This is a genomic window from Streptomyces sp. enrichment culture (assembly GCF_964272855.1).
Classification (GTDB): domain Bacteria; phylum Actinomycetota; class Actinomycetes; order Streptomycetales; family Streptomycetaceae; genus Streptomyces.
This window is the reverse complement of the sequence record NZ_OZ186847.1, coordinates 7,609,376-7,832,816: the sequence shown is the minus strand read 5'-3', so window position 1 is coordinate 7,832,816 and position 223,441 is coordinate 7,609,376. Positions and strand designations below refer to the sequence as shown.

Here is a 223,441-nt window from a genome sequence, read left to right as displayed (position 1 = left end):
TCGGCCGTGCTCGAAGCGCTCGGTTTCCGGGTGACCGGGCTGGCCGCGCGTGTCGTCGTCGGCGCCGACCGGTTCGAGAGCCGCCCGCGCACCCACATGACTCTGCTGGTCACCGCACCGGGCGACCCGCAGCCGTACCTCACGGACGTCGGCTTCGGGGCGATCGGCGCGCTGCTGGAGCCGGTGCCGCTGATCGCCGGCACGGAGTTCCACGACGCGGGGCGCCGCCATCGGCTCGTGCACGCGCCGCACGGGGGGCCGCTGGAGATGTGGGTGCTGGAGGCGTACGACGAGAGCGGCGACGACGGCCCGTGGGTGGCGCAGTACGCGTTCACCCTGGAGCCGTTCGAGCGGGCCGACTACGAGGTGTTCAACTGGCATGTGGGGACGAACCCGCGGTCGCCGTTCACCCGGCGCCTGTACGTCCAGCGGGTCACGGCCGACGGACATCTCCTCCTGGAGGACGGCCTCCTCACCGAGACGCGGGCCGACGGCTCGGTCAGGAAGCGGGAACTGGCCGGCGAGGCGGAGGCGCGTCAGGTGCTGGACGCGGACTTCGGCATCGCCGTCCCGGACGGGATCACGCTGCTGACCTGACGTCCGCCGTCAGGGACGCGCCAGCAGCGTGCGCACGCCGTCCGAGGTGAGGGTCAGCCCGTGGGACGAGCTGGCGTCGATGGTGAGGGACAGGTCGTCGGAGGGCCATTGCGCGGCCAGCACGCCCAGCGGGACCAGGCGGTAGCGGGAGACGAACGGCAGCAGTCCGGCCATCTCCAGCTCGGACGTGAACACGGGCACGACCGGCACGCCGTCCGGCTGCTCCAGGACGGGCAGCGCCACGGCGGAGGGGTCGGTCGCGTCGGCCTCCGTGACGTCGTCGGGCACGGGGATGAGCACGTCGCTGTGCGCGAGGGTGTCCAGCGCGTCGGTGTCCTCGGTGTCCCGGGCCAGCGCGTCGAGCGCCCGGGAGGCGGCGTTGGTGCCGTTCTCGGCTGGTGTGTCCATGGCGGGTCCCCAGGTAGCGGCGGTCGTACGGTGCGCCCGGCCCAAGATCGGGATCGGGCGCGGTGTTCCTCGCGTACCCGAAGGGGCCGGTCCCATGCGCCGGCCGTGGCGTTACGCGCCGGAAAACCGGCTGAGCCGGGTGGCGTGCGCGTGTTTCCATGGCGCGCATGCGACCGTCGGCCGTCCGGTGGCCTTCGCGGCCATGGGGTTGCTGCTGATCGTCGTCCCCGGGCCGAGTGTGCTGTTCGTCGTCGGACGGACCCCTCGCCGCGGGGCGGCGTGCCGCGCTGACCTCCGTCCTGGGGAACACGCTGGGCGCGTATGCGCTGGTCCTGGCGGTGGCCCTGGGGGTGGGGTCACTCGTCGAGCGCTCGGTCGTGGTCTTCACGCTGCGCAAGCTCGCGGGCGCCACCTGGCTGCTGTACCTGGGGGTACGGGCGTGGCGGTGACGGGGCGCAAGGACTGATCCGTCGTGCGGCCGAGGTGAGCACCGGGGCGCTCGTGGTTACCCGGTAGGTCCGGACACGAGTGGAGAGGCAGCCATGGACCGAGCGACGAGTGCCCGCGACGTGGTGGACGCCATCAAGGACGTCGACTTCCCCGCGGGCAAGGAGAAACTGATCGATGCGGCACGCCGGGCGGGGGCCTCGCAGGACGTCGTTGCCGCGCTGCGCGGCATGCCGCAGGAGAACTACACGAACCGCGACGATGTGGCCCGGTCGGTGCGGTTGGCCCCGGACTCCGACCTCGGCCTGACGCGCGCCCAGCAGGCGGAGCAGGCCCGCATGGGCGGCAAGCCGGGCCAGTCGCAGCATCTGCGGGACGCGCCGAAGACGCCGATAGAGGAGGAGCTGGACCGCTGACGCGACGGCGCCCGGGCCGGCCGTTGAGGGCCGCCCCGGGCGCCGTGTGCTGCCGGGCCGCTTGACCGCTGGACTGCGGGACTGCCGTCAGCCCACAGTCATGATCAAGCCACTGTCACGGTCGGACCAGGTCGTACCGGTCCAGCTCCATGACCTTGACCCACGCGGCGACGAAGTCGTTCACGAACTTCTCCTTCGCGTCGTCGCTCGCGTAGACCTCGGCGAGCGCGCGCAGCTCGGAGTTCGAGCCGAAGACCAGGTCGGCGCGGCTGCCGGCCCACTTCAGCTCGCCCGTGGCGGCGTCGCGGCCCTCGAACGTGGTCTGGTCCTCCGAGGTGGCCTTCCACGTCGTGCCCAGGTCGAGCAGGTTGACGAAGAAGTCGTTGGTCAGCGCGCCCGGCGTGTCGGTGAGGACGCCGAGCTGCGACTGCTGGTGGGTGGCGCCGAGCACGCGCAGACCACCGACGAGGACGGTCATCTCGGGGGCGCTCAGGGTGAGCAGGTTGGCCCGGTCGAGCAGCAGGTACTCGGCCGGCAGGCGGTTGCCCTTGCCGAGGTAGTTGCGGAAGCCGTCGGCGGTCGGCTCCAGCGCGGCGAAGGACTCCGCGTCGGTGTGCTCCTCGGTCGCGTCGACGCGGCCCGGGGTGAACGGCACCTCGATGTCGAAGCCGGCGTCCTTGGCGGCCTTCTCGACGGCGGCCGAGCCGGCGAGGACGATCAGGTCGGCGAGGGACACCTTCTTGGCGCCGGTGTTCCACTCCTGCTGGATGCTCTCCAGGGTGCTGAGCACGATCGCGAGCTGGTCGGGGTCGTTGACCTCCCAGTTGCGCTGCGGCTCCAGGCGGATGCGGGCGCCGTTGGCGCCACCGCGCTTGTCGCTGCCGCGGAACGTCGAGGCGGACGCCCAGGCGGTGCCGACCAGTTGCGCGACGGTCAGGTCCGAGTCGAGGACCTTGGCCTTGAGCGCCGCGACGTCGGCGGCGTCGATGACCTCGCCCTCCCGCTCCGGCAGCGGGTCCTGCCAGAGCAGGGTCTCCGCCGGGACCTCCGGGCCGAGGTAGAGCGACTTCGGGCCCATGTCACGGTGGGTCAGCTTGTACCAGGCGCGCGCGAAGGCGTCGGCGAACTGGTCCGGGTTCTCCAGGAAGCGGCGGGAGATCTGCTCGTAGACCGGGTCGAAGCGGAGCGCCAGGTCGGTGGTGAGCATGCCCGGCGCGATCTTCTTCTGCGCGTCGTGTGCCGAGGGGACCGTGCCCTCGCCGGCGCCGCCCTTCGGCCGCCACTGCTTGGCGCCGGCCGGGGACTCGGTCAGCTCCCACTCGAAGCTGAAGAGGTTCCAGAAGAAGTTGTTGCTCCACTTGGTCGGCGAGCTGGTCCAGGTGACCTCCAGGCCGGAGGTGATGGTGTCCGCGCCCTTGCCGGAGCCGTAGGTGCTCTTCCAGCCGAGGCCCTGCTCCTCCATGGAGGCGGCCTCGGGGTCGTTGCCGACGTGGTCGGCCGGGCCGGCGCCGTGGGTCTTGCCGAAGGTGTGGCCGCCGGCGATGAGGGCGACGGTCTCCTCGTCGTTCATCGCCATGCGGCGGAAGGTCTCACGGATGTCGCGGGCCGCGGCCAGCGGGTCCGGGTTGCCGTTGGGGCCCTCCGGGTTGACGTAGATCAGGCCCATCTGGACGGCGCCGAGCGGGTTCTCCAGCTCGCGGTCGCCGGTGTAGCGCTGGTCGTCGAGCCAGGTGGTCTCGGGGCCCCAGTAGACGTCCTCCTCCGGCTCCCAGACGTCCTCGCGGCCGCCGCCGAAGCCGAAGGTCTTGAAGCCCATGGACTCCAGGGCGACGTTGCCGGCGAGGATCATCAGGTCGGCCCAGGACAGGCTCTGGCCGTACTTCTTCTTCACCGGCCACAGCAGCCGGCGGGCCTTGTCGAGGTTGGCGTTGTCCGGCCAGCTGTTCAGCGGGGCGAAGCGCTGCTGTCCGGCGCCGGCGCCGCCGCGGCCGTCGCTGATGCGGTAGGTGCCCGCGCTGTGCCACGCCATGCGGATGATGAACGGCCCGTAGTGGCCGAAGTCGGCCGGCCACCAGTCCTGCGAGGTGGTCAGCACCTCGGCGATGTCCCGTTTCACGGCCGGCAGGTCGAGGGCCTTGAACGCCTCGGCGTAGTCGAACTCCTCACCGAGCGGGTTCGCCACGGCGGGGTTCTTGGCGAGGATCTTGAGGTTCAGCCGCTCCGGCCACCACTGGCGGTTGCCACCGCCCTGGGTCGGATGCAGCGCACGCCCGTGCGCGACCGGGCAGCCTCCGGCGCCCTCCGCCTTGGAGTCGGTGACGATCGCATCGGGGTTCTCAGCCATGGAAAAAGCCTTCCGAACTAGTGATCACGGAGCTCAGGAACTGCTGGTGGAACAGGCGGGGCACAGGCCCCAGTAGATGACCTCGGCCTCGTCGATCGCGAAGCCGCGGTCATCCGACGCGGTCAGGCAGGGGGCGTGGCCGACGGCGCAGTCGACGTCGGCGACGACGCCGCACGAACGGCACACGAGGTGGTGGTGGTTGTCCCCGACCCGGCCCTCGTAGAGGGTCGGGCTGCCGGGGGGCTCGATGCGGCGGACGAGTCCCGCCGCGGCGAGCGCGTGCAGCGCCTCGTACACGGCTTGCAGCGAGATGTGGCCCACGCGCTCGCGCACTCCGGCGGCGATCGCCTCGACGCCGAGGTGGTCGCCGGCGCGCACGGTCTCGAGCATCGCGACGCGGGCGGCCGTCACCCGCAGGCCGGCACCGCGCAGTTCGTCGGCGGTGGTCGGGGGCCCGGATGCGGTCATGGGGGCCAACCTACCCGCTAAACACGAACAATTAAAGAAAACAAACCGTTCAAGTTGAGTGGCCGTACGAGGGGGTCCGGGCGACGGGAGGGTGGTGCGGTTCGGGGCCGGGCGGATCAGCGGCTGTGGACGCCCACTTCGTGGAGCGAGTAGCCCCAGCCGGTGCCGCGCTCCACGCCCTGGACACGGACGTGGCGGGCCGGCGTGGGCGTGAACCGCGCGGTGTCCAGGCCGCCGTCACCGGCCGTCGTGGACCAGGCGGTCCGCCAGTTCACGCCGTCCGTGGAGAGCTCGACGCGGTACGACTTCCCGTACGCGCGTTCCCAGTCGAGGGTGACGCGGCCGACCAGCCGGGTGGCGCCCAGGTCGACGCGCAGCCACTGGCCGTCGCTCCACTCGCTGGCCCAGCGGGTGTCCCGGGAGCCGTCGACGGCCCGGCCCGGCGCGTAGCTGGTGAAGGGGTTCCACCACTCGGTGGAACTGGCCGTGGCGGTGGCGCCGGCGGCCAGGTTCGTCTCCGCCCGGTGCCCTTCGACGGCGCCCCAGGTGCCGAGGTAGGACTCGGCGCCGCGGAACAGGTCGTCGACCACGTCCTGGCCGCCGACCTGCCGGATGTCCTCGATCCAGTCGGGGACGAGCCCGTAGTGGGCGGCGCCGTCGGTGTTCAGGTCCCAGGTGCGTTCGCCGGTGGTCTGGCGGTCGATGAGGGAGCCGCCGTCGACGCTGCGGAACGGGTAGCGGACGGGGTTGCCGGTGTCGGCGCCGCGCGGGCCCGGCCAGCCGCCGACGCCGTTCATGTCGGTGCCGTAGCCGTAGCCGGCGTCGTACTTCTCACGCAGCGCGTCGGTGCGCCGGGCCTCGGCGACGAAGCCCTCGGAGCCGTGCATGTACTGGGCGATGAAGCCGCCGAGGCGGTAGACGCGCTCGGTCCAGTCCTGGTCCATCCAGCTGTGCGAGGAGAGCACGCCCGGGTAGGACTCGGTCTCGAAGATGTCGAGCACCCGGCCGGTGGCCTTGACGCTCATGTGGTCGATCTCGAGCATCATCTTGCGCTGCATCATGCCGCGCACGGCGTACTCGCCGAGCGCGGTGAGTCCGCGCGCGTTGCACCGGGCGTCCTCGTCGTACGAGGGGACGGCGACGCCCGCCGGGAGCCGCTTCTCGGCAGACGGGGCCGCGGCGAGGCCGATGGGGTTGTCGGCCTGCGGGCCGGTGCACTTCTCGGTCTTCCAGAAGGTGCCGGTGGACAGGAACTGGCCGACGTTGATGGCGGTGCCGAGCGTGCCGGAGTCGAAGCGGACGCCGCACAGCGCGTTGTCGAACTTGTGGCACAGGAACATGCTGCGCACGCCCAGCGCGTACAGTTCGTCCAGCCCCTTGTCGATGTCCTCCTTGCTGCACTGCGGCACGTCGAGGATCTGCTTGCAGCCGAAGGGCTCGGAGGTCTCGACGCCGAGGACCACGGCCAGCTTGCCCTGCTCGATCACCCGGCGGGCCTGCGCGCTGTCGGTGACGACGCGGAACCAGCCCTTGCCGGGGCCGCCGTACATCCGGTCGACGTAGGCCTGGAGGTCGTAGGTCAGCTTGGCCTGGAGCCGGATGGAGGTCATCTCGTCGCAGCCGCGGTCCTTGAAGAAGTAGACCGAGCAGATCACGCCGTTGGTGACGAGGTCGTTGACGAGCACCCGCTGGCCGCCGCGCCAGGCGCGCTCCACCCAGGCGTAGTAGTTCTGCTGGTGGGTGAGGGAGTCGTGGGCGGGCCAGTCCTTGAAGGTGGGCCAGCCGACGGGATCGTGCCTGCCGTCGCCGCCGTTGGTGATGAAGTCGAAGACCGCCAGCGATCCGTCGGGGTAGTGCTCGGGGCAGTCCTTGAGGGCGTCGGCGATGCCCGCCTCGGAGAAGGTCTTGCCGCAGATGAGCCGGCCGCCGAAGGCTTCGTTGGAGAACAGGTGGTTGTGGGCGTCGACGAATCCGCGCACCTCGCCCTGGGCGTCGGTGCCGGTGAAGGGCTCGCCGGTGACGCCGATCCCCGAGTCGGGGGCGGGGCGTGCGGTGGGGGTCCACCAGTCGGTTCCGGCCGCGGAGCTGGGCGCGGTGCCCAGGACCATGGCCAGGACGAGGAGCAGCAGCGCCGGTATGGTGGCGTGCTTCCGGCGGCGGTACGAGCGTCGAGCCACGGTCACTGCCCACGTCCCTCGGTCGACGGGATGCACGGCCGACGAGCCGGGCACGCTCGCCTGGCTTGTCATGTCCGGCGCAAGGTAGCCGACAGGATCGCCGGGGGCGCCCGAAGAGTCAAGGTGCGTGCGGCGACCATCGGAGGCCGGACCGGTCGGGTCCGGACCCGTCGGCGAGACTGGGCACCGTGAACGACTACCGCCTGGTCCACCAGGAACCCGCTCCGGAGCACTACGGACGGCTGCGCGTGCGGACCGCCGACCTCGGCCCGGCCCAGTGGCTCGTCGAACGCGCCTCCGAGCACGGCGCGTTGGGGATCGTGGCCGGCGTGGCCGCGCCGGGCTTCGACACCTACGTCCGGGTGCTGCACCCGGCCTCGCTGGGAGAACGGCCGGTGCGCTGGGCGACGGTGGCCGCGGCCCACGGACGTACGGTCACGCCGACCACCCGCTGGCACGAACTGATCGGGATGGACGACACCTACCAGAACGCCGCCGAGTACGGCCTGCCCGGCGTCTGGGACGAGCACCCGGCGGAGGGCCCGACACCGCCCGCCGTCGCCGAGGCCCTGATCCCCGTCCTGGCCCGGCACACCCGCACTCCGGACCGGTGCTGGTACGGCCTCTGGAACGGCTACGGGCGCTGGGACTTCGACCGGTTCCCCTCCTTCGAGACACCCGGCCGGGACGAGGTGCTGCTCACCGGCACCCTCGCCGACGCCGTCTCCCCCGTCACCGTCGACGAGTTCGCCGAGCTGCCCGACCTGTGGTGGCCGCAGGACCGCGCCTGGTGCGTGGGCGGTGACGTGGACCTGGTCAGCACCTACGTCGGCGGCTCCCCGGAGCTGATCGCCGACCTGCTGGCCGACCCGGACCTGGAGACGTACCCGGTCACGGCGGACGACCGGGTGGGCTGACCGGGAGCGACGGCCGGGTCAGCTCTCCTGGATCACGGAGAGGACGTTCCCCGCCGGGTCGGTGAACCACGCGATCGCCGCGGGGCCGTCGCCGTCGCCGCCCCGGACGACGCCCTTCTCGTCGTGGTCGAACCCGGTGTAGCGCTCCAGGGTGACGCCTCGCCGCTCCAGCTCCGCGACCGCCGCGTCGATGTCGTCCACGGGGAAGTTGAGGATCGTGAACGACGCCGGGGTGTGCGTCTCCTTCGGGTAGACGAGGACGTTCGCGCCGCCGCCGAGCCTCAGGGTCAGGAGCCGCATGTCGCCCTGCCCGGCCTCCTCGACCCGCAGGCCCAGCTTCTCGCCGTAGAAGCGGCGGGCCGCGTCGAGGTCGTCGACCGAGAAGCCGCTGAACGCCTGCGCCTGTCCGAACATGCCGTCTGTCTCCTTCGCGGGTGGACCGTCCTGGCCTCTCAGGGCACACCACCCGCGCCGCGGCCCGGACCGCCGCCACGCGGGCGGCGTCCGGATGGTGGTGCGCTCTTCACCCTCACGAAGCGGTGGCCGGCCCCCGCCGTCCGGGGCCTCGCCGCGAGGGGGCCGGAAGTGATCTGTGGAAACCCACGCCCCGTTGATGACTCGTGACGTCATCGGCTTCACGGCTCCGCCCGGCGGTGACCGCCGCCGGGTTCGGGCCCGTGAGGGATGGGGGCACCGTGGGTCGGTCCAGAGCGAGATCGAAAGACGGGCGGGGTTGTCCACTCGTCGTCCCGGTGCTGCCCGCCCAGGCGACGGCGGCGGAGGCGGCACCCGTGCCGCCGAGTCCGGGAGAGGTGATTCCCGGGCAGCGCACTCGGACGCCCGCCCTGGTGGAGGACATCCGGGAGCGGGCCCCGGAGGCACGGAACGCGGCGGGCGCGGCGCGGGCGTACCTCGCCGAGCAGCGGGACCGCTACCGGATCGCGGACCTGGAGCCCGTCGGGACGGTCACGGCGGACGACGGCCAGGAGACCGTACGGCTGCGGCAGACGCACCGCGGCGTGCCGGTCCTCGGCGGCGAGTACGTGGCGCGCATGGAGCGGGAGCGGGACGGCGGACGGGTGGTCACCGGCACGTCGGGCCGGTACTTCACCGGGCTGCGCACGGACACCAGGGCGGAAGTCGACGACGCGCTCGCCGTCGAGCGGGCGGTCGACGCCGTCCTCGCCGAGCTGGGCACGGAGCGGTTCACCGCGTACGAGGCGGCCGAGGAGGGCGGGACGCGGGGGCCAGCCGGTACGTGAGGGCCCGGACGCTCAGTGACAGCCGGCGGGCGGTCTCGGCGGCCACGCAGCCGGTGTCGAAGTGGCGGCGGCTTCCGCCAGGATCCGGACGTAGCCGTCGAGGAACTCACCAGGCGTGTCGTGCACGGTCACAATGCCTCCTGCCCATGGCCGGTTCGGCGGGCCCTGGCTCGGGTGTGGCGTCCACCGGCCGGACCCGCCTGATCCTGGAGCCGATCGCCATCGCTGTCAGACGGTCACGTGTGCGGACTCGGCCTGCTCCGCGTCGACGGGGTCGGTTTCCGGCCGCGACGCGAGGGGCCGACGGGTGAGACGGAGACGGCGGGCGAGCGGTTCTGTGTAGCGGGCGGTGAGCGGGCCCATGACGACCAGGATCAGGACGTACGCGGTGGCCAGCGGCCCGATACGGGGCTCGACGCCGACGGCGAGTCCGGCGATGACGACGGAGAACTCGCCGCGGGCGACGAGGGTGCCGCCCGCCCGCCAGCGGCCCGCGCCGTGGATTCCGGCGCGGCGGGCGGCGTACCAGCCGGTGGCGACCTTGGTGAGGGCGGTCGCGACGGCGAGGAGCAGGGCCGGGACGAGGACCGGCGGGATGTCGGCGGGGTCGGTGGACAGGCCGAAGAAGACGAAGAAGACGGCGGCGAACAGGTCCCGCAGCGGGGTGAGGAGGCTGCTCGCGCCTTCGGCGACCTCACCGGACACGGCGATGCCCGACCAGGAAGGCGCCGACGGCCGCCGAGACCTGGAGTTCCTGGGCGATGCCGGCGACGAGCAGGGTGAGGCCGAGGACGACCAGCAGCAGCAGTTCCGCGTTGTCGGAGGAGACCGCGCGGCTGATCAGCCGTCCGTGGCGGAGCGCGATGTAGAGGACGGCGCCGACCGTGCCGAGGGAGATCAGCAGGGTGAAGTGATCAACCGCGCAGCAGAGCGTTTAGGCTCGGTAACGAAGTTTATCGTAGGAAGAAATGCCTATAAGCCGTATCCACCTGGTCCTCTGCTCGGCAGGCCGACGGGAGCGGAGACGCGCCGCGTGTCGACACGGGAAGGCCCGGGGGCGCAGACGCGCGTTCCCCGGGCCTTCCCGATGCGGAAGCCGCCTTCGCCTAACGGCGGCTGCGCACCAGCAGGTAGAGGAAGTACGGCGTGCCGATCAACGCGGTCATGAGGCCGGCGCCGAGTTGGGCCGGGGCGATCACGGTCCGGCCGACCAGGTCGGCGGTGCAGACCAGGACGGCGCCGAGCAGCAGGGCGACCGGCACCACCCGGGTGTGCCGGCGGCCCACCAGGGCCCGGGCCGCGTGCGGGGCGACGAGTCCCACGAAGCCGATCGTGCCGGCGGCGGCCACGGCCGCGCCGCTGAGCAGGACGCTCAGCGTGAGGAAGCCGAGCCGCCCCCGCCCCAGGGCGAGCCCGAGGAGCCTCGGCGTGTCCTCGTCGAGCGACACCAGGTCGAGTTCCGCACGCCGCGCGACGGCGACGAACACACCCACGGCGAGCACGACCGCGAGCGGCACCACGTCGGGCAGCGACCGGCCGTACGTGGAACCCGACAGCCAGGTCAGGGCCTTCGTCGCGTTGAACGGGTCGGTGAGGATGATCAGCAGGCTGATCAGCGCGGCCGCGCCGGTCGCGACACCGAACCCGACGAGGACGAGCCGGTTCTGCTGGAACCCGCCCCGCGCGGCGAGGCCGAAGACGAGCACGGAACTGGCGGCGGCACCCGCGAACGCCGCGCCCGCGACGCTCCACGAGCCGGCCACCGGCACCGTGGTCACCAGCAGCACGGCACCGAGCGCGGCACCGCCGGAGACTCCGAGGATGCCGGGTTCCGCGAGCGGGTTGCGGGTGACGGCCTGGACGAGCGTGCCGGCCAGGGCGAGCGCCGCGCCCGCGAGGAGGGCGGCGAGGACGCGGGGCACGCGGGTGTCGAGGACGAACGTGACGGTCTGTCCGGCCCGGCCCTGCGCCCAGTTCAGCACGTCGCCCAGGAGCAGCTTGGAGTCGCCCAGCAGGACGCCGGCCACGGTGACGCCGACGAGCAGGACCGCCAGGACGGCCGTGGTGGTCAGGAACACCGCCCGGCTCCTGATGCGCAGCCGGTCCGCCGCGGGGGCCCCGGCGGTGTCGCGGACCCGGGTGGCCATGACGGCCACGAACACGGCGCCGAGGAGGCTGGTGACGACACCGGTGGGCACGGCCACGGCGACGTCCGCCGGTATGACGGCGCGCAGCAGCACGTCCGAGCCGAGCACCAGAGCCGCGCCGACGAGACCCGCGACCGGAATGCCGACGCGTGTCCGGGTGAACGGGCGGAACCGGCGGGCCAGCGGGCGGACCAGGGCGGGGGCGCACAGGCCGACGAAGCCGATCGGTCCGGCCAGGGTGACGGCGGCCGTGGACAGCAGGGCCGCGAGCACGACCGCGGTGACGCGGGTGGCCCGGACCGGGACGCCGAGGCCGCGGGCGGTGTCGTCGCCGAGGGCCAGGGCGTCGATCCGGCGGGCGAGGAGCAGCAGCCCCGCCAGGCCGAGGACGGCGAGGGGAACCATCTGCAGGACGCCGTCGAAACCGTTCTGGGCGATGCTGCCCTGGTTCCACGCGTAGAGGCCCTCGGTCTCCCGGGGGAACAGCAGGAGCAGTCCCTCGGTGACGGCGGTGAGGCCGAGGGTGAGGGCACTGCCCGCGAGGACGAGCCGTACGGTGCCCGCTCCCAGGCCGGACAGCCCGAGCACGACGGCCGCGGCGGCGAGGCCGCCGACGAACGCGACGCCGGACGAGGCGAGCAGCGGGAGCGAGACACCCGTGACGGCGGCCAGTCCGAGCGCCAGATAGGAACCGGCGTTCACGGCGAGGGTGTCGGGTGAGGCGAGGACGTTGCGGCTGACCGCCTGCAGGGCGGTGCCCGCCATGCCGAGCACGATGCCGACGAGCAGTCCGGCGGCCATGCGCGGCAGCCGCGAGGCGATGACGACGGACGCGTCGCCCGGGTCGGCCCGTCCGGTGAGCGCCTTCCAGACCTCCGGGGCGCCGACCGCCGCCGTGCCCTGGGTGATGTCGGCGACGGCGAGGCAGGCGACGAGCAGGGCCAGGGCGGCCGTCACCGCGGCCGCGCCCGTCCGGGAGGTCGCCGCCGACGGACGGGTGGCGGGAGTTGTCGCGGTGACGGCCATGGTGTTACTTCGTCAGCGCGGCGACGACGGAGTCGATGTACCGGGTCATCGACTCGGGACCGCCGAACATCCAGATGCCGTCGGGCAGCCGGTGGACGTTGCCCTTCTTCACGAACGGCAGCGAGGTCCACACCTTGTCGTCGGCGAGCTTGCCGGTGAACGGCGTGCTGTTCTTGTCGCCGTCGTTGCCGATGTAGGCGAAGTGGACGTCGTCGCTCAGCTTGGTGAGGCCCTCGACGTCGGTGGAGCCGAGCCCGTACGCCTCGTCGCCCTTGACCGTCCAGGCGTTCTTCAGCCCGAGCTCCTCGCTCACCGCGCCGACCAGGGAGCCGCTGGTGAAGGGGCGGACGGAGACCTGGTTGGAGACGACGTAACCGTCGGCGAAGGCGTACTCGGCGCCGTCGAGACCGGCGTCCGCGAGGGCCTTCCTGCCCTCGGCGACCTTCGCGTCGAACTCCTCCTTGAGCTTCGAGGCCTGCTCGGTGGTGCCGGTGGCCTTCGCGATCAGGTCGAGGTTGTCGTTCATCTGCCCGATCGGGTCGGCGGCGTCGGCGGAGCGCACCTCCAGGACCGGGGCGACCTTGCGCATCTGCTTCACTGCGGCCGGCGGCAGGTCGGTGCTGGCGACGATGAGGTCCGGCTTCAGCGCGGCGATCGTGTCCATGCTCGGCTCACCGCGGGTGCCGATGTCCTTGGGCTCGTTCTTCAGCGGGACCGCGCTGTCCCAGGTCTTGTAGCCCTTGACGTCGGCGACGCCGACGGGGTCGACGCCCAGCGAGACCAGCAGCTCGACTTCGTGCCACTCGGTGCCGACGACCTTCTTGGCGGGGCCGTCCAGCTCGACCTTCGTGCCGGAGGCGTCGGTGAGGGTGATGGTCTCGCCGGTCGTCTCGGCCTTGTCTTCGTCGGCGGCGGGCTCGGTCGTCCCGCAGGCGGACAGGGTGAGGGCCGCGGCGGTGGCGGCCGCCGCGGTGAGGAGGAGGCGTCTCATGGGGTGGTGCTGAGCCTTTCGCTTCGCGAGTGGTGCCGGCCGATGGCACGGGTGCGCAGCCGGCCGGTGAGGGGGTCGGTGTCGACTTCGATGCGGATGCCGTACGTGTCGGTGAGCCGCGGTGCGGTCAGTACGTCCTCGGGGAGGCCGTCGGCGACGACCCGGCCCGCGTGCAGCAGCACGACCCGGTCGGCGACGGCGGCGGCCTGGTCGAGGTCGTGCAGGACCGCGCCGACCGCGATCCGGTGATCGTCCGCCAGGTCGCGCATAAGGTCGAGGAGTTCGACCTGGTACCGCAGGTCGAGGTAGGTCGTGGGCTCGTCGAGGAGCAGCACGCCGGTCTCCTGGGCGAGGCAGCCGGCCAGCCAGACCCGCTGGAGCTGCCCGCCCGAGAGGTGCTCGGCGCCCCGGTCGGCGAGGTCCGCGACACCGGTGAGGGCGAGGGCGCGGTCCACCGCCGCCCGGCCGCCCGGGTCCGCCTTGCCCCAGCGGCCGCGGTACGGGTAGCGGCCGAACTCGACGACGTCGCGTACGGTCAGCCCGCTGGGCGTGGGGCGTCCCTGGGTCAGCAGGGCCACGCGGCGCGAGAACTCACGCGGGCTCAGGGCGAGGCCGTCGGTGTCGCCGTCGATGACGAGCCGGGCGGTCCTGGGCCGCTGCAGGCGGGCGAGCGTGCGCAGCAGCGTCGACTTGCCGCTGCCGTTCGGCCCGACCAGAACCGTCACCTCGCCGGGCCGCAGCGTCAGCGCGGCGTCGTGGACGACGTCGACGCCGTCGTACGCGACGGTCACGTCCGTGGCCGAAAGTTCATGGCCTTGGGGTCCTGGGGCCGCGGGGAAATCTTCACCAACTCGCACGCAGCAGAGGTTAGCCTAACCTAAACATGGCGCAAAGAGGGCCCCTCGGTACACCGCGGCGGGGGCGTGCGGGGTGGGCGGAGCGACGCCGCCGGCTCCCTCTGGCGGCACATGGGTCTCACACGGTTCGCTCCCCCGGCGCCCCTCGGACGGGCGCGCGGGGAGCGCGCATTCGACGCGCGCCGGAAGCCGAAACGGGAGCGGAAAAATGCCGTTCCTTCTCGTACCTTTGTTATGCGGAAGTGCTCTGCGTGTTTCGTAGCGATGCGCTCTGCTGTGCGCGACGATTTCCTGCGTCCAGCAGAAGGAACACCGAGACAGGAAGAAGGACGGGCATGTCCGGCAGCGAAAGCGAGAACCCCGCAATCCCCTCCCCGACTCCCACGCCGACTCGGCCCAGGACGAACCGGGACTGGTGGCCGAATCAGCTGGACCTTCAGGTTCTCCATCAGCACTCGCCCCGCGCCAATCCGATGGACGAGGACTACGACTACGCGAAGGAGTTCGCGACGCTCGACGTCGACGAGCTGAAGCGGGACGTCTTCGAGGTGATGACGACGTCCCAGGACTGGTGGCCCGCCGACTACGGTCACTACGGGCCGCTCTTCATCCGGATGAGCTGGCATGCCGCGGGTACGTACCGCATCGCGGACGGCCGGGGCGGCGGCGGCAGCGGCGCGCAGCGCTTCGCCCCGCTGAACAGCTGGCCGGACAACGCGAGCCTCGACAAGGCGCGCCGTCTGCTCTGGCCGGTCAAGCAGAAGTACGGCCGGAAAATCTCCTGGGCCGACCTTCTGGTCTTCGCCGGCAACTGCGCCATGGAATCGATGGGATTCAAGACCTTCGGCTTCGGATTCGGGCGAGAGGACATCTGGGAACCGGAGGAGATCTTCTGGGGGCCCGAGGACACCTGGCTCGGAGATGAGCGATACAGCGGCGACAGGGAACTCACCGGTCCTTTCGGTGCCGTGCAGATGGGACTGATCTACGTCAATCCCGAGGGGCCCAACGGCAACCCGGATCCGATCGCCGCCGCCCGGGACATTCGCGAGACATTCGGCCGCATGGCGATGAATGACGAGGAGACCGTCGCGCTCATCGTCGGCGGCCATACCTTCGGCAAGTGTCATGGCGCGGTCGACGCCAGCTACATCGGCCCGGAACCCGAGGGCGCGCCCATCGAGCAGCAGGGTCTCGGCTGGCGTAACACGTACGGCACCGGCAAGGGCGGCGACGCGCTCACCAGCGGGCTGGAGGGCGCGTGGACGTCCGAGCCGACCAAGTGGGACAACGGGTACCTGGACAACCTGTTCCGGTACGACTGGGAGCTGACCACGAGCCCCGCCGGCGCCAAGCAGTGGACTCCCACGGATCGAGCGGCGAGGGACACCGTGCCCGACGCCCATGATCCGTCGAAGAGGCACGCGCCGATGATGCTGACGACGGACCTCGCGCTGAAGCTGGATCCGGTCTACGGGCCGATCGCGAAGAGCTTCCACGAGAACCCGGAGCAGCTCGCCGTGGCGTTCGCCAAGGCCTGGTACAAGCTGCTGCACCGCGACATGGGCCCCGTCTCCCGCTATCTCGGCCCGTGGATTCCCGAGCCGCAGCTGTGGCAGGACCCCGTGCCCGCGGTCGATCACGAGCTGGTCGGGGACGAGGAGATCGCGGCCCTCAAGAGCAGCGTCCTCGCCTCGGGACTGTCGATCCCCCAGCTGGTCACCACCGCCTGGGCGGCCGCGGCGAGCTTCCGCGGCACCGACAAGCGCGGCGGGGCGAACGGGGCCCGGATCCGGCTCGCGCCGCAGAAGGACTGGGCGGTCAACGACGCTCCCGAGGTGACGGAGACACTGGGGACGCTCGAGCGGATCCAGCAGGACTTCAACCAGTCGCAGACCGGCGGGAAGAAGGTCTCCCTCGCCGACCTGATCGTGCTCGGCGGGTGCGCGGCCGTCGAGCAGGCGGCGAAGAACGCCGGGCACGACATCACGGTCCCGTTCGCGCCGGGGCGCACGGACGCCTCGCAGGAGCAGACGGACGTGGACTCGTTCGCCGTGCTCGAACCCGCGGCGGACGCCTTCCGCAACTACCTCCGGCCGGGCGAGAAGTTGTCGCCGGAGACGCTCATGCTGGACCGCGCCAACCTGCTGAACCTGACCGCTCCCGAGACGACGGCCCTCATCGGCGGCATGCGGGCCCTGAACACCGGCTACCGGCGATCCCCGCACGGCGTCCTCACCCACCGGCCGGAGACCCTGACCAACGACTTCTTCGTCAACCTGCTCGACATGGGCACGGAGTGGAAGGCGTCGGCCTCGGACGAGAACGTCTACGAGGGCCGGGACCGCACGACGGGCGAGGTCAAGTGGACCGCCACCGCCGTCGACCTGGTCTTCGGCGCGCACTCCCAGCTCCGCGCCGTCTCGGAGGTCTACGCGTCGGCGGACGGGGCGGAGAAGTTCGTACGCGACTTCGTGGCCGCGTGGAACAAGGTGATGAACCTCGACCGGTTCGACCTGTCCTGAGCCGGCTGTCCCGGACTCCCTCCGCGGGCTTTATGTCGCACAGAGACATAAATTCGCAGGGTGCTCATGGCGGTGACCGGAGATCACCGCCACCAGCCCACGCGGAGGGAGTACTTCACGTCCGGCGGTCCGAGCGGACGCGGCGTCATCGTGACCGGGGCGGGGTCGGGAACAGGCCGCGCGGCCGCGCTCGCCTTCGCGGCGCGGGGTGACCGTGTTGGCGCCACCGCGGCACGGAAAGCCACCACCCCGCCGTGGCCGATGCCCTGCGCTCCCTCACCGAGCAGGGCCGGCTGCCGATCCCCGACCCACAGGTCGCGATCATGCGGTTCTACGGGCTGCTGGTCTTCCCCCACATGGTCCTCAGCCCCTACGGCACCCGCGTGGACGACGATCTGACCGACCGTCTGATCACCAGCAGCGTCACAAGTTCCTCGGTCACTACGGCGGGCAGGACGCGCAGCGGCACCGGGGCGATGTGACGATAGGGCCATGACGATCGAATCCGTGGTGCTACGACAGCGCGTCCAGGACCTGGACGCGGCCATACCCTTCTACGAGAAGCTGACCGGAAGCACCGCTTCCCGCTTCTCCTTCGCCGGCGTCACCCTGGCAAGCGTCGGCCCCTTCCTCCTGTTCAGCGGTCCGGACGAGGCCGTGCAGCGAGTCGCGGGCGTGACCGGCACCCTGGCCGTATCAAACCTCACCGCCGTGGTGGAGGAGGCGATCGCAGCCGGCGCGGAAGTGGTCGCGCCCAAGTCCCCCACGCCGAACGGTCATCGCGTCGTCCTGCGGCACCCGCAGGGCGGGGTCTTCGAGTACGTGGGACCCTGACGCGGTCCCTTCGAGCGGGGCGCCACCGAGGCAGCGGCGGCCGCTCGCGCCAAGGCGAGTCGAGCGGCCGGCACCCCACCTGATCCCGGTAGGGGCCGACCACCTCCCGCGCGGCCCGGATCCATACACTTGCGCGCGTGGTTGACGAGCGTGTTGCAGAGTGGGACGGGGTCACCCTTCGGTCGTCGCTGAAGGACGGGTACGCGGCCGAGCGTGACCGGCTCGCCGACGCCGCCCGGGACGGGAACTGGCGCACGGTGTTCGAAGTCCTCGACGCACACGCGGCCTGGGTCGACACCGCACGCCTGGACGGAAGCAGCGGCTACACCCCGCTGCACCAGGCCGCGTGGCACGGCGTCCCCGCCGAGACGGCCGAGCGCCTTCTGGCGTACGGCGCCGCCCGCACTCTGCGCACGAGTGACGGGAACCGCGCCGTGGACATCGCCGAGCGGCGCGGCCACCGCCACCTCGTCGGCCTGCTGAACCCGGCCCCGAAGCACCCGCTGCCGCAGGACGCCGCCGCCCGTCTCACCGGGCACCTGCACCGTCTGATCCGGCACCGAGCGGGCCTGACGGACGGCTCCGACCTGGCCACGCGGCAGAGGATGCGCCTGCCGGAGGTCGAGGCGCTGACCGAACTCGACCATCCGGCGTGCTGGTTCCCCGTTCCCGGCATGTACGGGGGTTTCAAGATCGTGCTGCGGGGCGGTGAGCTGATCGTGGACAGCTGGATCCGGGTCGTCGGCGGCTCCGAGCGGACGGATCGCGTCACGGTCGACGGAGTCCTCCTGCAGGAGGGCGGGCGGCTGTGACCGGCCGGCGGACGCGGGCGCGGCTTCGACGAGGAGACATGCCGCGATCGGTGCAATCCTGATGCTGAGCTGTTTGGCGGGTCATCCTGTGGGCTGTCGATCACGGTCGTGTGAGGAGTCCACGGGTGTACCGATCGCCTGACCTCGACGGATCGCGTGACCTCTACAGGCGGAGCGGGCTGACGTGATGGCTGGTGGCAAGGAGGGGGACGGAACGAGACGACCGCACCAGGCCGACCCGCTGCAGCGGCTGGACGCCGAGCTGGCCCGGATCGACGAACAGCTGCGTTCCCTGGCCGCCGCGCGTGACCGGATCCAAGGGCTGCTGGGCGCCGTCGTGGCCATCAACCGGGAGGTCGAGCTGTCGGCGGTGCTGCACCGCATCGTGACCACCGCCATGGATCTCGTCGGTGCCCGTTACGGGGCACTCGGCGTGCTCGACGAGTCCCGCGATCACCTGAGGGAGTTCATCGCCGTGGGGCTGTCGGACGCGGAACGCGCGGCCCTGTACGACGTGGGCTTCCCGCTCGGCCTGGGCGTGCTCGGACACCTGATCCACCACCCGGGGCCGATGCGGCTCGAGGACATCTCCGCCCATCCGGCGGCGGTCGGGTTCCCGCCCGGCCACCCGGCGCTGACCACGTTCCTCGGCGTCCCCGTCACCGTCCGCGGCGAGACCTACGGCGACCTCTATCTGTCCCAGCGACGTGACGGACAGCCCTTCGACGTCCACGACGAGAACATCGTCGTCGCCCTCGCCAGCGCCGCCGGCATCGCCATCGACAACGTCCGCCTGCTCGAACAGGTCCGTGCCGGGTCCGAGCAGTTCCAGCGGCTGCTGCTGCCGACACTGCCCGAGCTGCGGCCCTTCGAGGCCGCCGCCGTCTACCGGCCCGCCGCCGCGCCCAATCCGCTCGGCGGGGACTGGTACGACGCCATCCCGCTGCCCGACGGGGCGGTGGCGCTCGTCATCGGCGACGTCGTCGGTCACGATCTGCAGGCGGCGGCCGCCATGGCCTCCACCCGCAACATGCTGCGCTCCCTGCTCTTCGAGCTGCGTACGCCGCCCAGCGCGGTCCTCACCCAGCTGGACCGGACCCTCGACGCCATCACCGACAACCCGGTCACCACCACCGGTCTGGCCCGCATCGAACCCGCCGAGGGCGCCTGGCGACTGCTCTGGAGCACCGCGGGGCACGTTCCGCCGCTGCTCATCACGCCGGACAGCCGGGTGCGGTACCTGTACGCGGAGCCGGGACTGCCGCTGAACGTGGACTGCGATCAGCACCGCCCGGACCACACCCACCCGCTGCCGCCCGGCGCCACCGTGGTCTTCTTCACCGACGGTCTGGTCGAACACCCCGACCACTCCATCGACGACAGCCTCGACCAGCTGGCCGCGCTCGCCGGCACCTACGCGGACCTGCCCCTGCAGGACTTCGTGCAGACCATCGCCGACCACCACCCCAGCGACGGGCACGACGACATGGCCGTCCTCGCCCTGCGCACCCCGCGGTGAGGCCGCCCAGGCGACGGTCGCAGGCGCACCGCGGACTCGGCGGGGGCGGGGACCCCGCCGAGGGCAGAAGATGGACTGAGGGACAGGGCGAGGGACGGTTCTCCTGATGACTGTCGCGTGGCGTGACAGGCTCCGGCGCGGTGGCGTGACGGCCCTGATCATCGGCGCCGTGGCCGGGCTGTACTACGGCGCGGGCGAGCTGGGGCTGCTCCAGCAGCTCGTACGGGGGCAGGTCACGCCGCTGTGGCCGGCCACCGGCATCGCCCTGGCCGCGCTGATCCTCCTCGGCCTGCGGGCCTGGCCCGGGATCGCCCTCGGCGCGTTCCTGATCAACGTCTCCCTCGGGCCGTCGGTCTCCGCGGTGATCGCGATCACCGCGGGCAACACCCTCGCGCCGCTCGCCTCGTACGCGCTGATGCGCCTCGTCGGGTTCGACCCCCGGATGAACCGGTTCCGGGACGCGATCGCGCTGGTCTTCCTCGGCGCCTTCACCGGCATGCTCATCAGCTCGACGGTGGGCAGCGGCACCCTGGAGCTGGTCGGCGCGCTGCCCGCCGGTGAGTTCTGGACCACGTGGTGGGTGTGGTGGACCGGCGACGCGATGGGTGTCCTGGTGGTGGCACCGGTCCTGCTCGTGCTCAGACACGCGCACCGGCCCAGGGACGCGCCGGCGTCCCGATGGGGCGAGGCGGTGCTGCTCGCGGTAGCCACCCTCGTCGTCGGTTTCCTGGAGATCTCCGCGGCGCCGCTGATCTTCCTGGCCTTCCCGCTGCTGACGTGGGCGGCCTTCCGCTTCCAGCACGCCGGCGCCGCGCCCTGCGCGCTGGCCGCCTCCACGTTCGCGATCCTCGCCGCCACCCGGGGAACGGGCCCGTTCGCCGGTCACACGGTCATAGTCGCGATGAGCTCGCTTCAGGCGTTCAACGGCGCGGCCGCCCTGACCGCGCTGCTGCTCTCCGCCGCCATCGCCGAGCGCAACCGGACCCAGGAGCGGATCGAGCAGGCCTCCCGGCGACTCGCCGACATGGTCGCCAGGACCGCGGGCGGCACCGGCGACCTGCCAATGTTCGCCGCCGGCCGGGAGGACGACGACGGGAAGGAGCCGTCCTGACCCGGAGGCGGGAGCGGCGCGGCCGGGCCGGACGCTACGAGGGGACCGGCGCCCCGGAGGGCGACTCGTCGGCCTCCGGTTCCGGCTCCGGCTCACTCAGCTGCTCACGCAGGTAGTTCCAGACCACCGCGATCAGCGCGGCCGCCGGTACCGCGAGGAGGCTGCCGACGATGCCGGCCAGGCTGCCGCCCAACGTGACCGCCAGGAGGACCACCCCCGCGTGCAGGCCGAGTCCGCGGCTCTGGATCATGGGCTGGAACACGTTGCCCTCCAGCTGCTGCACCACGACGATGATCGCCAGCACGATCAGCGCGTCCGTCGGTCCGTTGGAGACGAGGGCGATGAGGACCGCGACCAGACCGGCGAAGAGCGCGCCCACGATCGGCACGAAGGCGGACACGAAGGTCAGTACCGCGAGCGGCAGGACCAGCGGAACCTTGAGGATCCACAGGCCGATGCCGATGAGTACGGCGTCGAGCAGACCGACGAACGCCTGGGAGCGCACGAACGCGCCGAGCGTCTCCCAGCTGCGCTCGGCCACGACCGGGATGTCCGTGGCCAGCCGGCCGGGGAGCTGACGGGACAGCCAGGGCAGGAACCGCGGACCGTCCTTGAGGAAGAAGAACATCAGGAACAGCGCCAGGACGGCGGTCACCACACCGTTGACCACGGTGCTCAGCCCCGCGGCCACCGTGGTGAGCAGGCTGCCGAGACTGTCCTGGAGACGGGCCACGGCCTTGTCGAAGCCCTCGGTGATCTGGTCGTCACCGATGTTCAACGGCGGTCCGGCGGCCCACTCGCGGATCCGCTGGATGCCCTCGACCGCGCCGTCGGCCAGCTCGCCGGACTCGGACGCCACCGGAATCGTGATCAGCGCCAGGATGCCCGTGACGACGAGCAGGAACAGCACGGTCACCACCGACGCGGCCAGCGCCGGCGGCCAGCCCCGCCGACGCAGGAACCGGGCCGCGGGCCAGGTCAGTGTGGTGATGAACAAGCCCACTATGAGAGGCCAGACAACGGACCACATCCGTCCCAGGAGCCACAGGACCACCGAGGCCGTGAGGAGGACCAGCAGCAGGTCGAGGCAGGCACGTGCCGAAGTGCGCAGCGCCGCAGTGGTTTTCGTGGAACTCAACGAACCAGGCATGGGGGTAACTCTATGGGTACGTCCGTCGCGCGCTGTCATCGCCGAGTTCCAGCCAGGCTCGCTCATGGCCGGCTACCTCTGGGACGGGAACACGAAGAAGCCCGCGTCCGTGCTGATGTAGCCGTAACCCGACGGCTGCGAGAACAGCGGCAGGTTCCGCTCGGGCAGGCTCTTGGCGAGCACCTTCTTGGTGCGGCCGTCGACGGCGAGGAACACGGTCTCGCTGAAGCCGTCCTCCTTGGTGGTGCCGTAGAGGACGCCGTTCGGGGAGAAGCGCAGCGGCGTCATCGCCTTCTCGCCCTCCTTCTGGGCCCAGATCTCCCTGCCGTCGGCGGGCTGCCACACGGCGGTGCCCAGCTCGGTGTGAGCGGCTGCCAGCGTGCGGTCGGGGGTGAAGACGGAGGTGCCCTCGGTGTCGAGGGTGTCGGCGGGGCTGTCCTCGTACGAGTACGTGGAGGAGCCGCCGACCTGCTTGCCGCTCGCGATGTCGTACGTCGCCGTCACCCAGGTGTCGGGAGAGAGCGCGCCCGCCCCCCACGCGGTGAGGACGCGGCCGTCGCGCACGTCGAGGACCCGGAGGGCACCGCTGGTGCGCTGCCCGTCGTCGTCCAGCTCGACGCCCGCCGGCGGGGTGACGTCGCCGGTGCTCCAGACCTTCTTGCCGGTGGCGAGGTCCGTCATGACGAGCTGCTCGGGCTCGTCCTCGTAGTTGGACGCGTTCTCCACGTGGAAGGCGTACGTGCCGGTGATCAGGGGCGCGTGGGCCTGCCCGCCGTCGATCTGGTGGTTGCGCGAGTCGTAGGAGCACCGCGCCAGTTGTCCGGTGCAGGTGACCTTGCGGGCCGCGCCTCCGTCGACGGGCGTGAGCTTCAGGCTCTCGTCACCGTCCTGCTCGATGATGTGGCCTTCGCGGACGTCGAATTCCTCGGCCCCGCTGGTGGCCTCGCCCAGCCGCGCGCCGTCGCTGCCGTAGACGGTGACCGTGGTGGTGGTCTTCTCCTCGCTCAGACCGTCCGACTCGGTCGTGGCACTGGCGAACACGGCGACCGCCGGGACGCCGTCGTGCCAGGTCGTCGCGGCCACGCGTTCGGTCGTCACCTGTAGGGTCTTGCGCACCTCGCCGGTCTTCACGTCCCGGAACTCCAGGGTGACCGGCTCGGGGTCGTCGGTGAAGTGCAGGGTGCCGACCGAGCCGTCGGCCGGCTCCGACGCGTAGCCCTCACCGAGCGCGTACGCGCCCTGGTCGTCCTTGACGAACAGGAAGGTGTCACCGAGGTCGACGGCGTGGGCGGGCGGCAGGCTCCACGCGGGCTCGGCGGCGAGGCCGGGTATCGCGGGCCCGCCGTAGGAGGGGCCCTTGGGCGCCGCGCCGTCCGGGCCGGCCGAGCTGCCGTCCTTGCCCTTGGCGGTGGAGCCGCCGTCGGAGGAACCGCAGCCCGCGACCAGACCGAGCGACAGGACGAGGCCGACGGCCATCACTGTGTACTTGTTCATGTCCCCGTGAGTTTTTTCGAAGGCGATCTTGAATGCTCACGGCAGCATAGGGGTGTCCGTCCGAACGCGCCCGCGGGGCCCCGGTGTTACGGGCCGGAAGGCGGGCAGAACTCCGCCGAGACGACGGCGAGGGGGCCGAAGCCCGGGCGACGCTTAGCCGGTGCCTCGCTCTGCGCCCCGAGCGACCGACCCCCGGTGAGGAGGCGCTGCTTCTCGGGCACCAGGGATACGTGGCCGAACTCACCGACCTGCGCTCGGCCGTCTCGTACCACCCGCGCAGCAGGGAACTCGCACGCGAGGCCGGCAGCACCGTCATCGAGCAGGTCGCCCTGTGCAACACGGGCCGTGCGCTCCTGGGTCTCGGCGAGCCCGCCCGGGCCCTGCGCAGCTTCCGGGAGGCACTGGGCGTCATGGCCTCCGGCACGGCGCACTGGAACGCCGAGCGGGAGACCCGGCTGAGCCAGGCGCAGGCGCTGCGGGCACTGGGCCGCCCCGATGACGCCCGGGAGGCGTGCACCGCGCGTTCGCCGGCCGGGGACGTCCCTCGCGGATCCGTACGCATGCTTCAGCTCATGCCACGGAACCCGGCTCATGCCCTTGAGTGTCGTCCCCACCGCGCCCTCCCGCCGGTCCCCTGGTCCCCACTCGGTCCCCTGGTCCCCAGTCGGATGACGAACGGTCAGAGCCTCGGGTTCCCGGACTGGGCCTCGACGAGTTCGGCGGCCTCTTCCTCCGTCTCGACGCAGGGCGGCGAGCCGGCCAGGGGCTCGTTGGCGGTTTCCCTCATGCACAGGACCGCGACGACACCGACGACCGCGGCCGCCATGGCGTAGTAGGCCGGCATGAGATTGGTGCCGAACACACTGATCAACGCGGTGATCACCAGTGGAGTCGTGCCGCCGAAGATCGACGTGGAGAGGTTGTAGGCCACCGAGAGCGAGCCGTAGCGGACGTGGGTGGGGAAGATCGCGGGCAGTGCCGACGACATCGTGCCGAGCATGGCCACCAGGGAGAGCCCCATCAGGAACAGACCCAGGCCGATGAGGACGACGTTGCCCTGCCTGATGAGGAGGAAGGACGGCACGGAGAGGACGAGGAAGCCGAGCATCCCCGCCATCAGCAGGGGCTTGCGCCCGAAGCGGTCGGAGAGCCGTCCGACCTGGCTGATGACGCACATCTGAAGGACCATCACGATGAGCAGGACCAGCAGACCGTGATTGGTCCCGTAGCCCAGCTCCTCGGACAGGTACGTTGGCATGTACGACAGCAGCATGTAGTCCGTGATGTTGTACGCCGCGACGAGCGCGAGGCACAGCAGCAGCGGCCGCCAGTACCGCGTGAAGATCTTGCCGAGGTCGGCGGTGGCCGAGGTCTCCACGGCGTCGGCGGCCTCGGCCGCCCTGGCGTCGCCCTCCTCCAGCTTCTGGAAGGCCGGCGTCTCGTCCAGCTTGAGCCGCAGGTACAGGCCGATCAGACCGAGAGGCGCCGCGACCAGGAACGGAACGCGCCAGCCCCAGCTCAGCATCTGGTCCTCGCTCAGGACGCTGGTGAGGACGACGACGAGGCCGGAGGCTCCCACGTACCCGGCGAGCGTGCCCAGTTCGAGGAAGCTGCCGAAGAAACCGCGCCGCTTGTCGGGGGCGTACTCCGCGATGAAGGTCGAGGCGCCGCCGTACTCCCCGCCGGTGGAGAAGCCCTGCACCAGCCGGAAGAAGATCAGCAGGGCCGGGGCCCACAGCCCGATGCTCGCGTGCGCGGGGATCAGGCCGATGGCGAAGGTGCCCACCGCCATCATGATCATGGTGATGGAGAGGATGCGCTTGCGGCCCAGCTTGTCGCCGAGCGGCCCGAAGACCATTCCGCCGACCGGACGCACCAGGAAGGCCACGGCGAACGTCGCGAAGGAGCTGAGCAGTTGGGCGGTGTCGCTTCCCGAGGGGAAGAACACCTTGCCCATGGTCGCGGCGAGATAGCTGTAGATGCCGAAGTCGTACCACTCCATCGCGTTGCCGAGGGCGGCGGCCTTCGTGGCGCGTTTGACCGCCGCCTCGTCGGTGACGGTGATGTCGCTGCGGCGCAGCTTCGGCCGGTGTGTCCTCTCCATCGCCCGGAACAGCACGCCGTGGCGTCTGATCGCGGCGGGCTCCACCGACTCGTCGTTGTCGGGCGCCGCCATGGCAAGGCTCCTTTCGCCGGTGGTCGTACCAGGCAGAACACCTGCACAGTTCTGACGCGCTCAAACCGGCCTGTTCGTGCGGCACCCGGACGACTGCGGAGAGTGATCACCGGAGTCGTCCTCAAGGAGGACACTGCGGGGCGAGCGGATCATCCGAAATGTCCGGTCACTTCCGGCACTCCGTGTGGATGAATCAGAAATCCCGGGATGAAAAGGTCGAAATAACCGCATACGCGCCACACCGCGCCCGGAAGGAGTCACGCGATGATGAGCAGCACACCTCGGCCACTCCCCCGCATCAACGTCACCCACGAGTGGGGAACCCTGAAAGAGGCGGTGGTCGGCCGCGTCATCGACTTCCGCGTTCCGGAGCGAGTCGGCGCGGGAGTTCCGGACTCGTTGCGCTTCCTGCCCGACCGCACCCGGCGGCGACTGCCACGCTGGGCCGGCAAGCTCTGGTCCGACGCGGACCCGGAGGGCTACGAGAGGACCGTCGAGCAGATCGACGGACTGGTGCGCTTCCTCACCGGCCGCGAGGTGGCCGTGCACCGCCCACGGGAGCTGAGCGACGCCGAGCTGGGCGTCTACGACAGTGACGGCGACGGGTTCCGCATGCAGACGTTCGTCCGCGATCCGATCCTCGTCGTGGGCGATCACGTCATCGAGGCCGCGCTGCGGCTGCCGGCCCGTTTCAAGGAGCGTTTCGGACTGCGTCCCGTCTTCGCAGAGGCCGTGTCCCGCGGAGCGCGCTACTCGGTGATGCCGCCGCCCTCCCCCGTACCCGTGACCGAGCTGTCGTCGGCGACGGGGCCGTTCCTCGAAGGCGGTGACGTCGCGGTCCTCGGGCGGGACATCCTCGTCGGCTGCGGACGGGGCGGAGCGGCGTCGGACGCGGCGGGCGCCCGGTGGCTGGCGCGCCTGCTCGGCGACGGCTACCGCGTGCACGAGGTGCCGGTCAGTGAGCATGTCATCCATCTGGACGACGGGCTCACCGCCGTACGCGAGGGCCTGGCGGTCGTGTGCCGGCAGCAGTTCGTCGACGGAGTGCCGGCGCCTGTCGCCGACTGGGATCTGATCGACGTGAGCCTGCACGACGCGGTGAACCTCCTCGCGGGGAACAGCCTCGTCCTGGCGCCCGGTGAGGTACTCGTCGACGAACGGCTGACGGCGCTCGCCGAAGCGCTGACCGCGCGGGACGTCACCGTGCACACGCTCCCCTTCGACGCGGTCACGGCGTTCGCCGGTGGCTTTCGCTGCGCGCACCATCCGCTGGTACGCGAACCGGATCAGTGACCCCCGGCAGGACTTCGTCGAAGCAGAGCCAGCCGTCCACTTCGACGTTCCGCTCCAGTGGACGCGCCTCGAGGACCGGCGCCGCGGCCGTGAGCAGGCGCCGGGCCGCTCCCGGCTCGTAGAGGTTGAGCCGGCCGCGGTCCGGGAGGCGTACGACCGTGCCCGCCTCGAAGTACGAGTTCGAAACGATCCTTTCCGGTCCCGGGGCGAAGACCAGGGACAAGCGGCGCCGAAGGCCACGCTCCGACGCCTCGGGGAAGAAGGAGAGCGTCAGCCGGCAGTCGGCGTAGTCGGGTCCGCCGCGCTGCCGGACCGTCCGGTGCCAGACGGCCCCGTCGACCACGAGGCGGCGGACACGCCGATCGGTTCCCATCGGGCCACCGTAGAGCGAAGCGCCGCTGCGAGCACCTGCTTTCCCGCCGGATCGGAGCGGGGCGTTGTCAGTGGCGGCTGGCAGCATCGGCGGTATGACGGAGATCGATGACTGGCGGTCCTTACTGGTGCGCTGGAGCCAGGAGTGGGCCGACGCGCAGGATCCGGACGTGCCCGCGGACGAGCGGCGCCCGGGGGACGAGGAGGCGCTGCGTACGCGCTGGCTGGGGTTCCCGCCCGCGTCCGAGGAACGGATCCTGGCCTTGGAGGAGCGGCTCGGGCACCGGCTGCCGCCCTCGTACCGGACCTTTCTGGCGGTGAGCGACGGCTGGCGGCACGCGGGGGGCTTCGTCTGGTTGCTCGGGGGGACCGACGGGGTCCGGTGGCACCAGGACGCGTCGGGACTCGCCGAGTTCTACGAGACGGACCCCGAGAACGACCCCACGCCCGAGGAGACGCTCCTGGCCGGGATGTGGCATCGGGCGCTGCAACTGGACGTGGAGTCGGACGCCGTCTACGTCCTGCTGGACCCGGGCGACGTGGACGGCGACGGCGAGTGGGCCGTGTACTGCTACGCGTCGTGGCGCGCGAGTCCGCCGGAACGGTACGGGTCGTTCCGGGCGTTCATGGACGCCATGTACCGGGAGTGGCACAGTCTGCGGGCCCACCGGGCGGCCGGCGAGGGACCGGAGTTCGCCAACGCGACGACGCGGGCGCTCGACTCGTCCGTCGAGACGGCCCGGCTGGAGGCGCTGGGCGGACGGTACGAGCAGGCCGAGGCCTTGCTGGCGGAGGCCATCGCGTTCGGCAGGCCACGCGCGGCGGGGCTGCGCGACCAGATCCGCCGACTGCTCGGGCAGACCCACATGGTGTCCTTCGGCCTGCTCCCCGACGATCCCCGCTACGCGTGGGAGTTGCTGCCCGTGCTGGCTGCCGAGCACCTTCGCTTCCACCGGGGCACACCGTGGCAGCCCCACTTCCGGGGAGGCGCGTCGGTCTCGCTCCAGGAGACGGCGGCCGAGGTGGAGCGGCAGCTGCGGGAAGACGCCTTCCGGTACAGCGCCGAGGGCGCCTTCGGGCGGGCCGTGGAACAGGCACGGGAACAGGCGCGCTGGGGCGACACGGACGCGGCGTGGCACACGCTGCGCGCGGCCCTGCCGGAGTGGCGGCCGCTGGGCCCCGACCACCTGGCCCCGGTCGGCCTCGTCGCCGACCCGCTGCTCGGCCCCCTGATCGGCCCGGAACGGGGACGGGAACTGCTCGCCACACCCCGGGCGGGGCACCGCGGGGAGGCTCCGGCGCCGGTGGCCGATCTGGATCCGCCGGGTCTGGCATGGCTGTCGGAGCGGGATCCGAACGGCTTCCTGGAGTCGTACCGCTTCGTTCTCGTGGAGGGGGCGGAACCGGCCGAGCTGCCCGGCCTCATCGGCGCCGACGACGCCGCGCTGAGCGAACCGATGACGATGTGGCAGTCCCGTACGGGCTTCCGTGGCGACCCGGACGCGACATGGGAGGACAGGGCGCTGACCGCCGTCGGACGGGCGGGGCCGGGCTGGAGCTTCGCCCTGGAACCACGGCCGGGCGGCGGCTTCCACGAGGAACGGTTCGTCTCCCCGGGCGTCGCCGCCTCCGCGAACACCCGCGCCGTCACGGTCTGGAGCGAGCCGCCTCTCGGCCGCCGTCCCGGTCTCTTCCACCTGTCCGTCGCGCAGGACGGGGCGGAGCTGTACGCGTTCACGGTGCGGGGCACCCCGGTCGCCCGGCGAGGAGACGTGCCCGAAGCGCTGGACCCGGACCGGTTCTTCGAGGACGACGACGCGGACGCCTGGCGGCCGGCCGAGGGGCGGGCCCTTGAGGCGATCGCCACCGAGTTCGGCGTCCGTCTCCCGCGGCTCGCCCTGACGCGCGGACGTCTGCACACCCTCCGGACGCGCCCGTGGAACCGGCCACCGCGGCCCGGCGAGCGATACGCGACGCTGCGCTGGGTGCGCACCCGGCCGTGACGCGGTCCGGGACCGGCTCCCGACCGTGTCGTCAGTGGTCTCTGCCATGATCGGCTTCCATGAGCGACATCAGTCTGGAGCAGGTACGGGCCGCCGTGTCGGCGCTGCGCGCACGGGGCATGGAACCGCTGGACGGTTTCCCGGACGCCGAACTGGACCGGTGGCCGGTCGAGTTGCCCCAGGCCGTGCGTACCGTGCTGCGGGAGGTGGGCGGGGTGCGGGACGGCCGCTTCCGGTACGACTTCGGGCCTCGCACTCCCGGGCCGCGGGACTTCGCCCAGGGCCACTGGACCCTGGGCGATCTTCCCGGTGACGACGGCACGCTGGTGGTGGGGGTGGGCGCGTCGGACTGGGGGCCGGTGATCCGCGTCCAGCCGTGGGACGACACGGAGATCGTGGTGGAGGCCCCGTCGTTCACTGCCTGGCTGCTGGGCCTCGCAGGCGAGCCGGCCCGCCCGCGGGTGTCCGTCCCGGCCGTCCCGTCGATCGAGGCGGCCGAGGGCGAGGACGCGGAACTCGCCTCGCTCGTCGCCGGCGGCGGCCAGTTGACCGATGTCGTCGACCTGCGCGCACTGCCCGGATATCCGTGCCGGGTGGAGTGGGAGCCGTACTACTCCTTCGAGTACGACACGGCCGACACGAGCGGCAGCGAGCTGACGTACGAACTGGTCGGCGACGGGCGCGCGTTGCTGCTGCACAGCTTCGTCAGCGGTGACTTCCTGGGCCGGCCGGTGCGCCGGCCCACGGTCCCGGCGGACGCCGCGCGGCTGGCCGTCGGGGAGCTGAGCGCTCTCGCCGCCGCCCACCCGGACCTGGTCGCCCTCGACGAGGGGCACACCGACGCCGCACTGGACACCTGGCCGGTACCCGTCCCGGACGGCATCCGTACCGTGCTGCGTGAGATCGGCGGCATACGGATGCAGGGGCTGCCCCCGCTGCGGCTCGCACCCGGCGTGCCCGAGCACGCCGTCGCCCCGGAAGCGCACCGCATGATGGGCGGTGACGGCACCTACTGGCCGGTCGCCCGTCTCGGCCACGGACCGCACGACGACGCGCTGATGCAGGTCCGTGTCGACCCCCGCACCGGTGAATGGGGTTACGTGGTCTCGATCCCCGCGGACCCCGGCGTCCTCCGCAGGGAACCCGGCCTCGCCCTGGTCGCCGAGTCCCTGCCGCATCTGCTGCTGACCGTGGCGCGCATCGGCCGTGCGGCGGCTGCCGCCGCCGACTTCGCCTCCCATGTGCGGGGCGCCACGGCGGGCTTCCTCACCCACACCGGCGAGCCGTGGACTCGTCCGGTGCCGATCGAGGAGTGGGCCGGTTCGCCCGATCCGCTGCGCGCCGCCCTCGCCGCGCTCCCGCCGGGCACCCACGCCGCGGACCTGCGCGACTCCCCCATCCCCACCGACCTCTGCTTCGACCGTGCCGAGGACTGGCCCTACGGCGCGGACACCTTGGATCACCTCCGCTTCGAGGCGGCGGGACGGCTCGTGGCGGCCGTTCGGAGGAGACGCTGACGACCCCCGGGCCGCTCGGCGCATCGCCGCCGGGCGCCCGGGTCACGCGGGTGTTCTGACGCCGAGCACCGCGAGCATGGCCATGGTCGCCGGGCTGGGGTTGAAACGGCTCCACGCCAGATACTCGACGCGGCGCGGACCGTCGACCACCGGCACCAGTGCCAGTTCCGGGTCGTCGGCGGCCAGCGGGCCGATGAACGCCGACGGCATCAACGCGATACCGAGCCCACGGGCGATCAGCCGCGTCATCAGCTCCACCACACCGGCCTCGTACGCGACGTCGCGGACCAGGCCGGCCGCGGCGAACGCCTCGTCGGACTGGGCACGGGCGGGCGTCCCGGCCACGAAGTCCACGAAGGGCTCCCCCGCGATCTCCTCCAGGGTGACCCGGGAGGCTCCCGCGAGCCGGTGCCCGGCCGGCACCACCAGCACGTGCCGGTCGTGGTCGAGGTCGACGGACTCGACCCCGGACGGGCGTCGGCCCTCCGGCAGGCCGAGGAAGGCGATGTCCAGATCGCCGTCACGGATCGCCGTCACCAGGTCGTCGCTGCGCCCGGACCGCAGGACGACCTGGACCTCGGGATGCCGGGCGCGGTAGCGCTGAAGCAGCTCCGGTACGTCGACGGCGGCCGTGGTCACGATCACACCGACGGCGAGCCGGCCGCGCACCACACCGGTCGCCGCGGCGGCTTGGGCGACCGCGCGGTCCGCGGCGGCCAGGCACTCCCGGGCCCCGGCGACGAACGCGACTCCGGCGCTGGTCGGTTCGACCCGGCGGCTGGAGCGGGCGAAGAGCTGGACGCCGAGTTCGCGTTCCAGCCCGGCGATCCGGTGACTGAGCGAGGACTGCACGACCGAGCAGCGCTCGGCGGCACGGGTGAAGTTGCGGGTCTCGGCGAGGGCGACGACGTAGCGCATCTGCTGCAGGTCCACGCATTCATCGTCCTCATTCATGCCTGGCATGACAAGCATGCTTTGGATTCATGAGCCGAGGAGTCGAGACTTCCCGCATGCAGACCTTGACCGAGCGGTCCCGCGGCCTGCCGCGGGCCGTGTCCGCGCAGCGGGTGGCGACCGTCGCACTGACCGCGCTCGCACCGGCCGCGTGGGGCACCACCTACGCCGTGACCACCGAACTCCTCCCAGCCGGGCATCCGTTGTTCGCCGGGCTGATGCGCGCCCTGCCCGCCGGGCTGATCGGGCTGGCGCTCACGCGGGTGCTCCCGCGCGGGGACTGGTGGTGGAAGGCCGCCGTCCTCGGGGTGCTCAACATCGGCGCGCTGTTCCCGTTGCTGTTCGTCGCGGCCGAACGACTCCCCGGCGGGGTCGCCGCCACCCTCAGCGCCACGCAGCCGCTCCTGGTCGCGGCCCTCGCCATCGCGGTGCTCCGCGACCGGCCGACGGCCTGGCGGTGGATCTGGGGTGTGCTCGGCGTGCTCGGCGTCGGACTCGTCGTGCTCGGGCCGCAGGCGCAGCTGGACGCGGCCGGGGTGCTCGCGGGTCTCGTCGGTACGGCCACCATGGCCGGCGGCGTCGTCCTCACCAAGCGCTGGGGCCGTCCCGACGGGGTGGGTCCGCTCACCCTGGCGGGCTGGCAACTGACGGCGGGCGGACTGCTGTTGCTCCCCCTCACCCTCGTCCTGGAAGGGGTGCCGCAGCGGATCGACTGGGCCGCCGCCGGCGGTTACCTCTGGCTCGGCAGCATGGGCGGGCTGATCGCGTACACGCTGTGGTTCCGCGGGATCGGCCGGCTGCCGGTCGGCGCGTCCGCGCCGCTGGTGCTGCTGTCGCCGCTGGTCGCCACCGTCGTCGGCATCGGGCTGGGCGAGTCGCTGAGCCTGCCGCAGAGCATCGGCTTCGTCCTCGCCCTGGCCGCGTTGCTCGCCGCGCAGTTCGACCCGCCGAAGCGGGCGGGCGCGGGGCGGACGGCGGGCCCGCGGGGTCCGCGGCCGAGAACCACCACTCACCACTCTCAAGAGGAGCTGAACCGATGACGACCCGCAGGACGATCGCCGTACTCGGCGCCACCGGCATGGTGGGCAGCCGGGTGATCGACGAGGCCGCTGCGCGCGGACACGGCGTGCTCGCCCTGTCCCGCAAGCCCGTGGACGGGAGGCCGGGCCTCACTCCGGTCGCCGTCGACGCGAACGACCCCACCGCCCTGCGCGAGACGCTGACCGGCGCCGCGACGCACGGCGTCGTCCCGGACGCCGTGGTGGTGACGCTCCGGACCTTCCCGGTCGACCAGGAGTTCCTGGTCGGCGCGACCCGTACCGTGCTGGACGTGGCCGCCCGCGAGGGGATACGCGTCCTCGTGGTCGGTGGCGCCGGCGCGCTGCGCAGTCCCGGTGACCAAGACCTGATCCTGGCGGACGACCCCGCCTATGTGCCCGCCGAGTACCGGGCGGTGGCCGTCGCCGGGATCGCGCAGTTGCGGGCCTGCGAGGACCGTCCGGGCGCGGACTGGGTCTACCTGAGCCCTCCGGCCCTGCTCGAACCCGGTGAGCGCACGGGCCGCTACCGGCGCGGCACCGACACCCTGCTCACCACCGCCGACGACCGGTCGTGGATCAGCGCCGAGGACCTGGCCGTCGCCGTGCTCGACGAACTCGAGAACCCCGGGACCGATCGACACATCACGGTCGTCCACCAGGACCGTCAGGCGGTGCCCGGCGCGGGGAGCGCCTAGCCGGCCAGCGCCTCGGTGATCTGACGGGTCGTCTGCGCGGCGACCCGGGGCTCGGTGGCGGCGTAGGAGACATGGGCGTTCAGGCCCGTGGCCAGGGCCCAGCCGCGGCCTCGGGTCCAGGTGGCGTCGTCCACGCCGAGCGCGGCGCGGAAGGCGGCGCGGGGGCCGGCGGACATCAGCGTGAAGGCGATGGTCAGGTCACGGGACGGGTCGCCGACGCCGAGTCTCTCGAAGTCGATGACGGCGCTGAGACGGCCGTCGCTGGTCAACAGGTTGCCGGTGTGGAAGTCTCCGTGGAACCAGACCGGGGGCCGGTCCCATGCGGGGGCGTCGAGCGCGGCTTCCCACAGGTCGGTCATGGCCGACGCGTCGAACTCGCCGTCGAGCCGGGCGATGGCGGCCCGTGTCGCCCGGTCCCGGGCCGCGAGGGTGTCGGCCGTGTCCTCGGCCGGGGCGTTGTCGGGCGTGAAGCGCTGAAGGGCGGTCAGAAATCGGGCGAGTTCGACGGCGGTGTCGTACGAGTCGGCGAGTGCCGCCACCGTCGCCACCTCGCCGTCCAGCCAGCGGGCCACCATCCAGGGCCACGGATAGCCGAGGCCGGGCTTCCCCACGGCCACCGGGACCGGTACGGGCAGCGGCACGTGCGGGGCGAGCCGGGGCAGCCACTCGGCCTCCTTCTCGGCCTGCCCGACGGCCCCGGCGTGGCGGGGCAGCCGTACGGACAGCTCCTCGCCCAGGCGGTGGATCACATGGTCCGATCCGGCCTGTTCGAGCCTGCGCAGGGGGAGCCCGGACCACTGCGGGAACTGCGTGTCGACCAGGCGCCTCACCAGCGCGGTGTCGATCGCGGGGCGGTCGGGGTCCTGGGGCGTCGCGGTCGCCAAGAGCGGCTCCTGGGTTCGGCCCGCTGCGGACGGCGGGCTGCCGGACCCCATCACAGTGCGTCAGCCGGTCGCCTGTCGACGGGTTTTCCCCCGACCGGGCACGCTCCCACGACCGGGCACGTCGGCGTCACGTCACGGGGTGGCCCGCGCTGTTCGTCTGGTCCGCCTGGCTGGAGAACTTGTTCAGGAAGACGTCGTACCGGCCGTCGGGGCGGCGGGTGAGCGTGGCGCCGTCCTGCCAGATGCCGTTCTCGTCCCACCACTGGGATCCGGCCGGATCGCCCTGGTTCTGGTGGATGTTGTGCATGCCGAGGTCGCCCTCGGGGTCGTCGGTGAACGGCTCCCCGAAGACGAGCACACGCCGCCCGGGCACCAGGATCGGCTCCAGCGCGACGGTGGCGTCGGCGTAGGAGCCCGCGTGCCAGGGCCGGGCGCCGAAGAGGTCGAGCACGTCCTGCAGCCAGGACGGCGGGCGCCGCTGGAACAGCACGCCGGACCGGTCGACCAGTGCCGGATGGCGCAGATAGTCCAGCGCTCCGGAGACCGAGCCGGGCGCGAGATCGTGGTAGCCCTGGGCGAGGGCGGCGACGGGTCCCAGCTCACTGGCCTTCAGTGTGAAGACCTTCCACTGAACACCCACGTTGGACTTGTGACTGTCGACGTCCACGGCGCAGTGGTAGCGACCACCGGGGGCGTCCACCTCCACGTTCACATGGAACCAGCGGCCCTGGTTGTCGGGCTGGTCGCGGTAGTGACGGTGGAGGGTCCCGGACAGCACGCCGTACTTTTCGAAGGGCATGCCGCCAGTGAACCAGAACAAAACAGGCGAACCGGGTATCCGCACCGTCAGGACTCGTGGCGGAGCAGGACGTTGTCGATGCGGGTGGACAGGGCCTCGTACGCGAGGACGGCCTGGCTGACGGCCGCCGGGTCCACGGCGGTGGTGTGGGCGAGCGCCGAGAGCAGGGCTCTGACGTAGCCGGTGTGCACGCGGGGACCCTTCCAGTCGTCCCAGTCACCGGTGGGACCGTACACCGGGCGCAGGCTCGCCAGGTCCGCCTCCCCCAGTTCGACGTCCGGCGGCGCCTCGCCGCCGCCCTCGCCCCATCCCGTGTCCGGGCCGGCGCCGCCCAGGTAGGGCACACGGTCACGCAGGGCGAATTCGAGGCGGCGGGCGATGGGAGCGGATTCCTCGTCCTCGGGGTACCAGGCTTCCGGGTCGCTCATGAGGGCGAAGACGCTGCGGGCGTGGGTGGGCAGCATGTCCGGCGGTTCCTCCCCGCCGCCCTCACAGTCCTGCCAGCCGTCTTCCCTTCCGCCGCGGGCGGGCTCTGGCACGTCGAAGTCGTATGCGCCGGCCCAGTCCTCGCTGTCTTCGTCGCCCTTGTCGTTCTCCAGTTGTTCGGCGGCCGTGGGCTCGGCGTCCTCGGCCGCCGCCGGTTCGGTGGTGTCGGACACGATGTGCCCCGCGGCGTCCCGGACGGTGACGCGGCGGTTGCCGTTGCCGTCCGGTCGTCGGTTCACCGTGGTGATCGCGACTGTTCCGTCCGGGCGGTTCTCGACGGTGACGACCACGGTGCTGCCGCTGGCGTCGACTCCCCACCCCTCGTCGACCAGGCGCCCGCCGGCGGCGGAGCCGGCCGTCGGCCGGAATCGCCCCGCGGCACCGCCGGACCCGCCGTGCACGACCGACTCCTGACGGCCCTGGAAGACGGACCGGCCGGCACCGTCGGCGAGGAGGCGGGTGACGCTGACGTCCCGGATCCGGCGTCCGCCGGGCTGGAGCAATTCGTCGATGTGGCGGATGGTACGGCTGCCGTCGCCGAAGGTCTGTACGACGGAACCGGTGCGTCGGGTTCCGTCGGCGGCCGTGACCGTTTCGCGGATTCGCTCGACCACGCTGCCCTCGGGCATGTCCGCCCACGCGGTGCGACGCCGGAACCGGCGCTCCCCGTCGGAGGCCACGGTGGAGACCCGCTCGCTGACGCTGATGCCGCCGTGCGGGTACACGGTCTCGGACCGGGAGGCGATCCGGGTGCCCGTACGTCCTGACTTGCGGGCGCAGGTGCTGGCGGTCTCCCGCAGCCGCTGCCCGTCCGCGTCGTCCCAACGGCGGGTCACCGAGGCCGTGCCCTCCTCCAGACGGCCGTCGCCCGTGATCCGTGAGCCGTCCGCGCGGACGTCCACGATGCTCCAGCGGCAGCTCTCCAAGCCGTCCATGAACATCTCCCGGGTGCGCCGCCCGCCCGTCGCGGCGTACGCCGTCTCCGCCGCCTCGACGCCCTCGTCGACGGCCCGGGCCACCCGCAGCCTCAGCAGGTCGCGGCGCCGGTCGACCGCCCGCCCCAGGCGCACGGTCGCCTCGTACCAGCCGCCTTCCGGTGGCAGCGACAGCACCGACAGGACGCCGGACGCCCCGAACGCGACCCTGATCAGACGGCCGTCGTCGCCCGGCGCCCCGCCGAGCACGAAGCTGCCGTCGGAGCCGAGCCGGATACGGGCCCAGGGAGGGGATGACGGCATGGGGACCTCCAGGGGGTACGGGTGGGGGAGGCGACCGAGCGTAATCAAGCGAGGGGGCCCGTCCGGCCGTTGCACCCAGGGGCACGAGCACATACGCCCGGATGTGCTGCGGGTTCGGCCGATCGGCACAACCCGACCGGAACCGAGATGCCGGGGCAACCCTCGGGGCCGTACGAAGGTCAACTGTGCATGTCCCAGATACTCCACGGCCGCCGGGTCTCCGCCAAGTACGACTCCGACGCGGTCCGTATCGAACACCCCGACCGGCGCGTCGGCATACCCCTCGCCGTCGTGCGGGAAGTCAGGACGCCCGAGCCTCGGGTCGTCGAGATCGTGCTCACCGACGGTGCGGTGCATCGCGTCGAGGGCGGCAACCCGACCGCCACCGCCGCGTTCGCCGCCGCGCTGACCGGTGTCCTTCCCGCGCTGCGGGATCCGGCGGGCAGCGCGCTGGTCACGACGGACGAGTCACGGGAGCCGCGGCTGTGGTGGGTGCTGACGCCCCTCGTCCTGCTGGTGCTCGCCTACCTCGGATACGCCGGGTGGGTCGCCGCGACGCACGGGGCGCGGATCCTCGGTGTGGTCGTCGGGCTGGTTCCCCTCGCCATCGGCCTGCTGGGCTTCCTCGGCGGCATCGAGGAGGCCACCCGGCGGGCCGCGCTGGCGCGGCGGGGCATCTCCGTGCACGGGTACGCGACCGGGCGGCGGAAGAAGACTGTCTACTACAGCTACACCGACGCCGAGGGCGGTGTGCACACCTACAGTTGCCGGCGGAACGTCCAGCGCACCGAGATCGTCTACGACCCCCGGCAGCCGTCCCGTGCCGCGCACGCGCAGTGGCTGCCGTTCCTGCTGATGAAGCTGTTCCTCATGATCTTCGGTGGTGCGGTCTGGCTGTTCATCGGCGTGGTGATGGTGTTCGGGGTGCTGTGGTGAGGCGACGGGGCGAGGTGGTGCTCGTCTTCCAGCTGCCACGGCTGCACTCCGGGGGTAACCGCGCGGAGCGGGCCGGATGGTGGCGCACCGTGGGAGCCCGGCTGCTCGCGGGCGCCGCGGTGCTGTCGGGGTGGGCCGCGGCGGTACTCCTGGTGTGGCGGCCCGGCCCGGCGGCGCACCCCTACGTGCTCGCGGCGGGCGGGGCCGGGCTCGGGTTTGGACTGCTGTGGGCGGTGGCCCTGTGGCGCAACGCCCGCTGGGCGCTGCGCGGCATGGTCGTCGACGCCGGTGCCGAGGCGCCCGCGGTGTCCGGGCTGGACCCGGTCGGCGATGTGCCGGACTGGATCTGGGACACGCTGCGCATCGCGAACGTCATGCTGATGGGGATCCCCGTCAGCGGGCTGGTGCTGCTGGGGCTGGGCGCCTCGCCGGCGCACGAGGAACTGCGGTGGGGAGCCCTCGTGGCCGCCCTGTTCCTGACCGCCCTCATGGGCGGCATCGTCGGCGGTCTGTCCGTCGGTCTGGGCGCCGGCGGCGACGACTGCTGGACCCCGGGCGGGGCCGCGCGCTGGCTGGTCGTCTACGGCGTGCCCTATCTGCTCGCGGTGCCCGCGCTGGCCGGGGTGGAGGAGACCTGGAGCACCGTGCTCGTCGGTCTTGCCGCGCTGTGGCTGCTGATCGCGCCTGTGAACAAGGTCGCCAAGGAGATTCCGGGAACGGCGGCCGACTGACCGGCCCGGAAGCCGATGGACTCGGGGTGCGCTCCGACAGGCCCTGACGCGCGTCCACGTGGGCACGCGCTACCGGCCGCCGGGCCGTGCCGGTGTCAAGGGCCGGCCCGGCGGGCGGTCAGGCACGGCAGCGCAGCATCTCCAGCGGCGGGCTCGTGTAGAGGTCCGCCCAGAAGTCCTCGCCGAACTCACGGATGCCGGCTTGCGACACCTGCAGCGGAACCCACTCGACGTCACTGAAGCCGGCCGCCCGCAGACACCGCTCGTAGACGTCGCGGCGCGGGGCCGTGGAGACGATGCTGATCGGCTGTGCTTCGAGCAGGGCCGTGACCCGCACCCGCGGACCCGTCTCGATCTCCTCGCCGGTCGGCTCGCAGCGGAACCCGTACTTGTCCAGGGAGGCGCAGTCGAACTTGTAGTCGGGATTCTGTGAGAGCACGAAGAACTCTCCGCCCGGCACCAGGTTCCGGTGGATGTTGCGGCTCATCCGCTCCATCTCCGCGATGTCCTCGGCGTAGTTGAGGCACTGCACTCCCAACGCGACGTCGAAACGCCGGTCCAGCGACCCCAGCTCGCCGACATCACCGACCTCGTAGCGCACCCCCAGCGGGTCACGCTGCTCGAACTCCTGCGCGGCGGCGATCATCTCGACGGAGATGTCGACGCCGAAGACATCCGTGGCACCGCGCCGCTTGAACTCCCTGCTGTAGAAACCGGTGCCGCACGCCACGTCGAGAACCGACTTGCCGCGCACGTCCCCGACCATCGCCAGAAAGCTCGGCACTTCCCCGTAACGCATCAACGGGAGGGACTTGAACCCCTCGAAGGCCTCGCCGATCTCGTCGTACTGCTGCACTCTCACCGTGCCGCCCCCTCTTCGCATCAGAGCCTGAACATCGCCACGCCCGCCTTCGGCAACTCGGAGGCCGAAGGCGGGACTTGGCCGTGGCTGAGAGTCTGCTCCGCGGCGTTCCGGCAGCCGTACTGGCAGATGGCACGAAGAAGTCGGCAGGCGACCCTCGTATCACCCAACACCGCCTCGGGAGACGTTCGGGCGTCGCGCCAGGCTCGTGTCGGGTGATCTCGCCGCGCGTTCCTCGTGGCCGCCGGGGGTCAGCGGTTGATCATGTCCCTGGTCTGGGCGTAGACCGTCGCGTCGGCGAGCAGGTCCGTGTGGCCGAGGCAGGCGGTCTTGGTGTTCGCCGCCCCGGACAGGGAGACGGAACTGTCCGGGTTGATCACCAGATCGCAAGGCGACCACCAGGTCGCGTAGCGGGATGAGCCCGGCGTCTCGTCTCCGGAGTTGAGTGCGGCGAGGTAGTCGGAGCCGATACGCATCTCGGTGCAGGAGGTGTCGAAGCAGCTGTCGGCGCTGTCCGTGCCGTGATTGGGGCCGCCCAGCGACACCCAGGCGTCGACCTTGGAGGTCCCTCCGAGGTTCTTCAGGAAATAGCGCGAGGAGAGCCCGCCCATGGAGTGGCTGACGATGTCGACTCGGGCGGCGCCGGTGGCCGCGAGCAGGCGGTCGACCTCGGCCGACAACTGCTGGGCCGTCGTGGCGTTCGACTGGCGCCAGTCGTACGACCACTGGTCCAGGTGGGAGGACGGCCAGCCGTCGGTTCTGAATCGGTCGGCCATGACGTTCCAGTTGCCGGCGTCACCGGTGTAACCGTGCACGAACAGGATGGGGTCGGCGGCGGAGTCGAAGGTGGAGCTGCTCGACGCCTGGGCGGGACCTGGGGCCTGCACCGCGAGAAGGGCGCCGGCCGCGGCGGCGGCAGCGGTCATGAGGGTTTTCTTCACGATGGACTCTCAAAGTGGGGTTCGGGGAAGCGCTCGACGGCGCCGTCTGGCTGAAAGACCGTGTCGGGCGTCGCCCGGGTCACGGGAACACGGACTCGGCCTGTGGGCGTGCGGGAGCGTGCCGAGGGCGGGTGCGCCGCGGCGGCACGGGGGCAAAGCGCTGGTGTTCTGAGGGTGCCGAGAGCGTACTGACCAGTAGGTACGGATGGTCAAGAGGTGTGCGTCGGGTTTCTTCGCCTGTTCGCCGCCGAGGTCTTCCGCGCGTCTCCTCAGGCCTGCCGCGGTTCCCACTCACCCCCGCGGGGTCCCGTCTCCATCCGGTCACTCCTCTACCGCTCGGTAGACACGGAACTCCGTGAATGGAACGCTCCTTACAGAGCTCGGACGGCTCAGACGCCGTGCACGCCGTTCACCTCCCGCCGGCTCTCCTGCCCGGCCTGCCTCGCCGCTCCGACGCGGCGACACGCCCTCGCATCAGCCGAGTCCTCCTTCCTCGCCGAGAGGAGTTCATCCGATGAACCTGCGAACCGGCCCGGTGGTACTCACCATCGGCCTCGCCACGGCCATGGCACTCGCCGCGCCCACGACCGGCGCCGCCGCCCCCGCGGCCGCCGGACCCACGGAGTTCACCGTGGACACCACGTCCGACGCCGTCGACGCCGACCCGTCGGACGGTCTGTGCCGCACCGCGTCGGGCACGTGCAGCCTGCGCGCCGCGGTCATGGCCGCCAACGCCCGCCAGGGCAGCACCATCACCCTGCCTCCCGGCCGCTACCGGCTGTCCATCCCGCCCGACCCCCGCCTGATCATCGGAGACAACCCCGACCCGACCACGGGTGACCTGAACGTCGCCGTGCCCACCACGATCCGCGGCTCCGGCGCACGGACCACCGTCATCGACGCCGACCACCTGGACCGCGCCTTCCGCATGCAGGCGGACACCCGACTGTCCGATCTGACGATCACCGGGGGCACGGCCAAGCAGCGCGAACTGCCCATCACAGACACCGGTGGCGGCGGCATCGCCAACGGGCACCACATGACGCTGCGACGCGTGGCCGTGACCGGGAACGCCGCGGGCTACGGCGGCGGCATCTTCAACACCCCCGGCTCACACCTGGATCTCATCGACAGCACCGTCAGCGGGAACGTCGCGGGAGAGGCCGGAGGCATCAGGTTCGACGACGGCGGAACCGTCATCAACTCGACCGTCGCCGACAACCGGGTGACGAACCCGGGCGACCGCCCCGGCAGCCTGGCCGGTTACGGCGGCGGCATCGACATCCGCGGCCGGGAAACCGTGTCGATCCTCAACTCGACGATCTCCGGGAACAGTTCCAGTGACGGCGGGGGCGGCATCAACATAGCCCCCGCCTACCTCGACAGCCTGCCCTCCCCGATCCCCGACGTCATCGATCTGCCCCTGGGGCGGCTGACGCTGCGCAACTCCGTCATCGCCGGCAACACCGTCGACGGCAGGGCCGCCGACTGCGAGAGGGCCTTCGCCACCATCGCGTCGGAGGGCCACAACATCGACGGTGACGGAAGCTGCCGGCTCACCGCCGCCGGGGACCTGCCCAGCCGTACGCCGCTGGTCGGCCCGCTCGCCGACAACGGCGGCCCCACGGACACCGCCGCGCTGCTGCCGGGAAGCCCCGCCCTGGACGCGGCGGCCGACTGCCCGGCCACCGATCAGCGCGGTGTCGCCCGCCCGCAGGGTCCCGCCTGCGACATCGGCGCCTACGAGCACACGTCATGACCGCGCCGCCAGCACCGGCATCAGGAGTGGCGACGAGATCGCCGAGCCCGCGCAGCACCCCGGCCCGCGCCGTGATCGCGGTCGTGGCCCTGCTGCTGTCCTGCCTCGCCGTCGCCCCGAGCACGGCCGCTGCCGCTCACGACTCCCTGGTCCTGCGCACCGACCGCGGCTGGGTGCGCGGCGCGGCGCACGGAGACGGCATCCGGGTCTTCCAGGGCATCCCCTTCGCCGCCCCGCCGACAGGTGAGCTGCGCTGGCGTCCGCCACGGCCCGCCGAGCGCTGGCCGGGCGTACGGGACGCCACCGCGCCGGCCCACCCCTGCCCCCAGCTGCCGCTGACCCTGCTCCCCGACGGCGGCCCCGTCCTGCCCGGCGCGTCCAACCGCACCGGCAGCACGACGGAGGACTGCCTGTACCTGAATGTGTGGACACCCGCCCGCACCGGCGGCCGCCCCCTCCCCGTGCTGGTGTGGCTGCACGGCGGCGGCAACACCTACGGCGCCGGCAGCGACTACGACGGCTCGGCGCTGGCCGCGCGCGGCGTGGTCGTGGTGACCGTCAACTACCGCCTGGGAGCGTTGGGCTTCCTCGCCCACCCCGCCCTGTCGTCGGAGAGCGAGGACCACGCCTCCGGTGACTACGGCCTGATGGATCAGCAGGCCGCGCTGCGCTGGGTCCGGCGCAACATCGGCGCCTTCGGCGGCGATCACGGCCGGGTCACCCTCGGCGGTCAGTCCGCCGGATCCGTGGACACCTGCGCCCATATCGCCTCCCCGACCGCCGGAGGCCTGTTCCAGCGGGCGATCCAGCAGAGCGGGAGCTGCGCGTCGGACGGTGGCCTCACCCCGCTCACGCTGGGCGCGGCCGAGCGGCGAGGAACCGACTTCGCGGCCTCGGCCGGCTGCCCGGACCCGGCGACCGCGGCGGCCTGTCTGCGTGCCCTGCCCACCACCGAGCTGCTGCGCGGCACCGGGACCGGGACGGCCTCCTTGTGGGGCCCGAACACCGGGCCGCGTGTCCTCCCGCGCGCTCCGGACAGGGCGTGGGCCGAGGGACGAGTGAACGCCGTCCCGACGCTGAACGGCAGCACCCACGACGAGTACCGGTACTTCACCGCGCTGTACGTGGACCTGCTCGGCGGCGGCCCCCTGACTCCCGCCTCGTACTCCGCCCTGGTCGGGCTCCAGCACGGGGGCCGCGCGGCAGCGGTCCTGCGCACGTATCCGGCCTCGGCGTATCCCTCCCCCAACCTGGCCTACTCCGCCGTCAACACCGACCAGCGGTTCGCCTGCCCGGCACGGGCCGACAGCCTGCTGTACGGCACCCGGGCGCCCGTCTACGCCTACGAGTTCCACGACCCCGAGGCGCCACCGTTCATCCCGGCGCCGCACACGCCGCAGGGTGCGTTCCACGCTTCCGAACTGGCGTATCTCTTTCCCATGGACTCGATGCGCCTGACGCCCGCCCAGCGGCGGCTGTCCGCGACGATGACCTCCTACTGGGCACGGTTCGCGGCCACCGGCGATCCCAACGGCTCCCATGGCCCCGCCTGGCCCCGCCACACGGCCGGAGGGGACCGCGTCCAGGTGCTGGCGCCGGACCGGGTCGCGTCCACCACCGGCTTCGCGGCCGACCACCACTGCGCGTTCTGGTCCCCCTCCCCCACCTGACACCCGGGCGTCATGCCCTGTCCGTGCCGTCACGCGACAGGGCACCCTCGCCGGAGGTCCCGTCCACGAGCACGCCGTGGTGCGCCGCGAGCGCGAGCAAGGCGACGTGCAACGGCTCGGTGTCCAGGACGGCACTCGGATCGAACCAGCGTGCGACGACGGTGCCGCTCGCCACCCTGAGCGTGAAGCGCGCCAGTTCGTCCGCGACCTCCGGTCGCTCGTTCAGCCCGAACACGGCGCTCAGCGCATCCCGGCACCAGGCCACCAGCGCGTCGCGGTAGTGGTGCACCTCGGCCACTGCCGCCGCGCCGGCGTCCTGCTGCACCAGGCCCAGCCCCAGCAGAAGCTTCACACCGCGCGGCTGGCACTGGAGGGCGTCCTGGACCTGCGCGAGGAAGACGTGCAGACGCTGCCCGGCATCGACCCCCGGCATCTCGGCCGGGGGCAGGGCCGCCAGCAGCGCGGTCCTCGCACGCTCCAGCACCGCGACATAGATCCCGTCCTTGCTGCCGAAGTGCCAGTAGATGGAGCTGGCCGGCAGACCGCAGTCGGCGGAGATCATGGAGATGGAGGTGGCGGCGTAGCCGTGCCGCGACATCAGCTCGCCGGCGCTGTCGAGAATGGCGTCGCGGGACCGTGCGCCGCGGTCCTGGGCCGGTGCCTGCGTCATACAGCCGACTCTAGGCGAGACCCGGTGTCCGCTCAGCCCTGTGCGAGGCCCGTTCGAGTCTCGGGGTCCCCGCAGCGGACGGCGACGGCCGCGATGTCGTCGTCGAGTCTTCCGCCGCTGTAGCGGAGCAGGTCCTGGTGGAGCCGGTCCAGCAGCTCTCGGGGCGCCGTCGGGCCGAGTTGCCTCATCCACTCCGGCAGCGGGAAGAACGTACCGGTACGGTCCCGGGTCTCCGTCACGCCGTCGGTGTAGATCAGCATCTGGTCGCCCGAGGTGAAGGCGACGGTGTCGACGTTGTAGTCGGCTCCGAGGAGCGCCGCCAGGTTGAGGGGCGGCGAGGGAGCGCTGGGCTCGAGGACGCGGATCTCCCCGCTCTGCACCAGCAGTGGCGGGGGGTGCCCGCAGTTGAGGATTCTCACCACCCCGCCGCCGTACTGGATCTCGGCGATCAGAGCGGTGGCGAAGTGCTCGGGCTGGTCCGGGTCGAGCATCGCCAGGCTGTAGCGGCCCAGGCTGGTCTCCAGGCGGCGGATGACGCCCTTCAGGTCGGGCTGGTCGTACGCGTTCTCCCTGAAGCAGTTGATCACCGCCGAGGCGGCCCCCACCGCCGACAACCCCTTGCCGCGCACGTCACCGATGAGCAGCCGGACCCCGTACGGCGTGTCGGCCACCTCGTAGAAGTCGCCCCCGATCCGGGCCTGCTCCTGGGCCGCCAGGTACAGCGACTCGATCTCGACGTCCTGGACCCGGCGCGGCAGGGGACGCAGCAGCACCTTCTGAGCCGCGTCCGCGACGAGCCGGACCTGGAAGAGGTCCTCCTCCCGCTGGAGCCGGAGACGGCTCGTGTACGCGGCCGCCAAGGTGACCGCGACGATCGCGGCCGCCGTGTAGGGCGTTCCCAGATCGGAGTAGAACTGGCTGAGCACGATCATGACGAGCAGACAGAACGCCCCCAGCAGCATCGTGGGCACCACCGGCCACATCGCGGCGGCGAGGGCGGGTGCGGCGGGCAGGAGACGGCTGAAGGCGATCTCCCTGGGGGTGGCGAAGGCCAGGCCGGAGATGAGGAGGGTGAGGATCAGGGGCGACAGCGCTACGGCCTCGCGTCGGCCACGGTACGGGGCGCGGTGACGCCGAGGCCGTCCTGTCCTGATCACAAAAGTATCCTATCGGGGCATAACGAGCTTCGTTCCGTGAGAGGGCGCGCGCCAGCGTCAGCTCCCCCGAGTGGTGCTATCAAGGGTGTATGGAGGTATTTTCCGGGCGCTCTCGGAGCCCGGAACGTCATCCGCCTGTCGGACGTTCTCGCGAAGGCCGCGCCTCGCTGCTGAACCTGCGCAGTGCGGCCGGTCAGGTGTTTCTGCTCCAGATCGTCATCGTGGTCCTGCTGGTCGCGGCGGCGGTGGTGGGCATGGTGCTCCAGGCGGCGAGTGACGCTCTGCAGCAAGGGCGCCGGGAGTCGGTCGTCGCGGCCCAGACGTTCGCGAACGCCCCGGGCACGGCCGCGGCGCTGCAGAGCCCGGACCCGTCGGCGGTGCTCCAGCCGCGGGCCGAGGAGGCACGCAAGCGCGCGGGCATGGACTTCATCGTCGCCATGAACACGGAGGGGATTCGCTACACGTACCCGTACCCCCAGGAGATCGGGAAGAAGTTCGTCGGCACCATCGAACCGGCGCTGCAGGGCCGTACCGTCGTCGAGCAGGCCGGCGGTCCGCCGCTGCCCGTGGGCAGGGGGACGAACGTGCAGGCGGTGGTCCCGGTGACCGACTCGCGTGGCGAGGTGGTCGGCCTGGTCTCCGCCGGGCTCATGGTCACGAACGTGACGGAACTGTGGCTGCCGCAGCTGCCGATCATCCTGGGCAGCGGCGCCGCCGCGCTCGCGCTGGCCATCGCGGGAACCACGCTGGTGACCCGGCGGCTGCGGCGGCAGACCCGCGGCCTGGCCCCGGTCGAGCTGGCGCGGCTGTACGAGCACCACGACGCGGTCCTGCACGCGGTGCGCGAAGGGGTGCTGATCACCGGTCCCGACGGGCGGCTGCTGCTGGCGAACGACGAGGCGACGCGACTGCTCGGACTGCCGGAGCAGGTGCAGGGGTGCCCGGTGCGGGAGCTGGGACTGCCGGAGCCGGTCCTGCGCCTGCTGTCGTCGCCGGACGCGGTCACCGACGAGGTGCACAAAGTGGGGAACCGGATGCTGGCGGTGAACAAGCGGCCGACGTACCCGCACGACGACCGGGGCGGCTCCGTGGTGACGCTGCGGGACACCACGGAGCTGGCGGTGGTCTCGGGGCGGGCCGAGGTCGCGCGCGAGCGGCTGAAGCTGCTGTACGAAGCCGGGGTGGGCATCGGGACGACGCTGGACGTGGAGCGTACGGCCCAGGAGCTGGCCGACGTGGCGGCGCGGCAGTTCGCCGACCTGGTGACGGTGGATCTGCTCGACGCGGTGCTGCGCGGATGGGAGCCGACGGCGGAGGGCTGGCGGCATCTGCGCCGGGCGGCGATCGGCGGCGACCACCCGATGGTGCCGGTGTATCAACTGGGCGAGGTGATCACGTTCTCGGTCCGCACCCCGCAGATGCGGACGCTGCAGGAGGGGCGGGGCATGCTGGAGACGGACCTGTCGCAGGCACAAGGCTGGCGGGAACAGGATCCGGAGCGCGCCCGGAAGGCCCTGGAGTGCGGGCTGCGGTCGCTCGTGACGGTGCCGCTGCGGGCGCGGAACGTGGCGCTGGGCGTGGCGAACTTCTACCGGACGGCGGACTCCCCGACGTTCGAGCCGGAAGACCTCGTCTTCGCGGAGGAGCTGGCCGTCCGGGCGGCGGTGGCCCTCGACAACGCCCGGCGGTTCACCCGGGAGCACGCGATGGCGGTGACACTGCAGCGCAGCCTGCTGCCGCGCGGGCAGCCGGATCAGGACGCGCTGGAGGTGTCCTGGCGGTATCTGCCCGCGGAGGCGGGGGTGGGCGGGGACTGGTTCGACGTCATCCCGCTGCCCGGGGCTCGCGTGGCCCTGGTGATGGGTGACGTCGTCGGGCACGGCCTGCACGCGGCGGCGACGATGGGCCGGCTGCGCACCGCGGTGCACAATTTCTCCACCCTCGACCTGCCCGTGGACGAGGTGCTCGGGAACCTGGACGACCTGGTCGTCCGTATGGACAACGAGGAGGGCGCGGACGACGCCGCAAACGGCCACGAGGGGCAGGGCGTGACCGGCGCGGCCTGTCTCTATGCCGTCTACGACCCGGTGGCGGGGTCCTGCACGATGGCCCGTGCGGGACACCCGGAGCCGATGGTGCTGCTCCCGGACGGGACGGTCACCTGTCCCGGGGTCCCGGCCTCGGCGCCCCTGGGTCTGGGCGGCTACCCCTTCGAGACCGCCGAGTTCACCCTGCCGGAGGGCTCACAGCTGGTGCTGTACACCGACGGCCTGGTGGAGGACCGCGCCCAGGACATCGACGTGGGGATGGAGAGGTTGCGCCGGGCGCTGGACGGCTTCGGGGACCGCAGTCCGGAGGAGACGTGTCAGGCGGTGATGGACGCGCTGCAGCCCTCGCACTCCTTCGACGACATCGCGCTGCTCACGGCACGCACCCGGATCTACCCGCCCTCGCGCGTGGCCGAGTGGGACGTGCCGCCGGACCCGGCGCTGGTGCCCTCGGTGCGGGCGCGCTGCAGGGAGACCCTGGCGCAGTGGGGGCTGGAGGAGACCGGATACGCCACGGAGCTGATCGTCAGCGAGCTGGTCACCAACGCGATCCGGTACGGCTCGCCGCCGATCGGCGTGCGGCTGCTGCACGGACGCTGCCTGACCTGCGAGGTGTCGGACGGCAGCGGCACCTCGCCGCGCCTGCGGCGGGCAGCGACCACGGACGAGGGCGGACGGGGGCTGTTCCTGGTGGCGCAGTTCGCCCAGCGATGGGGGACGCGGCACACGCCCCGCGGCAAGGTCATCTGGGCGGAACAGTTCCTTCAGGACGGCACTTCCGGCGCCTCACACCCCGCACCGGTCAGCTTCCTCCTCGACCAGTTCGACCTCGACCAGTTCGACCTCGATTAGTTCGACCTCGATTAGTTCGAGCGCGTCCCCGCCTCGGCCGTGCGTCAGGACTTCAGCTCGCCCGGGCCGCCGTCCGTGACGACGTGCAGGCCGTCTCCCATGACCGCCGCCGCCAGCACCTTGAGGCCGAGGGCCTCAGCCGCGGCCGTCACTCCGGGGGCCCGGCCTCGCCGGAGCCGGCGAGACCTTCTCCCCCGGCCTTCCCGTCGTCCACCGGCACCAAGGCGAGGCCACCGGGCCCAGCCGAAGGCCGAACACCTCGACTTGGACCGACACGCCCTTGAACGGTCCCAGCGTGGCGTTGTCCGCCACGATGTCCACCTGTTCCAGCCGTTCTCCGGTCAGGGCGGCCAGAGCCCAGCCGTCGTGCTGCCGGACCGTGGTGTCGGCCCCGACGAGGCCCGGGTCCTTGCGGATCTGCTCCGCCAGAGCCTCCCGGGCCATCCACTCGGCCGCCCCGCCCATCACGGCCAGACACAGGCCGACGATCATGACGACGCCTATCGGGTGTTCAGTCACAACCGATCTCAGCCGGACACTGTGTCGCGAGCGCTCGCGGACGGATACGGGTAACCCCGCCGTAGCGGGGGTTACCCGTATTTGGGATGCGAATCTCCGGGGTGCGAAGACCGACGTCACGCGAGGGCGCCCAGGAGCACCCCGACGAACCCTCCGGTGATGAGGAACGGGCCGAACGGGATCACCGTCTTGCGGTCGGCGCGGCGCGCCAGCATGAGGCCCGCGCCGTACAGCGCGCCGAACAGGAACGCGGCGAAGGTGCCGATCAGCAGGATCTCCCAGCCGTACCAGCCGAGGACCGCGCCGAGCGCGGGGGCGAGTTTCACATCGCCGAAGCCGAAGCCGCCGGGGTTGATCCAGAACAGCGCGAAGTAGCAAGCGCCGAGGGTGAGGGAACCCAGCAGCGCGGTCTTCCAGCTGCCGTCGGCACCAGGCAGCAGCGCGACTCCTCCGAGCCCGATGAGCGCGGACGCCGCGAGCGGCAGGGTCACCACGTCGGGCAACCGGTGAACCGCGATGTCCACGGTGGCGAGCAGAACGGCGCTGGGTGCCAGCAGCAGCCACACCAGCAGTTCGGGACGGGCCCCGGTGGCGGCCCCCAGCAGGGCGCACACGACGACCATCACCGCCGCGACGGTGGACGTACGCGGTCCGAACCTGTCCCCGTCGGCGCAGCGGGCCCGCCCCAGCCACCCGTCCCCGATCCCGGTGAACGGGTGTCCCTCCGGGCAGGTCTTCCGCCAGGGCTCCTCCGGCGTCACCGAAAGCCGGTAGGCGGCACGCGGTATGAGCAGGCCGGTCCCGACACCCCACAGAACGGCCACCGCGATGATCCAGAACGTCTCCACGACACGGAGCCTAGGGGGTGTCTCGTCGATCAGGCCGGATCAGGGAGCGGCGTCTGGTGCCGTGCATCGCAAGGCGGAGGAGGGAGCCGATGCGGAGCGATGGGGATGCCCCCGCGGGAGCTCGTTCGAGTGTGGGGGAGAGTGACGACAACGCGACGAGGCGCGGCACGTGAGCAGGGCGTTGTCAGTGGTGAAAGCGGGTCTGGGAGCGAAAGGTGCGGCGGTAGGTGTCCGGTGGGACGCCCACCGTGCGGGCGAAGTGGCGGCGCAGGGTGGTGGCGGTGCCCATGCCCGTGGCCGTGGCGATGGTATCGACGGTGTCGTCGGTGGTCTCCAGCAGCTCCTGCGCGTAGCGGATGCGCTGGGTGTGGAGCCACTGCAGCGGGGTGGTGCCGGTCACCTGCTTGAAGTGGCGGCCCAGGTGGCGTGAGCTCATCTGCGCCTGGCGGGCCAGGTCCTCGACGGTGAGGGGCTCGTTCAGCCGCCCCATCACCCAGGGGAAGAGGTCCGCGAGCGGATGGTTGCCCGGCTCGGGGACGGGGGTGGCGATGAACTGGGCCTGGCCGCCGTCCCGGTGGGGTGGTACGACCAGGCGCCGGGCGATCTTGTTGGCGATGGACGAGCCGTGGTCGAGGCGTACCAGGTGCAGGCACAGGTCCATGGCGGCGGCCTTGCCGGCGGAGGTGAGCACGCTGCCGTTGTCGACGTAGAGGACGTCCGGGTCCACCGTGACCTTCGGGTGGCGCCTGGCCAGTTCCCGGGTGTGGGCCCAGTGCGTGGTGGCGCGCTTGCCGTCCAGCAGTCCGGCGGCGGCCAGGACGAAGGCGCCCGTGCACAGGGAGGCCACGCGCGCGCCCGCCTCGTGGGCTGCGCGTACCGCGTCGACGAGTTCGGCCGGCGGGTCCTGGTCGGTGTCGGCCCAGCCCGGGACGATCACGGTGTCGGCGAGGGCCAGGTGGTCGAGCCCGTGGTCGGGTTCCAGGTGAAAGCGGCCGAGTCGTACGGGGCTCGGTCCGCAGAGCGAAAAGCGGTACCAGGGGTCCACTATGTGGGTCAGGTCGGCGCCGAACACTTCGCATGCCAGGGAAAGTTCGAGGTGCAGCATGCCATCGGTGATGGCCAACGCGACGGTGGGCATGTCCGGAAGTGTATGGGTCATGTCGTTGCAGACACTCGTGTGGGGGTGTTGCTCCGCGTCAGGATCTCCGTGACAGAGCGCCGCGGGTCGACAGGGATCGGCGGCGGGTCGTCCAGGCACAGACGAGTGCGGACGAGTACGGGCGAGTACGGGGAGCGGGCGTATGGGATCGGGCCAGACAGTGGTGGTGTTCGGAGCGTACGGACACACCGGGCGGTTCGTCGTGGCGGAGCTGGTCGAGCGCGGGTTCGTCCCGGTGCTGTCCGGCCGCGATGCGGGCAAACTGGAGGCGCTGGCCTCCGGGGCCGGGCTGGAGGCCCGTACGGCGTCGGTCGACGACCCGGACTCGCTCGACCGTGCGCTGGCCGGCACCGCAGCCGTGATCAACTGTGCCGGACCGTTCGCCTCTACGACGGCTCCCGTGATCGAGGCCGCCCTGCGGGCCGGGATCCCGTACCTGGATGTGGCGGCCGAACTCGAGGCCAACATCGACACCTTCGCGCACTTCGCCGACCGGGCACGGGAGGCAGGCGCGGTGATCGTTCCGGCGATGGCCTTCTTCGGCGGTCTGGGCGACCTGCTGGCCACCGCGGCCATGGGTGACTGGGCCAAGGCCGACGAGGCACACATCGCCTACGGCCTGAGCAGCTGGCACCCCACCGCCGGGACACGGCGTTCGGGTGCGGTCTCGCGGGAACGACGCGGCGAGCGGCGCCTGCGCTTCGCGAACGGCCAGTGGGAGTACCGCACCGACGCCCCGCCGACCCTCGAGTGGCGCTTCCCCGAACCGATGGGTCCCCAGCCGGTGATCGGGGAGTTCACGATGGCCGACGCGGTGACCGTGTCCAGCCACCTGTCCATCCCGGACGTGACCACCTATATGACGGTCCGGGCCGTACGTGACATCGCGTCCCCGGACACGCCGACCCCGATCGCGGCCGACGAGAACGGGCGGTCCGACCAGACCTTCCTCATCGACGCGGTCGTGCGCTCGGGCGGCACCGAACGCCGCGCGACAGCCCACGGCCAGGACATCTACGCCGTCACGGCCCCTCTCGTCGTGGAGGCCCTCGACCGCGTTCTCACCGGCCGCACCCGCACGGTCGGCGTCGCCGCCGCAGGCGAGATGTTCGACGGCCCGGACTTTCTGCGCGCGCTGTCCCCGCACGTCACCCTGGAACTGCTCCCGTAGCGATCCGGTCCAGCGATCCGGTCGCCCTGACCTCGCCGCGAGGGGCTGTGCGATCTCACGGCCCGGGACGGCGGGCTGTGACTGATCCTGGGAGCCGGACGCACGACGCGCCGGGCACGGCTGCGAACGGAAGCGACGGGCGTTGTCCGACTGTCAGGCCGCGTTCGCGAGTTTCTGGCGTACGACGATCGCGTTGAGCTGTACGGCGAAGGGTGCGGTGTCGGCGACGCCCAGGGTCCCCACACGGTCCTTGCCGAGGCCCACGGTGACGTCGGCGCAGAAGGCGACACCGTACAGGTACGCGCCGGCTTCCATGTCCTGGAGTGCGAAGAACAGATCGCGGTAGTAGCTGGTGCGGTCCGGCTGCTCCTCGTAGTAGGCCAGCCCTGGTTCGCCCTCCTGCGCGGCGAGACCGGTGAACGCGTCCACGAGGTCGCGTTCGATGGTGTCCCAGAACGACGCCTGAGCCGCCTCCGCGGGGAGCGCCTGACGGACCGCCTCCTTGAGGGAGAGCACCATGACCACGAGCGGTGCCTCCTCCTGCAGCTTCCAACCGCGGATCACCTTGACGGTGTCGCTGTCGGGGAGCACGGCGGCGGCATCGCGTATGCGCGCGAAGTCGTAATTGACTGTGGCGGGTGCGATCGCCTCCTGGAAGGCGCTCCTGAGGGCCTCCGCTTGGGCCTGGTGCGCCTCGTCCACCACGGTGACTGTTCTGAAGCAGGCTGCCAACTCATCCTCCTTAAACATTTTGTTGAATGGATGAGGCGTCAGTATGCCGTGACCGCGCCCGGCACGCGACCACGCCGGCCGCTTCTCAAGCCCACACCACTTTGACCACGGCGTGCCCCGCCGAAGCCGCCCGCCCGTAGAACCCCCGCAGGCCCCTGTGATGGTTGAGGAACTCCAGCCTGGCCTGCGCCTCGTCCCAGCCGCCCAGCTTGGCACCGGCGCGCTTCCACAAGTCGTCGAAGGAGACAGCCGCAAGGAAGTCCGCGGCCCGTGACACCCCAGGCGGCTCCAGAATCATCATGGGCGGGTCGGAGGGGTCGGCGTCGGCGCTGTGCGGCACGGGGCGGCCGCCGTAGATCGGCAGTGTCCATGCCTTGTCGGCGTCGGCGCGTGCGTGCGCGTGCGCGTGTGCGTCGAGGTCATCGGCTACGGCGTAGAGGTCGTTGACGGAGTTCCAGACCTTGTCGATCGAGCCGGCGATACCCGCTGCGACCTCGTCGGGGTGGTTGTCCCAAGCCTCGGACATGAACGCCGCGAGCCAGGTGTGGTCGTCGCGGACCTCGGACTCCGCGACGGCGCGAAAGTGCAGGTGGATGCTCATGTTCTACTCCTCCGGCTCCCGGACGCGGAGCAAGGTCGAGGTAGCGGTGGGGGGGCGTCGTGCCGGGTGCGGCGGCGACCGCTGCACGGAAGGCGGTCGACCGTTCGCCGATCATGCGCAGCAGGTCGGGGAACTCCGGAGTCTTCGGCACCCCGGATGTCTGTCACCGTGTTCCGGCAACCGGACAGCGGGTTCTCATGGCCGACGCGGCGGGCGCGCGGCACGTCAGGCGAGGTAGTCAGCGCGCCCTTCGTCATCGAGTTCGAAAGGGCCCTCGGGGATGACGCAGAACTCGTTGCCTTCGGGGTCGGCCATCACCAGGAACCCGCCGGCGGCGTACTCCTCCAACCGGCACCCACCCAGCGCCTCGACACGCTGCTGTTCGGCGGCCGGGTCGGGTGAGGTGATGTCGAAGTGCATACGGTTCTTGGCCGACTTGGGCTCGCCGGTCCGCTGAAAGCCCAGCCCCAGGCCGTTCTCGCGCCGCAGCCATACGTACGGTCCCATGCGGCCGACGACCGGCCTGCCGAGCAGCTCGGACCAGAACGCGGCAAGCCGTTCGGGGTCAGCGGCATCGACGATGAGGGCATTGATCTGCATAGGTGCGTACGCCATGCCTTGATCCTCTCAGAGCGTGATCCCCTCAGGGCACCCAGGACCACTCGGCTTCCCGGTCCGGAGCGCCGCATCCGCATCGACCCCGAAACGTGATCCACCGCCTACTTACAGCCATGCCGACCAGTCGGTATGGTGCGCCGCTGAGCCACTCCCCGTTCATCTCCACGGATCCGAGCCGTAGTGGAAGGCCAGTCGATGACATACCCCGACGAGAACCGGTATCCGCCATCAGCGTCACCGGGTTGGTCCCTGACGCACACCGATCGTTCGTCATACGGATACGACGTCCCTCCCGGGTACGCCCCGGACGGTCGCTCCCCCTGGCACGAGCCGTACGCGCAGAACGAGCCGTACGCGCACGAGACTCATCGGCACAGCGCCGACCTCGCCGCCCTCCGCTCGGCCTACCGCCTCCTTCGCCGGACCTCCACGCTCGCGGCACTCGGCTCCTTCGTGGTGTACATCGTGCTGTCCTGCGCCGCCCCGGGCCTGATGGGGTCCGAGATCGCCGGGGAGCTGAGCCTGGGCATGGCCCTGGGCGTCCTCCAACTCGTCGTGACCTTCGCGGCGGTCTTCTGGTACGGACGCAGCGCGCAACGGTCGGTGGATCCGCTGGCCCGCGCCGTGAGGGAGCAGGCGGTCGCCGCCGGCGGGAACACCGGTGCGGCGAGATGAACGACTTCAGCTCCGGGACGCAGGCCACCGTCCTTCTCCTGTTCACCGTGCTGGTCACCCTCACGCTGCTGATGTGCGTGATGGCGGGCCCGGACCGCGACGACCTGGCCAACTTCTACACCGGCTACCGCTCGCTCACCCCGTTCAAGAACGGCCTGGCCATCGCGGGCGACTACATCTCCGCGGCCACCGTGCTGAGCACCACCGGCATCGTCGCGCTCACCGGATACGACGGCTACGTCCTCGCGGTCAGCACCGCCTTGTCCCTGGTGCTGCTGATGTTCCTGCTGGCCGAACCCTTGCGCAACGCCGGCCGGTTCACCATGGGTGACGTCCTGGCCCGCAACATGCCCGGGCGGGCCGTGCGTGTCGCCGCCTGCGTGGTGACGCTTTCGGCGACAGTGCCCTTCCTGGTCGTACAGCTCTCCGGGGCCGGGTCGCTGCTCACCTTCATCCTGGACCTCCCGCACCTGGCGGGCGCCAGGACGGGCAGCATCGTCATCGTCGGCAGCCTGATGATCATTTACGCGGCGCTCGGCGGCATGAGAGGCACCGCGCTCGTCCAGATGGTCAAGATCGTGTTTCTGCTCGCCACCAGCCTCGCCGTCGCCGCCCTGGTCCTGAACCGTTTCGACTGGAGCCCCAGCGCCGTGCTCAGGGCCGCCCAGCAGGGCAGCGGCGCGGGCCCCGCCTTCCTCCAGCAAGGCCTTCAACTGGGCACCTCGGCCGGTGAGCGGCTGGACTTCATCGGGTTCCAGATCACCGTGGTCCTCGGTGTGGCCTGCCTGCCCCACATCACCATGCGTCTGTACTCGGCGCAGGACGTGCCCGCCGTACGTCGCTCCATGTCCTGGGCGGTCGCCACGGTCACCACGTTCTGCCTGCTCGTGATCGTCATGGGGACGGGTGCGGCAGCGCTGGTGGGGTCGCAGTCCATCATCGCGGCCGACCCGGAAGGCAGGACGTCGATGCTCATGCTGTCGCAGATGCTCGGCGGAGCACCCGGCTCCACGGGCACGACGATTCTCTACTCGGCCGTGGCGGGCATGGTGTTCATCACCCTGCTGTCCTCGGTCGCGGGAATGACCCTGGCCGCGGCCTCGTCGCTCGCCCATGACCTGTTCGCCCACGTGAGACGGCGGGGGCAGGCGGATCCGCGCACGGAGATGACGGTGGCGGCGTGGACGAGCGTGGCCGTGGGAATCGTCGCCATCGGGCTCGCCACCCTGGTCCAGAACTGGGACGTCGGCGTGCTGACCACTCTGGCCATCTGCATCGGGGCATCGGCGGTGGCACCGGCGCTCACCTACTCCCTGTTCTGGCGGGGGTTCACGCGCACCGGCCTGGTCGCCACCCTCTACGGCGGCGCGGCCTGCGCGCTGGTGCTGATGGTCTTCTCCGAGGCCGTCTCGGGCACGCCGTCCGCCCTCTTCCCGGACGCCGACTTCCACTGGTTCCCCATGCAGTCCACCGGACTGGTCTCCATCCCGTTCGGCTACCTGGCGGGCTGGCTGGGCAGCCGTCTGGACCACCGGCGCCGCACCGCCGACAGCGTCGAGACCCGGCGGCTGTATGAGGAGAGCGAGGCACGGCTGCTCGCCGCAGCCGAGTGAGCCGTCTCGGTCGGGCGGTCGGCGCCCGTTGTCCGGTGACGGTGACGGTGCCGGTGCGTCAGGTGCGTCAGGTGCGTCAGGTGCGTCAGGTGCGTCAGGTGCGTCAGGTGCGTCAGGCGAACATGCCGGCCAGTGGTTGCTCGGTCCACACGATCTTGCCCTCGCGGGTGTACCGGGTGCCCCAGCGTTCGGTCATCTGGGCCACCAGGAACAAGCCGCGCCCGCCCTCGTCGGTGGTGCGGGCGCGGCGCAGGTGGGGTGAGGTGTGGCTGGCGTCGCCGACCTCGCACACCAGGCACCGTTCACGGATCAGCCGCAGGGTCGCGGGACCGCCGGCGTAGCGGTAGACGTTGGTGACCAGTTCGCTGGCGATCAACGCGGTGCTGAACGCCAAGTGCTCCAGTCCCCATTCGGTCAGCTTCGCGGAGGTCAGGTCCCGGGCCCGAGCGGCGCTGGCAGGCTCCAGCGGCAGACACCAGGAGGCGACATCGTCCGGTTGCAGCATGCGCGTACGGGCGATCAGCAGGGCGACGTCGTCGCTGGGGCGCGATGGCACGAGCGAGTCGACCACCGCCTGGCATGTGCGTTCCAGCGCGTCGGTGGGGCGGGTGAGCGCTGCGCGCAACTTGGTCAGGCCGGCGTCTGCATCGATGTGACGTTCGCCGATCAGTCCGTTGGTGTAGAGGCACAGCAAGCTTCCCTCGGCCAGTTCGACGTCCCGTGCCTCGAACGGCAGGCCGCCCAGGCCGAGCGGTGGGCCGGCGGGCAGGTCCAGCAGAGACACCTGTCCGTCCGGCGCGGTCACCACGGGCGGCGGGTGGCCGGCGCGGGCCATGGAGCACCGCCCGGAGACCGGGTCGTACACGGCGTACAGGCAGGTGGCGCCGACGACCTGCTCGCCCACGGGCGGTTCGCCGACTGCCTCCTGTTCGGCCGCCAGGAGGTTGACCAGGTCGTCGAGACGGGACAGGACCTCGTCCGGCTCCAGGTCGAGGCTGGCGAGCGTGTGTACGGCGGTACGCAGCCGCCCCATGGTGGCGGCTGCGTGGATGCCGCGTCCCACCACGTCGCCCACGACGAGGGCGACCCGGGCACCGGACAGGGGAATGACGTCGAACCAGTCGCCGCCCAGGCCGGAGGCCGCGCTGGCCGGCAGGTACCGCAGGGCCACCTCGACGGCCGACTGGTCCGGCACTTCCCGCAGCAGAAGGCTGCTCTGCAGGGTGAGCGCGGTCTGCTGCTGCTGGGTGAAGCGCCGGGCGTTGTCGATGGCGACGGCGGCGCGCGCGGCGAGTTCCTGGGCGAGGGTGAGATCGTCCGCCTCGAAGGGATCGGGACGGCGCGAACGCCACAGGGTCATCACTCCGAGCACCAGGCCACGGGCGGCGACAGGGACCACGATCAACGAGTGAGCGCCCAGCTCCGGAGCACGGGCCCCCTGGTGCCCTTCGGCGGAGAACCAGTCGGGCGGGAGCACCGCTTCCAGGACGGGCCGTCCTTCGGTCAGGCATCTGGCCTGGGGAGTGTCAGGCGCGAACTCCACCGGCTCGGGGTGGGGCGGGACGGCTTGGGCACCGATGCCGCTGGTTCCCACGCGTACCACCGGCCCTGCCAGGGGCCGCGCCAGTTCCTCACCGCGCGTCACCGGCTGGAGCAGGTCCACTGACGCGTGGTCGGCGAGGTGCGGCACCATCACCTCGGCGAGTTCCCGGGCCGTCTCGGCCACGTCGAGGGTGGTGCCGATACGGCCGCCGGCCTCGTCGAGGAGCGCGAGCCGGCGCTGGGCGCGATGACGTTCGGTGATGTCCTCGATCATCTCGGCGACACCCAGGATGCGGCCGGAGGGATCCTCCATCGGGAAGGACGAGACCAGCGCGACCCGCTCGCGTGCCGGATCCTGCTCCAGGCGAGTGAACTGCTCGGAGTAGATCAACGGCTTTCGGGTCTCCATCACCTGGCGCACACGGTCCACGGCCTTGCGCGCGTCGTCAGGGAGGAGGAAACAGCCGGTGGGCAGCCCCCGGAAGTCCGCTGCCGGGACGCCGCTGAAGCGTTCGATGGCCCGGTTGACCCGGAGAAGTCTCAGGTCGGGGCCGTGGACGACCAGGCCGATCGGGCACCGGCGGTACAAGCCGTCGAGAACCGCGCGGTCCCTTTGCCACTCCAGGACGTCATCCGCGAGCGCCCCGGCGAGCAACCACTCGCGGACCCGGCCGTCGCGCCAGAGCGCGTGGGCCCTGAGACCCACTTCCACGAGCCGGCCGTCGCGGTGCCGCACGTTGAGCACCCCGAACCAGCCGCCGGCTCTCCTGGCGCCCGCCGCGGCCTCTCGGACAGCCGGCAGATCGCCAGGATCCACAAGGACGCCGAGTGCCGAACGACCGATCACGTCGGTGTCAGGATGACCGAGCAGTTCCTGGGCCCGCCGGTTCCATCCGACCACGACGCCCCGGTCGTCGAGAACCGCCAGGGCGGCGAGGTGCTGGGCGAACGGATCGTCGTGGCTTTCGCTGAGCTCCGTCATCCGCTTCTCCACCGCTGGACACCACCTTGTCCTCGGTCGCCGATGTCCTGCCTCAGGTCCCGTGACGCCCGGGGACCGGCGCAGCGGCGTCCGGTCGGCTCAGGCGTTCCCCGAAGCACGCTGACCTGCTGCTGCCATGCAAGCCTATTGAATCCGGTGGCGCCGCGGTCTCGCCCACGGAGTGGCACGGCGTGGCGGGCATCGCGCTTCCGACACCGGAAGGCCTGGGGGACGTCTCGCCGATCATGCCGGGCTCGCGGCGTCTGGCGCCGCGCCTCGTCGCGTTGTCGTCGGTCCCCGATTCCCCCAAGCTCTCGGCTCCGCTCGAGCACCCCCATCGCATCGGCTCCCTCCTCCGCCTTGCGACGCACGGCACCAGGCGCCGCTCCCTGATCCGGCCTGATCGACGAGACACCCCCCAGGGCGGTCCGGCCGCCGGGTCAGCGGTGGCCGGGGAACCGGAGGGCGTTCGCCCAGAGGCGGGTGACCGTGGACACCAGTTCCTCGAAGTCCACAGGCGTGGCCCCTTCCTGCCGTTCGCCGAGCACGAAGGCGTTGTAGGCCATGACGCTGACCATGCCCGACAGCGCTCGGGAGGCCATCATCGGATCGACCCCACGGTCTGCGACACCTCGCGCCTGCAGTTCGGCGATGCCGCGGGCATTGCGGCGGATGAACGCGTCGGCGCGCCGGCTCCGGAACTCGCGGAAGTCCGGCTCCACTTGCGCGACCTGCTCGAGCAGGCCCATCAGCTTCGCGTTCCTTCTGTATGCCTCCAGATACGCGCGATTGCTCGCTTCGAGGACCGCACAGGGATCGTCGGCATCCTGCACCCGGCCCATGCCGGGGTGCATCATGTCCTCCTGCGCCTCCAGGAGGACGGCGGCAAGCACCTCTTCCTTGTTGGCGAAGTAGGTGTAGAAGGATCCTGCCGCGCATCGAGCCTCTTTGGTGATGTCGGTCAGGCGGGTGTCGAGGTAGCCGTCCCGTTCGAACACCTTCAGCGCGGCTTGCACCAATGCGGCCCGTGTCCGTGCTCCACGCTTCGTCGCAGGCGGCTCACGAAGCTGCGAGAGGGGTGCCATGGGCGGCGCCTGCTCGCTGTCGATCTCCTCGGGCCCGGTGGTCTCCATCCAGGGCACTTTACTTGAATGCGACACCATGTTCATGCCGTCGCTCGGGGTGCGCGGTCAAGCGCCGATCCCGAAGCGTTCGGCGGGTTGGCGGCGGGTGTCGGCGGCGCTGGTGTGCAGTACGCCCCCGATTCCGATCCGTGCCGCTCCGTCGAGGTTCTGCTGCAGATCGTCGCCCTTCCCGCCTACGCGCCTCTGGGTGACGCCGGCTGTGAGCGTCTCGCCGAACTCGCGAGCCCCTTCGGCCGCGCGGTCGTCGACGCCGGCCTCCTCAAGCTTGGCTGAGGCGGGCCCTTGTCGGAGCCCGTCGTGCCTCAGAAGGCCGAGTTGGCGAACCAGTGAGCCAGCAGGTCCTCGTCCCCGTCGTGAGCGAGGGCCTCTGCCTCGTAGGGCAGGCGGCCGTAAACGAGCAGGAGCAGATCGGCCGCGGTTCCCCGGACGGTCGCATCAGCGGTGTCCGAGGCCGGACGGGACGTGTCCAGGCCGAAGCCGTCGGGCCGCAGGCGGACCAGCCAGGCGTCGTCTCCGTCGGTCGTGCGGAAGCGGATGGTCCTGTCGGGGCCGCGCAGGTCGGCCACCTTGGGGGCGAAGAAGGTCGCGAAGGGCAGGTTGACCAGGAACTCGTCGATCCCGTCGACGGCGACCGGACGGTCGATGACGGGCCGGAGGCCGAGTGCGAGCTCGGCGTCGGCCCGGTGCAGCAAGGTCTCGAAGAGCATGCGGCGTGCCCAGAAGCGGGCGTGCTGGTCGACGCCCCACGCCCACATGGGAAAGTCCGGGTCGATGGCTGCGAAGGCGTCCGCGGCCACGGTCGCGCTCTCGGCCAGCCAGTCGGCGTATCCGTTCTGCTGTTCGGGGAGCCGCAGGTCCACCTCACGTGTGCGCGGGGGTTCCTGGATGCGCGCCCGCAGCAGGGCCGAGAACCATCGCTGGACACTGCCCGTGTGCTTGACGAGGTCGGCGAGCGTCCAGCCGGGGCAGCTGGGCACCGCGGTCGCCAGGTCGGCGTCCCTGACCGCTGCGACGAACCGGGCGGTCTCCGACGCGACCTCTCTGCGGTGATCGACCGGGGTGACAACGGATGCGGGCTCGGCGTGGTCGGCCGTGGTCATCGTGAGACATGCCTTTCGAAGAAGCTGCGGGGTCAGCCGGACGGCTGACCGAGGACGGCTCGAGGAGCAGGACACCCTGTACGCCTGCCGGAGCACCGGTGCACCGGCAGCCCGTGTCCGCCACGGACTGCCGGTGCGCCCCCTCAAACGCCGACGGGCTTGCCCGGGCCAGGCACGTGGCGGAAACGGAACGGCTCCGGGTCGCGTCCGGCCTGGATGAACCAGCACTCCCCGGTGCCGTCGCCGGTGACGATCCGCAGCACCGTGTCCGCCACGGCCTCGGCCGGGATGATCGGCATTTCCTGCTCGGAGAGCATGTCGCGCAGGTGGTCGATGATCCGTGACTCGGCGAACCCCGGGCAGACGGCGTTGAAGCGCACGTTGTGCGGCGCGAGAGCCGGTCCCAGGGAGCGTGCGAGTCCCACGACCGCGTGCTTGTTGGCCGCGTACAGCGGATCCAGCGGCACCGCCGCCAGCCCCGCCAGGGACGCGGTCGCGACGATCGCTCCTCCGCCGCGGGCCCGCAGCGCCGGCAGGACCGCGTGTGTGCCGAACACCACGCCGTCGAGGTTGGCGCCCATCGCACGGCGGTAGCGCGCCGGGTCGAAGTCCTCACCGATGCCGCATCCGGTCGCCACCCCCGCGTTGAGGAACGCGATGTCGACGCCGCCGTACTGCTGCTGGGCGAATTCCACCAGCGCACGGTTGGCCTCCAGGTCGGAGACGTCGCAGGCACGGAAATGGCCGTCGATCATCTCGGCCACCTCGCGGCCGCCCCGCGCGTCGAGGTCCGCGACCACGACGCGCGCGCCCGCCTTCGCCAGCGCCAGCGCCGTGGCCCGGCCCAGTCCGCTGGCGCCGCCGGTGACGATCGCCACCTTGTCCCGGAGCGCGGCCCCGCTCCCGGCGGCCGTCATGCCAGCTCCAGGACGAGCTTGCCGACGTTCTCGCCGCGGAAGAGCATCTGCAGCGTGTCGGGGAAGTCGTCGACGGTCCCCCTGACCACGTGTTCCTTGACCTTGATGCGGCCGGCGCCGATCCAGGCGGCGATCTCCCGGGCGGCCTGCGCGTAGCGCTCGGCGTAGTCGAAGACGACGAAGCCCTCCATGCGGGCGCGACGCACCAGCAGCGAGAGGTAGTTCGAGGGGCCCTTGACCGAAGTGTCGCTGTTGTACTGGCTGATGGCACCGCACACCACGACGCGCGCGTGCATCGCCAGCCGGGTCAGGGCCGCGTCGAGGATGTCGCCCCCCACGTTGTCGAAGTAGACGTCGATGCCGTCGGGGGCGTGGTGGCGCAGCGCCTTCCTGACGTCCTCGGCGCGGTAGTCGATCGCCGCGTCGAATCCCAGTTCGCCGGTGAGCAGCGCGCACTTCTCCGGCCCTCCGGCGATGCCCACGACCCGGCAGCCCTTGGCCTTCGCGATCTGACCCGCGATGGTGCCGACGGCGCCGGCCGCTCCCGACACCACTACGGTCTCGCCGTCCTTCAGCGCCCCGACGTCCAGCAGGCCGAAGTAGGCGGTCATGCCGGGCATGCCCAGCGCGCCCAGATACGTCGAGGGCGGGGCGAGGGACGTGTCGATCTTCATGGCGCCCTTGCCGTCGGAGACCACGTACTCCTGGACGCCGAACGTTCCGACCACGTGATCACCCGGCTGGAAGCCGGGGTGGTTCGACGCGGTCACCTCGACGACCGATCCGGCGCGCATCACCTCACCGATGCCCACCGGCGGCAGGTAGGAGGGACGGTCGTCCAGCCAGCCCCGCATCGCCGGGTCCAGGGAGATCACACGTGTCCGGCCCGCGAACCGGCCCGGGCCCGGTTCATCGACGGAACCCGCACCGTGCTCCCAGTCCTGGGGTTTGACTTCGCCCACGGGGCGGGCTGCCAGACGGATCTGGCGGTTGGTCGCAGACATCGCGCCTCCTGTCGTCGCGGCTCTCCGCGAGGATACCGACCAGTAGGTACGCCCGATGCCGTGATATTGACCACACACCGCGCTCCACTTCGGACACCGCTGCCGCAACGCCTCACCTCGGGGGCACTCCCGGTCAACGAGCCCGGAAGAAGCGCTTGTTGGCGATCAACCCCGGGAAGAAACTTCTACAGCATCGTAGATTATCGTGCGTAACCAGCAGGCCGGCAGCGGCCGGCCTGCACCACCTGGGAAAGGGCCTACCTGATGTTCGGCTTGAGCGAGTTCGCCGTGATCCTCATCGTCGTGATCGTGGTCCTCGCGATCAAAAGGCTGCCCGAACTGACTCGCTCAGCCGGCAAGGCCGCCCGGATCCTCAAGAGCGAGACCAAGGCACTGAAGGAGCAGGACTCCCCCAAGGGAGCCGCAGGCTCCGGCACCGTGGTCACCGGCACCGTGATCGATCGGGAGGAACCGCCGTCTCGAAGCTGACGGGAGTGAGGGATTTCCGTCCCGCGAGGGCGGACCGCACCCCCACCCGCGCCCCGACCCCCTATGCTTCTACGCGCTTGTAGAATGGGTGGTCCGCGGCATCACCCCTCGGCGACGCACGCACGTATAAGGAGTGGACGCCACAATGGTGTTCAAACGACTGCTCGGCTCGCTCGGCGTAGGCGGCCCCACCGTCGACACGGTCCTCGACCCGGGACCGGTCCAGCCCGGCGGCACGCTCTCCGGCCAGGTCCACCTCAAGGGCGGCAACGCCGACTTCGACATCGAGCACATCACGCTGGAGCTGGTGGCCCGGGTCGAGGCCGAGTACGACGACGGGGAGAGCGAGGGCGTCGTCGCCTTCGAGCGCTACACCGTCGGCGGCGGCTTCCGGCTCACCGGGGGCGAGCAGCGCAGTGTGCCGTTCAGCGTGACCCTGCCGTGGGAGACCCCGATCACCGAGCTGTACGGCCAGCCGCTGGGCATCGTCCTCGGTGTGCGCACGGAGCTGTCGGTGGCCGGCGCCAAGGGCAAGGGGGACCTGGACCCGCTGACCGTCGGCCCGCTGCCCGCCCAGGAGGCGATCCTCGAAGCGCTCGGCCGGCTCGGCTTCGGCTTCAAGTCCGCCGACCTGGAGTACGGACGCATCGGCGGCACGGGACAGCGGCTGCCCTTCTACCAGGAGATCGAGATCACCCCGTCGCCGCGGTACGCGCACCAGGTGAACGAGATCGAGGTGACCTTCCTCGCGGGCCCCGGCGGCCTGGAGGTCGTCCTGGAGGCCGACAAGCGCGGCGGCTTCCTCACCTCGGGCCACGACGCGCTCACCCGCTTCACCGTCGGCCATCACGACGCCCGCGACTGGAACACCGAAGTCGACGGCTGGATCCGTCAACTGGTCGAGCACCGGGCCTCGTACGGCGTTCACGGCGACCCGCACGCCGGCCACGGGCACTACGGACACGACGGGCACGACGACCACCGGTCCGGGCCCGGCATGGGGACGGCCGTCGCCGCGGGCGCCGCCGGGCTGGCGGTGGGCGTCGTCGGCGGCATGGTCGCGGCCGAAGTGGTCGACGAGGTCGGGGACTTCTTCGAGGGCGACGAGGACGAGGGCTGAGCGATCGCCCTCGGCGGGAACCATCGCGCCAACTTCTACGTTACTGTAGAAGATGCGGGCGTCCGACTGGGCGCCCGCCGCGCGCTCGTCGCAGCCGCCGACGGCACGGTCGGCCCCTCCGAGCGGCAGCGCGTGGCCCAGCTGATCGCCACCAACGCGGTGCTGCAGAACTTCGACGCCGACGACCTGCGGCGCCGCTTCGAGCAGAACCCGGACAAGCTCGCCACGGACTTCGCATTCGGCAAGGTGAGCGTCATGCAGGAGATCGCCAAGGCGAAGAAGAAGCCCGCCGAGGCCCGTGCCGTCATCCAGATCGGCATCGTCATCGGCGGCGCCGACGGCGACTTCGACAAGGACGAGCAGGCCGTGGTCCGCGAGGCGTGCTACGCCCTCGGCCTGCCACCGCACGAGTTCGACCTCTGACCCGACGAGGACCTGCGGCGGGCGGACGGCCTTCGGCGGACCTTCGGCGCCGACCCGCCGCGCCCGCCGCGCCCGCTCGAATGCGAAACCCGGACCGGGACGTCGAGGATCACGTCCGAGTCCGGGTCCAAGTCCGGGTCCGAGTCCGTGTCCGGGTCAAAGCGGCGTAGCCGCGCGCAGGATGAGGACCATCGTCACGGCCGAGTTCGCCGACGACATCGCCGACACGGCCGTCCCCACGGCCGCGCCCCATGCCGCCAGACCCACCGACGTGAACACCGACGTGAACACCGACGGCCAGCCGCGGGCCACGGGAGCGGGCCCGAGCAGGGCCGCCACCCTGCGCGGCACCGGCCCGGCCGCCGCGAAACCCGCCAGGGTGGCCACGGGCGTCCCGCGCGACACGAGTGCCGCCTTGCCGATCGCGCGGGCCACGGTCCGCCGGCTGCCGACCGCCTGGGCCGCGTCCTCGTCCGCCCACCGTTCCGCCGCGTACGTCACCGCCGTCCGCAGCGGCCGCAGGAAGGGATTGGCCCGCGCGGCCAGCTGCACCGCGAGGAGGAAGCGGTGATGGCCGGCGGCGAGATGGGCCCGCTCATGGGCGAACAGCGCCCGGCGCTCGGCCGGTTCGAGGCAGTCCAGCAGGGCCGTGGTCACCACCACGCGATCCCTCCGGCCACCCGGCAGCGCGTAAGCGTAGGGATCGTCATCCGGCAGGACGGCAACCTCCGTCTCCCGCAGCCCGGCCAGCGCCCGGTGAGCGCGACGGCGCACCCGGCCGTGCCGCCACAGCGTCCGGCCGCACGCCACCAGCACCGCGCACAGAGCGGGAATCGCCGCCTTGCCGACCACTTCGTCGTACGGCACCGCCTCGCGCACCTCGGGGTCCGACCAGCCGTCCGGCAGCGGATTACCGGGAAGTTGGGCAGTGCCGACCACCATCACCAGGCCCAGGCACACCGTGCTGCACGTCGCCATCACCGCGGCCACCCCGGTCAGCAGCCGGGCCGTGGTGCGCGGGTGCAGATGCTGCTCGGCGAGGCGCGCGATCGGCCACGCCGTCAGGGGCAGCACCAGCGGCAGAAAAACGAACACCCCCATGAAGCTTCAGTCGTCCTCTTCGTCCCTGGCCCGGCCCAGCAGTTCTCTCAGCAGCCGTTCGTCGTCCGGTCCCAGGCTGGTGACGAAGCTGGCCAGCACCGCCTCACGGTCGCTCTCGGCATCCAGCACCTTGCGCATCTTGTGCGCGGCCAGTCCCGCCTGATCCGAGGCCGGCGTCCAGGCGAAGGACCGGCCCGCCCGCTCGCGGGTGACCGCCCCCTTGGCCAGCAGCCGGGTCAGGATGGTGATCACCGTCGTATAGGCGAGGTTTCCGCCCAGGCGCTCCTGCACCCAGCCGGCCGTCGCCGGGCCGTCCGCTTCCCGCAGTGCCGACAGGACCAGAGCCTCAAGCTCCCCCTGCCCCCGCCGCCGGGAACGCTGCCGCTGCTCCTCCGTCACGCCCTGTCTCCATCCGCCGCCGTCCGTTTCCCGGGCGGACATCGTATAGACGCCCATCGGCAGGTTCGGGCGATCGGTACGGCACGCCGGCCGGCGTCGCCTCCCGGCGGCTCTCTCCGCAGGCGCTCCGCTCCCAAGCGCTCCCCCTCGCTACTTCCGCACGACGCCCTCGCCCTGCCCCCTCAGGGTCATGCCCTTCCGGAAGGCCCAGTCCATCCTCGGCTCCATGGCGAACCGGAGAACCTTCCGTACGGGGGAAGTGCACAGCAGGGTCACGACCGCGGCGGCGATGAGGGAAACGGTGATCTCGCCCAGCGGCTGGTGGAACCAGTCGAGGCGGGACCAGTGCCAGTGGTTGGCGGCCTGGATGACGAAGCCGTGCAGCAGATAGCCGTAGAGCGTTCCCGCGCCCAGCGCCGTGATCCACACGCGGCGCCCGGGCACCCAGGCGAGGAAGCAGGCGACCAGGATCATCGAGCAGCCGAAGACGGCCAGGGTCATGACCGGCCCGTACCAGGCGGGGACGCCGAAGTCCTCGGCGGCGGCGCGGTGGAAGAACCAGGCGTAGTCCATCCGCGGGACCGCCCAGTACGCGAACATCAGCGCACCCGCGAAGACCGGCACGGCCATGACGCGCACTCGCCACCGGCGCACCAGCCGGAAGTGCTCCTGCTTCAGGCACAGGCCGAGCACGAAGTACGGCAGGAACTGCAGGGCGCGTTGCAGGTCGAGGTCCTTGCCGATGGACGGCGAGAGCGTCGCCAGGGCCGCGACGCCGAGGGCGATGGGCAGCGGCCACCGCACGCTCTTCCAGATGGGGGTGGTCAGGCGCCAGACGAGCAGCGCCGCGAGGAACCACGTCAGATACAGGGGGTCCAGCAGGCTGACCTGGCGGTCGGGGACGCCGTCGCTCCACCGGGTGAAGTAGGTGTACGCCGTCTCGAAGACGACGTACGGAACGGCGACGCCGGTGATCAGGCGCTTGATCTTCTCCGGGCTCGCGTCGAAGCCGCGCGAGAAGTAGCCCGAGATCACGATGAACGCCGGCATGTGAAAGGCGTAGACGACCATGTAGAGCGCGGTGACGGCACGGCTTCCCGAGCGCAGCGGCTCCCAGGCGTGCCCCATCGCGACCAGCACGATCGCCAGGTATTTGGCGTTGTCGAAGAAGGCGTCCCGCCGCTTCGCCTGTGCGGGCCCGGCCTTCCGCACGGCCGTGGGCGCCGAAGCCGCCGCGTGAGCGGGCACAGCCTCGGCGATGCCGCTCACCACTCCCCCTGTCCAGCTCGTGCGGAACCAGCGCGAGGAAGAGCGCGCCTTTCAAGGCGTACGGCTGTGATGTGGAGGCACGGCATCCGGAGCGCCTTGCCCCTTGGCGGCGAAGTAAACATCTCGCGCGCATGGAGCGGTGGCCGTCCCGTCGACGGCGTGCCGCCCCGTGCGCGTTCTTGCAGCCCCGCGAGGCGCGCGGCGAGCCCGCGCGCCTCGCGGGGTCGTACCACTCACCCCCCGAGCATCAGGACGAGGCCGGAGACCAGGGCGAAGACCAGCACGAACAGGCGCATCCTGCGGGCGTCCAGACGGTGGTGCACCAGGCGGCTGAGCCACGCGCCGACAGCGATCGCCGGCAGCAGGAGGGCAGCCTGGCCGAGCTCTGTGACCTCCGCCTTGCCGGTTCCGAACAGCAGTGCCAGGGAGGCGACTTCCCCGACGAGGAAGCACGCGGCGACGGTCGAACGCAGTTCGGCGGGCGGCCGGTGCTGGTAGACCAGCGCGAGCGGGGGCCCGCCGACGCCGGTCGCGGTCTCCGTCAGTCCGGTCACCGCCCCCGCGCCGACATACGCGGCCCGGCCGGGTGTGAACGCGGGCGCGGCCAGGCTCACGACGGCTGCGAGCACGGTGGCGACGCCCACGAACACGCCGAGGCTGTGTTCCGGGATCAGCCAGAGCAGCGCCAGTCCGGCCGGGGTGGCCGCGAGCCGCGCCCCGGTGATCCAGCCCGCTCCCCGCAGGTCGAGCGAGGCCCGTTCCCGCCAGGCGACGTAGAGGTTGAGCGGGATCATCGCCGCCAGGACGAAGACCGGAACCAGTCCGGCATCGAGCATCCCGGCCACCGGCGCGACGATCAGCGCGAAGCCGAGCCCGCTGCTGCCCTGGACGAACGCGGCCACGGCCACCGTGACGGCGAGGACCGTCAGCGTTTCCGAGGTCACTGCTGCGTGCTCCGCTCCCCCGACCGGTGCAGCGCCCGTGCCACCGTGGAGGTGGGATGCACCCGGGTCACGTCCGCCCTGCCCACGGCGGCGCGGGCCAGCTCGGCCGCGCGCCGCACCAGCGCGGGCCCGTCCCAGTCGGTCGGCAGGCCCTTCCACAGGCGCAGACGTCCGGCGACGTAGACAGCCGTGATCTGGTCCCGGTTGCCGCGGCGTACGAGTTCCCAGGGCAGGTCCCAGGAGAGCGCGAGCTCCGGCGTGTCGACGTCGACGAGGAGGAAGTCGGCCGCCATGCCCTGGGCGATGGTGCCGGTACGGGCACCGAGGCCGACGGCGTCCGCACCGCCGCTGTGGGCGTGTTCCAGCCACGTCCAGCCGGCCCCGCACGAAGAGTCGCCGGTGCCCAGACCGTACGCCAGCCGCTGCGCGAACTCCGCGGCCTCCGCGAGCCGGAAGCCGTCGCCCCGGGTGCCGTCGGTACCGAGACCGAAGCGGATGCCGCGCTCGGCCATGGCGGTCGCGGGCGCGACGGCGTTGCCCTTCCACGCGCTGGCGACGGGGTTGTAGCTGACGGCGGTTCCGGTGTCGGCGAGCAGGGTCAGCTCGCGCGGGGTGAGGAGTGTGGCGTGCGCGGCGAGCAGCTGGGGGCCGAGCGCGCCGATGCGGTGCAGGTGTTCCAGAGGCCGCACCCCGTGCCGGACCAGGGAGCGTTCCACGCCCGCGAGGTGCTCGTTGACATGGATCTGTACGACGGCGCCGGCCTCGGCGGCGAGTCGGGCGGTGGCGCGCAGGGTCCCCTCCGTGGCCGCTTCGGGGATGGAGACGGCCAGTGAAGCGTGGACGAGGGGGTCGCCGGCATACCGGGCGAGGTGCTTCTCGGCGTTCTCGAGAACGGCCGGGTGACTCGCCTCGTCTCCGCTGTCGGCGTCGTTGCAGACGAGTCCCAGGACGCAGCGGATTCCGGCGTCGCGCGCGGCGGAGGCGACCACGTCGACGTCCACACCGGCGCGGGTTCCGGCGTCGGCGACGGTGGTGAAACCGCCGCGTAGCGCTTCGAGTGCGGCCAGCTTGGCCGCCGTGTAGGCCGACTCCTCGTCCAGCGCGCCCTCCAGCGGGACCCAGACCCGGCGGAATATCTCGGACGGCTCCCCGAAGGCGAGCGCGGCGCCGAAGCTCTGGGTGAGGTGGTGGTGGGCGTCGACGAAGCCGGGCATCAGCAGATGGCCGGGCAACCGTACGGGCCGCAACAGCGGGTGGGCGCGCTCCAGTTCGTGCGCTGGTCCGACCGACTCGAAGCGGCCGTCGCCGATCACGACGGCCCACCCGTCGGCGGGACCTTCGGGGAGCAGGACCGCGTCCGGTTGGAGGAGGAGGGGGCCGGGGGCGGCGAGAGCGTCGCGGTCGGGCTGGTTCATCGGTCGCTTTCTGTACGTGCGGTGGCCAGACGGGCGGTGATGCCCGGCCGGACGTGGTGGAAGAGGACGTTGAGGACGGCGGCGACGAACGCGCCGACGGCGACTCCGCTCTCCAGCAGGATGCGGACGTTCGCGGGGAAGTGGCCGTACACGCCGGGGATCAGGATCGGCAGCAGCCCCAGAGCGAGGGCGACGGCGCAGATGAACGTGCTGGTGTGCTTGTCGAGGTCGGAGCGGCCGAGCATCTGGATGCCGAGCACGGTGATGACGGCGAAGACGACCATGGCGGTGCCGCCGATGACCGCGGAGGGGATCAGACTGATCGCGTTGGTGACAGGCGCGAGCAGCCCGATGACGATCAGTACGATGCCGGCCGCGGCGGTGACGAACCGGCTGCGGACGCCGGTGACACGGACGATGCCGATGTTCTCCCCGCTGGTGACCATGAGCGGCAAGCCGAAGAAGCCTCCGAAGAGGGAGGTGAGGGCGTCACCGCGGACGGTCTTCGGCACGTCGGTCCGCTTGTCGATGTCCTTGCCGACGGCGTCGGCGTTGATGACGGTCTGGCCGGTGGCCTCGGCCATGGAGGCCAGGCTGTAGAGCATCAGCGGCAGCGCGGCGACCAGGTTGAACTCCGGTGAGCCGAAGGGCAGCAGACGCGGCAGGCTGACCAGTGCCCCGTCGGCGCCCGCGAAGTCGACCGCGCCGAGCGCGGCGGCGAGCACGGTACCGGCGAGCAGGCCGAGCATCACGGCGAGCTGGCGCAGGATCCCGGTGAAGAGCAGGTAGAAGGCGACGGTGAAGGCGATGGTCGCCATGCCGAGGCCGAGGTTGAGGGGATCCGCGAAGCCGGGCGTGCCGGGACGTCCGGTGACGAGGACCGCGCCGACCTTCACCAGGTTGACACCGACAATGACGATCATCGTGCCGATGACCAGGGCGGGGAAGAACTTGAGCAGCCGGGAGAAGACCGGCAGCACGACGAAGTAGAACGCCGCCGTGAGGATCACCGCTCCGGTGGCGGTGCGCAGTCCGTGCTGTTCCGCGATCGCGAGGAACAGGATGAGGGGCGCCCCGCCGGGCAGCATCACGAACGGCAGCCGTGGCCCGAACTTCCAGGGGCCGAGCGACTGGATCAGTGAGCCGACGCCGGACAGCACGAAGGCGGCGGACAGCAGGTCGACGGTCAGCTCGGTGCCGAGCCCGAGCGTGGCGCTCATCAGGAAGATCGCCGAGATGGGTGTGGCGGCCATGACGAGTACGTGCTGAATCCCGAAGAGGAGGATCTTCAGGACCGGGCGCGATTCGTCCACGGGATGGGTGGTTCCGGGTCTCCGGGGGCCGGCGGGGGCGGCTGCGGGCTCGCCGCCACCGCGCGTGACCACCGCAGGGCCGGTGGCGGCGGGCTGTCCGGCTTCGGGCAGGCTCTCGCGGGGACTGGACACGTCGGGCTCCGTTCGGGCGTACGGGAACGCTCGGAATTTCAGCCGCGATCTGGCCCCGGACGGTGAGCCAAATCGATTTGGCCAAATCGATTTGGCCGCCAGTATGTGAGGCCGTCGATCCACCGTCAAGGCCCGCTGCATCAGATGCTTCCAGGACGAGGAGTGACGAGCCCTGGGGCCGGGCGCGCGATCGCCGAGCTCACGGTCGAGGTCCCCGGCTGCGCGAGACGGCCTGCGCAGGCACACCACCCGTACGACCTCCCGTACGACCTGATGCCGAGATCGGCGAAGATGGTGGGATCAACCGTCCGTGTCCGTGAGGAGTGTCCGAGCAGATGGCTGCGTTTGCCTCCGGTCAGAAACCGCCGACGATCGCCGATGTCGCACGCGTCGCCGGGGTTTCGCGCACGACCGTGTCGCACGCCCTCAACGGGCTCGGCAAGGTCGACCCCCGGACGCGCGAGCGCATCAGGCAGGTCGCGTCAGAGCTCGGCTACCGCCCCAATCTGCGGGCGCAGCGGCTGCGGCGCGGGGAGGCGAAGGCGATCGCCCTGGTGTCCTCGATGCCGTTCGCGGTGGCCGGCGGTCCGTCCCGGCTCGGGTTCTACATGGAGGTCGCGGCCGCCGCGGCGGAGAGCGCCCTGGTGCACGACTACGCGCTCGTGCTCGTCCCGCCCGTGCAGTCGGGTTCGGCCCTGTACTCCCTCGACATCGACGGGGCCATCGTGGTCGAGCCGGACGTCGAGGACGCGGCGGCGGCTCAACTGCGCGAACGCGGACTGCCGTATGTCGCGCTCGGCCGGCCGGTGTCACCGAAGGAGGACGCCCCGTACGTCGATCTGCGCGGCAGGCTGGTCGCCGAGCTGCTGCTGCGGCACCTGCACGAGCAGGGCGCCGTCCGGCCGGCCCTGATGGTGGGCGCCGGTTCCCGGCACTCGTCGGTGGACGCGGTCGCCGCGTACGAGGGCCTGGCCGAGGAGTACGGCTGGACGCCGATCGTGGCGAGAGTGCCGGAGTCGGGCGGCGAGCAGGCGGGGTACGAGCGGTGTGCCGCCCTGCTCGCGGAGCACCCCGGCATCGACGCGGTGTGCGCGCTGGTGGACGCCTTCGCGGTGGGTGCGGTCCGGGCGATACGGGAGAGCGGGCGTGCCGTACCGGACGACGTCATGGTCGTCACCCGCTACGACGGCCTGCGTTCCCGCACCTGCCAGCCGCCGCTGACGGCGGTCGACCTGCACCTGGACCGGGTGGCCTCCGACGCGGTACGGCTGCTTCTGGCGCGACTGCGCGGTGAGACCGCCACACCGCCGGTGGCGGTGGCCCCAGAGCCCCGGGTGATCGTGCGTGCGTCGTCCGTCCGGGCGGGCCGGGGCTGAGCCGGCGATTCGCGGCAGGGACCGGTCGATTGAGTCGTGAGGGCCCGGGCCCGCTCCCTACGCGACCCATCGCCGATCCGCGTCACATGCCGGCGGTTCTCCGCAGCGGACAGCCCTTCTCCGCAGCCTCATCAAGGCCGTGAAGGAGGCCCTGCCGCCACCCCATGGCGGGAACGCGCACCCCCCCGCCCAAAAAGTATGGCGTCCCACCACTTACGCCTGGGAGGGCTCCGACTGGAGCGTCTGGCGTCACAGGCGCCGTGAGGCCTCAAGCACGCGCGCAACGGCAGCGGCGACGATCTCGACGACCGCGGCGTTCGGCGGCCGGTGGAGTCGCACTGGGCAACGCGGGTCGTTGGTCCGATGGGTACAGCCGTGGGTACGCCCGTACGGCCAGTGTCCGGCGTAGCGGCGAGGCCAAGGCGGCAAGACCCGGCGTGGCCCTGCCGACATGTCGGCACCACTGGGCCGGCAGGTGGGTGACTCCACCTGGTGGATCCACTCGGCAAGCCCTCTCGCGAGATTTCAACCATCGCGGAATACCCCTGGGGGGTATATGGTTGCGATCGACGTCCTGAACGGACGACGCCAGAGCTCGCATCACACCTTTGGAGATGTCATGGGGAATCACTCCGGCCACGGCCAGGCCGCTCACGGTGTTCACGGCGGCCACGGCGGCCACGGCGGAGCCCAGCCCGGTGGGCTGTCGGTCTCCGAGAACGGGTACACACTCCAGCTCGACTCGACGATCCTCACCGCCGGCGTGCAGCCGGTCGGCTTCCGGGTGATCGGCCCCGACGGGCAGGCGGTGACCGAGTTCGTTCCGGAACACGAGAGGGAACTGCACTTCATCGCCGTCCGGCGCGACACGACCGGGTTCCAGCACGTGCACCCGGTGATGGACGAGAAGGGCACCTGGAGTACCGAACTGGCCTTGGAGCCAGGGGACTGGAGGTTCTTCGCCGACATCCACCCGGCCGACCACGACGGGACCATGACACTTGGGATCGACGTCGCGGTCGCCGGACCGTACGACCCCCGGCCGCTCCCCGAGACCACCGGGATCGCGCAGATCGGCGAGTACACCGTCGCGCTTGACGGCGAGCTCCTGCCCGGCGAGGCGAGCGAGCTGACCCTCACCGTCAGCCGGAACGACCGCCCCGTCACCGACCTGCAGCCCTACCTGGCCGCGTACGGGCATCTGGTGGCACTGCGGGTCGGTGACCTGGGCTACCTCCACGTCCACCCGGAGGGCGAACCCGGTGACGGCACCACCGCACCGGGACCAGAAATCGCCTTCATGGCGGTCGCGCCTTCAGCCGGCACCTATCGCCTGTACCTGGACTTCCAGCACGACGACGTCGTCCGGACGGCCGAGTTCACGGTTCAGACCACTGCGAACACCCCACGCTCGGACACGGCATCCCAGGCCAGCCCCGTGCACACGAGCCACCACCACGGCCACCACGCACACCACTGACCGTATGAACGCCGCTGATCACCTGCTGCGGCACAGGCGCGACCAAGATGCGCTCGACTCGTCGAGGCCCACCGCCCCCAGCATCCCCCGTACCGGAAGGAGCGTCATGCCCCGACTGACCCGACTCACGCCCGACACGGCGGTCGGTGCCTCGCGCGACCTCCTCGCCGACCTGGTCTCCCGCCACGGCCAGACCGGTGACATGGTCTCCACGATGGCGCACTCGCCGGCCGTACTGGGCGGCTACCTCCAGCTCAGCCGGGCCATGGGACGAGCCGAACTCGACCGCAGGACCAGCGAACGGATCTCGATCGCCGTCCAGGCCCTCCAGGGATGCGGACTGTGCCTCGACGCGCACGTCAGTGCCGCCCGCGCCATGGGAGTGGACGAGGAAGAGATCGAGCGGGCCCATGCCGGCACCTCGGCCGATCCCGCGATCGCGGCGATCATCACCCTCGCCCTCAAGATCTATCGCGAGCCGACGTCGATCACCGACGAGCAGGTCAGCGCGCTGCGTGAGCACGGCTACAGCGACCGCGCGGTAGCGGACGTCGTCGGCGTCGTCGCACTCAACATCCTCACCGGCGCCTTCAACCTGCTCGCCGGCCTCACACCGGAGAGCGACACCGGTGCCTAGAGACATCCCCGCCTGTGCTCGCGGGGCACGGCCTCCGCCCCGGGACCGTGCGCCGCCGCATGGATACGGAAGGAAACCGCCATGCGTCTGTTCGCCATCCGCGACTACCGCAATCTGTTCAGTGCCCAGGTCATCGCCCTGTTCGGTACCGGGCTGACCACGGTGGCCCTCGGGTTGCTCGCCTACGACCTCGCAGGCCCGCGCGCCGGCGTCGTCCTCGGCACCGCCCTGACCATCAAGATGGTCATGTACGTGGTCATAGCCCCTCTGGCTGCCGCCTACGTCGACCGGTTCCCCAGGAGAACTCTCCTGGTCCTCCTCGATGTGGTCCGTGGTGCGGTGGTCCTGGCCCTGCCGCTGGTCACCGAGGTCTGGCACATCTACGTCCTGATCGGCCTGCTCCAGGCCGGCTCCGCGGCGTTCACCCCGACGTTCCAGGCCGTCATCCCCGACATCGTCACCGACGAGTCCGACTACACGCGTGCCCTTTCCGCCTCCCAGGTCGCCTACACCATGGAGAGTCTGCTCAGCCCCCTGCTGGCAGCCGTCGCCCTGACGTTCATGAACTTCGACTGGCTGTTCCTGGGCACCTCCGCCGGATTCCTCATCTCCGCCCTGCTCGTCTTGTCGACGCGCGTCCCCGACGCCCGCCCCAGTACCCACAGCAAGGCATGGGACAAGGCTGCAGCGGGGATCAGGACCTTCTTCAGGACGCCGCGGCTGCGCGGCGTCATGGCGCTCAATCTCGTGGTTGCGGCGGCTGGATCGATCGTTGTCGTCAGTACCGTCAACTACGTCCGTGACGAGCTCGGCGGCTCGCAGTCGGACGTCGCCTGGATGCTCGCCGCCTCAGGAACCGGAACCCTGCTTGCCGCCCTGGTACTGCCCCGTGTTCTCGACCGGATCACCGCCCGCGCCGTCATGATGACCGGCGCCGGAGTCCTCGTCGGCGGCACGACCGCCGCCGTGGCGCTCATCGCGTCCGGTCTCACCACGCGGACCGGTACGGCGATCATCTGGACCGCGATCGGCACCGGCATGGCACTGATCGTCACACCGACCGGCAAGGTCATCCGCGCCTCCGTCGGGCGGAACGCGATCCCCGAGGCATTCGCGGCCCAATTCTCTCTGTCGCATCTGGCCTGGCTGATCACCTATCCCGTCGCGGGATGGCTCGGCACGAGCGCCGGCTTCACCGTCGCCTGGTCCGTCCTCGCGGTCCTTGCCGGAGCGGGAGCGATCTCGGCCCTCCTCCTATGGCCGCGCCACGACGGACGAGGAACCGTCACCAGACCCGCGACACCCGCCCTGCACGCACCCGGTAAGGACCGGTCCGCCCTGGCCAAAGCCGCGTGAGGCGTCGCCCGACAGTGCTCTGAATGTCTGCGTTGTGCATGGCAAGCACTGCCGGCCAGACATACCGAGAAGGCCGTGGGCCCCGTCCCGCTCCACGCGGGCAGCGGCCACGGCCTTCTCATGTGTTCTCGCCTACAGGGCGGTGTAGTTGCTGTACAGCCTTCACCGTGTGCGGGCGGCGCCAACGCACGAACAGCGTCTTCATCCCGACCCGCTGAGCGCCCGGTGTGAAGCATTCACCAACGAGCTGCTCAAAGCCCCGTGTGTGGCGGGCAAGGTGCGCAGTCGCGTGAAGGCGGTGGCGAGGCCGATGGCCTGCGGTACGGCTGCGGCGGTGACGGCGTGCCCGAGCCGGGCGGGCGGGGTGGCCGCGACGAGCAGACCAGCGGCGGGAAGTGCAGGAGGAACAACAGGATGGTCAGGCTGAGGGTGCTGCCGAAGACCTTGCTCGGGATCAGGTGCACGCGCAGGGTGCGCAGGACGACGGTGAGCCCCCCCTCGCCGGCCATCGGGACAGCACTCAGCAGCAGACAGCCGCGGTAGGTATCGGCCTGCGCGACGGTGACCGTGGCGCTGACGGCGACGGCGGCGGCTACTGCTCCGACCGGCCACCGGCCCCAGCGGTCGCTCGCCTGGCGGGCCGCGGTGACCGCCAGCAGTGACGCGACATCTGAAACGGACCAGATCAGTCCGGCATCCGCGCTTGAACGTCCCGGCTCGGAGACCACGATCACCGGCGTGGCGGCCTGGAGCAGGCCGACGGCGCAGCCGGAGACAACCAGGCCACCGACCAGCCAGGCGAGCGCGGGCAGCGAACGCAGCGTCACCCGGCCCGCCCGCAGCCCGCCCCGCGCAGACTCGGCATCGGCCGGACCCGTCCTCCCGTGGGTTCCGAGCGCGGCGGCAAGGACGATCAGGGCCTCTGTCAGAGCCTGTGAACAAACCCCAGTCTGCCCAGATCACTCCGTTACGGGCAGGCACTCGGCGAGCAGGTCGACGACGTCCCGCCAAGCTCGCTGCGCGTGCTGAGGGTGAAAACCGACCCCAGGACGCACGATGTGGTCGACCGGTGGGTGATGGAAGGCGTGCAAGGCGCCGCCGTAGACCACGAGGCGCCAGTCGACGCCCGCAGCCTGCATCTCGGCGGTGAATGCGTCCCGTTGCGCGGGCGGCATGATCGGGTCTTCCGACCCGACCCCGGCCCACACCGGGCAGTGAATGCGCGCCGTCTCGCCTGGCCGGCCCGTGATCAGTCCGTTGACTGTCGCGATCGCGCGCAGGTCGACGCCGTCGCGCCCGAGTTCCAGCGCGATTGCGCCCCCGGTGCCGTAGCCGACGGCGGCGATCCGGTCCGGGTCGGTCCGCGGCTCGGCGCGGAGCACGTCGAGCGCCGCGTGGCCGATGCCTCGCATCCGGTCGGGGTCGGCGAGCAGCGGCATGCAACGGGCCAGCATCTCCTCAGGGTCGCCCAAATAGCGCCCGCCGTGGAGGTCGAAGGCCAGGGCCACGTATCCCAGCTCGGCGAGCGCATCGGCCCGGCGGCGCTCGACGTCGCTGAGCCCCACCCCCTCGGGCCCGACCAGGACCGCGGGCCGGCGGTCGACACCGGCCGGGAGCGCGAGGTGCCCGATCATCGTCAGGCCGTCGGCCGCGTATTCGATCGTGCGCGTTGTAACCGTCGTCATGAGCCTGGACTGTAGTGATCGTCGAGCCCGGTCGGGCCGGTGTTCTGCCGCTGGCAGAAGGCAGCTCTCTGGCGTACTCCGCTGCGCGCAGACGGGGTTTGTTCACAGGCTCTCACGAAGGATGACGCAACCGTCGCGTCGGTCACCGAGGTGACCCGCACCATGCGTTCGACAGACCCTGAGGCTTCACCGCCGCACCCCACCGTGGCCGGCTGGGTGATCCTCTGCCGCCATACGGACGACGAAGTGGCCGCACGGGTTGCGTCGGCACCCCCGAGTGGCGCCACCTGTGTGGGGACCGTACTTGTCCGTACTCGTCCGTCCTGATCCGCCGCATGCCAGTCTCACCAGGGGAAACCATGCCATCTTTGGCCGCTGCCGCATTCGGGGAGCCGGATCTCTGGGCCGCGCGGATGCAGATGGCACTGTCGCTGGGCTGGCACATCATTCTGGCCTGCCTGGGCGTGGGAATGCCCGCGATCACACTGCTCGCGGAGTGGCGTGGACACCGCACAGGAGATCTGAACCACCGGCTGTTGGCGCGGCGCTGGGCGCGGGCGATGGGTGTGCTGTTCGCGGTGGGCGCGGTCTCCGGAACGATCCTGTCGTTCGAGATGGGCTTGCTGTGGCCGGGGCTGATGGGGACGTACGGCGAGGTGATCGGCCTGCCGTTCTCGCTGGAGGGCATCGCGTTCTTCATCGAGGCGATCTTCCTGGGGATCTACCTCTACGCCTGGGACCGGCTGCCGCCGGTTCCACACATGCTGTCCGGGCTGCCCATCGTCGTGGCCGGGGTGGCCAGTGCCTTCTTCGTCGTGACCGCCAACGCCTGGATGCAGCAGCCGACCGGCTTCGACACGGAGAACGGGCGCATCGTCTCGGTGGATCCGTGGGCAGCGATGTTCAATCCCGCGACTGCGCCGCAGACCGTGCACATGATCCTTGCGGCGTTCATGGTCGCCGGCTTTCTCATGGCGGGTGTCTACGCCGTGGCGATGCTGCGCGGCCGACGCGACCGCTACCACCGTCTCGGCTTCCTCATTCCCTTCACGGTCGCCGCGATCGTCACCCCGGTGCAGATCGGAGTCGGGGACTGGGCGGCCCACTTCGTCGCCGAGAACCAGCCCGTGAAACTTGCCGCCATGGAAGGCGTCTTCCACACCGAGCGCGGAGCCCCGCTGCATCTGGGCGGCTTCGCCATCGGCGGCGAGCTTCGCTATGCGCTGGAGATCCCCAACGGGCTTTCCTTGCTGGCCCATTGGTCGCCTGACGCGGAGATCGTCGGACTGGAGAACGTACCGGAGGCCGACCGGCCACCGGTCAACGTCACGCACTGGGCCTTCCAGATCATGGTCGGTATCGGCTTCGGTCTCCTGGCGCTGTGCGCTTGGCTCGCGCTCACCTGGAAGCGCCACCGGGACCTGCCACGCTCACCGTGGTTCCTGCGCGCCTGCGCCCTGTCGGGCGTGGGCGCGGTCCTGGCACTCGAAGCCGGCTGGACCGTTACCGAAGTAGGGCGCCAGCCCTGGATCGTGTACGGCGTGATGCGCACCTCCGAAGCGGTCAACCCCGCTCCCGGCCTCGTCTGGGGCTTCGTCCTGGTGGCGCTGGTATACGCGGTCCTGACCGTTGCCACCGTCTACGTCCTGCGACGCCTGGCCCGCGACGAACCCGTTCCCGTCGCTCCGCAGGAACGCGACGTAGCCGACTACAAAGTCATCTGAGGTTGCCGTGCACCTGCCCGAGATCATGCTCGTCGTGCTGTGGATCGGCCTGACGGCGTACGTCCTGTTCGGCGGCGCCGACTTCGGCGCCGGGGTGTGGGACCTGCTCGCCGGAGGAGCCGAGCGGGGCCGACTCCAGCGCGACCTGGTCGAGCACTCCATCGGCCCGGTATGGGAGGCCAACCACGTCTGGCTGATCTTCGTGATCGTCCTCACCTGGACCGGTATCCCCTCCGTCTTCGCCGCGATCGCCTCCACCCTGTACATCCCGCTCACCGCCGTCGCGCTCGGCATCATCGCGCGCGGCGCGGCCTTCGCGTTCCGCAAAGTGAGCCGGGAGCTGTGGCGGCAACGGCTGTTCGGGGCCACCTTCGCCTTCTCCTCACTCGTCACACCCTTCTTCCTCGGCACTGTCGCCGGCGCCATCGCCTCCGGCCGCGTACCACCCGGCATCGCGGCCGGGGACCTCGTCACCAGCTGGGTCAACCCCACTTCCCTCATCAGTGGCGTACTGGCGGTGGGGACCGCGGCGTACCTCGCCGCGGTCTACCTCACCCGCGACGCCCAGCGCACCGGCGACGAACCGCTCACCCAGGCTTTCAGGCTCCGCGCCCTCTACACCGGGGTGTTCGTCGGCGTGATGTCGGCGGTCGGGCTGTTCGTCCTGCGCGCAGACGCCCGGCCACTGTTCGACGACCTCACTTCCGGCGCCGCCTTGCCTCTCCTAGTGCTGTCCGTGGCCGCCGGCGTCGTCTCGCTGGCACTGCTCGCATGGGGCCGCTCCTACTTGATGGTCCGGCTGACCGCCGCGCTCGCGGTCACCGGACTCCTGTGGGGATGGGGCATCGGCCAGCAGCCCGTACTGCTCCCGGGCGTCTCTCTCGACGAAGCAGCCGCGACCGACGCCGTGCTGGGAGCCAGCCTCGGCGCGCTGGCGGTCGGCGCCGTCCTGCTCCTGCCGTCCCTGTGGTGGCTGTACGCCACTTTCCAACGCGACCGCACCGGGGAGCACCGCGAGCCCACGCCCCGCTCGTGACGGCGACGAACGGGGTCCCCCAGAGGATCAGCCACCGTCGAACGCGCCATAGGCTCCCTGGCCGTCGCCGCTCGCTACGAGAAATGCGCCTACATCTACCTCGGCACCGTCACCCTCGCGACCCTTGCGATCCGGCTCCGAACATGACCCGAGAAACGGCGCCCAGGGGGTGTCTCGTCGATCAGGCCGGATCAGGGAGCGGCGTCTGGTGCCGTGCATCGCAAGGCGGAGGAGGGAGTCGATGCGGAGCGATGGGGGTGCCCCCGCGGGAGCTCGTTCGAGCGTGGGGGAGAGTGACGACAACGCGGCGAGGCGCGGTGCCAGACGCCGCGAGCCCGGCATGATCGGCGAGACACCCCCTAGGAGAGCGTTGTGGCGGAAATGGCAAGCAGCGACGCTCCCGGGTGCCGCGTCGGAGGCGGTTGCGGACTGGTCGGCCCGCTCGGGGATCGTGTGCGCGATGCCGCCGTCGCAGCCGGGTGCGGATGGCTTTGGAGCTGTAGCCCGCCCGGGACGTGGGTGGGCCGCACGCGGCGCCGTACGGACCATCACGACCTTGAGGGAGTGGTCGCGTCGTTGCAGAGCCATGGGCACTGGGCCTGTTTCACCTGCCGGGGTCTTGCGCCTGGTGTGCCGGGGTGTCCGGGACGGTGACCATCGGCCGGTAGGTGGCGATGTCGCGGGGTTCGCCGACGGGTCTGCCCTCGGCCTCCACCCAGGCGTGCGCCCCGAACGGCGAGGTGCGTACCCCGCTGCACCAGGTGGGCCAGTGGCCGCGCATCCGGCACAGCAGGGCGGTGGCCAGGGAGCGTTGGAGGCAGTAGCGGCCCGCGCACAGCGTACTGACGGCTGTTACTTCCCGCCGTGCCCGCAGAGCCTCCTCGAAGCGGGCGGGCCTGGCTCCTCGCCGGACCAGGCCCAGCACGACACGGAGCCGGCGCGGTGGCAGCCGGGCGAGGAGCCGGGCGGCGGCGACGGCGGCGTGGGCCGTGAGCCGGGTGCCGAGCCCGGGGCGGGTACCGTCGGTGTCCAGGATCTGGCTCACGAGTCGGTCACCAGCCCCTCCTTCACGAGGTGTGCGACCAGTGCCCTGACGTCGGCGGTGGCGCGCTCGGGGGTGACCGGGCGGCTGGCGGCGAGCCGTTCGGCGACGTGCTCGGGCGTGGCGCCGTCCAGTAGCGCCTTCACCACGAGGGCGCCGGTGCCGTTCAGCTGCCAGTAGCGCCCGGCGCGTTCATCGAGCAGGACCATGCTGTCACCTGTGGCGCAGGCGGTGACATCAGCGCGCAGTCGGTGCACTGTTCATCTCCCTCGCGCCCTCTGGGGTGTGCAGGTGCTCCAGGCCCCGCAGCCACGCCTCCACTCCCAGCGTGGTCTCGAATTCCGCGATCCCGCCGATCAGTAGTTGGGGCGAGAGCAGGGCGCGGCGCAGTGCGTCTTCGTCGGCCAGTCCGGCGGCCACCAGGCGGGAGTCCTCGGCCCAGGCTGCGAGCGTGTGCCGGTTGCGGCGCAGGCCGTTGTGCCATTCGTATCCGAAGTGGTCCTTGGTGGTGCGGCGCAGGATGGTCTCGGGTACCAGGCCGTGCATGGCGGCGGCGAGGAGCGGTTTGTAGGACCAGGGGCCGGCGGCCTCGTGCGGGCGGGCGGCGAGCGCGGCCGCGATCACGGCGTCGTCGCAGAAAGGGGTGTGATACGGCAGCCTGGCGAGCTGCCCGCAGTGGGCCAGAGGGCCGGCGAGTCGGCCCCCACGCTGCGCGGAGGCGAGCCAGGCGTGCCGCCCGCGTTCACGGTGCAGCGGCTCGGTTGCGTCCTGGGCCGCGCCGAGCAGTCGCTCACGGCACAGCTGTACGGTCTGCTCGCTCGCCCAGGGCGGAAGATATGGGCGTAGCCCCCAGCGCAGGTCGTCTCCATGCACAGGCGTGCGCAGCAGTCCGGCGGTCTCGGTGAGCCAGGCAGCGTAGGAGCCCCGGTCGAGCAGCGCCCTGGTGATCGTCCCGAGGGGCTGGCGGTGTCGCGCCCGCCACCCGGCCGCGTGACGCAGGCCTGCTGCGGGTGAGCGCCGCAGCAGGCCGTGCACATACGAGGGTTGCGACTGGATGACCTGGTCCCCGCCGAAGCCGGACAACCGCAGCCGGGCCCCGCGCGCCCGCATCTGCTCGGCCAGGTACCGCTGCTCCACCCGCGTACGCACGATCGCGGACGGCTCGTCGCCCAGATCCACGCGCTCCTCCAGCCCGCTGAACTGGGCGGGCACATCGGCCGGCTCGAACACCAGATGCTCGACGTGGGGCAGATGCCCGGCGGCCCGGGTGGCGTAGAGGCGGTCTTCGTTGGTGGGTGCGCCCGCGTCCAGGGTGACGGTGACCAGCCGGGCGCCCGCCCTCGCCGCCAGGAAGCACAGTGAAGTCGAGTCCATGCCGCCGGACAGGTCCGCGCCCACCACCTCGTCCGGTCGGACCCTCAAGGCGACCGCCCGCTCAAGTGCCACCCGCAGCCCGGCCGCGGCCTCGTCCAGGGGCAGTTCGGCCGTCGGCGGCCGCCACCAGCACCGGGTGCGCATCTCGCCGCCGGGCGCCAGCTCCAGAGCAGTGCCGGGCAGTACGGCCTGCACGCCACGCCACAGCGCACCCCAGGCGAGCGGGTGCGGAACGGTGTCACCGGTGAGCCGCAGCGCGAGCTGCGCGGTGTCCAGCTCCGCCGAGGTCAGCCGGGCGAGGATGCGGGCCTGGTCGGCGCAGACCGTACCGCCGCCGGCCTCGGCCCGGTACACCCTCCGCTGCCCGGAGAAGCTGCCCCGCACATACGTGTGCCCCGCGACGGACGCGAGGACGTGGAAGGAGCCGTGGGCATCCGAAAACGCCGGCTCGATGTGCGCGGTGTCGCTGATCCGCCGGACTCGCGCGGCCAGTTCGGCGGACTTCAGGGAACACGTCCCGGCGACCGCCAGGCGCACGTCACCGAAGGCGCAGGCAGTCAGCTCCTCGTCCGGCCAGCAGCCGGCCAGCCACGGACGGCCGGAAGCATGCGGCACGATGCGGAGCACGGCCGGGCCGGCGAGGTTCCGCAGCCGATCGAGGAGACCGGGTGCCAGGTCCCGATCGGGAAGGACAACGAACCAGCAGGCCGGCGTGGCGCCCATCGACATCTCCAGAGTGGGGGACCAGGGACAGCGTGACGGCGTGGCGCCGGGTGCCGGCCCAGGCCTTGAGGCCAGGACCGGCACCCGGCGGAATCGTCAGAGCCACAGGCCGACCGGGAAGTCGGGCCAGTCCCCGATTTCGCCCTGGGTCAGCTCGGCGTACTGCCCGACCTCGGCCAGCAGCGGCGGCTCGTACACATCCACGGTCTCGAAGCTCTGCGACGTCTCCTGCACAGCGATCACCTCCGGTCATATGAAGGCGGAACTCTCGCCTCCTGCCAGCAAGTTAGGCAGACCCGTGTATCCCACAGCCAGCAACGCCGGGCTAATCCACCTGCAGGAGGGAAAGCAGGTCGAGACGCCCAGCAACACGCGCCGGGACGTGCACCACCGGCTCACTGAACCAAGACAAGAAGACAACAACCCGCCCGGCGCGCTCGCCGTACCACGGGAGGCTCCTCACTGCCTCTCGCACACCGTCCACAACACCCGGAAGCAACTCAGACACCCCCCGCGGCATCGATCAAATCCCCACCAGTCCGCACCCGGTGCCTGTGGGCCTCAACGCGGCAACTCCTGTCCACCTGAACGCCCTCCACCCTCAGAACGTACTAAGGGCACTAGGAGTCAGTGCATATGCGACGCCTGAGGTGCCAGTTGCGACGAGGCGGCATCGGCCTCGCAGGCCCACCACGCTCGGGCGATCAGGAGGGTCAAGTGGGAATTGTTGCGCTCGGCTGGGCCATCGCGGCGGTGTCCGTCCTGGTGGCCGCTGTCAGTGCGGTCCGGGCGGTGACCACCAAGGGTCAGGCCCGTTTCGCGGCAGGCGGCGACCTGCTCATGGGGCTGTGCATGGCGACCATGGCGCTGCCCGCGACGGTCGGCTGGTACGCGGGTTACGGCATGTGGTGGGCGGCGACTTTCGGCCTCCTCGGGCTCGGGGGAATAGCGCTGGCGGTCAAACACACGCGTGAGTTCGGGTGGAGCCAGGGACGCCACTGGGTGCACCTCATCGTCGGCAGCGTCGGAATGGTGATCATGACCCTCGCCATGACGTATACACCGTCAGGACCAGTGCTGGCCTTGGGCGGCGGGCACTCGATGGCGCACATGCCGCACATGGAGGGCACGGCGAGCGCGACCGGTACGCACGAGATGGCGGGCATGGAGTCCATGCAAGGGATGGGATCCATGCATGGGATGGACATGGCAGGCGTGCCGAACGCCGCGGCCGGCGCAGGGTCCTCGGCGGAGTCCGGTTCCGTGTGGCGGTACGCGATCGTGGCGCTCGCCGTGTACTTCCTTCTCTCGATCGGTGCATCCCTGTGGGCCAGGATCCGCGGCACGGGGAGCACCGGCCCCCGGGCCGGCTCCAGGCTCAGTCTCGGGCGCTGGATGCTCGCACTGCCGGACACGGTGTTCGTCTTCCTGGCATCGTTGACGATCTCGGTGTGGGACAGAGGCAGGATGGTGCAGCGGTCCGGCCGCGGTCGGCGCCGCAAGGTCGGAGCCACCCCTGACGCTGCGCTGGCGGCCCACATCGGCATGGGCGGGACCATGTCCGCGATGCTGCTGATGATGGCCGTGTGACGGCCGGTCGTCGCCGACCAGCCCGGCAACGCCGCCTCCCGGCAGAGCCCTGAACCCTACGGGAGCCGAACTCGGTCACCCAAGCGGCGAGAGTGGCTCGCCTGATCGACATGCCCGAGTCGGCATCCGACGTCGCGTCACCTCCACCGCTGCCGAAGGGCCGACCGCATCACGATGGAGAACTTCTCGTTCCGTTCGGCGGACCCCTGGGGGACGTCTCGCCGATCATGCCGGGCTCGCGCGCCTGGCACCGCGCCTCGCCGCGTTGTCGTCGGTCCCCGACTCCCCCAAGCTCTCGGCTCCGCTCGAGCAGGGGCCCCCATCGCATCGGCTCCCTCCTCCGCCTTGCGATGCACGGCACCAGACGCCGCTCCCTGATCCGGCCTGATCGACGAGACACCCCCTAGGCGCAGGCGGGCGAGAAGGTCACCGCAGTGCACAGGGACTCCGCCACCCACAGCCTCACGGCCACGGAAAACGACGCCCCCGACACCGGCACCCCGACGGGAAGTCCGGGCAGGACGACACCCACCGCCTGACAGGGGCGTCGGCCGAGGTCACGTCGTCGGGGCGTCAGGTCGTGGGAACAGTGGCCCCCGCGGACACGCTTTCCTCCGCCCGGCCCCGGGTCGCCCGCACTCCGAGCAGCCCGAAGCCCACGGCCAGCCCGCTCCAGAGCAGACCCATGGAGGCAACCGAGAGCACCCGGAAGTCCCACACCAGCGCGGCCGGGGCGGTGACCGGGTCCGGGTTGTCCGGCAGTGCGAACAGCGAGGCCAGCGCGGCCAGCATGATGCCCGTCACGGCCATCTGACGCAGCGGTGCGGAACGGCCGTTCTGCTGCAGCCACCCGTGGACACGCCAGGCCAGGGCGACCGCGATCACGCCGATCGCCATGGCCGCGAGCCAGGCGTCCACGCGGGTGTCGAGCGTCCCCGGATCGCCCACGCCGGGTGGATTGGCCGGATAGCGGAGGAAGGGCAGCATCCAGACGCCGATGAATCCGGCGCCCGCCAGCAGCAGCGATCGCCGCCAGGGTACGGCGTCCGGGTCCCGGCGATGCAGGATCGCGTACACGACGGCGAACAGAACGCCGAGCGCAACTCCGGTGAGGACGGCGGCCACCAACAGGCCTGTGTGCTGCGTGGAGCGGGAGAAGACCTCGGAGGCCGCCGGAGCGCTCGCCTCCTCACCGGCCGCCTCCAGCCGCACGGCCTTGTCCAGCACCGGTTCGGCGAGCAGCCATGAGAATCCGCCGCTGACCACTCCGGCGGCTCCACCTGCGAGCGCGCCGCGCCCGAGCAGGGACAGAAGTGATGTCACGAGCACGCCCTTCAGTGGCAGGGGCCGGCAAAGAGGTGCCGACCGTCGTGGGCGAACTCGTGGACGTAGTTCACGGACGACGCGACCTTGCCCAGGACCGGTGACAGCAGCGCGCCCTGGTCCAGGAAGACCGCGTCCAGAGCGACCAGGGCGAGGATCACCGCAGCGACAGCTATCAGTCCGTCTCGCAGCGGGTGGACGACCAGACCTGTGACCGGTCGCGCCTGCGGAGCCGCCGAAGCACTCATGGAACCTCCTCGCGGGGTGCACACGCCCCGCTGTTCAGGAGGACGACGGGTCAGTGTCTGACTCCCGGGGCCGACCCCGGTCACAGTGGCGGGACCGCCCCGGATTCTCACCGGGTTCCTGCTCACCGTCGCCTCGATGTGAAGTTGTCGCCGCGGGCACCGCGGCGCCTACTAAGTAAATTAGCGAGAAAGGCGCCTCGTAAACAGATCGTGTGGGCAGCACCACAGGTGAAGAGGTACCCCCTGGGGGTATCGTGTTATCGTCGTGGAGGTCGGGCAGCCACCACCTGCCCTGCCGTCGAACGACTCCACGCAGCCCTACCTGAGGGAGAAGCCATGACCGCCGAGACAACCACCAGCTCCTGCTGCGGCTCCGGTTCCTGTGGCTCCGGCACCACGGTCGACATCCAGACCGCCGGAGTCACCACCGTCTATCAGGTGTCGGGGATGACGTGCGGCCACTGCGAAGGCGCAGTGTCGAAGGAGATCTCCGCGCTGGACGGGGTCACCTCGGTCCAGGCCGTCGCCAAGACCGGCCAGGTGACCGTCGTCTCCGCCGAGCCGCTCGACGAGGAGGCCGTCCGTGCCGCCGTCGACGAGGCGGGGTACGAGCTCGTCGGCCGCGCCTGACGGCCGCCCGGGCCCTGCACTTCGGGTACGCGGTTCGCTCACGCCGGGACGTACGGCACCGCTGACACGGACGCCGTATGTCCCGGCCTCGCCAGAAGATGCGCATATGACCAGCATGGCCACCAAGATGGCGCCGTCCTCCACGGCACCATGGAGTGGGCCATCGAGCTGCCGCGGGAGCTGGACGAGGCCAAGGCTGCCGCGGAGGCGAAGGGGCACACGGCGGTGGTCGTCGCCTGGGACGGCGTGGCGCGCGGCGCCCTCACTTCGCCGAAGCCATCAAGGCGACCAGCGCCGATGCGGTTACTGAGCTGCGGCGAGGGTCGAGGTGTTCCTCCATCAGGTGCATGGCCACGGCCTGGAGGGGCTTTGGTAGCTGCGGCGACTTGGGTGTTGAGTACGTCGACGCAGTACTGATCGTCCTGGACCATACGCCGCAAGCCACGGATCTGACCCTCGATGCGACGGAGCCTTTTGCGGGCGGCGTCCTTGTCGTTGTGGTAGCCCGGCGGGTCCTGCTCGGCCTCGGCTTGCTCCGGCGGCGTCATACTCGCCAAGGGGATGGTCACAGGGCGCCGCACAGGCGGAGAACTGCCTCGGCCCCCGGTCTGCGCCGGCGCCGTCCACCTCGTGCCGCAGTTTCTTCTGCTTCTCGACGATGCCGTTGCACTCCTCGGTGGGAGCCTCGGCCTGCTCGTACAGAAGCTTTACCTGCTTGCGCACCTCGTCCACCGTGGCTGGGGCGCTGATTGACTCTGCGTCGGCAGGAGGCTCACGGAGCCGGCGGCCATCCCGATCGTGGCTATGCGGGCACGGCTGGGCGGCGTCGGCCGACGCCCGGCGGCATCGGCACGGTCCCTGTGGGCCTGACGCCGGACACGATCCTGTTCCCCGCCTCGCGCCGTCACATCTACTGGTTGCGGAAACACTTAGTCGCTTAGTAATAGGCTCGCAAGCCACTTCAGTCACGCGTGCCTCATGAGGACAGGTCAGCCGAGACCCGGCGGGCAGGCGACCAGCAGCGGCAGCAGCGGCACTGTCGCGGCCGCGACGGCGACAGTGCCGCACAGCGCCGGATGCGCAGTCCTGCGCGGGCCGAGGACGCGCTTCAGACGGATCAAGGTGGTCTGACCGCTGACCGCCCATGCGCCCTTGGGCGCGCGAGCCGTGGCCATCTCGTACATCGCGGTGGCAAGCACCTCGCTGGAGTGGCTGCGCAAGGCCCGGTCGTCGGCGATCATCTCCAGCAGCAGCGCCGTCTGCTCTCTGGCATGGCGGGCCAGCGGCACCCACCGGAAGACCGAGCAGAACGCTTCCGCCGCGGCCAGGACCAGGTGGTGGCGTCCTGCGATATGCGCCTGCTCGTGCTCCAGCACGGCGCCCAGCTGCTCGGGCGTCAGCCTGCGCACAGCCGCGTCGCTGATGACGATCCGGGGGTCACGGCCCGGCAGGCAGTAGGCCGCAGGGACGTCGTACGGCAGGACCGTGGCACGCAGGCGGGCCGTTTGACGACCCACCAAGTCGACGGCCTCCCGGTGCTCGCTCCGCGCCTGACGGGCTCGTACGACGTGGAAGGCGAAGCTGCCGACGAGGAAGATCCCGATCGCGGCAGGAACGCCGACCGCCAGACGACCCCCGGTTTCCGCGTCCGGGCCCCCCACCCCGACGTCCAGTCCGCAGGGGTGCAGGAGACCCAGCAGGCCTGCGTGCAGGTGCTCGGCCGGCATGGCCAGAGTCGCTGCCGAGAGCGCGACCCCGAACGAGAACGACACCGCCAGGATCTGCCACACGGCAGCCGCCAGGGCCGGGGCCCGATGAGGCCAGGCGGCGCGCAGCAGCAGGTGCGGAGCGCCGATGCCCAGCGCTGCCGTGTATGCGACCAAGGCGGGTGCCGCGTTCAAGAGTCCGCCTTCTCCGAGTTTTTCTCGCGTGCCACGTTCCGCAGGGCCTTGCGCAGGGCGGCCTGCTCTTCCTCGGACATGTTCTGCACGAAGTGAACCAGTGCGGCGGGGCGGTCCTTGCTCTCCCCCAGCCCGTCCTCCATCAGCGCGGCGGCGTACGCCTCCCGGCTGCGCACCGGCGCGTACAGCCAGGCCCGGCCCTGCTTGCCGCGCAGCAGCCAGCCCTTGGTGTAAAGGATGTTGGTGACGGTCATCACCGTGGTGTACGCGATCGGGCGGTTCTTGTTGATGTCGTCGACGATCTCGCGCACCGTCGCCGGGCGGTTCCACGTCCAGAGCCGATCCATGATTTCCGCTTCGAGATCCCCCAGCCGCCTCATGGCCTGCTCTTTTCCCTTCGCCACCGAATACGCAATGCCATAGTAGACGGCCGTTCGGGTGGGCCTTTGCGACACAACACCCGTGGTGAGTGACGCGGTTCAGCTCCACCGTCTGCCTGGCGGCGCACATCGGCATGGACAGCCGATGTGCGCCGTGCTCGTCGGAATGGCGGGCGGCTCCCGGTCCCTGGTCAGTGGCCCCCACTCGACGTGACGGCCAGGCGCCGCTCGAAGGTTTTGCCGCCGTCCTTCGACTCGAAGACCCCGGTCCGAGTGGCGGCGAGGACATGCTCGGCATCGACTGCGGTGAGAGCCTGCGGCTGGCCACCAGGCACGGTGGACGCCTTCTTCCACGTGGCGCCGCCGTCCGTGCTGCGGTTCAGGTTGCCGGAGGTGTCGATGCCGTAGAGGGCGTCCTTCGCGCTCCAGGAGAGGAAGGCCATCGCCGGCCCGCGCCCTTGGGCGAAGGTCTTTCCGGCGTCGCTGCTTCGGGCGACTCCCTCTTCGGTGGTGGCCAGGACAACGCCGGGATCCGTGGGGCTGACTGCTATGTCCAGGGCTTGGAGCCGCGCACCGTCGTTCCAGGTGACGCCGTCCTTGGTGGTGCGCACCAGGCCATTGGTGGCGTCGTAGCCGTAGACCGTGCCGTGGGCGAAGTCCAGGGCGTGGAAGTCGGACTCACCGGACAAGGACAGGGACTTCCAGCTCTTGCCGGCGTCGGTGCTCTTGATGAGCCCCTTGTTGCCTCCAGAGGTCGGGTGGCCGCTGGCGTAGAAGGTACCGTCACCGGCCACGGTGAATCCCATGAAGTCGTCTTTGCTCTCACCGACCAGCTCGGGGCCTCCTTCGGTATCGGGGGTGTAGACGCCTTCGTGGGTGGCGACGTAGAGGCGCTGATCGGCGGGGTCGAGACCGAGACCGTGGATGTGGCTCACGACCGTGCCGGAAGCGGCGGACGAACCGGTCGAGTCCGCGCTGTCTCCGCTGTCTCCGCTGTCGGAGCATGCGGCGAGAGCGAGGGAAAGGGCGAGGGAAGTGACTGCCGCGGCGGCAGGGCGCTTGTTCATGTCTCCTCGGGGCATACGGATGCGCTGAAGCGGCGACCGCCGGTCACGGTCATGCCGGCATGGGGAGCTGACCGCCCGGAGTCCTCGGGTGCGCGCCTCGGAGTCCTGGGCGGTCAGCGGATGACGCGGCTAGAGCCGGTCGAGGATCTTCTCGAACTTCTCGACCTCGGCGGACTGGGCCTCCACGACATCGGCGGCGAGCTTCTTGGCCGTGGCGTCACGGCCGTTCTTCTGCTCGTCCTCCGCCATGGTGATCGCACCCTTGTGGTGCTCGATCATCATCTCCGCGAACATCCGGTCGAATTCGGTGCCCTTCGCGGCCTCCAGCTTCTTCATGTCCTCGTCGGACATCATTCCGGACATCTGGGAGTGATCCATGCCGCCGGCCCCGTGGTCCATGCCGGGCATGCTCTCCTCGGCGGACTCCGGCTTGCCCCAGGCGTCGAGCCACGACTTCATGGTCCGGATCTCGGGGTCCTGGGCCTTCTCGATGTCCGTGGCCAGCGTCTTGATCTCCGCGTCGGAGGCACGGCCGTTCGCGAGCTTGGACATCGCGAGGGCCTGCTCGTGGTGCGGGATCATCGCCTGCGCGAACGTGACGTCGGCGTCGTTGAACGCCCCGGGGGCCGGGTTGTCACCCGCAGTCTGGGAGGACGTGGCGGAGGCGGAGCCGCCGCTGCCGTGGTCCATGCCCTCCATGTCGTTCCCACCGCAGGCGGCGAGGGCCAGCCCGCCCGCCATGACGGCGCCCACCACCGTGAGACGGCGGCGGAGACGGCGGTTCAGGGCGTGCTTGTAGGCAGTCATGCGCGAAGTACCTCTTGTGGTCAGTTCCTGTTTGCGTGATGGCGTACGCGTCTGCGCGGGCAGCACCGAATGCGCCGCGCGGCGGTTCGGCCTATATCCGCAGAACTGACAACTGAGAGAGGAGTGGTCTCGGCGGTGGAGTACAGGGGCGCGCCAGGGCCATCGACCGAGCCAGAAGGGCGGTGCACCGCTCTCGCCGGCGGATGACCACCGCATGCAGAAACAGCCCGAGCAACCACACCGTGAGCACAGCCACGCACACGGACATCAGATCCATGCCGCTCGGGAAAGGCGACGGGTCAGTCGACGCCCCGGTCCCGTGCTCGGCCGTCTCGGCCATCGCCGCCGAACGGGCCAGGGCCCCAGCGGACACGGCCTTCTCGGCCATGCCGTCCTGGTGCGCACCCGCGGCTGCGGGGACGGCACCGGTCATGCCGTGTCCGGACGATCCTTCCGGGTGGCCCATCGTGTGCATGGCGAACACGCCCAGCGTGAGCATGACGACCAGCAGTAGGTGACCGAAGGCCCCTCCCGCGCGCAGCCGCCCTCTCATGCTCAGCCTGTCCTCCGTGCTCGACGTACCAGGGATACTACTAAGTGGATTGAGAGTGTGCGCCGCCGCTCAGTGCTCGGCGTCTACGCCGATCGTTTGCGGCCTCTGGGTACTCGCTCACCCCGGGCCGGCGCCGCCATCCTCCGCTGATACTCGGCGGCGCCGGTGCGGCCGTGCACCCGCTGGCCGACGAGCCACTGCTCCGCGCGTACCCATCCTGTTGCCCAGCGACGGCACCCCTGGGCGATCAGGGCGCGAGCGGTCCGCCCAATACGTCGAGAACGGTCCCGCCGAGCAGGCCCAGAACGACGGATGTGGCGACCGCCCCGTAGGCGGTCACGGCGGCCGTCCGTGATGTCGTACGGAACTCGTCCGAAGATCCGCGCGCGAGGAACGCCGGTGCGATCCAGCGCAGGCAGTAGAAGAGGGGGGCCACGCGACGGCCCGGTGGCCGAGGGTCATCGAGGCGGCCGAGAGCACCGCCACCAGGTCGACCCAGGCAGGTCGGCGTCCGCGGCCGGCACGACGGCGAGCCGGTACAGGGCCGCCAGGGCGCCGACCTCCGGGATGGTGGCGAGGAAGGCCTGGACGGCCGCGGCAGACGCAGTTCTGCACCATGCTCGGCACCCGCGGGATCTGGCACGACGGCTGGCACGCGGCGACCGCGCATCCGCCGGCCCCCTCCAACTGGAGCCACTTCGAACAGGACGTCTGGGAGCTGTACAACCTGCGCGGGGACCTCTCGGAGAACAAGGAACTGGCCGCCGAGCACCCGGAGAAACTCGAGGAGCTCAAGCGCATGTGGGCGGCGGAGGCCGCGAAGTACAACGGTCTGCCGCTGGACGACCGCAGCCCCATGGAGATCCTCGCCACCACTCGGCCGCAGCTGAGCAAGCCGCGCGACCGGTACGTCTACTACCCCGGCTGCGCCGACGTGCCCGAGCAGCAGCGGGGCCGACCGGCGACCGAGCCGCGTACCCGGCCCGCTCCCGGCGCTTGCCCCGCCGACAGCGTTCCGGCAGGGTCACCCGCTGGTGAGGGCGCCAGTGGGCGGGACTACGTGTGGCGCGACGACCGCCCGGCTTCGCGCCGTACCGCGGTCGTCGTGAAGGCCACGGCAGCGCCCGCGGTGACTGCCAGCAGCACGAATCCCCACGTGTAGTCGTCGGTGGCGCCGTAGACGGCCCCCATGGCCAGGGGCGGGAAGAAGCCGCCCAGACCTCCGGCGGCGCCGACGACGCCGGTGACAGAGCCGACCCGATCGGGGGGCACGAGGCGGGCGACGAGCGCGAACACGGCACCCGATCCCGCGCCGAGGGCGGCCGCCATGACGAGGAAGGCGAAGGTTCCGACAGGGATCAGCGGCAGCTCGAAGGCGGCGAGGAGAGCGAGAGCCGCGATGACGGCGTACGTGACGACGAGCACGGGAACGGGGTGCAGCCGGTCGGAGAGCCAGCCGCCGACCGGGCGCATGGCCACGGCGAGGACGACGAAGCCCGCCGTGCGCAGGGCGGCGTCGGACCGTCCGAGGTCGTGGGCGGTGGTGAGGTAGGTGGGCAGGTAGACGCTGAAGGCGACGAATCCGCCGAAGGACACGGCGTAGAGGAAGGCCAGCTGCGCGGTGGCGTGGATGCGAAGGGTCGCCGTGGTGCGCGCGAGCAGCGAACCGGGCGGTACGGGGCGGTCGGGCTTGTCGCGCAGCAGGAGACGTGCCGCCACGGCGTAGCCGGCCAGGAGGGCTGCGACGAGGTCGAACGGGAACGCGTACCCGACGGCGTCGGCCAGCTGCACGGTGGTGAAGGACGACAGGGCGGTGCCGCCGGTCCCGATGCCGAAGATCCCGAGCGCCAGTCCACGCCGTTCGGGCGGATACCAGGCGTTGACGAACGGCACGCCGATCGCGAAGGTCGTGCCGCCCAAGCCGAGGAAGAAGCCGCCCGCCAGCACCTCGGCCAAGGAGTCGGCGAGGTGGCCGAGGTAGAGAACCGGCAGGACGGTGAGGGCGGCGACGAAGGGGAACATACGACGCGCTCCGACGCGGTCGGTGAGGGCGCCCACGGGGATCCGGCCGAGCGAGCCGACGATCACGGGAACCGCCACCACGAGGGACTGCTGGAACGAGGTGAGGTCCAGTTCCTCGCGGAGCGTCGGGCCGAGCGGCGCCGGCAGTGCCCACGCCCAGAAGCAGAGCATGAATCCGGCCGTGGCCAGGGCGAGCATCCGCTGTGGCTGCGCGGCTGCCGCCGTTCCACCGGTTCTCGGCGTCGACGTGCGGCTCACGGGGCCTCCTCCATGCTCCGGGCCGGGTTTCCCGGCCGTTCGGTGACTCGTTGGTCCGTCTCACGATGCTGATGCGTATCCGCCCGCCCATCCGCCCGACGCGCCCGCCGCTCCGAGTGATCTCGCCCGGCGCATGTGGTGCGGCAGGAGGGCCGGGGAAGTCGAGCGACGGGAGCGGACGCCCCCGATTGCGGGCCTCCGGATCCGACTCCACGATGAAGTCATGGTTCCGGCGGATTCTGCGGACCGTTTCGATGCGTTCCGGGCCCTGGACGACCGGCGCGGGCGGCCGGGAACCAGGCTGATCGAGGCGCTGGCCGACGTCAGGGCGGGAACGGCGGACAGTCCTGGAACCTGGGCTCCGGCCGTCGCCGCCGGTATCGGCCTGCCTGCTGCCTCCGCGCTCGGACCGGCCAGTTACTACGCGGATCTCGCCGCCCCGCACGGCCGCCGTCACGTCCGGGTGTGCGCGGCGACGGCGTGCTTCGCCGCGCGTGCCGGACGGCACCTCACCGAGGCGGAGGACGCGTTGGGTGTCGCCGCGGGCGGGGTGTCGCCGGACGGTGAGACCTCGCTTCAGTCCGTCCGCTGTCTCGGGTACTGCTACGCGGGGCCCGCCGCGCTCGACGGTGCCACGCCCTGCACCGGGCCGACGCTGGCCGGCCAGCTCGCGGGACGTGAGCCCCCGCGGGCGCCGGAGATCCCGGCCGCCGACGGCACCGGCGATCCCGTGCTCCTGGGCGGAGTGGTCGCCGGCGAGGCCCCGTGGCAGGTGTGGCCGCCGACGGTGACGGCAGGCGACCCCGACGAGGTCCGACGGCAGGTGGCCGCGTCCGGGCTGCGGGGGCGTGGCGGCGCGGGGTTCCAGGTGTCGGCGAAGTGGGAGGCGGCCGGCCGGGCGCCCGGTACCGTGGTGGTGGCCAACGGGGACGAGGGGGATCCCGGGTCCTACGCCGACCGCCTGCTGATGGAGGCGGACCCCGAGCGCGTACTGGAGGGCCTGGCTCTGGCGTGCTTCGCGTGCGGGGCCCGCCGGGGTGTGGTGCTGGTCCGCTCGGAGTATCCGCGTGCGCTGGCGCGGATGCGGGAGGCGGTCGGACGGGCGTACGAGGACGGACACTTCGGGTCCGTGTCGGTGCACGGCACGGACACGGGCCTGGACGTGACGGTGGTGGAGGGCGCCGGATCTTACGTCGCGGGTGAGGAGACCGCCCTGATCGCAAGCCTGGAGGGCGACCGGGGCTGCGCCCGTCCGCGCCCGCCGTACCCGACCCGGCGTGGCCTGTGGGATGCGCCGACGGTGGTGAACAACGTGGAGACCCTGGCGTCCGTCCCTTGGATCGTCGCCCGCGGCGGAGCGGCCTACGCCCGGCGTGGCACTCGGGACGAGACCGGGACGAAGCTGGTGTGTCTGTCGGAGCGGTTCGCCCGGCCGGGGGCGTACGAGGTCGAGCTGGGCACGCCACTGCTGCGGATCGTCACCGAGCTGGGCGGCGGCCTGAAGGACGGCGGCGAGCTGGCCACGGTGCAGGTCGGCGGGCCGCTCGGCGGTTTCCTCGGCGCCGACGCGCTGGACGTACCGCTGACGACCGCCGCTCTCGCGGCCCGTGGTGCCGCGCTCGGCCACGCGGGGCTGGTCGCCTTCGACCAGCGCGTGGCCCCGGAGGAGGTGCTGCGGCACATCTGGCAGTTCGCGGCGGCGGAGAGCTGTGGCGCCTGCTCACCCTGTCGCGTGGGCTCGCGCCGCGGCCTGGAGCTGGCCTGCGCGGGCACCCCGCCCGGGCCTGAATGGGGGCGGCTCTCGCGTGTACTGGCCGAGGCGAGCCTGTGCGCCTTCGGACGGCGCGTTCCGCCCGCGGTGCACAGTCTCGCACGGGCCTACGGGGGCCGGCTCGCGGGATGGGAACCATGACGGAAGTCGAGGTCGACGGTGTCAGGGTCGCCGTCGCCGAGGGGGCCTCACTTCTCTCGGCGGTGCGGGCGGCGGGCGCCGAGCTGCCCGCGCTCTGCTCCGACGATCGGCTGAGCCCGGCCGGTTCCTGCCGTACGTGTCTGGTGCGGGCCGACGGACGGATCGTGGCGGCCTGCGTGACCCCGGCCGCGTCCGGCGTCCGCGTGGAGACCGCGGCTGAAGACCTCCGGCAGCTGCGCCGGGACGCGGTGGAGGTCATCGTCTCCGCACTGCCCTCCCGTGCTCTCGCCGAGGACAGTCCCAGCGAACTGGCCCATGTCTGCCGGTCGTCGGGCATCGGCCCCGAGTCGGCACGGGGCGCCGGAGGCCGGGGCGGGGACGACTCCCACCCGTACGTCCACCTGGACCGGGACCTGTGCATCGCCTGCGGGCGGTGCGTCCGTATGTGCGCCGAGGTACAGGGCACCTTCGCGCTGACGCTGACCGGTCGTGGCGCCGACACCGTGGTCGCTCCCGGCACCGGCGGCCTCTGGGCCGACTCGGACTGCGTGGCCTGCGGCGGCTGCGTCGACACCTGCCCCACCGGGGCGATCACCCAGCCCGGACCGGGGCGCGGCCTCACGTCCGCCCACCGGCCGACCGCGACCCGTACGACGTGCGGATACTGCGGCGTCGGCTGCTCCCTCGACGTCGTCGCGTCCCACGGCGAGGTCACTGCTGTGCTGCCTGCCCCGGACGGCCCGGTCAACAAGGGCCATGCCTGTGTCAAGGGCCGCTTCGCCCACGGCTACCTCACCTCTCCCGAACGGCTCACCCGCCCTCTGCTCCGGCGTGACGGCAACCTCGAACCGGTGAGCTGGGAGGAGGCGCTCGGGCATGTCGCCCGAGGGCTGCGCGCGGCCGTCGCGGACGGCGGCGCGGACGCGGTCGCGGCGATCTCCTCGGCCCGCGCCACCAACGAGGAGAACTACCTCCTCCAGAAATTCATGCGGACCGTCATCGGCACCAACAACGTCGACAACTGCTCCCGCCTGTGCCACTCCCCGTCCGCCGCCGGGCTGACCGCCTCCTTCGGGCTCTCCGGCGGCACCGACAGCTTCGACGACGTGGAGCGAGCCGACTGCCTGCTGGTGGTCGGCGCCAACCCCGTCGAAGCCCACCCGGTGGTCGGCGCGCGATTGCTGCGTCGTGTGCTGCGCGGGGCCAAGCTGGTCGTCGCCGACCCGCGCGCCGTGGGCCTGGCCCTGCACGCCGACGTACATCTACGGCCCCGGCCCGGCACCAACGTCGCTCTCTTCCACGGTCTCGCCCACGTCCTGCTGGCCGAAGGGCTGTCCGACGAGGGATTCCTGCGCGAGCGGGCCACCGGCCTGCCGGAGCTGACCGAGCTGCTGGAGGAGTATCCGCCCGACCGGGTGGCGGAGATCACCGGAGTTCCCGCAGCGGACCTGATCGCCGCCGCCCGGCTGTACGGCCTCGCCCGACGGCCCGCGATCGTCTACGGCCTGGGCGTCACCGAGCACCTGCACGGCACCGACGGAGTGCGGTCCCTGGCCAACCTGGCGATCCTGCGCGGCGCCGTCGGCACCGACCGCGGGTACGGCGTCAACCCGCTGCGCGGCCAGAACAACGTCCAGGGCGCCTCCGACATGGGCGCGCTGCCCGACCTCCTGCCCGGCTACGGCAAGGTGACCGACCCCGCCCGACGGGCCCGGGCCGAGTCGGTCTGGGGCGTACCGGTTCCCGGGCGCCCGGGAATGCGCATCCCGGAGATGTTCGCCGCCGCGCGGGCGGGCGACCTGCGGGCCCTGTGGGTCATCGGTGAGGACGTCTGCGCCACCGACCCCGACAGCGACCTGGTGGCCGCCGCCTTGGAGGCGTGCCCGCTCGTCGTGTGCAGCGAGCTTTTCCTCTCCCAGACGGCCCGCCGCGCCGACGTGGTCCTGCCGGTCGCGTCCTGGCTGGAGAAGGACGGCACCTTCGTCAACTTCGACCGCCGCTTCCAGCGCGTGCGCCCCGCCGTGCCCCCGCCGGGCGAGGCACGCAGCGACTTCGACGTCGTACAGGCCCTCGCCGACATGATGGGGGCCGACCTCGGCTGTACGACTCCGGCCGAGGCCCTGGCCGAGTGCGGACGGGTCGCGTCCGTCTACGCCGGCCTCTCCCACGACCGGCTCGACCGGGAGGGCGCCGTACCGTGGCCCTGCCCGGCCCCCGGCCACCCGGGAGAGGCCAAGCTCTACACGGAACGGTTCGCCACACCGGACGGACGGGCCCGCCTCACCGCGGCCCCGTACCTCCCACCCGGTGAACAGCCCGACGACCGCTATCCGCTGATCCTGGTCACCGGGCGGCGCTGGGCCCACTACAACTCCGGCAGCATGACCCGCCGCGGCGGCAACCTCGTACTGGACCCCGTCGACTGCCTCGACCTGCACCCGGACGACGCTCTCCGGTACGGCGTCCGGGAGGGCACGCGGATCACCGTGGAGAGCCGGCACGGTCAGGCCCGGCTCGTCGCCCGGATCAGCGAACAGACCGCCCCCGGCCAGGTCTTCAGCTCCTTCCACTTCCCCGCGAGCGGGGTGAACCGCCTCACCTCGGACCACTCGGACACCGTCACGTCCTGCCCCGAGTACAAGGTCACGGCCGTGCGTGTGGTGACGCAGTGAGAGGCTTGCTCACCGGGATGGTCCTGATGCCCGTCGTCGCCTCCTGCACCGGCATCGTGATGGTCAGGACACCGTGCTCGCACTCGGCCGTCGCCCCGTCGCTCCTGGCACCGGGCGGCAGCGGGGTGAAGTGCCCGTAGTGGAATATCGCGGCGCCTTGATCGGTGGTCTCACCGATGGGTTCCGCACGCAGGGTCAGGCAACCTTCCGCGACGGTGATCTCGATCTCCTCGGCGTCGATCCCCGGAAGCTCGGCCTGCAGCACGAACCTGTCGTCCGCCAGGCGTTCCTCGACGTGGATCCCGTGCGTCGCCGGAATGGCGTCCAGTTCGGGGAATCCCGCCTCCAGCCAGTCGGACGGGTCGGACGGTGCGGGTCGGACGGGGAGCCGGTCGGTCGTAGCGCTCATGTCTGTGCCTCCTTCTCCCCACATCCAGGGTTCCCCGCCCGAGCCCGCGGACGCATGGGCCGACCGGTCCCCGTACCCGGCCCGGTCGGCCCTGCCGGCCGGTCAGCGACGTCCCGCACCGCTGGGTGGGCGTTCCGGTTTCAGCCGGGCCTGCAGGCGCATGACGACGTGGCCGAGACCGGACAGGGCACAGGCGATGGCCAGGTCGGTGGGTGGGAGTGGTTCGGTGCCCAGCAGTTCCCGCAGAGGTGGCAAGTAGACGCCGGCGGCCTGGAGGTCCAGTGCCACGCCCACGGCGACCAGCAGGAAGGGGTTGGCCAGGCTGCCGGGGCGGGCCCGGGAGCCGAGCGCCACGCCGAGCTGGGTGGCGCCGAGGACCAGGAACACCATGGACTGCCAGGGTCGTCCGGTCTCCTGGGCCCAGATGCCGACCGCGAGGGTCACCGTGGCGATGAAGGTGCCCATGAGCAGGATCCGCAGCCACAGGCCGGCGCCCAGCACGCTCTCCTCCGGCGGCCGGGGCGGGTGGCGCATCGCGTCCGGGGCGACGGGTTCCGCGCCCAGCGCGACACCGGGCAGGCCGTGCGTGAGCAGGTTGATCCACAGGATCTGAGCGGGCAGCAGCGGCAGCGGCATCCCCAGGAACGGACCGAGGAGCATGACCAGGATCTCCGCGGTACCGCCGGAGAGCCCGTAGAGCAGGAACCGGCGCACGTTCGCGGAGACACGGCGTCCCTCCTCGACGGCGGACACGATGGTGGCCGGGTTGTCGTCGGCGAGCACGAGATCGGCCGCCTGGCGTGCGACCTCGGTGCCACGCCGTCCCATGGCGACGCCGATGTCCGCCCGCCGCAGGGCGGGGCCGTCGTTGACGCCGTCCCCCGTCATCGCCACCACCTGCCCGGCGCCGCGCCACGCCTGGACGATGTCCAGTTTCTGCTCGGGAGTGGTCCGGGCGTAGACCCGTACGTCCGTCAGGTCGCCCGCCGTGCCTTCCCTGATGCGTCCGCCCGTGGTGACTTCCTCGTCATGGGAGGCGATGCCGAGACGTTCGGCCATGGCCCGTGCGGTGAGCGGGTGGTCGCCGGTGATCAGCACGGGGACGATGCCGGCCCGTCTGCAGGCGGCGATGGTCTGCTCGGAGGTGCTGCGGGGCGGGTCCAGGATGCCGACGAGCCCGAGGAGTGTCAGGCCCGACTCCCATGTCGGGGGCCGCCGCACCGGGTTCTCATGGTCGGCCGAGGCGACGGCGAGTACGCGGTACCCACGGCGTGCCAGCGCCTCCGCCTGTGCGGCTGCCCGGAAGACGACGTCGGGCACGTCGGCCAGTGTCTGCGGCCGGAGCAAGGATTCCGGCGCACCCTTGCACGCGACCAGCACACCGCCCTCCGGTCGGCGGTGCACGGTCGTCATGCGTTTGCGGTCGCTGTCGAACGGAATCTCCTCCAGCCGCGGCAGCTGACGGTCCAACACCGCCCGGTCCAGCCCGAGGCGGGCGCCGGCCACCAGCAGGGCGGCCTCCGTGGGATCGCCCAGCGCACTCCACTGCGCGGTCCCGTCCGACGGGGGCTCGAGTGCCGCGTCATTGCACAGCGTCGCCACCCGCAGCAGCGCGGCCAGGTCGGGTGCGTCGTCCGCGGTCACCGTCTCGCCGTCGCGGACCACCCGGCCCTCGGGGTCGTAGCCCGTGCCCACGACCGCTGCCTGTCCGAGCGGTGTCCACAGCCGCTCGGCCACCATCCGGCCCTCGGTCAGGGTGCCGGTCTTGTCGGTGGCGATCACGGTCACCGAGCCCAGCGTCTCCACCGCCGGCAGTCGGCGGACGACGGCGTGCCGGCCGGCCATCCGCCGTGCTCCCAGGGCCAGCGCGAGGGTCACCACAGCGGGGAGGGATTCGGGAACGGCGGCGACGGCGAGACTGATCGCCGCGACGATCATCAGCTCCACGGGCTGTCCGCGCACCAGCCCGAGCGCGAGCACCACCGCGCACAGCGCCACGGTGACGGCCGCCAGTGTCCGGCCGAACCTCGCCAGCCGGTGCTGGAGCGGAGTCAGCCCGGGCGCGGCCCCCATCAGGGAGGCGATCCGGCCTAGTGCGCTGTCCGCACCGGTGGCCGTGACCACGACACGTCCGCGGCCACGGACGACGACCGTGCCCGCCGACACCGCCCCGCGCGCATCGTCACCGCCCGGTGTCTTCTCCACCGGCACGGACTCACCCGTGAGCGAGGACTCGTCCGCCAGCAGCAACGTCGCTGCCAGCACGTCCGCGTCCGCCGGAACGATGTCCCCCTCGGCCAGCAGAACCAGATCACCGGGAACCACCTCGGCAGCCGGGATGGAGCGTTCCTCGCCGTCCCGCACCACCCTGGCCGCGGGGGCACTCATCACGGACAGGGCCATCACCGCCTGTTCCGCCCGTACCTCCTGCACGACGCCGACCACCGTGTTCACGGTGATCACGAGCAGGATCACGGCGGCATCCGAGAGGTCGCCGGTGGCGATCGTCAGGGCGGCGGCCACGAGCAGGACGAGGATCAGCGGGTCGCGCAACTGCTGCAGTACCCGCCGCCACACCGGGACCCGCGGCTCGGCGGGGATCTCGTTGGGCCCGTGCGATTCCAGCCGCCGCGCGGCCTCGTCCGACGACAGGCCCGGGTGGGGCGTGCTTCGGGGGCCGCCTTGGCCCGCGCCGGAGGTCCGGCCGTCCCCGTGCCCGTTCATGACGCCCGCCCGTGGTCGGCGGCGTAGGCGGCGAAAACGTCCGTCGGTGCGCCGCCCGTGTGGAGGAAACGCTGGTCGAGGATGGCGGCGAGGTCTCTCAGCGCACCGGCGAGCAGATCAGCCGCCAGTCGTACCTCGGGCCGCGTCGCCGCCTGTGCGTGGTCGGCGAGCTCGGCGGCGTAGCCGACCATGGCGGCCAGCGACGAGTGGTCCTCCCCGTCATGGAAGTAGTAGGCCTCGGCGTACTGCGTGAAGTCGATCCGGACGCGTGCGACTTCGACGGCCACGCTGTGCAGCAGCAGTGCCCCCGCGGTGCAGTCGATCTGCCGCGTCGCCGGTCCCGCGTCGCGCAGCAGCGCCAGCCGGATGGCCAGGACCCTCCTGCGCGTCAGCGCCGGGTAGATCTCCAGCACCCAGGAGACCGTCGCCGTCAGGAGGGCGAAGCCGACAAGGGCCTCCAGCGGCGAGACCAGGCGGAGCCATCCCTCGCCGGGCGCGATGTCCCCCAGCCCCAGGGTCGCGACGGTGACGAGCGACAGGTACACCGAGTCGAGCAACGCGGGCTCCTGTGCCGCCTTGGAACCCGGCGAGAAGGTGAACGCCCCGGGCATGTGGGGCCAGTAGACGATGGCCCAGCCGAGGATGACGGTGGCGGCCCACATGCCCACGACCGTGATCATGGCGAGCGGTCCGACCAGTCCGACCACCCGCCTGCGGGCACGGAAGCGCCGGGCCAGTCGCCACAGGGCGGTCATGACGAGGCGGCTCAGCCCGCCGTGACGGGTGGGGTGCCAGAGGGTGTGGAACAGGTCCCGCAGGGTGACCATGACGAGCCCCGCGCCCAGCAGCGAGATCAACCACTCCACGCGCGCCTCCCACGGCCGTGTCCCCCCAAGCCGACCCCCGCTCCCGGAGCGTAGGCGGATCACGACGCCACCGCGGGGACGAATCGCCGCGCTCCCGGGCCGCATCCCACCGGATCAACTCGTCGGCAGCATCAGCGTGCAGGTCTCTCCGGGAGCGACGGTGACGGCCCGGTCGGCCAGCACCACGCGGATCGGTGACTCCTCCGAGTCGGGGACGCGGATCTCCAGTTGTCCGCGCCGGCGTCGTACGCCGACACCCCAGTGGCCGCGATAACGGAGCGAGAACCCGTACTCGGACAGTGCCGGCAGAGGCACCGGATCCAGCCACAGGGCGTCCTCGCGCGTCTCCAGTCCCGTCAGTCCGCGCTGGACCAGATCGAGGGTGCCGGCCATCGCGCCGAGGTGGATGCCTTCGCCGGTGGTGCCGCCCTGGATGTCGGCGATGTCGGCCTCCAGGGCTTCCTGGACGTACTGCCACGCCTCGGCTCGACTGGCGCGGGCGAGGACCAGGCCGTGGACGAGCCCGCTGAGCGTGGAGCCGTGGCTCGTGCGTCGAAGGTAGTAGTCGACGGTCCCGCGCCAGACCTCGTCGTCCAGCTCGTAGCCGAGGCGGCGGAAGAGCTGCCCCAGCTCGGCGGGCGAGAACAGGTAGCCGAGCATGAGGACGTCGGCCTGCTTGGACGCCTTGTAGCGGTTGACCGTGTCGCCCTCGGCCTCCAGGATCCTGTCCAGTCGCCGGATGCTGTCGTAGCGTGCCCGGTAGGCGTCCCAGTCCAGCTCGGTGAGGTCGTCATAGCCGTCGAACTGGCTGATGACGCCTTGGTGGAACGGCACCCGCAGCCGCCGGGAGACCTCCTCCCACCTCGGCAGGTCGCTCGCGTCCAGCCGGACGCGCTCGAGCAGTTCCCGCCGCCGCCAGGCGGGAAGGTGCCGCAGCAGGTGCAGGGCGCGGGTGAGGACCCAGGCGGCGGTCACGTTGGTGTACGTGTTGTCGTCCAGTCCCGGCCGGTCGGCTCCCGGGTAGCTGTCGTGGTACTCGTCGGGGCCGACGACGCCGCAGATGCGGTAGCGGCCCGTGGCCGGGTCGAAGGCCGCGAGGTCCACCCAGTAGCGGGCGATCTGCACCAGCATCTCCGCGCCCTTGGTGTGCAGGTACTCGGTGTCGCCGGTGGCCTCGCAGTACTGCCACACGTTGTAGGCGATCGCCGAGCCCACGTGGTGCTGGAGCCGGGAGTGGTCGGGAAGCCAGCGCCCTGAGCGGGGGTTCAGGTGCCACTCCTGGGTCTCCTCCCGGCCGTCGCTGCCGCTCTGCCAGGGGTACATCGCCCCGACTCGGCCGGTCGCGGCAGCGGCCCGGCAGGCGCGCGGGAGGCGCCGGTACCGGTAGTCCAGCAACGCCCGGGACACATCCGGGAAGTGCAGGTTGAGATACGGCAGGACGAACAGTTCGTCCCAGAAGACGTGCCCCCGGTACGCCTCGCCGTGCAGCCCGCGGGCCGGCACGCCCACGTCCAGGTCCGCGGTGTGCGGGGACAGCGTCTGAAGGACGTGGAAGAGGTGGAAGCGCAGGACGCGGCCGGCCTCGCCGGGAACCCGGAGCTCCGCGCGCCGCCACAGCCGCTCCCACGCCTCGACGTGCGAGTCCACCAGGGACGGGAAGCCCGCGGCCGTGGACACCCGGTCGGCCGCTGCCCCGAGCGGGTCGCTGATCGCCGTGTCGCGTGAGGTGTGCAGGGCCACCGTCTTCTCCACGACGACGGGCCGGCCCGGGGCGATCGGGACCACCAGGCGGTGCACCGCACGACGGCGGGCCGGGGGGAAGCCCGACGAGACCGCGGCCCCTTCGGCGAGAACCGTCCGGGCGGCCATGGCGACGCCGATGTCCGAGGTGCTGGTGCGGCAGCTCAGCCAGACCGTGTCGGGCTCCCGCGTCCCCGCCCGCACACGCGTCAGATGGCTCCGGTCGAGGGCGCGGTAACGGTGCACGTTGCCATTGATCACCTCGCCGTCGAGACAGGACTCGATCTCGATCTCTCCCGCCCGGTCCTCGGCCGTGAAGACCGTCCGCAGCGCGGCCAGGTGAGGATCCCCCATGTGCACCAGACGGGTCTGCTCGACACCGAGCACCCCCGCGTCGTCGTCCCGGAAGCGAAGTGTGCGGGTGAGCGTGGCCCGACGCAGGTCCAGGACGTGCCGGTATTCCAGAAGGGCGTGCGTGTCCGGGGAGAACCACGAGCCCCACGCTCCCTCGGAGCGGCGCATACGGAACCGCAGAAGCAGCCAGTTCGGGAGGTTGACCAGGTCCTCGTTCACCACGCGCCGTTCCGCCACGGTCGACTCCAGGCGGTTGTAGCACCCGGCCGCGTAGGTTCCCGGGTAGTGCACCAGACCGGCCCTGCGCTCGGGAACCGCGCCCCGTGTGGCGAAACAGCCGTTGCCGAGCGTGCAGAGTGATTCACGCAAGCGCTCGGCAGCGGGGTCGTACCCCTCGTACTCCCATGTCCACTCCGGCATCCGTCGCCCTCCCCGTCTCCCCCGACGAGATGTGTGGGAGCGCGCGGCGCGCGCCCGGGTTCAGACCCGCTGCGGGACGACGGCCACCGGGCACCCGGCGTGATGCAGCAGGGCGTGCGCCACCCTGCCGAGCTGCAGTCCGAAGGGGCCGTGCCGCCGCAGAGCACCGACCACCACCAGGTCGGCCTCGGCCGAGGCGTCCAGGAGGACCTTGTGTGCGGGGCCTTCGACCGCCTGGCGGTGCACGTCGACCTGTGGGTGATTCCGAACGACGGCACGCAGTGCGTCGGTGAGGAGGGCGGAGGCCCGTTCCTCGTGCGCACCCGCGGCATCGTCCGCGATGAGGGGGTGGTCCACGTGCTCGTGGGCAGGGCGGCGCCAGGCCCGTACGGCGTGCAGGGCGCAGCCGCGCGCCTCGGCCTCGGCGAAGGCGAACCGCTGGGCGGCCGAACCCTGTGTGGAGTCTCCGACGCCGACCACCACCCGTCCGAAGGCCCCCTGCCGGTTCCGCTCCCCGCCGCGGACCACGATGACCGGACACACGGCACGAGCCGCCACCGCGAGGCTGACCGAGCCCAGCAGCAGCCCGGCGACCTCTCCACGGCCGCGGGAGCCCATGACCAGGGCGGAGGACTCGTTGGCCGCGTGCAGCAGAGCGGACACGGCGTCCTCGGGCAGTACGTCGGTCGAGACCTCGACCTCAGGGTCGCGCAGCCGGGCACGTTCCGCGCAGGACGCGGCGATGTGCTGGGCCATGATCTCCTCCGCCGGACGGTCGGTACCGAAGGAGGGGCGGCTTCCCTCGTACCGCTCCCACAGCGAGGCGTGGACGAGCCGCAGCGGCAGCCTGCGGCGGGCCGCCTCGTCCACGGCCCAGTCCACGGCCTGCAGGCTGGGATCCGATCCGTCGACTCCCACCACCAGCGGCAGTTCCATGGCTACCACCTTCCTACCCGGCCGCTGCCACGAGGCCCTGTCAATACCGTCGCACCGCGCGGGCTCCGTCGCGACACGTGGGCCGGCTCCCGCAGGGCGCCTCTCGGCCCGGGTTGGCACCGTGCCGGATTGCGACGATCGTGGAGACAGGTGGCGTGAGGAGGTTCGCCGTGCCCGAGACCCCGCACATCGTGAGCGATGTGATGACCCGGACGGTCGTGGCCGTGGGACGCGAGGCGCCCTTCAAGGAGATCGTCCGGACCATGGAGCAGTGGAAGGTCAGTGCCATGCCGGTCCTGGAGGGTGACGGGCGCGTCATCGGCGTCGTGTCCGAGGCGGACCTGCTGCCCAAGGAGGAGTTCCACGACAGCGACCCGAGCCTCTTCGAGAGCCGTCGGCGGCTGTCCGACCTCGCGAAGGCGGGGGCGGTGACGGCGGGGGAGCTCATGAGCACCCCCGCGATCACGGTCCACCCCGATGCCACCTTGGCGCAGGCGGCGAGGATCATGGCCGTCCGCGGCGTCAAGCGGCTGCCGGTGGTCGACGAGGTGGACATGCTCCAGGGCATCGTCAGCCGAGCCGACCTGCTGAAGGTCTTCCTGCGGCCGGACGAGGACATCGAGGAGGAGGTGCGCCGCACCGTGGTGGCCTACCTCTTCCCGGGCTTCAGCCACGCCATCCACGTGGACGTGCACGAAGGTGTCGTCGTCCTCCGCGGGCACATCCAGGACACCTCGCTCATCTCGGTCGCCGCACGTCTCGTGCGCGCCGTGGAGGGTGTCGTGGACGTCGAGCCGCATCTCACCGGCGGGTCGGCCGGTCCGGACGAGCCCGAGGACACCCCACCTCGTTGACCCGTGTCGTGTGCCCGTCGCCGAGGGCGGGTCAGGGCTGGATGCCGAGTACCTCCGAGACCGGGCGGCGGGGGGCGGGGTCCTTTGGGGCCGTAGCCCAGGCGCAGGGGGCGACAGGCCGCACCCGTGCGCGGGGTGGTCCGGCCGAGGGCACTGGCCGGCACGTCCGTCCCGGAAGGTGGTCGCGCGAGGGGCCGACGGCGGAACCGCCGGCCCCTCGCGGAGAAGCGACGCCGCCTCCCGCGAACCGGGGCGGATTCCGGCGGCGGGTCCCGCTCCGGCTCAGCCGGTGATCTCGACGCGGTGCGCCTTGCCCTGCTCGGTCTTCGGGACGCGCACCGTGAGGACTCCGTTCGTCAGGTCCGCGCTGATGTGCTCGGTGTCGGAGTTCGGCGGCAGGGTGGTGCGGTAGTCGAACTGCCCCATGCGACGGGAGTGCCTGCGGACCACCCCGGTGTGTTCCCTCTCCTTGATCTCACCGTGGATGTCCAGCTCGCCCTCGCCGACCTCCACGGTGACCTGGTCCTTCTCCACGCCGGGCAGCTCCAGTTCCACCAGGTAGGCGTCCTCGGTGTCCACGACGTCGGCCAGCGGCGCCCACGGCCCGGCCGTGCCGAACTCGGGGTAACCGCCGACGGGGAAGACGGCGTGCATGAGCTGGTCCATGCGCGTGCGGAGATCCTCCAGCTCATGCCAGGCTGCGGGCAGCCCATGCCTGGTGTGTCGTGCGGGTTGGGTCATGGTGATACTCCTCGGCTTGCTGTGCCGGTGTCGCTCATGTGGGCCATCCGACGACCTGACGGGTCGTCCGCGGCGCGCCCACACCCTCGATGTCGCGCTCGGCCGCGTTCAGCAACTGCTGGGCCAGGTTGTTCATCGCCCTGCCTGCCGCCAGTTCGTCGCCGATCTCCGGTACGTTCGCGTCAGCCGGATGGCAGTGCGCGGTCCCTTGGCCGGTGAGCGCCATGGTGCCGGTGTCCAGCACCACGTGTGCCTTCGTCGTTCCCTCGTCGTCCTCGAAGAGGTGGAGTCGGACCTTCCACTCCGCCGTGTGCGGCATCGTTTCCCTCCTCACCTCGGTGCGGACCGGTGCGGTCCGCGCGTGGTCGGTTCTGGTTCCGGGGGCCGTGGCGAACCGGCCGACATGTGTATCTCGATGCGCTGCCGGACCCGGTCGGTGAGTTCGCGCAGCCGCTCGGAGGCCGTCGCACGGGGAGGCACGGGTTCCCGGATCCGGCGGGCCGCCTTCGGCAGCGCGGCCAGATCCGCGGCGAATCTCTGTCGGCATTCGCCGAGCGTGGGCCTGGCGCCGGTGCGTCGTCCGTCCCTCATCACCGTTTCCAGCAGCGGCTCTCCGTCATCCGGTGGCTGCTCGTCGGCGAGCCCGATCACGTCGGCACAGCCCGGACGGCGGAACGCCTGTTTGGGGCCCGGTGCGGTCACTTTCGCCGACGAGAGCTTCATCACCGGCCGTCCGTCGTACTCCACCATCTTGTACGCGGAGTCCAGGTACGGCGCGTCGGCCGAGACCCCGACGCGGGTGCCGACGGCGTACGTGTCGATCGGCGCGCCAGAGCGGACCAGGTCGTCGACGGCGTACTCGTCGAGACCGCCGCTGACGACGATTCCCACGTACCGCAGCTGCGCCTCGTCGAGGAGGGCGCGCGCCCGTGCCGCCAGGGCTCCGAGGTCGCCGCTGTCCAGCCGTACGGCCGAGCCGGGCCCGCGGCCCAGGTCCCGCAGGACGCGCGCCGCGACGCGGACGCCTTCCTCGGTGTCGTACGTGTCCACCAGAAACGTGAGCGGGCCGGAGTGGGCACGTGCGAAGGCACGGAAAGCGTCCTCCTCGGTGGCGAACGCCTCCACGAAGGAGTGGGCCATCGTACCGATGGCGGGGATCCCCAAGGTCGTGGCAGCCGCCACGTTGCTGGTCCCGGCGAAGCCGGCCATCGCCCCGAGCCGGGCCGCCTGGAACCCGGCCTGCGGGCCGTGGGTGCGCCGCAGGGAGAAGTCCACGACCGGATGCCCGGCCGCCGCGAGCACGCAGCGTGCGGTTTTGGAGGCGATCGCCGTCTGGTGGTTGAGCTGGTTGAGCACGTATGTCTCGACGAACTGCGCCTGCGGAAGCGGAGCGGTCACCTCCAGCAGGGGCTCTCCGGCGAGGACGATCCGCCCCTCGGGCACCGCCCGCACGTCGCCGGTGAACTCCAGCCCCAGCAGGGGTTCCAGATCCCGCCGCGGCCGGTTCAGAGCGGCAGCGAAAGCGTCGACGTCCGTCGGTCCGACATGAAGGCCGGACAGGTGGTCCAGGGCCGAATCCAGCCCCGCGGCGACCAGGAAGCCCCGCTCGGCCGGCAGGTCGCGGACGAAGAGGCTGAACGTCGCTGGACCCGTCATGCCCTCCCGCAGGTAGGACATGGCCATCGTCACTTCGTACAGATCGGTGGTCGTCGCATCGGACATCGGCGTCGCCTCCTCGGCTCCCGTCCGGGTTCCCTGCCGGTCACCGGCGGAAGCGCGCGGACCACAGGGGCTCCACCAGGTCCCACTCGGAGTCCCACTGCGCGTACCTTCCGTGGTCCAGCACATGGCGCACGCCCGCGCGCGCCGCGTAGACGCCCGCGACCACGCCGACCGCCGCCATGCCGGCCACGAACCAGCCATTGGTCCTCGCGGCGAGCTCGCTCATCGGCGGACCGGTGATGCCGCCGTCCCGGTCCACCCATACCCGCACCGAGGTCCCCTTGGGCGTTCCGGATGTCACGAGGGTCGTGCCGGTCCGTACCGCACCGCTGCCGTCGGTCCAGCGGACCGCCGCCCGTTGCTTCCCGTCCGCGGTGACGCCCTTGACGGTCGACGTCAGCCGGGCCGTGACCTCGTGCCGTTCCACTGACTGGGCCTGCGCGCTGCGCATCGACGCCTCGTACGCCGTCAGCCCCGCGCCCAGCGCGGCCGCCGGCAGCCCGAGGAGGAGGACCAGCATCAGGAAGCGGCGGAACCAGGACTCGAACCTGTCGGACGTACGGCACAGGGGGTTCGCCCGCTTAGGCACGTGCTCCTGGCGTGGCGAGGGTGGGCCGGACGCGTGCGGCGGATTCTGCGTACTCATGTCTCGGCCTCCAGCAGGTCGCCGGCCGTTCCCCCGTCACCCCGTCCCATCATCGAACAGCAGCGGGTCCCGCTCACAGGGGCCGAAGGTCCTTGGCAGCACGACATCCGGTCGCGCCGGGCAACGTGTGCCTCCGAGGCCGTGCCAGGAGTACCCGTACGGCAGCTCGCTCGCCGGCCGGGCCGACGGTCCCGGTTGCCCGGGCGTCCTTGCGGAGCGACGGTTGAGGGAGCCGGGCGAGTCGGCCAGGGAGTGGGTGACCATGCGAGCGCTCGTCTACCACGGCCCCGGACAGATCTCCTGGGACACGGTCGAGGATCCGGCGATCGAGGACCCCGCCGACGCCGTCGTACGCGTCGACGCCACCAGCGTCTGCGGCACCGATCTGCACATCCTCCGCGGAGACCTCCCCGAGGTGAAACCGGGGACGATCCTCGGCCACGAGGCCGTCGGCGAGGTCGTGGAGGTCGGCAGCGACGTGCACGACCTGCGCCCGGGGGACCAGGTGATCGTCTCGTCCGTCTCGGCCTGCGGCCACTGCCAGTCGTGCCGTGACGGCCTGTACGGACAGTGCCGCGGTGGCGGCGGATGGGCCCTGGGAAGTCTGATCAACGGAACCCAGGCCGAGCTGGTGCGGGTACCCTTCGCCGACTTCTCCACCCACCGGCGGCCCTGGAACCTCCCTCTCGACGACGCGGTCCTGCTCTGCGAAGTCCTCCCCACCGCCTACGAGATCGGAGTGCGCAACGGACACGTGAGCCCGGGAGACGTCGTGGCGGTGGTGGGCGCGGGCCCCGTCGGCCTCGCCACGGCCATCGTCGCCCGGCTCCTCACACCCCGCCGGATCATCGTGGTGGACCTGTCCACCACAAGGCTGGAAGCCGCGGCCCGACTGCGACTCGCCGACGCCGCCGAACTGCCGGGGAAGATGATCGCCGAACTGTCCGAGGGACCCGGCGCCGACGTGGTCATCGAGGCGACGGGCGAACCGGACGGCTTCGTCCTGTCCACCCGCGCCGTCCGCACCGGAGGACACATCGCCAGCATCGGCACCCACGGCAGACCGGTCACCCTGCACCTGGAATCCCTCTGGCGCAAGAACGTCCTGATCAGCACCGGACAGGTGGACACGTCCTCCACCCCCTGGCTGATGGAACTGGTGCAGTACGGACGCCTGCACGTCTCCCCCCTGATCACCCACACCTTCACCCTCGATCAGACACCCGACGCCTACGACGTCTTCTCGCACAGCGCCACCTCCGGCGCCCTCAAAGTCGTGATGCACCGCGAGTGAACGCGCGCCGCGAGATCCGGGCCATGAGAAGCGGGCGGCTCGCCGCCCGCCGACATGCAGCCGGGGACGCGCTCGGCGACTCTGGAGACCTGGGGCAGTGCCGGGAGGAGCACCCATGCACTGGGAAACCATCCACAAGGACACCGAGCCGGTGGTCTCACCCCGTCTCGCCGACTACGGCCGAGCCCGCGCCCGCTTCACCTGGTCCCAGGCCCGCAGCGCACTGGCCGGACTGCCCACCGGCGGGCTCAACATCGCCCACGAGGCCGTCGACCGGCACGCTGCCTCCGACCACGCGGACAAGGTCGCGTTGCGGTGCGTCGGCCGGGACGACTCCGTCTCGACCGTCACCTACGCGGAACTGGCCCGCCGTACCGCCCGCTTCGCGAACGTCCTGCGGTCGCTCGGCGTCGGCCGCGGGGACCGGGTCTTCACCCTGCTCGGCCGCTGCCCCGAGCTGTACACGGCGGTGCTGGGCACGTTGAAGAACACCAGTGTGCTCTGCCCTCTCTTCTCCGCCTTCGGTCCGGACCCCGTGGAGCAGCGGCTCAGGCTCGGGGACGCGCAGGTCCTGGTCACCACGGCGGCCCTGTACCGGCGCAAGGTCGTCGACCGCCGGGGATCCGTCCCCGGGCTGAAGCACGTCCTGATCGTCGGTGCCGGAGCGGAGGAGCTGCCCGGCACGGCGTCCTTCGACGGCCTGATGTCCGCCGCCCCGGACACCTTCACCATCCCGCCGACATCGCCCGACGACATGGCCCTGCTGCACTTCACCAGCGGCACCACCGGCACTCCCAAAGGAGCGGTGCATGTGCACGAGGCCGTGGTCGCGCACTACTCCACGGCAGCGTACGCACTCGACCTGCACCCGCAGGACGTGTACTGGTGCACCGCCGATCCCGGCTGGGTCACCGGCATGTCGTACGGGATCGTCGCCCCGCTCGTCCACGGCGTGACACTGGTCGTCGACGAGGGCGACTACGACGCCCGGCGCTGGTACCGGATCCTCGGTGAGCAGCGGGTCACCGTCTGGTACACCGCCCCCACGGCCCTGCGGATGCTGATGCGCGCCACTCCGCGCGAAGGTCCGTACGATCTGCCGCGCTCCTACGATCTGTCGGCCCTGCGTTTCATCGCCTCCGTCGGTGAACCTCTCAACCCGGAGGCCGTCGTGTGGGGCCGGGACGTGCTGGGGCTGCCCGTGCACGACAACTGGTGGCAGACGGAGACCGGCTCCATCATGATCGCGAACTTCGCGGCCTGCGAGATCCGGCCCGGCTCGATGGGACGTCCGCTGCCCGGCGTCGAGGCGACCGTGCTGGAGCAGGGCGAGGACGGCCGGGCGCTGGTGGTCGACGGCAGGGTCACGGAGGTGGAACGCCCGCAGATCGAGGGCGAGTTGGCTCTGCGGCCGGGCTGGCCGTCGATGTTCCGCGGATATCTGCACGACGAGGAACGCTACGACGCGGCGTTCGTGGGCGGCTGGTACCTGACCGGCGACCTGGTCCGCCGGGACGCGGACGGCTGGTACTGGTTCGTGGGGCGCGCCGACGACGTCATCAAGTCGGCCGGGCACCTGATCGGCCCGTTCGAGGTGGAGAGCGCGCTGATGGAGCACTCGGCGGTCGCCGAGGCCGGGGTGATCGGCCGGCCGGACCCGGTCGCCGGGAACGTCGTCAAGGCGTTCGTGTCGCTGCGGCCGGGTGTCGATCCCACTCCGGACCTGGAGCGGGAGCTGCTGGCCTTCGGGCGCCGCAAGCTGGGCCCCGCCGTCGCGCCGCGCGAGATCGCGTTCGACCAGCACCTGCCCAAGACCCGCAGCGGGAAGGTGATGCGCCGCCTGCTGCGTGCGCGTGAACTGGGCCTGCCCACGGGCGACCTGTCGACCTTGGAGGGATCCGCATGAGCGTGGCACGCCCCGCCCGCACACGGAGGGAGCCGGCGGTTCCGGGGGCCGCCAAGCGGACCGCGGCGGCCAAGCGGAACGCGAGCACCGCGGCTCCGGTCCGGCACGGGGCCGCCGGACACCGGACGGACATGCTGGAGGCGATGCTGCGCATCCGGCGCTTCGAGGAGCGGTGCGTCGAGCTGTACAGCGCCGCGAAGATCCGCGGCTTCGTCCACCTCTACATCGGCGAGGAGGCCGTCGCCGTCGGCGTCAACGAGGCACTGACGCCGCAGGACGCGGTGGTCTCCACCTACCGGGAACACGGCCACGCCCTGGCCCGCGGGATCACGGCCGAGGCCGTCATGGCCGAGATGTACGGCAGGACCACCGGGTGCAGCGGCGGCCGGGGTGGATCGATGCACCTGTTCGACGTAAGCCGCCGCTTCTACGGCGGTAACGCCATCGTCGCCGGCGGACTCCCCCTGGCCGCAGGCCTCGCCCTCGCCGACCGTATGCGCGGACAGGCCGACGTCACCTGCTGCTTCTTCGGTGACGGGGCCTTCGCCGAGGGCGAGTTCCACGAGACCGCGAACCTGGCGGCCCTGTGGAAGCTGCCCCTGCTGCTCGTGTGCGAGAACAACCGCTACGCCATGGGCACGGCCCTCGAACGGCACGAGGCGCAGACCGACCTCGCCATGCGCGCCGCCTCCTACGGCATGGTCGCCTGGGCCGTGGACGGCATGGACGTCGAAGCCGTCGAACATGCCGCCAGGCGGGCCGTCGAGGGCATCCGGGCCGGCACCGGACCGCACTTCCTGGAACTGCGCACGTACCGCTTCCGCGCCCACTCGATGTACGACCCGGACCGCTACCGCGGCAAGGCGGAGATAGAGCGGTGGAAGGAGCGGGACCCGATCAGCCTGCTCATCGACCGCATGCGCGAGCACGGTGAGCTGGGCGACAAGGAACTGGCCCGGATCGAGCAGCGGATCACCGACGACATCGGCCACGCCGTCGAAGCCGCCGAGCAGGCACCCGAGGAGCCGGTCGAGAACCTGCTCCGCCACGTCACCAGTTCCCCGGCGGGGGCGGTGAGCCGACCATGGGAGCCGGAGTGACGCAAGAGGCGAAGACGACCTACCGGGAGGCGATGCGCGAGGCGCTCCGGGAGGCGCTGCGCTCCGACGACCGGGTCTTCCTGATGGGCGAGGACGTCGGCCGGTACGGCGGATGCTTCGGCGTCAGCCTCGGCCTGCTGGAGGAGTTCGGACCCGAACGAGTCCGGGACACCCCGCTGTCGGAGTCCGCCTTCGTGGGCGCCGGCATCGGCGCCGCGCTGGCCGGGATGCGGCCCATCGTCGAGATCATGACCGTCAACTTCAGCCTGCTCGCCCTCGACCAGATCCTCAACAACGCGGCCACCCTGCTGCACATGTCGGGCGGCCAGCTGCCTGTGCCGCTGGTCATCCGCATGACCACGGGCGCCGGACGGCAACTCGCCGCCCAGCACTCGCACAGCCTGGAAGGCTGGTACGCGCACATCCCCGGCATTCGCGTGCTCACCCCCGCAACCCTCGAGGACGCCCGCCACATGCTGGCTCCGGCGCTCGCCGACCCCGACCCCGTACTGATCTTCGAGCACGGCAGCCTCTACAACGTCTCCGGTGAACTCCTGGCGCCCGCCCAACCCGTGGACCTGGACCACGCCGCGGTCCGCCGCCCCGGCACCGACGTCTCCCTGATCACGTACGGCGGTTCACTGCCCAAGACCCTGGCGGCGGCGGACGAGTTGGCCACCGAGGGCATCAGCGCCGAAGTGATCGACCTGCGCACGCTCCGTCCGCTCGACGGCACGGCCCTCAGCGCATCCGTGGCGCGTACCCACCGGGCGGTGGTCGTCGACGAGGCGTGGCGGACGGGAAGCTTCGCCGCCGAGGTGTCCGCCCGCATCGCCGAAGGGTCGTTCTACGACCTGGACGCGCCGGTCGAGCGGGTGTGCAGTGCGGAGGTCCCCATGCCGTACGCCAGGCGGCTGGAGGAGGCCGCCCTGCCGCAGCCGTCCGACATCGTCGCGGCGGCGCACCGAGCGGTGGACTGATCATGGCCGAATTCACCATGCCGTCCCTCGGCGCGGACATGGACGAAGGAACGCTCCTGGAATGGCTCGTGGGACCCGGGGACCTCGTCCACAAGGGCGATCCGGTCGCGGTCGTCGAAACGGCCAAGTCGACGATCGAGGTGGAGTGCTTCGAAACCGGGACCATGACGGAGCTGCTCGTCCAGCCCGGCACGACGGTGCCGGTGGGCACGGCGCTCGCGGTGATCGGGTCGGCAAAAAAGCGACGCCCCGCCCGTCCGACACCCGAGAAGGCCGCGCCCGTCGAGGTTCCCACGTCTCCCGGGCCTCCTTCCCCTCCGCCCGAACCCGCGGCGGTCCCGCCGCCGGCACCGCCCGCCGCTCGGCAGCCCGGCCACCTCGAGGTCGGCCCCCTCGTCCGGCACCTCGCGGAGCAGGGTGGGGTCGACCTGGAGACGCTGCACGGCTCCGGACCCGGTGGGCGCGTCACCCGGACCGACGTCGAACATGCGGCAGCCGCCCGAGCCGGTACGGGGACACCGCGTGTGCGGGCCACCCCCCTCGCCCGGCGGCTCGCCGCCGAACTGGGCGTCGACCTCGCCACGGTGAGGGGCACGGGCAGGGAGTCGGCCGTCCGCGCCGCGGACGTACGCCAGGCAGCCCCGGGCCCATCGGTCCCGGTCGTGCCCACGGCCGCCACCCCGGTGCGTCCCGCCCCAGCAGGTCCTCATGCCGCGCACCCGTCTGAGGACCGTGCGGCCGCCATGCGCCAGGCGATCGCCGGGCTGATGAGCCGCGCCAACCGGGACATCCCCCACTACTACCTGTCCACGACCGTCGACATGGCCGCCGCGTCGTACTGGCTGCACGAGCACAACCGCGGCAGCCCGGTCGGTGAGCGGCTGCTGCCCGCGGCGCTGTTGCTCAAGGCGGCGGCCCTGGCCGCCCGGGAGGTACCCGAGCTCAACGGCTTCTGGACCGACGGCCGTTTCACAGCCGGCGAGGGCGTCCACCTCGGCGTGGCCGTCTCCCTGCGCGGCGGAGGGCTCGTCGCTCCCGTACTGCACCACGCCGACACGCTGGCCCTTCCACAGGTGATGACCGCCCTGAAGGACCTGGTCACCCGGGCCCGCACAGGCAGGCTGCGCGGTTCCGAGGTGTCCGGGGCCACGATCACCGTCACCAATCTCGGCGATCAGGGCGTGGAGACCGTCTTCGGCGTGATCCACCCGCCCCAGGTGGGCCTGGTCGGTTTCGGGCGCGTGGTCGACCGGCCGTGTGCCGTCGACGGCCTGCTGGGCGTGCGCCCCATGGTCACGGCGACTCTCTCCGCCGACCACCGGGCGACGGACGGCGCCGTCGGCGCCCGTTACCTCACGACGGTCGCCCGCCTCCTGCAGAACCCGGAGCAGCTGTGAGCATGAACCGTACCGACGCACTCGACATGGTCAGGGAATCGATCTCCACCGTCATCCCCGGCGCCGACGTCGCCGCCCTCGGGCCCGACGACGTGTTCCGCGACGTGCTCGAGATGGACTCCCTGGATTTCCTGAGCTTCGTGGAGGTACTCAGCGAACGCTCCGGCGTCCGCATCGAGGACGAGGACACACCCCAGCTCACCACACTGTCCGCCGCCGCCGACTTCCTGGTCGCCCACACGCGGTGACTTGTCCCTGTGAACCCATGTCCTCGACCGGGCCGACGGCGGCTCAGGCCTCCTCGATCTCGTCGACGACACCGACCACGTCGTCGATGTCCCGCACCGCCGCGACCAGTTCGCGGACGACCGCCTTGTCCAGTCGTCCCGTCATCGTCACCACGCCGTTCTCGACGACGACGTGGACGGCGCGCGGGTCCGGCATGTGCTGAGCGACCAGGGACGCGACCTCGGTCCTGATCTCGGCGTCGTCACGGATCAGGGCCCGCAGCAGGTCGCGGCGGCTCACCACACCGACGAGCCGGCCGCGGTAGTCGGTCACGGGGAGCCGCTTGAGCCGCGCGTGTGCGGCCTTCCACGCGGCGTCCGCCACTCGCTCCGCCGGGTGGACCGTGACCGGCGGAAAGGTCATCAACGTGGCGGCCGTGTCGCCGTGGCTCTTCTCGTACAGTCGGTGCTGCCACAGCCTGCCGACGGGTCCGTGCCGGCGCGGTTCCGCCAGTACGGCGGCCTTGGCCAGCAGGTCGGACTCCGAGACGACACCGATGACGTGGTCGTCGGCGTCGACCACCGGGACCGCGCCCACCTGTTCGCGGGCGAGTGTGTGGGCGACGTCCAGGAACGGCATGTCGCCGGGGACGGAGGCGGCCGGAACCTGCATGACGTCCCGCACACGGAGGGCCGCCGGTTCTCGGGCGGGCGGCTCGGGTGCGGCGGTGGCGGGTGGCTCGGGCGCTTCCCCCTGCCGAGCGGGCTCGGGGCCCTTGACTCTCCTCGCCGACGCGGCGGCTGCGACTACCGCCAGGTAGCGCCCAAGCGCGTCCTTGCGCGGCTCCTCCCCCGGTGTCCACGGCCGACCCGGCGTGGTGTGGCGGGCTTCCTTCTGAGTGGAGCTCTGCTCGAAGTCGCTCACGGCTGCCTCCCGGGGATGCCGTCCGCCTACGGGCTCAGTCTCGCACCGCTCCCCAGGCGCGGCCTCCGGGCCGCACGGACCCGCGTGCGGAAGAGGTGCTCCGGTGCGGCGCGACACGCCCTCGCCCACCGGGGAGACTGGGAAGCGGGGCCGACGCCCTACGCGAGGAGAATTCGTGACGGGTTTCCGGGACTTTCTGACACGGTTCCGGCCGACGGCATCGCCCGGCCGGGCCGCACCAGGCGGTGTCCCCGCGGACCGCTCTGCCGAACTCCGCGCGGAACTAGGACCGTCCTTGGGCCTGCTCGAACAGGCAGAGGCCGAAGCCCGGGCCGTACGCCGGCAGGCCGACGCGGCCGCCGCGTCACGTCGGCGGGAGGCCGAAAGGCAGGCCGAGGAGATCGTGGCCGAGGCACGTGAGGAAGCCGAGCGGGTACGGGCGCGCACCGCCGAGCGGGTGCTGCGCGCCGCTGAGGGAAAGGCGGCGGCACTGCTCGCCGGCTCGGAGCGCGAGGCCGTCGTCGTACGCGACCGGGCCAGGAGCCGGATGCCCGCGTTCGCCGACCGTGTGGTCGCGCGGGTGCTGGAGGACCTCGCGGCGGAGCAGGTGTCCCCCGCGACACCGGAGGAGCAGGGGCCTTCGGGCCGGAGGCCGCGGGACGGTGGTCCGTGATGAGCGCCGGATGGGTGGCGGGCGTGACCCGGGCGCGCGCTCTGCGAACCCGGTGTCTGGGAGTCGAGAGCATCAGAGAGGTTGCCGCGTCCCCCACCCTGGAGGACGCCCTCCGGTACCTGTCGGCCACCCCCTATCGGCGCGACGTCACCCCGGGTGCCACGTGCTCCGAAGCCCAACGCGCGGTCTCGGCGACAGTGCTGTGGCATCTGCGGATCCTCGCCGGCTGGCAACCGGCCGTCGGCGCGGACGCCGTCCGAGCGCTGGCTGCGGGATTCGAGATCTCCAACACCGAAGACCATTTGAGGGCTCTCGTGGCCGACTCCCGGCAGCCGGCAAGCCAACGCCGTCGCCTCCCGCCCTACCGTCTGGGCGGGCTGGCGATGGCCTGGGGGCGGCTGGCCCGCACCCGAACGCCGTCGGAGTTGCGAAGCGCGCTGGCGGCATCCGTCTGGGGGGACCCCGGGGGCGACTCGCCGGCCGCAGTCGCCACTGGGATGCGGGTCTCCGCCGCCCTGCACCTCGCCGCCGCCGTCCCCGACGCGGCCCGCTGGGCGGCGGCCCGGCTCGCGGTGTTGTTCGGCCGTGAGGTGTTCGTCGTCGGCCGCCGGATGCCGGACGTCTCCACCCGCCGGGCGGCCCGTCTGCTCGGCCGGCGAGCGGTGGCCGCGGGATCGTACGCCGACTTCCGGCAGGTGCTGCCGCCGGCGGCGAGGTGGCTGCTGGACGACATCGACGAGGCGGCGGACCTGTGGCGGGCCGAGGCACGGTGGTGGGGCGACGTCGAACGGGACGGCCTGGAACTGCTGCGCCGGTTCCGCCTCGGTCCGCAGCCGGTCGTGGGGGCCGTGGCACTGCTGTCCGCCGACGCGTGGCGGACCCGCGGCGCGCTGGAACTGGCCGCCCGTGGCGGCGGCCCCGCGGACTGGCCCGCGGAGGTGCTGGATGCTCCGGGCTGAGGCGGCAGTCCCCGTCCGGATGCGCAGGGTGGCCATCGTGGCCCCCGAAGCAGCGCTGCGGGCGAGCCTGGTGCGGATCGCCGAGACGGGTTGCGTGGAGATCGACCTGGCCGGGGACGGCGGGCCGGACGTCCGCGGCCCCGCGGCGACACGTCTTCAGCGGCTGCGCACCGAACCGCCGCGATGCGTTCTCAGCGAGGTCCGGCCCGACCTGGACGCGCTGGAGCGCGAGGGCCGGACGGACCTGCTCGCGGGCGAGGCGCAGTTGGAGGAACGCCTCGGCAGCGCGGTCCGGCACGGCACGGTCGCGGCACTCGCCGGCTGGTGCCCCGAGACGGAGGTGGGTGCCACGGCGGCGCGCGTCGCCGGTGCCGGAGGCGCTCTGGTTCCGCTGCGTGCCCCACGCGGTGTCGATCCGCCGACTCTGCTGACCGGAGCGGACACCGCGCCCCCGGCCTACACGGCGACGCCCGTGCGCCGCTCCTTCACACCTCTCGTCACGACCTACGGGACCGTGCCCTACGCCGACCTCGACCCCACCATGGCGGCCGGATTCGTCTACGTGTCGATGTTCGGCCTGATGTTCGGCGATGCCGGGCACGGGCTGCTGCTGGTCGCCCTCGGGCTCCTGCTGCGCGCCGGCCGACCGCGCCGAGCGGCGGCTCTACGCCCGCTGTGGCCCTTCGTCGCGGCGGCCGGACTGGCCGCCACCCTGGCCGGGGTGGCGTACGGCGAGTTCTTCGGTCCGACCGGCGTGCTGCCCGTGGTGTGGCTGGAGCCGCTGGACGAGCCGATGCGGCTGCTGGCCGTGGCCGTCGGGCTTGGCGCCGTGCTGCTGCTCGTGGCCTACGCCGCGGGGATCGCCAACCGATGGCGGGAGGGCGGGCCTGCGGCGGCCTTGTACGCGACGACCGGGATCGCCGGAGCGGCGCTCTTTCTCGGTCTGGCCGTCGTCGCCGGGTACGTATGGTTCGGCCAGGCGGCGTACGGCGTCGTGGGTGCGGTGATCACGGCCGTCGGGCTGGCGCTGGCCGGGGTGGGGCTGTACGCGACCACGGCGGGCGGTCCGGGCGGCGCCGTCCAGACCGGCGTCCAACTGTTCGACGCGGTGGTGCGAATCGGCTCCAACGTCGTGTCATTCGCACGGCTCGCTGCTTTCGGCCTGACGCACGCGGCGATCGGCGCGATCGTGTGGGACGGCACGACGGTCCTGGCGGGCCGGGGCCCGGTGGGCGTCGTCGCGGCGATGCTCGTGTTCCTGCTCGGCAATGCCCTGGCGTTCTCGCTGGAGGCGCTGGTGGCGGGCGTCCAGGCGCTGCGCCTGGAGTTCTACGAACTGTTCTCCCGTCTCTTCGAGGGCGAGGGCCGCCCCTTCAGGCCCTGGCGCCTGCCCGTGCAGCACCTGACGGCGCCCGCCGCCGACGTCGCGCCGTCGGCTGCGGCTGAGACCGTCCCACCGGCCCCGGCGCGGGAGGAGCAATCGTGATCACCTGGTTCTTGGCACTGCCCGTCGTCGTCGCCGGATTCGTCGCCGTACGCCTTGTGGTGCGGCGCTCGGGCGGGACGGCCCTGTGGTGGATGGTCGCCACCGACGCCGTACTCCTGGTGGCCGCCACCGTGGTGCTGGCCCTGGCCCTCGGCGGAGGCTCCGCGCAGGCTGCGACGCTGGAGGCACAGGCCCCCGGCTCCGGGACCGCCGCCCTGATCGGCGCCGCGATCGCGGTGGCCGGGGCGACGATCGGGGCGGGCATCGCCGTCGCCTACACCGGCGCCGCGGCCCTCGCGGCGCTCAGCGAACGACCGGAACTCTTCGGCCGGGCCATGGTCATCGTCGGCCTTGCGGAGGGCATCGCCATCTACGGGCTGGTCGTCGCGGTCATTCTCATCGGGAAGGCATGACCATGGGACGCGTCGCCGCCCTCGGAGAGCGGACCCGGGTGGCCGGTCTGGCCCTGGCCGGGGCGGTCGTCCTCGTCGCGGACGGCACCGAGGCCGTACGCCGGGCCTGGCGCGACCTGCCGGACGGCATCGACCTGGTGATCCTGACCCCGGCGGCGGCGAAGGCTCTGGGACCGGACCCCGCGGCGCCCGGACCCCGCCGCCCGCTGACCGCCGTGATGCCGCCATGACCATCCCCTCCCCAGACCGGACGGCAGACGTCCTCCACCCGGTCCGGGCGGAGCTGCTGCGGGCGGCTCACGCCGACGCGGACGCGCTCCTGGCCCGCACCGGACGGCAGGCCGCCACCCTGCTCGACGACGCCCGAGCCGAGGCCCGGGCGATACTGGACGAGGCCCGGCGCCAGGGCGAGGCCGACGGCTCGGACGCCGCTCGGGACCTCCTCGTCAGGGCCAGGCGGGAGGCCAGGTCCCGCACGCTCGCCGCCCGCCGGGAGGCGTACGAGGGGTTGCGCCGCGAGGCCGCCGAACGAGTCGGGCGGCTGCGCCGAACCGACGGCTACGCCGCCCTGAGGGCCGGGTTGGAACACCGCGCCCGTGTCCTCCTCGGTGCCGCAGCCGAGGTGAGCGAGCACGCCGACGGAGGCGTGGTGGCACGGGCACCGGGCAGACGGATCGACCTCTCGCTGACCGCGCTGGCCGACCGCGCGCTGGATCGCATGGGAGGGGAGGTGCGCAGCCTGTGGGAGCCATGACTGGCACCTCGGGGGCCCGTCGGCGGCCCGCCGCCCGGCAGCCGGTCTCCCGGATCCTGCGGGTCACCGGACCGCTGGTCGAACTGGAATACACGAGCGGCATCGCGATGTACGACCTGGTCTCGATCGGCCCGGCCGGGCTGCCCGGCGAGGTCGTGGCCATCAGCGGGGACGTGGTCACCGTCCAGGCCTACGAGTACACCGGCGGCCTGGCTCCGGGGCAGCCGGCGCTGCCCCAGGGCCACCCGTTGTCGGTGCGGTTGGGTCCGTCGCTGCTCGGCGGGATCTTCGACGGCCTGCTACGCCCCCTGTCGGGTGTCGGCGACTGGCTGCTGCCCGGCGCGCAACGGGCCGCTGACCAGGAGCGCACCTGGTTCTTCTCCCCCTCGGTGGTGCGGGGCGCGCAGGTGACCGAGGGTCAGTCGCTCGGGGAGATCGGCGACGCGGGACCCGTGCGAGTGAAGGTTCTCGTGCCACCCGGCACCGAGGGCACGGTCGAGGAGATCGCCGGTGCCGGACACCGTACGCGCGACATGCCGGCGGCCGTGGTGGGCGGCACCGAGGTGGGGGTCGACGCGCTGTGGCCGGTGCGCCGGCCTCGCCCGGTACGGGAGCGCGTCGACAGCCATGAGGGTCTCAACACCGGCCAGCGGGTGATCGACCTGCTCTTCCCCGTGGCCCGGGGCAGCACGGTGGCGGTGCCCGGTGGCTTCGGCACCGGCAAGACGATGCTCCTGCAGCAGATCGCCAAATGGTGCGACGCGGACGTCATCGTCTACGTCGGCTGCGGGGAGCGCGGCAACGAGATGGCCGACGTCATCACCGAACTGGCGGAGCTTCAGGACCCGCGCACGGGGGGACGCCTCGCGGACCGCACCGTGACGATCGCCAACACCTCGAACATGCCGATGATGGCGCGGGAGGCGAGCGTCCACACCGGAGTGACGGTCGCCGAGTACTTCCGCGACATGGGGCTGGACGTGGTGGTGATCGCGGACTCCACGTCCCGCTGGGCGGAGGCGCTGCGCGAGTTCGCCTCCCGTACCGGCGCGCTGCCCGCCGAGGAGGGTTATCCGGCCGGGCTGGCCTCCGCCATCGCCGCCTTCTACGAGCGGGCGGCGGCGGTGAGCACACTCGGCGGCGACCAGGGGTCGGTGACCGTGATCGGCGCGGTGTCGCCGCCCGGCGGGGACATGACCGAGCCGGTGACGGCGCACACCGAACGCTTCGTCCGCTGCCTGTGGACCCTGGACCGCGAACTCGCCTACGCCCGCCACTACCCGGCCGTCTCCTGGGCCGGGTCCTTCTCCCGGGACGTACCGGTCCTGGCCGCGAGGCACCGCACGACGGGCGATCCAGTGTGGGCTCGGCGCCGCGAGCGGGTGGGAGCGGTGCTGGCGGAGGCCGACCGGCTGGCCGATCTGGTGGAGCTGATCGGCATCGCGGCCCTGCCCTCGCCGGAGCGTGTCAGTGTGCTGGCGGGGAGGCTGGTGCGCGAAGGCGTGTTGCAGCAGAGCGCGCTGTCGGAGCGTGACGCGTACTGCGCGCCGGAGAAGACGGCGGCACTGGCCGACGCCGTCCTCGCGGTCGCCGAACGCTGCCGCGAGCTGGTGGGCTCCGGCATCCCGGCGACCTCGGTCGAGGAGGTCGACTTCGGCCCGCTGCTGCGGGCCCGGGAGGACACCGGCCCGCACGACGCCGCGGGGGTGGTGGCGCGGAGGGCGGCGATGCTCGCCAGGCTGGGAGAGGTTCGGCCATGAGTGTGTCCGGTGGGATCGAGTACACGTCGGTGCGCGAGCTCCGGGGGCCGCTCGCGGTCGTCGAGGGCGTCTCGGGTGTCGGCTGGGACGAGTACGTGGGCATCACGCTCGCCTCGGGCGAACGGCGCCACGGCGTGGTCCTGGACGCCGACCGCGACCTGGCGGTCGTCCAGGTGCTGGAGGGCACCGCGGGCATGGACCCGGAGGGCGTGCGCGCGGCCTTCTCGGGCAGCCCGCTGTGCGTCCCGGTCGGGACGGACTGGCTCGGCCGGGTCTGCAACGGCCGGGGTGAACCCCTCGACGGCGGCCCGCCCGTCCTCGGCCACCGGACTGCCGAAGTGGGTGGCGCACCCATCAACCCGGTGCGGCGCGAGCCGCCGTCCGAGCCGGTGCTCACCGGCGTCGGGGTCGTCGACGCCCTGACCACTCTCGTACGCGGGCAGAAACTGCCGGTGTTCTCCGTGGCCGGGTTGCCGCACCTGGAACTGGCCGCCCAGATCGCCGCCCAGGCCACCACCGCCGGCGAGGCGTTCAGCGTCGTCTTCGCGGGCATGGGCCTCACCCACGCCGACGCCTCCTTCGTGCGTGACGCCCTGGAAGAACGGTCCGCGGCCGGGGAACTCACCGTGCTGCTGAACACCGCCGACGACCCGGTGATCGAGCGGATCCTCACCCCGCGCATCGCGCTCACCGTCGCCGAGCACCTCGCCTTCACCGAGGGGCGGCACGTCCTCGCGGTGATGACCGACATGACGACGTACGCCGAGGCGCTGCGCGAGGTCTCCGCCGCCCGCGGGGAGATCCCCGCCCGCCGCGCCTACCCCGGCTACCTCTACAGCGACCTGGCCTCCCTGTACGAACGCTGCGGACGCATCCGGGGCCGCCCAGGCTCGGTCACCGTGCTGCCGGTGCTCACCATGCCCGCGGGCGACATCACCCACCCCGTACCGGACCTGACCGGCTACATCACCGAGGGCCAGATCGTGCTCTCGCCGGAGACACACGCGCGGGGCGTGTACCCGCCACTGGACGCCCTGTCCTCTCTCTCCCGGCTGATGCGCAAGGGCGCAGGACCGGGTCGTACCCGCGACGACCACCTGGACGTCGCGGCCCAGTTGCTGGCCGCGCTGGCCCGCGCGCGGCAGGTCCGCGACCTCGCCGACCTGGTCGGTCAGGCGGCGCTGAGCCCCACCGACCGCCGCTACCTGCACTTCGAGGAGGCGTTCCTGCGGGGCTTCGCCGACCAGCGCAGCGACGAACCACGCGGTCTCGACGCAGCGCTGGAACGCGGCTGGCGCGCCCTGCTCACCCTGCCCCGCAGCCAGCTCTCGATGCTCCCCGTCCAGCTCCTCGACGCCCACGAGGCGAAGGACCTCGACGCGCTCGACGGCCGCGAGGAGGCGCCCTTGTGACCGGCGCCCGCCGTACGCCACCCGGTCGAGCGGGACGCCTGCGGCTGCAGCACAGCCTGGAAGTCGCCGAGCGCGGAGCCGACCTGCTGGAACAGAAGCTGCGTATTCTCCGCTCCGAGCACGAGCGGCTGCTGCGCGCGGAGGAGACAGCCGCTCGGGCCTGGCGGGATCTGCTGTCCGAGGCCGAGGAATGGCTGCTGCGCGGACTGCTCCTGGGCGGGGAACAGGCCCTCGACTCGGCCGCCGCAGGCAGTATCCCCGCCGCGGTCACGGTGCACTGGACCACCTCCATGGGTGTACGCCGTCCGGCGGCGGTTTCCGCGTCCGTACCCGCCCGTCCGGCCACCGCCGCCGCTCCCGCCAACACGGCCCTCGTGCACGCCGAGGCGGCCTACAGCCGCGCCGTGCGCGCCGCCGCCGAGTACGCGGCCGCCCACGCCGCCGCCGAGCTGGTGGGTGCGGAGGTCGTCAGCACCCGGCACCGGGCCCGGGCCCTGCGGCGCCACTGGATCCCCCGCCTGCGGCAGGCCCTCGTTCGCAGCGATCTGGCCCTGGAGCAGGCCGAGCACGAGGACAGCGTCCGGCGACGCTGGGCTGCCCGGCAATGAGCGTGTCCGCTCCCATATCAGCCGAAAGAGTATTAAGTTAGCCTTACCTAAGTCGAGGGGCCTGCGCGAGGAGTGGACACATGCGCACAACCCGCCGAAGAGTTGTCACCTCGGTCGCCATCGGCAGTCTGCTGATCCCAGGCCTTGCGGCGTGTGGTGGCGAGAGCGGAGGAGCGGAACCTGCCGAGCCGTCCTCCGACAAAAGGATCACGGTCTACAGCGGCCGCAGCGAATCCCTGGTCAAGCCGGTGCTGGACGACTTCCAGGAGGCCAGTGGCGTCGCGGTCGACGTGCGTTACGGCGAGACGGCGGCCATGGCGGCGCAGCTGCAGGAGGAGGGCGGTCGGACGCCGGCGGACGTATTCCTCGCGCAGGATTCCGGGGCTCTGGGGGCGGTCGCCGGGCACGATCTGTTCGCCGGGCTGCCGGATGACGTGGTGGACAAGGTGCCCAGCGCTTACCGGGGCGAGGGCGGGAAGTGGGTCGGGGTGACCGGCCGCTCGCGCACCATGGTCTACAACGTCGACCAGGTCGCCGAGAAGGATCTGCCGGACTCGGTGTTCGACCTGACCCGGCCGCGGTGGAAGGGGAAGGTGGGGGTCGCGCCGACCAACGGCTCGTTCCAGTCGTTCGTCACCGCCATGCGCGTCGAGCACGGCGAGGAGCGGACCCGGGAGTTCCTGGACGGGCTGAAGGCCAACGACGCGCAGATCAGGGAAGGCAACGGGCACATCGTCACAGACGTCGACAACGGGGAGCTCGCCACGGGACTGGTCAACCACTACTACGTGTACGAGCTGGCAAAGGAGGAGGGCACCACCGTCGACACGCTCAAGGCGAAGAACCACTTCTTCCCGAACGGCGACATCGGCGCCCTCGTCAACGTCTCCGGCGTCGGCGTGCTGAAGGGTTCCGGCGAAGACCCCGACGCGCAGGCGTTCGTCGACTTCCTGCTGAGCAAGCCGGCGCAGACCTACTTCGCCCGGGAGACGTACGAGTATCCGCTGGTGGCCGATGTGGCCAGTGCACCCGGCCTGCCGAAGCTGTCTTCGCTGAAGACTCCGGACATCGACCTGGACGACCTGGACGACCTCCAGGCCACGATCAACATGATCAAGGAATCAGGGCTGGCCTGACCATGGCGTCGGAGGCCGTCGTACGCCGCGGGGTACGGAGGATGCTGCCGCGCCCGGTACTGGCGGCTGCCGCGACGCTGGGCGTCGGTGTGGCACTGATCCCCCTGGTCTATCTGGGTGTCCGGGTCGGTGACGTGGGCTGGGCCCGCATCAGCGAAGAGGTGTTCACGGCCCGGACCGGGCGGCTGACAGCCCGGAGCGTCGCGCTGGCGGGGTCGGTGACGGCGGCGAGTACGGCGCTCGGCGTGGGGTCGGCGTTCCTCGTCACGCGCACCGACCTCCCGGCCCGTCGGCTGTTCGGAGTGCTCGCCGCGCTGCCGCTGGCGGTGCCCAGCTACCTGGCGGCCTTCGCCTGGGTCTCCACGGTGGACGGGTTCGAGGGCTTCTGGGCTGCCGCGCTGGTCCTGACGCTGGTGTCGTACCCGTACGTCTTCCTCCCCGTCGCCGCGGCGCTGACGAGTGCCGACCCGGCGCAGGAGGAAGTGGCCCGGTCACTGGGGAGCGGCCCGTGGAGCACCTTCATGACCGTGACGCTGCGCCAGATCCGGCCCTCAGCGGGGGCCGGGGCGCTCCTGGTAGCGCTCTATGCGCTCTCCGACTTCGGCGCGGTCTCCGTCCTACGGGCGAATGTCCTCACTCGGGCCGTCTTCACCTCCATCCGCCTCGGCTTCGACCGCACCGGCGCGCTGGTGCTGGCCACCGTACTGGTCATGCTGACCGTGTTCATCGTCTCGGGCGAGCAACTGACCCGACGGAGTGCCGCCCGCTACGCCAGGCTCGGTGGCGCGGGCCGCCCACCGACACGGCTGCGCCTGGGCCGCCACCGGTGGCTTGCGGCATCAGGTCTCCTCGGCACCGGAGCCGTGGCCCTCGGCGTCCCGGCGGCGAGTCTCGCGCGATGGTTCGGCGAGGGCGTGTCCCGGCCCGGTTCACTGACCGGCCTTGCCACGGCGGCGGGGAACTCCCTCAGCGTCTCCGCCGCCGGTGCTGGCCTGACCATGCTGCTCGCCCTGCCTCTGGGACTGCTGGGCGCCCGCGCCCCCAGCCCCCTCGCCGCCGTCCTGGACCGCCTGGCCTACCTCTCGCACGCGCTGCCCGGTCTGGTCATCGGCCTCGCGCTGGTCTTCTTCGGCATCAGCGTCGCCTACCCGCTCTACCAGAGCGTGTGGCTGCTCGCGCTCGCCTACGCGGCGCTGTTCCTCCCACTGGCAGTCGCAGCAGTCGGCAGCGCCGCGCTGCAAGCCCCGCCGGCGTTGGAAGAGGTGGCCCGCTCGCTCGGCCGTCGCAGATTCCACGTACTCCGCACGGTCACTGTGCCGCTGGCAGCACCTGGTATCGGGGCCGGAGCGGTTCTGGTCTTCCTCACCTGCATGAAGGAGCTGCCCGCGACCCTGCTGCTGCGGCCGACGGGGATGGACACGCTCGCCACCGAGCTGTGGAGCCAGACCTCGGTCTCCGCCTACGCGGCCGCCGCGCCCTACGCCGCGCTGCTCGTGATCCTGGCCGCGCTGCCGACCTGGTGGCTGTCGGCTCGTACCGGAGTCCTCGCCACCGGAGGAGGAAGCTGACATGGCCGAGCTGGACATCACCGCGGTGCACAAATCCTTCGGCGGCGTACGAGCCCTGTGCGGAGTGGATCTGAAGGTCCGTTCCGGCACGCTCACAGCGGTCCTCGGCCCCTCCGGCAGCGGCAAGACCACGCTGCTGCGCTGTATTGCCGGATTCGAAACCGTGGACGCCGGGGAGATCCGGCTCGACGGCCACCGGATGGCCGACCCCGGCCGTACAGTGCCGCCGGAGCGGCGGAAGATCGCGGTGGTCCCGCAGGAAGGCGGCCTCTTCCCGCACCTCACGGTGCGTGGCAACATCGCCTACGGGCTCGACCGGCACAACCGACGGAACGGACGCACCGAAGCCGTGCTGGCGATGGTGGGCCTGTCCGGATTCGAGAACCGGATGCCGCACCAGCTCTCCGGCGGCCAGCAGCAACGCGTCGCCGTCGCCCGGGCCCTAGCCCCGCACCCCCCGGTCGTCCTGCTGGACGAGCCGTTCAGCGCTCTGGACGCCGGTCTTCGCGCAGACGTGCGCCAGGACGTGCGCAGCGCTCTGCGCGCCGACGGCGCGACAGCCGTCCTCGTCACCCACGACCAGGCCGAGGCCCTGTCGATCGCCGACGAGGTCGCCGTCATGCACGACGGCCGGATCGTGCAGAGCGGACCACCGGACCTGGTCTACAGCGCCCCTGCCGACCCGTGGGTGGCCGGCTTCGTCGGCGAAGCCGTGTGGCTGCCCGCCGAGATGACCGGCGACCGGGCCCACACACCGCTCGGTCCGGTGCCGGTCGTCACCACCGGCCACTGTCCGCCGACGACCGCGGGGCGGGTGCTGCTGCGGCCCGAGCAGATCGAGGTCGTCGCGCCCATCGCCCCGGCAGCGGTCAAGGCGACCGTCGTACGCCGTGACTTCCAGGGACACGATGCCCTGCTCACCCTGCGGCTGACGGACGGGACCCCGGTGCTCGCCCGAATCTTCGACCCGGCCTCGCTCCCTCACGTCATCGGTGGCGAAGTCGGCCTGCGTGTACACGGCGCCGCCCGGACCTTCCCGGTCCCGCCCAGGACCCCGCAGTGATCGACTCCGAACACTCGTCCGGGCCGGTGGCGCACCTCCGCGCCCACCTCGCCGCCGGACACCCTTCTCGGCTGGCGCGACGGCGCGGGTCCCGGCAGCGTGGGAAGTGCGCAGAGCAGCTCCTGAGTGAGGTGACCATGCAATCTTCCGAACCGGTACCACGGGTGGTCGTGGGCGTGGACGGCTCCCCCGCGTCCCACGCCGCCCTGCGGTGGGCCGACCTGTACGCCCAGACCGTGGGTGGCATCGTGGAGGCGATCCACGTCTGGGACACGCCGTCCGCCAGGGGCTGGAGCGGACCGGCGATCGATCCCGACTTCGACCTCGAGCAAGCGCGGTCGGTCTTCGCCGACGAGTTGAGCGCGGTCTTCCCCGGCGAGCGTCCGGAGCGTGTGAAGGCGCATCTCGTCGAGGGTGACCCGTCCGAGGCTTTGATCCAGGCCTCGGAGGCTGCCGAAATCCTTGTCCTGGGCCGCCGGGGCCGGGGCGGCTTCGCCAGGGCGATGCTCGGGTCTGTCAGCCAGCGCTGCGCCCAGCACGCCGCCTGCCCGGTGGTTGTCGTCCCTCCGGAGCAGCACTCCGCCCGCTGAACCTCTTCTCGTGCCTCGGCGCTCACTCGAACGCCGCGTGGTTCGCCTCCGGCCGGGAGGGTTCGTGCGCCGGGCATTCAGCCCGGGCTCGTCTCCCGTTGCCGGGCGGCCTCGTCGGCAGTGGCGCACCGGACCTCCAGGCTCACCTCCGGGGCCTGGGCCAGTGTGTTCGTCACCGTGCAGTGGGAGACCACCGCGCGCATCGCGGCGAGCCGCTGCGGCGGCAGGGCCGGCGCCAGCAGAGTCAGGGAGAGGGTTGCGACACGGGCGGGCCGTTCGTCGGCCATGCGGTACTCCGCGCGGACGGACAGGCCGCCCCGGTCGACGCCGTGACGGTCGAGGAAACGTCCGGCGTAGTGGGCCGCGCAGGAGGCGATGGCCGCCACGAACAGTTCCACGGGCGTGGGCCCGCTGTCCTTCCCGCCGTCGGACAGCGGCTGGTCGACCGTCACCACGTGCCCGCGCACCCGGATCTCGTAGGCGTCGCCCACGACGGGCACCACCTCGGCCGCGCCGGGCGGGACAGCGGGTTCCGGATCCACCGCGGCGGCCTGCAACAGCAGCAGCCCGGCGAGGCGACGGGCCTCCTCGGCTGTGAGCGAGGCCCACAGCTCCCCCTCGTCGTGGGGCGCGCAGGAGGTGTCCACAACCACGCGTCCCAATGCGGACGGCAGTCCTCGGGGCGCAAAGCGGGTGACGTTGATCGTGCGTCCACAACTCGTTTCGATCTTCATCTCGGCTCCTGTCGGCTGACTCCGCCGCGACGGCCGGTCACCTTCCAGTCAACCGCCGTCCCACCAGTGTCGTCTGGAGCCGAACAGTCCCTGACGAGGTCCGAAGGTCCCGTCGGCGGAAACCGGCCGCTGGAGCTCGGGCCCTGCCTTCGGTGTGCGGAGCCCATCGGCCGGCCGGCGTGATGATGCCGCTCGCGCGCCGACTGAGTGCCGGCCGTCACGGCGACGGGACCGTTCGGCCCTCGCGCTCGGGTGGGTGTGTTGCCGATCCTGGTGGTACGGGGACCTGCGGGACACAGGCCGCCGGCCGGTTCGGGGCCCTCGGGACGGAAGGAGGAGCGATGAGCGGGTTGGTGACCGTAGGAGTCGACGGCTCCGTGCACAGCCTCGACGCCGTCGCCTGGGCGGCTCGTGAGGCCGAGTACCGCGGCGCCGGCCTGCGGGTGGTGCACGCGCTGCGCCAGCCGGCCACGGTGGCGTTCGATCCCGTGCTGGCGAGGACCGCCATGGACCGGCTCCGCGAGGAAGCGAAAAAACTGGTGGACGACGCAGCGGCCGGGGTGCGGTCGATCGCACCGGACATCGGCATCTCGGCGCTGGTCCTGCCCGGTGACCCTCTGACCGTGCTGGAGGAACAGTCCCGGTCGTCGCAGCTGGTCGTGGTGGGCAGCAGGGGCCTCGGCGGGTTCAAGAGCCTGCTGCTCGGCTCGACCGCGATCGGGCTCGCGGCGCACGGTCGGTGTCCCGTCCTCGTCGTACGGGAGCCGACGGAGCCGTCGGGGCCGATCCTGCTCGGGGTCGACGGCTCCCCCGCCGGCGCGGCGGCCGTCCGGTTCGCCATGGAGGCAGCCGCCGCGCGGGGCGCCCGAGTCGTCGCCCTGCACGCGTGGACCAACTGGAACGCCCCGATGCCCCCTCCGCACGACCCCGACGAGCCGTACTCCAACCCGCCCGGGTCGCTCGCCGCCGCCGAGGAGCGCCTGCTGACCGAGGCACTCGCGGGCATCAGGGAGCGGTATCCGGATGTGAAGGTGGAGCACCGCACGGTGCACGGACCGACCCGGCCGGCACTGATCGAGGCCAGCCGCTCGGCCCGGCTCACCGTCGTGGGCTCGCGCGGCCGTGGCGGCTTCGGCGGCCTGCTGCTCGGGTCGGTCAGCCAGGCCGTGCTCCATCACGCCTCGAGCCCCGTGGCAGTCGTCCGGGGATGAGCCGGTCTGGGCAACCTGCGTAGCGTCGCGGGACTTGGTCGTCGGTTTGTTCCACCCGTTTCCTCAACCGGAGAGTCGTCCGCACCTCGGGAGGTCACCATGACTGAATCCCCGTACACCGTGAGCGACGTCATGACGCACACCGTCGTCGCCGTCGGTGAGGAGGCACCCTTCAAGGACGTCGTCGAACTGCTCGACCAGTGGAAGGTCAGCGCCCTGCCGGTGCTGGCCGGTGAGGGCCGGGTCGTCGGAGTGGTCTCCGAGGCCGACCTGCTGCCCAAGGAGGAGTTCCGCGACACCGACGAAGGCGCTCTCACCGAGCGGGCCAAGGCGAGCGCGCTGACTGCGGGCGGGCTGATGAGCTCCCCGGCCGTGACCGTGCACGCCGACGCCACCGTCGCCGAGGCCGCCCGCATCATGGCCCGCCGCCACGTCAAGCGGCTGCCGGTCGTGGACGGCGTCGGATTGTTGCAGGGCGTGGTCAGTCGAAGCGACCTGCTGAAGGTGTTCCTGCGCTCCGACGACGAGATCGCCGAGGAGATCCGGCACAGTGTGCTGAGCGTGCTGCCCTACGGCGACACCCTCACGGTGTCGGTCACCGACGGCGTGGTCACGATCGGCGGGCTCCTCCCCGAACGCGCGCTGGTGACACTGATCGCTCGGGCAGTTCGCGCAGTCGAGGGCGTCGTGGACGTCCGGCTGGATCTGACGCATCGGTGACCCTGACGAGTGCCGCGCCCCTGTGCTCGCCCGGAACCTGCTAGACGGGTTGCATGCAAGGGCCGCGTCACGCTGGTGAGTACGCTGCTCGTCGGTCGCCGCCGTCCCACGCGCCCGCCAGCCGGAGCCCACAGCACATCCACGGGAGCGCAGCACGCCGCAGAGTCCGGCCGGACTGCCCGGTCCCGACCATCTGCGGCGCGCCTCGGTTCCGTCTTCTGCCCCTCCCGGCCCGCCTGCGGCGGAGTCGTCTTCGTAGCATGAGGGACGTGACCGCCCGTACACAGCTCCGCCGTTCGTGCTCGCCCCTGGGGCAGTGGCGGGCGCTGCTGTTGCTCGGGCTGCTCGCCGGGCTTCTCGGAATGCACGCTCTCGGGCCTGCCGACGCAGTCTCGGCAGGCGACCACTCGTCGCATCACTCCCCCAGCGCCACAGCACACGCGGGTAGGGAGACGGCCGGCGACGAGTTCGTCTGTCACGGCGACGGCAGCGGCGGGCACACCCGGCACGCCGATGCCACCTGTGCGTCCGGTGCGATCGGCGCGGGACCGGTTGTGCCCATGCTGATGCCCGACCCACTCGGCGCGGCCTCACCCACCGACCACCTGCCCGGCGCCCTCGCCGCCACGCCCGACGGCGGGCGTGCCCCGCCCACCCTGGCCGAACTGCAACTCCTGCGGATCTAGGACAAGGCCTAGGGGTGTCTCGTCGATCAGGCGAGCCCGGCCTGATCGACGAGACACCCCTAGCCGTGCCCGCCCCGTCGTCGAGGGCGGATACGGCGCTCAGCCATTTCCCGCGCCGACCGGCGCGCCACCTTCGTACAGCGCAGGAGTACATCCCATGACCAGCACCCGTTCCCTCGTCCGCCGTGCCGCCCTGGGCGTGACGGCCGCGACCGCCGCCCTCGTCCTCGCCGCCTGCGGCAGCGACGGCGGCTCCTCCGACAACGGCTCCGGTACGCGGACGTCCGCCCCGGCGAGCGCCGAGGACACCGCCGGTGCCCACAACGACCAGGACGTCGACTTCGCGCAGGGGATGATCCCGCACCACCAGCAGGCCCTGCAGATGGCGCAGATGGCCAAGAGCCAGGCGTCCTCCGCCGAGGTCAAGGACCTCGCCTCCCGGATCGAGAAGGCTCAGGACCCGGAGATCGAGACCATGTCCGGGTGGCTGGAGGCGTGGGGTGAAAACGTGCCCTCCGGCATGCCCGGCATGGACCATGGCGGGCACGGCAGCGACGACTCCTCCGACATGCCCGGAATGATGGACGCCAAGGACATGGACAAGCTTATGGAAGCGTCCGGTACGAACTTCGACACCATGTTCCTGACCATGATGGTCGAGCACCACGAGGGCGCCGTCCAGATGGCCGCCACCGAACAGGACAAGGGTCGGTACGGGCCGGCCAAGAAGCTGGCCGACGACATCATCACCGCGCAGACCGCCGAGATCGAGGAGATGAACCAGCTCCTCGGCAAGAGCTGACGGTTCCACGGCGGGAGACGGGGTGGGGTTCCCTGCTCCGTCGCCCGCTCTCCGCTCCCCGCTCCTTCTCACGTCTGCCGAAAGACCTCCCCAAGGACAATTCGTTTCCGCGCGGCCGCAGTCGTCACCGCGGCCCCTCTCGCCGCCGTCCCGGCTGCGTGCTTCTCCACGACTGATGCATCGCGTCCGGCACGGCATCGGCCGACAGCTCGGGCGGCCACGCCGTCAGCCACGTCCACGGCCCGGGCATCGACCCGTCCGACGAACGCCTGTACGTCGCCACCCACGAAGGCGTGCTCGCAGTGGCCGAGGACGGCACTGCCGAGCGCGTCGGCGACAAGGCCGACTACATGGGCCTCACCGTCATCGGCCGGAAGACCTTCCGACAGCCGCGCCGAGTTTGGTGCCCCGGACATCGCCGTCAGTCCGAAGGACCGCGACGTCCTGCTCGCGACTACGGAGGACGGCGTCGCCAGGAGCACCGACGGAGGACGGACCTTCGGCACCGGCTCCGGTCAGGTACTCGCCTTCCTGTCATGGCACACGGCCGACGCCCTGTACGGCGTCGACCTCAGCGGCGGCCTGCACCAGAGCACAGATGGCGGCGCCTCCTGACAGCAGACCGGCACCGTTCCGGGCGGGCAGCCCCAAGCGCTGACCGCCGTCGACGCACGGCACGTCCTGGCCGCCACGCGGAACGGGGTGTACGAGTCCCGCGACGGCGGCAGGACGTTCACCGAGCGCCTGCCCGTGTCCTCCGCCGAAGGACACTGAGCGCGCCGCCCACCGTCAGTGGCGGTGTCCCGCTTCGCCGTGATTCTCGGCAGCCGGGGTGGAGACGGCCGCCGGCTCCTCGGCCGGGCTCCGGGAGCGGCTGGGTTCGTGCCGGTGGTCGTCCGGGGCGGTCATCTCCGGTACCGGTTCAGCAGCGGGCTGGGGAGGCGGCCACCACCCCGCCGAACTTCGCGGCGCTGGGGCGGTTGCTGTGCGGACGAACTCCTTGAGGAGCGTGGCGCAGGCGAAGACGGCCACCCCTGCGACGGCGATGAGGGTGTGGCAGGCCTGGTCGAGTGGATGGTGACGATCGCGCCGATCAGACCCGCGCCGACAAAGGCCGCGGCATAGCCCAGGTAGTCACCGAGCAGCGGGGTGCGCTTGGGTGCCCGGCGCTGTCCGCGGCGGCCACCGGTCCTGCCGTCGGGCGCTCGTTCCGTGCTGCGCGGGGGGACCGGTGTCGCTTCGATCCGACAGGCGCGGGCCGTCCGGCGCGGCTGGGCGAGAGGGGCGCGTCGGCGGGGGACGTACTGCGATGCCGGCGCCCGGCGGGCTGCGGCGAAGTGATGCTGGGACACGGCAACTGTGACACCTTTCGGCACGGTCCGGTCAAGGCGAGGCGCGCTCGCGTCTGTACGGACGTACGAGGTACGACGCACATGGCGCGCTGGATGCCGAGGGCGGTCGTGTGCCGGTGAGTCCGTCATGGGCGTCGGCGTGGGCGAGCGTGTGAACGACTTCGAGGCCCACGAGGAGCAGGCCGGGCAGTAGCGCGGGCAGCACTGCCGGGCCAGTCGTCAGCTCCGCAGCTGCGGACGGTCGTGCTTGGCCGGCGGACCGCTCTTGGATCGAAGTGTGGCCACCGGCACGTCCATGGCCTGGCCAGGGCACCGACCACGGCGATCGCCGCCGCGACGGCGTACAGCCCGTAGTTGCGCTGGTCGGTGTTCAGCGTGGCCCTGCTCGAAGCGTCGCCCGACGGGTGGTTGCGCCGTCAGCTCTTGGTGAGCCGGGCGCGGTCGCCGGCGCATCCGCGCAGGACGGTCAGACGACGGTCGTATTCCTCCTCGTCGATCTCGCCGCGGGCGAAGCGCTCGGCGAGCAGTTTCTCAGGGTCTGCGCCCCGGGTGCCGGTCGGCGTCTTGGTGTCGCCCGCTCGGGCCAGGGCACGGAAGAGCAGAACACCGAGGCTGATGATCAGAGCCCAGAAGACGATCATGCTGGCCGACATGGCGAACCAGCCCCAACCGCTGAGATCATGGTCGTACCAGAACATCTCGGCCACCCCGCTTCCTCATGGGCCGGCGGGAGACGGGGCTGGCGCCTGCGTCCTCCCGATGACCTCACCTTCACGGTCGACCGTGCCCAGCGGCCCGTCTTGGGCCGATGAGGCCAATACGGCCGGGCCGTTGGGCCCTGACTCAGTGGGGGCATCCGGTGGAGTCCGGAGGCAGCCGGACGGAGAGAAGGCCTGTCATGGAAACCGCCGACATCGTCGTCGTCGCCCTGGCCGTCGTACTCGTCGCCGCGCTGGGCTGGTTCTTCTTCGGTCCGCGCCGCGCCCGCGCCGCTCGGATGGAATCATCCTCACCGGCGAGCAGCGCCCGTACCGCCGCCGCGATCGCCGAACGGGTCGGTGTACGCCGGGTCTCGGCCGAGGTGCTGCCGGAGCACAAGGCCGACGAGGTCCGCCGTCTTCAGGGCGAGGGCCGGACCGTCGGCATGGTCGGCGACGGCATCAACGACGCGCCCGCCCTGGCCCAGGCCGACGTGGGGCTCGCGATCGGCACCGGCACCGGCACCGATGTCGCCATACAACCGCCGTCGGCATCCCGGCCGCCGCCGGCGCCCGCTACCCCCTGTGGGGCATCCGCCTCAGCCCGATCATCGCCGCCGCGGCCATGGCCCTGTCCTCCCTGTCCGTCGTCACCAACGCCTCCCGGCTCCGCCGCTGGCATCCGGCACCGCTGCCGGACGCCGACGTCACGGACGTACGGCCGACGGTGGAGACCGCGGCAGACTCCGGCCTCGGGACTGGTGAGCTCGCATGTTGAGGTGCCGCGTATTCCAGCTCAGAGCGCCCCGATCGGTCACTTTGGGTCATGCGGGCGGTGTCCAGGGTCCGGCCCAGAGTGAGTATGTTCGTCCGAAGGCGCGTTCGAAGCGCTTCGGGAGGGGAGAGTGCCGGTGGACGTCGTCGCGATTATGGAAGCACTGGCTGAACAGGGCGTAACGGTGCTGTTCAAGGCCGACGCTGAGCGGATGGCAGAGAGGGGCAAGCCTTGGACCTTCGTCGCCAGTGGAGCGCCGTTGCGCGAGGACGTCCTTGTGCGAACCGATGCCGCGTCTGTGGAGCAATGCCTCGCAGTGTGCTTGCCCCGCCTGCGTGAGCTGGGCTTTTCGTTCCCTGTGTGAGAGAGCAGGTGTGACCGAACCGCCGCCCTGGATGTCAGTGCCGGCTGCTTACATGAGCCCATGGACACCGTGCACACGACCGCCGCCCTCCTCCCGGACCCCGCCGAGCTCCGCGCGTACCTGCGTGCGCTGGCCGTGCTGGACCAGGCGATCTGCCGCGACCCGCGGTTCTCCCGCTACTCCTTCTCCACCACCTGGGGGCCTGGGACGGAGGCGGCCCTGATGGACAACGGCTCGGGTGACGACTTCTCCGTCCTCTTCACCCCGGCCGGTGTGCTCGTCCGCGGCTTCGACCACGAGTCGGAGATGAGCCCGTACGCCACGGACGACGAACAGGTCTGGCCCGGTGTCATCGACGAGGTGCCCGCCGCGCTGCGCCCGCTCCTGGACGACCCGGCCTTCGTCGACGAGGGCCTCGGCGCCCCGCGGGTCACCGCCTGCCTGTGGTGGGAGACCGGCGGCAGCGCCTGGCGCACCGGCTCGGGCATCGAGTTCCCCTCGGGCAGCCCGGACCCGGACGGCTCCGGGCACCTCTTCCGCCTCCTCACCGACCGCTCCCCCGAGGCCGTCCAGGCGCACTTCGAGGAGGACTACGGGCGGCCCGTCCCCCTCGACACCGTCCGCCACGTCCTCGCGGGCCACCCCCTGACCCCCGAAGCCGCCCGCGGCCTCAACCCGGCCGCCCTCTCCGACGAGGCCCTGCTCCGCCGGATCGCCGCCGACCCCGAGGTCGAGGCCTACCTCGCTTGCGACGGCGAGTTCGACCTCACGCGGACCGACCCCATCGAGTCGATCGCCCTGCCGGCCGGTCTCCCGGTGGAGCCCGTGGCCGGCTGCAACGCGGGAGGCACCCACTACCTCTGCGGCCCGGCCGGCTCCGACCGCGTCCGCCCCGTCCTCTACACCGATTCCGAGGGCCAGGCTTCCCTCATCGCGGAGTCCCTCGCCGAGGCCCTGACCCTGGCCATCGTCCTCCCCTCCTGGCACGACGCCCTGGCCGGCTTCCGTCCCCCCGCGCTCAACGCCGACTACCTTGAGGACAACCCGGACCACCCCGAGGTCCGCGACCGCCTCCTCGCCGCCCTCCGCCTCCCCCCGGCCACCGAGCCCGAGGTCCTGGCCCGCCTCCTCACCACGGCCGCCCGCACCGTCCCGGACGGCTTCCTCCCTTCGGTCGAGGGCGAGGAGGACGCGGCCTTCGAACCGATGCTCCGTCTGCCGGCCGAGTAGGACAGCCCCGCCGCGCGCCGCCTTCCGGACCCGACGCACCGCTACGGCGAAGCCATGACCGCACTGCCCGACTGGATGCGCCCGCCCCGCGCGGAGGGCTGCTCGCGGAGGACGTGGACCACCTCCCCGAGGTTCGGCCCGGCGCATGCCGGATCTTCGGCAGGAGACTTGGGGGTGATCGACCTCAAGGACGTGGAGGGATGGGTCGTCACCGGGCATCACAACGACGTCCTTACCTATGTCGGCCCCGGTGAGCCTCAGGATCAGTCGTAGATCGCTGTCGGGCTGTTCGGACGTTCCAGGCGTCACAGGGACGGCACCGAGCTTTACGTCGTCCACGTTGAGGACAAGCGGGGGTCGGTGGCCCCAGCGTAAGTAGCCGCGCTTCACCGCTGGTGGACGCCTGGGGCGTATCGGCTCCAGGTCCCACCGGCTTCGGTGACCAGGCGGGTGGCGGTCTTGTCGTGATAGCCGAGCGCCTTCGCGATGACGGGGGCTGGGGCCTGAAGGACGAGCTGGCGGATCGCCGAGCTCCTGCCGCGCTGCGGAGGAACGCCGATCTCACGCAGGTGCACTTGGAGGCTGACCGGGTTCATGGGCTGTCCCGGCTGGCGGCCGGGGAAGAGCCACTGCGAGCTCCTGCTGCTGGCGTAGGGCAGGTGCTGACGGGACTGGATGTAGGCCCGCATAAGGTCAGCGACAGGCTCGGGCAGCGGGGACGGCGGGTCTCCCAGCCGAACGGTGACGGTGGTTTCGTCGTCGCTGACGTCGTCGATGGTGAGGCGGACGATACGGCTGACGGGTTGAGCGTAGAGGAGAATGAGCGCGGCGGCGATCCGGGCCCGCAGGGGCAAAGAGTCGTCGTTGAGGACCCGGCGGAGGATCGCAAGCCGGCGGTGCTGGTGCAGCGGTTCCGGGTCCTGGGTGATGACGGCGGGCGGCAGCGCAAGGCGGGGCATCCGGCCGGTCTTCATGGACCACCGCAAGAATGAATGGGATGGACGGCGGGTGGCCAGGCTCTCGGTGTGCCAGGCGTCAATGTCGGCCTGCTGGCACTGTCCGATAGCGCGCCCTCGGTCGGCGAGCCAAGCGAGGAAGGCACCGGCCTGGGTGACCTCCTGCTTGGTGTGGTTGGTCTGGGAGCGTCCCAGCGGTCCCTTCTCCGCCTTGGCCCGCAGGCGCCTCATCTGGTGCCACGTGGCGAAGTGCCGGAGAAGCTGACGGTGTTCGGGCTCCTCGATGACGGCGATCCGTTCGGTCAGCCACCGCTGGTAGAGGATGAGCTGCCGGTCAACTCGTGGGAGGACGCCGGTGTCCATCAGCAGGTCACGCAGGTGAGTGACAGTCCGCCAGGGGGTTTCCTGGTGCAGCCCCTCGTGGGTGAGAGGGATGCTGCCAGTGGCCAGGCCTCGGAGGAGACGGACGACGTTGGCGTTGCGAAGCCAAATCAGTCGGCTCTTGGGCCTGCCCATAGCCAGGAGGACCTTGACCAGAGGCAGTAACTCCGGGGCGACACGACCAGTGCCGTCGTCGAGGAGACGGACGAGTGTGTCGGCGAGGGTGCATCGTTCGCAGAGACGTCCGGCGAGCAGGAGTCCCTCGAAGCCGCAGCGATCACAGAAGAAGTCTCGGGCGATGCCCGCGCAGTCCCGGCAGATCGGTGTGCCACTGGTGTCTCGCCCCGGCAGCAGCCGATCGGTGTCGCAACAGGGGCAGAGGCCGCGGACTCGCATCGCCCGTTCGTAGCAGGTCCGGCAGATCGGTCCGTCTGACCACTCGGCGGACTTCGAGGCCCGACGGCCGCAGCGTGCGCAGTCGCGGATCATCCACCGCTCGTACTCCTCTGGAGTCACCACTCACCCCTCGGGCGTCAGTCGGACCCTTGTGGGTCGCCGGGCGGCTAGGTTGATCGGAGCCTCTTCGCCAGCGGCTCGGCGGGCCGGGAGATTCTGGGCCGAGGTAGTGATCAGGTCGGTGGGAGTGCATCCGAGGATGTCGCAGAGGGCGGCCAGCACCGGCAGGGACAGCCGTTCCGGGGTGCCGGAGACCAGACGGTGGACTTGGGAGGAGGACAGCGTGATGCCGCGTTCGGCCAGGTGCGGCATGACCTCGCTGACGGTGAACATGCCGCGGGCGGCCATCAGCTCGCGCAGGCGCCACCGATAGCTGATCTGGCGTGGCATCAGGAGGTCCTTACCGGCCGCAGAGCGGCCTCGATGGTGGCGTCCAGGACGCGTCGGAGGGAGCGGGTGCGGAAGTCGGAGGAGACGCACGTGTAGATCGCCGTGGTGGAGGCGTGGTCGTGGCCGACCTGCTGCTGGACGAACAACGGGTCATGGCCGTCCTCGATCAGATGCGTGATGTAGGACCTGCGCAGTGAGTGGAACTCCAGGGCGGGGTCCAGGCCGGCGGCGTCCCGGTAGGCGGCGAATCGGGAGTCCAGCCGCTGGACCCCGACCCGCGGCCCACGTTCGGACGGCCAGAGGGCCCGGCCGGTCGAATGCCGCATCCCGGGCCGGACCTCGCTGATCCATTCCTCGATTGTGCGGGGTGTCCAGTGCCAGACGGTCAGCACGCTGCGGCGCTTGGGCGGTGAGCCCTTCTTGGCCTTGCCGTAGCGGACCAGCAGGGTGCCGTACTCGCCGAACTCCCGGCCCTCCGGATTGCGTCCGAAGTCGGTGAGATCCAGCATTCGGGTCTCGTTGCGGCGCAGACCGTAGGCGTACGCGACCTTGAACAGGGCGGCGTCCCGGAAGGCCGGCAGCCAGCCCTTGCGGCCCTTGCCGCGAACGCGCAGCACCTCCTCGTCTGCGTGATCGAAGAACTGCTCCAGCTCGGGCTTGGTGAACGCCCTTCGTTCCGGCTCGCCCTCGGCTTCGTCGGCGTGCGTCGCAGCGTTCCAGTCGTAGACCACTTGGACTGGGTGAGTGCCGAAGTACCGCAGACACTCGTCGCTCCAGCCGTAGGCCGGGTTGGTCAGGAAGTCGCAGAACTGGCGAACGGAGCCCTGGTAGTTGCGGAGGGTGGAGCGGACGCAGCCGTGCACGGCCCGCAGATCGGCAGACCATTCGTCGACGTGCTGCGGCGTCCACTGCCACGGCATCACATCGGCGTGCCGGGTGAAGGCCCGGACTGTGCGTTCCTGGTCATTGACGTACCCCAGCGAGAGATTTCGGGCGAGCTGCTGGTTACGCCAGCCCTTGATCATCGCCTCGAAGACCTGCTCGTCCGGCCGCAACAACGACAGGCCGTCCACCAAGTGCAGCCGAGCAGAGCCTGGAACGAGACCGTCCCCACCCATCCGCCATCACTCTCCGTCCATCGCATCTGACGCGAGGATTTCGCATCAGATGCGAGCCGGGGGCGTCTTCGCAGTTCAATCGCTCGATGGAGTGAGACCTTCGGCTGTCCGCCCAGGAGACCGTTACCCTCGTTCCGAGGTCAGCGTCCCTGTTGAGACCAGGTCCGTGCGCTCGATGGCCAATGTCCAGGCTGGGTGTCGTCTATTCGCATCCGATGCAATTGGCGTCGGTAGGAACGACGGAACAGCCATTGGCGCCAAGCAGTTGATCTTGAGTAGCCCCGGGGATCAATGAAACCGTGGTTAGCGGTGAGATTGATCAAGACCGTCGCCGGTCCTTGACGCATCTAGGATTGCGAGGGTGACGGCAAGAACCAGTGACATCGAGAAGGCAGCCGGTGTGCTGCGTGCCGGCGGCCTGGTGGCTCTCCCGACCGAGACCGTCTACGGACTGGGCGCCAACGCCGAGGACCCCGCCGCCATCTCGCGCATCTTCCAGGTCAAGGGACGTCCGCCCTCGCACCCGCTGATCGTCCACATCGGCGGCGCGGAACACCTGGACGACTGGGTCCAGGACGTGCCCGCGACGGCGCGTCTGCTGGCCGAGCACTTCTGGCCGGGGCCGCTCACGCTGGTTCTGCGGCGTGGTCGGCGGGTGCCCCTGGAAGCCACGGGTGGCCTGGAGACGGTGGCCGTGCGTGTGCCCGACCACCCCGTTGCCCTCGCGCTGCTGTCGGCCTTCGGCGGCGGTGTCACGGCCCCGTCCGCCAATCGCTTCGGCTCGGTGAGCCCCACCACTGCGGACGACGTCCGGGCGGAGCTCGGGGATGCCGTCGACTTCGTCCTGGACGGCGGTCCCTGCGGGGTCGGCGTCGAGTCGACCATCGTCGACGTCATGGGTGAGACCCCGGCCATCCTCCGGCCCGGCGGAGTGACCCGCGAGGACCTCGAAGCGGTGCTGGGGTATCCGATCGAGGTCCCGTCCACGAGCCATGTGCGGGTGCCGGGTCAGCACCCGTCGCACTACGCGCCGTCTGCGCGGGTCGTCCTGGTCCAGCCAGAGAAGGTCGTCGACGAGGCGCGGCTCGCGCAGGAGCAGGGGCACCAGGTCGGCGTCCTTCTTCCCCCGCCCCTCGCCGGCACCCCGGTGAAGGCGCACGCCGTGGTGGATGTTCCAGCGTCCCTGGCCGGCTACGCGCGCGAGCTGTACGGCTTCCTGCGCGAACTCGACCAGCGGGGGTGCGACCTCATCGTCGCCTCCTTGCCGGTGGAGGAGGGGCTGGGGCTGGCGATCGCCAACCGGCTGCGCCGCGCGGCGGGGCCCCGGCCCACGGTGTGACCAGCACCGCCGGTGGCACCTCTCGCGTCGCCGGACGCGATTGATCTGCTCCTTTGTGCACAATGCCCTCGTGCAGCTGCTGCCCGTTCCTTGCCCCGCCCACCTCATTCCGGACGCCACCGGCACCGACGCCTTCCACGACGTGTACCGGACGGCCATGGCGCAGCAGGCTGTGTTCGTCGCCATCGAATCCGAAAGACGGCAGCGGTGGACGGTGAAGGCGGACACGCCCACTGCCGGCTCCGGCCGCTGTCGACGATGCCGTGAACGATGCGGTCCGGGCCGCGATAACCTGTCTGGCCGAAGACCGTGAGGTCGATCTGGACGCCTACGCAGGACCGATCTACTTCATGATGCACGGCGTGCGGAGCGAAGACCGAGCCCGCGGACTCGCGGCTGCACTCCACGCCGCCCTCTACGGAGACCTGGGACCCCTGACCCGCGCTGTGCCTCCCGTCCCCTGACGGGAGGCACAGCGCGGCAGAGCACGCTGAGGGGCCGCGCCGCGGCGGTCAGGACGCCGTGGGCACAGCCGCGTCGAGGCCGCGAGCGGCGACGAGGTGGGCACTGCCGTCGGCCAGGCAGTAGCGCAGGCCCACCACGGCGGTCTGGCCGGCGGCGACCTTGTCGGCGAGGACCCGGGAGCGGTCCAGCAGCAGGTCCGCGGTGTGCCTCACGTGCTCGGCGAGGATCTCCTCCGGCTCCACCCGTCCGGCGGCCCGGGCGGCCAGCACGCTGGGGGTCACCCGCTCGACGACGTCCCGGACATACCCGGCCGGCGTCACGCCGTCATCCAGCGCGGCGCACGCCGCGCCGACCGCGCCGCACGAGTCGTGCCCGAGGATCACGACCAGCGGGCAGCCCAGCACCTCCACGCCGAACTCGATGCTGCCCAGCACCTCCGGGCCCATGACGTGTCCGGCGGTGCGCACCACGAACAGGTCGCCCAGGCCGCGGTCGAAGATGATCTCGGCGGCCAGCCGGGAGTCGGAACACCCGAACAGCACGGCGAAGGGCTGCTGCGACGGTGCGGTCTCGGCGCGGCGGATGGCGTCCTGGTTCGGGTGCTCGGGGGTGCCTGAGACGAAGCGCTGGTTACCGGTCAGCAGCAGCTCGAAGGCGTCGCGGGGCGTCGGGTTCTTGATCTCGCTCATGTCGGCAGCCTACGAGCGGGCAGCAGTCGTCGCACAGCCTGGTCCCGCCGGATGTCGCCGGAGCGGGCCACGCTGACGGCCTTGTCATCACCCCCAGGCGCCGGGCGAGGGCGGTCTCGGTGCGGAACCTCAGCGCCCGACGGTGCTGCCCCGCCCCGTACGGCGACCGGTCCAGGACCCTCCGTTCGTCGTCCACATCCGCACAACGAGCCAGGTGCCGCCCGCGCTGTCGGCCGAACGAGGGCGAACCGCCCGGGATCACTCGCCGTCCCCGCTGTTCCGGGCCTGAGCGGGCCGGTGAGGAGTTCGAGCTGCACGCCGGCGGCCTGGAGTCGGCCGGCCAGCGTCATCAGCTCGGCGGCGTTGCGCGTGAGGCGCTTGAGCTCGTGGACAGTGAGGATGACCTCCTGGTCGGGGACGGGGCCTCCTTGATGTCATACGCCAGCTTCAGCGGCGGGCCCGGCTTCCACGGCCGTCCCGGGCCGCGGTCCTCCGGCGCCGCTCGGTGGACCGCCTCACGCACGAGGCGTCCTCCACGCCCAGATGCTCAGCCAGGTACTCGACACCGGCCACGGCACATCCAGCCGGTCCTCCAGAAACAGCCCCAGATAGCGGACCGTGCACATCTGAAGCGCAAACCCCGGACGGTTGTGATCCCCACGCCGTTTCCGGATCAGCTCCCGGTCATGTCCGGCTGGGTGATCCGTCTTCCCCGCTCCCCGAGCCCGTTGCGGACCTGATGCGGGCATACATCCTGTCCCGCCAGCTTCTGCCCTACGCCAGCAGCAGAAGCTCCCACTGGCTCTTCCCCGGCCGCCGGCCCGGACAGCCGATGAACCCGGTCAGCCTCCAAGTCCATCTGCGTGAGATCGGCGTCCCGCCGCAGCGTGGCAGTGCCTCCGCGATCCGCCAGCTCGTCCTGCGGGCCCCGGCCCCCGTCATCGCCAAGGCACTCGGCTATCACCACAAGACCGCCACCCGGCTGGTCACCGAGGCTGGCGGAACCTGGAGCCGATACGCCCCTGGCGACCACAGTCGGTGACCGACGGAGGACGGAAACTCAGGCGACCGACGCCCTGAAAGGGTCGGTGGGGATGATCTCTGCCTCGTCGAAGAGCTGCTCCAACGCCTCGTGCCCGTGACGCCTGCGGAACTCGATCTCGGCTGTGGTTACGGGCAGGGTCCACAGGATGCGGGCGTGGCCCCCGGGAACGGGACAGTGTTCAAGGTCTGGTCCGTGGAGATAGGGCAGGCTGATCAGCAGGTGATCGCAGGCCGACCCCGGCACCCACGGTTCACCGATCGGCATGCTGTGCTCCAGGTCGAGGTGATGTCCACCGCAGTGGTAGTAGGCGATCACCGCCATGAGCTCGATGAACCGCTGGTCGCGGACATGGGCGGTCATGACGAACTCAAGGCCGTGACCGTCCTTCTCCATCGCGGCCCAGCACCCGGCGGTCACATAGGCCCAGCTGTCGCTGCGGGGACCGGGTCCCACAACGAGAACTCGCAGATCTGGCGCCACCTCTCGCCGCTCCGGCCCGAGGTCGCAGTCGACGACCTCCACGGAGTGCCCTTCAAAGAACGCCCCGACATGTGACTCGACGGCCTCCGCGGCCGACACCCTGGCATCACTCACCGCGCGATCATCCCACCGCGATCGACCACCCTGACAGCTCACTCAGCGTCATGAGGCTGCCGACGTCAGCTACGACTACGCGACACCTCAACATGCGAGCCCACGAGATCAAGTTATGGACAGGGTTTCGTCTTGTCCGTTGTCCACCACTGCCGGGGGGTGGGGTCTGCGGCTTCGAAGACCCCACCTGGGCGATGGCATCACTTCTGGCCGCTGCGCCCCTCAACGAGCGCCGAGCCGGTGCTCGGTGATCCAGCGAGCAGCCAACAGCCCGGAGGCGGCGGTGAGGACGGCTGCGGCGATGACGGTGGCGTTGAGGCCGAGGGTGTCGGCGAGGATGCCGGCGACCAGGGCGCCGGCGGCGTAGCCGATGTCCCGCCAGAACCGGTATGTCCCGAGGGCGTTGGCCCGCCAGGCGGGGTGGGCGTGGTCGGAGATGGATGCGATGAGGGCGGGGTAGACCATGGCGGTGCCCAGGCCGAGCGCGATGGCGGACAGGATTCCGGCGAGGAGGGGGCGTTCGGGCAGGGCGAGGGCGAGGACGAAGCCGGCGGCCTGGACGAGCATGCCGTAGACGATGAGGGGTTTGCGGCCGATGCGGTCGGCGAGGTGGCCGGTGGGGATCTGCCCGATGCCCCACAGGATGGGGTAGAGGCCCTTGATGAGGCCGACGGCGGCGAGGCCGAGGCCGTGGTCGGTGAAGAGCAGGGGGAAGACGCCCCAGGTGAGGCCGTCGTTGAGGTTGTTGATCAGTCCGGCCTGGCTGGCGCCGCGTAGGGAGCGGTTGTGCCAGGAGGTGCGGGTGAAGATGGCCTTCAGGCCGGTGTCCTCGTCAGTGGCCAGGGGCTTGGTGTGGTGCGCGAGTTCGAGCGCGACATGGGCGGCGGTGTCGCGTACGACCAGGGCCAGGGCGAGGCCCGCGACGACGAAGACAACGCCGATGAGCTCGGGAACGGGGCGCAGGCCGTATGACGTGGCGAGGTAGCCGGTGAGCAGGGCGGTGACGCCGACGGCGGTGTAGCCGGCGGCTTCGTTCAGGCCGGTGGCGAGTCCTCGGCGGGAGGGGCCGACGAGGTCGATCTTCATGTTGACGGTCATCGACCAGGTCAGGCCCTGGTTCAGGCCGAGCAGTACGTTGGCGGCGACGATCCAGCCCCAGGACGGCGCCCAGGCGAGGGCGAAGGGGACGGGGATGCCGAGCAGCCAGCCCGTCACCAGAAGCTGTTTGCGGCGGAAGCGTGCGCTGAGCGCCCCGGCGGCGAGGTTGGTGAACGCTTTGGTGAGGCCGAAGGCGATGATGAAGGAGAAGACGGCCAGGTCGCTGGTCAGGTCGAAGATCTCGGAGCCGATCAGCGGGACGGTGGTGCGTTCCAGGCCGACCAGGCCGCCGACGCAGACGTTGACGATCACTAGCAGGGTGAACTGCAGCCAGTTCTCTCGCAGGCCGAGCCGTACGGGCCGCCGGGAGGCGTCGGTCGCAGTGGTGGCCAGAGGGGTGGCGTTCACGAGCGGGTGTCCTCCACGCCCTGCACGAGGCGCAGATCCTGTGCGGCGGCGTAGTTGGCCGGTCCGCCGTCGAGGACGGCGACATCGGTGTGGCCGGCCCGCTCCAGGAGGCTGGCGGCGGTCATGGCGCGCTCGCCGTGCCCACACGCCACGATCGGTCCGGTCGGGGCGTCGGCCGCGGACTCGTTGAGGGCGCCGAGCTCGATGTGCAGCGCGCCGGGGACGTGCCCGGTGGTGAACTCGGCTTCCTGCCGGACGTCGACGTAGGGGCGTCCCGCGGCGCGGTCGGCGGCGAGGAAAGCGGTGGTGGCCTGGGGTTTGCCGTCGGCGAGCCAGGCGTCCATGCCGCCCGGGAGGTGGCCGGCGAGACGCTCGTAGCCGATCTTGTATGCCTGCCAGACGATTTCGCTCAGGTCCTGGTCCTCCGCGGTGACGAAGGCCAGGGGCGCGGTGTCGGGCAGGAGCCAGCCGAGCCAGGTGGCGAACTGGTCGCGCAGCGGGATGGACAGGGAGCCGGGGATGTGGCCGGCGGCGTAGTCGGCGGCCGGGCGGACGTCGACGACGTGGCCGCCGTCAGCAATGAGGGCTCGCACCTGCTGTGCGGACAAGGCCGGGAGCACGGGGTTTGCGGTCAGCACGGCCGGGCCGCGCCGGTTGATCTCGCCGAGGCGGTCGAAGTAGGCGGGGTAGGTGCCCAGGCTCGCGATCAGCTGGGCCACGAAGGTGTCCTCGTCGGGTGCGGTAAGGAGCGGGTTGGCCTGCTTCTGGGCGCCGATGGTGGTGGTGCGCTCGGTGCCGGGCGGGGCGGAGCAGAAGGATCCTGCGCCGTGGGTGGGCCACACCGCGGTCTGGTCCGGCAACGCGGTCAGCCGTTTCAGTGAGCGGTACTGGGCGCGGGCGAGTTCCTCGGTGCGCTCGGCGCCGAGGAGGTCGGTGCGGGCGGCGGAGTTCACGATCAGCGAGCCGCCGGTGAACACCCCGAGTTCCCGGGAGCCGTCGAGCAGCAGGAAGGACAGGTGCTCGTCGGTGTGTCCGGGGGTGGTCAGCGCCCGCAGCGTCAGCCCGCCGAGGTCGACCTCGTCACCGTCGGCCAGGCGCTGGTGGTCGAAGGCGCGGTGGCCGGCCGCGGAGGCGAGGATCGTGGCGCCGGTGTCGTGGCCGAGCTGGACGGCGCCGGAGAGGAAGTCGGCGTGCAGATGCGTGTCCGCGGCGAACGCGATGCGCAGTCCGCGCCGCTCGGCTGCTGCCCGCAGGGTGCGCAGGTCGCGGCTGGCGTCCATGGCCAGGGCGCGTCCGTCGCCGAGGTCGAGCAGGTAGGCGCTGTTGCCCAGCCCTTTGTCGACCAGCGGTATGAGGTGATCGTCCGCGAAGCCCACGGCGTCCTCCAAGATCTCGGGAACGGGGGGCGTGTGGTCACACCCACCACACTCATCTACAATAATCCATGGATTTATGGAGGATGTCATGCCGGAGCACACGAAGAGCGCGACGAAAGCGCGGCTGTATGACGCGTTCGCGGCCAGCGGCAAGGCGCTGGCCAGCGGAAAGCGTCTGGAACTGCTGGATCTGCTGGCCCAGGGCGAGCGCACCGTCGACGCGCTGGCGAAGGCGGCCGGGCTGAACCTGACCACCGCCTCGGCGCATCTGCAGACGCTCAAGCAGGCCGGGTTCGTCGCCACCCGGCGTGAGGGGGTGCGCATCCACTACCGGCTCGCCGGTGACGATGTCGCCCAGCTGTTCGCGCTGCTGCGCAAGGTCGCCGAAGCCCACCAGGCCGCCGTGCCCGCCGCCCGGGATGCCTATCTCGGTGAGGACGCCGTCGGCGAGGTCAGCCGTGAGGAGCTTCGGGTGCGGATCGCCGCCGGAGACGTCGTCGTGCTCGATGTGCGGCCGGTGGAGGAGTACCGGGCCGGGCACATCCCCGGTGCGCTCTCCATCCCGGTCGAGGAACTGGCGGACCGGATCAGCGAGCTGCCCGAGGAGATGGAGATCGTCGTCTACTGCCGCGGTGAGTACTGCGTGCTGGCCTACGACGCCGTGCGGCTGCTGACCGACCGCGGGCGGCGGGCAGTCCGTCTCGACGACGGCATGCTGGAGTGGCGGCTGTCGGAGCTGCCCGTCGATGCCTCGGGCCTGACGTGAGGGGCCCGGGCAGCGCCCTTACGCCGCACCCGGGTCTGGCGGGCGGGCCGGTCTACCTGGACTACAACGCCACCACGCCGGTGGATCCGCGCGTCGCCGAGGCGATGTGGCCGCATGTGACCGACTTCTTCGGCAACCCCTCCAGCAGCCACTCCTTCTCCCAGGAGCCCCGCCGGGCACTTGTTGAGGCCCGCGCCCGGGTCGCCGGTCTGATCGGCGCCCGGACCCGCGAGATCGTGTTCACCTGTTCCGGATCCGAAGCCGATCTGCTCGCCCTGCGCGGTGCGGTCCTGGCCTCAGGGCGCCCGCACCCGCATGTGATCACCCAGGCCACCGAGCATCCGGCCGTCCTGGAGACCTGCCGGGCCCTTGAACGGCTGCACGGCGCACGGCTGACCGTGCTGCCCGTCGACGGCGACGGGCTCGTCGAGCCGGCCGCCCTGGCCGCTGCCTTCACCGAGGACACAGTGCTGGTGTCGGTGATGGCGGCGAACAACGAGACCGGCGCCCTCCAGCCGGTCACGGAACTCGCCGCGCTCGCCCACGAGCACGGCGCGCTGTTCCACTGCGACGCCGCCCAGGCAGTGGGCAAGATCCCCCTCGACGTCGGCGAGGTGGGCGTGGACCTGCTGACGATCGTGGGACACAAGATGTACGCGCCGAAGGGCGCCGCCGCCCTCTTCGTACGCGACGGGCTACGGCTGGAGCCGGTCGTCTACGGCGGCGGACAGGAGCGCGGCCTGCGCGCGGGGACGGAAAACGTCGCCCTGGCCGTCGCGCTCGGCTCCGCCGCACAACTCGCGGCCGACGAACTGGCCTCCGGCGCCCCGGCCCGCATCGCGGCCCTGCGCGACGATCTCCACCAACGGCTCGCCAACGGGCTGCCCGGCCGCGTGCACCTCAACGGCCCCGACAAGCAGCGCCTGCCCAACACCTTGAATGTCAGCGTCGACGGCGTCCTCGGCCACGAACTCCTCGCGGCCGCCGGCCAGATCGCGGCCTCGACCGGCTCGGCCTGCCACAGCGGCACCCACACACCCTCCCCGGTGCTCACCACCATGGGCCTCGATACGGACCGCGCGCTCGGCGCACTGCGGCTGTCCCTGGGCCGCTGGAGCACGGCCGAGGACATCGAGTCGGCGGCAGCCACCCTCGTCCGGGCGGCTGCCGCGCAGTGAGCGGGCCGACCGGCCTGATGCAAGAAGATCCGACGAGCAGCAGGAGAGGCATGACCGAGACCAGCGCGCACGGACTGTCCACCCGCAGTGTCTGAGGCCAAGCTAGCCGACCTCGAAGCCGGCGAGCAGGCCCTGGCGTTCTCCTCCGGCATGGCCGCCGAAGCCGCCACCTTCCTCGCACACTGCCGCACCGGCGACCACATCGTGTGCATCGGCGAGGTCTACGGCGGCACCTTCGAACTCCTCGGCGACAACCTCCCCCAGGTCGGCATCACCACCACCTTCCTGCGCGCCGACGAACTCGAGCGGCTGCCCGAGGTACTGACCGGCCGCACCGGGTCGTGTTCTTCGAGACCCCGGCCAACCCCACCCTGACCGTCTTCGGCATCGCCGCCATCTCCGCCCAGGCCCGCACGGCCGGCGCGCTGACGGTGGTGGACAACACCTTCGCCACCCCGGTCAACCAGAACCCTCTCCAGCACGGCGCGGACCTGGTCATCCACTCCGCCACCAAGTACCTCTGCGGGCACTCCGACTTGACAGCCGGGGTTCTCATCGGACCCGCCGAGCACCTCGCCCCGGTGATGGGCTGGCGCAAGAACCTCGGCCAGATCATCGCCCCCGAGACCGCGTTCCTCCTCGCCCGCTCCCTGCGCTCCCTGCCGGTGCGGGTCCGCGCGCAGAAAGACACCGCCGCGGCCGTCGCCGCCTTCCTCCACACCCACCCGCGCGTCGCTCACGTCCACTACCCGGGGCTGGCCACCGGCGAGCAGAAGCGCATCGTGGACGCGCAGATGCGCGGCTGACGATGACGCCGGTCCACATGCACGACCACGGCCACGGCACCGCCGCCTCCGGCCTCGTTATCGCCATCCACATCGGCGCCATGTACCTGCCCTCCCCGCTCACCGGCTGGCTCGTCGACCGCTACGGCCGCATGCAGGTCGCTGCCGCTTCGGGCGTCACCCTGCTGGCCGCGGGCATCCTCGCGGCCACCGCGCCCGGCGACTCCGTCGCCCTCCTTGCACTCGCCCTCGCCCTGCTCGGCCTGGGCTGGAACCTCGGCCTCGTCTCCGGCTCCGCGATCATCACCGACACCGTCCCGCTGGCCACCCGCGCCAAGACCCAGGGCCTGGTCGACGTCTCCATCGCCATCGCCACCGGCGGCATGGCCTCCGGCATCATGGTCGCCGCCACCAGCTACCCCGCCCTCGCGCTGACCGGCGGCGTCCTCTCCCTCGCCCTCCTGCCCGCCGTCGTCGCCAGCGCCTACCGCCGGTGAGCCCGATGCACCACGAGACCCCCGTGCCGGGCATCACCGTCGACGGCACCGGACTGCTCTGCGTCACCCTGCTGCTGCGCCTGCGCAAGGAGATCGACGGCGCCGAGCCCGAAACCCTCGTGCACGTCATCGCCACCGACCCGGCCGCCCCGCTCGACCTGCCCGCCTGGTGCCACCTGACCGGCCACACCTACCTCGGCCCCGTCGCCGACAGCGCGACCCGGTCGGTCTACGCCCTGCGGCTGAGCGCAGACGCACGCCCCACCCGGCCGAACGCACCCTGGCACACCGGACAGCACCGCTGACGGCCAGATCGATCATGGCGGCAACCTCGCTCGGGACCGATCCGCACCCCGAATCCAGCATGCTCCGCCCCGTGCCGGGCGCTGGCCCGGCCGGCCCGGTGGCGCCGGCCGCTTCAACGGGCGCGGTCACGTGCCGAACGGCGGGACCTGCTGCACGGTGAGGTCGTCACGCAGCCGCAGGACACGGACGGGGTGCCGGTACAGGCCCGCATCGATTGCTGTGTCGGCCTGGAATTCCGCCACGAGGTCGGGTCGCACGGGGTGGTACTGAAGTTCGCCGCAGGCCCCCAGCCAGCGCTGAACCGGCGTCCGTGCCAGGGGTGATCGGGGTCGGCCGGATGCAGATGACGGGCAATGTCACGGCGTTCGGCGGTGGGCAGAGGTGTGGTGCGGGCGATCAGCCGTAGGTTGCCGACGGCGTCGTAGCGGGCCGGCAGCAGCGTGGCCGGTGAGGCCAGCGTCCCTGTGACCCCGCCGATCAGCGCCTCGGCAGTGGTGCGGGAGCGGACCTTGATCCAGGCCCTTTTTCCGGGGAGATACGGCTGTTCGCCGCCCTTGATCACGACGCCCTCGATCCCAGCCGTGCCCCAGGCCGGGTCCAGCCAGTCCAGCGCGGTCGCCCGGTCGTTGGTGGCTGGGCACAGGGTGAACGGGGCGGCGAGCACGTCGCGGGCGAAAAGATCCTCCAGGATCGTGCGCCGCTCTCGGTAGGGCCGGGCGAGCAGCTCGGTGTCTCCTTGCTCCAGGACGTCGAAAACGATCAGGTAAGCGGGGCGTTCGGCAGCGGCTTCGATGGCTCCGCGGCCACGGCGGCGGGCGCGGCGCTGCAACTCCACGAAATGCAGGCGCCCCTCGTGCGGCACGACGAGCTCACCGTCCAGCACCAGCGCCTCGCTCAACTCGCTGGCCGCGACGGCGATGAGAGCGGCCGACTCCCCGAGCAGGGACAGGAAGGGGCGGACGGTGCTGTAGCGGGTGGCCGGCAGGCGCCGCATCTCCGCCTCCGCCTCGTCGTCCCCCGGCGGCAGCAGCTCGTCCAGCAGCGAGGCGGCGGACTCGACCTCGTCCCGATCAGGGCTGGTACCTGCGGTTTCGACCGCCGCCGGCCCCTTCTCCATGTGCCGAGATGGCTTACCCGGCCCGTCGTTCCGCATCCGACAGGACCGCCAGGGCCCGCACCGTGATGTCCTCGACCGGGCCGACGGCGTCGACTGTCAGAAGGATGGCCGAGTAGTGGGCGAGCAGGGGTGCGGTCTGGTGTTGGTACACCCGCTGCCTGTGCCGGATGACGTCTTCGGTGTCGTCCGGCCGGCCGCGGCCCAGCAGTCGAGCCACGACGGCTTCTTCCGGAGCGGTGAACTCCAGCACCGCGTCCAGTACGGAGCCCGCCGCGCCCAGTATGGCGGCGAGTTCCCGCGCCTGCGGCAGCGTACGCGGGAACCCGTCGAGGAGGAAGCCGTGCCGGGCGTCCGGTTGCGCGAGCCGGTCCCGGACCATTCCCCCGGTGACGTGGTCGGGGACGAGTTCGCCGGTGTCGAGGTACCGCTGAGCGGCCCGTCCGAGCGGGGTACGGCGCGCCACGTGGTCCCGGAACAGGTCTCCGGTGGAGATGTGCGGGACGCCGAGCCGCTCGCTGAGCACGGCCGCCTGGGTGCCCTTGCCCACTCCAGGAGGGCCGATGAGGACGAGTCGCATCAGTGCTGCACACCTTTCGAGTCAGTTCAGAAGCAGGTTCAGAGATCGGTTCACGTCGATGCCCGGCCGGTTGTCCCCCGTGCATGCGTACGTCGCTCACCAGGGCCGGGAAGGACAGACGGGATCCTCACTGAGCACGAGCACCGGTCCGTGCGTGGAGTCCGGCCGGCGGGTCAGGAGTTCGCACACCGCCTCGGCCGCACCTGCCTGGTACGCACCGGTGTTCACTGATGGGCCGGGCACGAGGCCGTGGACGTCGACCCTGGGCGCCAGTTCGGCGGCCAGCCACTCGGTCAGCTCGGTCAGGCCGGCCAGGGCGGCGTCCTGCGGCCCGCCTCGTGCCCTGGCCGCGACCACGTTGACCACCGATCCGCCGTGCGCGGCCATCCACCGCCAGTAGGCACGCTGGACACAGGTCAGCGGGGTCACGAAGGCACTCTGCAGGATGTCGCGCAGGGCCAGCGGATCCATTTCCATCAGCGGGCCGGGAGGGGACGGGGTCGCGACCAGGTTCACCAAGTGGTCGAGGCGGCCGAGACGGTCGACGACCGTGTCGACGGCGCGGCCGAGCGCCGCCGGATCACCGGGTGCGCAGGGCAGCACCAGGAGGGGCGCTCCCGGTGGCACCGCCCGGTGGGCGTCCTCGGCCTCGGAGCCCGCGAGCACCACGTGCGCGCCGCGCTCCGCGAGGCTTCCCACCACGGCGGCGGCGAGGTCGCCCTCACCGGTGACGAGCACGACCCGACCGGTCGAGGTGCTTGCGCGTCCCATGTCCGTCTCCCTTCGCACAGCGCCGGTCACCCGGCCTGCGGGGATCCCTCGGCCAGGCCGGCGTTGATCAAGTCCATGACCGAGGCGTCGGCGAGCGTGGTGGCATCGCCGACTTCGCGGTTCTCCGCGACGTCCCGCAGCAGTCGGCGCATGATCTTCCCGGAGCGGGTCTTGGGCAGCTCGGGGACGACCATGATCTGCCGGGGCTTGGCGATGGGACCGATCTCCTGGGTCACGTGCTCGCGCAACACATCGGTGACGTCCCCCGCCGACCGGGCAGTGCCGCCGCGCAGGATGACGAAGGCGACGATGGCCTGGCCCGTCGTCGCGTCCGAGGCGCCGACCACGGCGGCCTCGGCCACCGCGGGGTGAGACACGAGTGCCGACTCGACCTCGGCGGTGGAGATCCGGTGCCCGGAGACGTTCATGACGTCGTCGACCCGGCCCAGCAGCCAGATGTCGCCGTCCTCGTCGTAGCGGGCGCCGTCCCCGGCGAAGTAGTAGCCCTGCGCGGCGAAGCGGGACCAGTACGTCTCCCGGTAGCGGTCGCCGTCGCCCCAGACACCGCGCAGCATGGACGGCCAGGGCTGGTCGAGCACCAGGTAGCCGCTCTCGCCCTTGCCGACCTGCCTGCCCTGGTCGTCGACGACCTTGGCGGAGATCCCCGGCAGCGGAGTCTGCGCCGAGCCGGGCTTTGCGGCCGGCCCTCCGGGCAGCGGCGCGATCATGATCGCGCCGGTCTCGGTCTGCCACCAGGTGTCGACGACCGGCACCCGGTCGCCGCCGATGTGCTTGCGGTACCAGCGCCACGCCTCGGGGTTGATGGGTTCGCCGACGCTGCCGAGCACACCGATCGACGACAGGTCATAGCGGGCCGGGATGTCCTCGCCCCATTTCATGAACGTGCGGATGACGGTGGGGGCGGTGTAGTAGACGGTGACGCCATACTTCTCGATGATCTCGAAGTGGCGTCCCTCGTGCGGAGTGTTGGGCGTTCCCTCGTACATCACCGATGTCGTGCGGTTGGCGAGGGGCCCGTAGACGATGTACGAGTGCCCGGTGATCCAGCCGATGTCGGCCGTGCACCAGTAGACGTCGGCATCGGGATCGAGGCTGAAGACCGTGCCGTGGGTGTAGGCGGCCTGCGTGAGATAGCCGCCCGAGGTGTGCAGGATGCCCTTCGGCCTACCGGTCGTGCCCGAGGTGTAGAGGATGAACAACGGGTGCTCGGCGTCGAAGTCCTCGGCGGTGTGCTGATCGGGCTGGGCGTCCACCAGCTCGTGCCACCACAGGTCCCGGCCGTCGGTCCAGGGCACGTCGATGCCGGTGCGGCGGACCACCAGGACGTGCTCGACGCAGGGCGTGTTCCGGGTGGCTTCGTCGGTGTTGGCCTTCATCGGCTCGGCCCTGCCCCGGCGGTACTGGCCGTCCGAGGTGATCAGCAGCCGCGCCTCGGCGTCCTCGATACGGGACTGGAGCGCGGCCGGGGAGAACCCGCCGAACACGACGCTGTGCGGCAGCCCGAGTCGCGCGCAGGCCAGCATGGCGAAGACGGCCTCAGGGATCATGGGCAACTGGATGGCGACCCGGTCCCCGGCCCGAAGGCCGAGGGAGAGCAGGGCGTTGGCCGCCTTGCACACCTCGCGCCGAAGGTCGGCGTAGGTGATCGTGCGGGTATCGCCCGGCTCGCCCTCCCAGTGAAAGGCGACCTGGTCGCCGTGGCCGGCCTCGACGTGCCGGTCCACGCAGTTGTAGGCCACGTTCAGCCGGCCTCCGGTGAACCAGCGGGCGAACGGAGCGTCCGACCAGTCGAGCACCCTGGTCCACTCGGTGTCCCAGTGCAACCGCTCCGCCTGCCGCGCCCAGAACGCCAGAGGGTCGTCGCCGGCCTGCCCGAGCGGTCCGGGCACCGCGTCGCCCGCTGCGGTGGGCGGGAAGTCGGGGCGGACGCGGTGGTCGGAGCGCGGAGACATGTGGGTCCTCCAAGGTGCCGGGACGATTCCAGGGGGCGAGTGCGGCCACGGTGGCCGGACAGGGTTGGCGTGAGGTTGGTGCGGCGGCGTGCGGCTACGGCCGCGCTGCGGTCCAGCGGCTCACCATGCGCAGCGCGAGACGGGGCTTCAGCGGTGCCGCGGTCCTGCGGCGTACGGCGCCCTGCCAGACGCCCCAGCCGTAGGCCAGGTCGTCCAGGCGGCGGAGCATCGTGTGGGCGAGCGGGGGGAGCGGGCTGCCCGAGCGGTGGTGGTCCAGCAGCCCCTCGGCCACGGCTGCGACGACCAGGGCGTGCCGGGCGCGGCGGTCGACGACGGCCGCGGCGACGGCGAGCGGCCAGTGGTGCCGGGTGGCGCAGCGCAGCAGCTGTTCGGCGGTGCCTCGCAGAGCGGCGAGCGAGAGCAGGGCGCCCGCGCGCGCCGGATGGTCGGCGTCGGGCATCCTGCGGGCCACGCGCACAGCGGTCACTCCCGTCAGGGCTGCGGCCAGTGCCGCCGGGGCCGGCCTGCCGCGCAGCAGCAGGGCGCAGGCGGCCAGCGACCAGGGGGCGGCGTACAGCGGCGGCACGCGGCCGGGGTGACGCAGTGCCAGGTCGGCGGCGCCCGTGCCGTACCCCGCCCGTTGAGCCAGCCAGCTGCGCAGGTCGGTGCGGTGCCGGTGGCCCACGCGGACGGAGGGGACGTACCGTAGCCGCCAGCCGGCCTCGTGCAGCCGCATGCACAGGTCGACGTCCTCGCCGACGCGCATGGCCTCCTGGAAGCCGGGGCCGACGGCCCCACGCCGGACCACGATGGCCGCGCTCGGCACGTAGGAGAGCGCGGACACGGGCACGACCGGTCCTTCTGCCGCGCCCACGTCCAGCGGCGAGCGGATCTCCTCGTACCGGTCCAGCAGCCCGGGAGCGGACACGGGCAGTGCGGTCACCCGTGGTGCGGCGAGCGCCAGGGCGGGATCCGCGAACTGCGCCAGCAGGGCGGCGAGCCATCCGGGTTCCGGTACGACGTCGGAGTCGCAGAACGCCACGTAGCGGGTACGGGCGTGACGCAGCCCGGTGTTGCGGGCCGCCGCCGGGCCCCGGTTGCTCGGGTGGGTCAGCAGCCGTGCGCCGTACCGGCCGGCCACGGCGGACAGGGCGGCGGGATCGTCGGAGCCGTCGTCCACGGCCAGTACCGGCAGGTCCGAGGTTTCCGGGTCGGCGCGCAGGGCGCTCAGCAGCCGGTCGAGTTGGTCGGCGCGGTCCCGGACGGGAATCACGACAGTGGTGTCGGCGACCGGCACCGGGGCGAGGCGCGGGTGCGCGAGGCCGGCGTCCAGGAGCCGCCGGGCGAGCGCGGCGCTCGCCGGGTCGGTCACGGTGAACCGGCCGTCACCGAGCCGGCGGACCGCCGCGGCGGTCAGTCTGACCAGCCGCAGTGGTGAACCGCCGACCATGAGTCGGCCGTCCCTCGACCGGTGCGTGCCGGCGGCCAGTTCGACCGTGAACCCGTCGGGCAGCGTGACGTGCGCGGGGGCGGCGAGCCGGCTGCCCGGCGCGGATGCCACGGACGTCTTGGGCAGCCGTTCGAGTGTCATGCGGTGAAACCTCCGTCCGCGTGCAGTACGGAGCCGGTGACGGCGAAGGAGTCGGCAGAGCAGGCCCAGGCGACCACGGCGGCCACCTCCTCGGGTTCCAGAGGGCGTCCGGTGAGCTGTTGTTCGGCGAGCTTGTCGACTTCCGGCAGCTCGTAGAGGTCGGCCGTGGCCCGCAGCATGTCCGTGCGCGTCGACCCCGGTGACACCGCGACCGCGTTCACGCCGGTGTCCCGCAGGTCGCAGGCCAGGCCGCGGACCAGGCCGACCACGGCGTGCTTGGCGGCGCAGTAGGCGCCGAGCCCCCACAGCCCGCGGTGCGCGGCGGCCGAGGCGAGTGCGACGAACCGCCCGGTGCGGGGCTGCGGCCGGCGCAGCAGGGCGGGTACGGCCGCGCGGGCGAGGTGGGCCACGCCCATGACGTCCACGTCGAGCAGCGTGCGCCACTGCGTGTCGGTCTGTTCCCACACCGGGCCGCCGCCGAGCATGACGGCCGCCGCGGCCACCGCGGCATCGAGACCGCCGAACTCGTGCTCGGCCGTCTCGACGGCGGCGTGCAGCGCGGCCTCGTCGCGGACGTCGGCACGCACCGTTCGGACCAGCGGGAACTCGCGGGCCAGGGCTTCCAGTTGCGCGGGCTCGGCCAGGGGATAGGGCACGTCGGGGTCGTCGGCGCAGCGGTCCACGGCGACCACCGCCCAGCCGTGGCGGGCCAGCCCGGCCACGGTCGCCGCCCCGATGCCCCGGGCGGCACCGGTGACCACGGCGACCCTGGGGCCGGTCATCGCCCGGCTCCCGCGGGTACGGGGGCAGGCCGCCGTTCGGGCGAGCCGAGCCGGCCCCGCCCCGAGACCCGCCAGGCCCGGATGTCGGCGGCGAGGCGGTCCGCCATACGGTCGAGGAGCCGTTCGCCCTCGCCTGCGCGGGCCCCGGAGGGGTCGCCCAGGACTCCGGTCGGGCTGACTCCTCGGACGGATTCGGTGACGAGCCGGTCCATCAGCAGGTGGACGGGGTCGGTCGGTCCGGCGACGGCCCGCTCCTCGTGGACGGCCGAACGCCGCAGCCGCAGCATCATCGAGGTCTCGGTACGGCCCGCGTGGGCGTCGGAGCCCGGCGGCAGACAGGGCCACCAGGCGACGTTCCGGCTCTCGCCGCGCAGCCCGGTCACCGCGTCGGCCAGGCTCACCAGGTTGCCGCCGTGCCCGTTCACCACGAGCAGCCGGCCCGCCCAGCTCAGCATCGAGCGGCCGATCTCGGTGACGAGCAGGCGCAGCGCGTCGTGGCCGAGGGACACCGTGCCGGGGAACCCCTCGTGCTCGCCGCTGGCCCCGTACGACTGGGCCGGCGCGACCAGCACGTCCATCTCGCCCCGCAGCAGAGCGGAGGCCCGCCCGGCGACCGCCGCGGCCACGGCGGTGTCGGTGTCCAACGGGAGGTGGGGGCCATGCTGTTCGCAGGAGCCGAGGGGCAGCAGCACCAGGGGGCCGCGGTCGGTGAGGTCCGGCCAGGCGAGGTCGGCGAGCCGGGTCCCCGGCCCGGCCGTCGCCGACGCCGGCTTTCCCGCTGCTGTGACCCCTGCGGGCCGGGCGGGTTCGGCCGGCATCTCAGGCCCCTCCCAGGGTGCGGGTGAATCCGGGCGGGATCACCACGTCGTCGCGGGTCAGCTCATGGACGGAGGAGCGGCCGAGGCCCAGCAGGGCGGAGTCGATGCCGCCGCGCAGGATGTCGAGGACGTTCTCCACACCGCTCTGCCCTCCCGCGGCCAGACCCCACAGGTAGGCGCGACCGATCATCACGGCCTTCGCACCGAGTGCCAGCGCCTTGACCACGTCGCTGCCCCGGCGGATTCCGCTGTCCAGCAGGACCTCGACCTGGTTGCCCACCGCTTCCGCGACGGCCGGCAGGGCGCGGATCGGGGCCGGGGTGCTGTCGAGGTTGTTCCCGCCGTGGTTGGACACCGAGATGGCGGTGACGCCCGCGTCGACCGCGCGCAGGGCGTCGTCCACCCGGCAGATGCCCTTGAGCAGGAACGGCCCGTCCCACTGCGCGCGCAGCCAGCGGACGTCTTCCCACGAGGGTGGCGGGGTCTGCATCCACTCGCCGTACGCTCCGAAGAACGTGGGTGCGTCCTGACCTGGGTCGGTGAGGTTGGGTGCCGTCAGGTCGGGCAGGCTGCGGGACCGGAGGAAGTCCAGCAACCAGCGCGGACGGGCGAGCGCCTCCGGGGCGAAGCGGGCCATGGCCTTGAGGTCCAGCCGCTCCGGGATCTTGGGACTGCCCCAGTCGCGGCCATGCGAGAAGGACCAGTCGAGGGTGACGATCAGCGCCTTGGCGCCCGCGTCGTAGGCGTGCTGGACGCGGCGCAGCATCGCGTCCTTCGAGCCCATCCAGTACATCTGGAAGAACGTCCGCGGATTGGCGGCCACCACGTCCGTCAGCGGCTTGCTCGCGAAGGAGCTGAGGCCCATCGCCGTGCCGCGGGCCGCGGCGGCGCGGGCGACGGCCACCTCGCCGTCGGGGTGCACCGCCTGCACACCGGTCGGGGAGATGATCACCGGCAGCGATATCTGCTCGCCCAGGACCGTCGTCGACTGGTCCCGCTTGGCCGACAGCCCGGCGACGTGGGGCGCGAAGCCGAGTTCCGCGAACGCCTTGGTGTTGTCGTCGTAGGACGTGCCCTTCTCGGAACCCGCGAGCAGTGCGCTGTAGACCGACTTCGGCAGCCGCTTGCCCGCCCTTCGCTGGGCCTCGGTGACCGTCTCGAACCACCCGCTCATCACCAGTCTCCTTCTGCTTGGTCCTCGTTCGTCGTCATGCGGGCGGGATCACGCGGCCGGGTTCGCCGGCATCCCGGCCAGCGGGTTCTCGTCGCACATGCGGTCCGGGCGGGCGGTGCGTACGGCGGGCATGCCCAGCGGCACCGTCCGGTGCGAGTGGTCCTTGCCCTGGCGCGGGAGGGTGTCCTGTGCCACTGCGGAGAGCGCGGCGGCGCCGTGGCCCTTGACGCACTCGGGGTCGGGGCCGTCCAGTGGCAGGCCGGTGAAGAACTTCGCGGCCATGCAGCCGCCCTGGCAGGTGTCGTAGGCGGGGCAGCCCGAGCAGGCTCCCCCGGTGGAGGGCCGGCGCAGCTCGGTGAAGAGCGCCGACTCCCGCCACACCCGGTCGAAGCCTCCGGAGGCGCGGACGTTGCCCGCCTTGAACGCGTCGTGGATGGCGAACGGGCAGGCGTACACGTCTCCGACCGGGTCGATCAGGCACACCACACGGCCGGCCCCGCACAGGTTCAGGCCCGGGATGGGCTCCGAGCCGAGCGCGTTGAGGTGGAAGAACGAGTCCCCGGTGAGCACTCGCTCGCCGTGGCCGAGCAGCCAGGAGTAGATCTCGTACTGCTGCTCGGCGGTGGGGTGCAGGTCGTCCCACACATCCGCACCGCGTCCGGAGGGCCGGAGCCGGGTGATGCGCAGCTGGGCACCATAGCGGTCGGCGATCGCGGCGAAGTCGTCGAGCTGGGGCACATTCTGACGGGTCATCACCACCGAGATCTTGAAGTCCCGGAATCCGGCGTCGGCGAGGTTCTCCATGGCCCGGACCGCCATGTCGTACGAGCCCCGGCCGCGCAACGCGTCGTTGACCTCGCGGGTGGCGCCGTCGAGGGAGATCTGGACGTCGACGTAGTCGGTCGCGGCCAGCCGCCGGGCCCGCTCGGGGGTCAGGCGCAGCCCGTTGGTGGAGAACTTCACGCCTACCTGGTGGGCGACCGCGTAGTCCAGCAGGTCCCAGAAGTCGGGGCGGACCGTGGGCTCGCCACCGCCGACGTTGACGTAGAAGACCTGCATGCGCTGGAGCTCGTCGATCACGGACTTGATCTCGTCCGTGGACAGCTCCAGCGGGTCGCGCCGCCCGGAGGACGAGAGGCAGTGCGCACAGGACAGGTTGCACGCGTACGTCCATTCCCAGGTCAGGCAGATCGGGGCGTTCAGTCCGCCCTTGAACTGCTCGACGAGGGCGGGTACGCGCTCGGCGGGTGGGGGATCGTGAAGGGTGGTCATGACCGCGCTCCGGTTCCACTGCGCTGGGGAATGATCATGTCGGCGGCGGCCAGGGAGGCCAGCGCGCGCAGGAACGCGCCCCGCCGGGCGTCGGGTACGCCGGCGAGGGCGTCCCCGACGCTGGGGTGACGGTCGAGTCCCCGGACCAGTTCGACGAGTTCCGGCGCTTTCAGGAAGGACAGCCGCCGGTTGCCGAAGTGGTAGGCGAGCGCCCCGAACGGCTCGGGCCGCAGCGCGACGGAGGGATTCAGCCGGTAGGGGCGCGCCGCGTCGAACGCCTGGGACGTCATGGCGGGCCTCAGTAGACGCCGCACATGCCGTCGATCGAGACCTCTTCGACGAGGACTTCCTCGACGACCTCCTCGACGGCGTTGATGGTGTCCTGTTCGACCCTGACCTGGTCTTCGTTCACGGCAAACCTCCGGATGGGGAAGGGAAGTCGGGGAGCGTGCCGGTCCCGCCGCTCGCGGTGACCGGGGCGTACTCGACGCTACGGCCGGACCGGCGCTCGCCTCGCCCTGCTTCCGGCCGTCCTCGCCCCCTCCGGTCGGACAGGTGTACCCCGGTCCACCGCATCCCCTCTCCGATCGGACGGGGCGCCACCCGTCCGTCCACGCCGCGCAGCCGTCCGAGCGGCCGGTGTCGTGCCGCGGCGAGTTCCCGGAGGGTGAGACACGCCACGAACTCCGGCACGTCCGTGCTCCAACCGGTCATGCGCCGCCGGCACCGGAGCAGTCGACGCAGTCACGCGCGGTCCCCCGCGGAGAGGAATGTCGCGATCATGCAGGTCGAAGAACTTCTCAAGCCGTTCCCGATCAAGGAATTCCACCCCTTCCCCAGGGCTCTGATGGGCCCGGGTGCCCATGAGCTGATCGGCCCGGAGGCCAAGAAACTCGGCTTCCGGCGCACCCTGGTGATGACCACCGGTCTGCGCGGCAGCGACACGGTGCACAAGATCGTCGAGTCGATGAAGTACCACGGCCTTGAGGTCGTGGTGTACGACAAGGTCGAGTCGAACCCCAAGGACTACAACGTCATGGACGCCGTGGCGCTGTACCAGGAGAACAAGTGCGACTCGTTCGTGTCGATCGGCGGCGGCTCGTCGCACGACGCGTGCAAGGGCGCCCGTATCTCCGTCGCCCACGACGGCCGTAGCGTCAACGACTTCGAGGGCTTCAACAAGTCCGAGAATCCGAAGAACCCGCCACACATCGCCGTGTCCACAACAGCGGGCACCGGTTCGGAGACGTCGTGGGCGTACGTCATCACCGACACGACCACGGACCCGGACAACCCGCACAAGTACGTGGCCTTCGACGACGCCTCGGTGGCCAGCCTCGCCATCGACGACCCCACGCTGTACTACGACTGCCCGCTGGACTACACGGCGCAGTGTGGCTTCGACGTCCTCGCGCACGCCTCGGAGCCGTACGTCTCGCGGCTGGACTTCCAGCCGTCGCTGGGCAACGCGCTGCACGCCATCCGGCTGACGGCACGACACCTGCGGCAGGCGGTGTGGAACGGCCAGGACCTGGCGGGGCGCGAGGGCATGATGTACGCGCAGTACATCGCGGCGCAGGCGTTCAACTCCGGTGGCCTGGGGATCATCCATTCCATCTCGCACGCGGTCAGCGCGTTCTACGACACCCACCACGGCCTGAACAACGCCATCGCGCTGCCCCGGGTGTGGGCGTTCAACATGCCGGCCCACTACGAGCGGTTCGCGGACATCGCCGAGGCCATGGGCGTGGACACGCACGGCATGACGAAGGTGCGGGCCGCCGAGGCGGCGCTCGCCGCGGGCATCCGGCTGCTGCGTGACGTCGGCATCCCCGAGAAGTTCACCGATGTCCAGCAGGACACCTACTCCAAGAACCGACTCGGGCAGGGCCCGACGAAGTTCTACGAGCAGGCGAAGGTCATCAAGGGCGACGCCGGTGACGTCGACCGCATCACGAACCACGTCCTCGGCGACGCCTGCACCCCCGGCAACGCCAAGGAGTGCACGTTCGACACGGTGCGCCCCGTCGTCGAGCACTGCATGACCGGCGACCTGGACGACCTGCTCGGCTGAGCACCTCGTGCCCGGGAGCGGGGGTGCCCTGGGACGCCGCCCCCGCTCCCGCCCCATCGGACGGAGGAACCGTGCCCGCCACACCCGAGAACTTTGCGTTCGGCTCGGTCGAGGACGTCGCCGAGCGGTTCGCCGCCCACGGCTACATCACCGACCGGCGGCTCGCCACCACCGTGTTCCTGCAGGCCAGGCTCGACAAGCCGTTGCTGCTGGAGGGCCCGGCCGGCGTCGGCAAGACCGAGCTGGCCAAGACGCTGGCCGCCGCCACCGGGCGCCGGCTGCTGCGCCTGCAGTGCTACGAGGGCCAGGACGAGAGCCGTGCCCTGTACGAGTGGGACTACGGCAAGCAGCTGCTGTACACCCAGATGCTCCGGGACAAGATCGGCGACCTCACGGCCGACGCCCCCGACCTGGCATCCGCCGTCCACCGGATCGAGGAGCAGGACAGCGTCTTCTTCTCCGACCGCTTCCTCGCGCCCCGCCCGCTGCTGGACGCGGTGCGCGGCGAGCAGCCGGCGGTCCTGCTCATCGACGAGGTCGACCGGGCGGACGAGGCACTGGAGGCGGTGCTCCTGGAGTGCCTGGCCGAGTACCAGGTGTCGGTGCCGGAGATCGGCACGTACACCGCGAAGGTCCCCCCATTCGTCGTCCTCACCTCCAACAACACCCGCGACCTGTCGGCCGCGCTGAAGCGCCGCTGCCTGCACCTCTTCCTCGACTATCCCGATGCCGAGCGGGAGTTGGAGATCGTACGGGCCAAGGACACCGGGCTTGCCGAGGCGACCGCCCGCCATCTGGTGGACGTGGTACGGGGTCTGCGCGAGCTACCGCTGCGCAAGAGCCCCAGCATCTCCGAGACCGTCGACTGGGCGCGCACCCTCGCGGTCCTGGGCGTCGACGAACTCGGCCCGGAGGTTCTCGCCGACACCGCCAACGTGGTTCTGAAGTACGAGCGGGACCTGCACCGCGCGCTGGAGGTCCTGCCGCGCCTGGTCGACCCCAACCGCACACTGCCCGAACCCGACCACCATCACCACGACGGCCATCACCACCATGGCGCTCACCGTCACGGCCCCGGGCACGGAGAACCGGCGGAGGCCGACGGGCACGCGGTACGGGCCGCCATGGACCGGCAGGGCCGACACGACGAGGGCTACTACGGCGCCCCGGGCGCCGGACCGACGCACCGCACCACCCCCGGCGCCGGCCAGGGCGCCCGAGCGTTCGCCGCCGTCACGCGGCGCCGTACGGACTGACCGGGGAGGCGTGCATGGAAGCCGGCGTGCACCGATTCGTCCGCGTCCTGCGGCTGTTCGGGCTACGAGTATCCGTGTCGGAGGCGATGGACGCCATGCGCGGGGCGGCCCAGCCCGGCATGCTCGCCCGGCGCGAGACGCTGCGCGAGGCACTGCGCATGACGCTCGTGAAGGATCGGCGCGACCACGCGCTGTTCGACGAGTTGTTCACCGCGTTCTTCTCGCTGCGCCCGGTGGCAGGCGACCCCGCCGGCCACGGCCACACTCATGCGCACGACGACCTGACCGACACCGGCGAACTGGAGTCGTTCACCGTCTCCGACGAGCCGTCCGAGACCCCTCAGCAAGGGCACAGCCACGGCAAGCCGTCCGACATCCGCGACTTCTTCGACCAACAGGACCTGGCCCAGCAGTACAACCTGCACCAGGAAGCCAACAAGATCGATCTGGGCTCGATGACCGACGAGATCGTGCTGTCCAAGGACGGCGCGACCGTCGGGCGCGACGACAGCCCGTCCGTCCAGCTGGAGACCGAGCGGCTGCACGGCGCCGGGATTCCCGGACGGCTCGCGTCGGCGGCCGGGCAGCCCATCGACACGACCCTCACCGTCGCCCAGCGGGACGCCCTGCTCGGCTGGCTCACCCAGGAGACCGACGATGGTCACGAACTCGATACGCTCAAGCAGCGGTTGGCGGGTGTCATCGAGAACCTGCCCGAGCTGCTGAAGCGGCATCTCGACCGGTTGGCGGAACTACAGGCCGTGGCCGTCGAGCCCGCCCGGATCGCTGAACGAGCCCGCCTGGAAACGATCGACGAGGACGAGCGCGGCCAGTTGGAGGAGGCACTGCGCAGGGTGGGCCGCAACGTGCACGGCGCCCTGACCAGCCGCAAGCGCAACACCCCGACGGGCCGTGTCCATCCCGGCCGCACCATGCGCCGCAACATGCGCTACGACGGCGTACCGTTCCGGCCCGTCACCGTCACCCGTGCCGAGGACCGGCCCCGCCTGGTGATCCTCGCGGACGTCTCGCTGTCGGTGCGGGCCACGGCGCGCTTCACCCTCCACCTGGTGCACGGGCTGCAGTCCCTGTTCGGACAGGTCCGCAGCTACGCCTTCGTGGACGAACCCACCGAGATCACCGAGCTGTTCGCCGAGCACCCGCTGGAGCGGGCGCTGGGGCTGGTCTTCGACGGGCTGCCGGCCGGCGGTCTGCTGGACGTGGACGCGACGTCCGACTACGGCCGGACCTTCGAGGCGCTGCTGACCGAACACGCCCCGGCACTGGGCCGCCGCACCACGCTCCTGGTGCTGGGTGACGGCCGCGGCAACGGCAATCCTCCGCGGACCGAGGCGTTCGCGGAAATCACGCGACGGGTGCGCCAGACCATCTGGCTGACCCCGGAGCCACGGTACTCCTGGGCACTGGGCGCCTGTGACCTCCCCCGCTACGCCGAGTACTGCGACCGCGTCCAGGTGGTCGCCGACCTCGCCGGGCTGGAGCGCACCGCCCACAGGATGGCCACGGAGGCGACCGGCCGATGAACACACCGCACCCACCGTCAGGGGAAGCACAGCCATGAGTGTTCCGAGCCTGCGCAGCGCGATCGCCGCGCGCCGCATCGACCCGCTGGCACCGGGCGCGCCCGGCCTGTACGCCGACCCTGTGGTCCGCGTGATCCGCGACAGGCCCGTTCCCGGGCGCGAGGTCCCCCCGCCGATCGTCCGTACCGAGCACTTCACGCTGCGCCGCCGTGGCCGCCGTGTCGAACTGGGCCACTCGCTGCGCCCCGAGCAGTTGGACAACGACCTTGCCGGGCTGCTCGCCGAGGAGCTGTTCGCCCCCGGCTGGCTGTCCGGCAGCGATGTCTTCGAGCGGGTCTTCACCGGGGTGGTGCGCTCGTGCGTGGACGGACCACTGCCCGCCTGGACCACCTTCTACGACAACACGCTGGCCCGCATTCGGCAGTACTGGCGGACCCCGGAGCCCTCCGGACACTCCTCGATCGCCGGATTCGCGCCCGTGTACCGGCGCGCGCTGGAGCTGGTCGCCCCGGGCAGTGTGCTGGACCTGGGCTCCTGCTTCGGCTTCCTGCCGCTGCTGCTCGCCGAGCGGGAGCGGCAGACGGTGATCGCCTCCGACCTCTCCCGGGGCACCATGCGGCTGCTGGGCGCCGTGGCCCGCGCCCGGGGCCGCACGCTCGACGCGCTGGTCTGCGACGCCTCCCGGGTGCCGCTGCCCGACCGCTCGGTGGACACCGTCACCGTCATCCACGTGCTGGAGCACCTCGACGCCGGGCACGGTGACGCCGTCGTGCACGAGGCGCTGCGGCTGGCCCGGCGGCGAGTGGTGGTGGCCGTGCCGTACGAGGACGAGCCGACCGCCGCGTACGGCCACGTGCGGTGCTTCTCCCCGGAGCAACTCGCCGGCCTCGGCCGCCGCACGGGCCACCGCTTCTCGGTCGGCACCTTCCACGGCGGCTGGCTGGTCGTCGAGCCCGGCTGAGCCGCTCCCCCACGAACTGCGCCCCCCGAGGGACACAACGCAAAGGAGTGTTCACGTCCCTCTGGCCGGCACCGCGACCAGGCACCAGGATCCGTTCCCGGTCTCCTGGCTGGTCACGATCGTGCTGCTGACCGTTTCGTCGCGGTCGGTTCTGCCTCTTCCTCCATGTGACCTCGCCGGCCGCCGCAGGGCGTGGACTGCCACTGGGTCGCCCGACTGCGGGCGGAAGGCCGGAGACGGGAGGCCCGTCAGATCACGCCCAGCTTGCTCGCCCCGTACACGGCCTCCGCCCGGCTGCTCGCATCCATCTTGCGCATGATGTTGCGGACGTGGAACTTCACCGTGGTCTCCGAGATGTACAGCTTCCCGCCGATCTCCCGGTTGCTCAGCCCATGGGCGAGCAACTGAAGAACTCTCAACTCCCGTTCGGTGAACTTCGGCCGTTCCGGCTGCACGCGCATCGAGCGCACCATCGCCGCGGCCGCGTGCGAGTCGAAGGCGCTCTCGTTACGGGCCACCGCACGAATGGAGCGCAGCAGTTCGGTGGTGTCCACGTCCTTGACCACGTAGCCGCGCGCTCCGTGCTGGATCGCCTCCACGACCAGCGAGTCGTCGAGGAAGGTGGTGAGCACCAGCACCGCAAGCTCAGGGTGGCGCTGCGTCAGCCGGGAGCACAGGTCCAAGCCCTCGGTGTCGGCCGCCGTGGACAGCTTCAGATCGAGAAGCACGATCGACGGACGCGTCTGTTCGACAACGGCGGCCGCCTCGGCGGCCGTGCTCGCCTCGCCGACCACCTCCAGGTCGCTCTCGCGTTCCAGGATCGACCGCAGTCCGTGCCGGACGATGGCATGGTCGTCGACGAGTACGATCCGCAAGGCCCGCGTGGGTACGTGAGTCCGCTGCTCAGTGGTCATCCGTTGCCTCCCCGACGCGCGTCACCGGCAGCGGGACGTCGACCCGCAGCAGGACGCCTCCCATCGCCGACCGGCGGATCGACAGTCTGCCGCCCAGTTCCTCCGCCCGGGCCACCATGTTCGCCAGCCCCCGATGGCGTCCGGCGAGATCGGTCACCCGGGACACGCGCAAGGCGCGGCGCAGCTGCGCAGGGTCGCCGCCGCCGTCGTCGGACACGGTCAGCACGAGCATCCCGGGCAGATACCGCAAGCGCACCAGTGCTCGACCGGCCTTGCCATGCGTGGCGGAGTTGAACAGGGCCTCGCCGGTCATCCGGAGTATCGACTGCTCGGCCTCGGGCGGCAGCGGCACCGGGCTGCCCGTCACCCGTACCCGGACGTCGAGTTCCGTGGGCAGGTGCACCGTGGACAGCCTCTGCAGCATCACCGGGAGCGGGCCCGCCGGCTCCTGCGAGGTGTGGTGGAGGGCGTAGATCGCGGCACGCAGCCGCTCCACGGCCTGCCGGTTGAGGTCCTTGGCGTCGGCCAGCCGGCCGGCGATCTCCGTGGCCGGTCCGCCCAGGCCCGCCAGTTCCGCACGGCACACTTCGACGGTCATCCCGGCGCTGAGCACATATTGGGAGACGCTGTCGTGCAGTTCGCGCGCGATGCGACGCCGCTCGTCGTCGAGTGCCTGCCGCTGCATAGCGTCCAGCAGCCGCGCCTGCGTCTCGGCCAGTTCGGCGCTGCGCGCGGCCAGGTCCCGGGCCTGCCGCTCCGCCGCCTCGGACAGTTCCTCGGCGCGTCCGCGCAGGGTGGTCGCCGCGTGGAACAGGAACGTGTGGTGCAGCGCCACAGCGGCCTGATTGGCGAGGACCCGCAGGATGGCCAGGTCCGTGTCGGCGACCTCGACACCGGCGCCGGGCTCAGCGGCGATGCCGCCGACCGGCTCGTCGTCCAGGGTCATAGGCGCGCGCACCCAGCCCCGGCCCCGGTCGGGCTCCTGGGCCTCCCAGGGGCGGGTGCGCAGCAGCTTCAGATGTTCACGCACCTCAGCTGGTATCCGGGTCTCGTCGTCGATGAACACGTCGTCGGCGTACAGCAGGAAGCGCGGACGGGCGGCCCGCAGCGCGCCGTCGGCGACGGCCAGCAGCAGCCAGCGGGCGCGCAGATGCTCGGCCGCGGTCCGCACGACGGTCTCGACCAGGGCGCGCGGTCCCTCCGCCGTGCGCACAAGGGCACGGGAGATGCCGTCGAGCGCCTCCACGGTCCTCTCCAGCCGCTCGGTGGAGCGGACGTACGCCGGGTAGAAGGACCGCTTGCCGGACCGCAGTCCGGTGAGGACTCCCAGGTCGGCGGTCCGGTTCGTGCGTTCGGGGGTGCTCACCGGGATCGCCTCACAGTGCCTCGCGGAACAGTGTCTCCATGTCCCGCACGTCGACGTCCCTGGGGTTGGTGGCCATACACGCGTCTTTGAGCGTCGTGCGGGCGAGGACCGGCACGTCTCGCTCCGCGACCCCGAGGCTCGCCAGTCCCTTCGGCACGCCGACGTCGTCCGCCAGTGCGCGCACCAGATCCGCGAGCTGTTCGGCCACCTCCTGCGCCGGTACACCGGAGACCGGAAGGCCGGCCGCCGCGCCCAGCGCGACGAAGCGCTCCGGCCACGCCTCGGCGTTGAACCGGATGACGTGCGGCAGGAGCACGCCGTTGACCACGCCGTGCGGGGCGTCCAGCAGACCGCCGACCTGGTGGCTCATGGCGTGCGTCGCGCCGAGGATGGCGTTGGTGAAGGCCATGCCGGCCTCCAGCGCGGCCTGGGCCATGGCGAGCCGGGCTCCGAAGTCCCTGGGGTCGACCTGGGTGCGCACCAGGTTCGCGGTGATCAGCTCGACCGCGTGCAGGGCGTGGTTGTCCGTCAGCGGATTGTGTGCCCGGGAGACGAACGCCTCGATGGCGTGCGTCAGCGCGTCCAGGCCGGTGGCGGCGTTGAGCCAGTCCGGCATGGTGGTCAGCAGCCGCGGGTCGACCACCGAGATCTCGGGTACCAGCGTGCGGCTCACAATGGTGATCTTGACGTGCTCGGTGGTGTCGGTGATCACGGCGAACTGGGAGACGTCCGCGCCGGTGCCCGACGTGGAGGGCACCATCACGGTCGGGGGGATGGGCTGCACGACCTGGTCCACACCCTCGTAGTCGAGGATGTGCCCGCCGTTGCTCGACAGAATCGCCACGCCCTTGGCCGCGTCGATGACCGAGCCGCCGCCGACCCCCACGATCACGTCGCAGCCACTGGCGGCGTACCGCTCGAAGCCGGCCTGGACCTCATGGTCCTTGGGGTTGGGCGTCACGTCACACCACACGACAGGGCGCAGACCGGCCCTGCGCAGGTGGCCGACCGCCTCGTCCACCCAGCCTGCCTCCATCAGCCCGGCATCGGTGACCAGGAAAGGCCGGCGACCGCCGAGGCGCAGCGCACAGTGCCCGAGCTCCGTGAGAGAACCGGGCCCGAACACGACCTCGGGCACATGGAACTTGGCCAGCCGGGCGGACTGCCGCACGGCCTGCGTGCTCGTCCGCTGCGGTCCCAGAAGCTCGCAGTGGCGCTCGTCTCGACTCCAGTCGGCACTCGGATCGTTACCGTCCGCCACCGTGACGTGAGGCGTGAGCGACATGCGACCTCCAAAGGGCGGGAAGCCCGCAACGCACATGCAACCTTGCTTTTACCGCCGAGTTGGTCGATAACACTGTCGTCCAACTGAAAACCACGCTAGGCGCGCGCGCCGGGGTACGGCACCTGCCCGATCGGACAGGGAGTGCGGACCGCTCGGACAGGTGCCGGCGCGGTCGCTGTGGACAATAATCGATCGTCCCCGTTCGATGACAGGGGAAAGCACATGTCACAACGCAGTGACCTCCGGCGGCGCAGGGCCGCGCTGGAGAGCGAGTGGTCCCGCCTGGTGCCGGAGATGAGGACCGCCGGATCGAAACCGAGTGGTCTGGAAGCGGTGCGCGACGACGTGACCGAATCGTGGGTTCGCTCGCTGAGCAGCGTGGATCCGGGCCGGGACAGCGCCCCGGTCACGGACGAGGCCGCTGTGCAGCACCGCTGGAGCGGCTCGCCGCTGCGCCGGCCGGTCGACGGCCTCGCCGACGAGTTGCGCAGCATCGCGGAGGACGCCGGCTTCGTCACCGCGCTCACCGACGAGTCCGGCACGATTCTGTGGACGTGCGGCGGGCGGACCATGCGCCGACGGGCCGAGCGTGTCAACTTCGCGCCGGGCGGTCGGTGGGACGAGCAGGCCATGGGCACCAACGCGTTGTCCCTCGCGCTGCGCACCGGCCGCCCCAGCTCCGTCTTCTCGGCCGAGCACCTGGTGACGGCCCTGCACGACTGGGTCTGCTATTGCGCTCCCGTGCACGGCCCGGATGGACGCGTCCTCGGCGTTCTCGACATGTCCACCACCTGGGACCGCTCCAACCCTCTCGCGATGTCCACGGTGCGCTCGCTGGTCGCCACCGTCGAGGCCCGGCTCCGTACAGAACCCCCCTCGCGCCCCGACGGTAACAATGACCCCCTGAACCTCACCTGCCTCGGTGCCGGAAGTGCCGTACGCAAGGGCGTTCCCCTCCCCCTGCGGCCCCGGCAACTGGAGATCCTCACACTGCTCGCGCTGGAACCGGACGGATACTCTCCCGAACGCCTCCGCGAGGCCGTGTACGGCGACCGGCCGGTGACGACGTCCACGTTCAAGGCGGAGATCTCCCATCTGCGGCGCGCCCTCGACGGCGGGGTCGCCACCCGTCGTTACACGCTGACCACACCTGTGTCCTGCGACGCCGTCGATGTGCTGCGGGCGCTGGAGAAGGGGGACGCGGACACCGCCCTGCGGTTGTACCGGGGCCCGCTGCTCCCCTGGTCCGAGGCGCCGGGCATCGCGGAGTGGCGCACCCATCTCGAGGTGGCGGTGCGCGAGGCGGTACTCGCCAGCGCCCGTCCGGAGCACGCGCTGCGGTACGGCGAACGGGCCCCGTACGACGTGGAGGTACACGAGCACGCTCTGAGCCTGCTCGGCCCGCGGGACGCCCGTCGCGCCATCGCGGCCGGCCGCCTCGGCGCGGCCCTGCGCGACTGACGCCGCGCCCTCAGCGCACCAACCTCCCGCCAACCTCGGGGGCTCAGAGTGCACCCCATCACGACGGCGTGGGCCGTCGTACCGCACCGACATCCTCCGAGGAGAGCCGCCATGGTGTACGCGCAGCCAGGAGCAGACGGCAGCATCGTCAACTTCGCCCGGCGATACGACAACTTCATCGGCGGTGACTGGGTCGCCCCAGCGGAGGGCCGGTACTTCGAGAACACCACGCCGGTCACCGGAAAGACGTTCTGTGAGGTGGCCCGCTCCTCCGCCGCCGACATCGACCTCGCCCTGGACGCCGCCCACGCCGCCGCACCCGGGTGGGGCCGCACCTCCACGACGGATCGGGCGAACATCCTCAACAAGATCGCCGATCGGCTGGAGGCGAACCTGGAGAGGATCGCGGTCGCGGAGACCTGGGAGAACGGCAAGCCGGTGCGTGAAACGCTGGCCGCCGACATTCCCCTGGCCATCGACCACTTCCGCTACTTCGCGGGCGTGGTCCGTGCCCAGGAGGGCAGCATCGCCGAGATCGACGCGGACACGGTCGCCTACCACTTCCACGAGCCGCTGGGCGTGGTCGGCCAGATCATTCCGTGGAACTTCCCGATCCTGATGGCCGCCTGGAAGCTGGCGCCCGCGCTGGCCGCCGGCAACTGCGTGGTCATCAAGCCCGCCGAACAGACCCCGGTCAGTCTCCTGCTGGTGGTCGAACTCATCGCCGACCTGCTCCCGCCGGGCGTGCTCAACGTCGTCAACGGCTTCGGCGTCGAGGCGGGCAAGCCGCTCGCGTCCAGCTCGCGGGTGGCCAAGGTGGCGTTCACCGGTGAGACCACCACGGGCCGCCTGATCATGCAGTACGCGAGCGAGAACATCATTCCCGTCACGCTGGAGCTGGGCGGCAAGAGCCCGAACATCTTCCTGCCGGACGTGATGGCCGCCGACGACGACTTCCTGGACAAGGCCGTCGAAGGTTTCGTGATGTTCGCGCTGAACCAGGGCGAGGTGTGCACCTGCCCCTCGCGCGCCCTGATCCACTCGTCGATCTACGACGACTTCATGGCCCGCTGCGTCGAGCGCACCAAGGCCATCGTCAGCGGCGACCCGCTGGACCCGGCCACCATGATCGGTGCCCAGGCCAGCAACGACCAGTACGAGAAGATCCTTTCCTACATCGACATCGGCAAGAAGGAGGGCGCCGAACTCCTCACCGGCGGCAACCCCCGCGCCGTTGCCGGACTGGAGGGCGGCTACTACATCGAGCCGACCATCTTCCGCGGCACCAACGACATGCGCATCTTCCAGGAGGAGATCTTCGGTCCCGTCGTCTCGGTCACCACCTACGACTCGGTCGACGAGGCCCTGAAGATCGCGAACGACACGCTGTACGGCCTCGGGGCCGGCGTCTGGACGCGGGACGGCAACACCGCCTACCGCCTCGGCCGGGAGATCAAGGCCGGCCGCGTGTGGACGAACTGCTACCACGCCTACCCGGCGCACGCCGCCTTCGGCGGCTACAAGAAGTCCGGCATCGGCCGCGAGACCCACAAGATGATGCTCGACCACTACCAGCAGACCAAGAACCTGCTGGTCAGCTACTCCGGACAGAAGCTCGGGTTCTTCTGATGGCCACCCGCACCGGGCGCGTCGAGCTGACACCGGCCGCCGAGGACCTGGTGCGGCGGCTCGCCGGGGCACACGGGCCGCTGATGTTCCACCAGTCCGGTGGCTGCTGCGACGGCAGCGCGCCCATGTGCTACCCCCGCGGTGAGTTCCGGGTCGGGGCCTCGGACGTCCTGCTCGGCCACGTCGCAGGAGACATCCCCTTCTGGATGAGCGCCGACCAGTACGCGTACTGGCGGCACACCCACCTCACCGTCGACGTGGTCCCGGGCCGGGGCAGCGGCTTCTCCCTCGAAGCTCCCGAGGGCGTGCGCTTCCTGCTCCGCTCCCGGGTCCTCACCGACGAGGAGTGGGAACGCCTCGCCGCGGAACCACCCCTGCCGACCGGTGCGGACACCGACGGCTGACCCGTCGACGCCCGGGAACAGGGACACCGGACCACCACCGCGCCGGTGCAGGCGGTAACAAGAGCGGGGCCGGACACCCACGCGTCCGGCCCCGCGACGTCCCACCCGGGCCGGGACACCCCTCCTTCCGGAGAGGGTGGATGCGACCCGTCGCCCAGCTACGCCGGCTTTCAGCTCTCATCACAGGACGCGGGCGACTCCAGAGCTGACTGAACGTCAGAAAGCCCGAGACCACGACGTCCCCTTCTTCCGCCAGACTCAAGGCCGACCATGTGCACCACAACCCTCAGAGAGACGAGAAAGCCGCCCGCCGGATCCCTTGAGGAGCGACGGCCCGCCGCTCAGCCGATCGTCTCCCCTGACCGGGGGATGCCGCCCGCCGCTCACCCCGAGGCCAGGACCGCCCTCGCTCACGAGGCCGTCCTGGCCCTGCCGGCGGAGGCCCGGTGGGTTCCGGTGGCGCGCCGCTGCGTCGTCGCCGTCCTGACCCAGTGGCGGTTCCCGTCCGCCGACCGGGAGTCCGCCGAGCTCATCGTCGGGGAACTCGCCGCCAACGCCGCCGAGCACGGCCGTCACGACATGACCGTCCACCTGTCCCTGCACAAGGGAGTCCTGTGGATCTCGGTGACGGACTCCGGTGTCCCGGGGCGGCCACGCCGAACCGCTCGGCAGATGGCCGAGGCCACGGTCCGCCACTTCGCGTTCATGAACCGCGGCCTGCACCTGACCACCCCACGCTGTCCCGCATGCTCGGCTCGTCGAGCGAGGCCGACGGCGCGGTCCAGGAGGTACGGCCGCGACTGACCCTCACCGATACGGACGGCCTCGACAACGCCCGTGCCAGGGCATCCAGTTCGGCATGGGTCGACGCGCCTGGCGGCTGAGGAGACGCCCGGGGCCAGCGCGGAAGCCGGAGAACTCGCGCACGTGGTGCCGGACCGCTGCCCCGCACTCGTCCTCGGTGGCTTCCGTTCTGACCAGCAGCCTCAGCATCGTATTGCGCATCTCTTGCACGACAGGGCCCGTCGCTGGTGCGCGGCTGCGGCAATCGAGTGCCGGCCACACGTGCCTACGCTGCGTGCAGGGGCAGGTAGTGGACCGACCAGGTAGGACACGAATGCGGCGAAGTCTTCGGGGGTCTGAACTCGGCCGAGCGGGATCCTGGCGGCGTACTGCTTGAGCGATTCCCGCCCGAGCCTTGAGCGCGCGTCCGAGCCGCAGCGGCCCGCAGGCAGTAGATGACGCCGAAGGCGTTGCCCCGGAACAACGCCCAAAGCTCGTCGGACGTTACCTCCGCGAGCGGCTTGACCTGCGCGATGCCCGAGTGGACACCATCAAAGGCACCCGAGCGGCGGTGCGGCTCGTCTCCGGCGGTGTACCCGCGTCGCCGAGCAGCGCGGACAACTCAAGCGTCAACACGACGAATGGGCCGCAGCGATCAGTTCCTCGGGGCTGGTCTGGCCGACGGGATCCCTGGCCCGAGTCGGCCACGAGACTTCGAAGGCGGTCAGCTTCGAGCTGCCCAGGGTTGTCTCACCAGACCCGGAGGGCATAGCGCCGTCCAGGTCGTGGTGGCTTTACGGTGGGTCACGTTCGGCTCGCTGCCGCGGATGACCAAGAGTGATTCATCGGTCTGCCGGAGGCCTGCTTTCCGTCCTCCGGCAGACGATGACTCGCGGCCTCAGCCGTCCAGGGCCCCGGTCACGGCGTCGACCACGGCAGAGGGCTGTTCCATGTGGACCATGTGCCCCGCATTGTCGACATAGGTGACCTGGGCGCGGCCTTCCAGGGCAGCTGCGTTGGCGGCTGGCAGTACCTGGTCCGCGCGACCCCATACCACGCTTACCGGGCCTGCGAATTTCTGAAGCAGGCCGACGGCGTCGATTCCCGGGCGGTCGCCGTCGAGAAGCGTGCCGAGCAGGCTGTCGAGCGCCTGCTGTACGCCGTCGAGCCGCTTGAACTTCATCAGGTCGTCGGCGAGTTGGCGGGTGACCTGCCCCGGGTCGGCGAACAGGTGGACCAGGTGAGGCTTGAGTTCCCGCCGTGAGGAGGCGGTGGCGAATCCACGCAGGTAGCCGGCGTTGATGGCGTCGCCGTAGCCGGCAGGTGCGACGAGGGTCAGCGACGCGATCTTACCGGGTTCGCGGGCGGCGGCGGCGGTGACCACGGCGCCGCCGAGTGAGTGCCCGACCAAGTGGACGCGTTCGATGCCCTGCTGTTGGAGGAAGCCCAGCAGCGCGCCGGCCAGGGTGTCGAGGGAACCGTCGCCGACGTCCTTGGTGGAGTCGCCGTGGCCCGGCAAGTCGATCGCGTGAACGGTCGCACGGGTCGACAGTGGTTCCTGTACGAAGAGCCAGGAGTTCTTGTCGCCGCCGTAACCGTGTACGAGCAGCACGGTCTCCTCCGCGGTGCCGAGGGTCGCGTAGGAGATGGTACGGCCGTCCACCTGCACTGTTCCGAGGGCTGGTCCGGCGACCTCCTCGACCGCGCCGGAGTCCAGTTCCTCGCGCGCGGCGCGGGCCGCTTCGTCGACCAGTTCCTCCGGCACGTGCGCCGGAGCGATCAGCGCGATCGTGCCGCCGACGGGGACGTCCTCGTTCGTCTCGGCGATGATCCGGCGCATGACACCCGACTCCGATGACTCAAGCGCCCCGGTGATCTTGTCGGTGTCGATGTCGGCCAGTTCGTCGCCCTCGGCCACCTCGTCGCCCTCGGCTACGAGCCAGCCGGTGATCTTGCCACTTTTCATCGACAGGCCCCACTTGGGCATGGTGACCTTCGCGATGGCGTCTTCGGTGCTCACAGGGCCCGTCACTTCTTCCAGTCCATGGTCTTCTTGACGGCGTTGGCCACCTTCTGCGCGTCCGGGATGTAGAGCTGCTCCAGAGGCTGCGCGAAGGGCACCGGCGTGTGCGGAGCGGTGACCATCCCGATCGGCGCCCGCAAGGCGCCGAACGCCTCCTGGGCCACCAGCGCCGAGATGTCGGTGGCCATGCTGCAGCGCGGGGTGGCCTCGTCGACCACGACAAGCCGGCCGGTGTTCTCGACGCTCTCGAGGATCGTGTCGCTGTCGAGGGGACTGGTGGTGCGTGGGTCGATGATCTCCGCCTGGACGCCCTGCCGGGCCAGCTCGGCCGCCGCCTCCTCGGCCACCGAGACCATGCGACCGAGGGCGACGATGGTGACATCATCGCCGTCACGGACCACGTTGGCCTCGCCGAACGGGATGGTGTAGCTGTCTTCGGGTACCTCGCCGGTCATGTCGTAGAGCGCCTTGTGTTCACAGAAGATGACCGGGTCGTTGTCGCGGATGGCCTGGATAAGCAGGCCTTTGGCCTCGTACGGGCTGGAGGGCAGGACGACCTTGAGGCCCGGTATGTGGGTGAAGACCGGGTACAGGCACTGGGAGTGCTGTGCGGCGGCGTTGAGACCGGCTCCGTACATGGTCCGCACCACCACGGGTGTGACGGCCTTGCCGCCGAACATGTAGCGGAACTTGGCGGCCTGGTTGAAGATCTGGTCGAAGCAGACGCCCATGAAGTCGATGAACATCAGCTCGGCCACCGGGCGCAGGCCACGTGTCGCGGCGCCGACCGCGGCGCCGACGAAAGCCGATTCCGAGATCGGTGTGTCCAGCACTCTTCCCGGGAACTGCTCGTACAGCCCCTTGGTCACGCCGAGGACACCGCCCCATGCGTCGTCCTCACCGGGACTGCCTGCGCCGCCCGCGTTGTCCTCGCCCATGACGATGACGGACGGGTCGCGCTCCATCTCCTGCCTGAGCGCCTCGTTGACCGCCTCGCGATAGCTGATCGTGCGTGCCATAACCGTGCTCCTGGAAGTGTTCGGGGTCAGTAGCTGACGTAGACATCGGTGGTCAGGTCGTCCGCGGTCGGCGTCGGGGCCTGCTTGGCCTCCGTCACCGCGGCCTCGATGAGACCGGCCACTTCCCCGTCGACACCGTCCAGTGCGGCCGCGTCGAGCTGACCGGAAGCAGTGACCCGCTCACTGAACTGCTTGAGGCAGTCCAGTGACGCGCGAGCCCGCGCCACCTCGTCGGCGCGATAAGTCTGCTGGTCGCCCTCGAAGTGACCGTAGTACCGGGTGAACTTGACCTCGATCAGGGTGGGCCCTCCGCCTTCACGGGCCCGTTCGATCGCCTCGCCCGCGGCCTCGTACACCGCGAAGAAGTCGAAGCCGTCCACAATCACGCCCGGCATGCCGAATCCGGCGGCACGGTCGGCGATGTTGTCGCAGGCCACCGACCAGGTGGCCGCCGTGGCCTCTGCGTAGCCGTTGTTCTCCGCCACGAAGATGGCGGGAAGGTTCCACACCGAGGCGAGGTTGAGCGCTTCCAGGGTGGTCCCCTGATTGCTCGCCCCGTCACCGAAGAACGCCACGCCGACGCCACCGGTCCCCTGCTGCTTGGCCGCCAGAGCGGTACCGCAGATCAGGGGCGGACCGCCGCCGACGATGCCGTTCGCACCGAGCATGCCCTTGGACAGGTCCGCGATGTGCATCGAGCCGCCCTTGCCCCGGCAGGACCCCGTGACGCGACCGTAGATCTCGGCCATCATCTCCTTGACGTCCACGCCCTTGGCGATGCAGTGCCCGTGGCCGCGGTGCGTGCTGGCGATCGAGTCGCGCTCGTCGAGGTGGGCACACACCGCGGTGGCCGAGGCTTCCTCGCCCGCGTACAGGTGCACGAACCCCGGGATCTCGCCAGTGGCGAACTCAAGGTGCAGCCGCTCCTCGAACTCGCGGATGGTGCGCATGGTGCGATACGCCTCCAGCAGTGCCTTCTCGTCGAGCCCCGACGTGGCCTGGGCCGGTTGAGTGGGTGTCATCGTTGACGGTCCTTTCTTCTGGGGCTCCTGTCGGTCTGGTCGTCCTCAGACCGTGGTGCGGTCGCTGCGGAACAGGCCGGCACGTGCCGCCTGGCTCATCACGGCGGTGACGTCGACACAGAGCGGCCCGTCCTCCCTGAGCCGCACCGTGGCACCCGTCGTGCCGGCCAGTTCCAGTTCGCGCTCGCCGTCGAAGGCCACCACGCCGCGGGGGGTGCTGATCTCCACCTGCTCGCCAGTGCGCAGGGGCCGCCAGGCAGCCACCCCGACGGGAAGCACCAGGCCCGGGGCGATCGGCGCGTTGACCACGATGGGTGCTTGCTCCGCCGGGCACAGACGCACCGCGATGCCCTCGGGCTCGTCCCTCGGGCTGGGACGGAGCAGGCCCGCTATGGAGGACAGGCCGGTCGCGTCCGGCTCGGCGAAGGTGCAGTACAACTCGGTGAGGGCGTCGGGATGCCATAGCGCACGGGAGCCGACATAGGGCGCTGTGGACACCGCGACGTCGACCAGTCCAAGCTCGGTCCGCTCGCTGGTGCGTACCTCGAGTGCGCGAGCCCGACTGGCGGCGATGCCTCGGTCGACGGCGCCGGTGGCCACCAGTCCGGCCGCCAGGCCGGCGACTGTGGCCTCACGCATCTGTGGGAAAGCGTTGTTGGTGCCGGTGGACAGTGACAACAACGGCACGTCGTACCCGGGGCCGGCGAGCAACGCCGCCGTGGCCACGCGTGCGGTTCCGTCGCCGCCCAGGCAGATGATCACGTTGGCGCCGGCCTCGACCATGCGGCGGACCGCGTTGGCCGTGTCCTGAGCGCTGTCGGTGATGGCATCGTCATCGACGAAGCGGACGCGCGGCCATGGCGTGCTCTTCGCCGGCCGGTTCCGCACGGCCCTCAATACAGCCGCGGAGATGCCTCCGAGATCGACGGACACCAGCACCGTCTCGACGCCGACCGTGCCCAGCGCCGTGAGCAAGCGCTGCACGATATTGGCCTTCTCGGCTGTCGGGAAAGCCGATGCGCCGGATACAAGCCGCCGGATGTCCCGGCCGGAGGCAGGGTTGGCCACAATGCCCACCGCAGTCATGCCGCAGGGCCCTTTCACGATCCGATGTGACCGGCGTCCTCCGGCCACGAGGGTCATGGGACAGCGGAAGCGGCCCAGCGGGACAGGGTTGCAGGAAATTGCACGCAGCGGTGGACGCAATCAGCTGCAACATCTTGTGAGCGTGGCGCGGTGATCGGACCGTGGGCCGATGACAAGTGTGCAACCGGACGGACGGCGGCTCCTGCGGTTGGAAGTCCGCAACAGCGCCGTCCCGATCGAGCGGAAACCTTCCTGGATCAGGACCCGCATACGGACAGGGCCAGGATTCGCTGAGCTCCAGGAGCTCGTGCGCCGCGAGCAACTCCATACCGTGTGCGAGGAGGCGGCCTGTCCGAACATCTTCGAGTGCTGGGAAGATCGGGAGGCCACCTTCCTGATCGGCGGGGATCGGTGCACCCGCCGGTGCGATTTCTGCCAGATCGACACGGGAAAACCGGCCGAGCTGGATGCTGCGGAGCCGCTGCGCGTCGCCGAGTCGGTAGGCGCGATGAAGCTCCGGTACGCCACGGTCACCGGCGTGGCGCGGGATGATCTGCCTGATGGCGGCGTGTGGTTGTACGGGGAGACGGTGCGGCAGATCCACCGACGCAACCCGGGTACCGCGGTCGAGGTGCTGATCCCGGACTTCAACGGCACACCGGATCTCCTTGACGAGGTATTCGGCGCATGTCCAGAGGTGCTGGCGCACAACGTGGAGACGGTGCCCAGGATCTTCCGGCGAATCCGTCCGGGTTTCGACTACCTTCGCTCGCTCGGCGTGCTGGCCCGGGCGCGGGAGGCAGGGCTGGTGACCAAGTCGAATCTGATCCTGGGACTGGGCGAAACCGGCGAAGAGGTGGTGCAGACGCTGCGCGATCTTCACGCGGCGGGATGCCGGCTGCTGACCATCACCCAGTACCTGCGACCGTCGGTGCGGCACCACCCGGTCGAACGGTGGTTACCGCCGGAGGAGTTCGACCGACTCCACGACTGCGCACGTGAGATCGGGTTCGCAGGAGTGATGGCCGGCCCGCTGGTGCGCTCCTCCTACCGGGCCGGACGGCTCTACCGGCAGACGCAGGAAGCCAGACAAGGAGAAGCGAAGTGACCACTGCCGACCTGGTGATCCTCGGTGGCGGATCCGGCGGCTACGCCGCGGCCTTCCGGGCGGCCGCGCTGGGCCAGTCCGTGATACTCATCGAGCAGGAGAAGCTCGGTGGGACCTGCCTTCACCGCGGCTGCATCCCCACCAAGGCTCTCCTACATGCGGCGGAGGTCGCCGACACCGCGCGCACCGGGGAGCAGTTCGGCGTGAGGGCCGCCTTCGAAGGTATCGATCTCACGAGAGTCCACGCGTACAAGGATTCGGTCGTCTCCCGCCTCCACAGGGGCTTGCGGAGCTTGGCCGAGGCCCACGATGTCACCGTCATCGAGGGGCGTGGCACCTTCGTCGGTGGCACCACCGTCGACGTCGGGGGCACACGCTACACCGGCCGCAGCCTCGTCCTCGCCACCGGCTCCTACTCCAAGTCGCTGCCCGGCCTTGAGCTGGGCGAAAGGATCGTCACCAGCGAGGAGGCACTGCGGCTGGACTACATCCCCGAGAAGGTCGTCGTGCTCGGCGGCGGCGTCATCGGCGTCGAATTCGCCAGCGTCTGGGCGTCCTTCGGTGCCGAAGTGACCATCGTCGAGGCACTGCCGCGTCTCCTGCCCGCCGAGGACGAGTTCTCCTCCAAACAACTGGAACGCGCGTTGCGGCGCCGCAGGGTTCGCGTCAAAACCGGGGTGAAGTTCACCGGCGCCCAACAGGACGAGCAGGGCCTGAGCATCGCACTGGAATCCGGTGACACGCTCGAATGTGACGTTCTGCTGGTGGCCGTGGGCCGTGGGCCGAACACCGCTGGCCATGGCTACGAGGCATCCGGGTTGAAACTGGAGCGCGGATTCGTCGCCACCGACAAACGCCTGCGAACCAACCTGCCTGACGTGTACGCCGTGGGTGACATTGTGGCGGGCCCGCAACTGGCACACCGCGGCTTCGCGCAGGGCGTTTTCGTGGCCGAAGCGATCGCTGGGCTGAACCCACCTCCCATTGACGAGGCCGGCATCCCTCGGGTGACATTCTCCCATCCGGAGGTCGCCTCGGTGGGGCTGACGGAGGCAGCCGCCAGCGAGAAGTACGAAACCGGTGTCACCACCCTCACGTACGACCTCGCAGGCAACGGCAAAAGCCAGATCCTCAAGACAACAGGGGCGATCAAGCTGGTCAAAGCACCCGACGGACGCGTGGTCGGCCTCCATATGGTCGGCGATCGTGTCGGGGAACTGATCGGCGAGGCCCAGTTGATCTACAACCTGGAACTCCTGCCCGAACAGATCGCGCCGCTCATCCACGCGCACCCGACCCAGTCCGAGGCGCTGGGCGAAGCGCACCTCGCACTTGCCGGAAAGCCGTTGCACACACACAGCTGACCGGTGGTCCACGTCTGACGGTGAGAGAAGGGCCGGGCGTCGCGTCCGGCCCAGCTGCTCTGGCGCCGCCCTCTCGTGGGTGGTTCAGCCAAGCTGGTTCACCCGCCCGGTATGGGTTCGTGGCCGGCGCGGTCGCGTCCTCTCCGGTGAGCAGGTGGGAGCGGATCAGGAACCGCACACCTTTGATGCCTCATGGGAGAAGCCGCCGCCTCGCCCCCGCAAGGCGGTGAGCAGATCTGTCGCCTCGCAGGCGGCCGGGCTGTTGTGCCTGTATCGCCGGTGGGTGATGCCACCGGCGATGGCGCTACGGCAGGTGTGACGCCTCGGAGCCTTGCGTGTTGCCACGCTGACCAGGCTGCCCCCTGCGTAACAGGGCGTCGCGCAATCGATGGTAAGTGGATACCCCGGGTTCCGGTCCGACCAGCCCGGATCTCCGACTGCCTGGGCGTATGCCCGCCGACTTATCGTCGCGCGACAGCTCCGCCGCGCCAAGGCACTCCAGTACGACATTCGCCGTGTCCGGGGGCTGGCCGCCGCACGGCCCGTCCACCGCACGACCACAGGATCGTGCCGGATCGGTCGGCGACGGCGGCAACGTAGCCGGCGTCGACGGCAACGGTGCGCGGCCCATCGGCCCGTTGCGTCGCTGTCCCCCGCAACGATGATGTAACCCACTGCGCGCGCACGTCACCGCCGTCGGCCGCGGGCGCGTTGTCCCGAGCTGGGTGAACGGTGCGCAGCGACCGCATCGGCGACTGGATCACTCCGGCGCGCGGATCGGGCGCTTCTGCCACACCCTGCAGCACAGAAGGCCCGGCTCGGCAGGCGTCGGGCCCAGGCCCGGTTCCCGAACAGCTCCCTGGCGTCGGAGGGCGCTTCCCGGGCCATGTGCACATGAACCCCGCTGTTCTCCGAGTCACCAGGCGCCGGCGTCCTTGGTGATGGTCAGTCGGACACCGTCGGCGAGGCGGTAGGGCCGGGTCGCCACAATCCCTCCAAGCTGGCGGCGAAGACGCGACACCTCGGCACGCACCGATACAAGGTGACCTGCATCGCCGAACAACGCCTGACTGAGCGCTTCCGCGGACATGCCGGCTGGACCCGCACGGTGCAGGAGCGCAAGTATTTCGGCATGCCGTTTGGTGATGAGCCGACGCCATCCCGTGTCACCCGCCTGCACCTGGAGCATCGGGGAGCTGGACAGGTCGAGTTGGAGCAGCAGCTCTCGCCCGCGGGCGAATGGCCGGACGAGCCAGCCGTTCGGTAGGCGCTCGGGCATGCATGCGCCGAAACCGGGCACAGCAAGGGTCTGCCTGGCGGCTGGCGCGGCAATCCGTGCGCCCACGGCGACGCCAGAGCTGTGCGCGACCCACCCATGATCGTCGACCACAAGCGCCGGACCCGAAGTGGCGGCCAGGAGCGGTGCGGCCGACTGCCGAAGCCGCTCAAGACGCTCCTGGTGACACCGCCAGATCTGGGCCTCCACGAGACGGCGCCCGGTCTCGGTCAACGCGCCGATCGCCGGGTGCAGTGTGAGGGCGGGACCGCTGATATCGACTATGCCCAGCAGATCCCCAGTACGAGGGTCGTGGACCGGGCAGGCGGTGCAGTACCAAGCATGCTGGTCCTGCTCGAAGTGTTCACCGGAGAGCAGCTCCACCGGCGCGGCCTCGGCAAGCGCGGTGCCGATCGCATTGGTACCCACCTGCGTCTCAGTCCAGACCGCGCCTTCGGTGAAACCGAGCGCGTCGGCACGGCGCCGCACCGATGACGCACCTGCTCGCCAGAGGATGACACCATCCGCATCCGCGACCACGAGCAGCATGTGAGAGGCGCCCGGATTCGCTTCAAATATCTGCGTGAATTCCTGGACAGCGCTCCGCATGGGCGATTCGTACCGTCGGCGTGCGATCTCTTCCTCCGTCACGGAAACGCGCGGGTTCCCGCCCCGCACCGCTAGGCCCATCCGCAGCATCCGCGTCCAGGACCGGGAGACGAGGGGACGTGGCGCCAGCGGTGGGCGGCTCCCGCCGATGACGGCTTCATGCATCCGGACCAGGTCCCGAGCGTAATCGGGCAAGCTCCGGCCCGCAGGGATCGCACTGTGCACGCTCACGACTGCACCTCCCGCATCTTCGCGCCAGCGGGGGAGCGTATCCGCAGTATCAACCGAGCGCTACTGCCGTGCAACAACTCCATGCAATTCCGTGCAACCCTGTCGAGCCCGCCCCGGCAAGGCCGTGTAATCAGCGCGATGACCCGGTGATCCCCGACTCTGCGAGGGCGCTCGCAGAGGATTCCGGTGTCCTCCACGAGAAGTTGGGATCCGCAGGGAGCACTCCACCCGCGCACTGGCTGTAGCGGGCGCAAGGGCTCTGCTTACTTCCTCGGGGGGAGTTTGCGGGGCGCCGGAATGTTCCCCCCAGAGAAAGCTCGGCGCTTTTCGGTGCAGCAGACTGCCGAATTCGGAGCCAAAGGCCACCCTCGCCATGCCGCTGCAAAATCCACCCGCCAGCAAGGGAGCTGAGAATGAAGGCAGCACGCTTCTACGGTCCGGGCGATATCCGGATCGACGATGTACAGGAACCTGCGACACGGCCGGGCACCGTCAAGGTCGAGGTCGAATGGTGCGGCATTTGCGGCACCGACCTCCACGAGTATCTGGAAGGGCCCATTTTCGCGCCGGCCAAAGGTACGCCGCACCCCCTGACGGGCGAGACCGTGCCCATCACTTTGGGTCACGAGTTCGCGGGAGTGGTCCGGGAACTCGGTGACGGTGTCGGTGACTTGCGCGTAGGCGACCGGGTCGTTGTCGAACCCTACGTCGTGTGCGGACGGTGCGACCCCTGCCTGCGCGGCATGTACAACGTCTGCCAGTCGCTGGGATTCGTCGGCCTCTCCGGCGGCGGAGGCGGATTCTCACAATTCGTCGTAGCCGAACGCCGCTGGATCCACCCGCTCGGCGAACTCGGCACAGACGTGGGGGCGCTCATCGAGCCACTCGCGGTCGCCTACCACGCCGTACGGTTGTCCGGCGCCCGGTCCGCCGACACCGCCATCGTGTTCGGTGCGGGACCGATCGGCCTGGTGACCACGGCTGTTCTGCGTGCGGTCGGCACCGAGTCGATCATCGTCGTGGAGCCCGCGGACGTACGCAAGGCCAAAGCAGTCATGGCCGGCGCCGACCACATACTCGATCCAACCACTACGGACATCGCTACGGCGGTGTCAGAACTGACCAAGGGCCGCAACGCCGACGTGACCTTCGAATGCGCCGGCATCGACGCGGTACTCAAGTCCGCGATCCTTTCCACACGCGCGGGCGGCACCTGCGTGAACGTCGCCGTCTGGGGACACGAGGCCAAGGTCGCACTGAACGATCTGGTGTTCCGCGAGGTCAAGGTGCTCGGCAGCCTCGCATATGCGAACGACCACCCGGCGACCATTTCCCTGGTCGCGAGCGGCCGGGTCGACCCGTATCAGTTCATCACCGGCCGAATCGGTCTCGACGACATCGTCACGAGCGGCTTCGACGAACTGGTGGGCAACAAGGAGGAGAACGTCAAGATCCTGGTCCGCCCGCACTGAGAGCGCGCAGCCAGGTGGCAGCGATTCTCTGTCGGCTGGTGGAAACCGGAGCGCTCACCGATGAGGACCTGTGCTCTCGGAGCGTCGCTGCGCCGACTGGCGGCCGCCGCAGCAGGCCGCCCGGCAACGGTGCGCCACACCAGCTCCGGCGGCACGGTGCCAGCACGAAACCAGCGCCGGAGTCAGCACCGCGCCGTCAAATCATCCCGAACTGTGTGTCCCGGACAGCCTTCGTGGCGACCGCCTGCGAGCCCCTGAGCCGCCCTGCCCTTAGCCGTCATGGTGGCTGCACGCATAGCGGACCCCATAACTATGTTGCCCCACCACATGTGCGGCTGACCTGCATGTTTCTACGGTGTGCCGACACGTACCCGTCCCCACCGCACACGAGGAAGTGGCGCACATGGCCTCCGCAGCAACCGCTCCCCCAACGCCCGGCAATCTGAAGCGCATCGTCGCCGCCAGCCTCATCGGCACCACCATCGAGTGGTACGACTTCTTCCTCTACGGCTCAGCCGCCGCGCTCGTCTTCAACGAGTTGTTCTTCCCGGAGTCCGACCCGCTCGTCGGCACGCTGCTGTCGTTCCTGACGTACGCGGTCGGGTTCGCGGCGCGGCCGTTGGGCGCGCTGGTGTTCGGGCACTACGGTGACCGGCTCGGGCGCAAGAAGCTGCTGGTGCTGAGCCTGCTGCTGATGGGTGGGGCGACCTTCGCGATCGGACTGCTGCCGACGCACGCAACGATCGGGACCGCCGCGCCGGTCCTGCTGACCGTGCTGCGGCTCGTGCAGGGATTCGCGCTCGGCGGTGAGTGGGGCGGCGCCGTCCTGCTGGTGTCGGAGCACGGGGACGCGCGGCGGCGCGGGTTCTGGGCGTCGTGGCCGCAGACCGGCGCGCCGGCCGGGCAGCTGCTCGCGACCGGTGTGCTGTCGCTGCTGACCGCTCTGCTGTCCGACGACGCCTTCTCCGCATGGGGCTGGCGGATTCCGTTCCTGCTGTCCGGTGTGCTGGTGATCGTCGGGCTGTGGATCCGGCTGTCCGTCGACGAGTCGCCGGTGTTCCAGCAGGCGCTCGCGCAGGCCGAGGCGCGCAAGGCGTCCGGGGCTGCCGACGCCGAGAAGCTGCCGCTGGTCTCCGTGTTGCGCCACCACTGGCGGGACGTCCTGGTGGCGATGGGCGCGCGTATGGCCGAGAACATCAGCTACTACGTCATCACCGCCTTCATCCTCGTCTACGCCACCACCGCCGCCGACGTCTCCAAGCAGACCGCGCTCAACGCGGTGCTGATCGCCTCCGCCGTGCACTTCGCGGTCATCCCGCTGTGGGGCGCCCTGTCGGACCGGGTCGGGCGTCGTCCCGTGTATCTGCTGGGCGCGGCCGGGGTCGGGCTGTGGATGTTCCCGTTCTTCGCACTCGTCGACACCGGTGACTTCGGCAGCCTGCTCCTCGCGGTGACGGTGGGCCTGGTGCTGCACGGCGCGATGTACGCCCCGCAGGCCGCGTTCTTCTCCGAGATGTTCGCGACCCGGATGCGCTACTCCGGTGCCTCCATCGGCGCCCAGTTCGCCTCGGTCGCGGCCGGCGCGCCCGCGCCGCTGATCGCCACCGCGCTGCTGTCCAACACGGGGGGCTCCACCTGGATCGCCCTGTACGTGATCGCGGCGGCGCTGCTCACGGTCGTCGCCGTGGGCGTGGCCAAGGAGACCCGCGAGCGCGACCTGGCCGACGTCGAGCCCGACGCCGGTGCCTCGTCCGAGGACGCCCGGGCCGCGGACGCGCACACCGTCTGACCGGCGCCACTGACCGCGGCCCCCGTACGCCCTCGCGTGCGGGGGCCGCGGTCAGTGGCGTTCCGGTGCCGCCAACCGGTGCAGGCGCAGGGCGAGCTGGATCTCCAGGGCGCGGGACGGGGTGTGCCAGTCGTCGCCGAGCAGGCGGCCGACGCGTTCCAGGCGCTGGGCGACGGTGTTGACGTGGACGTGCAGCTCGTCCTTGGTGCGGGCGGGGCTCATCCCGCAGGCGAAGTAGGCGTCGAGGGTGCGTAGCAGTTCGGTGCCGCGTCTCTCGTCGTAGGCGACGACCTGGCCGATGGTGCGGTCCACGAAGCCCGCCACGTCCCGGTCGCCGGCGAGCAGCAGTCCGAGGAAGCCGAAGTCGTCGGCGGCGGCACCGTCTCCCGTACGGCCCAGCAGGCGCAGGGCGTCCAGGCAGCGGCGGGCCTCCGCGTAGGCGCCGGCCACGGTGTCCGGGTGGGCGGCGAGGTCGCGGACCGGTGGGGAGGCGCCGACGGTGACCGATTCGTGGACGGCGGTGCCGAGGTGGCGGGCGGTGCGCCGGGCCAGTTCGGTGGCGCTGTCGCCCGCGGCGAGGGGCAGCAGCAGGACGGTGCCGCCGTCGCGGGCGGCGGCCAGCCCCTGCCGGGTCGCGGCGAGGTGGGAGGCGGCGGACCAGAGGCGGCGCCGGGCGGCGGCCTCCTGGTCGGCGTCGGCGGCGGGGCCGTCGAGCCGGGCGGCGAGCAGGACGTGGGTGGCGTCGAGGTCGGCGTGCAGCCGGGCGGCGCGCTCGCGGAGCAGGCGGGGGTCGCGGTCGCGGGCGTCGAGCAGGTCGTCCAGGAGTTCGCCGCGGACCCGCTGTTCGGCCTCGGCGGCGGAGCGGCGGGCGAGCAGCAGCAGGGAGGTGACCATCGCGGCGCGTTCCAGGGTGCGCTGGTCGACCGGGTCGAGGCCGGGATGGCCGCGCAGCACCAGCGCGCCGAGGAGTTCCCCGCCGGCGGCGACGGCGGCGATCCAGTCGTGCTGGTGGCGTACCGCGTGGCCTTCGGCGCGGGACTCGTCCAGGGCGCGCGCCGGGGCGTCGGCGGCCTCGGTGAACTCGACCGTGCCGTCCAGCACTTCGGAGACCGCGGCGGCCACGTCGTGCACCCCGCCGCCGCGCAGGACGAGTTCGGCCAGCCGGTCGTGCACGTCGGAGGCGCGTTCTATGACGGCGCTGCGGTCCTGGATGATCTCGTTGGCGCGTTCCAGGCCGGCGAGGGCCGCGCGGGTCTCGGTGAGCAGGTTGGCGGTGTCGATGGCGGCGGCGGCCAGGGCAGCGAAGGAGCCGAGCAGCGCGATCTGCTCGCGCTCGAAGACCCGGGCGCGGCGGTCGGCGGCGAAGAGCACCCCGATCACGTGGTGCCCCAGCATCAGCGGCACGCCGAGGATGGCCACCAGTCCTTCGTCGCTCACGCCCGCGTCGATGGTGTCGGTGTGCTGGAAGCGTTCGTCGCGGAAGTAGTCGTCGGTGACGTACGGCCGGGCCGTCTGGGCGACGAGTCCGCCCAGCCCCTCCCCCATGCCGAGCCGGAGCTGCTGGAAGCGGGCCGCGACCGAGCCCTCGGTGACCCGCATGTAGGTGTCGCCGCGGGCCGGGTCGTTGAGGCTGAGGTAGGCGACGTCGGTGCCGAGCAGGGACCGCGCGCGCTGCACGATCGCCTGGAGGACGGCGTCCAGGTCACGCAGGCCGGCGAGGTCGTGGGCGGTCTCGAACAGGGCCGACAGCTCGGCCTCGCGGCGGCGCCGTCCCTCCAGCTCCGCGCGCACCCGCAGGGCGAGCAGCTTGGCGTGCTCCAGTGCGGCGATCCGCTCGGCCGGCCGGCCCTCGGCGCGGGCGAGCAGCACCGGCTGTTCGTAGGCGTCGGCGGACGCGCCGCGGGCCAGCAGCTCGAGGAACGGCGCCTCGACACCGTCCTTCGGTGTGTCGAGGCCGGTGTCGGGCGCCGGGGCTCCGGTGGCGGGGCGCTCGGCGGACTGCACGTGATCGCGGGACATGCTCACAGGATTCACCATGACGCGGGCGCCTCGTCAGCCCTGTGGAAAACTCCGGCCGGCGCCCGGCGGCTCAGTGCGCGGTCCAGCCGCCGTCGAGGACGAGCGAGGTGCCGGTGACGAAGGACGCCTGGGGCGCGCACAGGTACGCGACCGCCTCCGCGACCTCCTCCGGCTCGATGAGCCGCTTCACGGCGCTGTCCTGGAGCATGACCTCGGCGAGGACGCGCTCCTGCGGGATGCCGTGCGCCCGCGCCTGGTCGGCGAGCTGCCGTTCGACCAGGGGCGTGCGGACGTAGCCGGGGTTGACGCAGTTGGAGGTGACACCGTGCGGCGCCCCTTCGAGGGCGGCGGTCTTGGACAGTCCCTCCAGGCCGTGCTTGGCGGCCACGTACGCCGACTTGTACGCCGACGCGCGCAGGCCGTGCACGGAGGAGATGTTCACGATCCGCCCCCAGCCCTGTCCGTACATGTGCGGCAGGGCGCCTCTGATCAGCCGGAACGGCGCCTCCAGCATCACGGTCAGCACGGTGTGGAACACGTCCGGCGGGAACTCCTCCAGCGGCCGTACGAGCTGGAGTCCGGCGTTGTTGACGAGGACGTCGGTGCCGGCGGCGACCTGTTCGGCGGCGTCCAGGTCGGTGAGGTCGAGGACGTGCGGTTCGACGGTGCCGGCCAGACCGGCGGACTGGTCGGCGAGCGCGGTGAGGCCGCTGTCGTCCCGGTCGACCGCTCTGACCTTGGCCCCGGCGGCCGCGAGCCGCAGCGCACAGGCGCGGCCGATGCCACCGGCGGCACCGGTGACGAGAGCGGTGCGGCCGCCGAGGTCGAGCGTGGGGGCGGACGGGCCGGGGAGGTCACGGGGCGGGGTCATGGGTCGACCCTAGGCAGGGCCCGCCCCGCACCCCATGTGGTCATCCCCCATAGTTCACTCTGAAGCCATAGGCTCGTACCACGTCGGTGCGTCCGACAGCGCCTGCTTGATCCGGAACAGCCCGAACTCGTGCAGCTCCGGCAGCGCGTCGACCTCGAACCAGCCCACCTCCAGCGACTCGTCGTCGTTGACCCGGGCCTCGCCGCCGACCGCGCGGCAGCGCAGGGTGATGTCCATGTACTGGCAGGTGTCACCGTTGGGATAGGTGACGGGGTCCAGGGCCTGGACGAGGACGACCCGCTCGGGGACGCAGTGCACCCCGGTCTCCTCGTAGACCTCCCGCACCGCGCAGACCGCGGGCTGTTCACCCGGGTCGGGGATGCCGCCGAGCACCGACCACTTGCGGGTGTCGGCGCGGCGGTTGAGCAGCACTCTGCCGTCGTCGTCGAAGACGATCGCGGTGATCCCGGGGAGCCACAGCAACTGGTGACCGGCGGAGGCCCGCAGGGTGCGGATGAAGTCAGGAGTAGCCATGGGCCGACCCTAACGGGCCGCACCGGCGCCCCCGGTGAGGTTCCGGGGGCGTACGGCAGTCCTACGGCAGGCGTACGGCGGTGGTACGGCTACACGTCACCCGCGCGCCGCCCGCGCAAGCGAACGGTGACCGCCCAGCCGAGCCCGCCCGCGGCGACCAGCACCAGGGCGAGCTCCGGCAGGACACCGAACCGGGTCGCGGGGGTCTCGGACGAGCGCAACGGCACCTCCTGGACGAGGGAGTCCGCGACGAACATGCCGGTCTTCTGGGAGATGGTGCCGTCCGGCAGGATGATCGCGCTGACGCCGCTGGTCACCGGCACGGTGACGGTCCGGCTGTGCTCGACCGCGCGGATCCGCGACATGGCGAGCTGCTGGTAGGTCATCTCGCTGCGGCCGAAGGTCGCGTTGTTGCTCGGCACGGAGATCATCTGGGCGCCGTGGGTGACGGTGTCCCGCACGGCCCAGTCGAAGGCCGCCTCGTAGCAGGTGGCGAGGCCGACCTTCGTGCCGTCGAGGGTGAACACGCCCGGCTCGGAGCCCCGGCTGAAGTCCTGGCGGACCATGCTGGTCCAGCTCTTGTTGATCATGTCGAGCAGCGAGCGCAGCGGCAGGTACTCGCCGAACGGCTGGATCTGCCGCTTGTCGTAGGTGTGGAGAGGACCCTTCTCGGGGTCCCACAGGATCTGCTCGTTCAGCAGCCTGCCGTCGCGTTCCACGACACCGCCGACGGAGATGGGCGCGCCGATCGCCTTGGCCGCGCGGTCGATGACCGTGCGGGCGTCGGGGTTGGCGAAGGGGTCGATGTCGGAGGAGTTCTCCGGCCACAGCACGAAGTCGGGCCGGGCGGCCTTCCCTGCCTTCACCTCGGCCGCGAGCCGCTCCGTCTCGCGCGCGTGGTAGTCGAGCACCGCGCGGCGCTGCTCGTTGAAGCCGAGTCCCGCGCGGGGCACGTTGCCCTGGATCACGGCGACGGTGGCGGTGCCGGTCTGGGCCTCGTCGCTGACCAGCGGCAGGGCGGCCAGCGCCGCCAGTGGCGGCACGGCGAGGCTGAGCAGTGCCGTGATCCCGGCGGACCGCGGTATCGCGCGGGTACGGCGCGCCTCCACCGCGAGGCGGATCACCTCGTACAGCCCGAAGCCGCACAGGACGACCGCGAAACCGAGGACCGGGGTGCCGCCGAGGGCGGCGAGCGGCAGGAAGACTCCGTCCGCCTGGCCGAAGGCGATCTTGCCCCAGGGGAAGCCGTGGAAGGGCACACGCGCGCGGGCCGCCTCCCCCGCGATCCACACCGCGGCCGCCCACACGGGCCACGCGGGCAGCCGGGACACCGCGGCGACGCCCGCGCCGACGAGGGCGACGAACAGTGCCTCGATGGCGACGAGCGCGAGCCAGGGGCCGGGGCCGACCTCCACGCCGGTCCACACCAGCAGCGGCAGCAGGAAGCCCAGGCCGAAGAGGTAGCCGAGGCCGAGGCCCGCCTTCACACTGCGGCCGCGCAGCACCCACCCGAAGGCGGCGAAGGCCGGCAGGGCCAGCCACCACAGGGTGCGGGGCGGGAAGCTGACGTAGAGCAGCACTCCGGAGAGCGCCGCGGTGGCGGCCGGGACGAGGCGCAGGAGTCGCGCCCGCTGGGCGGGGGCGGTCCGCGGCTGGACGTCGTCCGACTCGCCGACGGAGGTTGCGGTGACGGTCACTCCGGGAGTCTACGGCGGGTGACGGAGGCGCCGACAGCGCGGGCGGACGGGCCGGCGGTACCTGGCGCCGACCTCTGCAGCATCGTTTCCGCACCGGTCCGCGCGACTCATCCACAAACCGCCCATCAGCCGTTACCGTGAGCCGAAGCCTCGGGTCGTGCGGCCGTGTCCTGGACCGGCGGACGGGGCCCGTCACAGGTCGGGGGACCGGTTTCGGGGGGACGGGTGGGTTCCACGGGGATGTCGTCTGCGGTCGGACCGGAAGCGGACGGCGACAGACGAAACGTTTCTGACGCGGCGGGCGTAATGGTGCTCGGCGCCTGTGCCGTCTGGTCGATGATCACGGCCGCGGCTCACGGCGGCCGGCCCGAGGGGATGCTGCTGGCGGTGCTCGCCGTGGCCGGCGGGTACGCCGCCGGGCGGATCTGCGGATCGCTGCTGCCGGTCGCCGCGCCCTGCGCCGGGGCCCTCGCCGGCCTCGGTCTGACCGTCGCCGCGCCGCGCCTCGTCCCGGGTCCGCAGCCCGGCGCCCCGCTCGGGCACGCCGGGGCCACCGCGGCGCTGCTGGCCCTGGCCGCCGGCGCCGCCTGCTGCGCGGCCTGGTCGGCGGGCCCCGCCGCACTGCGGCTGGCGCTGCGCGCGCTGGCCGTGGGGATCGCGGTGACCGCGGCGGCCGTGGGCTCGGTCATGGGTGCCCTCGCCTGTACGGCGGTGCTGCTCGCCTCGCTCGCCGCCGGACGGGTGCGGCACCGGGGGCTGGGCGTCGCCGGACTGGCACTGGCCGCTGTGCTGCTGGTCGGGGTGGCCCTGGCGGTCGCGGGGCGCGTGCTGCCGCCGGGGCTGTCCGCGTCCCTGGAGGGCCCGCTGACCCGGCACCGGGTCGATCTGTGGCGGGACGCGCTCGCCCTCGCCCGCGCGGACGCCGTGCTGGGAGTGGGGCCGGGGCGGTTCGGGGAGCTGAGCCAGGCCGTGGCCGGTTCGCCGCTGTCCGACGGCAAACCGCACTCGGCGCCGTTGCAGCAGGCGGCCGAGCAGGGTGTGATCGGGGTGCTCCTGCTGGCGGCGGTGTTCGGCTGGATGCTCTACACGCTGTGGCGCACCGCGCGGCCCACGCCGGTCGCGCTCACCGCGGGCGCCGCGCTGACGGCACTCGTGGCGATCTCCGTGGTCGGCAACGCGCTCAGCTTCACCGCGGTGACGGCGGGCGCGGGCCTGCTGGCGGGACTGGCGACGGCACGCTCCCCGCTCGGGGAGCCTTCGCGGCCGGGAGCATGACCGGACCGCGCGGAAGCGCCGATGGCGGTGCCGGGGCTCCGGGCGGATCCGGCGGGGCTGTTGCCGCACCGCGCGGGACCACGTCACGGCACCGGGGCCCTGGGGGGTGTCTCGTCGATCAGGCCGGATCAGGGAGCGGCGCCTGGTGCCGTGCATCGCAAGGCGGAGGAGGGAGCCGATGCGATGGGAGTCCCCCCTGCTCGAGCGGAGCCGAGAGCTTGGGGGAATCGGGGACCGACGACAACGCGACGAGGCGCGGTGCCAGACGCCGCGAGCCCGGCATGATCGGCGAGACACCCCCTAGGACTGACCCGGCCGAGCTGTGGCCGCACCATGCGGGGCCACGTCACGGCGACGGGGCTGCGGGACCGGACCCAGCCGATGTCGCCGCACCGCGCGGAACCACGTCACGGCGCCGGGCGTCCGGACCGGCCCCGGCCGAGCCATCGCCGCATCACGCGGGGCCGCGCCGCTCGGCGGCGCCGTGGCCACACCGCCCGAGACCACGCCGCCCGGCGGAGCCGTCACCGCACCGCGCGGGACACGCCACGGCGCCGGGACTCCGGGACCGGACCAGCCGAGCCGTCGCGCACCACGCGGAACCACGCCGCCCGGCGGAGCCGTGCTCAAAGCGCCCGAGACCGCGCCGCCCGACAAGCCGTCGCCCCACCGCGCCACACCACGCCGCGCCGCCCGTCAAAACCGACGCCGTAGGGAACCCCGTCAGCGCGTCGTCTCCGGCGCGCTGGGCAGGAGCCGGTTCCGGATGACCCGTACCGCCGATTCCGCGTCGTCCACGGTGATCGTGAGGGTGTGGCCGTCCCACAGTCGCAGGACCAGGCCCTCGCCCCGGCGTACGACGACGGCGGTGCCCTTCTCCGGCCGCCAGCGGTAGCCCCATCCGCCCCAGTGACGCGGTGTGACGAGCGGGGCGAAGTCCGCGCCGGCGACCTGTGAGAGGGGGATGCGGCGGCGCGGCACGCCGATGTGGCCGCAGCGGATCTCCAGGCACTCCGCGTCCACCCGCAGGGCGACGTGCACGAAGGCGAGGGTGCCGAACAGGACCAGCAGACCCGCCGCGATGCAGCCGACGACCGACATGACCAGCGGCACGATGCCGCCCGTCCACGCGGAGTCGATGGCCAGCCCGATGCCGAGCGCCATGCAGGCGGCACCGAAGAGCGCCAGCAGCCACTGGAACCGGTTGGTGGCCCGACCGGTCCAGACATCGGCGTCGGGGGCGCTCTCAGGGCGGGGATGGTCCCTCATGCTTCGAGGTTACTCAGCTTTCGCTGCGCGGGTAGCCCGTTGCACAGCGTGACTGGGCCGGTCGGGCGTCCAGGGCCCTGGTACCAGGAGCGGTCAGCGCGGGTCGGCCACCGGGGCGGGGACGTCCGAGGTCAGCAGACGGCCTTCCGCGTAGGCCAGCGCCGGCGCGGGCAGCGCGCCCTCGCGTCCGCTCAGCAGCACCGTCACCCCGCCGCGCGACGCGGCCTCGGGCCGGGCGTCGGCGCCGATCCGGCGCAGGGCCTGCGCGGCCACGGCGCCGGCCGAGCCGTGCAGGGCCAGCGGCGGACGGCCCGGGCGCTGCACGGCGGCACGGATGCGCTCGGCGACCAGTTCGTAATGGGTGCAGCCCAGGACCACGGTCGTCACATCGTCCGGTGTCAGCTCGGCCGCCGCGGCGACGGCGGCGTCGATCGCCGTCTCGTCCGCGTGCTCCACGGCTTCGGCGAGGCCCCAGCACGGCACCTCGGTGACCGGCACGCCCGCGGCGAAGTCCCGGATGAGTCCCCGCTGGTAGGGGCTGCCGGTGGTGGCGGGCGTGGCCCAGATGGCGACGTGACCGCCGCCGGCCGCCGCGGGCTTGATCGCCGGGACGGTGCCGATCACCGGCAGGGCGGGCTCCAGGAGGGCGCGCAGCGTGGGCAGGGCGTGCACGGTGGCGGTGTTGCAGCCGACGATGAGTGCGTCGGGGCGGTGCTCGGCGGCGGCCTCGGCGACGGCCACGGCCCGCGCGGTGAGGTCCTCCGCCGTACGCGGGCCCCAGGGCATGCCGTCCGGGTCGAGGGAGAGCACCAGATCGGCGTCGGGGCGAAGGCGCCGTACCGCGGCGGTGGCCGCCAGCAGCCCGATTCCTGAATCCATGAGCGCGATCTTCACCCGGCCACGATAGTCGATGTGCCTTCCGGGCCCTCCCCCGTGGGGCAGACTGCGTGGGTGAGCGCCCTCGCGTGGACTGCCGCCGGTTCCCTGGCCGCCTGGCTGTGGCTGCTGCTCGGCCAGGGGTTCTTCTGGCGCACGGACGTCAGGCTGCCGCCCCGCCGCGATCCCGGCGACTGGCCGCCCGTGTGTGTGGTCGTACCGGCCCGTGACGAGGCCGCGGTGCTGCCGGTGAGCCTGCCGTCGCTGCTGGCGCAGGACTATCCGGGCCGGGCGGAGGTGTTCCTCGTCGACGACGGCAGCACGGACGGCACCGGGGAGCTGGCGCGGGATCTGTCCCGGCGGCTGGGCGGTCTGCCGCTGACCGTGGTCTCGCCGGGCGAGCCGCCGACGGGCTGGACCGGCAAGCTGTGGGCGGTGCGGCACGGCATCGGTGAGGCACGCGCGCGTGGACCCGAGTACCTGCTGCTGACGGACGCCGACATCGCGCACGCGCCGGACAGTCTGCGCTCGCTGGTGGCGGCGGCCCGCACCGGGGGCTTCGACGTGGTCTCGCAGATGGCCCGGCTGCGGGTGGAGAGCCTGTGGGAGCGTCTGGTCGTGCCGGCGTTCGTCTACTTCTTCGCGCAGCTGTACCCGTTCCGCCGGATCGGCCGGCGGGGCGCGCGCACGGCGGCCGCCGCGGGCGGCTGTGTCCTGCTGCGGGCCGAGGCCGCCGAGCGGGCGCGGATCCCGGACTCGATCCGCCACGCCGTGATCGACGACGTGGCCCTCGCGCGGGCCGTGCGCGGCAGCGGCGGGCACATCTGGCTGGGCCTGGCGGAGCGGGTGGACAGCGTGCGTCCGTATCCCCGGCTGCACGATCTGTGGCGGATGGTCTCGCGCAGTGCCTACGCCCAGCTGCGGCACAACCCGCTGCTGCTGCTCGGCACGGTCGCCGGGCTGGCCCTCGTCTATCTGGTGCCGCCGGTGGCCGTGACGGCCGGGGCCGTCGTGGGTGACACGGCGGCGGCTGTCCTCGGGGGCTTGGCGTGGCTGGTGATGGCGGGGACCTATCTGCCGATGCTCCGCTACTACCGGCAGCCGTGGTGGCTCGCTCCGCTGCTGCCGTTCACCGCGTTCCTCTATCTGCTGATGACGGTCGATTCCGCCGTGCAGCACCACCGAGGGCGGGGCGCGGCCTGGAAGGGCCGCACCTACGCGCGTCCGGACGCCGTCCCCGACGAGAGCTGATCACTTCCGTCCGGGGGTCCAGTTCATGCCCCACCCGTAGGCGTGGTCGACGGTCCGCTGCGGGCTCACGCCGCGCTCGGGGATCAGGTAGCGGGCCTCGCGCTGGACGATCAGGTCGCCGCCGGTGTTGGTGATCAGGGCCAGCGCGCACACCGGGGAGGGGACCGTGCACTCGTCCAGGGAGAAGTCGACGGCGGCGCCGTGCTGCGGCTGGAGGGTGACCGTGGCGTGCAGGTCGGCGAAGGAGCGGGCGCCCTCGTAGATGGTGACGAAGACCAGGATGCGCCGGAAGGCGTCCTTGTAGTCGAGGTTGACGGTCAGGTTCTCGCCGGTCGCCACGGCGCCGGTGCGGTCGTCGCCGTCGAGGTGGATGTACGGCGGGTGGTGCAGCGAGCCGAAGGCGTTGCCGAGGGCCTGGACGACGCCTTTGCTGCCGTCGGCGAGTTCGTACAGGGCGCACAGGTCGAGGTCGAGGTCGGAATGCATGGCGACGGCCCTGCCGAGCTTGCTGCCCCAGCCGGAGAACTGCTTGCGCACCTCCCAGTTGAGGTTCACCCGCAGGGCGCCCGAGGTGCCGCCCTGCTTGGTCAGCGACACGGTGGGGGCGGCCTTGGTGAGCGTGACCTTGGTGAGCCGTACGGGCGCGGCCGGCGGGGGCGGGGTGACGGGTGCGGTCGCCGACGGGGTCCGGACCGGCGCGGCGGGCGGGGTGCGGACCGGGGAGGCCGGCGGGGCGGCGTGCTGCGGTTCGTCGACGGTGATGCCGAAGTCGGTGGCCAGTCCTTCCAGGCCGCTGCTGTAGCCCTGGCCGACCGCGCGGAACTTCCAGGCGCCCTGGCGGCGGTAGAACTCGCCGAGGACGAAGGCCGTCTCGACGGACGCGCCGGTGCTGTCGAAGCGGGCGACCACGGTGCCCTGGGTGGCGTCCTTGACCTCGATGTACAGGCCAGGCACCTGGCCGAAGGCGCCACCGTCGGCGGAGGCGGCGAGCACCACCGTCTCCACGGCGCTCTCCACGCGCGTGAGGTCGACGAGCAGCGTGTCGGTCACCATGCCGCCGGTGTCCCGCTTGCCCTCGTGGCGGACCGCGCCGGAGGTGTGCGCGGGCTGGTTGTAGAAGACGAAGTCGCTGTCGGAGCGGACCTTGCCGCCGGCCAGCAGCAGCGCCGAGGCGTCCGCGTCGGGGACGCCGGGTCCGCCGCGCCAGCCGACCTCGACCCGCAGTGCGGCCGTCGGCACCGGCGTATTCGATCCTTTCGGCATGGACATGCCCGCCCCCATCACGCGTTCTCCCGGGATCTCTGCAGACCCCAACCTATTGCCCCTGACACAGAACGCCCATGGCCCGTGCCGGATGTCCGACGAACCCCTTTCGGAGTCGTACGAAGATCAGAGGCCAACCGCCGGTAACCCGCCCGGAACTGAGCCTTTACACGATCCGAACGCCGCGCGGTGCCCCTTTTTCCCATGTTCGCTCGCATTGGGGATCCGGCGTCACCGCAGACACGGAAAACAACCCCATTATCGGTCTCCCCAACCAGCACATCGTGGGCTTAACTTATGTGCCATGACCTCCCCCCGCTCCACTTATGGTGGCGGCTACTACTCCGCCTCCTTCCCGGACACCCCGATCTACGACTCCCTCGTCGCCGAGCGGGGCACCCCGCAGATCGCCCCGATCCGGGTCCCCGCCGCTTACGACACGCCGGGCAGCTCGCTGCCCGCCCTGCCGGCGGCGCTCCCCGCCCTGCCGGCGGCCCCGTCCCAGCCCTCCTACGGCTACCCGCAGACGCCGCAGCCCGCGCCGCTGCACGCGGCGCCGACGGCGTACATCCCCCAGCAGGCCTCGGCGCCGCGCGGCTACCCGGGCCCGCAGGTGCCCCAGCAGCCCCGTCCGGCCGCCGCGCCCGGCATGGGCTACGAGGCGATGCGCCCCGCGGCGCCGCGCCCGGCGCCCGCCCCTTACCAGGATCCGTACAACCAGCAGCAGTACCGCGGCTACTGATCGACTCCCCGGGCTGTCGGTGCCACCTGGCACGATGGCCCCATGGGGAACGCGGAACTGCAATCGATCCATGTCCATCCGGTCAAGGCGTTCCGGAGCCTGTCGCTCCGGGAAGCCGTCGTGGAGCCCTGGGGGCTGGCCGGAGACCGACGCTGGGTGCTGATCGACGACGGGGGAAAGGTCGTCACGCAACGCCAGCAACCGCGCCTCGCGCTGGCCGTCGCCGAGCTTCTGCCCGGCGGCGGCCTTCGGCTGTCAGCGCCCGGCCTCGACCCGCTGACGGTGTCCGTGCCGGAGCCGATCGGCACGGTGACGCTGGAGATCTTCCGGGACAAGGTGGACGGCGTCCCGGCCGACGCCGCCGCGCACGCCTGGTGCAGCGCCCACCTGGGCATCGACGTCCGTCTCGTGTACATGGACGACCCCGCCACCCGCCGCCCCGTCGACCCGGAGTACGCGCTGCCCGGCGAGACGGTCAGCTTCGCCGACGGTTACCCGCTGCTGCTCACCTCGGCGGCCTCCCTCGACGCCCTCAACTCCCTGATCGCACAGGGCGACCGGCCCGAGGAGGGCCCCCTGCCGATGAACCGCTTCCGGCCGAACCTGGTCGTGGCGGGCACCGCGCCGTGGGCGGAGGACGGCTGGTCCCGACTCGCCGTCGGGGACGTCGAGTTCCGTGTCGCCAAGCCCTGCGGGCGGTGTGTGGTGACGACGACCGACCAGACGAGCGCGGAGCGCGGCAGAGAGCCCCTGCTCACCCTCGGCCGGCATCGCCGTATCGGCGGCAAGCTGGTCTTCGGCCAGAATCTGGTGCCTCTCTCCACCGGCGCGATCCGGGTCGGCGACCCGGTGCGGATCCTCGCGTAGTCCCGGCCGTCGCGCCCGCGGGCCGCTGCCGAGGGGGCAGAGAGATCCCGCCATGTCGGGAAGGCACGGGAACCACGGTGCGCGGCCCGTACGTTGGGGTGTGGTGAGAAGTTCGTGAGGGACCCCGGTCGCCGGCGAGGTCGACGCTCTCCATGACCGGTCTCTCGCATGGACGGCTCCGCCGGGGGGACCACGGAGCTGGAAGGGGGTGCGGGATGCGAGCCCTGAGCGGACTCTGGCGCTGGCGGCACAATCCACTGCGCCGCGCGACCGATCTGGCCGAGGCCTGGCTGGCCCTGACGGCACTGCTGCTGGTGCTGCTCGTCGCGCCGCTGATCGGTGTCCTCGTCGGCTCCGCCGCCCAGGAGTCCCTGCAGCGTTCGGCCCGCGAACAGCGCCAGTCCCGGCATCAGGTGACGGCCACCGTGCTGCGCCGGCTGGAGCGCGGCGCGCTGGCCGCCGACCCCGAGACCGCGACCCGCGACACCCGCACCAGAGTCCTCGCCGACTGGACGGCCCCGGACGGCAGCTCGCGCCACGGCCCGGTCATGGCCCAGCTCAAGGCCGCGGAACCCGGCGACCGGTTCAGACTCTGGACCGACCCGCTGGGCAGACCGGTGAGCCGCCCCCTGGACCCGGCCACCGCCACCTCGCACGCCGTCCTCGCCGGCGTCGGCGTGGCCCTGCTCGCCGCCGGCCTGGTCGAGTGCGGCAGACGCCTGGTCCTGTGGCGCATGGTCCGCCGCCGGTACGCCCGGCTGGACCGCGCCTGGGAACAGGCCGGACCGGACTGGGGCAGGACCGGCGCGGGCAGCTGACCGGCTTCCGGCTCCGGTCAACCCACCGTCCGCGCGCACGCTACGGTGGACCGGCCGAACTCATCGGCATCGAAACCCGCGTACGACGAGGTGGGGGCGCAGCAACACCATGGCACAGGGCACGGTCCAGGTGACGCACACCGGCACTTCGCGGTGGCGGCGCCGCACGGGTGAGTACGCATCGCTCGCCGCCGCCCTGGAGGCCGCGGCCGACGGTGACGTGCTCACCATCGCCCCCGGCACCTACCGCGAGAACCTCGTCGTCCAGCGGGCGGTGACGCTGCGCGGTCCCGAGGGCTCCCCCGGTTCCGTGCGCATCGCGCCGGTGGACGGGGTGCCCCTGGTCGTGCGGGCCTCCGCGGTGGTGCAGGACCTGCACGTGGAGGGCCAGGACGCGGCCGCGCCCGCGCTGCTGGTCGAGGAGGGCGCGCCCGAGCTGATCGACGTACGGGTCGTCACCCGGTCCGCGGCCGGTGTCGAGGTGCGCGGCGGCGCCCGGCCGAGCGTGCGGCGCTGCACCGTCGACAACCCGGCGGGCATCGGCATCGCCGTCGTGGACGGCGGCGGCGGGGTGTTCGAGGAGTGCGAGGTGGTCGCGGCCGGGCAGGCGGGCGTCGCGGTGCGCGGCGGTGCCCATCCGCGGCTGGAGCGCTGCCGGGTGCACCACGCCTCCGGCTCCGGACTGACCGTCACCGGCGAGAACTCCGCGCTGGAAGCGGTGGGTTGCGAGGTGTACGAGGTGCGCGGCAGCGGGGTGCAGATCACCGGCCGGGCCACCGCTCACCTCACCGACTGCGATGTGCACCGCACCACCGCGGACGGCGTCACCCTTGACACGGACGCCGTGCTCACGCTGGCCGACTGCCGCATCCACGACATCCCGGAGAACGCGGTCGACCTGCGCTCCCGCTCGGTGCTGACGCTGACCCGCACCAGTGTCCGGCAGTTCGGGCGCAACGGTCTGTCGGTGTGGGACCCCGGCACCCGCGTGGACGCCAACCAGTGCGAGATCTTCGACAGCACCGGTGACTATCCGGCGGTGTGGGTCAGCGACGGCGCGACCGCGGTGCTGGACTCCTGCCGGGTGCACGACGTGCCGGACGCCCTGTTCGTCCTCGACCGGGGCTCCCGCGCGGACGTCGTCGACAGCGATCTGTCCCAGGTGCGCAACACGGCGGTGTCGGTGAGCGACGGCGCGACCGCGCAGCTCGACGACTGCCGGATCCGGGACGCGGCGACGGGCGCGTGGTTCCGCGACCACGGCAGCGGCGGCACCCTCGCCAACTGCACGGTGACCGGCACCCAGACCGGCGTGATCGTCACCAAGGGCGCCGACCCCGTCATCGAGCGGTGCACCGTCGACTCGCCGTCCGAGGCGGGTTTCTACGTCTCGGCGGGCGGCCGGGGCAGCTTCCTGAACTGCCGGGTGACGGGCAGCGGCGGCTACGGCTTCCATGTGATCGACGGCTGTCGTGCGACGCTCAGGAAGTGCCGTACGGAGCGGTGCGCGCGCGGCGGTTACGAGTTCGCGGACGGCGGCCCCGGCACCGGCTCGGGCACGGGTCCGGTCGTGGAGGACTGCACCAGCGACGAGAGCGCGGGCCTGCGGCCGTCTCCGGCGCCGCAGGAGACGGCCGTGGAGACGGCGGGCCGGACGCCGGGGCTGCTCGGCGCGATCCCGGGGCAGCGGCCCGTCGAGCGGGAGCCCGTCGTGGCCGCCGCCCCGCCCGAGCCGCCGGCCCGGACCTCCAAGGCCGTGCTCGGCGAACTCGACGCGCTGGTGGGCCTGGAGAGCGTCAAGCGTGAGGTGCGGGCGCTGACCGACATGATCGAGGTGGGCCGGCGCCGTCAGCAGGCGGGTCTGAAGGCGGCGTCGGTGAAGAGGCATCTGGTCTTCACCGGCTCCCCCGGCACCGGCAAGACGACGGTCGCCCGGCTCTACGGCGAGATCCTGGCCTCGCTGGGCGTCCTGGAGAAGGGCCATCTGGTCGAGGTGTCCCGCGTGGACCTGGTCGGCGAGCACATCGGCTCCACGGCGATCCGCACCCAGGAGGCCTTCGAACGGGCCCGTGGCGGTGTGCTGTTCATCGACGAGGCGTACGCGCTGTCCCCGGAGGACGCGGGCCGGGACTTCGGCAAGGAGGCCATCGACACGCTGGTGAAGCTGATGGAGGACCACCGTGACGCGGTGGTGGTGATCGTCGCGGGTTACACGGCCGAGATGGAGCGCTTCCTGTCGGTCAACCCCGGTGTCGCCTCCCGCTTCTCCCGCACCATCACCTTCAGCGACTACGGCCCCGAGGAGCTGCTGCGGATCGTGGAGCAGCAGGCCGAGGAGCACGAGTACCGGCTGGCCCCGGGAGCCGCCGAGGCCGTGCTGAAGTACTTCACGGCGATCCCCAAGGGCCCCGCCTTCGGCAACGGCCGTACCGCGCGGCAGACGTTCGAGGCGATGGTGGAACGGCATGCGAGCCGGGTCGCCCAGCTCGACGAGCCGACCACGGACGATCTGACGCTGCTGTTCGCGGAGGACCTGCCGGACCTGGCCTGACGGCTCAGGGCCCGGCCTGGGGCCGCTGGGCCGGGAGGTCGGGGCGCAGCCGGGCCAGCAGGCGGTCGCGTTCCTCGGTGAAGGCCGGGTCGTGCTGGTAGTCGGAGTGGCCCAGGACGGGCGCGGGCAGGGGGTGGTCGTCGGTGCGGCCGTGCGCGAGCGGGTCCTTCAGCGGGGCGCGGTCGACCTCGGGGCCGCCGTCGGCGGGCACCCGGACGGGGCCGCCGATGGGATCGGTGAGCCGGTACAGGTTGCGCCAGCAGTCGACCTCGTGGTGCAGGGCGCTCAGCGCTTCCGGGCCGAAGTGCGCCGGGAACCAGCGGCCGTACAGGCGCTCCAGCGGTGAGCCGTAGGTGAGTAAGGCGACCCGTTTGCGGGTGGCCGGGGACAGCTGCCAGGCCGTGGCGGCGGCGAGGACACTGCCCTGGGAGTGGCCCGAGAGGACGAGGCGGCCGCCGGTGGTGCGGGTCCAGGTGTCGATCCGCCAGGTCAGGTCGGGGACCGCGCGCTCGGCGTAGCAGGGCGGGGCGAAGGGGTGGGCGGCGCGCGGCCAGAAGGTGCCGACGTCCCAGAGGATGCCGATGGTGCGCCGCGCGGAGGCGTCCTTGTAGGCGCGCCGGCCCCAGCTCACGAACAGTATGAAGCCGACTCCGATGAGCCAGGAGCCCAGCGCCTGCGCGGTCTCGGCGGTGCCCTGGACGAAGCCGTGGGCGTCGCGTGCGGCGCCGCTCGGGGTCCGGCCGGTGGTGAGGGCGCCGACGAGGGCGAGGGTGCCGAGCAGCAGGGTCGTGGCGGAGACGACGGCGACGAGAAGGGGTCCCCGGTCGGTGAGGGCGGCCATCGCGCGTGTGCGGGCGATACGGCGGGTGCGGTCCGGTTCCTGGGGCTCGCCGGAGTAGTCGTCGGCAACGGCGGCGCGTTCGGCGCGGGCCTGCCGCAGGGTGCGCCGGGCCAGCAGGGCGACGAGCACCAGCACGAGGAGGAGCAGCGGCGGGATCACGGACGCCTGCCAGGTCAGCAGGACCGGCGGGCCGGGGATGGCGGCGTGGGTGCCGTCCAGCCAGTCGGCGACGCGCTGGGACACGCCGCCGGACATCACCCCGCCGAGGGCGCAGGCCAGCATGGCGACGGCGGGTCCGCCCAGGCCCCGCAGGGCGGCGCGGGCGTCGGGCCGGGTGCGGTGCAGCAGGTGGGCGACCACGGCGAGAGCGATCACGATGAGGCCCTGGACCAGGGTGATGCCGCCGAAGGCCGCGTCGCCCGGCAGCCGGCCGGACGACTCCCACGCCGGGCGCTCCCATCCGGCGTACGACAGGGCGAGGGCGAGCAGGAGGAGCGCGGCGAGCGGCAGGCCACGTACGAGGGACGCGTCGGTGTCCTGGTCGACGCGGCGCTCGCTGCGGCCCCGCCGGCAGACCACCGCCACGGCGAGGACGGCGACGGCGAGCAGCGCGGCCGCCAGCAGCCGGCCCGCGACGTCGAGGGCGGCCGGTCCGCCGGGGGCGCGGTCGTGGCGGACGGCGGGGCCGATGACGGCGGCGGCCACCGTCAGCAGGCCGGCGGCGGTGTGCGCGGCGCGCAGCCGGGCGACCAGGCGCCGCCCGTACCAGAAGCCGGGCCGGGCCAGCGCGGTGGCGGCGCCGTCCTCGTCGGTGCCGGGGGCGGGGGTCAGGGGCAGCTGGGACTCGTAGGCGTTCCAGGTGCGACGGGAGAGGTACCAGAGCAGGCCGACGAGGGCGGTGGGCAGCAGTGCGGCGACGGCGAGCCGGCGGCCGGGGCGGCTCCACCAGCCGCCGTCGGAGACGGTGGGTGAGAGGAAGCCGAGCCAGGAGTGCCGTTCGGCGCACGCGCGCGTGCCCGCGCACTGCCAGGCCCCGAGGTCGAGGGCGACCTCGCAGGCCGCGGCGACCAGGAGCACGGTCAGGGTAAGGCCGGCGAGCCGCACCAGCAGTCCGTACAGCCGGACGGTGCGGGTGCGGTCGCGGGCGCCGGGGCGCATCCAGTGGGCGAGGTTGACCACCATGAACGGCAGCAGCAACAGCCACAGGGCGCGGGCGCCGTTGCCGGAGGTGAGGTTGCACCAGACGTACGCCTCGGGCACCGGGCGGCCGTCGGTGCCGGCGGCCCGCGCGGGGTCCTCGATGTCCGCCGTGCGCCGGAAGACGGCGGCGGTGTCGTCGCCGGCGACCCGTACCGTGCGCGGGTCGTCGAGCATTCGCTCGGGTGTGGTGCCGCCCACCCCGTGGACCAGCAGTTCCAGGGCGGCTGCTCCGGGCTGCCCGGCGGTTCTGGTGGCCCCCGCCTGGTTCAAGGCACGTTCCTGCGCGTGTTCCACTTGTCGCACTTCCCCCGTGACGCACCATCGGCCTCTGTCGTCCGTGCGGGCACCAGGATGTCCGCCGGACGGGCGGCCTACACCCATCGTCACGGAATCTCCCCGATCGGGGTCACAGACAGGCAGCAGATGAGACACAAGTGACATGTGCGCGTCTGGCAGTCGATGGCGCGGCCCGTACCGGCCCGTGCGAGGATGGGACGCCCACGCACCGGTGCCGCGGGATATGCCCTCGTCGGAGCGCGTGCGGGGCGTGTGGACGGATTGCGGCGAAAGGACCGGAGCGTACGTGAGCGAGAATCAGAACCTCCTCGCGGAGCAGCGGCGCGCCCTGATCCTGGACGAGGTACGACGCCGCGGCGGCGTCCGCGTCAACGAGCTGACCCGGAAGCTCGGCGTTTCGGACATGACGATTCGGCGCGATCTCGACGCTCTGGCCCGGCAGGGCGTGCTGGAGAAGGTGCACGGCGGCGCGGTGCCGGTGGCGGAGGCGAGTACGCACGAGCCGGGCTTCGAGGCCAAGTCGGGTCTGGAGCTGTCCGCGAAGGAGGACATCGCGCGGGCCGCGGCCGAGCTGGTCGCGCCGGGTGCCGCGATCGCCCTGTCGGGCGGTACGACGACGTTCGCGCTGGCGCACCGGCTGCTCGACGTGCCCGACCTCACCGTCGTCACCAACTCGGTGCGGGTGGCCGATGTCTTCCACTCGGCGCAGCGCTCCTCGGGCCAGCGCACGGGCGCGGCCACGGTGGTGCTGACCGGCGGGGTGCGCACGCCGTCCGACTCGCTGGTGGGTCCGGTGGCCGACCAGGCGATCGCCACGCTCCACTTCGACGTGCTGTTCCTCGGGGTGCACGGGATATCGGTCGAGGCCGGCCTGTCGACGCCGAACCTCGCGGAGGCAGAGACCAACCGGCGTCTGGTGCAGTCGGCGCGCCGGGTCGTGGTGGTCGCCGACCACACCAAGTGGGGCACGGTGGGCCTCAGTTCCTTCGCGAGGCTGGACCAGGTCGACACCCTGGTGACGGACGCCGGGCTGCCGGCCGGGGCGCGCGCGGAGATCTCGGAGCATCTGCGGCTGGTGGTGGCGGGCGAGCCCGACGAGGGTGCAGACAGCTGACGGGAAGTCAGCTAGGGTGTCGCCCCCGTCGAGGGAAGGGGTGACGTCACCATGGCCCGTCGGCTGCGCCCGGTGGGGCTCGACTTCGTCGAGCGCGCGCCCGTACGCCTGGTCTTCGCGCGGGAGATCTCCGCGCCGCCCGACCGGGTGTTCCACGCGCTCGCCGACGACGTGCCCGGCTGGGCCGAGTGGTTCCCGCACGTGACATCGGCCCGGCCGACACCCGACGGCCGGCAGGTACGGCTGCACGGTGGCACCCGCTTCGAGGAGACGGTCCTCGCGGCCGAGGCGCCCGAGGTGTACGCCTACCGCGTCGACGTCACCAACGCGCCGGGCGTCCGCGCGCTCGTCGAGGAATGGCGCCTGGCCCCGGCCGACGGTGGTACGCGCGTGGGGTGGACGTTCGCCGCGGACGGCAACGCGCTGTTCCGCGCGGTGCTGCGGCCGGCCCGCGGCGGGCTGGGGCGCTCCTTCCGGCAGGCGGTCGACGCGCTGGACCGGCGACTCGCCGGGGCGCCCGGATAGGGCAGGGGCGGTCGCGGGACGAAGCTGCTCGACGCTTCGGCCAGTCGGCTGGCGGGCCAGTCGGCCGGTGGGCTAGCCGGCCATCGGCTGGTCGGGCCAGACTCCCGTCGCCAGCAGCGACTCGATGGCCGCGGTGTACGGGGCGATGTCGAGGCCCTGTTCGGCGAGCCAGGCGTCCGAGTAGTACTTGTCGAGGTAGCGGTCGCCCGGGTCGCACAGCAGGGTGACCACGCTGCCCGTACGACCCGCGGCGACCATCTCCGCGACGATCTTCAGCGCGCTCCACAGGCCGGTGCCCGTCGAGCCGCCCGCCTTGCGGCCGATGGCCTGCTCCAGGGCGCGTACGGCCGCGACGCTCGCCGCGTCGGGAACCTTCATCATCCGGTCGACGGCACCGGGTACGAAGCTCGGCTCCATGCGGGGGCGGCCGATGCCCTCGATACGGGAACCGCAGTCGCAGGTGACCTCCGGGTCGCCGGTGGTCCAGCCTTCGAAGAAGCAGGAGTTCTCCGGGTCGGCGACGCAGACGCGGGTGTCGTACTGCATGTAGTGGACGTAGCGGGCGATGGTCGCGGAGGTGCCGCCGGTGCCGGCCGTGGCGACGATCCACGCGGGCTCGGGGAACCGCTCCAGCCCGAGCTGCCGGAAGATGGACTCGGCGATGTTGTTGTTGCCGCGCCAGTCGGTGGCCCGTTCCGCGTAGGTGAACTGGTCCATGTAGTGGCCGCCGGTCTCCGCCGCGAGGCGGGCGGACTCCTCGTACATGGTGCGCGGGTCGTCCACGAAGTGACAGCGGCCGCCGTGGAACTCGATCAGGCGGATCTTCTCGGCGCTCGTCGTACGCGGCATGACCGCGACGAAGGGGACGCCGATCAGCTTGGCGAAGTACGCCTCGGAGACGGCCGTCGAGCCGCTGGACGCCTCGATCACGGGGCGGTCGGGGCGGATCCAGCCGTTGCACAGGCCGTAGAGGAAGAGCGAGCGGGCGAGGCGGTGCTTGAGGCTGCCGGTCGGGTGGGTCGACTCGTCCTTCAGATAGAGGTCGATGCCCCAGTGTTCCGGCAGCGGGAAGCGGAGCAGGTGGGTGTCGGCCGAGCGGTTGGCGTCGGCCTGGACCTTGCGGACCGCCTCCTTCAACCAGCCGCGGTAGGCGGCGTCGGTGCGGTCGACGTCGACGGTGTCGAGGGGTGTGCCGGCGGTGTACTGCCGGGCGGTGCGGGTGCTCACTGCGGGGCTCCTTACGCTGCGCGCCGACGGCGCGTCGCGCGGCCGACACACCGATGATAGACAGCTTCCGCACGCTCCTCACCTGCATAAACGCATCTTTGGGCGACTCAAAGAGAGACTGCGGGAACGGGCGTGCGAGGGTGCCTGACGGAAGCTCCGACAGGGCGGTGCGAGGCGCCGGGCGACGGTGACGCGGGGGCGCATTCGGGCGAGTGCTCCGGGTGTCCGGTGCGCCCGGCACATGCGCACTGGTGCTCGATGCGCAGGCGCGGCAGACTGCACCGGGGGCGGGGCCCACCGCCCCGGCGGGGCACCGGGCGACCCAGGCACGGCAAGGGGGCTGCAAGGCATGGCGGAGCCGGAGTTCACGGCCACGGGCGTGCGGATCGGCAAGCGTATGCGCTCGCTCACCCGGGCCGGACAGGTCCGGATCAGCGGGGGCCGGCTGGAGCTGCTGACGAGCTACGGCAGCGAGATCGACAGCGCGCCCGTGCAGGCGGTGCGGGCGTCGCGGCCGTGGTTCGGCTCCGAGGACCGGGCGCTCGCCGATCTCAACGGCAACCGGTACCTGCTGACGCTGGGTGAGCACGATCCGGCGCCGGGCGAGCCTGGGCCGCCCGCGGCGCGCCGGTTCATCGAGGCGGTACGCCGGGCGGCGGGGCGCGACGGCTGAGATGTCCGCGAGTTGCGCCGCGGCACCCCCTGGGTCACGCTGTTCTCACGTCACTCTGGGTTTACCGGCGATAACGCTGCGAACCAGCCCGCCGGGCACGACAGCAGGCGGCCCTCTCACTCAGGCACCCTGCTGGATCCGAACTCCGTGTTCTTCCGGACCTCACGTCGGGGAGTCGCAGCCGTGATCAGTTACCCAAGCAGGCACTGCACGGTGGAGCTCCAAGCCCTGCCGTCGCGGATCGGCCAGGTCCGCAGAATCGTTTCAGCGCAGTTGCGCTACTGGCATCTGGATGCCCTGATAGACCGAGCCGCGCTCGGTGTGACAGAGCTGCTCACCAACGTCCACCGCCATGCCCAGCCCGACAAGATGTGCACCGTGGAGATCGAGCTGCTGCTCGACCGGCTCAAGGTCTCGGTGCGCGACCACGATCCCCGTCTCCCGGTGGTCGAGGACGCCGCGTCGCTGGCCACCTGTGGGCGCGGGCTCGCCATGGTGGCTGCCGTCAGCGAGAGCTGGGGCGCGCGGCCGGACGGCGATCAGGGGAAGGTCGTCTGGTTCACCCTGCCGGCGCCCTCCTCCACGCGGAGGACACCGGCACGTCCACCGCGCCTCACGACCCCCGAAGCGCACGTGCGCCGCTTCCCGGAGGTCGAGCCCGTCGCCCGCGTGGAACGTCCCGCCGACGCGCGCCGGCCCACACCCACTCCCGCCCGGTCCGCCGTTCCCGGCTGACCGGGCGGTGAGGGGGCCGTCCCTCGCGGGCTGCCGGACCCCGGGGGTCGCTCCTCGAGGTGCCGTGCCTCGAGGTGCCGGCCTCTGCGGGGCTGCCTTTCGACAGGCTGCTCGTGGAGAGCCGTCCTGGGAGATCCGCTCTGCGCGGGGCCATCCTGGGGCCCACTCCTCGAGGGGCACGTTGCGCGGAAGGGGCTGCTGAGAGGCACGGCCTCGAGGGGTGTGCCCAAAGGGGTGTCCCGCGAGGGGCGTCCCACGAGGGGCGTGCGATGAGGGGTACGGCCTAGGAGGGGTACGGCCTACGAGGGGTACGTCCGCGAGGGCGAACCCGAGAGGTACGGCCCGAGAGATACGGCCCGCGAGGGTTGGCCCGCGATCGGCGCTCGCCGACGGGTACGTCCCGCGAGGGGTACGTCCGGCAAGGGGTGACCCAAGAGGTACGACCCACGCGGGCACCCCGCGAAGGCACTCGCCGAAAGCTACGTGCCGCGAGGATTGACCCGGGAGGTACGACCCATGAGGAGCGCCCCGCGAACGGCGCTCGCCGAGACGTCCGTCCCGAGAGCTGCCCAACGCGAGACCATCCCCGACGGGCCACTCCCCGAGAAGGTCGCCCCGCCAGGGGCTGCCCTCAATGGACGCTCGCCGAGACGTCCGTCCCGAGGGGTTCCGCCGCGAGACCATCCCCGAAAGGCCACCCCAATCCCCTGAAAGGATCGCCTCGACCGGGCTGCCCCTCGATGGGCGCTCCCCGGAGATCTGCCCCACGACGGGCCGACCCCCGGAGGGCTGACCCGCAAGGGCCGACCCCCGAAACGGCTGGCCCGCAAGGGCCGACCCCCGAAACGGCTGGCCCGCATGGGCCGAGCCCCGAAGGACTGCCTTCCGAGAGGAGGCATACACAGGGCCGTCCACGAGGCGCCGTCCACAATGGCGCCACGCCGATGGCGGCGCCCCACTACGGGCCGTCCTCCGCGGAGTTCGCCCTGAACGGGTCCCCTCGGGGACGCCTGGAACAGGCCCCCGACGGTTTCCCCCGACAAACTCCCCGACGGGTTCGCCCCGAGGGGTCGCCCCGGTGGAACGGGGCGGGTGGAGGCGGTGGCCTCCCGGTGGCCGGCTGTCGCGGTCATGTTGGGCCGCCCTTGCCGGTACGGCCGAACTGCTCGTCCAGGACGGACAGTCGGCGCCAGTACTCGTCCTCATCGATCTCGCCGGTGGCGAAGCGGCGGCCGAGGAGGGCGATCGGCGAGGTGTGGTCGACGGCCGGCCGCCAGGAGCCGCCGCGTCCACGCCACACGGTGCGGCGCAGCAGGGTGATCCCGCCGATCACGACGGCCGCCCACATCAGCGGGAAGAACAGGATCCACGGGCCGGGACCGCCGTCGCCGAGGTGTGCCAGGGTCTGCATCGCGAGTCATCTCCCGAGTCGATTCGTCCGGATGGGACGCCTCAAGCCTGGCTCGCACCAGGCGCCCGGGTCGTCGTACGGCCGACGGCACCGCGCGTACCCCGCCGGGAGTACGCGGGAGCTGGCCCGTTTCGCGTCGGCACGTGACGAGAAACCGCGGGACTGCCTGCGTGAGCCGTGTCAGAGTCTTCGCATGTCCAGCGGCATCGCCTACCCCGTCTTCCGTACGCCCGATCCGGCACTCGCCCTGAGCGTCGCCCGTCGGATGGTGGCGCTCGGCGTCCAGCCGTATTCCGAGGTGTCGGTGGAGGCCGAGGTGTCCACCCTGGCCGAGGTGAGACGCATGCTGGACGTGCTTCCCGGGGCGTGGTTCACGAGCCACACCGCACCGTTCCATCTGGACCCGGCTCTGGCCCACGCCATTCCCGACATCCCCGACGGGGATCTTCCCCGCGACCTCGCCCGGGTGGCGGAGTTCCCGCCCCTCACCGTCTCGCTGCCGGACCAGAAAGTGGGAAGCGTCGAGGACCGCTTCACAGCGGCAGCCGAACACAGCCCGGCCGCGGTCCACTGGACCTCTTTGTCCTGGCCGGGGGCGCCGGAGCACGACCTCCACGGTGAGGGCAAGCACGCCGAGGTGACGCTGCTGCTCAACTGCGGCTCCATCGAGCTCGACGCCCCCGCCGACACGCACTTGGTGCTCGTCCACGTCCGTCGCCGCAACCGGGACGGCTACGAGGAACGCATGGCGCAGTGGCTCGCCGAGCAGATCGGGCAAAGGGTGATCGGGCCTCCGCAGGAAGGCTGAGGCCGGCGGATCTCCCTGTCGCCAGGCCCGGTCGGGTGCCTCCGGCTCACCGGAGCAGGACCGTGACGCCGCACCGTTCAAGGAGTCGCACGATCTCCTCGAAGTAGGAGAGCCGGCCCTTCGGATCCTCCACGACGTCCGCCAGTGCGCGGCGTGCGACCTCAGAGTCGTGCCACGTCAAGGTGAAGGGCGGGACCACTCCGAATCCACCGCCCAGGCAGTCTTTGAAGGCGTTCCACTCCCGGCCTAAGCAGCGGCCGGGCCCGAGCAGAGCCTCGGCGATCGCGCAGTGCAGCCCGGGAACGTCCGTGCCGAACCGGCCGTCGAGATGGTGCTCACCGCCGGACCGGTCCGGCTGGGGCGCGGGCACCCGCCAGGCCCGGGTGGTGAGGTCCAACCACTCGGCCCTGCCCTGCGAGTCGTACGGCGCCCACAGGTCGGGCTCCGTCGGCGGGCCCTGATACCACTTCTCCCGGCCGGGTGGGGCCGATGGGCCACCACGACCGCGTCGACCAGAGTCCACCACTGCACGGGCTGCTCGTCGTTTCAGACCTCCAGGCACATGTCGCCCAGACCCCGCGGCGAACCGTCGGGCTCGGCCAGGACGCTCCTCAGGAGGCCGTCGGGCTGCATCCGCGAAGGGTCAGGACCTCCCGTGGCGGCGGAACCGGGTCGATGAACAATCCTTCGACGCCCGCGCACCTCCCCCACAGCTGTTCCACGCCGTCTTCCTCCTCTTGAACCAGGAGGTACCGCACCGGGAAGCCCCGGTCCCACCCGGCGTGATCTGCGATGTGCACCCAACCCCCGAAGAGTGAGCCTTTTTCATGACGAGGCAGTCCGCCGTACCGGCCACGGCGCCGTCGGCTTCGGCCACCAGGGCGCGTCGTCGGGGTTCAGCTCGCCGTAGAGCGCGAGCAGCGCCGGTAAGTCCGTCTCCGTCGCCGGTCGCACGGTGACGGGCGTCGCGGCGCTCATTCGGTCGGTGTCCCGACGCGGAGACGGTTGCCGTCGGGGTCGTGGAGCTCCACTTCCCGCGCCCAAGGGGCCTCGGCGACCGGTACGCCGAACTCGGCGGCGATCTCGTCCACGTCCGCCACCCGCAGGTAGACGAGCGTGTCCGGGCGGGCGTCCCCGGTGTGCTCCGAGAGGAACAACCGCACGCGTCCGCGCGCGACTTCGACGAAGGCGGGCAGCTCGGGCGCGAAGCGGTGCTCCCACTGCGGGCTGAAACCCAGTCGCTCGTGCCAGCGGACGGCTGAGGCGGCGTCGGCCACGCGGAGGATCGGTATGACTTCCTCTTCCATGGCGTCATGATCACAGAAAGTCAGGTCGCAGACAGGGGGACGCGCTCCAAAGGGCCAGGTCTCTGTAACTACTGGTATGTACACTCCCCTCATGACCACCTCCGAGCGACTGATCCAGTCCACCCGCGAGCTGCTCTGGGAGCGCGGCTACGTGGGCACCAGCCCCAAGGCGATCCTGGAGCGCGCGGGTGCCGGGCAGGGCAGCATGTATCACCACTTCAAGGGCAAGCCGGATCTCGCGCTGGCCGCGATCCGGCGGACCGCCGAGGAGATGCGGGCCACCGCCGAAGGTGTGCTGGGCGGGCCGGGGACGCCGTACGAGCGGATCGTGGGGTATCTGCGGCGGGAGCGCGATGTGCTGCGCGGCTGCCCGATCGGGCGGCTGACCATGGACCCGGACGTCATCGCCAGCGACGAACTGCGCGCGCCCGTCGACGAGACGCTGGACTGGCTGCGGGAACGGCTCGCCGGGATCGTCGAGGAGGGGCAGCGGCGGGGCGAGTTCGCGCCGGGGCTCGACGGTGAGGAGATCGCGGCGGCGATCGTCGCGACCGTCCAGGGCGGTTACGTCCTCGCCCGCGCGTCCGGTCTGCCGTCCGCCTTCGACGCGGGCGTGCGCGGACTGCTCTCCCTGCTCGCGCCGCCCACCGGACCGACCGCCTGACCACCCACCGGGCCGACCGCCTGACCACCACACCGACCACCGGACCATCCACCGGACCGACCGCCGGCCCGGCCACCGAACCTTCCGCCTGAGGAGGCATCCGTTGCACGCCATGCAGTACGAGGTCACCTTGCCCGCCGACTACGACATGGGTGTCATCCGCGCCCGGGTGGCACGGCTCGGGCATCTCCTCGACGACTGGGAGGGGCTGGGCTTCAAGGCGTATCTGATGCGCGAGCGCGGGGTGCAGGGCTCGCCGGTCAACCAGTACGCGCCGTTCTACCTGTGGAACACCGTGGAGGGCATGAACACCTTCCTCTGGGGCGGCGGTTTCCAGGGGCTCAGCAACGACTTCGGGCGGCCCGCGGTCCGCCAGTGGACGGGACTCGCCTACGAGGAGGGCGGCGCCGCCGGTGCCCCCGTGCGGCTCGCGGTGCGCGAGCGGCGGCCGGTGCCGGAGGGCGCCGTGGCCGGTGAGGTCGCCGGGGAGGCGGTGCGCGAGGCGGCGCGGCTCGCGGCGCAGGAGGGCGCGGTGTGCGCGGCGGCGGCCGTGGACACCGGACGCTGGGAGCTGGTCCTGTTCTCCCTCTGGGCTCACGACTCGCCGGCGGCCGACGGCGACAGGTTCCAGGTGCTGCATCTGTCGGCGCCGGAGCGGGCGCGGCTCCCGCGTGGCCGGCAGTGGTGAACGGGTCCGCACGGCCCTCGGGGACGCGCTCCCCGGGGAGCTGGGCGTGCACGACGCGCACGACCGTCTCTTGACGCACGGGCTGCGGGCGATCGCCGTGGACCGGCCCCCGATCGGCGTCTGGCCCTATCCTGTCGATCTCTGGCCCACCGGGCCGTTCAACGGCCGGGCGTCCGCCCGCAGGATGGGGGCCACGGGCCACGGGGGTCCGGACACCCGGAGGGGGACGGATCATGGCCCTGGAGATGCGCGACCGCTGCGAACGCTGTGAGACGGCGGTCCTGCCGCCCGGCGGAGCGGCCCTCATCTGCTCGTACGAGTGCACCTTCTGCGGCCCGTGCGGCACGGAAATGCAGGGGATCTGCCCCAATTGCGGCGGCGAGCTGGTCGCCCGGCCGCGCAGGGCCACTTCCTGACGGCTGCTCACTTGCGCGCGACTCAACGGCTTTTACTTGACCATTCGTTCTTGAATTGCTTAGGGTCAAGGCATGGCGAGGAGCAAGGAATTCGATCCGGACGCCGTCCTGCAGTCGGCGCTCGAACTGTTCTGGCGGCGAGGGTACGAGGCGACATCCATGGCGGACCTCGTCGACCACCTCGGCATCGGACGCGCCAGCATCTACGCCACCTTCGGCAACAAACGGGAGCTCTACCTCAAGGCGCTGGACCGGTACGGCGAGTCCCAGAACCCACTGCTCCTGCGGGAACTGTCCCAGCCGGGGCCGGCCTTGCCCGCCGTGCGCACGGTGGTCCGGCGGTTCGCGGCGGAGGCCGCCGACGAGTCCCGCCGGCCGGAGGGCTGCTTCATCACCAACACGGCGGCCGAGCTCGCCCCGCACGACACCGCGGCGGCCCGGCGGGTGGAGTCGAGCTGGGAGCACCTGGAGACCCTGCTGCACTCGGCGCTGGTGCGCGCCCAGGCGCAGGGCGAGCTGCCCGAGGAGCGTGATCCGCGGGCGCTGGCCCGGCTGCTGCTGGTGCTGATGCAGGGCCTGCGGGTGGTGGGCAAGGCCTCCACCGACCCGGCCCGGGTGCGCGACGCGGCGGAGCAGGCGCTGGCACTGCTGGACTGACCGGATCACCGTCCGCACCGGAAGCCGATCGCCATCGGGAATTCCTTCACCCGTGCCGCGGGCGACCGTTTCCGCTGCCCAAATACTTGACCGATCGATCCAGAAAGCGATCCACGCATGAGGGGGGATTCATGAGCACGGAGGGGGGATTCATGAGCACGGTGGAGGCCGCGTCGCCCCACGCCGGGCCGCCCCACGCCGGGCCGAAGAGCGGCAGCCGCCTGCCCTTCGCGCTGCTCGGTTCCTTACAGGTGACCCTGATCTTCACCCTGGCCGCCGTCGCCGTGCCGCTGCCCGAGATAGGCCGCCGGTTCGGGCTGGCGCGCGAGGAGCTGATCCTGCTGAGCGCGGCCTACGGGCTCACCTTCGCGGGGCTGCTGCTCATGGGCGGGCGCCTCGCCGACCGGTTCGGCGGGCGACGGACCCTGCTGGCCGGGCTGCTGCTCTTCGGCGCGGCCTCGGCCGCCGCGCCGCTCGCCCCCGGATATCCCGCGCTGCTCGCCGCCCGGTTCGCGCAGGGCGCCGGAGCCGCCCTGGTGGCGCCCGCCGCGATGGCCGTGGTGCGCACCCTGTTCCCCGAACCGCCCGCGTACCGGCGGGCGATGGCGACCTGGGGCGGTCTGTCGGTGCTCGGCGCCACGGCGGGCAATCTGCTCTCCGGTGTCATCTCCGCACTGCTGTCCTGGCGTTGGGCGTTCGCCGCGCCCCTCGTCGTCACGACCGTCGCCCTGCCGCTCGTGCCCCGGCTCCTCCCCGACGACCGTCCGGCGGCGCCCGGGTCCCGCCTCGACATCGCCGGCGCGCTCCTCGCGACGGCCGGGCTCGTGTCCCTCAGCTACGGCCTCGTCCTCACCGACGCGCGGCCCTGGGGCTCGGCGCCGGTCCTCGGGCCGGTCGCCGCCGGGGGCGTCCTCCTCGCCGTCTTCCTCGTCGTGGAGCGGCGCACGGCCGACCCGCTGCTGCCGCCCGGTTTCCTGGGGGACAGGCGGCGTGCGCTCGGGCTCGTCGCCACCTCGCTGACGGCGGCCGGGACCAGCACCGTGTTCGTCCTGTTCGCGCTGCATCTGCAGGAGGAACGGGGCTGGTCGGCACTGCGCGCCTCGGCCGCGTTCGTGCCGTTCGCGCTGGCCCTGCTCGGCGCCGGACGGGTGGCGGGGCCGCTCGTCGGACGGCTCGGCCCCGTCGCGGTCACCGGCGGCGGGCTGGCCGTGGGCGCCGCCGGGCTGGGGCTGCTCGCCCTCACCGGCCTCGACCCGGACATCCCCTACGGCTACGGCGTCCTGCCCGGCCTGGTCCTGCTGCCGGCCGGTGCCGCCGCGGCCTTCGCCGGCGCGGCCGTGCTGGCCACCGACCGGGTGCCCGCCGCACGCACCGGGCTGGCCGGCGGGGTGCACAACACGGCGATGGAGATGGGGCCGACCGTCGTCTTCGCCCTGCTGCTGGCCACCGGCGGCGACCGGGCGAGCCTCGCCGCGACGGCGGCGCTGTTCACGCTCGCCGCTCCCCTGCTGCGCCTCGCGCGCCCCTGAACCACTCCCCTACACAACCCAGTTCAACTCCCTTGCCTCGAAAGGCGGATCATCATGTCCCGCAACCGTTTCAGCGACCGCACCGTCCTCGTCACCGGCGCCGGTTCCGGCATCGGCCGTACCACCGCCCTGGCGTTCGCCGCCGAGGGCGCCCGGGTCGTCGTGGCCGGGCGTGGCCGGGCGGCGCTCGACGAGACCGTCGCCCTGATCGAGGCGGCCGGCGGCACGGCGTTCGCCCGGACCGCCGACGTGAGCCGCGTCGACGACGTGGCGGCGCTGGTGCAGGCGGCCGTCGACCGGTTCGGCTCGCTCGACGTGGCCGTCAACAACGCGGGCGTCTTCCGGGGCGGGCCGCTCCCCGAGATGTCCGAGGAGGACTGGCGGACCGTGCTCGACGTCAACGTCACCGGCGTCTTCCTCGCGATGGCGGCCGAGATCCGCCGGATGCGCACCCAGCCGGGCGGCGGGGCGATCGTCAACGTCGCCTCCAACCTGGGCACCCACCGGCAGGTGAACGGCACCACCGCCTACGCCGCCACCAAGGCGGCCGTGACCTCGCTGACCCGGGGCGCCGCCCTGGAGCACATCGGGGAGGGCGTCCGGATCAACGCGGTCAGCCCGGGCGCGTCGGCGACCACCATGTCGCTTCAGCCCGGCGAGTCCGAGGAGGACCGGGCCGTGCGGATGAAGGAGCAGTCGCCGCTCGGCCGTGTGTCGTCCACCGAGGAGGTGGCGGAGGCGGTGCTGTACCTGGCGTCCGACGCGGCCGCCTCCCTGGTGGGCACCGACCTGGTGATCGACGGCGGCGCCTCCCTCTGACGCCCCGCGTCAGGTACCGGCCAGTGCCGCCAGCGGATCGTCCAGCACCGGCTGCCAGGCCAGCTCCGCCGCTCCGACCAGGCTGTTGTGGTCGAGCGTGCAGGGCAGGATGGGGACGCCGCCGCTGCGGCCCCACAGGCTGCGGTCGGCGACCACCGCGCGCAGCCGCTCGGGGTCGGTGTCGAGGAGGGTGCGGTGCAGGCCCCCGAGGATGATCCGGTCCGGGTTCAGGATGTTGACCAGCCCGGCCAGGCCGAGGCCCAGCCGGTCGATCAGCGCCTCGGCGGCCGTGCGCACGGCCGGGTCGTCGTACTCCTCGCGCAGCAGGTCGTTGGCCTGTTTCAGCAGCGACACCTCGGGGCCGGGCTCGCGGCCCGCCGTGGTGAGCAGGGCCAGCGGGTCGGCCTCCACGTCGAGGCAGCCGCGGCTGCCGCAGTGGCAGGGCCTGCCCTCGGGGTTGACGGTGAGGTGGCCGACCTCCAGGGCGAGGCCCGAACTGCCGGAGTGCAGCCGCCCGTCGAGCACCAGTGCCCCGCCGACACCGCGGTGCCCGGTGGCCACGCACAGCAGGTCGCGGGAGCCGCGCCCGGCGCCGTGCCGGTGCTCGGCGAGCGCGGCCAGGTTGACATCGTTGGCGGCGAAGGCGGGCCCGGTGATGCCGGCGGCGCGGACGCACTCGGCGAAGATCTCCCGCACCGGCGCCCCCGCCGGCCAGGCCAGGTGCAGCGGGTTCAGGGCCAGGCCCTCGGGTTCGGCGACCGCGGACGGCACCGCGAGTCCGGCGCCCACGCACCGCCGCCCGGTCTCCCGCAGCAGTTCCGCGCCGGCCTCGACGACGGAGCCGAGCACCTTGGCCGGGTCGGCGTCGACGGTCTCGCAGCCGGGCGCGGTGGCGACGATCCGGCCGCCGAGCCCGACCAGCGCGGCCCGGAAGCCGTCGGCGTGCACCTGCGCGGCGAGCGCGACGGGGCCGTCGTCGGCGAGCCGGAGCCGGTGCGAGGGGCGGCCCTGGGAGCCGGCGGCGGCGCCGGGCCGGGCGTCGACCCGGATCAGGCCGAGCGCCTCCAGTTCGGCGGCGACCGCGCCGGCCGTGGCGCGGGTGACGCCCAGTTCGGCGGTGAGCACGGCGCGGGTGGGCGCGCGTCCGGTGTGCACGAGCTCCAATGCGGGCCCGAGCGCGCCGCGCCCCCGGTCCAACCGCGTCCTCGAGGTGGTCCCTGCCCCCGTCGGCCGGGGGTCCGCCTTGCCGCTCATGAGGGGGAGTCTCCCATGATCCGTTCGTCAGGCGGCGGCCGGGAAGCCGCTCACCCGCAACGTCACATTGAGCCGCCCGCGCAGGCCCAGGCCGGACGGGGCGGTCCCGGCGTACACGCGCGGCACCCCGTGGTAGGCGAGCCGGGACGGCCCGCCGAACACGAACAGGTCGCCGCTGCGCAGTTCCACGTCGGTGTAGGGGCGGGTCCGGGTCTCGGTGCTGCCGAAGCGGAAGACGCAGGTGTCGCCGAGGCTCAGGGACACCACCGGGGCGTCGGAGCGTTCGTCGGCGTCGCGGTGCATGCCCATGCGGGCGTCGCCGTCGTAGAAGTTGATCAGGGCGATGTCGTACGCCGCGTCCGTGGCACCGTCGGGGCCGAGGGCGTCGGCGGCCGCGCGCCGGCCCAGGTCGCCGAGCCAGTCCGGGAACGGCTTGACCGGGGTGTGGTCGCCGTCGACGACCGTGCGGGCGTAGGCGTACGGGTACCAGTGCCAGCCGAGGCACACCTGGCGGGCGGTCATGGTGCCGCCGCCCGGGGTGCGCACGGTGCGCAGTCCGGCGGGCGGGCGGGCCCAGTCCCGGCAGGCCGCCAGCAGCTCGCGCTGACCGTCGGGATCCAGCCAGTCCGGGACGTGCACCGCGCCGGGCGCGACCCGCGCGCGGTCTCGGGGGAACAGCTCGGCGTCCATGCCGTCCATCCTGCCCCACCGTCCCCCACCGCCTCTGAGCTGCGGCTCGGCTAGCCTTGACGCACGATGAACGACCGTATGACGACCCCCTGGGGCGAGCTGGCGCTC

204 protein-coding genes, 7 pseudogenes and 1 riboswitch (2 of these 212 cut by a window edge) are annotated in these 223,441 nt (G+C 71.7%); of the genes and pseudogenes, 103 read left to right on the top strand and 108 right to left on the bottom strand.

Annotated elements, in window-relative coordinates; translation table 11 throughout:
• On the top strand, positions 1-597 hold the 3' portion of the coding sequence (locus ACSU6L_RS34900; protein ID WP_437063432.1) for an arylamine N-acetyltransferase family protein. 240 nt of this gene lie to the left of the window's left edge; the window shows 597 of its 837 coding nt (coding positions 241-837); its start codon lies off the left edge, out of view; it ends in the stop codon at positions 595-597.
• Between the two features lie 9 nt (positions 598-606).
• Here ACSU6L_RS34900 and ACSU6L_RS34895 read toward each other — a convergent pair whose 3' ends face one another.
• A complete protein-coding gene (locus ACSU6L_RS34895; protein ID WP_073944613.1) occupies positions 607-1,005 on the bottom strand; it encodes an SseB family protein in 399 nt (132 codons plus the stop codon).
• Between the two features lie 202 nt (positions 1,006-1,207).
• On the opposite strand from ACSU6L_RS34895, the pseudogene ACSU6L_RS34890 reads away from it, so the two are divergent.
• Positions 1,208-1,451, top strand: a pseudogene (locus tag ACSU6L_RS34890) (LysE family translocator); the annotation flags it as partial.
• A gap of 96 nt (positions 1,452-1,547) precedes the next feature.
• Positions 1,548-1,868, top strand: a complete 321-nt coding sequence (locus tag ACSU6L_RS34885) for a DUF2795 domain-containing protein (RefSeq protein WP_437063430.1) — start codon at positions 1,548-1,550, stop codon at positions 1,866-1,868.
• Between the two features lie 115 nt (positions 1,869-1,983).
• Here ACSU6L_RS34885 and katG (ACSU6L_RS34880) read toward each other — a convergent pair whose 3' ends face one another.
• The 3 genes from katG (ACSU6L_RS34880) to ACSU6L_RS34870 form a co-directional block, all read right to left on the bottom strand.
• Complete coding sequence (gene katG / locus ACSU6L_RS34880) at positions 1,984-4,212, bottom strand: catalase/peroxidase HPI (RefSeq protein WP_437063428.1); 2,229 nt, start codon at positions 4,210-4,212, stop codon at positions 1,984-1,986.
• A gap of 33 nt (positions 4,213-4,245) precedes the next feature.
• Positions 4,246-4,680: a Fur family transcriptional regulator gene (locus ACSU6L_RS34875; protein ID WP_437063426.1), complete on the bottom strand. Its 435-nt coding sequence runs from the start codon at positions 4,678-4,680 to the stop codon at positions 4,246-4,248.
• Between the two features lie 116 nt (positions 4,681-4,796).
• Positions 4,797-6,863, bottom strand: coding sequence for a galactose-binding domain-containing protein (locus tag ACSU6L_RS34870; protein WP_437063424.1), 2,067 nt, complete (start codon positions 6,861-6,863; stop codon positions 4,797-4,799).
• Between the two features lie 182 nt (positions 6,864-7,045).
• Between ACSU6L_RS34870 and ACSU6L_RS34865 the strand changes: the two genes are divergently transcribed.
• On the top strand, positions 7,046-7,774 hold the full coding sequence (locus ACSU6L_RS34865) for a hypothetical protein (RefSeq protein ID WP_437063422.1): 729 nt from the start codon (positions 7,046-7,048) through the stop codon (positions 7,772-7,774).
• A gap of 18 nt (positions 7,775-7,792) precedes the next feature.
• Here the strand turns inward: ACSU6L_RS34865 and ACSU6L_RS34860 are convergent, their stop codons facing one another.
• Positions 7,793-8,188: a VOC family protein gene (locus ACSU6L_RS34860; protein ID WP_437063420.1), complete on the bottom strand. Its 396-nt coding sequence runs from the start codon at positions 8,186-8,188 to the stop codon at positions 7,793-7,795.
• Between the two features lie 206 nt (positions 8,189-8,394).
• Between ACSU6L_RS34860 and ACSU6L_RS34855 the strand changes: the two genes are divergently transcribed.
• The gene (locus ACSU6L_RS34855) at positions 8,395-9,036 is read left to right on the top strand and encodes a hypothetical protein (RefSeq protein ID WP_437063418.1); all 642 of its coding nucleotides are present in this window, start codon (positions 8,395-8,397) and stop codon (positions 9,034-9,036) included.
• A 228-nt stretch (positions 9,037-9,264) separates the two neighbouring features.
• Here ACSU6L_RS34855 and ACSU6L_RS34850 read toward each other — a convergent pair.
• The 4 genes and pseudogenes from ACSU6L_RS34850 to ACSU6L_RS34835 form a co-directional block, all read right to left on the bottom strand.
• A pseudogene (locus ACSU6L_RS34850) lies at positions 9,265-9,943 on the bottom strand (cation:proton antiporter); the annotation flags it as partial.
• A 199-nt stretch (positions 9,944-10,142) separates the two neighbouring features.
• Complete coding sequence (locus ACSU6L_RS34845) at positions 10,143-12,209, bottom strand: iron ABC transporter permease (RefSeq protein WP_437063416.1); 2,067 nt, start codon at positions 12,207-12,209, stop codon at positions 10,143-10,145.
• A gap of 4 nt (positions 12,210-12,213) precedes the next feature.
• On the bottom strand, positions 12,214-13,200 hold the full coding sequence (locus ACSU6L_RS34840; protein ID WP_437063414.1) for an ABC transporter substrate-binding protein: 987 nt from the start codon (positions 13,198-13,200) through the stop codon (positions 12,214-12,216).
• Complete coding sequence (locus tag ACSU6L_RS34835) at positions 13,197-14,057, bottom strand: ABC transporter ATP-binding protein (protein ID WP_437063412.1); 861 nt, start codon at positions 14,055-14,057, stop codon at positions 13,197-13,199. The genes ACSU6L_RS34840 and ACSU6L_RS34835 overlap by 4 nt, the downstream gene beginning before the upstream one ends.
• A gap of 335 nt (positions 14,058-14,392) precedes the next feature.
• Between ACSU6L_RS34835 and katG (ACSU6L_RS34830) the strand changes: the two genes are divergently transcribed.
• The 6 genes from katG (ACSU6L_RS34830) (at position 14,393) to ACSU6L_RS34805 (ending at position 20,858) form a co-directional block, all read left to right on the top strand.
• Positions 14,393-16,582 carry a catalase/peroxidase HPI gene (katG, locus tag ACSU6L_RS34830; RefSeq protein ID WP_437063410.1) on the top strand — a complete coding sequence of 730 codons (2,190 nt, stop codon included), beginning with the start codon at positions 14,393-14,395 and terminating at the stop codon, positions 16,580-16,582.
• 254 nt (positions 16,583-16,836) lie between these two features.
• Positions 16,837-17,064, top strand: a complete 228-nt coding sequence (locus ACSU6L_RS34825) for a hypothetical protein (protein ID WP_437063408.1) — start codon at positions 16,837-16,839, stop codon at positions 17,062-17,064.
• A 10-nt stretch (positions 17,065-17,074) separates the two neighbouring features.
• Positions 17,075-17,416 carry a VOC family protein gene (locus tag ACSU6L_RS34820; protein WP_437063407.1) on the top strand — a complete coding sequence of 114 codons (342 nt, stop codon included), beginning with the start codon at positions 17,075-17,077 and terminating at the stop codon, positions 17,414-17,416.
• Between the two features lie 137 nt (positions 17,417-17,553).
• The gene (locus ACSU6L_RS34815) at positions 17,554-18,228 is read left to right on the top strand and encodes an ankyrin repeat domain-containing protein (protein WP_437063405.1); all 675 of its coding nucleotides are present in this window, start codon (positions 17,554-17,556) and stop codon (positions 18,226-18,228) included.
• A 187-nt stretch (positions 18,229-18,415) separates the two neighbouring features.
• The gene (locus ACSU6L_RS34810) at positions 18,416-19,747 is read left to right on the top strand and encodes a PP2C family protein-serine/threonine phosphatase (protein ID WP_437063403.1); all 1,332 of its coding nucleotides are present in this window, start codon (positions 18,416-18,418) and stop codon (positions 19,745-19,747) included.
• A gap of 106 nt (positions 19,748-19,853) precedes the next feature.
• The gene (locus ACSU6L_RS34805) at positions 19,854-20,858 is read left to right on the top strand and encodes an MASE1 domain-containing protein (RefSeq protein WP_437063401.1); all 1,005 of its coding nucleotides are present in this window, start codon (positions 19,854-19,856) and stop codon (positions 20,856-20,858) included.
• Between the two features lie 34 nt (positions 20,859-20,892).
• Here the strand turns inward: ACSU6L_RS34805 and ACSU6L_RS34800 are convergent, their stop codons facing one another.
• The 3 genes from ACSU6L_RS34800 to proP form a co-directional block, all read right to left on the bottom strand.
• Positions 20,893-22,008 (bottom strand): AI-2E family transporter, encoded by a 1,116-nt coding sequence (locus ACSU6L_RS34800; RefSeq protein ID WP_437063399.1) that lies wholly within the window; start codon positions 22,006-22,008, stop codon positions 20,893-20,895.
• A 72-nt stretch (positions 22,009-22,080) separates the two neighbouring features.
• Positions 22,081-23,502, bottom strand: coding sequence for a hypothetical protein (locus ACSU6L_RS34795; protein ID WP_437063397.1), 1,422 nt, complete (start codon positions 23,500-23,502; stop codon positions 22,081-22,083).
• A gap of 679 nt (positions 23,503-24,181) precedes the next feature.
• A complete protein-coding gene (gene proP / locus ACSU6L_RS34790) occupies positions 24,182-25,678 on the bottom strand; it encodes a glycine betaine/L-proline transporter ProP (protein ID WP_437063395.1) in 1,497 nt (498 codons plus the stop codon).
• A gap of 267 nt (positions 25,679-25,945) precedes the next feature.
• Between proP and ACSU6L_RS34785 the strand changes: the two genes are divergently transcribed.
• Positions 25,946-26,971, top strand: a complete 1,026-nt coding sequence (locus tag ACSU6L_RS34785) for an amidinotransferase (protein WP_437063393.1) — start codon at positions 25,946-25,948, stop codon at positions 26,969-26,971.
• Here the strand turns inward: ACSU6L_RS34785 and ACSU6L_RS34780 are convergent.
• Positions 26,907-27,344 (bottom strand): hypothetical protein, encoded by a 438-nt coding sequence (locus ACSU6L_RS34780; RefSeq protein WP_437063391.1) that lies wholly within the window; start codon positions 27,342-27,344, stop codon positions 26,907-26,909. The genes ACSU6L_RS34785 and ACSU6L_RS34780 overlap by 65 nt on opposite strands.
• A 94-nt stretch (positions 27,345-27,438) precedes the next feature.
• Here ACSU6L_RS34780 and ACSU6L_RS34775 point away from each other — a divergent pair, with 94 nt between their 5' ends.
• Together ACSU6L_RS34775 and ACSU6L_RS34770 are read left to right on the top strand one after the other, a co-directional pair.
• Positions 27,439-29,346 (top strand): SMI1/KNR4 family protein, encoded by a 1,908-nt coding sequence (locus ACSU6L_RS34775; RefSeq protein ID WP_437063390.1) that lies wholly within the window; start codon positions 27,439-27,441, stop codon positions 29,344-29,346.
• A gap of 59 nt (positions 29,347-29,405) precedes the next feature.
• Positions 29,406-30,863, top strand: coding sequence for a hypothetical protein (locus ACSU6L_RS34770; RefSeq protein WP_437063388.1), 1,458 nt, complete (start codon positions 29,406-29,408; stop codon positions 30,861-30,863).
• 42 nt (positions 30,864-30,905) lie between these two features.
• Here ACSU6L_RS34770 and ACSU6L_RS34765 read toward each other — a convergent pair whose 3' ends face one another.
• On the bottom strand, positions 30,906-31,796 hold the full coding sequence (locus ACSU6L_RS34765) for a LysR family transcriptional regulator (protein WP_437065151.1): 891 nt from the start codon (positions 31,794-31,796) through the stop codon (positions 30,906-30,908).
• Between the two features lie 77 nt (positions 31,797-31,873).
• On the opposite strand from ACSU6L_RS34765, the gene ACSU6L_RS34760 reads away from it, so the two are divergent.
• Entirely contained in the window at positions 31,874-32,857 is a 984-nt protein-coding gene (locus ACSU6L_RS34760; protein WP_437063386.1) for an EamA family transporter, read from the top strand.
• The gene (locus tag ACSU6L_RS34755) at positions 32,854-33,552 is read left to right on the top strand and encodes an NAD(P)-dependent oxidoreductase (RefSeq protein ID WP_437063384.1); all 699 of its coding nucleotides are present in this window, start codon (positions 32,854-32,856) and stop codon (positions 33,550-33,552) included. The genes ACSU6L_RS34760 and ACSU6L_RS34755 overlap by 4 nt, the downstream gene beginning before the upstream one ends.
• Here the strand turns inward: ACSU6L_RS34755 and ACSU6L_RS34750 are convergent.
• The 3 genes from ACSU6L_RS34750 to ACSU6L_RS34740 all read right to left on the bottom strand — a co-directional run bounded on the left by ACSU6L_RS34750 (position 33,549) and on the right by ACSU6L_RS34740 (position 36,959).
• Positions 33,549-34,436, bottom strand: coding sequence for an aminoglycoside phosphotransferase family protein (locus tag ACSU6L_RS34750; protein WP_437063382.1), 888 nt, complete (start codon positions 34,434-34,436; stop codon positions 33,549-33,551). The genes ACSU6L_RS34755 and ACSU6L_RS34750 overlap by 4 nt on opposite strands.
• A 127-nt stretch (positions 34,437-34,563) precedes the next feature.
• Entirely contained in the window at positions 34,564-35,235 is a 672-nt protein-coding gene (locus ACSU6L_RS34745) for a DUF2278 family protein (protein WP_437063380.1), read from the bottom strand.
• Between the two features lie 47 nt (positions 35,236-35,282).
• The gene (locus ACSU6L_RS34740) at positions 35,283-36,959 is read right to left on the bottom strand and encodes a hypothetical protein (RefSeq protein WP_437063378.1); all 1,677 of its coding nucleotides are present in this window, start codon (positions 36,957-36,959) and stop codon (positions 35,283-35,285) included.
• 189 nt (positions 36,960-37,148) lie between these two features.
• On the opposite strand from ACSU6L_RS34740, the gene ACSU6L_RS34735 reads away from it, so the two are divergent.
• Together ACSU6L_RS34735 and ACSU6L_RS34730 are read left to right on the top strand one after the other, a co-directional pair.
• On the top strand, positions 37,149-37,895 hold the full coding sequence (locus tag ACSU6L_RS34735; RefSeq protein ID WP_437063376.1) for a hypothetical protein: 747 nt from the start codon (positions 37,149-37,151) through the stop codon (positions 37,893-37,895).
• Entirely contained in the window at positions 37,892-38,626 is a 735-nt protein-coding gene (locus ACSU6L_RS34730) for a hypothetical protein (protein WP_437063374.1), read from the top strand. Before ACSU6L_RS34735 ends, ACSU6L_RS34730 begins: the two co-directional genes overlap by 4 nt.
• Before the next feature lie 118 nt (positions 38,627-38,744).
• On the opposite strand, the gene ACSU6L_RS34725 is transcribed toward ACSU6L_RS34730, so the two are convergent.
• Entirely contained in the window at positions 38,745-39,488 is a 744-nt protein-coding gene (locus tag ACSU6L_RS34725) for a class I SAM-dependent methyltransferase (protein ID WP_437063372.1), read from the bottom strand.
• 251 nt (positions 39,489-39,739) lie between these two features.
• Positions 39,740-40,429 (bottom strand): esterase/lipase family protein, encoded by a 690-nt coding sequence (locus tag ACSU6L_RS34720; RefSeq protein ID WP_437063370.1) that lies wholly within the window; start codon positions 40,427-40,429, stop codon positions 39,740-39,742.
• Between the two features lie 514 nt (positions 40,430-40,943).
• Between ACSU6L_RS34720 and ACSU6L_RS34715 the strand changes: the two genes are divergently transcribed.
• Both ACSU6L_RS34715 and ACSU6L_RS34710 read left to right on the top strand, forming a co-directional pair.
• Entirely contained in the window at positions 40,944-42,188 is a 1,245-nt protein-coding gene (locus tag ACSU6L_RS34715) for a choice-of-anchor Q domain-containing protein (RefSeq protein WP_437063368.1), read from the top strand.
• Between the two features lie 26 nt (positions 42,189-42,214).
• A complete protein-coding gene (locus ACSU6L_RS34710) occupies positions 42,215-43,858 on the top strand; it encodes a carboxylesterase/lipase family protein (RefSeq protein ID WP_437063366.1) in 1,644 nt (547 codons plus the stop codon).
• A gap of 10 nt (positions 43,859-43,868) precedes the next feature.
• Here ACSU6L_RS34710 and ACSU6L_RS34705 read toward each other — a convergent pair whose 3' ends face one another.
• Both ACSU6L_RS34705 and ACSU6L_RS34700 read right to left on the bottom strand, forming a co-directional pair.
• On the bottom strand, positions 43,869-44,528 hold the full coding sequence (locus ACSU6L_RS34705) for a TetR/AcrR family transcriptional regulator (RefSeq protein WP_437063364.1): 660 nt from the start codon (positions 44,526-44,528) through the stop codon (positions 43,869-43,871).
• A 32-nt stretch (positions 44,529-44,560) separates the two neighbouring features.
• Positions 44,561-45,685 carry a PP2C family protein-serine/threonine phosphatase gene (locus ACSU6L_RS34700; RefSeq protein WP_437063362.1) on the bottom strand — a complete coding sequence of 375 codons (1,125 nt, stop codon included), beginning with the start codon at positions 45,683-45,685 and terminating at the stop codon, positions 44,561-44,563.
• A gap of 89 nt (positions 45,686-45,774) precedes the next feature.
• Between ACSU6L_RS34700 and ACSU6L_RS34695 the strand changes: the two genes are divergently transcribed.
• Positions 45,775-48,585 carry a SpoIIE family protein phosphatase gene (locus ACSU6L_RS34695; protein ID WP_437063360.1) on the top strand — a complete coding sequence of 937 codons (2,811 nt, stop codon included), beginning with the start codon at positions 45,775-45,777 and terminating at the stop codon, positions 48,583-48,585.
• A gap of 135 nt (positions 48,586-48,720) precedes the next feature.
• On the opposite strand, the gene ACSU6L_RS34690 is transcribed toward ACSU6L_RS34695, so the two are convergent.
• The 3 genes from ACSU6L_RS34690 to ACSU6L_RS34680 all read right to left on the bottom strand — a co-directional run bounded on the left by ACSU6L_RS34690 (position 48,721) and on the right by ACSU6L_RS34680 (position 51,090).
• Positions 48,721-49,104 (bottom strand): hypothetical protein, encoded by a 384-nt coding sequence (locus ACSU6L_RS34690; protein ID WP_437063358.1) that lies wholly within the window; start codon positions 49,102-49,104, stop codon positions 48,721-48,723.
• A gap of 116 nt (positions 49,105-49,220) precedes the next feature.
• Positions 49,221-49,952, bottom strand: a complete 732-nt coding sequence (locus ACSU6L_RS34685) for a prepilin peptidase (protein WP_437063356.1) — start codon at positions 49,950-49,952, stop codon at positions 49,221-49,223.
• 184 nt (positions 49,953-50,136) lie between these two features.
• Positions 50,137-51,090, bottom strand: a complete 954-nt coding sequence (locus ACSU6L_RS34680; protein ID WP_437052210.1) for a helix-turn-helix domain-containing protein — start codon at positions 51,088-51,090, stop codon at positions 50,137-50,139.
• Positions 51,091-51,253: 163 nt separating this feature from the next.
• Between ACSU6L_RS34680 and ACSU6L_RS34675 the strand changes: the two genes are divergently transcribed.
• The gene (locus tag ACSU6L_RS34675) at positions 51,254-52,282 is read left to right on the top strand and encodes a saccharopine dehydrogenase family protein (protein WP_437052211.1); all 1,029 of its coding nucleotides are present in this window, start codon (positions 51,254-51,256) and stop codon (positions 52,280-52,282) included.
• 153 nt (positions 52,283-52,435) lie between these two features.
• On the opposite strand, the gene ACSU6L_RS34670 is transcribed toward ACSU6L_RS34675, so the two are convergent.
• From ACSU6L_RS34670 to ACSU6L_RS34660, 3 genes are all read right to left on the bottom strand, one after another.
• The gene (locus tag ACSU6L_RS34670; RefSeq protein WP_437063354.1) at positions 52,436-53,014 is read right to left on the bottom strand and encodes a Type-2Aa cytolytic delta-endotoxin; all 579 of its coding nucleotides are present in this window, start codon (positions 53,012-53,014) and stop codon (positions 52,436-52,438) included.
• A gap of 85 nt (positions 53,015-53,099) precedes the next feature.
• A complete protein-coding gene (locus tag ACSU6L_RS34665) occupies positions 53,100-53,615 on the bottom strand; it encodes a DUF1877 family protein (RefSeq protein ID WP_437052213.1) in 516 nt (171 codons plus the stop codon).
• A 225-nt stretch (positions 53,616-53,840) separates the two neighbouring features.
• Positions 53,841-54,230 (bottom strand): VOC family protein, encoded by a 390-nt coding sequence (locus tag ACSU6L_RS34660; RefSeq protein ID WP_437052215.1) that lies wholly within the window; start codon positions 54,228-54,230, stop codon positions 53,841-53,843.
• A 198-nt stretch (positions 54,231-54,428) separates the two neighbouring features.
• Here ACSU6L_RS34660 and ACSU6L_RS34655 point away from each other — a divergent pair, with 198 nt between their 5' ends.
• Together ACSU6L_RS34655 and ACSU6L_RS34650 are read left to right on the top strand one after the other, a co-directional pair.
• Positions 54,429-54,908 (top strand): DUF485 domain-containing protein, encoded by a 480-nt coding sequence (locus ACSU6L_RS34655; RefSeq protein WP_437063352.1) that lies wholly within the window; start codon positions 54,429-54,431, stop codon positions 54,906-54,908.
• On the top strand, positions 54,905-56,521 hold the full coding sequence (locus tag ACSU6L_RS34650) for a cation acetate symporter (RefSeq protein ID WP_437063351.1): 1,617 nt from the start codon (positions 54,905-54,907) through the stop codon (positions 56,519-56,521). Before ACSU6L_RS34655 ends, ACSU6L_RS34650 begins: the two co-directional genes overlap by 4 nt.
• Positions 56,522-56,633: 112 nt before the next feature.
• On the opposite strand, the gene ACSU6L_RS34645 is transcribed toward ACSU6L_RS34650, so the two are convergent.
• Together ACSU6L_RS34645 and ACSU6L_RS34640 are read right to left on the bottom strand one after the other, a co-directional pair.
• Positions 56,634-59,045, bottom strand: coding sequence for a SpoIIE family protein phosphatase (locus tag ACSU6L_RS34645; RefSeq protein WP_437063349.1), 2,412 nt, complete (start codon positions 59,043-59,045; stop codon positions 56,634-56,636).
• Between the two features lie 440 nt (positions 59,046-59,485).
• Positions 59,486-60,178 (bottom strand): TetR/AcrR family transcriptional regulator, encoded by a 693-nt coding sequence (locus tag ACSU6L_RS34640; protein ID WP_437052221.1) that lies wholly within the window; start codon positions 60,176-60,178, stop codon positions 59,486-59,488.
• 18 nt (positions 60,179-60,196) lie between these two features.
• On the opposite strand from ACSU6L_RS34640, the gene ACSU6L_RS34635 reads away from it, so the two are divergent.
• The gene (locus tag ACSU6L_RS34635; protein ID WP_437052223.1) at positions 60,197-60,463 is read left to right on the top strand and encodes a hypothetical protein; all 267 of its coding nucleotides are present in this window, start codon (positions 60,197-60,199) and stop codon (positions 60,461-60,463) included.
• 29 nt (positions 60,464-60,492) lie between these two features.
• On the opposite strand, the gene ACSU6L_RS34630 is transcribed toward ACSU6L_RS34635, so the two are convergent.
• The 3 genes from ACSU6L_RS34630 to ACSU6L_RS34620 all read right to left on the bottom strand — a co-directional run bounded on the left by ACSU6L_RS34630 (position 60,493) and on the right by ACSU6L_RS34620 (position 63,211).
• Positions 60,493-61,290, bottom strand: coding sequence for a maleylpyruvate isomerase family mycothiol-dependent enzyme (locus tag ACSU6L_RS34630; protein WP_437063347.1), 798 nt, complete (start codon positions 61,288-61,290; stop codon positions 60,493-60,495).
• A 143-nt stretch (positions 61,291-61,433) separates the two neighbouring features.
• Positions 61,434-62,207 (bottom strand): SDR family oxidoreductase, encoded by a 774-nt coding sequence (locus tag ACSU6L_RS34625; RefSeq protein WP_437063345.1) that lies wholly within the window; start codon positions 62,205-62,207, stop codon positions 61,434-61,436.
• A complete protein-coding gene (locus ACSU6L_RS34620; protein ID WP_437063343.1) occupies positions 62,204-63,211 on the bottom strand; it encodes an NADP-dependent oxidoreductase in 1,008 nt (335 codons plus the stop codon). Before ACSU6L_RS34620 ends, ACSU6L_RS34625 begins: the two co-directional genes overlap by 4 nt.
• A 264-nt stretch (positions 63,212-63,475) precedes the next feature.
• Here ACSU6L_RS34620 and ACSU6L_RS34615 point away from each other — a divergent pair, with 264 nt between their 5' ends.
• The 3 genes and pseudogenes from ACSU6L_RS34615 to ACSU6L_RS34605 form a co-directional block, all read left to right on the top strand.
• Positions 63,476-63,700, top strand: coding sequence for a twin-arginine translocase TatA/TatE family subunit (locus ACSU6L_RS34615; protein ID WP_437063341.1), 225 nt, complete (start codon positions 63,476-63,478; stop codon positions 63,698-63,700).
• Positions 63,701-63,845: 145 nt separating this feature from the next.
• On the top strand, positions 63,846-64,820 hold the full coding sequence (locus ACSU6L_RS34610; protein ID WP_437063339.1) for a sporulation protein: 975 nt from the start codon (positions 63,846-63,848) through the stop codon (positions 64,818-64,820).
• Positions 64,821-64,901: 81 nt separating this feature from the next.
• A pseudogene (locus tag ACSU6L_RS34605) lies at positions 64,902-65,243 on the top strand (tellurite resistance TerB family protein); the annotation flags it as partial.
• Between the two features lie 156 nt (positions 65,244-65,399).
• On the opposite strand, the gene ACSU6L_RS34600 reads toward ACSU6L_RS34605, so the two are convergent.
• The 6 genes from ACSU6L_RS34600 to ACSU6L_RS34575 form a co-directional block, all read right to left on the bottom strand.
• Positions 65,400-66,344, bottom strand: a complete 945-nt coding sequence (locus ACSU6L_RS34600) for a M56 family metallopeptidase (RefSeq protein ID WP_437063337.1) — start codon at positions 66,342-66,344, stop codon at positions 65,400-65,402.
• 6 nt (positions 66,345-66,350) lie between these two features.
• Positions 66,351-66,785, bottom strand: a complete 435-nt coding sequence (locus ACSU6L_RS34595) for a BlaI/MecI/CopY family transcriptional regulator (protein WP_437063335.1) — start codon at positions 66,783-66,785, stop codon at positions 66,351-66,353.
• 108 nt (positions 66,786-66,893) lie between these two features.
• On the bottom strand, positions 66,894-67,955 hold the full coding sequence (locus ACSU6L_RS34590; RefSeq protein ID WP_437065150.1) for an acyltransferase family protein: 1,062 nt from the start codon (positions 67,953-67,955) through the stop codon (positions 66,894-66,896).
• 290 nt (positions 67,956-68,245) lie between these two features.
• Positions 68,246-68,956, bottom strand: a complete 711-nt coding sequence (locus ACSU6L_RS34585) for a sulfite exporter TauE/SafE family protein (protein WP_437063333.1) — start codon at positions 68,954-68,956, stop codon at positions 68,246-68,248.
• The gene (locus tag ACSU6L_RS34580; RefSeq protein WP_437063331.1) at positions 68,953-70,371 is read right to left on the bottom strand and encodes an amidohydrolase family protein; all 1,419 of its coding nucleotides are present in this window, start codon (positions 70,369-70,371) and stop codon (positions 68,953-68,955) included. Before ACSU6L_RS34580 ends, ACSU6L_RS34585 begins: the two co-directional genes overlap by 4 nt.
• On the bottom strand, positions 70,368-71,684 hold the full coding sequence (locus ACSU6L_RS34575; RefSeq protein WP_437065148.1) for a uracil-xanthine permease family protein: 1,317 nt from the start codon (positions 71,682-71,684) through the stop codon (positions 70,368-70,370). The genes ACSU6L_RS34580 and ACSU6L_RS34575 overlap by 4 nt, the downstream gene beginning before the upstream one ends.
• Positions 71,685-72,151: 467 nt before the next feature.
• On the opposite strand from ACSU6L_RS34575, the gene ACSU6L_RS34570 reads away from it, so the two are divergent.
• The 4 genes from ACSU6L_RS34570 to ACSU6L_RS34555 all read left to right on the top strand — a co-directional run bounded on the left by ACSU6L_RS34570 (position 72,152) and on the right by ACSU6L_RS34555 (position 76,665).
• Positions 72,152-73,192: a LacI family DNA-binding transcriptional regulator gene (locus ACSU6L_RS34570; protein ID WP_437063329.1), complete on the top strand. Its 1,041-nt coding sequence runs from the start codon at positions 72,152-72,154 to the stop codon at positions 73,190-73,192.
• Positions 73,193-73,811: 619 nt separating this feature from the next.
• Positions 73,812-74,672, top strand: coding sequence for a hypothetical protein (locus ACSU6L_RS34565; RefSeq protein WP_437063327.1), 861 nt, complete (start codon positions 73,812-73,814; stop codon positions 74,670-74,672).
• Between the two features lie 106 nt (positions 74,673-74,778).
• Positions 74,779-75,309, top strand: a complete 531-nt coding sequence (locus ACSU6L_RS34560; RefSeq protein WP_437063325.1) for a carboxymuconolactone decarboxylase family protein — start codon at positions 74,779-74,781, stop codon at positions 75,307-75,309.
• 81 nt (positions 75,310-75,390) lie between these two features.
• Positions 75,391-76,665, top strand: coding sequence for an MFS transporter (locus ACSU6L_RS34555; protein ID WP_437063323.1), 1,275 nt, complete (start codon positions 75,391-75,393; stop codon positions 76,663-76,665).
• A 251-nt stretch (positions 76,666-76,916) separates the two neighbouring features.
• On the opposite strand, the gene ACSU6L_RS34550 is transcribed toward ACSU6L_RS34555, so the two are convergent.
• Together ACSU6L_RS34550 and ACSU6L_RS34545 are read right to left on the bottom strand one after the other, a co-directional pair.
• Entirely contained in the window at positions 76,917-77,492 is a 576-nt protein-coding gene (locus ACSU6L_RS34550; RefSeq protein WP_437063321.1) for a hypothetical protein, read from the bottom strand.
• A 132-nt stretch (positions 77,493-77,624) separates the two neighbouring features.
• The gene (locus ACSU6L_RS34545; RefSeq protein WP_437063320.1) at positions 77,625-78,350 is read right to left on the bottom strand and encodes a dienelactone hydrolase family protein; all 726 of its coding nucleotides are present in this window, start codon (positions 78,348-78,350) and stop codon (positions 77,625-77,627) included.
• A 359-nt stretch (positions 78,351-78,709) separates the two neighbouring features.
• Between ACSU6L_RS34545 and ACSU6L_RS34540 the strand changes: the two genes are divergently transcribed.
• Together ACSU6L_RS34540 and ACSU6L_RS34535 are read left to right on the top strand one after the other, a co-directional pair.
• Positions 78,710-80,074: a cytochrome ubiquinol oxidase subunit I gene (locus ACSU6L_RS34540; protein ID WP_437063318.1), complete on the top strand. Its 1,365-nt coding sequence runs from the start codon at positions 78,710-78,712 to the stop codon at positions 80,072-80,074.
• Between the two features lie 7 nt (positions 80,075-80,081).
• Positions 80,082-81,110, top strand: a complete 1,029-nt coding sequence (locus ACSU6L_RS34535; protein WP_437063316.1) for a cytochrome d ubiquinol oxidase subunit II — start codon at positions 80,082-80,084, stop codon at positions 81,108-81,110.
• A 604-nt stretch (positions 81,111-81,714) separates the two neighbouring features.
• Here ACSU6L_RS34535 and ACSU6L_RS34530 read toward each other — a convergent pair.
• The 4 genes from ACSU6L_RS34530 to ACSU6L_RS34515 all read right to left on the bottom strand — a co-directional run bounded on the left by ACSU6L_RS34530 (position 81,715) and on the right by ACSU6L_RS34515 (position 84,483).
• On the bottom strand, positions 81,715-82,155 hold the full coding sequence (locus tag ACSU6L_RS34530) for a lasso peptide biosynthesis B2 protein (protein WP_437063314.1): 441 nt from the start codon (positions 82,153-82,155) through the stop codon (positions 81,715-81,717).
• The gene (locus ACSU6L_RS34525) at positions 82,152-82,361 is read right to left on the bottom strand and encodes a lasso peptide biosynthesis PqqD family chaperone (RefSeq protein ID WP_437063312.1); all 210 of its coding nucleotides are present in this window, start codon (positions 82,359-82,361) and stop codon (positions 82,152-82,154) included. The genes ACSU6L_RS34530 and ACSU6L_RS34525 overlap by 4 nt, the downstream gene beginning before the upstream one ends.
• 28 nt (positions 82,362-82,389) lie before the next feature.
• Positions 82,390-84,249, bottom strand: a complete 1,860-nt coding sequence (locus ACSU6L_RS34520) for an asparagine synthase-related protein (RefSeq protein WP_437063310.1) — start codon at positions 84,247-84,249, stop codon at positions 82,390-82,392.
• Between the two features lie 96 nt (positions 84,250-84,345).
• Positions 84,346-84,483: a lasso RiPP family leader peptide-containing protein gene (locus ACSU6L_RS34515; protein ID WP_437063308.1), complete on the bottom strand. Its 138-nt coding sequence runs from the start codon at positions 84,481-84,483 to the stop codon at positions 84,346-84,348.
• Positions 84,484-84,966: 483 nt separating this feature from the next.
• Here ACSU6L_RS34515 and ACSU6L_RS34510 point away from each other — a divergent pair, with 483 nt between their 5' ends.
• The gene (locus ACSU6L_RS34510; RefSeq protein ID WP_437063306.1) at positions 84,967-85,839 is read left to right on the top strand and encodes a DUF5134 domain-containing protein; all 873 of its coding nucleotides are present in this window, start codon (positions 84,967-84,969) and stop codon (positions 85,837-85,839) included.
• A 573-nt stretch (positions 85,840-86,412) separates the two neighbouring features.
• Here the strand turns inward: ACSU6L_RS34510 and ACSU6L_RS34505 are convergent.
• Together ACSU6L_RS34505 and ACSU6L_RS34500 are read right to left on the bottom strand one after the other, a co-directional pair.
• On the bottom strand, positions 86,413-87,162 hold the full coding sequence (locus ACSU6L_RS34505) for a CbtA family protein (RefSeq protein ID WP_437063304.1): 750 nt from the start codon (positions 87,160-87,162) through the stop codon (positions 86,413-86,415).
• A gap of 11 nt (positions 87,163-87,173) precedes the next feature.
• Positions 87,174-87,410 (bottom strand): CbtB domain-containing protein, encoded by a 237-nt coding sequence (locus ACSU6L_RS34500; protein WP_437063302.1) that lies wholly within the window; start codon positions 87,408-87,410, stop codon positions 87,174-87,176.
• Between the two features lie 31 nt (positions 87,411-87,441).
• Positions 87,442-87,590, bottom strand: a riboswitch (cobalamin riboswitch).
• 156 nt (positions 87,591-87,746) lie between these two features.
• Here ACSU6L_RS34500 and ACSU6L_RS34495 point away from each other — a divergent pair.
• Positions 87,747-88,040, top strand: a complete 294-nt coding sequence (locus tag ACSU6L_RS34495) for a heavy-metal-associated domain-containing protein (RefSeq protein ID WP_437063300.1) — start codon at positions 87,747-87,749, stop codon at positions 88,038-88,040.
• A gap of 38 nt (positions 88,041-88,078) precedes the next feature.
• Here ACSU6L_RS34495 and ACSU6L_RS34490 read toward each other — a convergent pair whose 3' ends face one another.
• The 7 genes from ACSU6L_RS34490 to ACSU6L_RS34460 form a co-directional block, all read right to left on the bottom strand.
• Positions 88,079-88,588, bottom strand: coding sequence for a metal-sensitive transcriptional regulator (locus tag ACSU6L_RS34490; protein ID WP_437063298.1), 510 nt, complete (start codon positions 88,586-88,588; stop codon positions 88,079-88,081).
• Between the two features lie 441 nt (positions 88,589-89,029).
• Positions 89,030-89,941 carry a M56 family metallopeptidase gene (locus ACSU6L_RS34485; RefSeq protein WP_437063296.1) on the bottom strand — a complete coding sequence of 304 codons (912 nt, stop codon included), beginning with the start codon at positions 89,939-89,941 and terminating at the stop codon, positions 89,030-89,032.
• Positions 89,938-90,321, bottom strand: a complete 384-nt coding sequence (locus ACSU6L_RS34480) for a BlaI/MecI/CopY family transcriptional regulator (RefSeq protein ID WP_437063294.1) — start codon at positions 90,319-90,321, stop codon at positions 89,938-89,940. The genes ACSU6L_RS34485 and ACSU6L_RS34480 overlap by 4 nt, the downstream gene beginning before the upstream one ends.
• A gap of 191 nt (positions 90,322-90,512) precedes the next feature.
• A complete protein-coding gene (locus tag ACSU6L_RS34475; protein ID WP_437063292.1) occupies positions 90,513-91,388 on the bottom strand; it encodes a F510_1955 family glycosylhydrolase in 876 nt (291 codons plus the stop codon).
• A gap of 129 nt (positions 91,389-91,517) precedes the next feature.
• Positions 91,518-92,195 carry a DUF305 domain-containing protein gene (locus ACSU6L_RS34470; RefSeq protein ID WP_437063290.1) on the bottom strand — a complete coding sequence of 226 codons (678 nt, stop codon included), beginning with the start codon at positions 92,193-92,195 and terminating at the stop codon, positions 91,518-91,520.
• Positions 92,196-92,286: 91 nt separating this feature from the next.
• The gene (locus tag ACSU6L_RS34465) at positions 92,287-92,748 is read right to left on the bottom strand and encodes a DUF6153 family protein (protein WP_437063288.1); all 462 of its coding nucleotides are present in this window, start codon (positions 92,746-92,748) and stop codon (positions 92,287-92,289) included.
• A gap of 247 nt (positions 92,749-92,995) precedes the next feature.
• Positions 92,996-93,184 (bottom strand): hypothetical protein, encoded by a 189-nt coding sequence (locus ACSU6L_RS34460; protein WP_437063286.1) that lies wholly within the window; start codon positions 93,182-93,184, stop codon positions 92,996-92,998.
• A 180-nt stretch (positions 93,185-93,364) separates the two neighbouring features.
• Here ACSU6L_RS34460 and ACSU6L_RS34455 point away from each other — a divergent pair, with 180 nt between their 5' ends.
• Positions 93,365-93,910 (top strand): hypothetical protein, encoded by a 546-nt coding sequence (locus ACSU6L_RS34455; protein WP_437063284.1) that lies wholly within the window; start codon positions 93,365-93,367, stop codon positions 93,908-93,910.
• On the opposite strand, the gene ACSU6L_RS34450 is transcribed toward ACSU6L_RS34455, so the two are convergent.
• On the bottom strand, positions 93,805-94,968 hold the full coding sequence (locus ACSU6L_RS34450) for an MFS transporter (RefSeq protein WP_437065146.1): 1,164 nt from the start codon (positions 94,966-94,968) through the stop codon (positions 93,805-93,807). The genes ACSU6L_RS34455 and ACSU6L_RS34450 overlap by 106 nt on opposite strands.
• Before the next feature lie 283 nt (positions 94,969-95,251).
• On the opposite strand from ACSU6L_RS34450, the gene ACSU6L_RS34445 reads away from it, so the two are divergent.
• Both ACSU6L_RS34445 and fdhF read left to right on the top strand, forming a co-directional pair.
• Positions 95,252-96,940 carry an NAD(P)H-dependent oxidoreductase subunit E gene (locus tag ACSU6L_RS34445; protein WP_437063282.1) on the top strand — a complete coding sequence of 563 codons (1,689 nt, stop codon included), beginning with the start codon at positions 95,252-95,254 and terminating at the stop codon, positions 96,938-96,940.
• Positions 96,937-99,612, top strand: coding sequence for a formate dehydrogenase subunit alpha (fdhF, locus tag ACSU6L_RS34440; protein ID WP_437063280.1), 2,676 nt, complete (start codon positions 96,937-96,939; stop codon positions 99,610-99,612). Before ACSU6L_RS34445 ends, fdhF begins: the two co-directional genes overlap by 4 nt.
• Here the strand turns inward: fdhF and ACSU6L_RS34435 are convergent.
• The 5 genes from ACSU6L_RS34435 to ACSU6L_RS34415 all read right to left on the bottom strand — a co-directional run bounded on the left by ACSU6L_RS34435 (position 99,584) and on the right by ACSU6L_RS34415 (position 107,061).
• A complete protein-coding gene (locus ACSU6L_RS34435; protein WP_437063278.1) occupies positions 99,584-100,021 on the bottom strand; it encodes an Hsp20/alpha crystallin family protein in 438 nt (145 codons plus the stop codon). The two genes, fdhF and ACSU6L_RS34435, sit on opposite strands and share 29 nt — an antisense overlap.
• Positions 100,022-100,123: 102 nt before the next feature.
• A complete protein-coding gene (locus ACSU6L_RS34430) occupies positions 100,124-102,745 on the bottom strand; it encodes a cation-translocating P-type ATPase (protein ID WP_437063276.1) in 2,622 nt (873 codons plus the stop codon).
• Positions 102,742-103,611, bottom strand: coding sequence for a potassium channel family protein (locus tag ACSU6L_RS34425; RefSeq protein ID WP_437063274.1), 870 nt, complete (start codon positions 103,609-103,611; stop codon positions 102,742-102,744). The genes ACSU6L_RS34430 and ACSU6L_RS34425 overlap by 4 nt, the downstream gene beginning before the upstream one ends.
• 114 nt (positions 103,612-103,725) lie before the next feature.
• Positions 103,726-106,125, bottom strand: coding sequence for a glycoside hydrolase family 65 protein (locus ACSU6L_RS34420; protein ID WP_437063272.1), 2,400 nt, complete (start codon positions 106,123-106,125; stop codon positions 103,726-103,728).
• Between the two features lie 60 nt (positions 106,126-106,185).
• Positions 106,186-107,061: a universal stress protein gene (locus ACSU6L_RS34415; protein ID WP_437063270.1), complete on the bottom strand. Its 876-nt coding sequence runs from the start codon at positions 107,059-107,061 to the stop codon at positions 106,186-106,188.
• A gap of 170 nt (positions 107,062-107,231) precedes the next feature.
• Between ACSU6L_RS34415 and ACSU6L_RS34410 the strand changes: the two genes are divergently transcribed.
• The gene (locus tag ACSU6L_RS34410; protein ID WP_437063268.1) at positions 107,232-107,915 is read left to right on the top strand and encodes a CBS domain-containing protein; all 684 of its coding nucleotides are present in this window, start codon (positions 107,232-107,234) and stop codon (positions 107,913-107,915) included.
• 282 nt (positions 107,916-108,197) lie between these two features.
• Here the strand turns inward: ACSU6L_RS34410 and ACSU6L_RS34405 are convergent, their stop codons facing one another.
• From ACSU6L_RS34405 to ACSU6L_RS34390, 4 genes are read right to left on the bottom strand one after another with little or no spacing between them, the layout of a single operon-like run.
• Entirely contained in the window at positions 108,198-108,656 is a 459-nt protein-coding gene (locus ACSU6L_RS34405) for an Hsp20/alpha crystallin family protein (protein WP_437063266.1), read from the bottom strand.
• Between the two features lie 34 nt (positions 108,657-108,690).
• Positions 108,691-108,975, bottom strand: a complete 285-nt coding sequence (locus ACSU6L_RS34400) for a DUF1876 domain-containing protein (protein WP_437063264.1) — start codon at positions 108,973-108,975, stop codon at positions 108,691-108,693.
• Positions 108,976-108,986: 11 nt separating this feature from the next.
• Positions 108,987-110,378, bottom strand: coding sequence for a nicotinate phosphoribosyltransferase (locus ACSU6L_RS34395; protein WP_437063262.1), 1,392 nt, complete (start codon positions 110,376-110,378; stop codon positions 108,987-108,989).
• Positions 110,379-110,418: 40 nt separating this feature from the next.
• On the bottom strand, positions 110,419-111,024 hold the full coding sequence (locus ACSU6L_RS34390; RefSeq protein ID WP_437063260.1) for an Rv1733c family protein: 606 nt from the start codon (positions 111,022-111,024) through the stop codon (positions 110,419-110,421).
• Between the two features lie 262 nt (positions 111,025-111,286).
• On the opposite strand from ACSU6L_RS34390, the gene ACSU6L_RS34385 reads away from it, so the two are divergent.
• The 6 genes from ACSU6L_RS34385 to ACSU6L_RS34360 all read left to right on the top strand — a co-directional run bounded on the left by ACSU6L_RS34385 (position 111,287) and on the right by ACSU6L_RS34360 (position 117,949).
• The gene (locus tag ACSU6L_RS34385; protein ID WP_437063258.1) at positions 111,287-112,318 is read left to right on the top strand and encodes an alcohol dehydrogenase catalytic domain-containing protein; all 1,032 of its coding nucleotides are present in this window, start codon (positions 111,287-111,289) and stop codon (positions 112,316-112,318) included.
• 115 nt (positions 112,319-112,433) lie between these two features.
• Positions 112,434-114,224 (top strand): acetate--CoA ligase, encoded by a 1,791-nt coding sequence (gene acsA / locus ACSU6L_RS34380; protein ID WP_437063256.1) that lies wholly within the window; start codon positions 112,434-112,436, stop codon positions 114,222-114,224.
• Complete coding sequence (gene pdhA / locus ACSU6L_RS34375; protein WP_437063254.1) at positions 114,221-115,324, top strand: pyruvate dehydrogenase (acetyl-transferring) E1 component subunit alpha; 1,104 nt, start codon at positions 114,221-114,223, stop codon at positions 115,322-115,324. Before acsA ends, pdhA begins: the two co-directional genes overlap by 4 nt.
• Positions 115,309-116,304, top strand: a complete 996-nt coding sequence (locus ACSU6L_RS34370) for an alpha-ketoacid dehydrogenase subunit beta (RefSeq protein WP_437063252.1) — start codon at positions 115,309-115,311, stop codon at positions 116,302-116,304. Before pdhA ends, ACSU6L_RS34370 begins: the two co-directional genes overlap by 16 nt.
• A gap of 2 nt (positions 116,305-116,306) precedes the next feature.
• Complete coding sequence (locus ACSU6L_RS34365; RefSeq protein ID WP_437063250.1) at positions 116,307-117,701, top strand: 2-oxo acid dehydrogenase subunit E2; 1,395 nt, start codon at positions 116,307-116,309, stop codon at positions 117,699-117,701.
• A gap of 2 nt (positions 117,702-117,703) precedes the next feature.
• Positions 117,704-117,949, top strand: a complete 246-nt coding sequence (locus ACSU6L_RS34360; RefSeq protein ID WP_437063248.1) for an acyl carrier protein — start codon at positions 117,704-117,706, stop codon at positions 117,947-117,949.
• A 43-nt stretch (positions 117,950-117,992) separates the two neighbouring features.
• On the opposite strand, the gene ACSU6L_RS34355 is transcribed toward ACSU6L_RS34360, so the two are convergent.
• A complete protein-coding gene (locus tag ACSU6L_RS34355; protein ID WP_437063246.1) occupies positions 117,993-118,853 on the bottom strand; it encodes a CBS domain-containing protein in 861 nt (286 codons plus the stop codon).
• A gap of 295 nt (positions 118,854-119,148) precedes the next feature.
• On the opposite strand from ACSU6L_RS34355, the gene ACSU6L_RS34350 reads away from it, so the two are divergent.
• The 13 genes from ACSU6L_RS34350 to ACSU6L_RS34290 all read left to right on the top strand — a co-directional run bounded on the left by ACSU6L_RS34350 (position 119,149) and on the right by ACSU6L_RS34290 (position 131,275).
• Complete coding sequence (locus ACSU6L_RS34350) at positions 119,149-119,526, top strand: hypothetical protein (RefSeq protein WP_437063244.1); 378 nt, start codon at positions 119,149-119,151, stop codon at positions 119,524-119,526.
• Positions 119,526-120,485: a V-type ATPase subunit gene (locus ACSU6L_RS34345; RefSeq protein ID WP_437063242.1), complete on the top strand. Its 960-nt coding sequence runs from the start codon at positions 119,526-119,528 to the stop codon at positions 120,483-120,485. The genes ACSU6L_RS34350 and ACSU6L_RS34345 overlap by 1 nt, the downstream gene beginning before the upstream one ends.
• A 37-nt stretch (positions 120,486-120,522) precedes the next feature.
• Entirely contained in the window at positions 120,523-121,971 is a 1,449-nt protein-coding gene (locus ACSU6L_RS34340; RefSeq protein WP_437063240.1) for a V-type ATPase 116kDa subunit family protein, read from the top strand.
• Positions 121,968-122,384, top strand: coding sequence for an ATP synthase subunit C (locus ACSU6L_RS34335; protein WP_437063238.1), 417 nt, complete (start codon positions 121,968-121,970; stop codon positions 122,382-122,384). Before ACSU6L_RS34340 ends, ACSU6L_RS34335 begins: the two co-directional genes overlap by 4 nt.
• Positions 122,381-122,614 (top strand): hypothetical protein, encoded by a 234-nt coding sequence (locus ACSU6L_RS34330; protein ID WP_437063236.1) that lies wholly within the window; start codon positions 122,381-122,383, stop codon positions 122,612-122,614. Before ACSU6L_RS34335 ends, ACSU6L_RS34330 begins: the two co-directional genes overlap by 4 nt.
• Positions 122,611-123,138 carry a hypothetical protein gene (locus tag ACSU6L_RS34325; protein WP_437063235.1) on the top strand — a complete coding sequence of 176 codons (528 nt, stop codon included), beginning with the start codon at positions 122,611-122,613 and terminating at the stop codon, positions 123,136-123,138. The genes ACSU6L_RS34330 and ACSU6L_RS34325 overlap by 4 nt, the downstream gene beginning before the upstream one ends.
• Complete coding sequence (locus ACSU6L_RS34320) at positions 123,135-124,898, top strand: V-type ATP synthase subunit A (RefSeq protein WP_437063233.1); 1,764 nt, start codon at positions 123,135-123,137, stop codon at positions 124,896-124,898. Before ACSU6L_RS34325 ends, ACSU6L_RS34320 begins: the two co-directional genes overlap by 4 nt.
• On the top strand, positions 124,895-126,310 hold the full coding sequence (locus tag ACSU6L_RS34315) for a V-type ATP synthase subunit B (RefSeq protein ID WP_437063231.1): 1,416 nt from the start codon (positions 124,895-124,897) through the stop codon (positions 126,308-126,310). The genes ACSU6L_RS34320 and ACSU6L_RS34315 overlap by 4 nt, the downstream gene beginning before the upstream one ends.
• Complete coding sequence (locus ACSU6L_RS34310; RefSeq protein WP_437063229.1) at positions 126,307-126,918, top strand: V-type ATP synthase subunit D; 612 nt, start codon at positions 126,307-126,309, stop codon at positions 126,916-126,918. The genes ACSU6L_RS34315 and ACSU6L_RS34310 overlap by 4 nt, the downstream gene beginning before the upstream one ends.
• Before the next feature lie 80 nt (positions 126,919-126,998).
• A complete protein-coding gene (locus tag ACSU6L_RS34305; RefSeq protein ID WP_437063227.1) occupies positions 126,999-128,054 on the top strand; it encodes an iron ABC transporter substrate-binding protein in 1,056 nt (351 codons plus the stop codon).
• 2 nt (positions 128,055-128,056) lie between these two features.
• Positions 128,057-129,622 carry an ABC transporter permease gene (locus ACSU6L_RS34300; protein ID WP_437063225.1) on the top strand — a complete coding sequence of 522 codons (1,566 nt, stop codon included), beginning with the start codon at positions 128,057-128,059 and terminating at the stop codon, positions 129,620-129,622.
• Between the two features lies 1 nt (position 129,623).
• On the top strand, positions 129,624-130,685 hold the full coding sequence (locus tag ACSU6L_RS34295) for an ABC transporter ATP-binding protein (RefSeq protein WP_437063223.1): 1,062 nt from the start codon (positions 129,624-129,626) through the stop codon (positions 130,683-130,685).
• A gap of 137 nt (positions 130,686-130,822) precedes the next feature.
• Positions 130,823-131,275 (top strand): universal stress protein, encoded by a 453-nt coding sequence (locus ACSU6L_RS34290; RefSeq protein ID WP_437063221.1) that lies wholly within the window; start codon positions 130,823-130,825, stop codon positions 131,273-131,275.
• Between the two features lie 77 nt (positions 131,276-131,352).
• Here ACSU6L_RS34290 and ACSU6L_RS34285 read toward each other — a convergent pair whose 3' ends face one another.
• A complete protein-coding gene (locus ACSU6L_RS34285; protein ID WP_437065145.1) occupies positions 131,353-131,928 on the bottom strand; it encodes an OsmC family protein in 576 nt (191 codons plus the stop codon).
• A gap of 422 nt (positions 131,929-132,350) precedes the next feature.
• Between ACSU6L_RS34285 and ACSU6L_RS34280 the strand changes: the two genes are divergently transcribed.
• The 4 genes from ACSU6L_RS34280 (at position 132,351) to ACSU6L_RS34265 (ending at position 135,428) form a co-directional block, all read left to right on the top strand.
• Positions 132,351-133,220, top strand: a complete 870-nt coding sequence (locus ACSU6L_RS34280; protein ID WP_437063219.1) for a universal stress protein — start codon at positions 132,351-132,353, stop codon at positions 133,218-133,220.
• Between the two features lie 99 nt (positions 133,221-133,319).
• Positions 133,320-133,940 (top strand): CBS domain-containing protein, encoded by a 621-nt coding sequence (locus tag ACSU6L_RS34275; RefSeq protein WP_437063217.1) that lies wholly within the window; start codon positions 133,320-133,322, stop codon positions 133,938-133,940.
• A 269-nt stretch (positions 133,941-134,209) separates the two neighbouring features.
• Entirely contained in the window at positions 134,210-134,626 is a 417-nt protein-coding gene (locus ACSU6L_RS34270) for a DUF6153 family protein (RefSeq protein WP_437063215.1), read from the top strand.
• A 157-nt stretch (positions 134,627-134,783) separates the two neighbouring features.
• Positions 134,784-135,428, top strand: coding sequence for a DUF305 domain-containing protein (locus ACSU6L_RS34265; RefSeq protein WP_437063213.1), 645 nt, complete (start codon positions 134,784-134,786; stop codon positions 135,426-135,428).
• A gap of 1,768 nt (positions 135,429-137,196) precedes the next feature.
• On the opposite strand, the gene ACSU6L_RS34260 is transcribed toward ACSU6L_RS34265, so the two are convergent.
• Positions 137,197-137,478 carry an SHOCT domain-containing protein gene (locus ACSU6L_RS34260; protein ID WP_437065143.1) on the bottom strand — a complete coding sequence of 94 codons (282 nt, stop codon included), beginning with the start codon at positions 137,476-137,478 and terminating at the stop codon, positions 137,197-137,199.
• Positions 137,479-137,801: 323 nt separating this feature from the next.
• On the opposite strand from ACSU6L_RS34260, the pseudogene ACSU6L_RS34255 reads away from it, so the two are divergent.
• From ACSU6L_RS34255 to ACSU6L_RS34245, 3 genes and pseudogenes are all read left to right on the top strand, one after another.
• Positions 137,802-138,256, top strand: a pseudogene (locus ACSU6L_RS34255) (HAD-IC family P-type ATPase); the annotation flags it as partial.
• Between the two features lie 133 nt (positions 138,257-138,389).
• On the top strand, positions 138,390-138,617 hold the full coding sequence (locus ACSU6L_RS34250) for a hypothetical protein (RefSeq protein ID WP_189807091.1): 228 nt from the start codon (positions 138,390-138,392) through the stop codon (positions 138,615-138,617).
• Positions 138,618-138,677: 60 nt separating this feature from the next.
• Positions 138,678-139,847, top strand: coding sequence for a hypothetical protein (locus tag ACSU6L_RS34245; RefSeq protein ID WP_437063211.1), 1,170 nt, complete (start codon positions 138,678-138,680; stop codon positions 139,845-139,847).
• Positions 139,848-140,233: 386 nt separating this feature from the next.
• On the opposite strand, the gene ACSU6L_RS34240 is transcribed toward ACSU6L_RS34245, so the two are convergent.
• From ACSU6L_RS34240 to ACSU6L_RS34230, 3 genes are read right to left on the bottom strand one after another with little or no spacing between them, the layout of a single operon-like run.
• A complete protein-coding gene (locus tag ACSU6L_RS34240) occupies positions 140,234-141,673 on the bottom strand; it encodes a hypothetical protein (protein ID WP_437063209.1) in 1,440 nt (479 codons plus the stop codon).
• 30 nt (positions 141,674-141,703) lie between these two features.
• Positions 141,704-142,030, bottom strand: a complete 327-nt coding sequence (locus ACSU6L_RS34235; protein WP_437063207.1) for a helix-turn-helix domain-containing protein — start codon at positions 142,028-142,030, stop codon at positions 141,704-141,706.
• Positions 142,030-143,103 carry a tyrosine-type recombinase/integrase gene (locus ACSU6L_RS34230; RefSeq protein WP_437063205.1) on the bottom strand — a complete coding sequence of 358 codons (1,074 nt, stop codon included), beginning with the start codon at positions 143,101-143,103 and terminating at the stop codon, positions 142,030-142,032. Before ACSU6L_RS34230 ends, ACSU6L_RS34235 begins: the two co-directional genes overlap by 1 nt.
• 406 nt (positions 143,104-143,509) lie before the next feature.
• On the opposite strand from ACSU6L_RS34230, the gene ACSU6L_RS34225 reads away from it, so the two are divergent.
• On the top strand, positions 143,510-144,487 hold the full coding sequence (locus ACSU6L_RS34225; RefSeq protein WP_437063203.1) for an L-threonylcarbamoyladenylate synthase: 978 nt from the start codon (positions 143,510-143,512) through the stop codon (positions 144,485-144,487).
• Positions 144,488-144,999: 512 nt separating this feature from the next.
• On the opposite strand, the gene ACSU6L_RS34220 is transcribed toward ACSU6L_RS34225, so the two are convergent.
• A complete protein-coding gene (locus ACSU6L_RS34220; protein ID WP_437063201.1) occupies positions 145,000-145,641 on the bottom strand; it encodes a carbonic anhydrase in 642 nt (213 codons plus the stop codon).
• Between the two features lie 492 nt (positions 145,642-146,133).
• Positions 146,134-146,327, bottom strand: a pseudogene (locus tag ACSU6L_RS34215) (DUF4158 domain-containing protein); the annotation flags it as partial.
• A gap of 53 nt (positions 146,328-146,380) precedes the next feature.
• Between ACSU6L_RS34215 and ACSU6L_RS34210 the strand changes: the two are divergent.
• Positions 146,381-146,683, top strand: a complete 303-nt coding sequence (locus tag ACSU6L_RS34210) for a hypothetical protein (protein ID WP_437063199.1) — start codon at positions 146,381-146,383, stop codon at positions 146,681-146,683.
• A gap of 18 nt (positions 146,684-146,701) precedes the next feature.
• Here the strand turns inward: ACSU6L_RS34210 and ACSU6L_RS34205 are convergent, their stop codons facing one another.
• From ACSU6L_RS34205 to ACSU6L_RS34195, 3 genes are all read right to left on the bottom strand, one after another.
• Positions 146,702-147,208 carry a suppressor of fused domain protein gene (locus tag ACSU6L_RS34205; RefSeq protein ID WP_437063197.1) on the bottom strand — a complete coding sequence of 169 codons (507 nt, stop codon included), beginning with the start codon at positions 147,206-147,208 and terminating at the stop codon, positions 146,702-146,704.
• Between the two features lie 294 nt (positions 147,209-147,502).
• The gene (locus ACSU6L_RS34200; RefSeq protein WP_437063195.1) at positions 147,503-148,786 is read right to left on the bottom strand and encodes an MFS transporter; all 1,284 of its coding nucleotides are present in this window, start codon (positions 148,784-148,786) and stop codon (positions 147,503-147,505) included.
• Entirely contained in the window at positions 148,783-150,162 is a 1,380-nt protein-coding gene (locus ACSU6L_RS34195; RefSeq protein ID WP_437063194.1) for an MBL fold metallo-hydrolase, read from the bottom strand. Before ACSU6L_RS34195 ends, ACSU6L_RS34200 begins: the two co-directional genes overlap by 4 nt.
• 88 nt (positions 150,163-150,250) lie before the next feature.
• Between ACSU6L_RS34195 and ACSU6L_RS34190 the strand changes: the two genes are divergently transcribed.
• From ACSU6L_RS34190 to ACSU6L_RS34170, 5 genes and pseudogenes are all read left to right on the top strand, one after another.
• Positions 150,251-150,928: an ArsR/SmtB family transcription factor gene (locus ACSU6L_RS34190; RefSeq protein ID WP_437063192.1), complete on the top strand. Its 678-nt coding sequence runs from the start codon at positions 150,251-150,253 to the stop codon at positions 150,926-150,928.
• Positions 150,925-152,106, top strand: a complete 1,182-nt coding sequence (locus tag ACSU6L_RS34185) for a cysteine desulfurase family protein (protein WP_437063190.1) — start codon at positions 150,925-150,927, stop codon at positions 152,104-152,106. The genes ACSU6L_RS34190 and ACSU6L_RS34185 overlap by 4 nt, the downstream gene beginning before the upstream one ends.
• An 87-nt stretch (positions 152,107-152,193) precedes the next feature.
• Positions 152,194-152,912: pseudogene (locus ACSU6L_RS34180) on the top strand (trans-sulfuration enzyme family protein).
• Positions 152,903-153,388: pseudogene (locus ACSU6L_RS34175) on the top strand (MFS transporter); the annotation flags it as partial. The pseudogenes ACSU6L_RS34180 and ACSU6L_RS34175, both read left to right, overlap by 10 nt.
• Before the next feature lie 5 nt (positions 153,389-153,393).
• Positions 153,394-153,693 carry a sulfurtransferase TusA family protein gene (locus ACSU6L_RS34170; protein ID WP_437063188.1) on the top strand — a complete coding sequence of 100 codons (300 nt, stop codon included), beginning with the start codon at positions 153,394-153,396 and terminating at the stop codon, positions 153,691-153,693.
• 113 nt (positions 153,694-153,806) lie between these two features.
• Here the strand turns inward: ACSU6L_RS34170 and ACSU6L_RS34165 are convergent, their stop codons facing one another.
• The 11 genes from ACSU6L_RS34165 to mftA form a co-directional block, all read right to left on the bottom strand.
• Positions 153,807-154,811, bottom strand: coding sequence for an ATP-dependent DNA ligase (locus tag ACSU6L_RS34165; protein ID WP_437063186.1), 1,005 nt, complete (start codon positions 154,809-154,811; stop codon positions 153,807-153,809).
• A gap of 13 nt (positions 154,812-154,824) precedes the next feature.
• The gene (locus ACSU6L_RS34160; protein ID WP_437063184.1) at positions 154,825-155,388 is read right to left on the bottom strand and encodes an adenylate kinase; all 564 of its coding nucleotides are present in this window, start codon (positions 155,386-155,388) and stop codon (positions 154,825-154,827) included.
• Between the two features lie 96 nt (positions 155,389-155,484).
• On the bottom strand, positions 155,485-156,159 hold the full coding sequence (locus tag ACSU6L_RS34155; RefSeq protein ID WP_437063182.1) for an SDR family NAD(P)-dependent oxidoreductase: 675 nt from the start codon (positions 156,157-156,159) through the stop codon (positions 155,485-155,487).
• A 26-nt stretch (positions 156,160-156,185) separates the two neighbouring features.
• Positions 156,186-158,132, bottom strand: coding sequence for an acetate--CoA ligase (gene acs / locus ACSU6L_RS34150; RefSeq protein WP_437063180.1), 1,947 nt, complete (start codon positions 158,130-158,132; stop codon positions 156,186-156,188).
• Between the two features lie 94 nt (positions 158,133-158,226).
• On the bottom strand, positions 158,227-159,723 hold the full coding sequence (gene mftF / locus ACSU6L_RS34145) for a mycofactocin biosynthesis glycosyltransferase MftF (protein WP_437063178.1): 1,497 nt from the start codon (positions 159,721-159,723) through the stop codon (positions 158,227-158,229).
• Positions 159,720-160,505: a mycofactocin-coupled SDR family oxidoreductase gene (locus ACSU6L_RS34140; RefSeq protein ID WP_437063176.1), complete on the bottom strand. Its 786-nt coding sequence runs from the start codon at positions 160,503-160,505 to the stop codon at positions 159,720-159,722. Before ACSU6L_RS34140 ends, mftF begins: the two co-directional genes overlap by 4 nt.
• On the bottom strand, positions 160,502-161,323 hold the full coding sequence (gene mftE, locus ACSU6L_RS34135) for a mycofactocin biosynthesis peptidyl-dipeptidase MftE (RefSeq protein ID WP_437063174.1): 822 nt from the start codon (positions 161,321-161,323) through the stop codon (positions 160,502-160,504). Before mftE ends, ACSU6L_RS34140 begins: the two co-directional genes overlap by 4 nt.
• Position 161,324: 1 nt before the next feature.
• A complete protein-coding gene (gene mftD, locus ACSU6L_RS34130) occupies positions 161,325-162,497 on the bottom strand; it encodes a pre-mycofactocin synthase MftD (protein ID WP_437063172.1) in 1,173 nt (390 codons plus the stop codon).
• A 48-nt stretch (positions 162,498-162,545) separates the two neighbouring features.
• On the bottom strand, positions 162,546-163,769 hold the full coding sequence (gene mftC / locus ACSU6L_RS34125; protein ID WP_437063170.1) for a mycofactocin radical SAM maturase: 1,224 nt from the start codon (positions 163,767-163,769) through the stop codon (positions 162,546-162,548).
• Positions 163,766-164,059 (bottom strand): mycofactocin biosynthesis chaperone MftB, encoded by a 294-nt coding sequence (mftB, locus tag ACSU6L_RS34120; RefSeq protein ID WP_437063168.1) that lies wholly within the window; start codon positions 164,057-164,059, stop codon positions 163,766-163,768. The genes mftC and mftB overlap by 4 nt, the downstream gene beginning before the upstream one ends.
• Before the next feature lie 8 nt (positions 164,060-164,067).
• Positions 164,068-164,181, bottom strand: coding sequence for a mycofactocin precursor MftA (gene mftA, locus ACSU6L_RS34115; protein ID WP_437063166.1), 114 nt, complete (start codon positions 164,179-164,181; stop codon positions 164,068-164,070).
• A 369-nt stretch (positions 164,182-164,550) separates the two neighbouring features.
• Here mftA and mdo point away from each other — a divergent pair, with 369 nt between their 5' ends.
• From mdo to mftM, 4 genes are all read left to right on the top strand, one after another.
• Positions 164,551-165,843: an NDMA-dependent methanol dehydrogenase gene (gene mdo / locus ACSU6L_RS34110; protein ID WP_437063164.1), complete on the top strand. Its 1,293-nt coding sequence runs from the start codon at positions 164,551-164,553 to the stop codon at positions 165,841-165,843.
• 71 nt (positions 165,844-165,914) lie between these two features.
• Complete coding sequence (locus ACSU6L_RS34105) at positions 165,915-167,099, top strand: AAA family ATPase (RefSeq protein ID WP_437063162.1); 1,185 nt, start codon at positions 165,915-165,917, stop codon at positions 167,097-167,099.
• Positions 167,100-167,125: 26 nt separating this feature from the next.
• The gene (locus tag ACSU6L_RS34100) at positions 167,126-168,643 is read left to right on the top strand and encodes a VWA domain-containing protein (RefSeq protein WP_437063160.1); all 1,518 of its coding nucleotides are present in this window, start codon (positions 167,126-167,128) and stop codon (positions 168,641-168,643) included.
• 34 nt (positions 168,644-168,677) lie between these two features.
• Complete coding sequence (gene mftM, locus ACSU6L_RS34095; RefSeq protein ID WP_437063158.1) at positions 168,678-169,604, top strand: mycofactocin oligosaccharide methyltransferase MftM; 927 nt, start codon at positions 168,678-168,680, stop codon at positions 169,602-169,604.
• Positions 169,605-169,852: 248 nt separating this feature from the next.
• On the opposite strand, the gene ACSU6L_RS34090 is transcribed toward mftM, so the two are convergent.
• Genes ACSU6L_RS34090 through ACSU6L_RS34080 form a run of 3 tightly spaced genes read right to left on the bottom strand, consistent with a single transcriptional unit; the run spans position 169,853 to position 173,169 of the window.
• Entirely contained in the window at positions 169,853-170,518 is a 666-nt protein-coding gene (locus ACSU6L_RS34090) for a MadR family response regulator transcription factor (RefSeq protein WP_437063156.1), read from the bottom strand.
• Positions 170,508-171,884, bottom strand: a complete 1,377-nt coding sequence (locus ACSU6L_RS34085; protein ID WP_437063154.1) for a MadS family sensor histidine kinase — start codon at positions 171,882-171,884, stop codon at positions 170,508-170,510. Before ACSU6L_RS34085 ends, ACSU6L_RS34090 begins: the two co-directional genes overlap by 11 nt.
• Before the next feature lie 10 nt (positions 171,885-171,894).
• Positions 171,895-173,169 (bottom strand): iron-containing alcohol dehydrogenase, encoded by a 1,275-nt coding sequence (locus tag ACSU6L_RS34080; RefSeq protein WP_437063152.1) that lies wholly within the window; start codon positions 173,167-173,169, stop codon positions 171,895-171,897.
• Positions 173,170-173,391: 222 nt separating this feature from the next.
• On the opposite strand from ACSU6L_RS34080, the gene ACSU6L_RS34075 reads away from it, so the two are divergent.
• The 4 genes from ACSU6L_RS34075 (at position 173,392) to ACSU6L_RS34060 (ending at position 177,467) form a co-directional block, all read left to right on the top strand.
• Entirely contained in the window at positions 173,392-174,630 is a 1,239-nt protein-coding gene (locus tag ACSU6L_RS34075; RefSeq protein ID WP_437063150.1) for a transcriptional regulator, read from the top strand.
• Between the two features lie 111 nt (positions 174,631-174,741).
• A complete protein-coding gene (adh, locus tag ACSU6L_RS34070; protein WP_437063148.1) occupies positions 174,742-176,259 on the top strand; it encodes an aldehyde dehydrogenase in 1,518 nt (505 codons plus the stop codon).
• Entirely contained in the window at positions 176,259-176,663 is a 405-nt protein-coding gene (locus tag ACSU6L_RS34065; protein ID WP_437063146.1) for a DUF779 domain-containing protein, read from the top strand. Before adh ends, ACSU6L_RS34065 begins: the two co-directional genes overlap by 1 nt.
• A 270-nt stretch (positions 176,664-176,933) precedes the next feature.
• A complete protein-coding gene (locus ACSU6L_RS34060) occupies positions 176,934-177,467 on the top strand; it encodes an ATP-binding protein (protein WP_437063144.1) in 534 nt (177 codons plus the stop codon).
• Positions 177,468-178,344: 877 nt separating this feature from the next.
• Here the strand turns inward: ACSU6L_RS34060 and ACSU6L_RS34055 are convergent.
• From ACSU6L_RS34055 to ACSU6L_RS34040, 4 genes are read right to left on the bottom strand one after another with little or no spacing between them, the layout of a single operon-like run.
• Complete coding sequence (locus ACSU6L_RS34055; protein ID WP_437063142.1) at positions 178,345-179,466, bottom strand: acetoin dehydrogenase dihydrolipoyllysine-residue acetyltransferase subunit; 1,122 nt, start codon at positions 179,464-179,466, stop codon at positions 178,345-178,347.
• A gap of 8 nt (positions 179,467-179,474) precedes the next feature.
• A complete protein-coding gene (locus ACSU6L_RS34050) occupies positions 179,475-180,488 on the bottom strand; it encodes an alpha-ketoacid dehydrogenase subunit beta (protein ID WP_437063140.1) in 1,014 nt (337 codons plus the stop codon).
• Between the two features lie 26 nt (positions 180,489-180,514).
• Positions 180,515-181,510: a thiamine pyrophosphate-dependent dehydrogenase E1 component subunit alpha gene (locus tag ACSU6L_RS34045; protein ID WP_437063138.1), complete on the bottom strand. Its 996-nt coding sequence runs from the start codon at positions 181,508-181,510 to the stop codon at positions 180,515-180,517.
• A 45-nt stretch (positions 181,511-181,555) separates the two neighbouring features.
• The gene (locus ACSU6L_RS34040; RefSeq protein WP_437063136.1) at positions 181,556-182,596 is read right to left on the bottom strand and encodes an ATP-NAD kinase family protein; all 1,041 of its coding nucleotides are present in this window, start codon (positions 182,594-182,596) and stop codon (positions 181,556-181,558) included.
• Positions 182,597-182,765: 169 nt separating this feature from the next.
• Between ACSU6L_RS34040 and lipA the strand changes: the two genes are divergently transcribed.
• Together lipA and lpdA are read left to right on the top strand one after the other, a co-directional pair.
• Positions 182,766-183,704, top strand: a complete 939-nt coding sequence (gene lipA / locus ACSU6L_RS34035) for a lipoyl synthase (protein WP_437063134.1) — start codon at positions 182,766-182,768, stop codon at positions 183,702-183,704.
• The gene (gene lpdA, locus ACSU6L_RS34030; RefSeq protein WP_437063132.1) at positions 183,701-185,068 is read left to right on the top strand and encodes a dihydrolipoyl dehydrogenase; all 1,368 of its coding nucleotides are present in this window, start codon (positions 183,701-183,703) and stop codon (positions 185,066-185,068) included. Before lipA ends, lpdA begins: the two co-directional genes overlap by 4 nt.
• A gap of 916 nt (positions 185,069-185,984) precedes the next feature.
• Here lpdA and ACSU6L_RS34025 read toward each other — a convergent pair.
• Entirely contained in the window at positions 185,985-186,953 is a 969-nt protein-coding gene (locus ACSU6L_RS34025; RefSeq protein ID WP_437063130.1) for a transcriptional regulator, read from the bottom strand.
• A gap of 644 nt (positions 186,954-187,597) precedes the next feature.
• Between ACSU6L_RS34025 and ACSU6L_RS34020 the strand changes: the two genes are divergently transcribed.
• Together ACSU6L_RS34020 and ACSU6L_RS34015 are read left to right on the top strand one after the other, a co-directional pair.
• Positions 187,598-188,656 carry a 2,3-butanediol dehydrogenase gene (locus tag ACSU6L_RS34020; RefSeq protein WP_437063128.1) on the top strand — a complete coding sequence of 353 codons (1,059 nt, stop codon included), beginning with the start codon at positions 187,598-187,600 and terminating at the stop codon, positions 188,654-188,656.
• Positions 188,657-189,059: 403 nt separating this feature from the next.
• Entirely contained in the window at positions 189,060-190,445 is a 1,386-nt protein-coding gene (locus tag ACSU6L_RS34015) for an MFS transporter (RefSeq protein WP_437063126.1), read from the top strand.
• 51 nt (positions 190,446-190,496) lie between these two features.
• Here the strand turns inward: ACSU6L_RS34015 and ACSU6L_RS34010 are convergent, their stop codons facing one another.
• From ACSU6L_RS34010 to lnt, 4 genes are all read right to left on the bottom strand, one after another.
• Positions 190,497-192,464 (bottom strand): helix-turn-helix domain-containing protein, encoded by a 1,968-nt coding sequence (locus ACSU6L_RS34010; protein WP_437063124.1) that lies wholly within the window; start codon positions 192,462-192,464, stop codon positions 190,497-190,499.
• Between the two features lie 70 nt (positions 192,465-192,534).
• Positions 192,535-193,335: a 3-hydroxybutyrate dehydrogenase gene (locus ACSU6L_RS34005; protein ID WP_437063122.1), complete on the bottom strand. Its 801-nt coding sequence runs from the start codon at positions 193,333-193,335 to the stop codon at positions 192,535-192,537.
• Between the two features lie 54 nt (positions 193,336-193,389).
• Complete coding sequence (locus ACSU6L_RS34000) at positions 193,390-193,869, bottom strand: NUDIX hydrolase (RefSeq protein ID WP_073945215.1); 480 nt, start codon at positions 193,867-193,869, stop codon at positions 193,390-193,392.
• Between the two features lie 89 nt (positions 193,870-193,958).
• Positions 193,959-195,566 carry an apolipoprotein N-acyltransferase gene (lnt, locus tag ACSU6L_RS33995; protein WP_437063119.1) on the bottom strand — a complete coding sequence of 536 codons (1,608 nt, stop codon included), beginning with the start codon at positions 195,564-195,566 and terminating at the stop codon, positions 193,959-193,961.
• A gap of 240 nt (positions 195,567-195,806) precedes the next feature.
• Here lnt and ACSU6L_RS33990 point away from each other — a divergent pair, with 240 nt between their 5' ends.
• A complete protein-coding gene (locus ACSU6L_RS33990; protein WP_437063117.1) occupies positions 195,807-196,841 on the top strand; it encodes an O-antigen ligase family protein in 1,035 nt (344 codons plus the stop codon).
• 723 nt (positions 196,842-197,564) lie between these two features.
• Here the strand turns inward: ACSU6L_RS33990 and ACSU6L_RS33985 are convergent.
• Both ACSU6L_RS33985 and ACSU6L_RS33980 read right to left on the bottom strand, forming a co-directional pair.
• Complete coding sequence (locus ACSU6L_RS33985) at positions 197,565-198,110, bottom strand: hypothetical protein (RefSeq protein WP_437063115.1); 546 nt, start codon at positions 198,108-198,110, stop codon at positions 197,565-197,567.
• 93 nt (positions 198,111-198,203) lie between these two features.
• Positions 198,204-199,004: a glutamate racemase gene (locus ACSU6L_RS33980; RefSeq protein WP_437063113.1), complete on the bottom strand. Its 801-nt coding sequence runs from the start codon at positions 199,002-199,004 to the stop codon at positions 198,204-198,206.
• A 57-nt stretch (positions 199,005-199,061) separates the two neighbouring features.
• On the opposite strand from ACSU6L_RS33980, the gene ACSU6L_RS33975 reads away from it, so the two are divergent.
• A complete protein-coding gene (locus tag ACSU6L_RS33975; protein WP_437063111.1) occupies positions 199,062-200,237 on the top strand; it encodes a glycosyltransferase in 1,176 nt (391 codons plus the stop codon).
• Here the strand turns inward: ACSU6L_RS33975 and ACSU6L_RS33970 are convergent, their stop codons facing one another.
• Positions 200,238-201,500 carry a TerD family protein gene (locus tag ACSU6L_RS33970; RefSeq protein WP_437065141.1) on the bottom strand — a complete coding sequence of 421 codons (1,263 nt, stop codon included), beginning with the start codon at positions 201,498-201,500 and terminating at the stop codon, positions 200,238-200,240.
• A 304-nt stretch (positions 201,501-201,804) separates the two neighbouring features.
• On the opposite strand from ACSU6L_RS33970, the gene ACSU6L_RS33965 reads away from it, so the two are divergent.
• From ACSU6L_RS33965 to ACSU6L_RS33950, 4 genes are all read left to right on the top strand, one after another.
• Positions 201,805-202,242, top strand: a complete 438-nt coding sequence (locus ACSU6L_RS33965) for a DUF6643 family protein (RefSeq protein ID WP_073945221.1) — start codon at positions 201,805-201,807, stop codon at positions 202,240-202,242.
• Positions 202,243-202,284: 42 nt separating this feature from the next.
• Positions 202,285-203,109, top strand: a complete 825-nt coding sequence (locus ACSU6L_RS33960) for an MOSC domain-containing protein (RefSeq protein ID WP_437063109.1) — start codon at positions 202,285-202,287, stop codon at positions 203,107-203,109.
• A 215-nt stretch (positions 203,110-203,324) separates the two neighbouring features.
• Entirely contained in the window at positions 203,325-203,927 is a 603-nt protein-coding gene (locus ACSU6L_RS33955) for an Rv1733c family protein (RefSeq protein ID WP_437063107.1), read from the top strand.
• Positions 203,928-204,036: 109 nt separating this feature from the next.
• Positions 204,037-206,478 (top strand): right-handed parallel beta-helix repeat-containing protein, encoded by a 2,442-nt coding sequence (locus ACSU6L_RS33950; RefSeq protein ID WP_437063105.1) that lies wholly within the window; start codon positions 204,037-204,039, stop codon positions 206,476-206,478.
• 4 nt (positions 206,479-206,482) lie between these two features.
• Here the strand turns inward: ACSU6L_RS33950 and ACSU6L_RS33945 are convergent, their stop codons facing one another.
• Entirely contained in the window at positions 206,483-208,813 is a 2,331-nt protein-coding gene (locus tag ACSU6L_RS33945) for a hypothetical protein (protein ID WP_437063103.1), read from the bottom strand.
• Positions 208,814-209,102: 289 nt separating this feature from the next.
• Between ACSU6L_RS33945 and ACSU6L_RS33940 the strand changes: the two genes are divergently transcribed.
• Both ACSU6L_RS33940 and ACSU6L_RS33935 read left to right on the top strand, forming a co-directional pair.
• Positions 209,103-209,930, top strand: coding sequence for a DeoR/GlpR family DNA-binding transcription regulator (locus ACSU6L_RS33940; RefSeq protein WP_073945226.1), 828 nt, complete (start codon positions 209,103-209,105; stop codon positions 209,928-209,930).
• Positions 209,931-209,981: 51 nt separating this feature from the next.
• Positions 209,982-210,455, top strand: coding sequence for an SRPBCC family protein (locus ACSU6L_RS33935; RefSeq protein ID WP_437063100.1), 474 nt, complete (start codon positions 209,982-209,984; stop codon positions 210,453-210,455).
• Positions 210,456-210,527: 72 nt separating this feature from the next.
• On the opposite strand, the gene ACSU6L_RS33930 is transcribed toward ACSU6L_RS33935, so the two are convergent.
• A complete protein-coding gene (locus tag ACSU6L_RS33930) occupies positions 210,528-211,682 on the bottom strand; it encodes a PLP-dependent cysteine synthase family protein (protein ID WP_437063098.1) in 1,155 nt (384 codons plus the stop codon).
• Between the two features lie 349 nt (positions 211,683-212,031).
• Here ACSU6L_RS33930 and ACSU6L_RS33925 point away from each other — a divergent pair, with 349 nt between their 5' ends.
• Both ACSU6L_RS33925 and ACSU6L_RS33920 read left to right on the top strand, forming a co-directional pair.
• Complete coding sequence (locus tag ACSU6L_RS33925; RefSeq protein ID WP_073945229.1) at positions 212,032-212,355, top strand: hypothetical protein; 324 nt, start codon at positions 212,032-212,034, stop codon at positions 212,353-212,355.
• 183 nt (positions 212,356-212,538) lie between these two features.
• Complete coding sequence (locus ACSU6L_RS33920) at positions 212,539-213,090, top strand: ATP-binding protein (RefSeq protein WP_437063096.1); 552 nt, start codon at positions 212,539-212,541, stop codon at positions 213,088-213,090.
• Between the two features lie 1,129 nt (positions 213,091-214,219).
• On the opposite strand, the gene ACSU6L_RS33915 is transcribed toward ACSU6L_RS33920, so the two are convergent.
• Positions 214,220-214,501 carry an SHOCT domain-containing protein gene (locus ACSU6L_RS33915; RefSeq protein ID WP_073945231.1) on the bottom strand — a complete coding sequence of 94 codons (282 nt, stop codon included), beginning with the start codon at positions 214,499-214,501 and terminating at the stop codon, positions 214,220-214,222.
• Between the two features lie 193 nt (positions 214,502-214,694).
• On the opposite strand from ACSU6L_RS33915, the gene ACSU6L_RS33910 reads away from it, so the two are divergent.
• Complete coding sequence (locus tag ACSU6L_RS33910; RefSeq protein WP_437063094.1) at positions 214,695-215,309, top strand: hypothetical protein; 615 nt, start codon at positions 214,695-214,697, stop codon at positions 215,307-215,309.
• Between the two features lie 46 nt (positions 215,310-215,355).
• Here the strand turns inward: ACSU6L_RS33910 and ACSU6L_RS33905 are convergent, their stop codons facing one another.
• The 3 genes from ACSU6L_RS33905 to ACSU6L_RS33895 all read right to left on the bottom strand — a co-directional run bounded on the left by ACSU6L_RS33905 (position 215,356) and on the right by ACSU6L_RS33895 (position 216,616).
• Positions 215,356-215,706, bottom strand: coding sequence for a barstar family protein (locus tag ACSU6L_RS33905; protein ID WP_437063092.1), 351 nt, complete (start codon positions 215,704-215,706; stop codon positions 215,356-215,358).
• A 428-nt stretch (positions 215,707-216,134) separates the two neighbouring features.
• On the bottom strand, positions 216,135-216,287 hold the full coding sequence (locus ACSU6L_RS33900) for a hypothetical protein (RefSeq protein WP_437063090.1): 153 nt from the start codon (positions 216,285-216,287) through the stop codon (positions 216,135-216,137).
• Positions 216,284-216,616: a glyoxalase superfamily protein gene (locus ACSU6L_RS33895; RefSeq protein ID WP_437063088.1), complete on the bottom strand. Its 333-nt coding sequence runs from the start codon at positions 216,614-216,616 to the stop codon at positions 216,284-216,286. Before ACSU6L_RS33895 ends, ACSU6L_RS33900 begins: the two co-directional genes overlap by 4 nt.
• A gap of 91 nt (positions 216,617-216,707) precedes the next feature.
• Between ACSU6L_RS33895 and ACSU6L_RS33890 the strand changes: the two genes are divergently transcribed.
• The 6 genes from ACSU6L_RS33890 (at position 216,708) to ACSU6L_RS33865 (ending at position 221,389) form a co-directional block, all read left to right on the top strand.
• Complete coding sequence (locus ACSU6L_RS33890) at positions 216,708-217,280, top strand: TetR/AcrR family transcriptional regulator (protein ID WP_437063086.1); 573 nt, start codon at positions 216,708-216,710, stop codon at positions 217,278-217,280.
• A 103-nt stretch (positions 217,281-217,383) separates the two neighbouring features.
• A complete protein-coding gene (locus ACSU6L_RS33885; protein ID WP_437063084.1) occupies positions 217,384-217,968 on the top strand; it encodes a DUF4865 family protein in 585 nt (194 codons plus the stop codon).
• Positions 217,969-218,201: 233 nt separating this feature from the next.
• Complete coding sequence (locus tag ACSU6L_RS33880) at positions 218,202-218,384, top strand: DUF1272 domain-containing protein (protein WP_437063082.1); 183 nt, start codon at positions 218,202-218,204, stop codon at positions 218,382-218,384.
• Positions 218,385-218,456: 72 nt separating this feature from the next.
• Positions 218,457-219,041 carry a TetR/AcrR family transcriptional regulator gene (locus ACSU6L_RS33875; RefSeq protein ID WP_437063080.1) on the top strand — a complete coding sequence of 195 codons (585 nt, stop codon included), beginning with the start codon at positions 218,457-218,459 and terminating at the stop codon, positions 219,039-219,041.
• 131 nt (positions 219,042-219,172) lie between these two features.
• On the top strand, positions 219,173-220,570 hold the full coding sequence (locus ACSU6L_RS33870; RefSeq protein WP_437063078.1) for an MFS transporter: 1,398 nt from the start codon (positions 219,173-219,175) through the stop codon (positions 220,568-220,570).
• 54 nt (positions 220,571-220,624) lie between these two features.
• Positions 220,625-221,389, top strand: coding sequence for an SDR family NAD(P)-dependent oxidoreductase (locus ACSU6L_RS33865; protein ID WP_437063076.1), 765 nt, complete (start codon positions 220,625-220,627; stop codon positions 221,387-221,389).
• A gap of 9 nt (positions 221,390-221,398) precedes the next feature.
• On the opposite strand, the gene ACSU6L_RS33860 is transcribed toward ACSU6L_RS33865, so the two are convergent.
• Positions 221,399-222,643 carry an ROK family protein gene (locus ACSU6L_RS33860; RefSeq protein WP_437063074.1) on the bottom strand — a complete coding sequence of 415 codons (1,245 nt, stop codon included), beginning with the start codon at positions 222,641-222,643 and terminating at the stop codon, positions 221,399-221,401.
• 27 nt (positions 222,644-222,670) lie between these two features.
• Entirely contained in the window at positions 222,671-223,333 is a 663-nt protein-coding gene (locus ACSU6L_RS33855) for an alpha-ketoglutarate-dependent dioxygenase AlkB family protein (protein WP_437063072.1), read from the bottom strand.
• Between the two features lie 78 nt (positions 223,334-223,411).
• Between ACSU6L_RS33855 and ACSU6L_RS33850 the strand changes: the two genes are divergently transcribed.
• Positions 223,412-223,441, top strand: partial view of a methyltransferase gene (locus tag ACSU6L_RS33850; RefSeq protein WP_437063070.1) — the 5' portion only. It continues 1,119 nt past the right edge of the window; the window shows 30 of its 1,149 coding nt (coding positions 1-30); its start codon is at positions 223,412-223,414; its stop codon lies beyond the right edge, outside the window.

What these genes read in the sequence shown, in the direction of transcription:
- ACSU6L_RS34895 (WP_073944613.1), bottom strand. Translation starts at nt 1,005, where the DNA reads ATGGACACACCAGCCGAGAACGGCACCAACGCCGCCTCCCGGGCGCTC.
- ACSU6L_RS34885 (WP_437063430.1), top strand. Translation starts at nt 1,548, where the DNA reads ATGGACCGAGCGACGAGTGCCCGCGACGTGGTGGACGCCATCAAGGAC.
- katG (WP_437063428.1), bottom strand. Translation starts at nt 4,212, where the DNA reads ATGGCTGAGAACCCCGATGCGATCGTCACCGACTCCAAGGCGGAGGGC.
- ACSU6L_RS34875 (WP_437063426.1), bottom strand. Translation starts at nt 4,680, where the DNA reads ATGACCGCATCCGGGCCCCCGACCACCGCCGACGAACTGCGCGGTGCC.
- ACSU6L_RS34860 (WP_437063420.1), bottom strand. Translation starts at nt 8,188, where the DNA reads ATGTTCGGACAGGCGCAGGCGTTCAGCGGCTTCTCGGTCGACGACCTC.
- ACSU6L_RS34845 (WP_437063416.1), bottom strand. Translation starts at nt 12,209, where the DNA reads ATGGCCGTCACCGCGACAACTCCCGCCACCCGTCCGTCGGCGGCGACC.
- ACSU6L_RS34840 (WP_437063414.1), bottom strand. Translation starts at nt 13,200, where the DNA reads ATGAGACGCCTCCTCCTCACCGCGGCGGCCGCCACCGCCGCGGCCCTC.
- katG (WP_437063410.1), top strand. Translation starts at nt 14,393, where the DNA reads ATGTCCGGCAGCGAAAGCGAGAACCCCGCAATCCCCTCCCCGACTCCC.
- ACSU6L_RS34820 (WP_437063407.1), top strand. Translation starts at nt 17,075, where the DNA reads ATGACGATCGAATCCGTGGTGCTACGACAGCGCGTCCAGGACCTGGAC.
- ACSU6L_RS34810 (WP_437063403.1), top strand. Translation starts at nt 18,416, where the DNA reads ATGGCTGGTGGCAAGGAGGGGGACGGAACGAGACGACCGCACCAGGCC.
- ACSU6L_RS34805 (WP_437063401.1), top strand. Translation starts at nt 19,854, where the DNA reads ATGACTGTCGCGTGGCGTGACAGGCTCCGGCGCGGTGGCGTGACGGCC.
- ACSU6L_RS34800 (WP_437063399.1), bottom strand. Translation starts at nt 22,008, where the DNA reads ATGCCTGGTTCGTTGAGTTCCACGAAAACCACTGCGGCGCTGCGCACT.
- ACSU6L_RS34795 (WP_437063397.1), bottom strand. Translation starts at nt 23,502, where the DNA reads ATGAACAAGTACACAGTGATGGCCGTCGGCCTCGTCCTGTCGCTCGGT.
- proP (WP_437063395.1), bottom strand. Translation starts at nt 25,678, where the DNA reads ATGGCGGCGCCCGACAACGACGAGTCGGTGGAGCCCGCCGCGATCAGA.
- ACSU6L_RS34785 (WP_437063393.1), top strand. Translation starts at nt 25,946, where the DNA reads ATGAGCAGCACACCTCGGCCACTCCCCCGCATCAACGTCACCCACGAG.
- ACSU6L_RS34780 (WP_437063391.1), bottom strand. Translation starts at nt 27,344, where the DNA reads ATGGGAACCGATCGGCGTGTCCGCCGCCTCGTGGTCGACGGGGCCGTC.
- ACSU6L_RS34775 (WP_437063390.1), top strand. Translation starts at nt 27,439, where the DNA reads ATGACGGAGATCGATGACTGGCGGTCCTTACTGGTGCGCTGGAGCCAG.
- ACSU6L_RS34770 (WP_437063388.1), top strand. Translation starts at nt 29,406, where the DNA reads ATGAGCGACATCAGTCTGGAGCAGGTACGGGCCGCCGTGTCGGCGCTG.
- ACSU6L_RS34760 (WP_437063386.1), top strand. Translation starts at nt 31,874, where the DNA reads ATGCAGACCTTGACCGAGCGGTCCCGCGGCCTGCCGCGGGCCGTGTCC.
- ACSU6L_RS34755 (WP_437063384.1), top strand. Translation starts at nt 32,854, where the DNA reads ATGACGACCCGCAGGACGATCGCCGTACTCGGCGCCACCGGCATGGTG.
- ACSU6L_RS34745 (WP_437063380.1), bottom strand. Translation starts at nt 35,235, where the DNA reads ATGCCCTTCGAAAAGTACGGCGTGCTGTCCGGGACCCTCCACCGTCAC.
- ACSU6L_RS34740 (WP_437063378.1), bottom strand. Translation starts at nt 36,959, where the DNA reads ATGCCGTCATCCCCTCCCTGGGCCCGTATCCGGCTCGGCTCCGACGGC.
- ACSU6L_RS34735 (WP_437063376.1), top strand. Translation starts at nt 37,149, where the DNA reads ATGTCCCAGATACTCCACGGCCGCCGGGTCTCCGCCAAGTACGACTCC.
- ACSU6L_RS34715 (WP_437063368.1), top strand. Translation starts at nt 40,944, where the DNA reads ATGAACCTGCGAACCGGCCCGGTGGTACTCACCATCGGCCTCGCCACG.
- ACSU6L_RS34705 (WP_437063364.1), bottom strand. Translation starts at nt 44,528, where the DNA reads ATGACGCAGGCACCGGCCCAGGACCGCGGCGCACGGTCCCGCGACGCC.
- ACSU6L_RS34695 (WP_437063360.1), top strand. Translation starts at nt 45,775, where the DNA reads ATGGAGGTATTTTCCGGGCGCTCTCGGAGCCCGGAACGTCATCCGCCT.
- ACSU6L_RS34680 (WP_437052210.1), bottom strand. Translation starts at nt 51,090, where the DNA reads ATGCCCACCGTCGCGTTGGCCATCACCGATGGCATGCTGCACCTCGAA.
- ACSU6L_RS34675 (WP_437052211.1), top strand. Translation starts at nt 51,254, where the DNA reads ATGGGATCGGGCCAGACAGTGGTGGTGTTCGGAGCGTACGGACACACC.
- ACSU6L_RS34665 (WP_437052213.1), bottom strand. Translation starts at nt 53,615, where the DNA reads ATGAGCATCCACCTGCACTTTCGCGCCGTCGCGGAGTCCGAGGTCCGC.
- ACSU6L_RS34660 (WP_437052215.1), bottom strand. Translation starts at nt 54,230, where the DNA reads ATGGCGTACGCACCTATGCAGATCAATGCCCTCATCGTCGATGCCGCT.
- ACSU6L_RS34655 (WP_437063352.1), top strand. Translation starts at nt 54,429, where the DNA reads ATGACATACCCCGACGAGAACCGGTATCCGCCATCAGCGTCACCGGGT.
- ACSU6L_RS34650 (WP_437063351.1), top strand. Translation starts at nt 54,905, where the DNA reads ATGAACGACTTCAGCTCCGGGACGCAGGCCACCGTCCTTCTCCTGTTC.
- ACSU6L_RS34645 (WP_437063349.1), bottom strand. Translation starts at nt 59,045, where the DNA reads ATGACGGAGCTCAGCGAAAGCCACGACGATCCGTTCGCCCAGCACCTC.
- ACSU6L_RS34640 (WP_437052221.1), bottom strand. Translation starts at nt 60,178, where the DNA reads ATGGAGACCACCGGGCCCGAGGAGATCGACAGCGAGCAGGCGCCGCCC.
- ACSU6L_RS34635 (WP_437052223.1), top strand. Translation starts at nt 60,197, where the DNA reads ATGCGACACCATGTTCATGCCGTCGCTCGGGGTGCGCGGTCAAGCGCC.
- ACSU6L_RS34630 (WP_437063347.1), bottom strand. Translation starts at nt 61,290, where the DNA reads ATGACCACGGCCGACCACGCCGAGCCCGCATCCGTTGTCACCCCGGTC.
- ACSU6L_RS34625 (WP_437063345.1), bottom strand. Translation starts at nt 62,207, where the DNA reads ATGACGGCCGCCGGGAGCGGGGCCGCGCTCCGGGACAAGGTGGCGATC.
- ACSU6L_RS34620 (WP_437063343.1), bottom strand. Translation starts at nt 63,211, where the DNA reads ATGTCTGCGACCAACCGCCAGATCCGTCTGGCAGCCCGCCCCGTGGGC.
- ACSU6L_RS34615 (WP_437063341.1), top strand. Translation starts at nt 63,476, where the DNA reads ATGTTCGGCTTGAGCGAGTTCGCCGTGATCCTCATCGTCGTGATCGTG.
- ACSU6L_RS34610 (WP_437063339.1), top strand. Translation starts at nt 63,846, where the DNA reads ATGGTGTTCAAACGACTGCTCGGCTCGCTCGGCGTAGGCGGCCCCACC.
- ACSU6L_RS34600 (WP_437063337.1), bottom strand. Translation starts at nt 66,344, where the DNA reads ATGGGGGTGTTCGTTTTTCTGCCGCTGGTGCTGCCCCTGACGGCGTGG.
- ACSU6L_RS34595 (WP_437063335.1), bottom strand. Translation starts at nt 66,785, where the DNA reads ATGTCCGCCCGGGAAACGGACGGCGGCGGATGGAGACAGGGCGTGACG.
- ACSU6L_RS34580 (WP_437063331.1), bottom strand. Translation starts at nt 70,371, where the DNA reads ATGAACCAGCCCGACCGCGACGCTCTCGCCGCCCCCGGCCCCCTCCTC.
- ACSU6L_RS34570 (WP_437063329.1), top strand. Translation starts at nt 72,152, where the DNA reads ATGGCTGCGTTTGCCTCCGGTCAGAAACCGCCGACGATCGCCGATGTC.
- ACSU6L_RS34565 (WP_437063327.1), top strand. Translation starts at nt 73,812, where the DNA reads ATGGGGAATCACTCCGGCCACGGCCAGGCCGCTCACGGTGTTCACGGC.
- ACSU6L_RS34560 (WP_437063325.1), top strand. Translation starts at nt 74,779, where the DNA reads ATGCCCCGACTGACCCGACTCACGCCCGACACGGCGGTCGGTGCCTCG.
- ACSU6L_RS34555 (WP_437063323.1), top strand. Translation starts at nt 75,391, where the DNA reads ATGCGTCTGTTCGCCATCCGCGACTACCGCAATCTGTTCAGTGCCCAG.
- ACSU6L_RS34545 (WP_437063320.1), bottom strand. Translation starts at nt 78,350, where the DNA reads ATGACGACGGTTACAACGCGCACGATCGAATACGCGGCCGACGGCCTG.
- ACSU6L_RS34540 (WP_437063318.1), top strand. Translation starts at nt 78,710, where the DNA reads ATGCCATCTTTGGCCGCTGCCGCATTCGGGGAGCCGGATCTCTGGGCC.
- ACSU6L_RS34525 (WP_437063312.1), bottom strand. Translation starts at nt 82,361, where the DNA reads ATGGTCCTGCTCGATGAACGCGCCGGGCGCTACTGGCAGCTGAACGGC.
- ACSU6L_RS34520 (WP_437063310.1), bottom strand. Translation starts at nt 84,249, where the DNA reads ATGGGCGCCACGCCGGCCTGCTGGTTCGTTGTCCTTCCCGATCGGGAC.
- ACSU6L_RS34500 (WP_437063302.1), bottom strand. Translation starts at nt 87,410, where the DNA reads ATGAGTGCTTCGGCGGCTCCGCAGGCGCGACCGGTCACAGGTCTGGTC.
- ACSU6L_RS34495 (WP_437063300.1), top strand. Translation starts at nt 87,747, where the DNA reads ATGACCGCCGAGACAACCACCAGCTCCTGCTGCGGCTCCGGTTCCTGT.
- ACSU6L_RS34490 (WP_437063298.1), bottom strand. Translation starts at nt 88,588, where the DNA reads ATGACGCCGCCGGAGCAAGCCGAGGCCGAGCAGGACCCGCCGGGCTAC.
- ACSU6L_RS34480 (WP_437063294.1), bottom strand. Translation starts at nt 90,321, where the DNA reads ATGAGGCGGCTGGGGGATCTCGAAGCGGAAATCATGGATCGGCTCTGG.
- ACSU6L_RS34475 (WP_437063292.1), bottom strand. Translation starts at nt 91,388, where the DNA reads ATGAACAAGCGCCCTGCCGCCGCGGCAGTCACTTCCCTCGCCCTTTCC.
- ACSU6L_RS34470 (WP_437063290.1), bottom strand. Translation starts at nt 92,195, where the DNA reads ATGACTGCCTACAAGCACGCCCTGAACCGCCGTCTCCGCCGCCGTCTC.
- ACSU6L_RS34465 (WP_437063288.1), bottom strand. Translation starts at nt 92,748, where the DNA reads ATGAGAGGGCGGCTGCGCGCGGGAGGGGCCTTCGGTCACCTACTGCTG.
- ACSU6L_RS34455 (WP_437063284.1), top strand. Translation starts at nt 93,365, where the DNA reads ATGCTCGGCACCCGCGGGATCTGGCACGACGGCTGGCACGCGGCGACC.
- ACSU6L_RS34450 (WP_437065146.1), bottom strand. Translation starts at nt 94,968, where the DNA reads ATGCTCGCCCTGGCCACGGCCGGATTCATGCTCTGCTTCTGGGCGTGG.
- ACSU6L_RS34445 (WP_437063282.1), top strand. Translation starts at nt 95,252, where the DNA reads ATGGTTCCGGCGGATTCTGCGGACCGTTTCGATGCGTTCCGGGCCCTG.
- fdhF (WP_437063280.1), top strand. Translation starts at nt 96,937, where the DNA reads ATGACGGAAGTCGAGGTCGACGGTGTCAGGGTCGCCGTCGCCGAGGGG.
- ACSU6L_RS34435 (WP_437063278.1), bottom strand. Translation starts at nt 100,021, where the DNA reads ATGAGCGCTACGACCGACCGGCTCCCCGTCCGACCCGCACCGTCCGAC.
- ACSU6L_RS34430 (WP_437063276.1), bottom strand. Translation starts at nt 102,745, where the DNA reads ATGAACGGGCACGGGGACGGCCGGACCTCCGGCGCGGGCCAAGGCGGC.
- ACSU6L_RS34420 (WP_437063272.1), bottom strand. Translation starts at nt 106,125, where the DNA reads ATGCCGGAGTGGACATGGGAGTACGAGGGGTACGACCCCGCTGCCGAG.
- ACSU6L_RS34415 (WP_437063270.1), bottom strand. Translation starts at nt 107,061, where the DNA reads ATGGAACTGCCGCTGGTGGTGGGAGTCGACGGATCGGATCCCAGCCTG.
- ACSU6L_RS34405 (WP_437063266.1), bottom strand. Translation starts at nt 108,656, where the DNA reads ATGACCCAACCCGCACGACACACCAGGCATGGGCTGCCCGCAGCCTGG.
- ACSU6L_RS34400 (WP_437063264.1), bottom strand. Translation starts at nt 108,975, where the DNA reads ATGCCGCACACGGCGGAGTGGAAGGTCCGACTCCACCTCTTCGAGGAC.
- ACSU6L_RS34395 (WP_437063262.1), bottom strand. Translation starts at nt 110,378, where the DNA reads ATGTCCGATGCGACGACCACCGATCTGTACGAAGTGACGATGGCCATG.
- ACSU6L_RS34390 (WP_437063260.1), bottom strand. Translation starts at nt 111,024, where the DNA reads ATGAGTACGCAGAATCCGCCGCACGCGTCCGGCCCACCCTCGCCACGC.
- ACSU6L_RS34385 (WP_437063258.1), top strand. Translation starts at nt 111,287, where the DNA reads ATGCGAGCGCTCGTCTACCACGGCCCCGGACAGATCTCCTGGGACACG.
- acsA (WP_437063256.1), top strand. Translation starts at nt 112,434, where the DNA reads ATGCACTGGGAAACCATCCACAAGGACACCGAGCCGGTGGTCTCACCC.
- pdhA (WP_437063254.1), top strand. Translation starts at nt 114,221, where the DNA reads ATGAGCGTGGCACGCCCCGCCCGCACACGGAGGGAGCCGGCGGTTCCG.
- ACSU6L_RS34370 (WP_437063252.1), top strand. Translation starts at nt 115,309, where the DNA reads ATGGGAGCCGGAGTGACGCAAGAGGCGAAGACGACCTACCGGGAGGCG.
- ACSU6L_RS34365 (WP_437063250.1), top strand. Translation starts at nt 116,307, where the DNA reads ATGGCCGAATTCACCATGCCGTCCCTCGGCGCGGACATGGACGAAGGA.
- ACSU6L_RS34360 (WP_437063248.1), top strand. Translation starts at nt 117,704, where the DNA reads ATGAACCGTACCGACGCACTCGACATGGTCAGGGAATCGATCTCCACC.
- ACSU6L_RS34345 (WP_437063242.1), top strand. Translation starts at nt 119,526, where the DNA reads ATGAGCGCCGGATGGGTGGCGGGCGTGACCCGGGCGCGCGCTCTGCGA.
- ACSU6L_RS34330 (WP_437063236.1), top strand. Translation starts at nt 122,381, where the DNA reads ATGACCATGGGACGCGTCGCCGCCCTCGGAGAGCGGACCCGGGTGGCC.
- ACSU6L_RS34325 (WP_437063235.1), top strand. Translation starts at nt 122,611, where the DNA reads ATGACCATCCCCTCCCCAGACCGGACGGCAGACGTCCTCCACCCGGTC.
- ACSU6L_RS34320 (WP_437063233.1), top strand. Translation starts at nt 123,135, where the DNA reads ATGACTGGCACCTCGGGGGCCCGTCGGCGGCCCGCCGCCCGGCAGCCG.
- ACSU6L_RS34315 (WP_437063231.1), top strand. Translation starts at nt 124,895, where the DNA reads ATGAGTGTGTCCGGTGGGATCGAGTACACGTCGGTGCGCGAGCTCCGG.
- ACSU6L_RS34305 (WP_437063227.1), top strand. Translation starts at nt 126,999, where the DNA reads ATGCGCACAACCCGCCGAAGAGTTGTCACCTCGGTCGCCATCGGCAGT.
- ACSU6L_RS34300 (WP_437063225.1), top strand. Translation starts at nt 128,057, where the DNA reads ATGGCGTCGGAGGCCGTCGTACGCCGCGGGGTACGGAGGATGCTGCCG.
- ACSU6L_RS34295 (WP_437063223.1), top strand. Translation starts at nt 129,624, where the DNA reads ATGGCCGAGCTGGACATCACCGCGGTGCACAAATCCTTCGGCGGCGTA.
- ACSU6L_RS34290 (WP_437063221.1), top strand. Translation starts at nt 130,823, where the DNA reads ATGCAATCTTCCGAACCGGTACCACGGGTGGTCGTGGGCGTGGACGGC.
- ACSU6L_RS34280 (WP_437063219.1), top strand. Translation starts at nt 132,351, where the DNA reads ATGAGCGGGTTGGTGACCGTAGGAGTCGACGGCTCCGTGCACAGCCTC.
- ACSU6L_RS34275 (WP_437063217.1), top strand. Translation starts at nt 133,320, where the DNA reads ATGACTGAATCCCCGTACACCGTGAGCGACGTCATGACGCACACCGTC.
- ACSU6L_RS34265 (WP_437063213.1), top strand. Translation starts at nt 134,784, where the DNA reads ATGACCAGCACCCGTTCCCTCGTCCGCCGTGCCGCCCTGGGCGTGACG.
- ACSU6L_RS34260 (WP_437065143.1), bottom strand. Translation starts at nt 137,478, where the DNA reads ATGTTCTGGTACGACCATGATCTCAGCGGTTGGGGCTGGTTCGCCATG.
- ACSU6L_RS34245 (WP_437063211.1), top strand. Translation starts at nt 138,678, where the DNA reads ATGGACACCGTGCACACGACCGCCGCCCTCCTCCCGGACCCCGCCGAG.
- ACSU6L_RS34240 (WP_437063209.1), bottom strand. Translation starts at nt 141,673, where the DNA reads ATGATCCGCGACTGCGCACGCTGCGGCCGTCGGGCCTCGAAGTCCGCC.
- ACSU6L_RS34235 (WP_437063207.1), bottom strand. Translation starts at nt 142,030, where the DNA reads ATGCCACGCCAGATCAGCTATCGGTGGCGCCTGCGCGAGCTGATGGCC.
- ACSU6L_RS34220 (WP_437063201.1), bottom strand. Translation starts at nt 145,641, where the DNA reads ATGAGCGAGATCAAGAACCCGACGCCCCGCGACGCCTTCGAGCTGCTG.
- ACSU6L_RS34210 (WP_437063199.1), top strand. Translation starts at nt 146,381, where the DNA reads ATGCGGGCATACATCCTGTCCCGCCAGCTTCTGCCCTACGCCAGCAGC.
- ACSU6L_RS34190 (WP_437063192.1), top strand. Translation starts at nt 150,251, where the DNA reads ATGCCGGAGCACACGAAGAGCGCGACGAAAGCGCGGCTGTATGACGCG.
- ACSU6L_RS34170 (WP_437063188.1), top strand. Translation starts at nt 153,394, where the DNA reads ATGCACCACGAGACCCCCGTGCCGGGCATCACCGTCGACGGCACCGGA.
- ACSU6L_RS34165 (WP_437063186.1), bottom strand. Translation starts at nt 154,811, where the DNA reads ATGGAGAAGGGGCCGGCGGCGGTCGAAACCGCAGGTACCAGCCCTGAT.
- ACSU6L_RS34160 (WP_437063184.1), bottom strand. Translation starts at nt 155,388, where the DNA reads ATGCGACTCGTCCTCATCGGCCCTCCTGGAGTGGGCAAGGGCACCCAG.
- ACSU6L_RS34155 (WP_437063182.1), bottom strand. Translation starts at nt 156,159, where the DNA reads ATGGGACGCGCAAGCACCTCGACCGGTCGGGTCGTGCTCGTCACCGGT.
- acs (WP_437063180.1), bottom strand. Translation starts at nt 158,132, where the DNA reads ATGTCTCCGCGCTCCGACCACCGCGTCCGCCCCGACTTCCCGCCCACC.
- mftF (WP_437063178.1), bottom strand. Translation starts at nt 159,723, where the DNA reads ATGACACTCGAACGGCTGCCCAAGACGTCCGTGGCATCCGCGCCGGGC.
- ACSU6L_RS34140 (WP_437063176.1), bottom strand. Translation starts at nt 160,505, where the DNA reads ATGACCGGCCCCAGGGTCGCCGTGGTCACCGGTGCCGCCCGGGGCATC.
- mftE (WP_437063174.1), bottom strand. Translation starts at nt 161,323, where the DNA reads ATGCCGGCCGAACCCGCCCGGCCCGCAGGGGTCACAGCAGCGGGAAAG.
- mftD (WP_437063172.1), bottom strand. Translation starts at nt 162,497, where the DNA reads ATGAGCGGGTGGTTCGAGACGGTCACCGAGGCCCAGCGAAGGGCGGGC.
- mftC (WP_437063170.1), bottom strand. Translation starts at nt 163,769, where the DNA reads ATGACCACCCTTCACGATCCCCCACCCGCCGAGCGCGTACCCGCCCTC.
- mftB (WP_437063168.1), bottom strand. Translation starts at nt 164,059, where the DNA reads ATGACGTCCCAGGCGTTCGACGCGGCGCGCCCCTACCGGCTGAATCCC.
- mdo (WP_437063164.1), top strand. Translation starts at nt 164,551, where the DNA reads ATGCAGGTCGAAGAACTTCTCAAGCCGTTCCCGATCAAGGAATTCCAC.
- mftM (WP_437063158.1), top strand. Translation starts at nt 168,678, where the DNA reads ATGAGTGTTCCGAGCCTGCGCAGCGCGATCGCCGCGCGCCGCATCGAC.
- ACSU6L_RS34090 (WP_437063156.1), bottom strand. Translation starts at nt 170,518, where the DNA reads ATGACCACTGAGCAGCGGACTCACGTACCCACGCGGGCCTTGCGGATC.
- ACSU6L_RS34080 (WP_437063152.1), bottom strand. Translation starts at nt 173,169, where the DNA reads ATGTCGCTCACGCCTCACGTCACGGTGGCGGACGGTAACGATCCGAGT.
- ACSU6L_RS34075 (WP_437063150.1), top strand. Translation starts at nt 173,392, where the DNA reads ATGTCACAACGCAGTGACCTCCGGCGGCGCAGGGCCGCGCTGGAGAGC.
- adh (WP_437063148.1), top strand. Translation starts at nt 174,742, where the DNA reads ATGGTGTACGCGCAGCCAGGAGCAGACGGCAGCATCGTCAACTTCGCC.
- ACSU6L_RS34065 (WP_437063146.1), top strand. Translation starts at nt 176,259, where the DNA reads ATGGCCACCCGCACCGGGCGCGTCGAGCTGACACCGGCCGCCGAGGAC.
- ACSU6L_RS34060 (WP_437063144.1), top strand. Translation starts at nt 176,934, where the DNA reads ATGTGCACCACAACCCTCAGAGAGACGAGAAAGCCGCCCGCCGGATCC.
- ACSU6L_RS34050 (WP_437063140.1), bottom strand. Translation starts at nt 180,488, where the DNA reads ATGGCACGCACGATCAGCTATCGCGAGGCGGTCAACGAGGCGCTCAGG.
- ACSU6L_RS34045 (WP_437063138.1), bottom strand. Translation starts at nt 181,510, where the DNA reads ATGACACCCACTCAACCGGCCCAGGCCACGTCGGGGCTCGACGAGAAG.
- ACSU6L_RS34040 (WP_437063136.1), bottom strand. Translation starts at nt 182,596, where the DNA reads ATGACTGCGGTGGGCATTGTGGCCAACCCTGCCTCCGGCCGGGACATC.
- lipA (WP_437063134.1), top strand. Translation starts at nt 182,766, where the DNA reads ATGACAAGTGTGCAACCGGACGGACGGCGGCTCCTGCGGTTGGAAGTC.
- ACSU6L_RS34025 (WP_437063130.1), bottom strand. Translation starts at nt 186,953, where the DNA reads ATGCGGAGCGCTGTCCAGGAATTCACGCAGATATTTGAAGCGAATCCG.
- ACSU6L_RS34020 (WP_437063128.1), top strand. Translation starts at nt 187,598, where the DNA reads ATGAAGGCAGCACGCTTCTACGGTCCGGGCGATATCCGGATCGACGAT.
- ACSU6L_RS34015 (WP_437063126.1), top strand. Translation starts at nt 189,060, where the DNA reads ATGGCCTCCGCAGCAACCGCTCCCCCAACGCCCGGCAATCTGAAGCGC.
- ACSU6L_RS34010 (WP_437063124.1), bottom strand. Translation starts at nt 192,464, where the DNA reads ATGTCCCGCGATCACGTGCAGTCCGCCGAGCGCCCCGCCACCGGAGCC.
- ACSU6L_RS34005 (WP_437063122.1), bottom strand. Translation starts at nt 193,335, where the DNA reads ATGACCCCGCCCCGTGACCTCCCCGGCCCGTCCGCCCCCACGCTCGAC.
- ACSU6L_RS34000 (WP_073945215.1), bottom strand. Translation starts at nt 193,869, where the DNA reads ATGGCTACTCCTGACTTCATCCGCACCCTGCGGGCCTCCGCCGGTCAC.
- ACSU6L_RS33990 (WP_437063117.1), top strand. Translation starts at nt 195,807, where the DNA reads ATGTCGTCTGCGGTCGGACCGGAAGCGGACGGCGACAGACGAAACGTT.
- ACSU6L_RS33985 (WP_437063115.1), bottom strand. Translation starts at nt 198,110, where the DNA reads ATGAGGGACCATCCCCGCCCTGAGAGCGCCCCCGACGCCGATGTCTGG.
- ACSU6L_RS33970 (WP_437065141.1), bottom strand. Translation starts at nt 201,500, where the DNA reads ATGCCGAAAGGATCGAATACGCCGGTGCCGACGGCCGCACTGCGGGTC.
- ACSU6L_RS33965 (WP_073945221.1), top strand. Translation starts at nt 201,805, where the DNA reads ATGACCTCCCCCCGCTCCACTTATGGTGGCGGCTACTACTCCGCCTCC.
- ACSU6L_RS33960 (WP_437063109.1), top strand. Translation starts at nt 202,285, where the DNA reads ATGGGGAACGCGGAACTGCAATCGATCCATGTCCATCCGGTCAAGGCG.
- ACSU6L_RS33955 (WP_437063107.1), top strand. Translation starts at nt 203,325, where the DNA reads ATGCGAGCCCTGAGCGGACTCTGGCGCTGGCGGCACAATCCACTGCGC.
- ACSU6L_RS33950 (WP_437063105.1), top strand. Translation starts at nt 204,037, where the DNA reads ATGGCACAGGGCACGGTCCAGGTGACGCACACCGGCACTTCGCGGTGG.
- ACSU6L_RS33935 (WP_437063100.1), top strand. Translation starts at nt 209,982, where the DNA reads ATGGCCCGTCGGCTGCGCCCGGTGGGGCTCGACTTCGTCGAGCGCGCG.
- ACSU6L_RS33925 (WP_073945229.1), top strand. Translation starts at nt 212,032, where the DNA reads ATGGCGGAGCCGGAGTTCACGGCCACGGGCGTGCGGATCGGCAAGCGT.
- ACSU6L_RS33915 (WP_073945231.1), bottom strand. Translation starts at nt 214,501, where the DNA reads ATGCAGACCCTGGCACACCTCGGCGACGGCGGTCCCGGCCCGTGGATC.
- ACSU6L_RS33910 (WP_437063094.1), top strand. Translation starts at nt 214,695, where the DNA reads ATGTCCAGCGGCATCGCCTACCCCGTCTTCCGTACGCCCGATCCGGCA.
- ACSU6L_RS33900 (WP_437063090.1), bottom strand. Translation starts at nt 216,287, where the DNA reads ATGAGCGCCGCGACGCCCGTCACCGTGCGACCGGCGACGGAGACGGAC.
- ACSU6L_RS33895 (WP_437063088.1), bottom strand. Translation starts at nt 216,616, where the DNA reads ATGGAAGAGGAAGTCATACCGATCCTCCGCGTGGCCGACGCCGCCTCA.
- ACSU6L_RS33890 (WP_437063086.1), top strand. Translation starts at nt 216,708, where the DNA reads ATGACCACCTCCGAGCGACTGATCCAGTCCACCCGCGAGCTGCTCTGG.
- ACSU6L_RS33880 (WP_437063082.1), top strand. Translation starts at nt 218,202, where the DNA reads ATGGCCCTGGAGATGCGCGACCGCTGCGAACGCTGTGAGACGGCGGTC.
- ACSU6L_RS33875 (WP_437063080.1), top strand. Translation starts at nt 218,457, where the DNA reads ATGGCGAGGAGCAAGGAATTCGATCCGGACGCCGTCCTGCAGTCGGCG.
- ACSU6L_RS33870 (WP_437063078.1), top strand. Translation starts at nt 219,173, where the DNA reads ATGAGCACGGAGGGGGGATTCATGAGCACGGTGGAGGCCGCGTCGCCC.
- ACSU6L_RS33865 (WP_437063076.1), top strand. Translation starts at nt 220,625, where the DNA reads ATGTCCCGCAACCGTTTCAGCGACCGCACCGTCCTCGTCACCGGCGCC.
- ACSU6L_RS33860 (WP_437063074.1), bottom strand. Translation starts at nt 222,643, where the DNA reads ATGAGCGGCAAGGCGGACCCCCGGCCGACGGGGGCAGGGACCACCTCG.
- ACSU6L_RS33855 (WP_437063072.1), bottom strand. Translation starts at nt 223,333, where the DNA reads ATGGACGCCGAGCTGTTCCCCCGAGACCGCGCGCGGGTCGCGCCCGGC.